General features: G+C 62.4%; 203 protein-coding genes, 4 tRNA genes and 2 pseudogenes (2 of these 209 only partly in view). 102 read left to right on the forward strand and 107 right to left on the reverse strand.

Annotated features, from left to right (window positions below):
* The 3 genes from B5526_RS11705 to mobB all read right to left on the reverse strand — a co-directional run.
* Window positions 1–93, reverse strand: partial view of a sulfurtransferase TusA family protein gene (locus tag B5526_RS11705; protein WP_079538330.1) — the beginning only. It extends 183 nt beyond the left edge of the window; only the first 93 of its 276 coding nucleotides appear in the window; its start codon is at window positions 91–93; the stop codon falls past the left edge of the window.
* A gap of 901 nt (window positions 94–994) precedes the next feature.
* On the reverse strand, window positions 995–2,251 hold the full coding sequence (locus B5526_RS11715) for a molybdopterin molybdotransferase MoeA (RefSeq protein ID WP_079538332.1): 1,257 nt from the start codon (window positions 2,249–2,251) through the stop codon (window positions 995–997).
* A gap of 40 nt (window positions 2,252–2,291) precedes the next feature.
* Complete coding sequence (gene mobB, locus B5526_RS11720; RefSeq protein ID WP_079538333.1) at window positions 2,292–2,819, reverse strand: molybdopterin-guanine dinucleotide biosynthesis protein B; 528 nt, start codon at window positions 2,817–2,819, stop codon at window positions 2,292–2,294.
* Between the two features lie 253 nt (window positions 2,820–3,072).
* Here mobB and B5526_RS11725 point away from each other — a divergent pair, with 253 nt between their 5' ends.
* Window positions 3,073–3,963 carry a formate dehydrogenase accessory sulfurtransferase FdhD gene (locus B5526_RS11725; protein ID WP_079544927.1) on the forward strand — a complete coding sequence of 297 codons (891 nt, stop codon included), beginning with the start codon at window positions 3,073–3,075 and terminating at the stop codon, window positions 3,961–3,963.
* The gene (gene mobA, locus B5526_RS11730) at window positions 3,953–4,573 is read left to right on the forward strand and encodes a molybdenum cofactor guanylyltransferase MobA (protein WP_079538334.1); all 621 of its coding nucleotides are present in this window, start codon (window positions 3,953–3,955) and stop codon (window positions 4,571–4,573) included. Before B5526_RS11725 ends, mobA begins: the two co-directional genes overlap by 11 nt.
* Window positions 4,574–4,687: 114 nt before the next feature.
* Here the strand turns inward: mobA and B5526_RS11735 are convergent, their stop codons facing one another.
* The 3 genes from B5526_RS11735 to B5526_RS11745 all read right to left on the reverse strand — a co-directional run bounded on the left by B5526_RS11735 (window position 4,688) and on the right by B5526_RS11745 (window position 9,447).
* Entirely contained in the window at window positions 4,688–6,637 is a 1,950-nt protein-coding gene (locus B5526_RS11735; RefSeq protein ID WP_079544928.1) for a molybdopterin biosynthesis protein, read from the reverse strand.
* Between the two features lie 8 nt (window positions 6,638–6,645).
* Window positions 6,646–7,773: a molybdopterin-binding protein gene (locus tag B5526_RS11740; protein ID WP_079538335.1), complete on the reverse strand. Its 1,128-nt coding sequence runs from the start codon at window positions 7,771–7,773 to the stop codon at window positions 6,646–6,648.
* A 186-nt stretch (window positions 7,774–7,959) separates the two neighbouring features.
* Window positions 7,960–9,447 (reverse strand): aldehyde dehydrogenase family protein, encoded by a 1,488-nt coding sequence (locus tag B5526_RS11745; protein WP_079544929.1) that lies wholly within the window; start codon window positions 9,445–9,447, stop codon window positions 7,960–7,962.
* Between the two features lie 118 nt (window positions 9,448–9,565).
* Between B5526_RS11745 and B5526_RS11750 the strand changes: the two genes are divergently transcribed.
* The 3 genes from B5526_RS11750 to B5526_RS11760 all read left to right on the forward strand — a co-directional run bounded on the left by B5526_RS11750 (window position 9,566) and on the right by B5526_RS11760 (window position 13,001).
* A complete protein-coding gene (locus B5526_RS11750) occupies window positions 9,566–10,651 on the forward strand; it encodes a substrate-binding domain-containing protein (protein ID WP_079544930.1) in 1,086 nt (361 codons plus the stop codon).
* 117 nt (window positions 10,652–10,768) lie between these two features.
* Window positions 10,769–11,662, forward strand: coding sequence for a helix-turn-helix transcriptional regulator (locus B5526_RS11755; RefSeq protein WP_079544931.1), 894 nt, complete (start codon window positions 10,769–10,771; stop codon window positions 11,660–11,662).
* Between the two features lie 148 nt (window positions 11,663–11,810).
* Window positions 11,811–13,001 (forward strand): ABC transporter substrate-binding protein, encoded by a 1,191-nt coding sequence (locus tag B5526_RS11760; RefSeq protein ID WP_079538336.1) that lies wholly within the window; start codon window positions 11,811–11,813, stop codon window positions 12,999–13,001.
* A 134-nt stretch (window positions 13,002–13,135) separates the two neighbouring features.
* On the opposite strand, the gene B5526_RS11765 is transcribed toward B5526_RS11760, so the two are convergent.
* Window positions 13,136–14,101, reverse strand: coding sequence for a TAXI family TRAP transporter solute-binding subunit (locus B5526_RS11765; protein ID WP_079544932.1), 966 nt, complete (start codon window positions 14,099–14,101; stop codon window positions 13,136–13,138).
* A gap of 163 nt (window positions 14,102–14,264) precedes the next feature.
* On the opposite strand from B5526_RS11765, the gene B5526_RS11770 reads away from it, so the two are divergent.
* Window positions 14,265–15,233 carry a Bug family tripartite tricarboxylate transporter substrate binding protein gene (locus B5526_RS11770; RefSeq protein WP_079538337.1) on the forward strand — a complete coding sequence of 323 codons (969 nt, stop codon included), beginning with the start codon at window positions 14,265–14,267 and terminating at the stop codon, window positions 15,231–15,233.
* 54 nt (window positions 15,234–15,287) lie between these two features.
* Complete coding sequence (locus tag B5526_RS11775; RefSeq protein WP_079538338.1) at window positions 15,288–16,262, forward strand: Bug family tripartite tricarboxylate transporter substrate binding protein; 975 nt, start codon at window positions 15,288–15,290, stop codon at window positions 16,260–16,262.
* A 64-nt stretch (window positions 16,263–16,326) separates the two neighbouring features.
* On the opposite strand, the gene B5526_RS11780 is transcribed toward B5526_RS11775, so the two are convergent.
* Window positions 16,327–18,405, reverse strand: a complete 2,079-nt coding sequence (locus tag B5526_RS11780) for a methyl-accepting chemotaxis protein (RefSeq protein ID WP_079538339.1) — start codon at window positions 18,403–18,405, stop codon at window positions 16,327–16,329.
* A 244-nt stretch (window positions 18,406–18,649) separates the two neighbouring features.
* On the opposite strand from B5526_RS11780, the gene B5526_RS11785 reads away from it, so the two are divergent.
* Together B5526_RS11785 and B5526_RS11790 are read left to right on the forward strand one after the other, a co-directional pair.
* Window positions 18,650–18,725: transfer RNA gene (locus B5526_RS11785), tRNA-Ile, on the forward strand.
* A gap of 443 nt (window positions 18,726–19,168) precedes the next feature.
* The gene (locus tag B5526_RS11790; RefSeq protein ID WP_154071269.1) at window positions 19,169–20,011 is read left to right on the forward strand and encodes a dienelactone hydrolase family protein; all 843 of its coding nucleotides are present in this window, start codon (window positions 19,169–19,171) and stop codon (window positions 20,009–20,011) included.
* A 130-nt stretch (window positions 20,012–20,141) separates the two neighbouring features.
* On the opposite strand, the gene B5526_RS11795 is transcribed toward B5526_RS11790, so the two are convergent.
* The 3 genes from B5526_RS11795 to B5526_RS11805 form a co-directional block, all read right to left on the reverse strand.
* Entirely contained in the window at window positions 20,142–20,834 is a 693-nt protein-coding gene (locus B5526_RS11795; protein WP_079538341.1) for a hypothetical protein, read from the reverse strand.
* Window positions 20,835–20,965: 131 nt separating this feature from the next.
* Complete coding sequence (locus B5526_RS11800; RefSeq protein ID WP_172842033.1) at window positions 20,966–22,222, reverse strand: tetratricopeptide repeat protein; 1,257 nt, start codon at window positions 22,220–22,222, stop codon at window positions 20,966–20,968.
* A 616-nt stretch (window positions 22,223–22,838) separates the two neighbouring features.
* Window positions 22,839–23,933, reverse strand: coding sequence for an ABC transporter substrate-binding protein (locus B5526_RS11805; RefSeq protein WP_244562273.1), 1,095 nt, complete (start codon window positions 23,931–23,933; stop codon window positions 22,839–22,841).
* Between the two features lie 655 nt (window positions 23,934–24,588).
* Between B5526_RS11805 and solA the strand changes: the two genes are divergently transcribed.
* From solA to B5526_RS11825, 3 genes are all read left to right on the forward strand, one after another.
* Window positions 24,589–25,743 carry an N-methyl-L-tryptophan oxidase gene (gene solA, locus B5526_RS11810; RefSeq protein WP_244562274.1) on the forward strand — a complete coding sequence of 385 codons (1,155 nt, stop codon included), beginning with the start codon at window positions 24,589–24,591 and terminating at the stop codon, window positions 25,741–25,743.
* A gap of 145 nt (window positions 25,744–25,888) precedes the next feature.
* On the forward strand, window positions 25,889–27,433 hold the full coding sequence (locus B5526_RS11815; protein ID WP_172842034.1) for a lysozyme inhibitor LprI family protein: 1,545 nt from the start codon (window positions 25,889–25,891) through the stop codon (window positions 27,431–27,433).
* A gap of 478 nt (window positions 27,434–27,911) precedes the next feature.
* Entirely contained in the window at window positions 27,912–28,319 is a 408-nt protein-coding gene (locus B5526_RS11825; protein WP_079538347.1) for a DUF4864 domain-containing protein, read from the forward strand.
* A 66-nt stretch (window positions 28,320–28,385) separates the two neighbouring features.
* Here B5526_RS11825 and B5526_RS11830 read toward each other — a convergent pair whose 3' ends face one another.
* Both B5526_RS11830 and B5526_RS11835 read right to left on the reverse strand, forming a co-directional pair.
* Window positions 28,386–29,315 (reverse strand): outer membrane protein, encoded by a 930-nt coding sequence (locus B5526_RS11830; RefSeq protein ID WP_154071270.1) that lies wholly within the window; start codon window positions 29,313–29,315, stop codon window positions 28,386–28,388.
* Window positions 29,316–29,490: 175 nt separating this feature from the next.
* Complete coding sequence (locus B5526_RS11835; RefSeq protein ID WP_079544933.1) at window positions 29,491–30,768, reverse strand: MFS transporter; 1,278 nt, start codon at window positions 30,766–30,768, stop codon at window positions 29,491–29,493.
* Between the two features lie 271 nt (window positions 30,769–31,039).
* Here B5526_RS11835 and flhA point away from each other — a divergent pair, with 271 nt between their 5' ends.
* Both flhA and B5526_RS11845 read left to right on the forward strand, forming a co-directional pair.
* On the forward strand, window positions 31,040–33,271 hold the full coding sequence (gene flhA / locus B5526_RS11840; protein WP_154071271.1) for a flagellar biosynthesis protein FlhA: 2,232 nt from the start codon (window positions 31,040–31,042) through the stop codon (window positions 33,269–33,271).
* A gap of 321 nt (window positions 33,272–33,592) precedes the next feature.
* Window positions 33,593–33,790, forward strand: coding sequence for a hypothetical protein (locus B5526_RS11845; protein ID WP_079538350.1), 198 nt, complete (start codon window positions 33,593–33,595; stop codon window positions 33,788–33,790).
* A 145-nt stretch (window positions 33,791–33,935) separates the two neighbouring features.
* Here the strand turns inward: B5526_RS11845 and B5526_RS11850 are convergent, their stop codons facing one another.
* The 4 genes from B5526_RS11850 to fliI form a co-directional block, all read right to left on the reverse strand.
* A complete protein-coding gene (locus tag B5526_RS11850; RefSeq protein ID WP_079538351.1) occupies window positions 33,936–34,814 on the reverse strand; it encodes an anti-sigma factor in 879 nt (292 codons plus the stop codon).
* A gap of 53 nt (window positions 34,815–34,867) precedes the next feature.
* Window positions 34,868–35,413, reverse strand: a complete 546-nt coding sequence (locus tag B5526_RS11855) for a sigma-70 family RNA polymerase sigma factor (RefSeq protein ID WP_079538352.1) — start codon at window positions 35,411–35,413, stop codon at window positions 34,868–34,870.
* 203 nt (window positions 35,414–35,616) lie between these two features.
* Entirely contained in the window at window positions 35,617–36,036 is a 420-nt protein-coding gene (gene fliJ / locus B5526_RS11860) for a flagellar export protein FliJ (protein WP_079538353.1), read from the reverse strand.
* A gap of 109 nt (window positions 36,037–36,145) precedes the next feature.
* Entirely contained in the window at window positions 36,146–37,471 is a 1,326-nt protein-coding gene (fliI, locus tag B5526_RS11865) for a flagellar protein export ATPase FliI (RefSeq protein ID WP_079538354.1), read from the reverse strand.
* 366 nt (window positions 37,472–37,837) lie between these two features.
* Here fliI and ctrA point away from each other — a divergent pair, with 366 nt between their 5' ends.
* Window positions 37,838–38,539 (forward strand): response regulator transcription factor CtrA, encoded by a 702-nt coding sequence (ctrA, locus tag B5526_RS11870; RefSeq protein ID WP_007600544.1) that lies wholly within the window; start codon window positions 37,838–37,840, stop codon window positions 38,537–38,539.
* Between the two features lie 96 nt (window positions 38,540–38,635).
* Here the strand turns inward: ctrA and B5526_RS11875 are convergent, their stop codons facing one another.
* The gene (locus B5526_RS11875) at window positions 38,636–40,804 is read right to left on the reverse strand and encodes a phospholipase D-like domain-containing protein (protein ID WP_079538355.1); all 2,169 of its coding nucleotides are present in this window, start codon (window positions 40,802–40,804) and stop codon (window positions 38,636–38,638) included.
* Window positions 40,805–40,925: 121 nt separating this feature from the next.
* Here B5526_RS11875 and B5526_RS11880 point away from each other — a divergent pair, with 121 nt between their 5' ends.
* From B5526_RS11880 to B5526_RS11895, 4 genes are all read left to right on the forward strand, one after another.
* Entirely contained in the window at window positions 40,926–41,330 is a 405-nt protein-coding gene (locus B5526_RS11880; protein ID WP_079538356.1) for a DUF350 domain-containing protein, read from the forward strand.
* A 2-nt stretch (window positions 41,331–41,332) separates the two neighbouring features.
* Window positions 41,333–41,728 carry a hypothetical protein gene (locus tag B5526_RS11885; protein ID WP_079538357.1) on the forward strand — a complete coding sequence of 132 codons (396 nt, stop codon included), beginning with the start codon at window positions 41,333–41,335 and terminating at the stop codon, window positions 41,726–41,728.
* Between the two features lie 116 nt (window positions 41,729–41,844).
* On the forward strand, window positions 41,845–42,069 hold the full coding sequence (locus tag B5526_RS11890) for a hypothetical protein (protein WP_079544934.1): 225 nt from the start codon (window positions 41,845–41,847) through the stop codon (window positions 42,067–42,069).
* Window positions 42,070–42,078: 9 nt separating this feature from the next.
* Entirely contained in the window at window positions 42,079–43,236 is a 1,158-nt protein-coding gene (locus tag B5526_RS11895) for a glutathionylspermidine synthase family protein (protein WP_079544935.1), read from the forward strand.
* Window positions 43,237–43,242: 6 nt separating this feature from the next.
* Here B5526_RS11895 and B5526_RS11900 read toward each other — a convergent pair whose 3' ends face one another.
* The 6 genes from B5526_RS11900 to chpT form a co-directional block, all read right to left on the reverse strand.
* Complete coding sequence (locus B5526_RS11900) at window positions 43,243–44,115, reverse strand: CheR family methyltransferase (protein ID WP_079538358.1); 873 nt, start codon at window positions 44,113–44,115, stop codon at window positions 43,243–43,245.
* Complete coding sequence (locus tag B5526_RS11905; protein ID WP_079538359.1) at window positions 44,112–45,287, reverse strand: protein-glutamate methylesterase/protein-glutamine glutaminase; 1,176 nt, start codon at window positions 45,285–45,287, stop codon at window positions 44,112–44,114. The genes B5526_RS11900 and B5526_RS11905 overlap by 4 nt, the downstream gene beginning before the upstream one ends.
* Before the next feature lie 83 nt (window positions 45,288–45,370).
* On the reverse strand, window positions 45,371–45,736 hold the full coding sequence (locus B5526_RS11910) for a response regulator (protein WP_079538360.1): 366 nt from the start codon (window positions 45,734–45,736) through the stop codon (window positions 45,371–45,373).
* 71 nt (window positions 45,737–45,807) lie between these two features.
* On the reverse strand, window positions 45,808–46,278 hold the full coding sequence (locus tag B5526_RS11915) for a chemotaxis protein CheW (protein WP_079538361.1): 471 nt from the start codon (window positions 46,276–46,278) through the stop codon (window positions 45,808–45,810).
* 11 nt (window positions 46,279–46,289) lie between these two features.
* Window positions 46,290–49,034, reverse strand: a complete 2,745-nt coding sequence (locus B5526_RS11920; RefSeq protein WP_079544936.1) for a hybrid sensor histidine kinase/response regulator — start codon at window positions 49,032–49,034, stop codon at window positions 46,290–46,292.
* Window positions 49,035–49,263: 229 nt separating this feature from the next.
* Window positions 49,264–49,908 carry a histidine phosphotransferase ChpT gene (chpT, locus tag B5526_RS11925; protein WP_079538362.1) on the reverse strand — a complete coding sequence of 215 codons (645 nt, stop codon included), beginning with the start codon at window positions 49,906–49,908 and terminating at the stop codon, window positions 49,264–49,266.
* A 142-nt stretch (window positions 49,909–50,050) separates the two neighbouring features.
* Between chpT and B5526_RS11930 the strand changes: the two genes are divergently transcribed.
* Entirely contained in the window at window positions 50,051–50,881 is an 831-nt protein-coding gene (locus tag B5526_RS11930) for a 3'(2'),5'-bisphosphate nucleotidase CysQ family protein (RefSeq protein WP_079538363.1), read from the forward strand.
* Window positions 50,882–50,888: 7 nt separating this feature from the next.
* Here B5526_RS11930 and B5526_RS11935 read toward each other — a convergent pair whose 3' ends face one another.
* The gene (locus B5526_RS11935; RefSeq protein WP_079538364.1) at window positions 50,889–51,416 is read right to left on the reverse strand and encodes a YHS domain-containing (seleno)protein; all 528 of its coding nucleotides are present in this window, start codon (window positions 51,414–51,416) and stop codon (window positions 50,889–50,891) included.
* A gap of 110 nt (window positions 51,417–51,526) precedes the next feature.
* Between B5526_RS11935 and B5526_RS11940 the strand changes: the two genes are divergently transcribed.
* The 7 genes from B5526_RS11940 (at window position 51,527) to B5526_RS11975 (ending at window position 61,780) form a co-directional block, all read left to right on the forward strand.
* Window positions 51,527–52,126 (forward strand): DUF1134 domain-containing protein, encoded by a 600-nt coding sequence (locus B5526_RS11940; RefSeq protein ID WP_079538365.1) that lies wholly within the window; start codon window positions 51,527–51,529, stop codon window positions 52,124–52,126.
* A gap of 127 nt (window positions 52,127–52,253) precedes the next feature.
* Complete coding sequence (locus tag B5526_RS11945) at window positions 52,254–53,543, forward strand: hypothetical protein (RefSeq protein WP_079538366.1); 1,290 nt, start codon at window positions 52,254–52,256, stop codon at window positions 53,541–53,543.
* A gap of 872 nt (window positions 53,544–54,415) precedes the next feature.
* Window positions 54,416–54,490 (forward strand) — tRNA-Val (locus tag B5526_RS11950).
* Between the two features lie 930 nt (window positions 54,491–55,420).
* On the forward strand, window positions 55,421–56,542 hold the full coding sequence (locus B5526_RS11960) for a hypothetical protein (protein WP_079538368.1): 1,122 nt from the start codon (window positions 55,421–55,423) through the stop codon (window positions 56,540–56,542).
* A gap of 699 nt (window positions 56,543–57,241) precedes the next feature.
* Entirely contained in the window at window positions 57,242–57,685 is a 444-nt protein-coding gene (locus tag B5526_RS11965) for a hypothetical protein (protein ID WP_079538369.1), read from the forward strand.
* Window positions 57,686–57,784: 99 nt separating this feature from the next.
* Window positions 57,785–60,733 carry an autotransporter outer membrane beta-barrel domain-containing protein gene (locus tag B5526_RS38975; protein WP_244562275.1) on the forward strand — a complete coding sequence of 983 codons (2,949 nt, stop codon included), beginning with the start codon at window positions 57,785–57,787 and terminating at the stop codon, window positions 60,731–60,733.
* Between the two features lie 210 nt (window positions 60,734–60,943).
* Window positions 60,944–61,780, forward strand: coding sequence for a universal stress protein (locus B5526_RS11975; RefSeq protein ID WP_079538370.1), 837 nt, complete (start codon window positions 60,944–60,946; stop codon window positions 61,778–61,780).
* Between the two features lie 39 nt (window positions 61,781–61,819).
* Here the strand turns inward: B5526_RS11975 and B5526_RS11980 are convergent.
* Window positions 61,820–62,005: pseudogene (locus B5526_RS11980) on the reverse strand (hypothetical protein); the annotation flags it as partial.
* Window positions 62,006–62,653: 648 nt separating this feature from the next.
* On the opposite strand from B5526_RS11980, the gene B5526_RS37635 reads away from it, so the two are divergent.
* Window positions 62,654–62,824, forward strand: a complete 171-nt coding sequence (locus B5526_RS37635) for a hypothetical protein (RefSeq protein WP_154071272.1) — start codon at window positions 62,654–62,656, stop codon at window positions 62,822–62,824.
* Between the two features lie 321 nt (window positions 62,825–63,145).
* Here the strand turns inward: B5526_RS37635 and B5526_RS37640 are convergent, their stop codons facing one another.
* Together B5526_RS37640 and B5526_RS39435 are read right to left on the reverse strand one after the other, a co-directional pair.
* The gene (locus B5526_RS37640) at window positions 63,146–63,436 is read right to left on the reverse strand and encodes a hypothetical protein (RefSeq protein ID WP_154071273.1); all 291 of its coding nucleotides are present in this window, start codon (window positions 63,434–63,436) and stop codon (window positions 63,146–63,148) included.
* A 188-nt stretch (window positions 63,437–63,624) separates the two neighbouring features.
* A complete protein-coding gene (locus tag B5526_RS39435; protein ID WP_283807618.1) occupies window positions 63,625–63,753 on the reverse strand; it encodes a hypothetical protein in 129 nt (42 codons plus the stop codon).
* Window positions 63,754–64,003: 250 nt separating this feature from the next.
* Here B5526_RS39435 and B5526_RS37645 point away from each other — a divergent pair, with 250 nt between their 5' ends.
* Window positions 64,004–64,174 (forward strand): hypothetical protein, encoded by a 171-nt coding sequence (locus B5526_RS37645; protein WP_154071274.1) that lies wholly within the window; start codon window positions 64,004–64,006, stop codon window positions 64,172–64,174.
* A gap of 219 nt (window positions 64,175–64,393) precedes the next feature.
* Here the strand turns inward: B5526_RS37645 and B5526_RS11990 are convergent, their stop codons facing one another.
* The gene (locus B5526_RS11990; RefSeq protein ID WP_079538372.1) at window positions 64,394–64,579 is read right to left on the reverse strand and encodes a hypothetical protein; all 186 of its coding nucleotides are present in this window, start codon (window positions 64,577–64,579) and stop codon (window positions 64,394–64,396) included.
* 712 nt (window positions 64,580–65,291) lie between these two features.
* Complete coding sequence (locus B5526_RS11995; RefSeq protein ID WP_079538373.1) at window positions 65,292–66,605, reverse strand: M20/M25/M40 family metallo-hydrolase; 1,314 nt, start codon at window positions 66,603–66,605, stop codon at window positions 65,292–65,294.
* Window positions 66,606–67,013: 408 nt separating this feature from the next.
* Here B5526_RS11995 and B5526_RS12000 point away from each other — a divergent pair, with 408 nt between their 5' ends.
* A complete protein-coding gene (locus tag B5526_RS12000) occupies window positions 67,014–69,038 on the forward strand; it encodes an alkaline phosphatase family protein (RefSeq protein ID WP_079538374.1) in 2,025 nt (674 codons plus the stop codon).
* Window positions 69,039–69,141: 103 nt separating this feature from the next.
* The gene (locus B5526_RS12005; protein ID WP_154071275.1) at window positions 69,142–70,707 is read left to right on the forward strand and encodes a tetratricopeptide repeat-containing sulfotransferase family protein; all 1,566 of its coding nucleotides are present in this window, start codon (window positions 69,142–69,144) and stop codon (window positions 70,705–70,707) included.
* Between the two features lie 125 nt (window positions 70,708–70,832).
* Here the strand turns inward: B5526_RS12005 and B5526_RS12010 are convergent, their stop codons facing one another.
* The 3 genes from B5526_RS12010 to B5526_RS12025 form a co-directional block, all read right to left on the reverse strand.
* Window positions 70,833–72,068, reverse strand: coding sequence for an IS4 family transposase (locus B5526_RS12010; protein ID WP_079538166.1), 1,236 nt, complete (start codon window positions 72,066–72,068; stop codon window positions 70,833–70,835).
* A 183-nt stretch (window positions 72,069–72,251) separates the two neighbouring features.
* On the reverse strand, window positions 72,252–72,758 hold the full coding sequence (locus B5526_RS12020) for a hypothetical protein (RefSeq protein ID WP_079538377.1): 507 nt from the start codon (window positions 72,756–72,758) through the stop codon (window positions 72,252–72,254).
* Between the two features lie 124 nt (window positions 72,759–72,882).
* A complete protein-coding gene (locus B5526_RS12025; RefSeq protein WP_079538378.1) occupies window positions 72,883–74,427 on the reverse strand; it encodes an acetolactate synthase large subunit in 1,545 nt (514 codons plus the stop codon).
* A gap of 225 nt (window positions 74,428–74,652) precedes the next feature.
* Between B5526_RS12025 and B5526_RS12030 the strand changes: the two genes are divergently transcribed.
* The 3 genes from B5526_RS12030 to B5526_RS12040 all read left to right on the forward strand — a co-directional run bounded on the left by B5526_RS12030 (window position 74,653) and on the right by B5526_RS12040 (window position 77,544).
* Window positions 74,653–75,228 (forward strand): L,D-transpeptidase, encoded by a 576-nt coding sequence (locus B5526_RS12030; RefSeq protein ID WP_079544938.1) that lies wholly within the window; start codon window positions 74,653–74,655, stop codon window positions 75,226–75,228.
* Window positions 75,229–75,421: 193 nt separating this feature from the next.
* Complete coding sequence (locus B5526_RS12035; protein WP_244562355.1) at window positions 75,422–76,201, forward strand: DUF2927 domain-containing protein; 780 nt, start codon at window positions 75,422–75,424, stop codon at window positions 76,199–76,201.
* 188 nt (window positions 76,202–76,389) lie between these two features.
* A complete protein-coding gene (locus tag B5526_RS12040) occupies window positions 76,390–77,544 on the forward strand; it encodes an IS4 family transposase (RefSeq protein WP_079544939.1) in 1,155 nt (384 codons plus the stop codon).
* Between the two features lie 53 nt (window positions 77,545–77,597).
* On the opposite strand, the gene B5526_RS12045 is transcribed toward B5526_RS12040, so the two are convergent.
* The 3 genes from B5526_RS12045 to B5526_RS12055 all read right to left on the reverse strand — a co-directional run bounded on the left by B5526_RS12045 (window position 77,598) and on the right by B5526_RS12055 (window position 81,107).
* On the reverse strand, window positions 77,598–78,692 hold the full coding sequence (locus B5526_RS12045) for a M48 family metallopeptidase (protein WP_079538380.1): 1,095 nt from the start codon (window positions 78,690–78,692) through the stop codon (window positions 77,598–77,600).
* Between the two features lie 13 nt (window positions 78,693–78,705).
* A complete protein-coding gene (locus tag B5526_RS12050) occupies window positions 78,706–79,833 on the reverse strand; it encodes a DUF898 family protein (RefSeq protein WP_079538381.1) in 1,128 nt (375 codons plus the stop codon).
* A 101-nt stretch (window positions 79,834–79,934) separates the two neighbouring features.
* Window positions 79,935–81,107 (reverse strand): isovaleryl-CoA dehydrogenase, encoded by a 1,173-nt coding sequence (locus B5526_RS12055; RefSeq protein ID WP_079538382.1) that lies wholly within the window; start codon window positions 81,105–81,107, stop codon window positions 79,935–79,937.
* A gap of 241 nt (window positions 81,108–81,348) precedes the next feature.
* On the opposite strand from B5526_RS12055, the gene B5526_RS12060 reads away from it, so the two are divergent.
* The 9 genes from B5526_RS12060 to mdlC all read left to right on the forward strand — a co-directional run bounded on the left by B5526_RS12060 (window position 81,349) and on the right by mdlC (window position 90,772).
* Window positions 81,349–82,620 carry a cytochrome P450 gene (locus tag B5526_RS12060; protein ID WP_079538383.1) on the forward strand — a complete coding sequence of 424 codons (1,272 nt, stop codon included), beginning with the start codon at window positions 81,349–81,351 and terminating at the stop codon, window positions 82,618–82,620.
* A 39-nt stretch (window positions 82,621–82,659) separates the two neighbouring features.
* Window positions 82,660–83,934 (forward strand): cytochrome P450, encoded by a 1,275-nt coding sequence (locus B5526_RS12065; protein WP_079538384.1) that lies wholly within the window; start codon window positions 82,660–82,662, stop codon window positions 83,932–83,934.
* A 248-nt stretch (window positions 83,935–84,182) separates the two neighbouring features.
* On the forward strand, window positions 84,183–84,632 hold the full coding sequence (locus tag B5526_RS12070; RefSeq protein ID WP_079538385.1) for a PaaI family thioesterase: 450 nt from the start codon (window positions 84,183–84,185) through the stop codon (window positions 84,630–84,632).
* 400 nt (window positions 84,633–85,032) lie between these two features.
* On the forward strand, window positions 85,033–85,284 hold the full coding sequence (locus tag B5526_RS12075; RefSeq protein WP_079538386.1) for a type II toxin-antitoxin system VapB family antitoxin: 252 nt from the start codon (window positions 85,033–85,035) through the stop codon (window positions 85,282–85,284).
* Window positions 85,281–85,682 carry a type II toxin-antitoxin system VapC family toxin gene (locus B5526_RS12080; RefSeq protein WP_079538387.1) on the forward strand — a complete coding sequence of 134 codons (402 nt, stop codon included), beginning with the start codon at window positions 85,281–85,283 and terminating at the stop codon, window positions 85,680–85,682. The genes B5526_RS12075 and B5526_RS12080 overlap by 4 nt, the downstream gene beginning before the upstream one ends.
* Window positions 85,683–85,831: 149 nt before the next feature.
* Complete coding sequence (locus tag B5526_RS12085) at window positions 85,832–86,998, forward strand: acyl-CoA dehydrogenase family protein (RefSeq protein WP_079538388.1); 1,167 nt, start codon at window positions 85,832–85,834, stop codon at window positions 86,996–86,998.
* Window positions 86,999–87,008: 10 nt separating this feature from the next.
* Window positions 87,009–88,139, forward strand: coding sequence for a CaiB/BaiF CoA transferase family protein (locus B5526_RS12090; protein WP_079538389.1), 1,131 nt, complete (start codon window positions 87,009–87,011; stop codon window positions 88,137–88,139).
* Entirely contained in the window at window positions 88,136–88,990 is an 855-nt protein-coding gene (locus B5526_RS12095; protein WP_079538390.1) for an FAS1-like dehydratase domain-containing protein, read from the forward strand. Before B5526_RS12090 ends, B5526_RS12095 begins: the two co-directional genes overlap by 4 nt.
* Window positions 88,991–89,143: 153 nt before the next feature.
* Window positions 89,144–90,772, forward strand: coding sequence for a benzoylformate decarboxylase (gene mdlC / locus B5526_RS12100; protein WP_079538391.1), 1,629 nt, complete (start codon window positions 89,144–89,146; stop codon window positions 90,770–90,772).
* A gap of 134 nt (window positions 90,773–90,906) precedes the next feature.
* On the opposite strand, the gene B5526_RS12105 is transcribed toward mdlC, so the two are convergent.
* Window positions 90,907–91,701: an SDR family oxidoreductase gene (locus B5526_RS12105; RefSeq protein ID WP_079538392.1), complete on the reverse strand. Its 795-nt coding sequence runs from the start codon at window positions 91,699–91,701 to the stop codon at window positions 90,907–90,909.
* A 30-nt stretch (window positions 91,702–91,731) separates the two neighbouring features.
* On the reverse strand, window positions 91,732–92,427 hold the full coding sequence (gene trhA / locus B5526_RS12110; protein WP_079538393.1) for a PAQR family membrane homeostasis protein TrhA: 696 nt from the start codon (window positions 92,425–92,427) through the stop codon (window positions 91,732–91,734).
* Window positions 92,428–92,610: 183 nt separating this feature from the next.
* Between trhA and B5526_RS12115 the strand changes: the two genes are divergently transcribed.
* Both B5526_RS12115 and B5526_RS12120 read left to right on the forward strand, forming a co-directional pair.
* Window positions 92,611–94,080, forward strand: coding sequence for a YcjX family protein (locus B5526_RS12115; RefSeq protein WP_079538394.1), 1,470 nt, complete (start codon window positions 92,611–92,613; stop codon window positions 94,078–94,080).
* Window positions 94,077–95,108, forward strand: coding sequence for a YcjF family protein (locus B5526_RS12120; RefSeq protein WP_079538395.1), 1,032 nt, complete (start codon window positions 94,077–94,079; stop codon window positions 95,106–95,108). The genes B5526_RS12115 and B5526_RS12120 overlap by 4 nt, the downstream gene beginning before the upstream one ends.
* A gap of 92 nt (window positions 95,109–95,200) precedes the next feature.
* Here the strand turns inward: B5526_RS12120 and B5526_RS12125 are convergent, their stop codons facing one another.
* The 3 genes from B5526_RS12125 to B5526_RS12135 form a co-directional block, all read right to left on the reverse strand.
* The gene (locus tag B5526_RS12125) at window positions 95,201–95,488 is read right to left on the reverse strand and encodes a hypothetical protein (RefSeq protein WP_079538396.1); all 288 of its coding nucleotides are present in this window, start codon (window positions 95,486–95,488) and stop codon (window positions 95,201–95,203) included.
* A 293-nt stretch (window positions 95,489–95,781) separates the two neighbouring features.
* A complete protein-coding gene (locus B5526_RS12130; protein ID WP_079544940.1) occupies window positions 95,782–99,003 on the reverse strand; it encodes a caspase family protein in 3,222 nt (1,073 codons plus the stop codon).
* 35 nt (window positions 99,004–99,038) lie between these two features.
* Window positions 99,039–100,655, reverse strand: coding sequence for a glycosyltransferase family 39 protein (locus tag B5526_RS12135; RefSeq protein WP_079544941.1), 1,617 nt, complete (start codon window positions 100,653–100,655; stop codon window positions 99,039–99,041).
* Window positions 100,656–101,041: 386 nt separating this feature from the next.
* Between B5526_RS12135 and B5526_RS12140 the strand changes: the two genes are divergently transcribed.
* The 5 genes and pseudogenes from B5526_RS12140 (at window position 101,042) to B5526_RS12160 (ending at window position 105,412) form a co-directional block, all read left to right on the forward strand.
* Window positions 101,042–102,775, forward strand: a complete 1,734-nt coding sequence (locus tag B5526_RS12140; protein ID WP_079538397.1) for an adenylate/guanylate cyclase domain-containing protein — start codon at window positions 101,042–101,044, stop codon at window positions 102,773–102,775.
* A 270-nt stretch (window positions 102,776–103,045) separates the two neighbouring features.
* The gene (locus B5526_RS12145) at window positions 103,046–103,327 is read left to right on the forward strand and encodes a hypothetical protein (RefSeq protein WP_079538398.1); all 282 of its coding nucleotides are present in this window, start codon (window positions 103,046–103,048) and stop codon (window positions 103,325–103,327) included.
* 124 nt (window positions 103,328–103,451) lie between these two features.
* A pseudogene (locus tag B5526_RS38985) lies at window positions 103,452–103,562 on the forward strand (cytochrome c); the annotation flags it as partial.
* 181 nt (window positions 103,563–103,743) lie between these two features.
* On the forward strand, window positions 103,744–104,997 hold the full coding sequence (locus B5526_RS12155) for an OpgC domain-containing protein (RefSeq protein ID WP_079538399.1): 1,254 nt from the start codon (window positions 103,744–103,746) through the stop codon (window positions 104,995–104,997).
* Window positions 104,998–105,211: 214 nt separating this feature from the next.
* Window positions 105,212–105,412 carry a cold-shock protein gene (locus B5526_RS12160; RefSeq protein WP_079538400.1) on the forward strand — a complete coding sequence of 67 codons (201 nt, stop codon included), beginning with the start codon at window positions 105,212–105,214 and terminating at the stop codon, window positions 105,410–105,412.
* Between the two features lie 128 nt (window positions 105,413–105,540).
* Here the strand turns inward: B5526_RS12160 and B5526_RS12165 are convergent, their stop codons facing one another.
* On the reverse strand, window positions 105,541–106,209 hold the full coding sequence (locus B5526_RS12165; RefSeq protein WP_244562276.1) for a hypothetical protein: 669 nt from the start codon (window positions 106,207–106,209) through the stop codon (window positions 105,541–105,543).
* Window positions 106,210–106,316: 107 nt separating this feature from the next.
* Here B5526_RS12165 and putA point away from each other — a divergent pair, with 107 nt between their 5' ends.
* The 4 genes from putA (at window position 106,317) to B5526_RS12185 (ending at window position 112,707) form a co-directional block, all read left to right on the forward strand.
* Complete coding sequence (gene putA, locus B5526_RS12170; protein ID WP_079538401.1) at window positions 106,317–109,409, forward strand: bifunctional proline dehydrogenase/L-glutamate gamma-semialdehyde dehydrogenase PutA; 3,093 nt, start codon at window positions 106,317–106,319, stop codon at window positions 109,407–109,409.
* Between the two features lie 107 nt (window positions 109,410–109,516).
* Window positions 109,517–110,641: a hypothetical protein gene (locus B5526_RS12175; protein WP_079538402.1), complete on the forward strand. Its 1,125-nt coding sequence runs from the start codon at window positions 109,517–109,519 to the stop codon at window positions 110,639–110,641.
* A 202-nt stretch (window positions 110,642–110,843) separates the two neighbouring features.
* On the forward strand, window positions 110,844–112,049 hold the full coding sequence (locus tag B5526_RS12180; RefSeq protein WP_079538403.1) for a CaiB/BaiF CoA transferase family protein: 1,206 nt from the start codon (window positions 110,844–110,846) through the stop codon (window positions 112,047–112,049).
* A 13-nt stretch (window positions 112,050–112,062) separates the two neighbouring features.
* Window positions 112,063–112,707: a glutathione S-transferase family protein gene (locus B5526_RS12185; protein ID WP_079538404.1), complete on the forward strand. Its 645-nt coding sequence runs from the start codon at window positions 112,063–112,065 to the stop codon at window positions 112,705–112,707.
* 158 nt (window positions 112,708–112,865) lie between these two features.
* Here B5526_RS12185 and B5526_RS38440 read toward each other — a convergent pair whose 3' ends face one another.
* The 6 genes from B5526_RS38440 to B5526_RS12210 form a co-directional block, all read right to left on the reverse strand.
* A complete protein-coding gene (locus B5526_RS38440; protein WP_172842035.1) occupies window positions 112,866–113,024 on the reverse strand; it encodes a hypothetical protein in 159 nt (52 codons plus the stop codon).
* A gap of 62 nt (window positions 113,025–113,086) precedes the next feature.
* Window positions 113,087–114,490, reverse strand: coding sequence for an MFS transporter (locus tag B5526_RS12190; protein ID WP_079538405.1), 1,404 nt, complete (start codon window positions 114,488–114,490; stop codon window positions 113,087–113,089).
* Between the two features lie 169 nt (window positions 114,491–114,659).
* Window positions 114,660–115,895, reverse strand: a complete 1,236-nt coding sequence (locus B5526_RS12195; RefSeq protein WP_079538406.1) for a flavin-dependent oxidoreductase — start codon at window positions 115,893–115,895, stop codon at window positions 114,660–114,662.
* Between the two features lie 87 nt (window positions 115,896–115,982).
* Window positions 115,983–117,563 (reverse strand): hypothetical protein, encoded by a 1,581-nt coding sequence (locus B5526_RS12200; RefSeq protein ID WP_079538407.1) that lies wholly within the window; start codon window positions 117,561–117,563, stop codon window positions 115,983–115,985.
* 50 nt (window positions 117,564–117,613) lie between these two features.
* On the reverse strand, window positions 117,614–118,075 hold the full coding sequence (locus B5526_RS12205; protein ID WP_079538408.1) for a hypothetical protein: 462 nt from the start codon (window positions 118,073–118,075) through the stop codon (window positions 117,614–117,616).
* Window positions 118,076–118,118: 43 nt separating this feature from the next.
* Window positions 118,119–119,096 (reverse strand): hypothetical protein, encoded by a 978-nt coding sequence (locus B5526_RS12210; protein WP_154071276.1) that lies wholly within the window; start codon window positions 119,094–119,096, stop codon window positions 118,119–118,121.
* Window positions 119,097–119,364: 268 nt separating this feature from the next.
* Here B5526_RS12210 and B5526_RS12215 point away from each other — a divergent pair, with 268 nt between their 5' ends.
* From B5526_RS12215 to B5526_RS12225, 3 genes are all read left to right on the forward strand, one after another.
* On the forward strand, window positions 119,365–119,736 hold the full coding sequence (locus tag B5526_RS12215) for a Crp/Fnr family transcriptional regulator (protein ID WP_079538409.1): 372 nt from the start codon (window positions 119,365–119,367) through the stop codon (window positions 119,734–119,736).
* Complete coding sequence (locus tag B5526_RS12220; RefSeq protein ID WP_079538410.1) at window positions 119,733–120,548, forward strand: MBL fold metallo-hydrolase; 816 nt, start codon at window positions 119,733–119,735, stop codon at window positions 120,546–120,548. Before B5526_RS12215 ends, B5526_RS12220 begins: the two co-directional genes overlap by 4 nt.
* 85 nt (window positions 120,549–120,633) lie before the next feature.
* Window positions 120,634–121,245 (forward strand): glutathione S-transferase family protein, encoded by a 612-nt coding sequence (locus tag B5526_RS12225; protein ID WP_079538411.1) that lies wholly within the window; start codon window positions 120,634–120,636, stop codon window positions 121,243–121,245.
* Between the two features lie 109 nt (window positions 121,246–121,354).
* Here B5526_RS12225 and B5526_RS12230 read toward each other — a convergent pair whose 3' ends face one another.
* From B5526_RS12230 to B5526_RS12255, 6 genes are all read right to left on the reverse strand, one after another.
* Window positions 121,355–124,015, reverse strand: coding sequence for an EAL domain-containing protein (locus B5526_RS12230; RefSeq protein WP_079538412.1), 2,661 nt, complete (start codon window positions 124,013–124,015; stop codon window positions 121,355–121,357).
* Window positions 124,016–124,165: 150 nt separating this feature from the next.
* Entirely contained in the window at window positions 124,166–124,663 is a 498-nt protein-coding gene (locus B5526_RS12235) for a TPM domain-containing protein (RefSeq protein WP_079538413.1), read from the reverse strand.
* Window positions 124,664–124,676: 13 nt separating this feature from the next.
* Window positions 124,677–125,573 carry a TPM domain-containing protein gene (locus B5526_RS12240; protein WP_079544944.1) on the reverse strand — a complete coding sequence of 299 codons (897 nt, stop codon included), beginning with the start codon at window positions 125,571–125,573 and terminating at the stop codon, window positions 124,677–124,679.
* A gap of 21 nt (window positions 125,574–125,594) precedes the next feature.
* Window positions 125,595–126,197 carry a LemA family protein gene (locus B5526_RS12245; RefSeq protein WP_079538414.1) on the reverse strand — a complete coding sequence of 201 codons (603 nt, stop codon included), beginning with the start codon at window positions 126,195–126,197 and terminating at the stop codon, window positions 125,595–125,597.
* 220 nt (window positions 126,198–126,417) lie between these two features.
* The gene (locus tag B5526_RS12250; RefSeq protein WP_079538415.1) at window positions 126,418–128,745 is read right to left on the reverse strand and encodes a xanthine dehydrogenase family protein molybdopterin-binding subunit; all 2,328 of its coding nucleotides are present in this window, start codon (window positions 128,743–128,745) and stop codon (window positions 126,418–126,420) included.
* A gap of 152 nt (window positions 128,746–128,897) precedes the next feature.
* Window positions 128,898–129,569, reverse strand: coding sequence for a TetR/AcrR family transcriptional regulator (locus B5526_RS12255; protein WP_079538416.1), 672 nt, complete (start codon window positions 129,567–129,569; stop codon window positions 128,898–128,900).
* A gap of 116 nt (window positions 129,570–129,685) precedes the next feature.
* Here B5526_RS12255 and B5526_RS12260 point away from each other — a divergent pair, with 116 nt between their 5' ends.
* The gene (locus B5526_RS12260; protein ID WP_079538417.1) at window positions 129,686–130,609 is read left to right on the forward strand and encodes an SDR family NAD(P)-dependent oxidoreductase; all 924 of its coding nucleotides are present in this window, start codon (window positions 129,686–129,688) and stop codon (window positions 130,607–130,609) included.
* Between the two features lie 9 nt (window positions 130,610–130,618).
* Here B5526_RS12260 and B5526_RS12265 read toward each other — a convergent pair whose 3' ends face one another.
* Complete coding sequence (locus B5526_RS12265) at window positions 130,619–131,494, reverse strand: dihydrodipicolinate synthase family protein (protein WP_079538418.1); 876 nt, start codon at window positions 131,492–131,494, stop codon at window positions 130,619–130,621.
* Between the two features lie 210 nt (window positions 131,495–131,704).
* On the opposite strand from B5526_RS12265, the gene B5526_RS12270 reads away from it, so the two are divergent.
* Window positions 131,705–131,983: a hypothetical protein gene (locus B5526_RS12270; protein WP_079538419.1), complete on the forward strand. Its 279-nt coding sequence runs from the start codon at window positions 131,705–131,707 to the stop codon at window positions 131,981–131,983.
* Window positions 131,984–132,047: 64 nt separating this feature from the next.
* Here the strand turns inward: B5526_RS12270 and B5526_RS12275 are convergent, their stop codons facing one another.
* From B5526_RS12275 to B5526_RS12310, 8 genes are all read right to left on the reverse strand, one after another.
* Window positions 132,048–132,608: a VOC family protein gene (locus B5526_RS12275; protein ID WP_172842200.1), complete on the reverse strand. Its 561-nt coding sequence runs from the start codon at window positions 132,606–132,608 to the stop codon at window positions 132,048–132,050.
* 100 nt (window positions 132,609–132,708) lie between these two features.
* Window positions 132,709–133,428, reverse strand: coding sequence for an SDR family oxidoreductase (locus B5526_RS12280; RefSeq protein WP_079538421.1), 720 nt, complete (start codon window positions 133,426–133,428; stop codon window positions 132,709–132,711).
* Entirely contained in the window at window positions 133,425–134,282 is an 858-nt protein-coding gene (locus tag B5526_RS12285; protein WP_079538422.1) for an ATP-binding cassette domain-containing protein, read from the reverse strand. The genes B5526_RS12280 and B5526_RS12285 overlap by 4 nt, the downstream gene beginning before the upstream one ends.
* Complete coding sequence (locus B5526_RS12290) at window positions 134,279–135,166, reverse strand: ABC transporter ATP-binding protein (RefSeq protein WP_079538423.1); 888 nt, start codon at window positions 135,164–135,166, stop codon at window positions 134,279–134,281. The genes B5526_RS12285 and B5526_RS12290 overlap by 4 nt, the downstream gene beginning before the upstream one ends.
* On the reverse strand, window positions 135,163–136,050 hold the full coding sequence (locus B5526_RS12295) for an ABC transporter permease (protein ID WP_079538424.1): 888 nt from the start codon (window positions 136,048–136,050) through the stop codon (window positions 135,163–135,165). Before B5526_RS12295 ends, B5526_RS12290 begins: the two co-directional genes overlap by 4 nt.
* The gene (locus B5526_RS12300; RefSeq protein WP_079538425.1) at window positions 136,043–137,050 is read right to left on the reverse strand and encodes an ABC transporter permease; all 1,008 of its coding nucleotides are present in this window, start codon (window positions 137,048–137,050) and stop codon (window positions 136,043–136,045) included. Before B5526_RS12300 ends, B5526_RS12295 begins: the two co-directional genes overlap by 8 nt.
* Window positions 137,051–137,074: 24 nt before the next feature.
* Window positions 137,075–138,619 carry an ABC transporter substrate-binding protein gene (locus tag B5526_RS12305; RefSeq protein ID WP_079538426.1) on the reverse strand — a complete coding sequence of 515 codons (1,545 nt, stop codon included), beginning with the start codon at window positions 138,617–138,619 and terminating at the stop codon, window positions 137,075–137,077.
* 60 nt (window positions 138,620–138,679) lie between these two features.
* Window positions 138,680–139,921: a dienelactone hydrolase family protein gene (locus B5526_RS12310; RefSeq protein ID WP_079538427.1), complete on the reverse strand. Its 1,242-nt coding sequence runs from the start codon at window positions 139,919–139,921 to the stop codon at window positions 138,680–138,682.
* A gap of 189 nt (window positions 139,922–140,110) precedes the next feature.
* On the opposite strand from B5526_RS12310, the gene B5526_RS12315 reads away from it, so the two are divergent.
* Together B5526_RS12315 and B5526_RS12320 are read left to right on the forward strand one after the other, a co-directional pair.
* Complete coding sequence (locus tag B5526_RS12315) at window positions 140,111–140,698, forward strand: helix-turn-helix domain-containing protein (RefSeq protein WP_079538428.1); 588 nt, start codon at window positions 140,111–140,113, stop codon at window positions 140,696–140,698.
* A gap of 242 nt (window positions 140,699–140,940) precedes the next feature.
* Entirely contained in the window at window positions 140,941–141,864 is a 924-nt protein-coding gene (locus B5526_RS12320) for a division plane positioning ATPase MipZ (protein WP_079538429.1), read from the forward strand.
* On the opposite strand, the gene B5526_RS12325 is transcribed toward B5526_RS12320, so the two are convergent.
* The 9 genes from B5526_RS12325 to B5526_RS12365 form a co-directional block, all read right to left on the reverse strand.
* Entirely contained in the window at window positions 141,861–142,391 is a 531-nt protein-coding gene (locus B5526_RS12325; protein ID WP_154071278.1) for a hypothetical protein, read from the reverse strand. The two genes, B5526_RS12320 and B5526_RS12325, sit on opposite strands and share 4 nt — an antisense overlap.
* A 230-nt stretch (window positions 142,392–142,621) precedes the next feature.
* Window positions 142,622–144,322, reverse strand: a complete 1,701-nt coding sequence (locus tag B5526_RS12330) for an outer membrane beta-barrel protein (RefSeq protein WP_079538431.1) — start codon at window positions 144,320–144,322, stop codon at window positions 142,622–142,624.
* A gap of 150 nt (window positions 144,323–144,472) precedes the next feature.
* Complete coding sequence (locus B5526_RS12335; RefSeq protein WP_079544945.1) at window positions 144,473–145,444, reverse strand: ABC transporter ATP-binding protein; 972 nt, start codon at window positions 145,442–145,444, stop codon at window positions 144,473–144,475.
* The gene (locus B5526_RS12340; protein ID WP_349642782.1) at window positions 145,437–146,438 is read right to left on the reverse strand and encodes an ABC transporter ATP-binding protein; all 1,002 of its coding nucleotides are present in this window, start codon (window positions 146,436–146,438) and stop codon (window positions 145,437–145,439) included. Before B5526_RS12340 ends, B5526_RS12335 begins: the two co-directional genes overlap by 8 nt.
* Complete coding sequence (locus tag B5526_RS12345; RefSeq protein ID WP_079538433.1) at window positions 146,434–147,324, reverse strand: ABC transporter permease; 891 nt, start codon at window positions 147,322–147,324, stop codon at window positions 146,434–146,436. Before B5526_RS12345 ends, B5526_RS12340 begins: the two co-directional genes overlap by 5 nt.
* Entirely contained in the window at window positions 147,317–148,261 is a 945-nt protein-coding gene (locus B5526_RS12350) for an ABC transporter permease (RefSeq protein WP_244562357.1), read from the reverse strand. The genes B5526_RS12345 and B5526_RS12350 overlap by 8 nt, the downstream gene beginning before the upstream one ends.
* 93 nt (window positions 148,262–148,354) lie before the next feature.
* Window positions 148,355–149,914 (reverse strand): ABC transporter substrate-binding protein, encoded by a 1,560-nt coding sequence (locus B5526_RS12355; RefSeq protein WP_079538434.1) that lies wholly within the window; start codon window positions 149,912–149,914, stop codon window positions 148,355–148,357.
* A 59-nt stretch (window positions 149,915–149,973) separates the two neighbouring features.
* Window positions 149,974–151,134 (reverse strand): aminotransferase class III-fold pyridoxal phosphate-dependent enzyme, encoded by a 1,161-nt coding sequence (locus tag B5526_RS12360; RefSeq protein WP_079538435.1) that lies wholly within the window; start codon window positions 151,132–151,134, stop codon window positions 149,974–149,976.
* Between the two features lie 195 nt (window positions 151,135–151,329).
* Window positions 151,330–153,690 carry a penicillin acylase family protein gene (locus B5526_RS12365; RefSeq protein WP_244562277.1) on the reverse strand — a complete coding sequence of 787 codons (2,361 nt, stop codon included), beginning with the start codon at window positions 153,688–153,690 and terminating at the stop codon, window positions 151,330–151,332.
* A gap of 165 nt (window positions 153,691–153,855) precedes the next feature.
* Between B5526_RS12365 and B5526_RS12370 the strand changes: the two genes are divergently transcribed.
* The 4 genes from B5526_RS12370 (at window position 153,856) to B5526_RS12385 (ending at window position 158,820) form a co-directional block, all read left to right on the forward strand.
* Window positions 153,856–154,827: a glycoside hydrolase family 16 protein gene (locus tag B5526_RS12370; RefSeq protein WP_244562278.1), complete on the forward strand. Its 972-nt coding sequence runs from the start codon at window positions 153,856–153,858 to the stop codon at window positions 154,825–154,827.
* A 61-nt stretch (window positions 154,828–154,888) separates the two neighbouring features.
* Window positions 154,889–156,364 carry a GH1 family beta-glucosidase gene (locus tag B5526_RS12375; RefSeq protein ID WP_079544947.1) on the forward strand — a complete coding sequence of 492 codons (1,476 nt, stop codon included), beginning with the start codon at window positions 154,889–154,891 and terminating at the stop codon, window positions 156,362–156,364.
* A gap of 127 nt (window positions 156,365–156,491) precedes the next feature.
* Window positions 156,492–157,196: a hypothetical protein gene (locus B5526_RS12380; RefSeq protein WP_154071279.1), complete on the forward strand. Its 705-nt coding sequence runs from the start codon at window positions 156,492–156,494 to the stop codon at window positions 157,194–157,196.
* A 184-nt stretch (window positions 157,197–157,380) separates the two neighbouring features.
* A complete protein-coding gene (locus tag B5526_RS12385) occupies window positions 157,381–158,820 on the forward strand; it encodes a S8 family peptidase (protein WP_172842036.1) in 1,440 nt (479 codons plus the stop codon).
* Between the two features lie 82 nt (window positions 158,821–158,902).
* Here the strand turns inward: B5526_RS12385 and B5526_RS12390 are convergent, their stop codons facing one another.
* Entirely contained in the window at window positions 158,903–159,532 is a 630-nt protein-coding gene (locus tag B5526_RS12390; RefSeq protein WP_154071280.1) for a hypothetical protein, read from the reverse strand.
* Window positions 159,533–159,676: 144 nt separating this feature from the next.
* Window positions 159,677–160,786, reverse strand: coding sequence for a sigma-70 family RNA polymerase sigma factor (locus B5526_RS12395; protein WP_079538441.1), 1,110 nt, complete (start codon window positions 160,784–160,786; stop codon window positions 159,677–159,679).
* Window positions 160,787–161,234: 448 nt separating this feature from the next.
* On the opposite strand from B5526_RS12395, the gene B5526_RS12400 reads away from it, so the two are divergent.
* Window positions 161,235–162,128 carry a hypothetical protein gene (locus tag B5526_RS12400; RefSeq protein ID WP_079538442.1) on the forward strand — a complete coding sequence of 298 codons (894 nt, stop codon included), beginning with the start codon at window positions 161,235–161,237 and terminating at the stop codon, window positions 162,126–162,128.
* A gap of 250 nt (window positions 162,129–162,378) precedes the next feature.
* On the opposite strand, the gene B5526_RS12405 is transcribed toward B5526_RS12400, so the two are convergent.
* The gene (locus tag B5526_RS12405) at window positions 162,379–163,344 is read right to left on the reverse strand and encodes a VOC family protein (RefSeq protein ID WP_079538443.1); all 966 of its coding nucleotides are present in this window, start codon (window positions 163,342–163,344) and stop codon (window positions 162,379–162,381) included.
* A 225-nt stretch (window positions 163,345–163,569) separates the two neighbouring features.
* Here B5526_RS12405 and B5526_RS12410 point away from each other — a divergent pair, with 225 nt between their 5' ends.
* The 3 genes from B5526_RS12410 (at window position 163,570) to B5526_RS12420 (ending at window position 165,854) form a co-directional block, all read left to right on the forward strand.
* Window positions 163,570–164,040 (forward strand): aminoacyl-tRNA deacylase, encoded by a 471-nt coding sequence (locus B5526_RS12410; protein ID WP_079538444.1) that lies wholly within the window; start codon window positions 163,570–163,572, stop codon window positions 164,038–164,040.
* Between the two features lie 250 nt (window positions 164,041–164,290).
* A complete protein-coding gene (locus B5526_RS12415; RefSeq protein ID WP_079538445.1) occupies window positions 164,291–164,710 on the forward strand; it encodes a CBS domain-containing protein in 420 nt (139 codons plus the stop codon).
* 301 nt (window positions 164,711–165,011) lie between these two features.
* Window positions 165,012–165,854 carry a Crp/Fnr family transcriptional regulator gene (locus B5526_RS12420; RefSeq protein WP_079538446.1) on the forward strand — a complete coding sequence of 281 codons (843 nt, stop codon included), beginning with the start codon at window positions 165,012–165,014 and terminating at the stop codon, window positions 165,852–165,854.
* Between the two features lie 399 nt (window positions 165,855–166,253).
* On the opposite strand, the gene B5526_RS12430 is transcribed toward B5526_RS12420, so the two are convergent.
* Entirely contained in the window at window positions 166,254–166,838 is a 585-nt protein-coding gene (locus tag B5526_RS12430) for a phasin (protein WP_244562279.1), read from the reverse strand.
* A gap of 809 nt (window positions 166,839–167,647) precedes the next feature.
* Here B5526_RS12430 and B5526_RS12435 point away from each other — a divergent pair.
* Both B5526_RS12435 and B5526_RS12440 read left to right on the forward strand, forming a co-directional pair.
* Window positions 167,648–168,646: an AraC family transcriptional regulator gene (locus B5526_RS12435; protein ID WP_079538449.1), complete on the forward strand. Its 999-nt coding sequence runs from the start codon at window positions 167,648–167,650 to the stop codon at window positions 168,644–168,646.
* A gap of 65 nt (window positions 168,647–168,711) precedes the next feature.
* A complete protein-coding gene (locus B5526_RS12440; protein WP_079544948.1) occupies window positions 168,712–169,956 on the forward strand; it encodes a vanadium-dependent haloperoxidase in 1,245 nt (414 codons plus the stop codon).
* Between the two features lie 148 nt (window positions 169,957–170,104).
* Here B5526_RS12440 and B5526_RS12445 read toward each other — a convergent pair.
* Together B5526_RS12445 and B5526_RS12450 are read right to left on the reverse strand one after the other, a co-directional pair.
* A tRNA-Glu gene (locus B5526_RS12445) sits at window positions 170,105–170,179 on the reverse strand.
* 66 nt (window positions 170,180–170,245) lie between these two features.
* Window positions 170,246–170,578: a hypothetical protein gene (locus B5526_RS12450; RefSeq protein WP_079538450.1), complete on the reverse strand. Its 333-nt coding sequence runs from the start codon at window positions 170,576–170,578 to the stop codon at window positions 170,246–170,248.
* Window positions 170,579–170,625: 47 nt separating this feature from the next.
* On the opposite strand from B5526_RS12450, the gene B5526_RS12455 reads away from it, so the two are divergent.
* Both B5526_RS12455 and rpoH read left to right on the forward strand, forming a co-directional pair.
* The gene (locus B5526_RS12455; RefSeq protein WP_079538451.1) at window positions 170,626–171,606 is read left to right on the forward strand and encodes an RluA family pseudouridine synthase; all 981 of its coding nucleotides are present in this window, start codon (window positions 170,626–170,628) and stop codon (window positions 171,604–171,606) included.
* Between the two features lie 215 nt (window positions 171,607–171,821).
* Window positions 171,822–172,721 (forward strand): RNA polymerase sigma factor RpoH, encoded by a 900-nt coding sequence (rpoH, locus tag B5526_RS12460; protein ID WP_079538452.1) that lies wholly within the window; start codon window positions 171,822–171,824, stop codon window positions 172,719–172,721.
* An 84-nt stretch (window positions 172,722–172,805) separates the two neighbouring features.
* Here rpoH and B5526_RS12465 read toward each other — a convergent pair whose 3' ends face one another.
* Both B5526_RS12465 and B5526_RS12470 read right to left on the reverse strand, forming a co-directional pair.
* The gene (locus B5526_RS12465) at window positions 172,806–174,110 is read right to left on the reverse strand and encodes a sensor histidine kinase (protein ID WP_079538453.1); all 1,305 of its coding nucleotides are present in this window, start codon (window positions 174,108–174,110) and stop codon (window positions 172,806–172,808) included.
* Window positions 174,107–174,769, reverse strand: coding sequence for a response regulator transcription factor (locus B5526_RS12470; protein WP_079538454.1), 663 nt, complete (start codon window positions 174,767–174,769; stop codon window positions 174,107–174,109). The genes B5526_RS12465 and B5526_RS12470 overlap by 4 nt, the downstream gene beginning before the upstream one ends.
* Window positions 174,770–175,016: 247 nt before the next feature.
* Here B5526_RS12470 and B5526_RS12475 point away from each other — a divergent pair, with 247 nt between their 5' ends.
* A complete protein-coding gene (locus B5526_RS12475; protein ID WP_197688433.1) occupies window positions 175,017–175,817 on the forward strand; it encodes a COG4705 family protein in 801 nt (266 codons plus the stop codon).
* Window positions 175,818–175,886: 69 nt separating this feature from the next.
* A complete protein-coding gene (locus B5526_RS12480; RefSeq protein WP_079544950.1) occupies window positions 175,887–176,282 on the forward strand; it encodes a histidine kinase in 396 nt (131 codons plus the stop codon).
* A 10-nt stretch (window positions 176,283–176,292) separates the two neighbouring features.
* Here the strand turns inward: B5526_RS12480 and B5526_RS12485 are convergent, their stop codons facing one another.
* Window positions 176,293–176,790 (reverse strand): hypothetical protein, encoded by a 498-nt coding sequence (locus B5526_RS12485; RefSeq protein ID WP_244562280.1) that lies wholly within the window; start codon window positions 176,788–176,790, stop codon window positions 176,293–176,295.
* 121 nt (window positions 176,791–176,911) lie between these two features.
* On the opposite strand from B5526_RS12485, the gene B5526_RS12490 reads away from it, so the two are divergent.
* On the forward strand, window positions 176,912–177,268 hold the full coding sequence (locus B5526_RS12490) for a hypothetical protein (RefSeq protein ID WP_079538456.1): 357 nt from the start codon (window positions 176,912–176,914) through the stop codon (window positions 177,266–177,268).
* Between the two features lie 109 nt (window positions 177,269–177,377).
* Here B5526_RS12490 and B5526_RS12495 read toward each other — a convergent pair whose 3' ends face one another.
* The 3 genes from B5526_RS12495 to B5526_RS12505 form a co-directional block, all read right to left on the reverse strand.
* Window positions 177,378–178,001, reverse strand: coding sequence for a peptidoglycan recognition protein family protein (locus tag B5526_RS12495; RefSeq protein ID WP_079538457.1), 624 nt, complete (start codon window positions 177,999–178,001; stop codon window positions 177,378–177,380).
* Window positions 178,002–178,021: 20 nt separating this feature from the next.
* Window positions 178,022–179,242: a GGDEF domain-containing protein gene (locus tag B5526_RS12500; protein ID WP_079538458.1), complete on the reverse strand. Its 1,221-nt coding sequence runs from the start codon at window positions 179,240–179,242 to the stop codon at window positions 178,022–178,024.
* A gap of 738 nt (window positions 179,243–179,980) precedes the next feature.
* Window positions 179,981–180,592, reverse strand: coding sequence for a LysE family translocator (locus tag B5526_RS12505; RefSeq protein WP_079538459.1), 612 nt, complete (start codon window positions 180,590–180,592; stop codon window positions 179,981–179,983).
* 131 nt (window positions 180,593–180,723) lie between these two features.
* Here B5526_RS12505 and B5526_RS12510 point away from each other — a divergent pair, with 131 nt between their 5' ends.
* Complete coding sequence (locus B5526_RS12510) at window positions 180,724–181,566, forward strand: SDR family NAD(P)-dependent oxidoreductase (protein WP_079538460.1); 843 nt, start codon at window positions 180,724–180,726, stop codon at window positions 181,564–181,566.
* A gap of 112 nt (window positions 181,567–181,678) precedes the next feature.
* Here B5526_RS12510 and B5526_RS12515 read toward each other — a convergent pair whose 3' ends face one another.
* On the reverse strand, window positions 181,679–182,443 hold the full coding sequence (locus B5526_RS12515; RefSeq protein WP_154071281.1) for a hypothetical protein: 765 nt from the start codon (window positions 182,441–182,443) through the stop codon (window positions 181,679–181,681).
* Window positions 182,444–183,527: 1,084 nt separating this feature from the next.
* Window positions 183,528–184,352, reverse strand: a complete 825-nt coding sequence (locus B5526_RS12525; protein ID WP_079538463.1) for a lytic murein transglycosylase — start codon at window positions 184,350–184,352, stop codon at window positions 183,528–183,530.
* 670 nt (window positions 184,353–185,022) lie between these two features.
* Here B5526_RS12525 and B5526_RS12530 point away from each other — a divergent pair.
* Together B5526_RS12530 and B5526_RS37655 are read left to right on the forward strand one after the other, a co-directional pair.
* Window positions 185,023–185,277 carry a hypothetical protein gene (locus B5526_RS12530; protein WP_079538464.1) on the forward strand — a complete coding sequence of 85 codons (255 nt, stop codon included), beginning with the start codon at window positions 185,023–185,025 and terminating at the stop codon, window positions 185,275–185,277.
* On the forward strand, window positions 185,274–186,101 hold the full coding sequence (locus B5526_RS37655) for a DUF5677 domain-containing protein (RefSeq protein ID WP_154071282.1): 828 nt from the start codon (window positions 185,274–185,276) through the stop codon (window positions 186,099–186,101). The genes B5526_RS12530 and B5526_RS37655 overlap by 4 nt, the downstream gene beginning before the upstream one ends.
* Here B5526_RS37655 and B5526_RS12535 read toward each other — a convergent pair.
* The 7 genes from B5526_RS12535 to B5526_RS12565 form a co-directional block, all read right to left on the reverse strand.
* Window positions 186,098–186,415, reverse strand: coding sequence for a DUF2442 domain-containing protein (locus B5526_RS12535; protein ID WP_079538465.1), 318 nt, complete (start codon window positions 186,413–186,415; stop codon window positions 186,098–186,100). The genes B5526_RS37655 and B5526_RS12535 overlap by 4 nt on opposite strands.
* 410 nt (window positions 186,416–186,825) lie before the next feature.
* Entirely contained in the window at window positions 186,826–188,988 is a 2,163-nt protein-coding gene (rpoD, locus tag B5526_RS12540; protein ID WP_079538466.1) for an RNA polymerase sigma factor RpoD, read from the reverse strand.
* A gap of 352 nt (window positions 188,989–189,340) precedes the next feature.
* Window positions 189,341–191,353 carry a DNA primase gene (gene dnaG / locus B5526_RS12545; RefSeq protein WP_079538467.1) on the reverse strand — a complete coding sequence of 671 codons (2,013 nt, stop codon included), beginning with the start codon at window positions 191,351–191,353 and terminating at the stop codon, window positions 189,341–189,343.
* A gap of 246 nt (window positions 191,354–191,599) precedes the next feature.
* Window positions 191,600–192,777 (reverse strand): IS3 family transposase gene (locus tag B5526_RS12550; protein ID WP_244562063.1). Its coding sequence is split into 2 segments (ribosomal slippage): window positions 191,600–192,480 and window positions 192,480–192,777, totalling 1,179 coding nucleotides; the frame shifts between segments, so codons are not numbered across the junction.
* A gap of 583 nt (window positions 192,778–193,360) precedes the next feature.
* Window positions 193,361–193,759 (reverse strand): gamma-glutamylcyclotransferase family protein, encoded by a 399-nt coding sequence (locus tag B5526_RS12555; RefSeq protein WP_079538468.1) that lies wholly within the window; start codon window positions 193,757–193,759, stop codon window positions 193,361–193,363.
* Window positions 193,760–193,947: 188 nt separating this feature from the next.
* Window positions 193,948–194,760, reverse strand: coding sequence for a transglutaminase-like domain-containing protein (locus tag B5526_RS12560; RefSeq protein WP_079538469.1), 813 nt, complete (start codon window positions 194,758–194,760; stop codon window positions 193,948–193,950).
* A gap of 2 nt (window positions 194,761–194,762) precedes the next feature.
* Window positions 194,763–195,659 carry a transglutaminase family protein gene (locus tag B5526_RS12565; protein ID WP_079538470.1) on the reverse strand — a complete coding sequence of 299 codons (897 nt, stop codon included), beginning with the start codon at window positions 195,657–195,659 and terminating at the stop codon, window positions 194,763–194,765.
* Between the two features lie 99 nt (window positions 195,660–195,758).
* On the opposite strand from B5526_RS12565, the gene B5526_RS12570 reads away from it, so the two are divergent.
* Entirely contained in the window at window positions 195,759–196,565 is an 807-nt protein-coding gene (locus tag B5526_RS12570; protein WP_079538471.1) for an N-formylglutamate amidohydrolase, read from the forward strand.
* On the opposite strand, the gene B5526_RS12575 is transcribed toward B5526_RS12570, so the two are convergent.
* Both B5526_RS12575 and B5526_RS12580 read right to left on the reverse strand, forming a co-directional pair.
* Window positions 196,562–197,536 carry a DUF3592 domain-containing protein gene (locus B5526_RS12575; protein ID WP_154071283.1) on the reverse strand — a complete coding sequence of 325 codons (975 nt, stop codon included), beginning with the start codon at window positions 197,534–197,536 and terminating at the stop codon, window positions 196,562–196,564. The two genes, B5526_RS12570 and B5526_RS12575, sit on opposite strands and share 4 nt — an antisense overlap.
* Before the next feature lie 176 nt (window positions 197,537–197,712).
* Window positions 197,713–198,330, reverse strand: a complete 618-nt coding sequence (locus B5526_RS12580) for a LysE family translocator (RefSeq protein ID WP_079538472.1) — start codon at window positions 198,328–198,330, stop codon at window positions 197,713–197,715.
* 439 nt (window positions 198,331–198,769) lie between these two features.
* On the opposite strand from B5526_RS12580, the gene B5526_RS12585 reads away from it, so the two are divergent.
* The gene (locus tag B5526_RS12585; protein WP_079538473.1) at window positions 198,770–199,438 is read left to right on the forward strand and encodes a TetR/AcrR family transcriptional regulator; all 669 of its coding nucleotides are present in this window, start codon (window positions 198,770–198,772) and stop codon (window positions 199,436–199,438) included.
* Between the two features lie 235 nt (window positions 199,439–199,673).
* Here the strand turns inward: B5526_RS12585 and B5526_RS12590 are convergent, their stop codons facing one another.
* Window positions 199,674–199,883, reverse strand: coding sequence for a PRC-barrel domain-containing protein (locus tag B5526_RS12590; protein ID WP_079544952.1), 210 nt, complete (start codon window positions 199,881–199,883; stop codon window positions 199,674–199,676).
* Window positions 199,884–199,897: 14 nt separating this feature from the next.
* A complete protein-coding gene (locus B5526_RS12595) occupies window positions 199,898–201,091 on the reverse strand; it encodes a patatin-like phospholipase family protein (RefSeq protein WP_079538474.1) in 1,194 nt (397 codons plus the stop codon).
* A gap of 389 nt (window positions 201,092–201,480) precedes the next feature.
* Between B5526_RS12595 and B5526_RS12600 the strand changes: the two genes are divergently transcribed.
* The 3 genes from B5526_RS12600 to B5526_RS12610 are packed head-to-tail and all read left to right on the forward strand — an operon-like array spanning window position 201,481 to window position 204,602.
* Window positions 201,481–202,782, forward strand: coding sequence for an HlyD family secretion protein (locus tag B5526_RS12600; protein ID WP_244562281.1), 1,302 nt, complete (start codon window positions 201,481–201,483; stop codon window positions 202,780–202,782).
* Complete coding sequence (locus tag B5526_RS12605; RefSeq protein WP_079538475.1) at window positions 202,775–204,316, forward strand: DHA2 family efflux MFS transporter permease subunit; 1,542 nt, start codon at window positions 202,775–202,777, stop codon at window positions 204,314–204,316. The genes B5526_RS12600 and B5526_RS12605 overlap by 8 nt, the downstream gene beginning before the upstream one ends.
* 58 nt (window positions 204,317–204,374) lie before the next feature.
* Complete coding sequence (locus B5526_RS12610; protein WP_079538476.1) at window positions 204,375–204,602, forward strand: hypothetical protein; 228 nt, start codon at window positions 204,375–204,377, stop codon at window positions 204,600–204,602.
* Between the two features lie 204 nt (window positions 204,603–204,806).
* Here B5526_RS12610 and B5526_RS12615 read toward each other — a convergent pair whose 3' ends face one another.
* Window positions 204,807–205,346: a hypothetical protein gene (locus B5526_RS12615; protein WP_079538477.1), complete on the reverse strand. Its 540-nt coding sequence runs from the start codon at window positions 205,344–205,346 to the stop codon at window positions 204,807–204,809.
* A 16-nt stretch (window positions 205,347–205,362) separates the two neighbouring features.
* On the reverse strand, window positions 205,363–206,808 hold the full coding sequence (locus tag B5526_RS12620; RefSeq protein WP_079538478.1) for an LVIVD repeat-containing protein: 1,446 nt from the start codon (window positions 206,806–206,808) through the stop codon (window positions 205,363–205,365).
* A 175-nt stretch (window positions 206,809–206,983) separates the two neighbouring features.
* Between B5526_RS12620 and B5526_RS12625 the strand changes: the two genes are divergently transcribed.
* From B5526_RS12625 to B5526_RS12650, 6 genes are all read left to right on the forward strand, one after another.
* A complete protein-coding gene (locus tag B5526_RS12625) occupies window positions 206,984–208,213 on the forward strand; it encodes an alpha-hydroxy acid oxidase (RefSeq protein WP_079544953.1) in 1,230 nt (409 codons plus the stop codon).
* A 101-nt stretch (window positions 208,214–208,314) separates the two neighbouring features.
* The gene (locus B5526_RS12630) at window positions 208,315–208,629 is read left to right on the forward strand and encodes an ArsR/SmtB family transcription factor (RefSeq protein ID WP_079538479.1); all 315 of its coding nucleotides are present in this window, start codon (window positions 208,315–208,317) and stop codon (window positions 208,627–208,629) included.
* Window positions 208,622–209,080 (forward strand): SRPBCC family protein, encoded by a 459-nt coding sequence (locus tag B5526_RS12635; protein ID WP_079538480.1) that lies wholly within the window; start codon window positions 208,622–208,624, stop codon window positions 209,078–209,080. The genes B5526_RS12630 and B5526_RS12635 overlap by 8 nt, the downstream gene beginning before the upstream one ends.
* 45 nt (window positions 209,081–209,125) lie before the next feature.
* Window positions 209,126–209,599, forward strand: coding sequence for an SRPBCC family protein (locus B5526_RS12640; protein ID WP_079538481.1), 474 nt, complete (start codon window positions 209,126–209,128; stop codon window positions 209,597–209,599).
* A gap of 29 nt (window positions 209,600–209,628) precedes the next feature.
* Entirely contained in the window at window positions 209,629–210,096 is a 468-nt protein-coding gene (locus tag B5526_RS12645) for an SRPBCC family protein (RefSeq protein WP_079544954.1), read from the forward strand.
* The gene (locus B5526_RS12650; protein WP_079538482.1) at window positions 210,093–210,605 is read left to right on the forward strand and encodes an SRPBCC family protein; all 513 of its coding nucleotides are present in this window, start codon (window positions 210,093–210,095) and stop codon (window positions 210,603–210,605) included. Before B5526_RS12645 ends, B5526_RS12650 begins: the two co-directional genes overlap by 4 nt.
* Before the next feature lie 197 nt (window positions 210,606–210,802).
* On the opposite strand, the gene B5526_RS12655 is transcribed toward B5526_RS12650, so the two are convergent.
* Complete coding sequence (locus B5526_RS12655) at window positions 210,803–212,413, reverse strand: acyl-CoA synthetase (RefSeq protein WP_079538483.1); 1,611 nt, start codon at window positions 212,411–212,413, stop codon at window positions 210,803–210,805.
* Window positions 212,414–212,518: 105 nt separating this feature from the next.
* On the opposite strand from B5526_RS12655, the gene B5526_RS12660 reads away from it, so the two are divergent.
* The 3 genes from B5526_RS12660 to B5526_RS12670 all read left to right on the forward strand — a co-directional run bounded on the left by B5526_RS12660 (window position 212,519) and on the right by B5526_RS12670 (window position 215,896).
* Complete coding sequence (locus tag B5526_RS12660) at window positions 212,519–213,025, forward strand: lipocalin-like domain-containing protein (protein ID WP_172842037.1); 507 nt, start codon at window positions 212,519–212,521, stop codon at window positions 213,023–213,025.
* A gap of 547 nt (window positions 213,026–213,572) precedes the next feature.
* On the forward strand, window positions 213,573–215,189 hold the full coding sequence (locus B5526_RS12665) for a carboxylesterase/lipase family protein (protein ID WP_172842038.1): 1,617 nt from the start codon (window positions 213,573–213,575) through the stop codon (window positions 215,187–215,189).
* A 266-nt stretch (window positions 215,190–215,455) separates the two neighbouring features.
* A complete protein-coding gene (locus B5526_RS12670; protein ID WP_079538485.1) occupies window positions 215,456–215,896 on the forward strand; it encodes a hypothetical protein in 441 nt (146 codons plus the stop codon).
* A 24-nt stretch (window positions 215,897–215,920) separates the two neighbouring features.
* On the opposite strand, the gene B5526_RS12675 is transcribed toward B5526_RS12670, so the two are convergent.
* The 3 genes from B5526_RS12675 to B5526_RS12685 form a co-directional block, all read right to left on the reverse strand.
* A complete protein-coding gene (locus B5526_RS12675; RefSeq protein ID WP_079538486.1) occupies window positions 215,921–217,138 on the reverse strand; it encodes an NADH:flavin oxidoreductase/NADH oxidase in 1,218 nt (405 codons plus the stop codon).
* A gap of 182 nt (window positions 217,139–217,320) precedes the next feature.
* Window positions 217,321–217,776: a GatB/YqeY domain-containing protein gene (locus B5526_RS12680; RefSeq protein ID WP_079538487.1), complete on the reverse strand. Its 456-nt coding sequence runs from the start codon at window positions 217,774–217,776 to the stop codon at window positions 217,321–217,323.
* Between the two features lie 95 nt (window positions 217,777–217,871).
* Entirely contained in the window at window positions 217,872–218,573 is a 702-nt protein-coding gene (locus B5526_RS12685; protein WP_079538488.1) for an alpha/beta fold hydrolase, read from the reverse strand.
* A 159-nt stretch (window positions 218,574–218,732) separates the two neighbouring features.
* Between B5526_RS12685 and carA the strand changes: the two genes are divergently transcribed.
* Window positions 218,733–219,923, forward strand: coding sequence for a glutamine-hydrolyzing carbamoyl-phosphate synthase small subunit (gene carA / locus B5526_RS12690; RefSeq protein WP_079538489.1), 1,191 nt, complete (start codon window positions 218,733–218,735; stop codon window positions 219,921–219,923).
* A gap of 36 nt (window positions 219,924–219,959) precedes the next feature.
* Here carA and B5526_RS12695 read toward each other — a convergent pair whose 3' ends face one another.
* A complete protein-coding gene (locus B5526_RS12695; protein ID WP_079538490.1) occupies window positions 219,960–220,274 on the reverse strand; it encodes a hypothetical protein in 315 nt (104 codons plus the stop codon).
* Between the two features lie 58 nt (window positions 220,275–220,332).
* Window positions 220,333–220,800, reverse strand: coding sequence for a hypothetical protein (locus B5526_RS12700; RefSeq protein WP_154071285.1), 468 nt, complete (start codon window positions 220,798–220,800; stop codon window positions 220,333–220,335).
* Window positions 220,801–220,939: 139 nt separating this feature from the next.
* Between B5526_RS12700 and B5526_RS12705 the strand changes: the two genes are divergently transcribed.
* Window positions 220,940–221,473, forward strand: a complete 534-nt coding sequence (locus B5526_RS12705; RefSeq protein WP_079538492.1) for a hypothetical protein — start codon at window positions 220,940–220,942, stop codon at window positions 221,471–221,473.
* Window positions 221,474–221,704: 231 nt separating this feature from the next.
* On the opposite strand, the gene B5526_RS12710 is transcribed toward B5526_RS12705, so the two are convergent.
* Window positions 221,705–222,232 (reverse strand): Dps family protein, encoded by a 528-nt coding sequence (locus tag B5526_RS12710; RefSeq protein WP_079538493.1) that lies wholly within the window; start codon window positions 222,230–222,232, stop codon window positions 221,705–221,707.
* 171 nt (window positions 222,233–222,403) lie between these two features.
* Here B5526_RS12710 and B5526_RS12715 point away from each other — a divergent pair, with 171 nt between their 5' ends.
* The 6 genes from B5526_RS12715 (at window position 222,404) to B5526_RS12735 (ending at window position 228,516) form a co-directional block, all read left to right on the forward strand.
* Complete coding sequence (locus tag B5526_RS12715) at window positions 222,404–223,105, forward strand: class I SAM-dependent methyltransferase (protein WP_079538494.1); 702 nt, start codon at window positions 222,404–222,406, stop codon at window positions 223,103–223,105.
* Window positions 223,106–223,219: 114 nt separating this feature from the next.
* Window positions 223,220–223,296: transfer RNA gene (locus tag B5526_RS37660), tRNA-Ala, on the forward strand.
* A 231-nt stretch (window positions 223,297–223,527) separates the two neighbouring features.
* Complete coding sequence (gene carB / locus B5526_RS12720) at window positions 223,528–226,857, forward strand: carbamoyl-phosphate synthase large subunit (RefSeq protein ID WP_079538495.1); 3,330 nt, start codon at window positions 223,528–223,530, stop codon at window positions 226,855–226,857.
* A gap of 146 nt (window positions 226,858–227,003) precedes the next feature.
* Entirely contained in the window at window positions 227,004–227,480 is a 477-nt protein-coding gene (gene greA / locus B5526_RS12725) for a transcription elongation factor GreA (protein WP_079538496.1), read from the forward strand.
* 223 nt (window positions 227,481–227,703) lie between these two features.
* The gene (locus B5526_RS12730; RefSeq protein WP_079538497.1) at window positions 227,704–228,099 is read left to right on the forward strand and encodes a DoxX family protein; all 396 of its coding nucleotides are present in this window, start codon (window positions 227,704–227,706) and stop codon (window positions 228,097–228,099) included.
* A gap of 9 nt (window positions 228,100–228,108) precedes the next feature.
* A complete protein-coding gene (locus B5526_RS12735) occupies window positions 228,109–228,516 on the forward strand; it encodes a DoxX family protein (protein WP_079538498.1) in 408 nt (135 codons plus the stop codon).
* Window positions 228,517–228,701: 185 nt separating this feature from the next.
* Here the strand turns inward: B5526_RS12735 and B5526_RS12740 are convergent, their stop codons facing one another.
* Window positions 228,702–229,181 (reverse strand): Lrp/AsnC family transcriptional regulator, encoded by a 480-nt coding sequence (locus tag B5526_RS12740; RefSeq protein ID WP_079538499.1) that lies wholly within the window; start codon window positions 229,179–229,181, stop codon window positions 228,702–228,704.
* A gap of 271 nt (window positions 229,182–229,452) precedes the next feature.
* Between B5526_RS12740 and trxB the strand changes: the two genes are divergently transcribed.
* Window positions 229,453–229,888, forward strand: the 5' end (the start) of a protein-coding gene (gene trxB, locus B5526_RS12745; protein ID WP_079538500.1) for a thioredoxin-disulfide reductase. Its footprint extends 530 nt past the window's final position; only the first 436 of its 966 coding nucleotides appear in the window; it begins with the start codon at window positions 229,453–229,455; the stop codon falls past the right edge of the window.

Below are 229,888 nucleotides of genomic sequence, written 5' to 3' on the forward strand. Positions count from 1 at the left end.
GTCGCCCGGCTTTAGCCCCTTGAGCGCCTTGCGCGTCTTCAATGCCGGCAGCGGACATTTGAGGCCGGTGAGATCGAGTTTCGTCGTGGTCATGGTTGCGAAGATGGAGAAGCAGGTTCGGATCGTCAACGGGGGGTTTCGTCATTGCGAGCCACTGGGTCGGCGCGAAGCGCCGCCCGATGACAGGCTCCGCGACTTGTCCGCCGTAGCTCGAAGAGCGAAGGCGGAAGCAATCCATCCTTCGCGCCGCGAGACAGAAAGCTGGATTGCTTCGTCGCTGGCGCTCCTCGCAATGACGGCTGGATATAGCTCCGACGGTGGATACAGCTTCGCGATCCCGCGGCGCGATGCGCCCGAGTTTTGCTTTGATCTCCGCCCCTTGAGGGCGTGGGGAATGCCGGGCGCCGATGCACCCGCAGCCGCGCGTGTAGTGTAGTAAACACGCGCGTTAGTCACCACAGGTCCACCGGAACAACCCGGCATTCCCGCACGCAATGGTTTTACGGCTTATTTCGTGCTCTCCCCGGTGACCGGGCTTTCTTGCCACCGTCATCGGCGGATTTGCGTCCACCAACTTGACACCAGCGTCGGGGTGTCAGGACCACACGACTTCACCGTCCGCCTTCGTGCCGTTCGTCAATGGCACTATCAGCGTCCACCGCATCCCGTCCCGCGTTCGTGACGACCGCGAAGCGCCCCTCTGTGGAACGAGACGGTGATAATTAATGAAGTGATTTGCGTGAGAACGAAACAGGAATATTTTTGCAAAAGGGGCTGGACAGGTTTTTGCTGATTTGCCCGTCGGGCAAAAACCAACACCGTAATTCGGGCTACAGGACTCTATTCCCGTCATTGCGAGGAGCACTTGCGACGAAGCAATCCAGCTTTCTGTGTCGCGGCGCCAAAGCTGGATTGCTTCGTCGCGGAGCCTGTCATCGGGCGCGCGTTCGCGCGACCCGTTGGCTCCTCGCAATGACGGTGGTGAGAGTTGCGGCTACATCAAACTCGCATACGACAAAAATCCAACCATCTCGCCGGGCTGCACCAGCGTGATTGTCTCGCCGAGTTCGACCAATCCATCGGTATCAACCAGCGACGACAACAGCCCTGCGCCCTCGCGCGGAAATTTTATCGCTTCGAGCACGCCGTCTCCCGCCCGACGCAGATTGACGCGGACATATTCGCGGCGGGCGATTTTTTTCTTGTAGGTGAAAGCGGCGCGGACCGGCATCGGCACCAGCCTCTCGTGTACCGCGCCCGCAAGCGCCAGCACGGTCGGCCGGACCACATGGACGAAGGTGACAAAGCTCGCGACCGGATTGCCCGGCAGTCCGATGAACGGCGTGCCGCCGATAATCCCCATCGCCACCGGACGCCCGGGTTTTATGGCCATGCGCCACAGCACCAGGGTGCCGACGCTTTCGACACCGGCCTTGACGTGATCCTCCTCGCCGGTCGAAACGCCGCCGGTGGTCAGGATCAGATCGTGATGAGCCGCCACGCTCTTCAGGCTGCCGGCCAGCGAGGCGCGATCATCGCGCAGAATACCGAGATCGCTGACCTCGCAACCGAGGCGCTTGAGCATCGCCGATAGCATGAAGCGGTTGGAATCGAACAATTGCGCCGCCGCGCGCTTGTCCCCGGGCGATACCAGTTCGTTGCCGGTCGAAAACACCGCGACGCGGATGCGCCTCACCACATCGACATGGGTCAGGCCGAACGCCGCCGCGAGCGCGACGTCCTGCGGCCGCAGCCGCCGGCCGGCATCAAGCGCGGCGTGACCGGCGGGAATATCCTCGCCGGCGGGGCGCACATTGGCGCCGGGTTTCAGCCCCGGAGGGAGAACAACCCTGCCGGCTTCATCGATGCGCACATCCTCCTGCATGAACACCGTGTCGGCGCCATCCGGCATCGGCGCGCCGGTGAAAATGCGCGTGGCGTGACCTGGCGTGGCCGGCTCCTGCGCCGACGCGCCGGCCTGAATGCGCGAGGTCACGGGAAACGCCGCTTCGTTCCCAGGCGGCAGATCGCGGCTGCGCACCGCATAGCCATCGACGGCGGAATTGGTGAAGGGCGGCAGCGGCAGCGATGCGGAAATGTCGCGAGCGAGAATGCGCCCATCGGCCTCGGCAAGCGCAACGGTCTCGATATCGCGCACCGCCGTCACCCGCGCGGCGATGATGCCGACGGCTTCATCGACCGACATCATCGGCCCGCCGAACGCAAAGCAATCGTCGGACAATTGCGCCATGTTTTGTCTCAGGCTTCTTGGTTCTCAGACTTCTTATGTCTCAGACTTGGCTAACGCTTCGCGCCAGCACGTCTTGGACCGATATCGCGAACCGCTGCATCATAGAAGCAATCGCCGGGATGTCATCGAGATGGGCGACCGGAAGCTCGGTTTCAACCGCGGCATCGGTGGCGATGCCGGCGATGGCGGGATCGTCGGGGAACAGCAGCGCCTTGCCGTTGGCGGCGCGGTGCACCTCGATCTTGCGATGCGGCTCGGACTTGAAACCTTCGACCACGACCAGATCGACCCGCGACATCTTCTTGAGCAATTCCGGCAGCCGCGGCTCGGAGCGGCCGCGCAATTCATGCATCAGGGCCCAGCGCTTGCCGGAGGACACCAGCACCTCTTCGGCGCCCGACTGCCGGTGCACCCAGGAATCCTTGCCCGGCACGTCGACATCGAAACTATGATGGGCGTGCTTGATAACGGAGACGCGAAGGCCTCTCTCACGCAAATGCGGGATGACGCGCGCCAGCAGGGTCGTTTTGCCGGCGCCGCTCCATCCCGCAAGGCCTATCACTTTCATCACGTTCTCCGGAACCTGCGTCCTCCGACGTCATTGCGAGGAGCCAACGGGTCGCGCGAAATGCGCGCCCGATGACAGGCTCCGCGACGAAGCAATCCACCTTCGCCGTGGATGCATGGATTGCTTCCGCCTTCGCTCTTCGAGCTACGGCGGACAAGTCGCTTCGCTCGCAATGACGCCATTGGCCGTATTTCGCTCATGCTCTAGGATACTTATATCAGGCTTCAGGCAATGGTATGCTAGCCTGCAAATGATGATGAAGATCGACAAAGCGCCCGTCCCGCTGATCTTGCCCAATCCGCAGGACCCCCGGCTGACCGAACGCGTCGCCGGGTCCGACCAGACCGGGGCGGCGGTCGAGATCAATGTCCCGGTGGAGCGGCCGCTGACGCTGTACCTCAACGCGCAAGAGATCGTCACCATGATGACGATCGGCGACTATCCGGAATATCTGGCGCTCGGATACCTGCTCAACCAGAACATGCTGAAATATGACGACGTCGTCACCGAAGTGGAATATGACGACGACCTCCAGGTGGTGGTGGTGCGCACCGAGCATCATACCAATTTTGAACAAAAATTGAAAAAGCGCACACAGACCTCGGGCTGCGCGCAGGGCACGGCGTTCGGCGATCTCCTGGAAGCGGTCGAAAGCGTAGCCCTGCCCAAGGCGGAGTTGCGCACGTCCTGGCTCTACCAGATGACGCACACGATCAACACCATGCCCTCGCTTTATCTGGAGGCCGGCGCGATCCATGGCTGCGTGCTGTGCAAGGAGGGTACGCCTGTCTGCTACACCGAGGACGTCGGCCGCCATAACGCCGTCGACAAGATCGCGGGCTGGATCTATCGCCACGGCGTCGATCCCGCCGACAAGATTCTTTACACCACGGGACGGCTGACATCCGAGATGGTGATCAAGACGGTGCGGATGGGAATTCCCATCCTGGTCTCGCGCTCGGGTTTTACGGCGTGGGGCGTCGACCTCGCCCGGCAGGTCGGACTGACGCTGGTTGGGCGCACGCGGGGAAAACGTTTTATTGCGCTCTCAGGCCAGGAGCGGATCATCTACGATCAGAATCTCGCTTTTGTCGAAGAGGAATCCGCGCGTCACAAGCGCAAGGGCGCCGACCGTGACGACTAACATCCCCGGCGTATTACTGGCCGGCGGCCTGGCGCGCAGGATGGGCGGCGGCGATAAGCCGATGCGCCGGATCGGCGGCCGCACCATCCTTGAACGCGTCATCGCGCGATTAAAACCGCAATGCGACGGACTGATCCTCAATGCCAATGGTGATCCGGTGCGATTTGCGAGTTTTGGTTTGCCGGTGATTGCCGATACCGTGGAGAATTTCCCTGGACCGCTCGCCGGCATTTTGGCGGGGCTCGACTGGGCGGCGGCGAAGAAACCCGAAGTTGAATTCATTCTCAGCGCCGCCGCCGACTGTCCGTTCCTGCCGCGCGATCTCGTCGCACGCCTGCATCGCGCCCGCACCGAGCAGAACGCGCAGCTCGCGGTTGCCGCCTCCGACGGACAATCGCATCCGGTGATCGGACTATGGAGCGTGGCCCTGCGCGATGAACTCCGCCACGCACTGGTCGTGGAAGACATCCGCAAGATCGACCGCTGGACCGCGCGCTATCGGCTTGCGACGGTGACGTGGCCGACGGAGCCGCTCGATCCGTTCTTCAACGCCAACACGGTGGAGGATATCGCGGAGGCGGAGCGGCTGGCGGCGTTGGATGGGGGGTGACCACTTGCTCCGCCCTCATCCTGAGGAGCGGCCCCCTTGGCCGCGTCTCGAAGGATGGGCCGCGGGTGGCCTCATGGTTCGAGACGCGCGAAGACGCGCTCCTCACCATGAGGATCACGCAGGCCGAAACCCCGCCCCTTCCAGCGCCGCGCGGCTTTCTTCCGACGCCAGCGCCTGCAAAAACGCCTGCACCGCCGGGCGCTGCTTGCGCGCGGTCACCAGCGCAAAATCATAATGCTCTTCCGCGAGCGGAATAAAACCTAGGCCCGCGGCGTGCGCGACCGGCGCGATCGTCATGCCCCAGTCGGCACGATGCTGCGCCACGGCGGCGGCGACGGCGTTGTGCGAGCGCGGCTGGTTCCAGTAGCCATCGGGGCGCGCCTCGCCGAGCAGGCGATCGATCAGGATGCGGGTGCCGGCGCCCTGGTTGCGGTTGACCATGATGCAAGCGGCGTCGGCGAGCGCGGCGCGGACGGCGGCTTGCGCGTCCAGGCCTTCGAAGCGCGCATCACCAGCGCGGAACACGATGCCCTGCATCCGCCGCCAGCCCGGCACCAGTTCGAGACCGGCCATGAGGAACGGCGCGTTGTAGCTTTCGGTCGCCTCGTCGAACAAATGGATCGGCGCGAAATCGCACTCGCCGCGCCGCGCCGCCGCCAATCCGCCGAGACTGCCCACCGCGATCGAGCGCACCATGAGGCCCGCGCGGGCCAGCGGTGCGGCGACCAGATCGAGCCCGATGCAATGGCTGCCGACGATGACGAGATCGGGCACCCGCACATGCGGCGTGAACAGTGTCACCTCGGCCTCGGAGCCTGCCGGCAACTGATCTGCCAGCGCATCGATCTTCAAAAAGCCGTCGGCCTGCGCGAACGAGGTGATGGCGCCGGAACCCTTGCCGGAGGGGTAGGCGATCAGGCCGTCGGCGCCTTCGACCAGCGATATCATCACGAATTCGGTGCGGCCGAGTTCGGAGGCGATCCGCACCGGCACTTTTGCCGTGACCTTGGCATCGGAACGCGGCGGCAGGCCCGCCATCCGCCGCAGCACCGGCACGATCATGTCGTGGAAGGTGAACATCGCCGAGGTCGGAAATCCCGGCAGGATTATCACTGGCTTGCCGTCGCAGACCGCAAGGCACAGCGGTTTGCCGGGTTTCAGCGCGACGCCATGGGCGATGATGCCGGGTTTTCCGAGGCGGGCGATGATGCGATGGGAGACATCGCCCGCGCCCTTCGAGGTGCCGCCGGACAGCACCAGCATGTCGCATGTTGCAAGCGCCTTGCGCATCGCGGCTTCCAGCGCTTCCTCGTCATCGGCGACAGCTCCGAGAAACATCGCCTCGCCGCCGTTCTCGTTCACCGCTGCCGTGACGATCGCACCGTTGGTGTCGTAAATCTCCGCAGGGCGCAGCGGCGTGCCCGGCTGAACCAACTCGTCGCCGGTCGAGAGCACCGCAACCTGCGGCCGTCGCGTCACCAAAACTTCCGAGATGCCGCAGGCCGCGCACATGCCGATCTCGCGCGAGCCGATCATGGTGCCGGCGCGCAGCAGCGTTTCGCCGCGCGCGATGTCGGAGCCGGCATAGGACACGAATTGTCCGGGCGACGCGGCGCGGCGGATCTCGATCGCGCCGGCGCCGGCGGGGTTTGTGTGCTCGACCATGACCACGGCGTCGGCGCCGCGCGGCAATGGGCCGCCGGTCGCAATCGAGGTCGCCGTGCCTGACAACACCGGCCGCAGCGGCGCGGTGCCGCAGGCGATCACTTCGTCGTTCAGCATGACGCGCACGGGCGCGGCTTCGCCGGCTTTGGAGAGATCGGCAGCGCGCACCGCAAAACCGTCGACATTGGAGCGGTCGAACGGCGGCACGTCGATCGGCGCCACGATATCCTGCGCCAGCACGCAACCCTGCGCGTCGGCAAGCCGCCGCTGCTCGCTCGGGAGCGCGCGCGGAAACAGCGCGGCGTCGAAACGCGCCATCGCTTCTTCGCGCGACAGGATCGTCAGGAACTGATCCTGATCGACGCTGTCCGGGCTCTTTGGCCGTGGAGAATTGGTCATGTCGGAACTCATATCAAGTCCCGCAACAGATAGGCATTCACCGGCGTTCCCGCAGCAAACCCCTCAGAAGCGCCGGGGACCACCAGCCATGCATCGGCCCGGGCAACGAGGTCAAGCGACAGCTCGCCGACCGCGAGCGGCGTCCATGCGCCGGCACTTTCTTTCAGCAGGACGATCTCGGCAAGGCCCACGCTTGATGCGATCTTCCGAGAGAGCGGCAGGGTGAAGGACTGCCGCTGCAAGAGACCGGACAATCGGTCCAGCACCGGGAGCACCAGCGTCCACCACGCCGCGAGCGCCTGATCCGGCGCGCCCGGCAGCGCGACGACGGGGATCTTCCCAATCCTGCCGACGGCAGCCGTTCGGCCGGGCTGCAAGGCAATGCCGTGCGCGATGTCGGCGCCGCACTGGACCAACGCTGCGATCGCCGCATCGGTATAGCCGACGCCGCTGCCGCCTATCGTGACCAGTAAATCGCAGTCGCCAGGTTCGATCACCTTGGCAATGGATGCCGCATCGCGTCCACTGGCTTCGGCCCAGGCCGGGCTGGCGCCGGCCGCACCTGCAAGTTCACAGATCAGCAGCGCCGTATGGCTAAGACTTGAGTTCGCGGGAATGTCGACGAGACGCAAGCGTGGGTGACGTACGCGAATGCTTTTCAGTCCCGCAACGCGTGCGCTCAACAGATCGACTCGGCCAATGCGCTGTCCCGAAGGGACGACAGAACGGCCTTCGGCGATGTCGCCGCCGATCCGGCGAACCCCCTGCCCCGGTATCGCTTCCACCAAGGCCTCGGCGATTGGACCTGTCTGATCGATACAGGAGGCATCGACGACGCAGTCGCACCCCTCCGGCATCGCATCGCCGGCTTCGACCCAGGTCGGAGAAAGGGCCAACGGCAACGGCGAATAGGACGACGCACCGACGAGGTCGCGGGCGCGCAAGGCCCAGCCATCCGCCGCGGCGACGTCGCAAGGCGGAACCGCCTGGAGCGGCGGCATCTCGGACGCCACGCAGCCCAACGCTTCCGCGGTCCAAAGCTCGCGGGGCGCGACGGGCTCAAGATTATTGAGCAAGGTCGCGAGCGCGACATCGAGCGGAGTGAGCGAGGCCGGCAGGCGCTGGGTCGGGATCATCAGGGCATGGTGGACCACGCGCTGGCGCCTTGGCAACTATCCCCAGCTTAGTCGTCCCTGCGAAAGCAGGGACCCATAACCACCGCCGTTAATTGTTGGCAAAGGCAACACCACAGCGCCTCAATGAGAGGCCGCGGCGTATGGGTCCCTGCTTTCGCAGGGACGACATGGCAGAGGAGTTAACCATCAAACGTTCAGGTTCATCCAGACGGCCTTTGGCTCCGTAAAGTTCTCGATTGCCGCGGTGCCGTGTTCGCGGCCGAGACCGGAGTCGCGCTCGCCGCCCCAGGGCAATCGGACATCGGTATAGCCGTAGGTGTTGATCCAGACCGTGCCGGCGCGCGCCTTCTTCGCGAAGCGCTGCACCCGTCCGATGTCGCGGCTCCAGACGCCGGCTGCCAGGCTATAGGCGGTGCCATTGGCGATGCGCAGCGCCTCGGCTTCGTCGCGAAAGCGGATGACGCTGACGACCGGGCCAAAAATTTCCTCCTGCGAGATCCGCATCTCGTGTTTCACCCCGGCGAACACCGCGGGGCTGATGAAATATCCGCGGTCGCCGACGCGCTCGCCGCCGGTCGTGAGCAAGGCGCCCTCCTGCTGGCCGATCGCGACATAATCGAGAATGATCTTCATCTGCTTTTCGGAGATCACGGGGCCGAGCACGGTGGCGCGATCGCCGGGATCGCCGATGCGCAAGCCCCTGGCGCGCGCCGTCAGCCGCTCGACCACGTCATCGTAAACCTTGTCATGGACGAGCACGCGCGAGCCCGCCGAGCAGACCTGGCCCGCGTTGAAGAAAATACCGGCCGCCGCGGCCTTGGTGGCGGCATCGAGATCGGCGTCGTCGAAGATGACGTTGGCGGACTTGCCGCCGAGTTCGAGCGACACGCGTTTGAAATTGCCCGCGGCGCCCTTCATGATGCCCCGGCCGACGCCGGGCGATCCCGTGAAGGTGACCTTGTCGACGTCGGGGTGATTGACGAGGGCTTCGCCCACGACCCGCCCCGGGCCGGGGACGATGTTCAGCACGCCCGGCGGCAAGCCTGCTTCGAGCGCCAGTTCGCCGATCCGCAGCGCCGACAGCGACGTCAGCTCGGCCGGCTTCATGACGATTGTGCAGCCACACGCCAGTGCAGGGGCGAGCTTCCACATCCCGATCATCAGGGGGAAATTCCAGGGCACGATGGCCGCCACCACGCCGATGGGTTCGCGCACCGTGTAGGTCAAAGCGTCGTCGCGCGTGGACACGACCTCGCCGCTGATCTTGTCGGCCCAGCCGGCGTAGTAAGTCAGCGTGTCCACCGCCGCCGGGAAATCCTGGCGCAGCACGGCTGCGATCGGCTTGCCGGCATCGAGGCTTTCCAATGCAGCGATCTCATCCGAATGCTTTTTCAGAAGCTCCGCCCACTTCAGCAGGATATGGCCGCGTTCGGCGGCGCGCATCGTGCGCCACGGACCTTCGAAGGCGCGGCGCGCCGCGGCCACCGCGCGGTCGACGTCTGTTTCGTCGCCTTCCGCGATCTCGGCGATGATTTGTTCGGTCGCGGGATTGAGGGATTTGAAGGTGCGCCCGGAGGCGGACGGAACGTGCCTGCCGTCGATCAGCAGCAATTTGTCTTTGGCGGCCGCCATGGCGGGCGGCGCGTCACGCGAATGATCATATGCAATCGACATCATATTTCCTCCGGCACTTATTGCTCAACCTAGGAGCATATTGCCAATCGTAAATATGATATGCTCTGCCTATGGCCCGCCATGATATGAAGTAGATTTCATAACTATGGACGCGAAAATGCTGCGCATCGAAATCGATACCGTTTGGCGCTTTCACCGGGAAGGCAGCCCGCAGACGGCGATCGTCATGCTGGGGATCCTCAACGAGATCCGCAAAACCGGCAAACTGACAAGCGCCGCGGGTCACGCCCGCCTTTCCTACCGGCATGTCTGGAATCTGGTCGAGCAATGGTCGGATTTCTTCGGCGTGCCGCTGGTCGAAACCCAGCGCGGCAAGGGAACGAGACTGACGGCCTTCGGCGAAAAGCTGGTCTGGGCCGGCGAGCGCATGCAGGCGCGTCTCGGCCCGCAACTGGAAAACCTGGCGCAGGAACTCGTCACCGAGATAAAACCGTTCCTGCATCAGCGCCCGTCGGTGATCCGGGTTCACGCTAGCCATGGTTTTGCCGTCTCAAAACTGCGGGAGTTACTCGACCGCGAGCCCGGCATCGGGGTCGACCTGCGCTATGTCAGCAATCAGAACTCGCTGGTGTCGCTGGCGCAGGGCGCCTGCGACCTCTCCGGCGTGCATCTGCCGCACGGCGAATTGCGCGCGCAGGGCATTCAGGCTTGCAAGGAGTGGCTCGATCCGCGCGAAGATCGCGTGATCAGTTTCGTCACGCGCGAGATGGGCCTGATGGTCAAGCCCGGCAATCCGCTCAAGATCGCATCCCTGAAAGACCTCGTCGAGCGCAAGGCGCGCTTCGTCAATCGCGATCACGATTCGGGGACGCGATTGCTGTTCGACCAGTTGCTGGCCTTGCACAGGATCGACCAGACCAAAATCAACGGCGCGCAGCAAATGGAATTCACCCATGCAGCGGTTGCCGCCTATGTCGCCAGCGGCATGGCGGACGCAAGCTTCGGCGTCGAGGCCGCGGCCCGGCAGTTCGGGCTCGATTTCATCCGGATGCTGACAGAGGACTATTTCTTTGTCTGCAAGCGTGCGTTCCTGGAAACGGAGCCGATGCAGCGCGTGCTCGACATCATGAAGGGCCGCGAATTCCATAAGGCGGTTGCGGCGCTGCCGGGATATGTCGCCGCCAATACCGGCTCGGTCAGCTCGGTGAAGGAATTTCTGGAGAGGATGGACGCAAGCCGATAGCGCCGACCGGTCCCGGCGGCGGCGCGGACATTGCCGCCTCTCTCCACCTTGTTCGGCACGAATTCCGCTATTTGGCAAATGATTGAACAGGGCCAAAAATATGCATACAAATGCAAGATGGACTTTTTGACCACCAGCGAGGCCGCCGAATATGTCCGGCTTGGAGAGCGCAAGCTCTACGAACTGGTGACGTCGGGCGCGATTCCCTGCAGCAAGATCGCCGGCAAGTGGCTGTTTCCGCGTCACGAGCTCGACCTTTGGGTGCTTTCGGGATTGGCGCGGCCCGCCGGCATGGCGGCGGCCGACCCGCCGCCGATCGTCGGCGGCAGCCAGGACGATCTGTTGGAATGGAGCTTGCGCGAATCCGGCTCCGGGCTTGCCTCGCTCAGTGAAGGCACCGCACGCGGCGTCGAGCGGCTGCAGCGCGGCGAGGTGATGGTCGCGGCGATCCATTTCCACGGCAACACCATTCCGGACGGCTCCGCCGACGACGCCAATCTCGCGGCGGTGCGCGCGTTGCCGGGCCTGCATGATGCCGTGCTGGTCGGTTTCGCGCGGCGCGAACAGGGTCTCTTGCTGCCGCCGGGCAATCCGAAGCAAATCCACACCCTCGCCGATGTGCTTTCTGCGGGTGCGAAAATGGCGGTCAGGCAGCCCGGCGCGGGCGCCCAGATGCTGCTCGAGGTGCTCTTGAGCCGCGCGGGCGCCGGACCGAAGGATCTGCGCCGGTTCGAGCCGCCCTGCCTGACCGGTCCCGATCTTGCGGCTGCGATCCGCGCCGGCAAGGCCGATTGCGGCCTCGCCACGCGCGCCGCGGCGACAGCGGCGGGGCTCGATTTCGTGCCGCTGGTGTCCGAGAATTTCGATCTGTTGATGCGGCAGCGCAGCTATTTCCGGCCGCAGATTCAGGCCCTGATCGGCTTCCTCCGCGACAAGCCCCTGAAGCAGCGCGCCATCGAGCTCACCGGCTACGACCCTGCACCGTCAGGCCAAATCCGCTTTGCCGCGTGAGGAGATCATGATCCCCTTGGATTGACGCGGACGGCCAATTGGTTGCAAAAGCAACGGACCGGCTGAGTGACGCTTCCGGTCAATAATAAAGGCCAATGTGCCCGACACCCATGGGAGGACATCCGTGATTTCAGTGAGAAAAATCTCCATGCTTGCGGCGTTCGCGATGGCAACACTGTCATCGCCAGCGGCGCTGGCGCAAATTTCCGACGATGTGGTCAAGATCGGCGTCCTCACCGACATGAACGGGCCGGCCTCGACGCCGACGGGCCAGGGCTCGGTGACCGCGGCGCAGATGGCGGTGGATGATTTCGGCGGCAAGGTGCTGGGAAAGCCGATCTCAGTGATCGTCGGCGATCATCAGCTCAAGCCGGATATTGGCGGCGGCATCGCGCGACGCTGGTATGACGTCGAACAGGTCGATCTGATCGTGGACGTGCCGGTGTCGGCGGTGGGGCTTGCGATCCAAAGCATCGCCAATGAAAAGAAAAAACTGTTCATCACCCACTCCACTGGTGCTGCGGATTTTCATGGAAAATTCTGCTCGCCCTACGCGATCCAGTGGGTGTTCGATACCCATGCCCTCGCAGTCGGCACCGCCAAGGAAGTGGTGAAGCGCGGCGGCGACAGCTGGTTCTTCATCACCGACGATTACGCGTTCGGCCACGCGCTCGAACGCGACGCCTCCGCGGTGGTCAACGCCAATGGCGGCAAGGTGCTCGGCTCGGTGCGCCCGCCATTGGCAACGCCGGACCTTTCATCCTTCGTGCTGCAGGCGCAGGCCTCAAAGGCAAAAATCATCGGCATCGCCGCAGGTCCCCCCAACAACATGAACGAGATCAAGACCGGCGCCGAGTTCGGCATCTTCAAAGGCGGCCAGCAGATGGCCGCCCTGCTCGCGCTGATCACCGACATTCATTCGCTGGGACTACCGGCAGCGCAAGGGTTGTTGCTGACGACGTCGTTCTACTGGGACATGGATGACAAGACCCGCGAATGGTCAAAACGCTATTTTGCCAAGATGAACCGGATGCCGACGATGTGGCAGGCCGGCGTGTATTCGTCCGTGATGCATTATCTCGACGCGATCAAAGAGACCGGCACCGACGAGCCGCTCAAGGTCGCCGCGAAAATGCGCGAGAAGCCGATCGAGGATTTTTTCGCGCGCAACGGCAAACTGCGCGAGGACAATCTGATGGTGCACGATTTGATGCTGGTCGAGGTCAAGAAGCCGGAGGAGTCAAAATATCCGTGGGACTATTACAAGATCCTCGCAAAGATTTCCGGCGAGGATGCGTTCGGCCCACCGGATCCGGCGTGCCCTTTGGTGAAGAAATAACTTCTTCCTGTCGTCCCTGCGAAAGCAGGACCCATAACCGCAGGTGTTCGCGATTGAGCCAGGCTGGAGCTCCAGCTTTCGCAAAACTTAGATCGGTGGTTATGGGTCCCTGCTCTCGCAGGGACGACGGAGATTTACTTCACCACTCCGATCTCGCGGAGATATTTCAGCACGCCCGGATGGATCAATTCCACGTTCGGCGCGGCGGCGACCGTGTTCGCCGCCGTCGTCTCGCAAGCCTGCGCCAGTTTCTTGCAGAACACACCCTCCGCGCCATGCAGCGTTTTCGCCAGATGATAGGCGACATCGTCGGGCAAACTCTCGCGCGCGAGGATAAAACTCCAGGAGCCGAGCGCATTGATCGCGTCGTTCTGGTTGGGATAGCTGCCCGCCGGCACCGTCAGCGGCTTGAGAAAAGAGTGTTTTGACCTGATGCGCGCGATCTCGTCGGCATCCGGCGCGATGAAGCGGGCGCCGGTGGGGCTCGCCGCGACAGCGGCAAATCCGGGCCAGCCGATGCCGGCGCCCCACAGCGCCGCGGCGCGCCCGTCGAGCACCATCGCCGGCCCATCGCCGGCGCGATCGAGATAGAGGGACTTGAAATCCTCGTCCTGCTTCAGTCCGAGGCCATCGAGGATATAGCGCGACAGGATTGGAAGGCCGGAGCCCTTGGCACCGAACGCGACCGGCTGGCCGACCAGATCGTGAATGGTCTTGAAGGGACTGTCGGCGCGCACCACGAACATGCCGGGGCTGGAATACATCGCGGTCAGGATTTTCAGCCGGGTCGGCGGCCGCCCGATGCCCATGAAGGCTTCATAGGAAGGCTCGCCGGCGACCAGCGCGATATCGAGGTTTGAAGCTTCCAATAGCGGAATGTTCTCATTGCTGCCCTTGGTGTTGCGCGGCCCGATCGCAAGGCTCGGATCGGCCTCGTTCATGATTTCGGCAAAGGCATTGCCGTAAAGCGGGAAGCCGCCGCCCGGCGTTGCGGTACCCAGACTGATCGTGGTCTTTTGAATGGCCTTGCCTCCTTCTTGCGCCGCAACGCTCCCTGCCAGCAGCATGACGCCAGCGCAAACCACACGAACGATGTTCATGGTCGACCCCATGGGCGCGCCGGCTGGCGCGCGGAAGATATTCGCCAAAGGCAATGTAGGCAAATTTGCAATTGTATGAAAGCATGGCGCAACGGATGCCAAAAGCTTGATGTGTCGATGTCGGGTTCGACAGCAAGTGATAAAAGAAATGACGGGGGGAACCATGATCGCATGTTTGCGCGCGGCGATGTTCAGCCTGATTTTTCTGGCGGCAGGTAGCGCGCCGTCATCCGCCGCCGATTATCCGAACCGTCCGGTGCGCTGGCTGATCGGCTTTCCCGCAGGCGGCCCGGTCGACGTCGTCGCGCGCATCATGAGCCAGGCGCTGTCGGAGCATTTCGGCCAGCAATTCGTGGTGGAAAACAGAGCCGGTTCCGGCGGCAACATCGCGACCGCTGCCGCGATCAGTTCGCCGCCGGACGGCTATACGCTGTTATTCAGCGGCGCTAACAACGCGATCAGCGCCTCGCTCTACAAGAAACTGCCGTTCGATTTCATCCGTGACACCGTGCCGGTCGCGGTCTTCACGCAAGTGCCCAACCTGCTGGTGGTGTCGAACGCCATGCCGGTCAAAACCGTTCAGGAGCTGATCGACTACTGCAAGGCCAATCCGGGCAAGGTCTCCTATGCCTCATCCGGCAACGGCACCACGGTGCACATGTCGGCGGAACTGTTCAAGGCGATGACCAAATGCGACATGCTGCATGTGCCCTATCGCGGATCGGCGGCCGCCTTTCCCGACGTCATCTCCAACAAGGTGCAATTGATCTTCGACAACCTGCCCACGGCGATGGAACAGGCGCGCGGCGGCAGCGTGCGCGCGCTCGGCGTCAGTTCGCCGCAGCGCTGGCCCAGCGTGCCCGAAATTCCCGCGATCGCCGAAACCGTGCCGGGATATGAGGCGACCGTCTTCTACGGCATGTCCGCGCCCAAGGGCACGCCGCCGGAAATCATCGACATTCTCAACAAGGCGGTGAATGAAGTGCTGAAGGATCCGAAGCTTGTCGCGCGGTTCGCCGCAATCGGCGGCGTCCCGAAGCCGATGACGCCGGCCGGATACGGCAAACTGATTGCGGACGCGACTGAAAAATGGCGCAAGGTGGTCGAGTTCGCCGGCGTTTCGGTGGATTAGACCATGCTGTGTAATTACAAAATGCGGCAACGAACAGAAAACAACGGAAACCCCATGGTATCTTTGCGCGCCGCCGTTTTCGGCCTGGTCTGCCTTGCAAGCCTTGGGGCAGGTCCCGCCCCCTCCGCCGCCGCCGATTATCCGAACCGCCCGGTGCGCTGGCTGATCGGTTTCGCCGCCGGCGGGCCGACCGATATCGTGGCACGCGTCATGAGCCAATGGCTGTCGGAGCATTTTGGCCAGCAGTTTGTGGTGGAGAATCGCGCCGGTTCCGGCGGCAACCTCGCGGCCGCCGCGGCGGTCAGTTCGCCACCGGATGGCTATACGCTGTTGTTTGTCGGGCCCAACAACGCGATCAGCGCCTCGCTCTATAAGAAACTGCCTTACGATTTCATTCGCGACACGGTGCCGGTCGCGAGCATCATGCAACTGACCAATATGCTGTTGGTGTCGAACGCCATGCCGGTTAAAACCGTTCAGGAGTTGATCGACTATTGCAAGGCCAATCCGGGCAAAGTCTCCTATGCCTCATCGGGCTACGGAACGTCGGTGCATATGGCGGCGGAATTGTTCAAGGCGCTGACCAAGACCGACATGGTCCACGTGCCCTATCGCGGAGCGGCGCTCGCATTTCCCGATATTATTTCCAACAAGGTGCAATTGATCTTCGACAATTTGCCCACGGCGATGGAACAGGCGCGCGGCGGCAGCCTGCGCGCGCTCGGCGTCGCCTCGCCGCAGCGCTGGCCCGGCGTGCCTGATATCCCGGCCATTGCCGAAACCGTGCCGGGATTCGAGGCGGTCGGATTTTATGGCATCTCCGCGCCAAAGGGCACGCCGCCGGAGATCGTGGAGATCCTCAACAAGGCGGTGGGCGAGGCGCTGAAGGATCCTAAACTGGTGGCGCGGCTGACCGAGCTTGGCGGCATCCCGAAGCCGATGACGCCGGCCGAGTTCGGCAGGCTGATTGGCGACGAGACGGAGAAATGGCGCAAGGTGGTGGAGTTTGCCGGGGTGTCGGTGGAGTAACCCCCGACTAAAGGCATCGCCAAAAGCGAAGTTCCGCCTTCGCGAGAATCGACGCGCTGCTTCTTCAGGCCGCCCGTACCGAGCTTAAGAACTTGCCCACCTCGAGCTTGAGGCGGGTGCTTTCGCCGGACAATGACTTTGCCGCCGCCAGCACTTGCGACGATGCCGATCCGGTCTCGCTGGCGCCGCGCTGCACGTCGGCGATGTTGGAAGAGACCTGCTGGGTGCCGTGCGCGGCCTGCTGCACGTTGCGGGAAATTTCCTGGGTCGCCGCGCCCTGCTCCTCGATGGCGGAGGCAATGGCGGAGGCAATCTCGGACATCCGTCCGATGGTGCCGCCGATCTCCTTGATGGCGCCGACCGAGTCCTGCGTCGCGGCCTGAATGCCGTCGATCTGCTGGCTGATCTCGCCGGTTGCTTTGGCGGTCTGTTCGGCCAGCGCCTTCACTTCCGACGCCACCACCGCAAAACCGCGGCCCGCTTCGCCTGCCCGCGCCGCCTCGATGGTGGCATTCAATGCCAGGAGATTGGTCTGGCCGGCGATGGTGTTGATCAATTCCACCACATCGCCGATCCGGGCCGCCGCCCGCGCCAATTCGCCGACGCGATCATTGGTCTGCTGCGCCTGCGCCACCGCCTCGCTCGCGATCCGCGCCGAATCCTGGACCTGACGGCTGATCTCGTTGACCGACGAGGCCATCTCTTCGGTCGCGGATGCGACCGATTGCACATTGGTGGAGGCTTCTTCAGAGGCCGCCGCGACCATGGTGGTCAGTTCTTCCGAACGCTCCGCGGTTGCCGTCAGCGTGCCGGCGAAGGCTTCCAGTTCGCCCGAGGCCGACGACACGATATCCACGATCTCGCCAATCATCGCTTCGAAATCACGGGTAACCTTGTCGACGCGCTGGCCGCGCTGGATTTTTGCATCGGCCTCCACCGCCGCCGCCTCGTCGGCCGCCTTCTTGGCGATCAGGGCCTCCTTGAAGACCTGCAGCGAGCCGGCCATGGTCCCGATTTCGTCGGCGCGGTCGCTGGCCGGGATGGTGACGTCATGGCGGCCGGCCGCGAGGTCGCCGACCACGTCCGTCAGGGTCGCGAGCGGCGTAATGACGCGGCGACGCAACATCAGCGTTACGCCGGCGAGCACGCCAAGCAGCGCCACGACGGCAAGGCCCGCCAGCGCCAGCATGATCAGGGCGCTGTCGCGTGCGGCGCCTGCGCGTTCGGCGGCTTCCGCCAATGCCGCATCGCGCACGGCGAAGAAACTCTGCACCGCCGGCACGACCCTGGCGGCCAGCTCATCCTCGGACTTGACGCCGTAATTGCCGTCGCCGCGCGCCGCCAGTATCTCTTTTTCGATCCAGGGCGCGGCCCCTCCAAAATACGCGTCGACCGCATCTTTCAGTGGTTTCACAAGCCGCGCCGGGCTACCGATCTGATCGACGCCGGCTTCGATGCGTTCGTGATCCAAATCGACGCGGCCCTGGGCACGGTCGATTGCGGATATTTCAGCCGCGCTCAGCGGGCGGCGCAAACTGATCGCAGCCGACATTGAAGCGGCGCGGCCGCCGGCGGAGATCCGCAGGTCCTGGGCGGTACGAGCGACATTCAACAGCGCCGTCAGTGACGCATCCGCGGCGGTCACCTGATTTTCGAGGCGATTCAAGAGCGGTTCGATGATCGCGGCGGCCTGGGCCACGCCGGGAAGGAAGCCTTTGACCACCGCGGCATCACGCGCACTCATCGGCACAGCCAGCGCGCGATCGGTCGCAGCGCGGACATCGGCAAGCTTGGCCGCGGACTGGTTAAGGCCTTCGACGATCGCAGCGCTATCGCTCAGCGCGCTAACCGCCGTCCGGGCGCTTGCGAAAGCGGCATCCGCCTGATGCACGGCCTTCGCAATCGCCTCGAGCTGAGGCGGTGTCGCGACACCCTCCTTGAACAGTGGACTGAGATAGGGCGCGCGATGGCCGGCGATCTGCTGACCCACCGCGAGAACCGCGCCAAACGCCTCGACGGCCTTGATCGCTTCGGTCTTGCTCGCATAGGTACGATATTGCGGAACAAGGACCTCCGCGCCAAGGATGACCGCTAAAGCCGTCACCGAGAGCATTGATACCGCAAAGAGCCGGCCAATCCGCATGGTCTGTTTCCATCGTGCTGTGCCCGTTCAAAATATGCAAAAGGGGCTAAAGCCGCCTTAATGGGCGCTGGTATAACTACTGTGCCGGGCTCTGCGGCTCCGTGGATTGGGGCGATGAAGCGCCCAAAATGGCGGGTTATTGCATGACCGCCCGCGAATACCAGCCCGGCATTGCCGGATCGCCAACCGCATTGTAAGGGGTCTCCAGCACCGTTGCCTGTCCGCGAAAGCGGCAGGACCGGCGGGGCCTGTAGCTCAATGGTTAGAGCCGGCCGCTCATAACGGTCTGGTTCCTGGTTCGAGTCCAGGCAGGCCCACCAATAAAATCAGTGACTTGTCGATTTTGATATTTTCTACGCCGCCAGAAATTCCGACAGGATCGGAAACGATCTCGGCGCGAATAACCAAGTCATCTCAATGGCACCTACGACAAGCCGGCCGAGCGCGACGGCCTGCTTGCAGGTCTTGCCGACAACGGAAAGTCAGCACGCACGATGTCTGCTTCCGTTCGATGATCGGACATTCGTTGGCGACGTCCGCAGTTCCGAAATGTGCCACGAGCTGACGTCGTGTTCAGGCTGGAAAAGCATTAGAAGCACCACAATGGAGCGGCTCGACCGAAGGGCTGTCCAGGCTGAGGCACGAGCATGTTGTGTTGGAATGGAAACTTGAGCAACATCATGGCTGAAGCGCCGCGGACGTGGAGACTCGAAGGCTTCGCACCCGCACGACGACTTCGGGCGAAGATTCGAGGGAGACGCCATTGCCTAGAACAGTCACTTTCCAAGTCGCGGTAGTGCTGATGCTTTGGTGCGCCGTACGTGCGCTGACGGCTGATGCATGGGCCACACCTCTGGAGCGCGTAGAGTTTGAAAGCGCCTCTCAACGGCTCGGTTCGGGTGCGCTCAGTCCGGGCGACCGCATACAGGGCGATCTGGCCAAGCCCGATGGCGCAGGCCCTTATCCCGCTGTCATCGTGCTGCACGGCTGTGCCGGGATGCATGACACGACAAAGCAAAAGTTGGTCGATGAACTTGTCGCCTGGGGCTATGTCATCCTGCTCGTGGACAGCTATGCTACGCGCCGTATCGATCACGCCTGCATATCAAGCGCGTTTGCCATGTTCTTCAGGCGTAGGCCGGATGCCTACGGGGCTCTGGTCTTCCTGGCTCGCCAAACCTTCGTCGAGCCACACCGTGTGGCTGCGGTCGGCTTCTCGGCAGGCGGTCGGGTTACCCTCTCTGTGGCGGAGCCCAATTCGTTCGAACTGTTCGCCCCTCCAAGCAACTTGCGGTTCCGGGCGGCGGTTGCGTTCAATCCTCCATGTGAGCAGGCAGTGGAGCGTCCGGGGATACCCACGCTCATCTTCATTGGGGCCCTCGACGATTGGACGCCGGCGGCAGACTGCTCCAATAAAATCGCCAGCTGGGGCAACGACGGGCCGGCAGTCGAGCTCGTTGTCTATCCCGGCGCGCACCACGGATTCTACTACCCGCACCTCCAGCCCGGCATGACCTTGTTTGGTCACTGGGTGGAATACAACGCCGCGGCAGCGGACAATGCAAGTCACCGCCTGCACCAGTTTCTCGATCGCCACCTCAACTGAAGGCCGATAGCGGCAACAGAAATTGACTTCTTTTGCGGGTCAACAGCGGGCCTGACTGGCCGAGCAGAGCCGCGGCGTCCTTAGCGTGTATCCGCTCCCAATCGGATGTTGCGACGATCAAAAGCCCCACTCACTCGGGCACGACGGCCTTCGCATTGTCAGCTGAAAAAAGTGCCGGCACGTCGAACTTGCCGGTCTGCAGGTCGTATCTGCAGCGCCAGCCGTTCACCACGCCGGTCTGCATAGGTTTGCGACCCTTGACGTCGGCATCCCCCGACAGGGCGATCAGAAGATAGCGGTTCGCCGGCCAATCGACGCCGAGCCCGCGATAGTTCTCCTCAAGCCCCTCCAGCAGATACGCCGAGTCGTGATACTCCGGCGCCTTCACGAGCTTTCGCCAGTCGGGCCGAGTCTTCAGATAGTCCCACGCCAGGTCGCCGAGCGGCTTCTTGCTCGCGCGCAAATAGCCCTGCGGCGTGAGGCGGTACAGATGGAGCGTGGAGGTGCCCGAGCCGATCTTTTGCACGCGAACGATCCATTTCAGATCGTTGGTGAAGATAAAATCCGCGGGATAGCCGGCCGGTTCCGGATCAAGCAGCGTGAATGCGCCCTGCCGGCGCGCCCAGAACTGCCATTTCCAGTCGTCCGTATCCTTGTTCAGGTATTGCTCGATCGTTGTCGCGCCGTCCGGCGATTTCCGGGTGTATTTCTCTTCGATCTTGTAACCCGCGGGCGGAGCCGCCGGCTGCGCGGCGGCCGCCCCACTGCAGACGCCGATGCTGCAGGCAACGAACAGGCCGATCCAAGATGTCCTGCCCTTCATTTTCTGGCTCCATTGATCCGGTCACGCGATTAGTCGCGCATGTCCTGATCAAGTTCATTGTGGGCGCACTGGCGGCTTCCGAATTCGGGGTTCACTAGCGATGTCCTATCGCCAAGGAACACGGCACGCGGTCAGAAACCGAGCACGCGGAGCTGTTGCTTGCTGACCCGGTCGGCCGGGTCGATCGATTGCGCCTTGCGGAAATCGGCGATCGCCTCGGCGTGGCGGCCCAGCACTTCATTGGAGAGGCCGCGGTTGTTGTAGGCTTCGACATAGGACGGACCGAACTGGATCGCTTGCGTGAAATCTGCAATCGCTTGGTTGCTGTCACCCTTTGCGACGTAGGCTTTGCCGCGGGAGTTGAAAGAGTTGAAGTCCTTGGGGTTTATCGCAATCGCCTGGTCATAGTCCCGGATCGCGTCATCGATCTTGCGCAGCGCCTTATAGGCATTGCCGCGATTCCAATACGCCACGCTGTTCTTTGGATTGATGCTGATCGACTGATCATAACCAGCGATTGCCCGGCTATAGTCCTTCAAGCCTTCGTAAGCGACGCCAAGGCAATTGTACCCGCCGGAATTTTTGGGCTCGCGCTTGATGACCTCACTGCAATCCGGAACGGCGAGGTCGTATCGGCGATTGTTGCTGTAGGCAACGCCACGCGAGCTGTACAGCCAAAGCAGATTTGGATCGAGCTTGATTGCCTCGCTGTAGTCTGCGATGGCGGACTCCCATCCGCCTTTTTTCGTGATCAACCTCTTCTTGAAGAGCGCCTGACCCCTTTGGCCGAAACCAAAGGCGTATTTTGGATCGATTGTGACCGCCTCGGTGATATCGGCGACCGCCTGGTCGAATTCACCCTTTTCCGTCCATGCCATGCCGTGGCGGGTATAGGCCCACACGTCCCTGGAATCGACCCTGATCGCCTCGGCGTGGTCGGCCAGCGCTGCATCGTATTCGTGCAGACCGTAATACGCGACGCCACGGTTGTTGTAGGCCCAGCCATATTTCGGATCGATCTTGATCGCCTCGGTGCAATCCGCAATGGCCGCGTCGTGGTCCTCTTTGCTCTCGTAAGCCTCGCACCGGTGCGCAAAGGCCCAGGCGTCCTTCGGGCTGAGCTTGATGGCCTCGCCGTAGTCGGCAATCGCGCGGTCGTAATCCTTCCCGTTGAAGGAGCCGCGGCCCCGGTTCTTGAAGGCCTTGACGCGTTCTGCCACCTGCTCGCTTGCATCGTCGATGATGCGGCTGCAGGCCGCGCCCCCGACGTCGGGCTTGTCGGCGCTGGCGGCGCACTCGCCCCGGTCGGCCGGCGTGGCGGCCAGCGCCGGCATCGCAAGCAGCAGACCCAGGCAAAGGAGCAGTCCACCTGATCCGCGCGCTGCCATGCTGTTCCCCCTCCGCCTTGCGCTCCGACGCGACACGTACGGGCGTGATGACTCTAGCCCCAACGGCAGACATTCTGCCATCGTCAACCCAGGTCTGAGATGGGTCAATCGCTACCGAAATGGCTTATCCCTGCCGAGTCCGCTTTTAGCCCGATAGCGGCATGACGGACGAAACGCAGACCCGTCCGGTCGAGGCCTGTTGGTTGCGGCGGTCTTCTATGCCACCAGTTATCCGGCAGAAACCCCGTGAACAAACGCGCACAAACGTGAATGATCTTGATCGAGAAACGCTGATTTTGCTCGAATTTCCCGATAGAGTCCGGCGCTCATAACGGTCTGGTTGCAGGTTCGAGTCCTGCCGGGCCCACCAGCCTTCGCTGGCTTCGCCAGCTTCGGCTCGGCGAGCCGTTTCGCAGCGAAGGCTGCCTCGCCGGAGCCCATCGGGCGAAGGCGGGCCGCGCGGCACCCGAGCTACGGCTCGGCAGGCCATATGAAATCAGTAGCTTATTCGGTCTCGTTCGGGATCACCGTACCCCCGCTTCGTCTACGCCTGCCATGAAGGGCCATCAACGGGTGGACGCTCTCGAAGGATTCGCTTTGCGCACCAAAAGCGGAGCTAAGCGCCGTAACCAGGAGCCAGCCTGAACGCGCCGTTCTTGAGCGAATTGGCCTCGACCATGATGACTTCCTCATCCGGGTAGCCATCGTGGCGCTCGGAGGTGAAGGAAATGTCGCCGTAGACGCCGGGGTACGCCTTGAGCTTGTTGAGATAGCCGACGACCTGTTCCGGCTCGGTGCCGACATTCTTCATCGCTTCCGCGATCAGGTACGGTGAGTCATAGCCGACCGCAACCCACCACAGCAGTGTGTCGCTCAGGTCGATCTTGGCGCTCTTCAGACGGTCAAGGAAGGCAGCGGTGCGATCGGCAAGCTTGCCATCGGGGCTGTAGCAAACCGGACGGAAATTGTTGGGATAGACCTTGGCCCAGTATTCAGGCTTTTCCAGCAATGCGCGGGTTTGGCCGGAGCCGAGCGTGGTCTGGCCGACGATCGGCACGTCCCACTGCATCTGCCCGCGCGTATTGATGATGCGCGAGAGGAATCCGGGATTCACACTCCAGGGCATGATGGCGTCGGCGCCAGCGGAACGCATGCGCATGATTTCGGCCGTGAGATCCGGATTGGCAGCGTCGATGTTGCCCTGGTAGACCACTTCTGCGCCTTTGACCTTGAGCATCGGCACATATGCGTTGACCGATGCGGTGCCATAGCCGGTGGTATCGCTGATCACCGCCACCTTCGTGCGCTTAAGCACGTCCACCACATAGCGGTTCGCGGCGGCGCCGATCTGCTGGTTGGTGGGTGCGTTGCGGAAGCACATCGGATATTTCTTCGGATCGGTCAGGCTATCGACCCAGCACGGATGGAGCTGCGGCGTGTTTGTGCGTGCGAGCAACGGCACGACCGCAAGCGACTCGCCGGAATTGACCGGGCCAAAGACGACGCTCACTTTCTCTGAGTGTGTGAGCTCCGCCGCTCCGTTCACGGCCTTCGTCGGATCGCTTTGGGTGTCGCGGACGACCAACTCAATCTGCCGGCCGTCGATGCCGCCGGCCGCGTTGATCTCCTGCACCGCCAGCTGGATTCCGCGATTGATCCCGATTCCGGTCGATGAAGAGGGACCAGTGAGAGCTGGAAGATAACCGATCATAATCGGTTCTTTTGCGGCGATCGCGGGTTTGGCGACGGTGCTTGCAATCGCGGCGGCGGCGGACGCCAGCGCTTGACGACGAGTCAACGACATTTTGATTTCCTCCCTAAGCGTTCTTGATTCACTCCCAAACTTGCCGAGATTTCTTTGACCTCGGATTTTTTTGATTTTCGCGACGGACTATAGACTTGGCTTGATGGTTCGCATAGCGATACCCTTAAAGCTCAACCCGGAGTTTGCGATCGCGTGATCCCGTCATGCGGGCCGGCCTATGATGCAGCGCATCATGCGAGGTTGATCCAATTCCACTCTCACATCATGAGGCGTGAACTCATGAATCCAAAGGTGTCTGCGGACGTCCGCTTTGATTGAGGCACGTCGCTCTGCAAAAGCGAAGACGGACAGCAGCCGCGCAGCGAGCGAAGCTTTCTACGAAAAAGGCACATTCGCCGAGTCGTGTTGCCCAAGTCGTGTCAGATTTGTGCCAACAGGTGTCGTTTAATGACAACAGCGACGGCTATCCGCCTGAAATAGTCGCGGTAGCCAGACCCGCGATAAGAATTAATCGCATTGTCGAAAGACGCAAAAGATCGGATGGTAGCTGATTGGCTCCAATCGGCGACCTCACCCTGTTTTCCTGATCGATGGGATGCGAATGATATATGATGTCATTGTCGTCGGCGTGGGCGGTATGGGTAGCGCGACGGCTTTCCAATTGGCTCGTCGGGGCCAGCGCGTTCTCGGCCTTGAACGGTTTGACATACCCCATTCGATGGGGTCGTCCCACGGCATCAGCCGCATCATTCGGCTGCCCTATTTTGAGCACCCTGATTACGTTCCGCTGCTGCTGCGCGCCTTTGCCCTTTGGCGTGACATCGAGCAGCTGAGCGGCCAGGAGCTGCTGGTCACAACCGGATCGATCGATGCGGGCCGTGAGGACGGCGAGCTGTTCGGCGGAGCGCTCGCAACGACGCGACTGCACGAGCTGCCTCACGAGGTCCTGACGGGCTCGGAGGTCAATGCCCGGTATCCCGGCTACCATCTGCCACCGGCGACGCGTGCGGTCTTTCAGCCGCAAGGCGGTTTGTTGGCCAGTGAGCGAGCGATCGTGGCGCATGTCAACGCTGCGATGTCTCACGGCGCCGAAATCCACGCGCGCGAACGCGTCCTGAGCTGGGAGGCTCATCCAGATGGAGAGGGCGTTGTCGTATCGACTGACCGCGCGCGCTATGAGGCTGGGCGATTGGTCATCACCGCCGGCGCATGGATCGGCGAACTGGCTCCACTCGCAAGGCGGCTGGCGATTCCTGAACGGCAGGTGCTGGCGTGGCTGCAGCCGACGCGTCCCGAATGGTTTACGACGCAACGGTTCCCCGTCTTCAACCTGGACGTGGAGGAAGGCCGCTATTATGGCTTCCCCGTCTATGAGGTTCCCGGTTTCAAGTTTGGCCGCTACCATCATCGCGGTGAGAGCTGCGCAGCGGACCTGTTGCGGCGTGAGCCCGACGATACCGACGAAGCACTGCTGCGCCAATTTGCCGGTCGCTATTTTCCGCACGGCAACGGACCGACCATGGCGCTTCGCACCTGCATGTTCACGAACACGCCGGATGAGCATTTCATCATCGATCATCATCCGGCGCATAAACAGGTCGTTCTGGCGTCGCCATGCTCCGGCCACGGCTACAAATTCTGCAGCGTCATCGGAGAAATCCTGACCGATCTTGCAACCGGCGACGGTTCGACAAAACACAGCATCGATTTTCTTCGGCTCGCGCGCCCTGCGCTTTCGGAAATGCCACAGGCGTGAAATTCTGACCAGCTCTTGCGGCTCACGCTCGGCCGCGGAATGATGATGCCCGCATGCGTTAACACATCGTCCTGAACCTGAACCACGGATGGGGCGACTTAGGTCGGGAATAACGTTCATTCCTCGAACGAGAGCCGGAACACCCATGTTCGCTTCACATCGCCTCGCGACGCTGGCTTTGGCCGCCGCAGTTCTTGCACCCGCAGTTCTTGCGCCCGCCAGCGCCAACGCGATGGACGATTTAGTCGCCGCCATCAGCAGCGGGCCCACCCAGCTCGGGCTGTGCGGCGACGGCGATGCCCCCCTCAAGCCCGCCGCCTGCAAGGAAGACGGGCTCGACACGCTCGCCGCACAAATCGACAAGGTGTTTGCGGCAACGGTTGCCAAAGCGCCCGTCAATGCCAAGCCACTGTTGAAGCGCGATCAGGTCTGGTTCGGTGAAATCGTCGTCAACGCCGCGGAATCGATGCCGCAATCCGACAATGCCGATGACCGGCAGGCCTTTGTCGCGAGCCTGCGCCAACGGGTCGGCACGCTGGAAGCGATCGCCGCCGGACTAGGCCGCTCTGGAATTGCGGGACGGTGGGTGAATGCATTCGGCAGCGTCGTTGTGACGCCGGTGCAAGACGGGGCGTACCGGATCGCGATCGAGACGCGCGCCGTTTATGGAACGGACGATGAGCGCCACCGGGAATGCCAGGCGAGTACGCTGGTACGTGCGGAGCCCCGCGGCTGGCTGAGCGGAACCATCCTCAAGGAGCACGCGCCGACCACCGGCGAGGCAACGGCAACCGCCGATGATACCAACCCGCTAACACTCAAAATCCGCCGTCAGGGCCAGACGCTTCGAGTCGTTGTCGACGGCAAGGATTCGACTTATGCCACCCTGCCCGGTTGCAGATTTGTTGGCCAGCTCACCGCAAGCTACTTCGCCGCCGGGGCCGCGGACTCTGCCGTCGCGACGGCTGACAAGGCTGACGCCGGTTTCGTTGCACCGACCTTCGACTGTGCGCGTCCGGCGACCGCGAGCGACGAGGAAATTTGCGCCGATCCCGATTTGGCCGACAACGACCAGAGACTGAACCGCGCGTGGAAAGCGCTATTGCCCCGGCTCGATCCGACGACGCGGCGCGCGCTGATCGAGGACCAGCGCGGCTACGTTGGTGCGCAGTCCAATCAATATCCGATATCCCTGCATCCGGCTCAGAACAAGCAGAGCTACTTCATGCATTTCACCGCCGCTGCACGGTACGAACTCAACGGCCTGCAGCGCGAACGAATTGCCCTGCTCGAGGGCTTTGACGAAAACCGCCACGGCTTTGCCGGCGTGTGGCTGGCGCACGATGCGATCCTGAAAGTGACGGCTGAGGCGGACGGAAGCCTGACCGCAGAGGGCTGGAAGTGGAATCAGGGCGACTGGAAGGGCGGCTGCGACTATGCGATCGAAGGCAAGGTCGTGGGCGTCGTCTTTCGCTCCAACGACAAAGGAGAAAACCCCGATACGCTGGAGCGCGATCACGCCACCCTGGTCGTCAACCGCCAGGATGATGTCTTTGCCAAGAAGCGCTTCCGCTCTGACGGTACGCTTGATCCGAATGCCGTTGAGCCCAAATGCAAGCGGATATCCTCCTCGACCGCGCGGCTGTTTCCGGCGCGCCCCTCGCCCGACCTCGACAACGCGATTCGCTAAAGCGAGCCGGGAGGCGATATGCACGGGCGCAGGCATAGCGCCGGGCTACCCTGTTAACCCCGGGTTTCTACGGTCGCTTAAATTAACGGGCCCGTTAACCGTTCGCGTCAAGATTGGGTACCTGATCATCGACACCAGGAAGGATCAGCCATGAATGTTGAGCCGAACTGCATCGCGTGCAATGTCACGCGGACACTCATTAGCGTCCTGCCGGTCAAGAACCGGCACGAGATGCGGTCATTCGAATGCCCCGAATGCGGGAGCCTTTTCAGGCTTGTGGTCCGGCGCGAACCGCGCTCGGTCGCGGACGAGGTGACGGGCCCTTGCTTCGCGGCGGCCGCCATCCAGTGAGTTGGGGCTTATCTTCATAGTTGCAGGTTTAGTCCTGATTATTGTCGGGATAACCTAACCGCTCCGCACGAGGAACCTACTTCGCAAATGGAGCAAAAGAGAAGAGCAGCGGTAAGGAGAGCATCTCATGCGCGCTCTTGTGTTGTTGGTGACTTGTTTGATCGGCCTCGCCTCACCGGCTCGCGCCGGCGACGATGTCGCTGCCGCCCAGGGCGTCATCCGCTCCCAGGCCGAAGCCTTCAGTCATGACGATGCGGCGGCGGCCTATTCCTACGCGGCGCCCGCGATCCGCGACATCTTTCCGCAAGCCGACATCTTCATGTCGATGGTTCGCAACAGCTACGCCCCGGTCTATCGCCACAAGAGCTTTGAATTCGGCGAGGCGCGCACAGCCGACGGCCGGATCGCCCAAGAGGTCCACATCGTCGACGCCGACGGCGTCGCGTGGGAGGCGCTGTATACGCTCGAGCTTCAGCCCGATGGCAGCCTGAAGATCATCGGCTGCGTTCTGCTCAAGGCCGGCCAGACGGCGTGAGGCGCGCCTCACAAAAAAAGCCCCGGACCATGCCGGGGCTTTAATTTGCGAGCGCCCTAGAAAAGTTCAGTACTTTGCGACCACCGGTCCACCCCAGCGGTAGTTGATGCCGACGCGAAGAATATTGTCGGTGATGTGCGAATTGTAGCTGGCGGTCAGGAAGCCGCCGCTCGGCGCGATGACCGGGGTGATAAACGTTCCCGAGATATTGCCGAGATCCATATAGAGGTACTCGATCTTGGCGGTCCAATTGCCGCTGATCACGCCTTCGACGCCGGCGCCGACGGTCCATCCGACCCGGGTCGAGGTGTTGCCAAAGGAGGCGGCGAACGGGGTCAGAACGGTCCCTCCATTGGTACCCTGTCCGAAGGGGTTGGTCACGTTGGTGCCGGCGATGGTTTCGGTCGCCTTCACTTCGCCGTAAGCCAAACCACCGGTCACGTAAGCGAGGATGGTCGGCGTGATCGTCGGGCCGATGCGGCCGCGAACCGTGCCAAACCATTCGATCTTTTCACTCAGCGCAGTGGTTACCGGGAACGCCGCAACGTTGAAGGGGGCGGTGTCACCAAGGTGTCCCACGGTGCAGGGGCCGCTGAGGCCTACCAGCGTCGTCGCGGTGGGCGAGCCGCCCGGACAGACCGCGGTGGTGCTGCCCTTCTCACCGGAGCCCTGGATGTCGCCTTCCAGGCCGAACACCCATTTGTCTCGCTGCCAGTTGTAGCCGATCTGGCCGCCGCCGATGACGCCGTCGAGATGGTACTTGGCCGAGGTCGCGGCCACTAGCGATGGCGTGGCCAATGGGTCGATGAACGCCTCGTTGGTCGATGACCGACCCCAGCTGTAGCCGACATTGCCGCCGACATAGAACCCGGTCCAATCGTAAACCGCCACGATTGGCGGCGGCGCCTTGGTATAAACCTTTGCCGGAAGGTCGGCTGCGAGCGCGCTGGTCGAACCGAGCGCCAGCATCGAAACCGTGAGGGCTAGTTTTTTCATGGATTTACCCAATATTTGCCTGAAAAAAGGAACTGGAATGCCTAAAAGAGTATCGGGATTCCCGCTGCGCCGCTGTCACCCGGCAGCAACAACCAGCCAAAATCCGGTTCCGATTTCCCCTGAAGTGCCAATGGGCCGGCCGATTCCAACGTCCGAAAGAAGCCCCGAGATACGCTTACGCCGGCACAAACCGCGCCCGCGAGCGAATCAACAGCCCGACCACAATGATGACGTTTAGGGCATTCCATACCAGCCCGTTCAGGAATGCCGCGGCATAGGAGCCGGTAGAATCGAAGATCACGCCGGACACAAAGCCGCCGAACGACATGCCGAAGACGGAGGCCAGGATCACGATGCCGACGCGGGTTGCGGCCTCGGATGCCGGCATCGATTCACGCACGATGATGGCGTAGCTCGGCACGATGCCGCCCTGGAACAGGCCGAACATCGCCGAGATGACGTAGAGCGAGGTGAGGCCGTCGAAGAACAGATAAAACAACAGCGCGACGCCCTGCGCCACGGAGCCGATCAGAAGCGTGCGGATGCCGCCGATCTTGTCGGCCAAAAATCCCGATCCGATCCGGCTGACGATGCCGAACGCCATCATCAAGGACAGCATCTCCGCGCCGCGCGCGACGCCGTAGCCGAGATCGCCGCAATAGGCGACGATGTGGACCTGCGGCATCGCCATCGCGACACAGCAGGAGATGCCGGCGATGCACAATACCGCCGTCAGCGCGTTGGTCGAGAGGCGGAGATCGACCCGCGGCGGCGGGGCGTTATCGTGATCGCGAACATGCTCGCCGCCCATCCGTGCGCGCAGCACCACGAGCACGATCGTCATTGCGACCGCACAGAACACGCCGATGGCGATATGGGTGGTGCGCCAGCCGAGCGACTGTACGCCCCAATTGACCAGCGGCGGCCAGATGGTGCCGCCGACATAATTGCCGCCCGCGACGATGGTGACCGCGAGCCCGCGATAGCGCTCGAACCAGTGCGATGCCTCCGCCATCAGCGGCGCGAAGGTCGCCGAGGTCCCCAAGCCGATCAGGAAATGCACCGCAATGAATTGCCAAAGCGTGGTCGAAAATCCGGCGAGCACGTAAGCGGCGCCGAGAACGCCGATGCTGAGCGCCATCGCCGCCACGATGCCGAAGCGATCGGTGATCCGCCCGGTCGCGACGCCGCCGAGGCCGAAGCCGAGCACGGTCAGCGTAAAGGCCAGCGACACCGCGCCGCGGGTCGCGCCGAATTCGCCCTGCACCACCGGCAGCACGACCACGACCGACCACATGCCGACGCTGCCGATCGAGCCGATGATCAGCGCAAGCGCAAGCCTCACCCAGGCCTGACGGGAATCAGGGGTGAAGGCGGCCGGGCGTTTGGAGGAATCGGCGGGGGCGTGCACGTCGGCAACTTCGTCGCCCGCTGCCGCGGGGTCAAGCAGCATGGCGCGATATTGGGCATGCGGAAGCAGCGCAACAGGAGGTTTCGCACGCGGCCCCCGGCCCATCCGTCATTCCGGGGCGATGCGCAGCATCGAACCCGGAATCTCGAGGTTCCGGGTTCGCGGAGCCTGTCATCGGGCCGCGCTTTGCGCGGACCCGTTGGCGCCCCGGAACGACGGCAGGCCCCCCGTTAACGCTTTCCTAACCATAAACCGGGCAAAAATTGCCGAGTGAAGTCGAGTGTCGTCGAACGCGTAGAACGGGGGAGTACCCGTGGACGCCAGTGCGGTCCCTCACTTTCGAAACGGTGGTCCTTCGGCCGCCGCGCAGACGTTTGGCGCCCGTGACCGGCATTCGCGGGGGGAAGCAGTAACGATGGTCGATGTTACCGCAGGTCAGGGCGCGGAGACGCCGGGAAGCGGAATTCCGAGTCTTGGCGAAATCATCAACATCCTGAAGCGCGGCGATCTCGGGCTCGCCTTCGGCATCCTCACCATCCTGGTGGTGCTGATTCTGCCGCTGCCCTCGGTCGTGCTCGACCTGTTTCTGGCGATCTCGATCACGCTGTCGATCCTGATCCTGATGACGTCGCTGTTCATCCAGGCGCCGCTGGAATTCTCCTCGTTCCCGACCATCCTGTTGATCTCGACCATGCTGCGGCTGTCGCTCAACCTGGCTTCAACGCGGCTGATCCTGTCGCGCGGCCATGAGGGCACCGCGGCTGCCGGCCACGTCATCGAGGCGTTCGGCAATTTCGTGATGGGCGGTAATTTCGTGATCGGAATTATCGTCTTCGCGATCCTCGTGATCGTGAACTTCGTCGTCATCACCAAGGGTTCGGGGCGCATCGCCGAAGTCGCAGCCCGCTTCCACCTCGACGCAATGCCGGGCAAGCAGATGGCGATCGACGCCGATCTCTCCGCCGGCCTGATCGACGAGAAGGTGGCCAAAGAGCGCCGCAAGGCGCTGGAGGACGAAAGCGGTTTCTTCGGCGCGATGGACGGTGCCTCGAAATTCGTGCGCGGCGACGCCGTCGCGGGCCTCTTGGTGGTCTTCATCAACATTATCGGCGGCATCATCATCGGCGTCGCCCAGCAGGGCCTTTCTTTCGCCGAAGCCGCGCACAGCTATACGCTCCTGACCGTCGGCGACGGCCTGGTCACCCAGGTGCCGGCGCTGATCGTCTCTACCGCCGCAGGCTTGCTAGTGTCGAAGGCGGGCGTCAGCGGCGCCGCCGACAAGGCGCTGATGAAACAGCTCTCCGGCTATCCGCAGGCGCTCGGCATGTCGGCCGGCGTCATGCTGGTGCTGGCGACCTTGCCGGGCATTCCGATGCTGCCCTTCCTCGCGCTCGGCGGCGGCGCTGCCGCGTTGGCGTGGTCGGCGCGCAAGAACAAGCACGCGGCCTCGGCCGCCGAAGCTGCCGCCGCGGCCGCTCCGGCTGCTGCGGCGGCAGCGGCTTCTGCGGAGGAGCCGATCGCAGCCGCACTCAAGATCGACGATCTCAAGATCGAACTGGGCTACGCGCTATTGCCGCTGGTCAACGGCCCCGACGGTACCGACCGGCTGACCGAGCAGATCAAGGCGCTGCGCCGCTCGCTTGCGATCGAGATGGGTTTTGTGATGCCGGCCGTGCGGATCCTCGACAATGTCCAACTCGAAGCCAACACCTACGTCATCAAGATCAAGGAAGTGGATGCAGGCACCGGCAAGATCTGGCCGAACCAGTTCATGGTCATGGATCCCGCCGGAAACCAGGTCAGTGTGCCCGGCATTCACACCATCGAGCCGACCTTCGGTTTGCCCGCGACCTGGGTCGACGCCGGGCTGAAGGAAGAGGCCTCGCTGAAGGGCTATACGGTGGTCGACGCCGCGACCGTGCTGTCTACTCATTTGACCGAACTGCTCAAGAACAACATGTCCGACCTGTTGTCTTATGGCGAGGTGCAGAAACTCCTGAAGGATCTTCCGAAGGAGCAGGGCGAATTGGTCAAGGACATCGTGCCGAGCCTGGTCACGATTTCAGGCATCCAGCGCGTGCTGCAATTGCTGCTGGCCGAGCGCATCTCGATCCGCGATCTGTCGACCATCCTCGAAGGCATCGCCGACGCGCTGGCGTTCTCGCGCAACCCGGCGACCGTGGTCGAACATGTCCGCGCCCGGCTGGCGCGGCAGATTTGCGCGCAAAACACCTCGGCCAACGGCTATTTGCCGCTGATCGCGCTGTCGGCAAAATGGGAGCAGGCTTTTGCCGAGTCACTGGTCGGCCAGGGTGAGGAACGGAGCCTGGCGATGCAGCCGTCAAAGTTGTCCGAGTTCATGACCGTGGTGCGCGACCGCTTCGAACAGGCCGCGCGCGAAGGCGAGGCGCCGGTGCTCGTGACCTCGGCGGCGATCCGCCCATTCGTGCGATCGCTGGTGGAGCGTTTTCGCGCACAGACGACAGTATTGTCGCAGGCGGAAATCCACCCCAGGGCGCGACTCAAAACGGTCGGAAGCGTCTGATCGCCCGGCGAAATTCGGGCTCGGGACAGTGGGGCTTCTCGGCAACAGGCAAACGATTTATTCGCCCGGGGCGGATCGGCGGCCATTTTGCAATGCGGTACGCGCTGAACCAATAATATATTGTAATTACAGCATAATTTTCGATTTCAAGAGTTCCCGCATCGCCGTGTGATCGCGGGCGTTCAACTCTCTTCACTGCCTTGTGATCGCCCCTAAGGAACCGAAAGTCGAATCCTTACGTTTCCTGCATCGAGACGTTGAACCTGTCGGCAAACGAGCCAGACAAATTCGTATCCGACAGGAAGGCGGCAGGAGGCTTTGATGAACCACTCGATCTACAGCGCAGATCGCTCGACCCATCTCAAGATCGTGGTCGTGGCGCTCGTTGCTGGCATCGCGGTGGCAGGCTTCGGCATCTCGGCTCGCACCAGTTCGGAGGACTACACCCAGACCGCGCGCGTCATCAAGGCAGGCAAGCCGGTGGCAGTGACGAGTTCTGGCACCTCGATGGTCCGCTAACAGAAGGATTTTACGGAATTCACGCGGCTCTTTACCAGCCCCCCAAAGTCGCCTCGTGGATATTTAGAAGACCCCAACTACCCCCAAGTTGACTACCGAAAACGCCCGCTCCCCACGGGCGTTTTCTTTTTTGCGCGAACAGGATTTAGCGCGCCGGCACCGGTGAAGCCGGCGGCACGGTCTCGATCAGCTTGCCGGTGAAGACCGGCGCGGAGTGCGGGTTACCGTCCGGCGATCCGCCGGCCTGCTCAACCGTCACCGCATAGGTGGCGGAGTTGATGACGTCGGCATCATAGGCTGACAGCACCGGGCGCGCGGTGAAGTCGGAGCCGCCGATCACGCCGAGCGAGCGCGGCTTCGGCAATCGGTCCGAGATCAGCCAGAGCTCAAAACTCTTGCCCGGCTCGCCCGAGGCGCCGACCTTGCGGACGGTAAAATTCTTGGTCGCGCCGTCGACCGTGAGAATGAATGCCGGCGCCCCGCCCTGGCTTTGCAGCACGGCGACATATTGGGCCGACGGCGGCGCGGGCGTCGAAGGCGTCTTGACCTCAACCACCTGGGTCCGTGGTTTCGGGCGCAGGCCATCCGGCAACAGATCCGGCTGATAGGCGCCGACCGCGATCATCGCGACCAGCACGGCCGCGATCGCGGTGACAGCCGTCGCGACATTGCGCCAGCGCCGCGCCTGCTTGGCGAGGCGGATGACATTGGCGTTTTCCTCGACACTGGAAGGCTCGATGAATTGCGGTGCGACGGGTGGCGACGCGTCCGGCAGCACCAGTGGCGCCTGCGGCTCGGCCAGTCCCACCGCGGCTTTGATCCTGTCCCAGACCTCCGGCCGCGGCTCGACCGATCCGACCATCTGGTTCAGCACGCCAAGCCGGTACTGCCAGGCTTCGACCATCGCCGTGAAGTCCTTGTCGGCGGACATCATGGTCTCGACCTGCGCCCGCTCATCGGCATCGAGGGTGCCGAGCGCATATTCCGCGGCGAGCGCGATATGGTCTTCGCTGTATTCCGTCATCTCAACGTCCAAGGTATCTCAAAGTCCAGTATCTCCCTCAAAGTCCAGTATCTTCACAGTCCAAGACACTCCCTGATGTCCATCATGCTGCGCCGTAGCCAGGTCTTCACCGTGTTCACCGGCGTCTCGAATTTTGCCGCCAGCTGCTCGCGGCTCCAGCCGTTGTAATAGGCGAGCAGCACGAGCTTCTGGCGATCCGGCTCCAGGCGGCCGATGCATTCGAGCAGCCGCTTCAATTCCTCGGTCATCTCACGCCGTGCCAACGGATCCTGGCTCTCGGCGGCCACTTCCATGGCGGTCGGCTCTTCCTCGATCGAGAGCTCGCTCTTCTTGCGCACGACGTCGATGGCCCGGTTGCGGGCGATCGATGCCATCCACGTGATCGGCGAGGCGAGCGCCGGATTGAACTGCCCGGCGCTGTTCCAGATCTTGACGTAGGCCTCCTGAATCACCTCCTCGGCGAGATCCTGTCGGCGCAAGATACGGATCACGACGCCAAAGAGTTTCGCCCGCGTCGCGGCATATAGCCGCTCAAAAGCGGCCTGATCCCCCTTCGCAACGGCGGCAATCAGCCAGACCAACTCAGCTGGCGTCAGCATTCACACGTCCCCAAAATCGCGATGCCCCATCGCTTTTGTACATACCTAAAGGCGGCCGTCCGGGCTGTCGTATCATATCCTGCGGCAAACCGGGCCACCAAGTCGCCAGCGGCGCCCCTGTGGACATTGCGGCATCTAACAAAAACCCGGGCCTCGCGGCCCGGGTTTCGATGATGTGGCGGTTATCAGTTAAGGAAAGCGCGTCAGGCGATGGCGCCGAGCCGCGCCCGCATCAGGCCGATGCTGTCGAGATCGGCCTGTTCGCGAGCGCTTTCCTCGGCGCGCTCGCGCGCCTGATCGCGCTCGTCCAGGAGCTCGACTTTCTTGAGCTCCTCGAAGGCCTCGCCCAACAGGGCCTTGGCGTCTTCGAGCTGGATACGCAGTTCGTCGGCGGAGCGGGTCAGGTTCTCGCGGCGCTGGATCGCAGCCTTGGCGTAGGTCGGATAGGCGAAGTGCGAGGGGTCGTTGATCCCGGCGCGCTCCTGCTCGCTTTGGATTTCGCGTTCGAGGTCGACCGACATGCGTTGAAAGTCGGCGATCATGCCTTCGATCTGGGCCACCCTTCGGCGCTTTTCATCGACCTGAAACTTTTTCAGGCGGATCAGGGTTTCACGTGACTTCATCGACTCATACTCCCCAGAAGTCCCGATCTGAAAGCGGGACAGCGCCGGTATCCCCCAGGGGCCCCACCGGCAGCGCTAGATGTGTGGCGCGGATGATGGCCTGACAAAGTTAGCGTTCCGTTTCCAAATCCTTGAGGATTTGCTCAAGTTGCCGGTAACCCTCGCCCAAACCGCTCACCTCGTCCTTGGCCTGGCGCAGAAAGCCCTCGAGCGGCTCATGCAGCGCGATGGCCTCGTCGACCTCGGTGCTGGAGCCCGCCCGATAGGCCCCGAGCCGGATCAGTTCCTCCATATCGGCATAGGTCGCCATCACCTGGCGCGCCCTTGTGATGACCGGCAGATAGGCCGGATCGGCCGATCTCGGCATGGTGCGGGACACCGATTTGAGCACGTTGATGGCCGGATAGCGCCCGCGCTCGGCGATCGAACGCTGCATCACAATATGACCGTCGAGGATGCCGCGGACCGCATCCGCGATCGGCTCGTTGTGGTCGTCGCCGTCCACCAGCACCGTGAAAATCCCGGTAATGGTGCCCTCGCCGGTGCCCGGACCGGCGCGCTCCAACAGTTTTGGCAATTCGGTGAACACGGTCGGCGTATAGCCCTTGGCGGTCGGCGGCTCGCCGGCCGACAGCCCGATTTCACGCTGCGCCATCGCAAAGCGCGTCACCGAATCCATCAGGCACAGCACATCCTTGTCTTCGTCGCGAAAATATTCCGCGATCGCCAAAGTCAAGTAAGCCGCCTGCCGCCGCATCAAAGCGGGCTCGTCCGAGGTCGCCACCACCACCACCGAGCGCGCCAGGCCCTCTTCGCCGAGGTCGTCCTGCAAAAATTCCTGCACCTCGCGGCCGCGTTCGCCGACGAGGCCAATCACGGTGATATCGGCATCGACATTGCGCGCCAGCATCGACAACAACACCGACTTGCCGACGCCGGAGCCGGCGAAAATGCCGAGCCGCTGGCCGCGGCAGCAGGTCAGAAACGTGTTGAGCGCCCGCACGCCGAGATCGAGCGGTCTGCCGACGCGCCTGCGCGAATGCGCCGGCGGCGGCGCGTTGCGGTAGGGCATTGGCGACGGCCCTTGCTGCAGCGGCCCCTTGCCGTCGATCGGTTCCCCCATCGCGTTGAGGACGCGGCCGAGCCAGAGCAGCGAAGGGCGCACTTGGCTGGCGGCATTGGCGATCACGGCGCGGCAGCCGCGCCGCACGCCTTCGAGGCCGGCGAACGGCATCACCACCGCGTTGTTGCCGGTGAAGCCGATGACTTCGGAGGGGATGAAGCGGTTGCCGCCGGTCTCGATCACGATGCGGGCGCCGACCGACATCGCGTGGATCGGCCCTGCGATCTCGACCATCAGCCCGCGCACGCCGACCACGCGGCCATAGATATTGACGCCGTCGATGTCGCCGATCTGCTCGGCGAGCGCCTTCATGGCGCAAACCTTAAGTTTCCGCGCATTTTGGAACCGGCCTTAACTTCGTGTTTACCCGCATCGTTAATCATTACGTCACTGTCTTGGGTGACTGAGAGCGCTCGGCCGTCAGAAGGAAGGTCGAGTCGTGGGAGTCGGTTAGGCCCGCCTCTTAATGTGGAACTTGAACGAGAACGGATACAAAAAACTGCTTCGGAGCAGCACTTTAGGGCGATTCGACAAAAATTGCACTGATAGAGCTTGCGAACAGGAATCAGATTTTGTTAACCATATGTCGTCAGGATCCGAATCAGTTGTTCAAAGGCGTTTTGAGTGCCGCAATTGCGGCCGACCTGACGCCCGGAGCGGCGACTATAGGGGACTGGCATGCGCGTATTGCTGATAGAAGATGACAGCGCCGTCGCGCAGTCGATCGAGTTGATGCTGAAGTCCGAGAGTTTCAACGTCTATACGACGGATCTCGGGGAAGAAGGCGTCGATCTCGGAAAACTTTACGACTACGACATTATCCTGCTCGACCTCAATTTGCCTGACATGTCCGGTTACGACGTGCTCAAGCAGCTTCGGGTATCGAAGATCAAGACCCCCATTCTGATCCTCTCCGGCCTTGCCGGCATTGAGGACAAGGTCAAGGGTCTCGGCGTCGGCGCCGACGACTACATGACCAAACCCTTCCACAAGGACGAACTGGTCGCCCGCATCCATGCGATCGTGCGCCGCTCCAAGGGCCACGCCCAGTCGGTGATCCAGACCGGCGATCTCGTGGTCAACCTCGACACCAAGACGGTCGAGGTCGGCGGCCAGCGCGTGCATTTGACCGGCAAGGAATACCAGATGCTGGAGCTGCTCTCGCTCCGCAAGGGCACCACGCTGACCAAGGAAATGTTCCTGAACCATCTCTATGGCGGCATGGACGAACCCGAACTCAAGATCATCGACGTCTTCATCTGCAAATTGCGCAAGAAGCTCGCCAACGCTTCGGAAGGACGCAACTTCATCGAAACCGTGTGGGGCCGCGGCTATGTGCTGCGCGAGCCGCACGAGGTCGAAGAGCGCATTCCGGCCTGATCGACGTTTACGGAGAGCCGGTCAGGCTCTCGCCTCCCGACTGGACCCCGCCTCTCGAGGCGGGGTTTTTATTTGGAGGGGGTGCCGCGCCGAGCCCTATCGCTTCTTTGCCGCGCGCTTCTTAGCGACCCGCTTCTTGACGGTTTTCTTGACGGTTTTCTTGGCGGTCTTCTTGGCGATCTTCTTGGCGGTTTTCTTGCCGGCTTTCTTCTTGCCGGCTTTCTTTTTGGTCACCTTTTTCTTGGCGGTCTTCTTGGCCGCCTTTTTCTTGGCTGACCTTTTTGTGGCGGACTGTTTGCTCGCTGCCGCCTTTTTCTTCGGCTTGTTTGCCGGCGGCTTGTTGGGCGCAGGCGCAGGTGCTGGCGCCGGCGCTGAGCCCGACGGCTTCTTCGGCGGCAGTTTGCCCGAGGACGACGTGTCGCCACCGCCTGCCGCCGACAGCCAGAACCGAAGCTCCGGCGCCTTCTCGTCCGGGCCGGTGATGTAACGCTCCTGCCACTTGTCGTCGCCCTCCAGCGGCTGGCCGAAAATCTCCGGATGCTGCTTAAGCAGGAACCGCCAGGCGTAATGATCGTAGATATCGAGCACATGGCAGGCATAGGCTTCCGCCAGCCCGCGGTGGCCGCGGATGATCACCATGTTCTCGTCGTTGTTGTGGGAGGCGCGGAAGCCGAGATTGTGCGATCCGGTAACGACCGCACAGTTGGCGCTGAAGGGATCGATCACCACGATCTTGTTGTGAATGATGGCAAAGCCGTACTTTGCCATCTCAGCCTCCCATTTGCCGAAGGCGTCGTTGGCCGTGATGGCGCCGGCCGGCACCGCGCGGGAGTCCGGCTGGGCCTGGTCCAGCTTGGCGCCTTTCTTCTTCGGCTTGCCGGGCTCGCCGACCACCTTGACCGCCGGCTGCGCCGCACCGGCAGCCCCACCCCCGGCATCCGCGGCATCGGCGCCACCGCCCTGATGCAGCGCTTGGGAAAAGTTGAGGGCGCGTTGCGGGCTGGTCAGGGCGCCGCGCACGAACAGGTCGGGATTCTTCGCCAGCGCCCGGCCGGCCGCATCGAGGATCGAATTGTTGCCGGGATCGAAGGCGAGGAACAGCACCGCCTGCTTGGCGCCGTTGATCAGGTCGAACACCCGCTTCATGTCGTCCGGCGTTTCCTTCGGCGGGGTCGCCAGCTTCTGTTTGGTGTTCGGCGAGAACATCACCTCGATGGTGGCGCCGTTGCCGAGGCTGATCGGCTTGGCGACCGAGCTGTCGTTATTGGTATGGTCAAAGCCGCGCAGCGTCGGCGACTGCAAATTCTTCTGGTTGCCCTTGGCGGCGTCGATATCCGCCTTCAACGCATTCCAGTAGTCCATGTAGCGCTGGGCGACGTCGGCGGATTCGATCACCAGCGCGTTGTTGGTTTGCGTGCACAGCCCGGTTGAGGTCCAGTTGGTCGAACCCGACAGCACCGCCGTCGGCACGCCCTTCTCGCTCAGGACCAGGAATTTGTTGTGCGGGATATCGCCCTTGCCGAGCAGGCGGTCGATCACGGTCACCCCTGCCGACTTCAGCTTGGCGCGGTTCGCCGAGTCTGCGTCCTCGATCGTTGCCTTCGTCTTTGGGTCGACCGATTGCTCATTGCCGAGGATCACATTGCGGCTTTTCGGGTTAGCCTGCAGACGCTTTTCAAGCCCGTCGGGGTCGTTGAGCTCGTAAAGCGCCGCGTGAATGGTGCCGCCACCCTTGTCGGCACGGTCGAGCAGCGAGGTCACGCCTTCCGACAGCTGGCCCATCAGGTTGATGCGAATGGGATCGGTGGGATCGGCGATGTGAGGAGCCAGCGCCGGGATGCTGGGGTGGTCGTTCAACGCGTGGGTCAATGCCTGCGTCGCGGTGATACCGCGATTGAAATAGACGCTGAACGGCGGCCGGCTCGGCGTCAGCGTGATCTTGTTGCTGAGCAGCGCCTCGACGCCCGCGAGCGGCGTCAGCGTCGCACCGGGGCTTCCGCCCATCGGCACGATGCGGTACTGATAACTGCCGCCGCGCTTCGCAAACAGGTCCTTCCACCAGAACTTCTGCACCGGAGCCTGCTCGGTGGTCAGGTGGTCCCCGGCCTGGTTTGCAAAGCGCGCCAACGCCGGCAGAACCATTTCCTTGCCATTGGCGCCGAGGTCGATTTGATGAATGGCGAAGCCAAGACAGCCGTCGAGGTGACGATCGAAGGTCCAGGCGACGACGGCGATGTCATTATTTGAGAAGGCGACTGCGGGCATCGAAACGATCCTTTTCTAATCTGAGAAGAAGCGATAACGGCACGTTGTCGAATGGTAATAATACACGCCAAATGAGAATCCGCGAAACGAAATATCGGCGGCATAGATCGGTTGAAGAGACATGATCCTGCAATCACTGGCCGGACTGCCGGCGTTCCTGGTCTACTTCTGCACGGCGATCGTGGCCGTCGTCGCCTACCTCTTTGTCTACACCCGCGTCACGCCGCACGACGAGTTCCAGTTGATCCGCGACAACGACCCGGCGGCCGCGATCGCGCTCGGCTTGAGCCTGCTCGGTTTCGTCTTGCCGGTGGTCAGCGCCATCGCGCATGCCGCCAATATCGTGGATTGCCTGATCTGGAGCGCGATCGCGCTGATCGTGCAGATCGCCGTCTATTTTATCGTCAAGATCCCGGTGCCGAACCTGTCGGCGAAGATCGCCTCCGGCGAACTCGCGGCCGCGATCTGGCTTGGGCTTGCCTCGCTCGCCGCCGGCGCGCTCAACGCCGCCTCGATGATCTATTGATCATGGCAGAGAAGCCACACAAGGAATTCGGCAAGCGCAGGGCTGTCGCAACCCCACCGGCCCCGCCCGTGAAGCGCTCCAACCATGTGGCGCTGCTATTGATGGGCACCTTTGCCATTGGCGGCGGCGCTTCCGCGCTGATGCCAAGGGAGAATTGCGGGCCAAGTCAGCCCGGAATGGCGTCGGACCTGCAGCCCAAGGCCGAATGCCGGAATGGATACTCCTCCGGCGGCGGCCACGGCTGGTCCGGAGGATCGTCGTCGCGCAGCAATTTCTTCGGCGGCGATTCCTCGTCAAGCGGTTCGCACTCCGGCGCTTCGACGGATTCCGCATCTGGCGGCGTGACGCGCGGCGGGTTCGGTTCATTTGCGCACGCGTTTGGTTTTGGCGGCGGTTGAGCAGCGGGCTTGGTGCCGCACGATGCTGTGAAACGATCCGCTTTCCCTTGCCTGATTGGCGTCAGGTGATGGAAACTGCCGTCCGGACCACCCCTTCGGGTAGCGGAGACCGCACGATGAAACGCTCGCGCCGTGTCGTTTTGACCATGATGGGTACCGCGGCGGCCGGCGCGGTTTCGATGGGATTTGTGCCGCAAGGCGGCTGCGGAGGCGGTCGCGTGCCGGTGCCTGGCGCGAACGGCAGACCCTATTGCAGCGCCACCTATGGCGGCTTCGGCGGCGTACCGCATCACTTTCACAGCCACAGCCACGGCCACGGCCATGCCCATGGCGGCGGCTAGCGAAAGATGATGCAGCGCATCATCTGCACCGAGCGCCAGGACTGGCGCTCGACCGCTGAAGAATACGGGTTTGATTTTCACACCATCAACGGCGAGCGCTATTGGGACGAACGCGCCTACTATGCGTTCACGCTGGAGGAGATCGAGCGTCAGATCGAGGAGCCGACCGGCGAGATCGATGCGATGTGCCTGGAGCTCGTCGCCCACGCGGTCGAGGACGAACGCACGCTGCGCCGGCTGAAAATACCCGAAGCGTTCTGGCCGCTGATCACGGAGAGCTGGTACCGCGATGAGGCCAGCCTTTACGGCCGGCTCGACCTTGCTTTTGACGGGCACGGTCCTGCGAAATTGCTCGAATATAACGCGGATACGCCGACGTCGATTTTCGAGACCGCGGTGTTTCAATGGACCTGGCTGGAGCAGGCGATCGAGCGGCACATTATTCCCGCCGATGCCGACCAGTTCAATTCGATCCATGAGCGCCTGATCGAGGCGTGGAAAAAGCTCGGCGACGGGCGTCACCTTCATCTGGCGGGGATGACCGAAAGCACCGAGGATGCCGGGACGCTCGCCTATCTCGAGGACACCGCGGGGCAGGCCGGCCTTGCCACCACATCGATCGATATCGAAGACATCGGATGGCGCGATGACGGCGGCTTCGTCGACCTCGATAACCGCTCAATCGAGCTCGCCTTCAAACTCTATCCCTGGGAATGGATGTTTCGCGATGCGTTCGGCGGGCAGCTGATCAAGGCGCCGACGCGCTGGATCGAGCCGCCATGGAAGGCGGTGCTTTCCAACAAGGGCATTCTTGCCTTGCTGTGGGAGATGTTTCCAAATCATCCGAATTTGCTGCCGGCCTATTTCGAGGATGACCCCAACGTAGGACGGCTCGGCGCCTCCTACGTGCGCAAGCCGCTCTATTCACGCGAAGGCGCCAACGTGGCGCTGATCCGCGAAGGCGTCACGCTTGTGGAGCAGGACGGACCCTATGGCGCCGAGGGATATGTTCGCCAGGCGTTGGCACCGCTGCCGAATTTTTCCGGCCAATACCCGGTGCTCGGAAGCTGGTTGATCGACCACATCCCGTGCGGGCTTTCGATCCGCGAGGACGAGAACCCGATCACCGGCAATACCTCGCGGTTCTTGCCGCACGCGATCCTTTAGAGCCAATCAGCGTATCGCCGTGGCGGCCGCCTTCATCGGCATCACCGGCGCAGCCCCCTTGCGCGCGGCGCGGTCGGGGTTGACGCGATAAAGCCCGCGCCGGTCGGGATAGGGCTTGAAGACGTCGGAGATCCCGACCACGGATTCGGCCGCGCCCAGCGCCAGCACGCCGTCGGATTCCAATAGCCTGGCAAGACGCTCGAAGATCGTGGCCTTGGTATCCTGGTCGAAATAGATCAGGACGTTGCGGCAGAAAATCACGTCGAACGTTCCAAGATGCGAAAAGTCCTGCAGCAGGTTCAGCTGCCGGTGCTGGACCATGGCGCGGATATCGGCGTTGAGCTGCCACAGCTCTCCGGTTTGCGTGAAATATTTGACCAGCATCTGAATCGGCAGGCCGCGCTGCACCTCGAACTGGCTGAAGACGCCGGCCTTGGATTTTTCAAGCACGGCCTGCGACAGATCGGTGGCAACGATCTCGACCCGCCAGCCGGCGAGTCCTGCGAATTCCTTCACGCACATCGCGATCGAATACGGCTCCTGTCCGGTGGAAGAAGCCGCGCACCAGATGCGCAAGGCGCGGCGGCTGGCGCGCGCCTGCACCAATTCCGGCAATACCGTCTGCTTGAGATGATCGAACGGAATCTTGTCGCGGAAAAAGAAGGTCTCGTTGGTGGTCATCGCCTCGACCACGTCCGATGTCAGCGCCTCGGCGCCGCTCTTCATTTTCAAAACCAGTTCGGGGATGCCGGGCAGACCGGCCCGTCGCGCCAGCGGGATCAACCGGCTTTCCACCAGATATTGCTTATCGGCCGACAGATCGAGGCCGGACCGGTCTTTCAGAAGCTTGCGCAAGAACTCATAGTCGAGAGGTGTCACGACCGATCTCCCGAAAACAACCGAACCAGTTTCGGCGCGATCTGATTAAGCGGCAGAATGGCGGCGCAGATCCCGGCATTGGCGGCGGCGCCCGGCATTCCCCACACCACACTCGAAGCCTCGTCCTGGGCGATCACGCTGCCGCCGGCGGCGACGATCTCCTTGCCGCCGCGCATGCCGTCCGAGCCCATGCCGGTCAGCACCACGGCCATAATACTGCCCTGCCAGACATCGATCGCGGAGGCGAACAACGGATCGACGGCCGGCTTGCAGAAATTCACCGGCGCGCCATCGTCGAGCGCGATCACCGCGTCGGCAGCGTGCTTGAAGACGCGCATGTGGCGGCCGCCCGGCGCGAGATAGATCTGCCCCGCCTTGATGATTTCGCCGTCGACGGCTTCGTGCGCCGGCCGATGGCTCGCGCGCGCCAGATGTTCGGCAAGGATGGTCGTGAAGGTCGGCGGCATGTGCTGGGTGATCAGCACGGGAAAACGGTCGATCACCGGGCCGATCTCGGCGACCAACGACATCAGCGCCTGCGGGCCGCCGGTCGAGGACCCGACCAACAGCACCCGTGGCGCCTGAATACTGAACGCCCGCCGCACCAACGGCGGCTGCGGATGCGCATGCGGCTGCGCAAGCGGAGGGAGAGCCGGCCGGGCCGAGGGCTCGCGCGACCGATCCAGCGGCGGTGACGGCATCGAGGGCACCGCGCGGCGAAGCTTGGCCCCGAGCGAGCGGATCTTCTGGATCAGGTCATGGTGAAAGATGTCGGCGGCGGATACTTCGCGGGTGCTTTCCGGCTTCGGAATGTAGTCCGAAGCGCCGAGCGAGAGCGCCTTGAAGCTGATCTCCGCATTGCGGCGGGTCAGGGTCGACGCCATGATGATGATGAGGTTGCGTTTCTTCGCCAGCAACAATGGCAGCGCGGAAATGCCGTCGAGTTCCGGCATTTCGATATCGAGCACGGCGACATCGGGATTGATGCGCTCGAGCTGGTTGACGGCGTCGAGGCCGGTGCGCAGCGATGCCGCCACCTCCATGTCCGCTTCGGCCTCGATCCAGCGCGAGATCAGCCCCCGGATAACGACGGAGTCATCGACCACCATCACCCGCAACGGCTGTTGCCGCGTTGACGCCGGGATCGAGGAACTTGTCAACGCAACACTCATTTTTCACCAGGCACGGCTGAAAGCGGCACACTTGAAGCGGGTAACGCCGACGGGCTTTCAGCCACCGGGTCGAAGCGAGGCGGTCAGATCAGGCCGACTTCCTGGAACTTCGCGGTGACGATGTCCTTGTCGAACGGCTTCATGATGTACTCGTTGGCGCCGGCATGAAGCGCACGCGCGATGTGCGCGACATCGTTCTCGGTGGTGCAGAACACCACCTTGGGCTGGTCGCCGCCGGGCATGCGGCGCAGAGCGCCGAGGAATTCATAGCCGTCCATGATCGGCATGTTCCAGTCGAGCAGGATGGCGTCGGGCAATCCGCGCTTGCAGACTTCCAAGGCCTTCTCGCCGTCCTCGGCTTCGATGATCTGGAAATCCAGGCCTTCCAGAATCCGCCTTGCGACTTTTCGGATGACACTTGAGTCATCGACAACAAGACATGTTCTCATTTTAGCCTCTACTTCTTCCCGAATGGGACATTTCCATTGCAACTCAAGTCTACGCCGGATTGTCGCCGGTCTTATGCCGCCAGCATATCGGAGCTGATCTCGAGGACGCGATCGACGTCGAGGACGACCATGAGCTGGCCGTCGAGGCGGTGCACGCCGCCGGCGAGCTTGGCCATGCGGGGATCGAGGTTGACGGGGTTTTCCTCGCGGCCCTCGTCGGGGAGTTTTAGCACCTCGCCGATCTGGTCGATCAGAAGGCCATAGGACTCACCGCGAAGGTCGACGCCGACGGCCATCGGCGCCTTGCCGTCGTCATTCTTCGGCAAGCCGAGGCGGGCGCGCATGTTGACCACGGTGACGATGCGGCCGCGCAGGTTCAAGACGCCGGCGATCTCGCTGGAGGACAGCGGAACCCGCGTCAGCCGCTCTGGCATGAACACGTCCTGGACGCGGGAGATCGGCAAGCCGAACAACTGCCCGCCGATCACGGCGGTGACGTATTCGGCCACGGTGCCTTCGCTGGTTTCGGTCTTGCTGGTCATGCTTTAATTCCTCATGCCGCCCGGTTGAGGTCGGCGGTCTGTTCCTTCAGCGCCGCGATCAGGCCGGGACGGTCGAACTTGGCGACGTAATCGTGGAAGCCGGCGAGCTTGCCGCGCTCGATCGCCGCCGGCGACACCAGCGAGGACAAAGCGATGATCGGCATCGCGCTCAAGTGCTGATCGGCCCGGATGGTTTCGGCGAACTCAAAACCGTTCATGTCGGGCATTTCGATATCGGTCAGCACCACGTCGAAGATTTGCCCCGAGCGCAGCACGGAGAGCCCCTCCTGCGCGTTGGGGGCGACCCGCACCCGGTAACCAGCGGCTTTGAGCACCGGCGCCAGCATGTTGCGGAAGAAGGCACTATCGTCGACCAAGAGCACCGATTGCGCCATGGCCGAGGGCTTCATCTCCTTGCGGGTGAACCAGTCGGAGAACGCCATGGGGAGGAAGTGGCCGACGTCGATCACTTCCGTAGCCTGGCCCTTGATGACCGCGGAACCCAGAATACCCTCATGGGAGCCGGCGACCTCGATGTTGAGCCGTTCCTCGACGATGTCGATGATCTCGTCGACCACGAGCCCCATCGAGCGGCCGTCATCGGCGAACACCAGGATCGGTTGGGCGCCTGTGGTCTGGACGCTGACGCCTTCCATCTGCACCAGCGGCATCAGCTGGTCGCGGTATTGGACCATATAGCGGCCATTCGAGAGCTCGATCTTGTCGGCGGCGATCTCCTCCAGGCGCGTGACGAGGCCGAGCGGCACCGCCTTGGGCTGGGTGGAGCCTGCGCGGAACACCAATAGCGAGGTCAACTGCTCGGCGGCGTTGGCGCGCATCGCGGCATTCTCATCGGATATCTCATGGCTTGCCGCACCGGAAGCGCCGAGCGCCTTTGCGATGCCGTTGGGATCGATGATCATGATCACGGCGCCATCGCCCAAAATGGTATTGCCGGAGAACATGTCGATGTGGCGCAGTTTCGTGGACATCGGCTTGACCACGATTTCCTCGGTGTGGAACACGCCGTCGACCACGATGCCGAACGTCTGGTTGCCGACTTGCGTGACGACGATAAAGCCGTTTTCCGGATCGGAAGAGGAGCCGTCGTCGATCTTGAGCAGTTTTTTCAGATGCATCAGCGGTAATAGCTTGTTGCGCAAGCGCAAGACTGCGGTGTCCTTGATGCGCTCGATGCGGTGCTCGGAATTGGCGCGTGCCCGCACCAGTTCGACCACCGCGAGCTGGGGAATGGCAAAGCGATCACCGCCGGCTTCCACGATCAGCGCCGAGACGATGGCCAAGGTCAGCGGAATCTTGATGGTGACGGAAGAGCCCTCGTCGGCCACCGACTTGATGTCGATGGTGCCGCCGATCTGGTCGATATTGGTGCGTACCACATCCATGCCGACGCCGCGGCCGGAGACGGAGGTGATCGCAGCGGCAGTGGAAAAGCCCGGCGCGAAGATGAATTTGTGGATCTGGGCCTCGGTCATCTTCTCGAGCTCAGCCTCGCTGACGAGCCCGTTGGAGACCGCTTTGGCCTTGATCTTCTCGGTGTTGAGGCCTCTGCCGTTATCGGCGATGCAGATGATGATGTGGCCGCCTTCGTGATAGGCCGACAATCTGATCGTGCCCTGCTCGGGCTTGCCGGCGGCCAAGCGCTCGGCAGGCGTCTCCAGCCCATGATCGGCCGAGTTGCGCACCATGTGCGTCAAGGGGTCCTTGATCAGATCGAGCACCTGCCGGTCGAGCTCGGTGTCGGCGCCGTGCATCTCCAGTTCGATCTGCTTGTTCAATTCGCCGCTTAGATCACGCACGATGCGCGGCAGCTTCTGCCAGGCGTTGCCGATCGGCTGCATGCGCGTCTTCATGACGCCTTCCTGCAATTCGGCGGTGACGTTGGAGAGCCGCTGCAGCGGCACCTTGAACTCGGTGTCCTCGTTACGCCTCGAAATCTCGAGCAGCTGATTGCGCGTCAGCACCAGTTCCGACACCATCGTCATCAGATGTTCCAGCGTGTCGACATTGACGCGGATCGACTGGTTGGCGATGCGATCGCCTTCGGACGCGGACGCTTCCGGATCGACGACGGCTTTTTTCGCGGCCAGCTTTTCCTTCGCTGAATTGCCGCGCTTCTCGGCGGCCGCGGCAGGCGCAGCGACGGCACCAGCGGGCTCCTTCGGCGCCGGTTCCGGCGCTGGCTGCTTCGGCGCGGGCGCGACCTCGATCTCCGTCTCGCGGAAGGCGCGCTCCAGTTCGTCCAGCGACACTTCACCGGGACGCAATGCGCGCTCCAGCACCTGCGGCACCAGGGTGCCCTGTGCAACGGCGGGCTTCGCGGGAACGGCTGGCTCAACCGGCTCTGACATCGCTTCCATCCCTCGTTCCACCATTTCCTGGAGTTTGACGATCAGATCCTGATCGGAGCCATCCGGCTCAGCCTCGGTCGCCTCAAGGCCCGACAGAATTTCCTTGATGCGGTCGATGCTGCTCAGGATCAGGGTGACCGCGTCGGCCGTAACCGGCATTCCGTCGCGGAATTTGCCCATCAGCGTCTCGCCGGCATGCGCCAGCGCTTCGAGCCGCGGCAGGCCCAGGAAGCCGCAGGTGCCCTTGATGGTGTGGACTAGGCGAAAGATGTTATCGAGAATCTTCGCGTTGTTCGGCTCCTGCTCGAACTTCACCAACTGATTATCGACGGTATCCAGGCTCTCGCTGGTCTCCGTCAGAAATTCCCGCAGCAGATCATCCATGAAACAGGCCTTCGAACGCACGGGCGCGCGACTTCGACACGCCATTCGTAATTTGGCCAGCTTCACCGCAAACCGTTTAATATTGGTTGAGTAATTGGAAAAGAACGGGATCAACAAAGAGATAAGACGGCCTCATCGAATCCGGAGGCCTCCTGTAAAGGTCTGGTTAACCATAACTTCCGGATTTCGAGGATGTTGGCTCGTATTCCGATCCCAAAGCAGTGTGGCTTCAGGAAGCCGTCACCACCACCGAATCGCCCTCGGGCGCCAGCATCACCTTCAGTCCGCAGGCCTGCGCCAGAAGGCGGGTATAATAAGGCTGCACCGCATGGGCATCCGCGGCTGCCGCACTTGAGCTCAGGAGGTCGGCGACATTTTGCGGCATGCGGGCGTTCAGTCCGCTGGCTGCGACCCGAAAGCCGATTCCCTCCCCCTCGCCCACGGAATCGACTGTCAGCACGCCGCCGCGCGGAATGGTCTGCTGCGCGATCACCATCATGTTCAAGAGCAGCTTGACCCGGTTTTTCGGCAGCAGCAGGCGCGGCAAATTCCAGGCGATCTTGGTCTTGGCGTCCTCGAGATGGCCGCGCGCCATGGTCTGCGCGTCGCCGAGGTCGATCTGGGCCCCCGACGATCCCGCGGCCCCGAACGCCAGCCGGCAGAACTGCAGCCGCGCCGAGGCGGTCTTGGCGCTCTTGCGGATCAGATCGAGCGCGAATTCGCGATCTTCGGGCTTCGGATTGTCGTCCAGCACCTCAAGCCCATTGACGATGGCGCCGACAGGACTGATGAGATCGTGACAAACCCGCGAGCACAACAGCGCCGCCAGTTCGAGGGCGTCGGGGGCGGGACCGGGAGACGGGGTGGCTGACATAAGGTGTTCCTGCAAATCCGCGACATTGCGGACAAAAGCGAATCACGCATGCTCGCGGGCTTGATACACTGCGGACGCGCGTGCTGCCAACACGGGTGAGCGACGGCCAAAGGCAAGACCAACAGCATATGAGACCCGCGTCATGAATAAGGCAGCCTCCAAAGCACCCGCGATCGACCGTGACGCCGCCGCCGCTCTGATCGGGCCCCTGACCGATCTCGTGATCCGCGCAGGGGCCGCCATTCTCGCCGTCAACCGCGGGGCAATGCGGATCGACGGCAAAGCCGACGGGTCGCCGGTAACGGAAGCGGACCTCGCCGCCGACCGCATCATCGCAGAGGGACTGGCGCGGCTCGCCCCGGAGCTGCCGACGCTGTCGGAGGAGCGCGTCGATCTGGCAACGCCGCCGTATCTCGGCAGCTTCTTTCTGATCGATCCGCTCGACGGCACCAAGGAATTCGTCGCCGGCCGCGACGAGTTCACGGTCAATTTGGCGCTCGTAACCGACGGGACGCCGCTGCTCGGCATCATCGGCGCGCCGGCGCTTGGAATTGTGTGGCGGGGACTGGTCGGCCGCGGCGCGGAGCGGCTGGCGACCAATAATGCATCCCTCGCCGCGCCGATCCATACCCGCCGCCACCCGAAACCGGGCGAGCCCTGGATTGCGGCCGTCAGCCGCTCGCACGGCGATGTCAGAACTGAAGCCTTTATCGACGCAAGGCCCGGCGCCAGCCGCAAGATGCTCGGCTCGGCCTTAAAATTCGGCTGGGTCGCGGAAGGCGGCGCCGATATCTATCCGCGCCTGGCGCCGACCTCCGAATGGGACGTCGCGGCGGGACACGCGGTCGTCACCGCCGCCGGCGGCAAGATTACCGATGGGCAAGGCGCCGCCCTGCAATTCGGCCGGGGACGCCAAGGTTTTATCGTCCCGGAATTCATTGCCTGGGGCGATCCCGAGGCGGCGTCGCGGTGAGCGCCCCCTACTGCGCCAGATCCTGCTCCGCGGCCGGCCAGTGCGATTTCGCCTCGCGCTGGCCGCGCTCGGGATCGGCGGCGAAGGCATCGCGGTTGTCGTCGCGGCTGAACAGATAGAGCCGCTGTCCGGAGATCAGCCAAAACCGGGGGTTACCGGCCACCGTGACGCCGCGCGCCAGATCGATCGGGTCGTAGCCGCCGAACTGGGGGCCGTAAATCTCGGGATGGGCGACAAAGGAGGCGCGGTTGCCCTCGTTGCGGAAGCGCCAGACCGCGCCGGCTTGCGACGCCTCATAGTCCGGCAGGCCACGCTCCGGGCTTTGGTCGACAAAATAGGCAACGGGGTCGAAACCCTCGATCGCAAGACCGGTAAAACGGTTCATCACCACCCGCTCGGTGGTTGCGGCCTCCGCCGCATGCGGCGCAGCAAGACTTAGCCAGACCAGGGCCGACAATACGGAGATCAAGGCTATTCCGGGGCGAAGGCCCGCATCCGAATGCCTGTCGTTTCTTTCCTGCCGCTGTGCCGTCATAGTTGATGCCGATAACATCCGAGTCGGGGGACACTGGGCGCAACCTAAAGCGGTGCTCGTTGGCATCAGGTTAAGGCGGCGGCCAGGTTTTCGATACGCAGGGGTTCTTTATGACTTTCGCATCACGCCTTGCCGCGGCGAGCCTCGCCGCGTTGATGTGCTGGGCCATGCCCGCTTTCGCCCAGCAAGCGCCGCCATTGCCGCCGCCGCAGCGCCAGCCCGGTCCCAACAATTACGGGCCGGACGAACTGACCAGCGCCGGGCACCGGTTTTTCGGCAACGTCTCGCGCGGGCTCGCGTCCGTGATCGAGCGCGCGGTCAGCCAATGGGGCCTGCCGAACGGCTATATCCTGGGCGAGGAAGGCTCCGGCGCCTTTGTCGCAGGCCTCCGCTACGGCGAAGGCACGCTCTACACCAAGAATGCCGGCGATTTGCGGGTCTACTGGCAGGGTCCCTCGGTCGGCTTCGACTGGGGCGGCGACGGCGCCCGCACCATGACGCTGGTCTACAATCTGCCGGCAACCATCGCGATCTACCAGCGCTTCGTCGGCATCGACGGCTCCGCCTATATTATCGGCGGTTTCGGGATGACGGCGCTGACCGCCAACAATATCGTTCTGGTGCCGATCCGCTCGGGTCTCGGATTGCGGCTCGGCGCCAATGTCGGCTACCTCAAATATACCCCGCACGCGACCTGGAACCCGTTCTAGGCGGCGTTTTCCGACGCCCACGAATTTTCCGGTTACGAATTGACGTTAATGCGGCAATGGGCTGGTGTTTCCCCCGTCCGCCATGGCATTGTGACATTAATCATTTTCTGGCGGGGAGTTAGCCTTCATGGTCGAACCGATCATGTATTTGGCGATCGGTTTTCTGATCTCGATGCTGTTCGGGCTGATGATCGTGCCGCTGGTGCATAACCGCGCGGTGCGGCTGACGACCAAACGGCTCGAGGCGGCGACGCCGTTGTCGATGGCTGAAATCCAGGCCGACAAGGACCAGCTGCGCGCGGAATTCGCGATGTCGGCGCGGCGGCTCGAGATGAGCGTCGACCAGCTCAAGAACAAGACCACCAGCCAGCTCGCCGAACTCGGCAAAAAGACCGATGCGATCAACCGCATGAAGCTCGAGCTCGGCGAAAAGAACGCCACCATCTTCTCGCTGGAAGCGCGCGAGAAGGCGATGAAGGAACAATTGCGCGCCACCGAAGAGGAATTCGCCGCCAAGACCGAAGCGCTGCGCGACGCCGAAAAGGCGCTGAAGGACAAGCAGAGCGAACTCACGAAAATCAATCACGAATTATCCGATCGCTCGATGATGGCGGACACCCGCCAGGTCGAGCTGGTCGCGGTTCGCGCCCAGATCGACGAACTGAAGAACCGCGTCGGCGACGCCGAGAAGGAATTCTCCACGACGCAGGCGCGGCTTGAACAGGAGCGCGGCGAATCCGAGAAAGCGACGCGCGAGCTCACGGAGGCGCGCAGCCGGGTCGAGAATTTGAGCCAGCGCGTCACGGATCTCGATCGCCAATTGATCGTCCAGGTCAAGGAAGCGGAGATGCTCAGTAACCGCGTCAACGATCTGGAAGCGCGCCTTGCCACCCAGGGCAAATTGCTCGCCGAGCGCGACTATGAGAACAATCAGCTGCGCCAGCAGAACGCGACCGCGGAGAGCGCGTTGAAGGAATTGCGCGGCGAGATCGCCGCCAACAACAGCGGCAAATGGCCGGCGCTGGAAAAACTCAAGACCGAGAAGGCGGCGGCCGAAGAGCAGCTTCGCATCGCGCGTGACGAACGCGCCAAACTGCAGCGCGACATCAACGCGATCCAGCAGCAGGCCGAAAGCTCCTGGGCGACCGAGCGCATGGAGAATGCGCTCTTGCGCGAGCGCATCAACGACATCGCCGCCGAGGTCGCAAAACTCGCGATGCAATTGGAAGGGCCGAACTCGCCGATCGAGGCCATGCTGGCCGCGGAGCCCGTGGTGCCGGCGAAGTCCGCTAACGGCGCCGCCGCCAATGGCGCGGCCGCAGCGAGCGCCGCTCCCGAGGGCGGCGGCACGCTCGCCGAACGCATCCGCGCGCTGCAGTCCCACGCCTCCCGGGCGCGACAGCAGGGGGCGGGCTGAGATTCCGCGGCGCGCCACCGTTAGGCACACATAGCTACCCCATATAAAGTCGTCATACCCCGCGCATGCGGGGTATCCAGTACGCCGCGGCTTCTCGGTTCTATCGCTGGCGTCTCTGGAATACTGGATCGTCCGCCGGAGCCTGTCATCGGGCGGCGCCTTGCGCCGACCCGGTGGCGAACGATGACAGCTGGGGTGTGAGGCGGATTTGAATTTCAACAGCCACAACTTCGCGATCTCGCGGCGCCTTGCGCCCGAGTTTTGCTCTTGGTTCCCGCCCTCTGAAACCCAGAGGGCGCAGGGAATGCCGGGCGCCCGATGCGCCCGATAGCCGCGTGTGCAACGATAGTGTGAGAGCGCACACGCGTTAGTCAGGTCACACCGGAAACACCCGGCATTCCCCGCGCAATGGTTTTACGGCTTATATCGTGCTCTCCCCGGTGAGCCGGGCTTTCTTGCCACCGTCATCGGCGAAATTGCTTCCGCCAACTTGACACCAGCGTCGGGGTGTCAGGACCACACGACTTCGCCGTCCGCTAGAAAGCGCCCTCGTCTTTGGCACCACCCGCGTCCACCGCATCCCGCCCCGCGTCCGTGACGATCGCGAGCCGCCCCTCTGTGTGGGACGGGATGACGGGAGTCTTATGGGTGATTTGGGCAAATCACGAAGCGGTATATTTTTGCAAACCGGACTGGACGACCCAAATCAGCTTGATCGGCCTCAAGAATTTAGCGTTTTGGCGCAAATCGCCCGATGACACCGGCCGCGCGGCTTGACACCTGTAGCCCGCACTTCGTAAATCGCGGGCACTGACAAACCGTCTTGTCCGATCCGACGCCGCTTCCGGCCTTTGATTGTACACGAGAATCCCGGGCGCATAGCTCAGCGGGAGAGCGTTCCCTTCACACGGGAGAGGTCCAAGGTTCGATCCCTTGTGCGCCCACCAGACCCAGCCCTATCCGGCCTCGGGTTTTATCCCGCTGAAATGCTGCGGCTGCGCAGATTCGTGCTCCGGGAGTACGCGTTGGACTAAGCCCAAGTCGAAGGTCATCGCCCATCGCTCTGCACCAGCGCCGTAGGTCATCCATCGGCGGAAGTCCCAAGCGCTAGCGAGCTGCTTAAGCTGGGGCTTCAAGTCGCGCAGTCGAGTGGACCGTGACGCCTCTCGATCGTCCCCGACAATCCGTGCCGCCGAAGAAAGCATAAGCTGTCAAAATTCAAGAATGGGTCAGTGTCGCTGTCCACTGAGTAATTCAGCAGCAACAACCCTTGGAAAATGCAACACCGCCTTGTGGCTTGCCACACTTGCGGCAATTTCCCCGACCTGTATTCGCTTGGCGACAGACTTAGATTGAGCATGCGAATTTAGAGCGCACCGCCGTCTGGCGCGGCGCCGATTGGGCCATTTGCGCGTCTGAAAAGATCGAAACAACCCGATCCGTCACCGTCTCGTTGGCGACTCGGAGCGGAGTCGTTGTCATGATCATTCTTGGCGCCTACACTCGTTATCGCACTGGGCGTCCCTTGTTTGGTTCTGTGACGATCGAAATGATGAAACAGAACAAGATTCCGGTACTCATGGCTCACTAGAACTGACTGGCCCCAGATGCTGAGGGCAGCTGCCGACGAAAGAAGCGCAACGGAAGGAGCATCCCGAGAATCTATCCTCCAACACCGCCGCCAATTGCGCCTGCTACGGCTGCAGAAGGAATGCTTTTCGCATTGCCCCGGGGCGAGGATTCTCGGCAAGGCGATCTACGCATTGTGGCAGCCTCCAGCGCAGAACAGTCTGACCAGGAGCACAGAGCATGGAGCCAGCCCATAGGCTACAATTCCGTCCGCGAACAGCCGATCCAGATAGGGGAGTATCGCTGCCATGCTTTATGTCGACATCCCGAGTTTATCTGATCTGAAGTCGCTGACGGCCCACCGCGACGACATCTGTGTCTCCATTTATCTACCCACCACGCCGGTCAGTCAGGAAACGGTGGGTGATCGGATCGAATTGAAGAATCTCGCGAAGGAGGCCTTGCGGCAACTCGAGACCGCAAACGCCGACAAGCGGCGCGTCGCCGCGCTTATGGAGCATCTCGATGACCTGATCGATGACGACGAGTTCTGGCGGTTCCAGGCCCGCAGTCTTGCAGTGTTGGCGACCCCGGACAACGCGCGGACGTTCCGCGTGCCCAACACGCTGGTATCAATTGTTGAAGTATCGGACCGATTTCACCTCAAGCCGCTGTTACGCGCCATCGCATTTCCCAATACCTGCTTCGTGTTGGCGCTGGCGGAAAACGCGGTCCGTGTCATTCAGATCTCGGCCGACCTGCCGCCCGCGGTCGTAAGGGTCGATGGCATGCCGAAGGATGCCGCCAGCGCGGTCGGGCGCGCCTCCGTCAACGACCGCTCGCCGAGCGGCCGTCTTCAAGGATCGGAAGGTCAGAAGGTTTTGTTGCGCCAATTCGCTCGCCAGGTCGATCAGGCGCTACGCGGGCTGTTGACCGGCAGTGACGTCCCGCTGGTGCTGGCCGCAACCGAGCCGCTCGCCTCCATTTATCGGTCGGTCAATACCTACGCTCTTCTGGCTAAGGCTGGGATCGACGGCAGTCCCGTATACTTGACCGATGCCCAGCTCGCGGATCGGGCTCGCGTTCTGCTCGACGGTCTGTATCGGGACGAGATTACTCAATGGAAAACGGCGTTCTCGGCACGCGAGAACGAAGGCCGAGCTACGACTGATATCGCACATGCCGCGCGAGCAGCAACCTATGGTGCGGTGGAGACGATGCTGGTCGATATCGACGGGGTCATTCCCGGTACCGTCGATGAGACCAACGGCACTGTCAACTTCTCGGTATCGGCGAACGCCAGGGAATACGGTGTAGTCGACGAAATTGCGAGCCGCGTCATCCGTTCGGGCGGTAACATTCTCGGCGTTAGAAAGGCTGATATTCCTGGCGGTAAGTCGCTCGCGGCTATTTTGCGCTATGCAATGTAGTCGCAAGGCAGTAGCGCGCGGCCGTGATCGCAGCGATGCGCTGCTGTCGCGGCGGGCGTGAAGGCGAAACGCACGAGATGCGCTGTTGTCGTGCGCCTCAGCCGTCCCGCAAGCGTTGCGTATGCGCGCGTTCGCCGACCGGAAGCTTGGGTGCGGCTGCCATGTCACAGGCGATTGAAATCATCGGCGACGTGGCAAGTTCCCACTGCGGGCGCGGCCCTCTCGCTTTATAGTTGACAACTTCGGGGAAGCGGGCGCGAACTGGGGCGGGAGCGCGACATGCGGTTCCGAAAGCTATGGACGTGTCGGGCTGGGCCGCCGACATTCGGAATGCCGTCTGCTCCACAGCTGAGAGCCGGCACACCGAAATCGACCCGATCGAATGTTGTGAGGCCGCCACACCTGCGGACGGTTTTTTGTGAACCGTGCGCCAGCGCGCAAAGCAGGATTTACCAAGAGCAGTACTATCGGCAGCAACACTATTGGCGCCGAACGCGCCCGCGGCCGTTCCGTTTGGCGCTGCCGAGACGGTGGCGGCTGTGTTGTTATGCGTTGCTGGCGAGCGCATCGCTCGGCGCGCTACTGATGCGCGGAGGAGACAACATACGGCGCCGAACAATTAGTTCCGGGCGACAACTTCGGTGCTGGCTGGCGCGGTACGGCTCGGCATCGCCGAGCGCATGGCGTCTGCGTTTTTTCTTGACGGTACTGGCCTCGGTCTTGCTGGCGTCAGAAGTCGCCCAAGCGCAGACGACGGTCGGCCCAGGGGACATCGGTTCAACCATCAATGCCACGGGCGGCGGTGGCAGCACGCTCACAGTCCTCGGCTCAACAAACTTGCTGCCACCCCTAGGCGTCCTCGCAGCCAATGTCGGTCCGGGAAACCTGATCCTCGATCCGGCCGCGGGCTCCGCCTTTGGGCCGATTACGGTCAACACCGAGGATGCAATCGGCATCCGTATTTCAGCCACAGGTAACCTCACGATCAATCCGACCGGAAGTGCGTTTCCCACCACGATTACCACCATGGGTCCGAACGCCTCCGCCTTGCTGCCTGTGCACATCGAGGCCAATTGGTCAGTATCGCTGTCCAGCGTAACGCGGCCGCAACAGCCATCGAGAAAGATTGAGCGGTCCGGCTGACGGCCACACTTGTGGCAAGTTCTTCAAGATATTTTTCGCTTGCATACAAGTTCAGATTGAGATTCCGCAAGCTCAGATGACCCCGAGAGCGGAGCGACCGTGGCAATCGCTGACAAATGGCAGCAGAGGATAAGGCGGCCCAAGCCATACGCGGTTTTGACGGCCGCTCCTCGTTCTTTCGCCCTCATAGCCGCATCGCTGCCGATGTCCACCGTGGTCATGGCGGCGCTGGCAACGATGCCAGCCCATGCCCAGAACAACGCCACATGGTTAGGAGCGAATCCAGGAGATACCTCTTTCAATACCCCCGGCAACTGGACGCCAGCCTCGGTGCCGACTGGCACCGCGTCTTTCGGGCCAGCGACGGTTACAAACCCAAACATATTTAGTCCTGCAACCAACACTCTCAACCAGTTCCAATTCCTGGCTGGAGCGCCTCGATACAGTATCGGTGTGTTTGGCACTCTTAACCTGAACAACGGCGGCGTTGGAAATGCTTCCGGCAATCCCCAAGGTACTGTCGTCCTATCGGGAGGGACACTGAATTTCAACAACAGTACAGCAGGCGACAACACGATTTTCTATGGTAATAGAGGCGGAGCAATTGTGTTTAATAGTGGCAGTACCGCAGGTAGTGCCGACTTTGAAAATCAAACCGGCGGCGGTACGATCGGTACGATCACTTTCAACAACGGCAGCAGTGCTGGTAGTTCCCTTATTCGAAATGATTCTGGTGCAGGTATCGTCACTTTCGCGGGTGCGAGCACCGCTGGCAGCGCCACTATCTTAAATGATAATCCCACCACTGGCGACGGCAGTATCATCTTTACTGATACGAGCAACGCGGGGAGCGCCACCATCCAGAACTTGACTGCCGGTAACACCATCACATTTCAGGGTAGCAGCAACGCGGGCAATGCCAGCATCCTGAACTCGACTGGCAGCAACTTGAATTTCACCGCCAATTCTACAGCCGGCACATCAACGATCACCAACAACGGCACGACGACTTTTTCCGGTTCTGCCACTGCCGATCAGGCGAATATCACGAATAATGCAACGTTGAATTTCACGGGCACCAGCACTGGCGGCACAGCGATTATCACGACTAATAGCGGAGGGACCACGACTTTCTCAGGCTCCAGCAACGGTGAAGTGGCTCAATTCATCACCAATGCTGGCGGCACCTTCAACATGTCCTCCCTGACGTCTGGCGGAATGACCGCCGGCTCGATCGAGGGCGCGGGAAGCTATATTCTTGGTGCTAATGAACTCACCACCGGCCTGAACAATCTCTCGACAACGGTCAGCGGAGTAATCAGCGGCGTCGGCGGTTCGCTGATCAAGGTGGGCACCGGGACGCTCACCCTGTCGGGCGCCAACACCTATACCGGCACCACCATAATAGCAGGGGGCACGCTTGCCGCGGGCGGCGTCAATGTCTTCAGTGCGAACTCCCATACCGCTGTGGAGAGTGGCGGGACGCTCGCCCTGCAAGGCTTTAACCAGACGCTCAACAATGGCCTTGAGAACGCGGGAACGGTGCAGCTCGGAGTTCCAGGTGTAACGACTCCGGGCACGACGCTGACTGTCGCCGGCAATTATGTCGGCACGAACGGCATTCTCGCGCTCAATACTCTTCTCGGTGCCGATGGCTCCCCGTCCGATCGGTTGGTCGTCAATGGCGGCACCGCCACGGGCAGCACGGGTATTCGAATCACTAACGTCGGAGGGCCGGGCGCGGAGACCACAGCGAACGGCATCGAGGTGGTGAATGCGATCAATGGTGCTACGACCGCCGGTGCCTTTACGCTTGCCAACCCGGAGCTGCGCGCGGGCGCCTTCGACTATCGCCTGTTCCAGGGTGGCAGCGACCCCACCGTCGCCAATGACTGGTTCTTGCGCTCGAGCTTCACCAATGGGCCGGGGCCGGAGGAGCCGATTGGTCCCACTCCGCCGCCAGAACCGCTGCCGCCCGGCGTCTGGCCGATCATCGGGCCGGAGCTTGCGACCTATGGCGTGGTGCAGCCGATCGCCCGGCAGATGGGACTCACCACGCTCGGCACCCTGCATGAGCGCGTCGGCGATGCGGCGGCCGACGCTGCGTGCTTGAGTGCCGTCTCGACCGGCAGCTCGGCCACGCCCGACGGAGCCATCACCAAGGCCCCACCCGTCCCGTACGGCAACTGCCCGCCGGGCGTCTGGGGCCGCTTGTTTGGCCAGCAGATCAACAATCACTACCAGGCCTTTGCCGACCCGCGCGCCACCGGCCAGGTGGCCGGCATCCAGACCGGCGTCGACGTCTGGCGCGGCAGCCTGATCCCGGGCCACAGCGACACCGCCGGCGTCTACTTCGCCTATGGCAACGGCAACGTGAGCGTGGACGGCCTCGTCACCAACGCGGCGGCGACCGCCTATGTGCTGCAACACACCGGTTCGGTGAATCTCAACGCCTATACGCTGGGGGGCTACTGGACCCATTATGGTCCCACCGGCTGGTACATCGACGCGGTGCTGCAGGGCTCGTTCTACAACGGCAACGCGGCGACACAGTTTGCCAACCTGCCGACCAATGGCACGGGCTTCATCTCCTCACTGGAGGCGGGCTATCCGATCCCGCTGCCGTGGTTCGGGCCGCGCTTCGTGCTGGAGCCCGAGGGCCAAATTATCTGGCAGCAGGTTTCCTTCCAGGACGCCAATGACGGCTTGGGCCCGGTCGGGCTCGGCACCACGTCCGGCGCCAGCGGGCGGCTCGGTCTGCGCGGCAAGTGGACCATCAGCGATCCCGCCGGGCGTGTGTGGCAGCCTTATGTGCTTGCCAATGTCTGGCGCGACTGGGGCGCTAATGCGATCACCACCTTCGGCCCCGACCCGGTGCCCTTGATGGAGCAGGCGACGCGGCTGGAGTTCGCCGGCGGCCTCAGCGCGAAGCTTCTCCCCGGTCTCAGCCTCTATGCGCAGGCCGGCTATCAGTTCGCAGTGAGCGGCACCGACGGCGGCAGGCGCGATGGCGTCAGGGGAGATCTCGGCCTGCGCTACACCTGGTAACGCCCGGTAGATATCCTAAAAAGGGGGCGAAGCCGGTCGGGAAGCCACCCAGGCTTGCGTGAAGACCAGGCAAGTCAACACGCCGTCCTTCGATGTCAGGGCTGCGTGTTACAATACGTTGAGTCCGCCGCCGTTTGATCTGCATCATCGTCCGCCGGCGAGTCTCGTCTTCATCACGGTGAAGCAATCGGCACGACCTGAGGCCATATCATGAAAGATCTCCTTACGGTTCCTACTCTGCATTCCGAGAACGAGTTGGGACATGCGGCCCAATTTACGCTTGCCCTGGCCCGCTCTTTCGGCGCGCAGCTAACAGCATTGATAACAGAGATCGAGCCCGGCCTTCCTTCGCCTCCGGTTGAGCCTGATAATATGCAGGGCGGCGTCGAAGCGCATAAGCCGTTATCGGCAAGCGAACGCTTGACCAGAATAGCAAGCCTTGTTCGAGGAGCAGCTGCTCTTGCTGGAGTGCCATGCGCGATGTTGCAGGAGGAGCGCGGCTCCAGTTCCTTGCGTAAGGTATTGATCGACAACGCCTGTGTGCGCGACTTGGTGACGCTCGATGTGTTTGGTCCTTTGCGTTATCCTCGACAGGGCCTTGTCGAGGCTGTTCTGTTTGGTACCGGGCGGCCGATCATCCTTGTACCAGCCGCTGCAGGCTCATTGATCGACGGCAGAATTCTGATCGCGTGGGACGCGACGCGCTCGGCGGCCCGGGCATTGCATGATGCACTTCCACTCTTGAAACTGGCACGACAGGTCGTCGTCATATCCGTGATTGACGACAAGGATTTCCCGGAGTCTTTTACGGGAAAGGATCTATGTCGGTATCTCTACCGATGGGATATCGATGCCCGCTTTGAGATTGCCAGGCGCGGAAGCCTCACCGTGGGTGCTGCCCTTTTGGACTGCGCTCGCAGAATCGAAGCGGATCTTCTGGTCATGGGCGGATTTGGACACGCTTTCGAGCGCGAACTCATGTTTGGAAGCGCAACGCGAGATATTTTCCAGTCGGCTATCGAGCTCCCAATTCTACTTTCGCACTAATCGCATGATTTCGGCAGCGGCTTCGTCGGGGATAGTCCGTTATCGCAAAAATGCTCGAAATCGCCGGAGAGAGAAGAAGAACAGGATCGCTCCTATCGTCAGCAGGGCGGCGATCACAGCTATTCCGGCGCCGCGGAACAGCTCGGCTTGTGCGAGGATGACGAAGTGGGTGTTGGGCGCGGCGAGCATGATGATCTGGATGATCTCGGGCATGCTCTCCCGCGGCCAAGCGATCGCGGGCGCGGATTACGGTCATGGCAGACCAAGGCCTGCCCGGTTGGCGTGGCGACGTTGCGATCGTTCAGGATGCGCGCAAAGAGATTGAACGCCGGATCGCCACCGCCACGCCACCAAATCGCCTAACGACTCAACGACCTGTTGCGCGGGCCGGGGCGATGCGCATGGGGTGCAGTAATGATGCGCGGGTCCAATCTATATCTAACTGCGGCCCTGAGTGGGCTGTTGGTCATGATGTTTTTGCTTGGCGCGATCCTCGTTCGAGGTGTCGGACCGGCTGAGAAAGGTGACCGACTTGGCCGAGCCACCTTGGATATTGGTGTCGCCGACCTGAGAGGGACGCTGCCGTAAGGATCGCTACGCGGCCCTAACCTATCTCCAAAAGTCCTTGAACCGATCCGGCGACAACTCGGTGTAGCGCACCGTGTGCTGGATATTCCGATGACCGAGATAGGCCTACAGTGCCCGCGTATCGTGCCGTTCGAACTCCTAACGTTGTCGCAGTCGTGCGGTTTGGTCCGACATTCATGTATCCTCGCCATGCCATGCATACCCGCGATCAGAGGTCGCTGCTGCTTGATCGGAGGCAGCGGCCCCGCCCCGTTCCCGATAGTCAATCCCTGGAGCTGAGGGAAAATGACTGGCCAAACCCCTTATTTGACGCGCTATCTTGTAAGGAAAGGATCCACCGGCTGGATGGTTTGGGACAGGCATTTAGAAGGCGGCCGACCGGCGGTATGGCTCACCGAAGAGCAGGCACAAGAAATCAAAGACGAACTGACCAAAAAATCACATTCTGAGCGCTGAACGCCGCGTAGTCGCACCCCTCATGACTTCCGGAAGGCCGCGTTCGGGCGATCTTTTTGTTTGACACGGCGCGTCCGATTGGGACGTCTTCTGTGGCTGCCTAGCAACAAAACTTTTGTTCCTTCACCGGAACCACGCATTTCGATTTACGTCTGGCCGAACGCGGCCTTAGCTTTGACTGCCGGGGCTGGGTACATTTCATAACATTAGATTTTCGAACCCGGCGAGCCGCAGCGCGCCAATGCCTGCGGCTTTTTGCGCTAGTCGTCCCCGAACTTTCAACCTGGGCCATGATGATCCTCGGTTTCATGGGCGTCGGCTTTATGGCTTATCATAGCGGCCTTTTCGGCATGGGATCGGCGGCGTCAGATCAGCGTAGCCATGCCCGCGAGCGCGGAAGAAATTGGCGTTGGTGTCGGGCCGAATGGCGTAACCGTCGGCGCCGGGCATGATCGGGACCGCGACAGGGATCGTGACCGCAGGGATATCCGTGATCGCGACGAGCACCGGGACGGAGACCGCGAAACCGTCATCATCAAGAAAGATCACGACCGCGATGGCGACAGGGACCACGACCGAACGGTCATCGATCGCCGCTAGCGATCTGACCAAACGGCCTCCCTCCGGGGAGGCCGCTTTGCTTCGATGGGGATGACGCGCAGCCTAACCTCGGGCACGGAAGCTTGCGGAATTCACGCGGAAGTCGTTTCGGCCCTTGGCTCCCGGTAAGGCCGCAGTCTCCAGATCGGCGCCAGGGGGACCGGCGCCCCAAAATCATGCCGTAAAGCGCCTTCCCGGCGCTAGATTCCCAAAACCCAGACCGCCACGATCGTGCCGAGCACGGCCAGGCCGGAAATCGTCCAGCCCGTCACATAAACCGCACCGTCGTTTTCGGGCCTGTCTACCATCGTGTCGTGCCAATGGGCCATTTTGGCCTCCTGCAGAACGCCTCTGGTTGTTATGTCTCCGCAGCCAACCGAAGGTTCAAATCTGATAATTCCGTTGATGGCCGCCGGGTTCCATGACCGCAGGCGGCAGGCCGCTTATTTTGGCGAAACCCGCCCGGCTTTCGGCCTGCGGCGTCGATGTGACACGCATCACGCCATCGTTCGCCGCGGCGGTCTATGACGGAGCCGTTTTTTTCCGAGCAGCTTCGGAAAAACTATTTCGGGTGTCCGCATGGATCGATCGACCAAGTTTACGCTGTGGATCGCCTTCCTGGTGCTGTTCTCGTACTTCGCCTGGTTCTATCTGGACTGCGCCATGGACGAGAGCTGCCATATCGTCTGTACCTATGGCGGTCGCGGCGGCTGCCACACCGAGCGGAAGCCTGATCTCAAATTGCATTAGCGGACGGGCCGCGCCGGGGCACAACCGCTGCCCCGTCATCCTCGCTTTTTCGTCATGGCCGGGCTTGTCCCGGCCATCCACGTCTTTCTTGCGGTAACCTCGTTAAGACGTGGATGCCCGGGACAGGCCCGGGCATGACGAGTTTCGCGATACCCGTCCATTCCACTGGCTGCATTTCGAGTCAGACTCCGAGACGGGGACGTACCCTGCTCTAGCGCGTCACTTGGCGGGAAACGGCGTGCCGGCGGTCCGCACCAGCCTGTCGGCTTTGACGAGCACATAATCATTGTCCGGCTGCTGCCGGGCAAAGAAGCTGAAGGCCACGAAGGCCGCGCAAAACAAAAAGCCCACCAACATGACCCTCCGGTGCGTGCGCTTGTCGGCGTTGTGAAACGAAATGGACATGGTCCATCACAACCATCGGCAGCGGAGCTAAGCAATCGAAGTCGGGTCTTAACCTTGCTTTTGAAGGTTACGAACAGAGGCGCATTTGAGGAAAAGTGGCGGGATTGAAGATATGGCCATGGCGCAATACGAAAAACGGTACCTCTCACCCAAACGGGGGATGAGACTCACAGGTGTCCCATGGCATTTCTAGGATGCCGGGATTTAAGTACCCGACCACGGAAGCCAACGTCCGCCGAGCGATTATATTCCGCTCAGGCGGCGTTTTCGCGTTTCAACGAGCATATGGAAGTATTCGTCGAGCTCGCAGGAGGAAGTGCTCTTCAATGACGATCTTCTGCATGTCTGATCCTGGCGTTATTGGATGCTATCCATTCCTGAACAGTCCATGGCGGAAAACTCTAGCTGTTCGAGTGACGCCAGACGCTCCCCCTATCCCGCCCTCGCGACAAGCGCTGTGAGCAAAAGACTTAGAGTTAGCCCGATAGACGACATCATGAGCACGGGCATAAAAGTTTCGAAATCGAATTCCCGATGGGCGTCAGCTGTTCGGCGGCGAAATCCGTGTACGTCTGTCTGCATTGTCACCGTCATTCTCCCGGAAGGCTTGCTCCACGACGCGGAGAATGATCGAGCAATTAGCTGAGGACAGAATTAGTAAAATGTGTCCTCGAGGTGGTCTCTTTATGTATTGCAAAATGTGCCGAAAACCTCATCTCACCTTCAGCGCCGGCTTTGTCACCCCATCGAGCCCCGTCAGCATCAGAATCGTCAGCAGCGCGTTTTGCGGGCCGAGGTAGCCGTCGACCTGCCGGTACCATTCGTTGCGCGAGTGCCAGTTGCCGCCCTCGCCGCCGCCGCCGATGGTGACGGCGGGGATGCCGAGCGACATCGCCAGGTTGGAATCGGTCGAGGAGCCGGCAAAGGTGACGTGCGGCGCGCGGGTCAAAATCGTCATCGAGCGTTGCGCCGCCTGCACGATCGGGGAATCCAGCGCGACGATGCCGGCGGGCCGGTCGCCGATCAGTTTTATCTCGACCGTCATCTTGTCGGATTTCCAGCGCGCGTTTTCTTCCACCACCGCCTGTTTGACGAGATCGAGCAGGCGGGCTTCGAGCTTTAGAAGCTCCTCCGTCGAATTCGAGCGCATGTCGACCGCCATCCGTGCCTCGCTGGCGATGGCGTTGACGGAGGTGCCGCCGCGGACGGTGCCGACGGTGAAGGTGGTCTTGGGATCGGACGGCGTCTCGAGATCGGCGATTTTTGCAATGGCCCGACCCATGGCGTGGATCGCGCTCGGCAGGCCAAACTCCTGGAAGGAATGGCCGCCGGGACCCTTGAAAATCATCTCGTAGCGATGGCTTCCCGTCCCCTGGTTGACGACATGCGAGATGCCGAGCCCGTCGATCGAAATGAATCCGTCGATATCGGTGTGGTCGCGGAACAGCGCCTTGACGCCGCGGAGATTGCCGAGCTCTTCCTCGCCGACGGTGCCGACGAACAGGACATCGCCGACGGTCGCGATATCGTTGCTATTGATCGCCTTGACCAGTGACAGCAGCACCGCGAGACCGCGGGAATCGTCGCCGATGCCCGGCGCCAGGATGACGCCGTCCTTTTCCTTGACGGTGACGTCGGTGCCTTCGGGAAACACCGTGTCGAGATGCGCCGACACCACGAGTTTCGGTCGCCCGCCGCCGGTCCCCTTGCGCAACGCGATCACATTGCCTTCGGTATCGATCGCGGCATCCTTGAAGCCGAGTTCATGCATCCGCTTCAGGAAATAGTCGGCCCGGACTGTTTCCTTGTAGGGCGGCGCCGGTATCTCGGTGATGCGCTTCTGCTCGGCGAAGGCGTTGTCGTCATCGGCCCTGATGTCGTCGAGCGCCTTTGTCACCTTGGGATTGGTGAGGATAGCCTCAACCGCCGGTCCCGGCGCGGGGGTTTCCGCAACGGCCTGTTGCGCCAAAGACACAGCCGACAAGATAGCGATCGCGAAGATCGATCGTGCGCACGCGATTTTCATTGGCAGCCCCCCATTTCCTCGGTCCTCACTCAAATCCCAATTCGTCAGAGGTGCCATTGTTTTTGGCAAACGTCAAAAGCATCAGTCAACGCCGCATCTTAGCGGTTCTTCTTAGCGTCGCTGCCCGGGCAGCACGTCATCCCCGCGGAAAGCGGGGATCCAGTAAACGCCGGTGGTTACTGGACCCCCGCTTTCGCGGGGGTGACCGCATTACGCGGGGTCACAGCAGTAGCTGTTTCATCGTCCCTGTCAGCCACGCCATCCGACTCGGCCGGCGCCGTCGTCATCCTGTAACGGAACTGACATTTGCGCGAAGCACGACTGACATGTCGGACACTTAGCTTCGATTTGTTCGCGCTTCGCCGAACAACATCCGCACATTTTCAAATTTTCGAACAGGAGACGTCAATGCTCAAGCAAACGACGAAACGTCTACGCGATCGTACGGTCGTGACCGCCGCGATCTTGTCACTGATGGCACCTCACGCTTACGCGGCCCAGCCGATCGGCGGAGCTCATGCCAACGACAAGAAGACCGACAGCCCGATCAAGCACGTCATCGTCATCATTGGCGAAAACCGCACCTTCGACCATGTTTTCGCGACTTACGAGCCGCGCGCGGGCGAGCATGTCGACAATCTCCTGTCCAAGGGCATCATCAAGGAAGACGGCTCGCCGGGCCCGAACTACGCCAAGGCGAAGCAGTTCTCGACCACGGTCAGCAATTTTTACTCGATCAATCCCACGCTGAAGACCGCCTACGACAATTCGACCAACAAGCTGCAGGCGCCGGGAACCTCCTACGCGCCAAAGACCTGCTACACCACGGTCGAACTGGCTTCGCTCAACGGTCCGGGCTGCCTCTCCACGCTGTCGGAGGCCAAGCGGGGCGATTACGGCCTGAGCAAGGGGGATCTGCCGCTATTGACGACAGGCGCGACCGGCATTGCGGGCGGATCGCCCGATACCCGCATCCTCGACTACGCCAACTTGCCGAACGGCCCCTATCCGCTGGTGACGCTGCCGGCTGGCGAAGACGAAACCTCGAGCCTCTACAAGACCTACGGCGGCAGCCCGGTGCACCGCTTCTATCAGATGTGGCAGCAGCTCGACTGCGACGCCGCCAAGGTGACCGCCAGCAATCCGAGCGGATGCCAGGCCGACCTGTTCCCGTTCGTCGAGATGACGGTCTCCTCCGGCAGCAACGGCAATCCGGTGCCGAAGCCCCTAGCGGAAGGCGATATCGCGATGGGCTTCTACAACGTCGCCAGGGGCGACGCGCCCTATTTGACCAAGCTCGCCCGCGAGTTCACGCTCAACGACAATTACCATCAGGCGGTGATGGGCGGAACCTACGCCAACCACATGATGATCGGCTATGCCGGCTCGCTCTATTACGCCGACCAGAACGGCGATCCCGCGACCCCGCCCCCCAATCAGATCGAGAACCCCAATCCGGCGCCGAACACCAACAATTGGTACGCCAATGACGGTTACGGCGGCGGCAGCTACACCAACTGCTCCGACCCCTCACAGCCGGGCGTCGCGGCGATCGTCAATTATCTGACTGCCGTCCATGTGCCGGCGGACTGCGCGCCGGGCGCCTATTACCTGCTCAACAACTACGTCCCGGCTTACATCGGCAGCGGCGTCACCGATCCGGTCAACAACGGCCAGTTCACGCTGCCGCCGGTGATCAAGCAGAAGCACATCGGCGACGAGCTGACCGCGGCCAGCGTGTCGTGGGCGTATTTCGGCGAGCGCTGGAACGACTTCAAGACCGCCCCCGGCGAGGGCGTGCAGTTCGGAGCGCTCGACCCGATCGCGTATCTCTATTGCAACATCTGCAACCCGTTCCTCTACTCCGCTTCGGTCATGACCAACCAGGCGCAGCGCGATGCGCATATGAAGGACACGCTCGATCTCTATGACGCCATCGAAAACGGCAGCCTGCCGGCGGTGTCGTTCGTGAAGCCGAGCACCTTCAACGACGGCCATCCGTCCTCGTCCAGGGTCGATCTGTTCGAATCCTTCACCAAGAACATCATCGACAAGGTGCAGGCCAACCAGGATCTCTGGGAATCGACCGCGATCCTGGTCACCGTCGACGAAGGCGGCGGCTATTACGACTCAGGCTACGTCCAGCCGCTCGACTATTTCGGCGACGGAACACGCATCCCGCTGATTGTGGTGTCGAAATATTCGCAAGGCGGACACGTCTCGCATGAATATTCCGACCATGCCTCGATCCCGAAATTCATCGAACGGAACTGGGATCTGCCGAAACTCTCCAAGTACAGCCGGGACAATCTGCCGAACCCGAAGACGTCGGATGATAACCCGTACGTTCCGACCAACCGGCCGGCGCTCGGCGATCTCTTCGGCAATTTCCAGTTCGGGGATCGCGACGACCATCATCACGGCGACAATTGATGGACGAAGGCTGTTCCCTCTTGAGGGGACAGCCTTTCATCTCACACAACTCTGGAAGGCCGGATTTCGCTTCCGGCCTTTGCCTTTGCCATGGAGTGACACTTTGAGAATAACCGCGCCGCTGCGAGCCAATCTAACGCCGATCCATGAAGCGCGAGACGCCTTTGCCCGCGGCGACCTGGCGACGACCGAGCGGATTTGCGCCGAGGTCCTCGCGCGCACGCCGGACGATGGAACCGCCTGGGCGCTGTTGACCGAGACTGCGTTGCGGCGCGGGCGCCCCGAGGCGGCCCTCATCTGTGCCGACCGCGCGGTCGCGCTGCGGCCAAAGGATCCGATCGCGCTCATCCTGCGCGCCAAATGCCGCTTCGTTTCCGGCGAGGCGCGCGGCGCGCTCGAGGCCGCTGAGGCGGCTTCCGCGATCACCGACAACGCCCCCGAAACGCAGGACGCGTGTGGGGCCATGTTCGGCCTGCTCGGGCTGCATCAGAGGGCAAAGCAATTCTTCCTGCGCGCGGTCGCGGCCCGTCCCGATGTGCCGCAATATCTGTTCAATCTGGCCGCGACCGAGCGCATGACCGGGGCGCTGGAGGAGGCCGAAGCGCATTGCGACGCGGCAATTGCGCTCGACCGGCATTACGGTCTTGCGCATTATCTGCGCTCGGACCTGCGCATCCAGAGCGCCGAGCGCAACCATATCGCGGAAATGGAGCGGCTGGTCGGCGAAGGCCGGCTGGCGGGCCCGAGCGAAGTGATGCTGCGGTTTGCGCTCGGCAAGGAATATGAGGACCTCGAGCGCCACGACCGCGCCTTCGATCATGTCGATGCCGCCTGCCATCTGCAGCACCGCCTGGTCGCGCACGATCATGCGGCCGAAATCGCCGAGATCGACCGCATCATCCAGACCCACACGCGAGGCTGGATCGCCGCCGCCCCGCAAGGGCATGCCGCTGCTGCTCCCGTGCTCGTCGCAGGATTGCCGCGCACCGGCACAACGCTGGTCGAGCGTATCATCGCCAGCCACCCGGCGATGCGCTCGGCGGGGGAAACCAGCGCGTTCGCGACCGAGCTGCGCCGCGCCATCAAGGACAATTCAGGCGGCGGCGATCCGGCCGCGCTCGGCCGGCGCTATGTCGACAGCGTGACGGCGTTCCGCGTACCGCGGGAATCGCGTTTCCTCGACAAGACACTGCAGAACTACCTCTATTGCGGCCTCATTCATACCGCGCTGCCGGCGGCGAAAATCATTTTGGTGCAGCGGCACCCGATGGATTCGTGCTGGGCGATCTACAAGGCGCATTTTCAGGGCAAGTTCGCGTTCTCCTATCATCAGATCGAACTCGCGGAATATTATTTGGCCTATCGCCGGCTTTCGCGGCACTGGCGGGCGACATTGCCGCCCGAGGCGCTTTTGGAAATCAATTACGAGGACATCATTAGGGATCAGGCGGCGGCGAGCCGGCGGCTGATCGACTTTGTCGGACTTTCCTGGGACGAGGAGGTGTTGCGGTTTCACGAAAGCCCGGCGCCGTCGTCGACCGCGAGCGCCGTCCAGGTGCGGCGGCCGATCTATTCGTCGTCGGTCGGCAAATGGCGGCACCATGCGGACCGGCTGGCGCCGCTGCGCGCGCGGCTGGCGCGGGAGATTCCGGAAGCGGAATTGGCGTGAGATGGTGGCAGCGATCGATCACTTCTCCCTCGCCCCGCTCTTCGCGGGGAGAGGGTTGGGGTCATTTGCGCTAGGTTAAGCGTGCGTTGAGATAGTCGCATTGTTTTCGGCGTCGGCGCGGTGGCTCACAGAGGTGACGGCGGATTTTGGTGAAGAGGTTGCAGACAGTTTGCCACAGGAGTGGGCCGCGAATGGCGGCGCAAATGGTGGCGAGGGCTATCTTCATGAGACGCCAGCGCGATCGGCTTGCGCGTGGTGCCGGGTCCAGAGGGGGAAGAGTCCGGGACTTGCCCGGCAATCTGTTCGGCGATGATGGCGACGATCAGCCTTGCGTAGATCCATGCTCGCGCGAGTTCAGGCTTCTTGGCCGGCAGCAGATCGAGGCCGGCCAGGCTTTTGAACCTTTTGAACGCCAGCTCGATTTGCCAGCGAAAGCGATAAAGGGCGAGGATCTCGGACGGCGGGAAGGCGGCGACCGGCAGCGAGGTCAGGAGAAGAATGTACTTCGCCGCCTCGAGACTGCGCGGGTCGGGTTGCCGGCCGCGCTTCTTGGCGTCTTTGAGCAGACGCTTCTGCTCGGCTTGCGCCTGTTCCGGGTCCTTGCGTCGAATAATGAGGCGCAGCATCAGCGGCTCCGGTGGTGGAGACCCCGTGATGCCTTCGTGGATGCGAACCTGCACCTCGCTTAGCTGTTCGGCCTGAGCGGCAAGTGCGGCAAAGAGATCGAAAGGCTCGCCGTTCGCCTGCAACAGGCGTAACGAGTTCCAGCCGGTCCGCACGATGAAGTCTGCACCGGCCTCCACCACGGGCCGCAGATCGCGCGGTCGCGCATAGTAGCGATCACCCAGCACGATATCGCCCGGCCGGTAGGTGAGGCGCTGAAGGTTCTCGGCACCATACCCGTCGGTCAACTCGAGCTGATCGACTTGACCCGTTGCCAGGTCGTAGCCGACATGCAGGCGCCATGTCGTGCGGTCAGCTCCCGGTTGGCAGATCGACGTTCCATCCAATGCACGCAAGCGATACCCGGCCCAGCGTCCAGCGGGTACTTTTGCCTGTTCGGCAATCAGCGCAGCCACAATGTCGCCGAGCCAAGGCGCTGCTTTGCACAGCCGATCGAGCAGGGATGGGTCGGACAAGCTGACGATCCCGCCGGCCTCAGCCCACGCACAGGTCTCGCGCAGCGACATTCCGAGGCCTCCATAGGCCAGCGCCAGCCGCAACAGCGTTTCAGCGTTCTTGATTTCCCGCGCCCGCGTGAAGGCGCCTCGCGCCCGCGCCGTTGCTTCCACGTCAAAATCCGCCGGAAGGCGCGCGCTCACCTCCGGCCAGTGATCCAAAATCTCAGGGCGAATCTTCATCCCAAGCTTGAATCATATCGCGATTCCTTGTGTCCAGAGCTAAACCTAGCGCAAATGAGGGTTGGGGTGAGGGGCTGCCTCCGCAAATTCCGAACAGAGACGCGCGCGGTGAGTCCCCCTCACCCGGATTGCATCTCCGATGCAATCCGACCTCTCCCCGCAAGCGGGGCGAGGTGAGCGACACTACCCCAGCCCGATCTCCTTCAGCCGCTCGGAAAACCAGCCGGACATCGGCTTGTCGATGACGCCGCCGGCATAGACGTCGGAGACGACGCTGTTCTTGCCCAGCACGAGAAAAACCCCGATCCAGTAGGCGAACCACAGATGCGGGTCGGTCAGCGCGCGCAGCTTGTGCTGGTCGTGTTCCGGCGGCTGATGGTTAGAGGCCTTGCGCACCTCGATCGCGAGCAGATTGTTGGGGATCGCGCGCTGGTGGACGACGATGTCGGGATAGACCGATTTGCCCAGATGATCGTCGGTCGAGACGATGGTTCCATGCGGCAGCCGCAGCGTCCGCTCGCCCAGTTTGTCGTAATCGCAATCGACGTCCCAGCCGGAAAACTGCTTTTCCAGATGCACCGCGAGCCGATGCGTCAGCGCGCGCTCGCCGAGATCCTTTTCCAGCAGGAAAGTCTCGTGCGCGTAGAATTCGGCAAGCCCGGCTAAGACCTTGTTCATCTCGGTCTGCATGCTGCCTCCCCTCCGTCATTGCGAGCGGAGCGAAGCAATCCACAGCCACTATGCCGTGCCATGGATTGCTTCGCTACGCTCGCAATGACGGCCTTATTTTATCGTAAGCTCTTTCCGCCCATCCTCACATCCGCACTTCGATCAGCCGCGGTCCCTTTTCCGGAACCGCCTCCGCCAGCGCCTTGACGAATTCATCCACGGTCGTGACCGCGCGGGCGGCTACGCCCATGCCCTTGGCGAGCGCGACCCAGTCGAGCGTCGGGCGGTCGATCTTCAGCATGTCGAGCGCGCGCTGGCCGGGCTCGCCGGCGCCGACGCCGTCGAACTCGCCACGAAGAATCTGGTAGATGCGATTGGCGAACACGATGGTGGTGACATTGAGACCTTCGCGCGCCTGGGTCCACAGCGCCTGCAGCGTGTACATCGCGCTGCCGTCGCCGACCATGCAGATCACCTTGCGGTCGGGACAGGCGACCGCAGCGCCGGTTGCGACCGGCGGCGAAAATCCGATCGAGCCGCCCATGTTCTGCAGCCAGTCGTGCGGATGGGCGGCTGCCGTCGGCGGAAAGAAACCGCGGCCGGTGGTGATGGATTCGTCGATCACGATGGCGTTTTCCGGGATCGCCATCGCGATCGCCATCGCGATCGAGGCGTGGGTCAGCGGGCCCGTCGGCTTTGAAAGCTCGACCATGGCTTGCGGTTTTGCATCCTGTGGCTTGGCGCCGAGCGCGGAGGCCAGCGCCTCAAGTGCGGCGACCGAATTCTCGCCGCCCGAGGTCATGCGATGCACCTCGCAGCCCGCGGGCTTGAGCATGCTCGGCTTGTTCGGATAGGCAAAGAACGCCACGGGATCATTGGCCTCGACCAGCACGATGTGCCTGAAATCTTTCAGGATCGGCAGTGCCTGCTCGATCACGTAAGGAATCCGGTCGATCGAGAACCTCCCGCGGCCGCGCGCCATCCGCGGATTGTAGGTCTGGCCCATCACCTTGCAGCCGGTCTTGCCCGCGATCTGCGCCGCGAGCTTTAGGCCATGCTCGGTCAGCGCGCTGCCGGTGAGCAACAGAAGTGTCGGCTCGCCGCCGCGCAGCGCCTTTGCGGCGGCGTCGACCGCCTGCGGGGAATAGCTGGCGCGCTGCTGGTCCTCCGGCACCTGCGCGATGCCGTCGGCCTCGTTCCAGGCGGTGTCGGCCGGCAGGATCAACGTTGCGATCTGGGGCGGTGAGCTTTTGGCGGCGGCGATGGCGGCGGCGCCGTCCCTGGCGACGGATTGCGCATCCGGCGAGGTCCGCACCCAGGCCGACATCGGCCGCGCCAGGCCCTCGATATCGGAGGTCAGCGGCGCGTTATATCCGATGTGATAGACGGCGTGCTGGCCGACGATGTTGACGATGCCGGAATTGGCCTTCTTGGCGTTGTGCAGATTGGCGAGGCCATTGGCGAGGCCGGGGCCAAGATGCAACAGCGTCGAGGCCGGCGTGCCCTTCATGCGGAAATAGCCGTCGGCAGCGCCCGTCACCACGCCCTCGAACAGGCCGAGCACGCAGCGCATGCCCTCGACCCGGTCAAGGGCGGCGACAAAATGCATCTCGGAGGTGCCGGGATTGGCGAAGCAGACATCGACGCCGCCTGCGACCAGGGTCCGCACCAGACTTTCCGCACCGTTCATTATTCGCTCCCGTTCGCGACCGCGTTTAAAACCCACCCGAGATCAATCATTCCCAGCGCGTTTCGTCAAAGGGTTCGCCGGGCAAGGCTGCCATACCAGCGCAAGTGATGGGGTTTTTTAACCGCACCCTTTGAAAATCGATAGCGCTCACGGGCTCTTTGCTTGCGAAATCGCGCCGATTATGGCCTCTCTCGCGGCCGAAGCGATTTTTTTGCGGGGGCGAAGATGATCCGTACGTTTGCTGTGCTGATTGCGGCGGTGAGTTTGCTGGCCGGTGCCGGTGAGGCGCGAGCCCAGGGTTTTTTTGACTCGCGGGATATCATGGGCGGCGGGCCCAATTTCAGCCTGGGCGGCTCTAGCCCGATCCCGCGGCAGACCGTGAACTTTACCGGCAATTACGCGCCCGGCACGATTCTGATCGACACCGCCGAGCGGCGACTGTACCTCGTGCTCCCCAACGGCCAGGCGCTGCGCTACGGCATCGGCGTCGGCCGCGACGGTTTTCGCTGGGGCGGCACCCATCGCATCTCCGCCAAGAAGGAATGGCCGAGCTGGACCCCGCCCTCGCAGATGCTGGCGCGCCGCCCCGATCTGCCGCGCCACATGTCCGGCGGCATCGACAACCCGCTCGGGGCGCGTGCGATGTATCTGGGATCGACGCTCTATCGCATTCACGGTTCCAACGAGCCGGAAACCATCGGCCAGGCGGTCTCGTCCGGCTGCTTCCGCATGACCAATGAGGACGTCGTCGATCTCTATAGCCGCGTCTCGGTCGGCACCACGGTGGTCGTGAAGAACTAGGGTTTGCCGCGACGCCGACCCATATTCATTTGTCGTCCCTGCGGAAAGCAGGGACCCATAACCCAGGCTTTAGTTGTTGCGCGAAAGCCGTCAAGCCGCGTCTCTCAAAACAACCGCCGCGGCGTATGGGTCCCTGCTTTCGCAGGGACGATGGTGTTAGTGTTGTGCAATGACCCGATCCTCACATTTCCCGATGACCGCGATCGCGTTGGCAACGATCGCGTTCGGCAGCGTCGTCGCGTCGCTGCCAGCATCGGCTGAAATCCCCGCCATCGCCTCGCGCCAGCGCGCGGAGAAGAAGGCATTCACCGATACCGAGATCATCGACGGATTTCTAAAAACCGCGTTCGGCGCCGAATATCATCTTGCCGGCCGGGTCGACCGCATCCGGAAATACAAAGCGCCCGTGCGCGTGTTCGCGGATGGCAAGTCGCAGAACCGCAAGGCGCAGCTTGCAAAAGTCGTGGCCGACATCGGCGCGAAGGTCGCGCATCTCGACATCGCGATGGCAGAAACCGCCGAGGCCGCCAATGTGCTGGTCCAAATGGTGCGCGACCGCGATCTCTATCGCACGATTTCAAAATCTTACGGCAGTGAACGGGCGCGCGAGATAAAAACCTCGCTCGATCCGCAATGCCTCTCGGGTTTCCGCAAGAACGAACGATATGAGATCGAGCATTCCGACGTCATCCTCACCACAGACAACGGCGATTTTGTCTTCTTCGACTGCGCCTATGAAGAGCTATTACAGTCGCTGGGACCGATCAACGACACCTCCTCGGTGCCCTGGACCATGTTCAACGATGAGGTGTCGATGGGATTTTTCGACGTCTACGACCAGTACATCCTGAACATTCTTTATGATCCGCGCATCACAGCCGGCATGAATGTCGAGGAGGTCAAGGCGGTGCTGCCCGAGGTGCTCGCCGACGTGCGGGCCTGGGTGAGGAAGGTGAATAATTTGCCGGAGTGAGATAACGCCGTCATGGCTGGGCTTGTCCCGGCCATCCACGCCTTTCTTGCCGCCCCCGCTAAGACGTGGATGCCCGGGACAAGCCCACCACTGTCCGGTTCGATTTTTGTAGACAGGGTGCATGACGAGGATTCTTCTGTGTTTTGAGCGCTTCGCACACGTTCGAGACACCGAAGGAGGTCCACGCCATGCGGCATCAGAATAGCGTATTTCACAGTCTAACAAAGCACGTTCCTTGGTCTAAGTTCGAACAGATCGTGGAGAAGTACGGGGCCGACCGGCTGGTGCGGAAATTGACGACGAAGCGTCAGTTCATCGCATTGCTGTACGGGCAATTGAGCGGCTCGACGAGCCTGCGGGAGGTCGTGACCGGGATGGCGAGCCACGAGACGCGGCTTTATCACGTGGGGGCGGCACCGGTGAAGCGTTCGACGATGTCGGACGCCAATTCGACGCGGCCTTGGCAAGTGTTCAGCGAGCTGTTCGCGCAGATGCTGCCGCAAGCGCATCGTGGGCTGCGGCGCGCGACGGCAGACGCGGTCCGGCTCATTGATTCCACCAGTGTTCGGCTCTCCAGCCTGAGCGAAGGCTGGGCGACATTTTCGGCCGATGTGTTCGGCGCCAAGGCGCATATCGTCTACGATCCGAATGCCGATCGGCCGGTTTACTTTGCGGTGACGCCCGCTAACGTCAACGACATCACAGCCGCCAAGGCGATGCCGATCGAGCCGGGCGCAACCTACGTCTACGACCTCGGTTATTACGATTATGGCTGGTGGGCGCGGCTCGATGACGCCGGCTGCCGCTTCGTGACGCGACTGAAGAAGAATACCCCGTTCAGCGTGGTAAAGGAGAACCGCGTCCCCAAAAACAGCAATATTCTGCGCGACCGCATCGGTCATTTGCCGGCCCGGCTCGCCAACAGCCGCAAAAATCCGCTGCAAGTTCCGGTCCGAGAGATCACCGTGATCATCGACACCGGTAAGCTGTTGCGCATCGTGACCAATGATCTCGACGCGCCGGCAGAAGAGATCGCAGAGCTTTACAAACAGCGCTGGCAGATCGAATTGTTCTTTCGCTGGGTCAAGCAGACGCTTCGAATCAGGCACTTCATCGGTGTCTCCGAGAATGCCGTCCGCATTCAGATCGCCATCGCCCTGATCGCCTTTCTCATCTTGCGCATGGCCCAGCTGGCTCAAAAAGCGGTGCACAGCCCTCTCGAATTTGCCCGCCTCGTCCGCACCAACCTCATGCACAGACGCCCGATCAACCATTTGCTCGAACCCCTACAGCCGATCCCGATAAACCCCGATCAGTTGAAACTTGGACTATACTTCCAATGAACCGGACAGTGGTGGGACAAGCCCGGGCATGACGAGTTGTGTTGGAATAGCGGTCAATTCTTCCCGCCGCAGATCGCCTTGAGCGAGGCCCATTCCTCGGGCGTCAGCAGCGGCGGGCCGCTTGGCGGCTGATCTTCTTGTCTCATGCGCGCCAGGCGATCCTCGGTCAGGGGATGGCTCGCCAGGATGCTTGGGATGTGGTCGCCCTGCTTTCCCGTGACGCGAAACAATAACTCGCCCATCGGCTTCGGCGACCGGCCGAGCCGGTGCATCACCTCGATCGCAAAATTGTCGGCATTTTGCTCGGCCTCGCGCGAATAGGACGCCGTCACCAGCTGGCGCGACGCAAAGATCACCGCGCCGGAGCCGGTGACGTCGCCGAACAACAGCCCGATCAGGAACGAGGTGCCGCCATTGTAAATCAGGACACGCATATTATCGCGATGCTTCAAATGACCGAGCTCGTGCGCCAGCACACCTGCTATTTCATCCGCGTTCTCTGCCTTCGCCAGCAACGCGCTGAACAGATAGACCTTGCCGCCGGGAAGCGCGAACGCATTGGGGATAACGCTCGACAGCACCGCGGTCTGCACCGAAGTATCGAGGCCTGCGGCTTCGCGCAGCGCATTGACGAGTTTTGCAAACGCCTTCTGTCCGGCGCCATTGCTGCAGACCTGGTTGCCGAATATCGCCTTGACCTGGCCGTCCGAAACTTCGCCAAGGCGCCGTTCGAGGGACTGCGGCACCAGCGGCGTGAGACGGTCGGCGGCGAGTGGGACGCCGTACAAAACCATGGCGACGATCGAGACCGCCGCCGCGAGCGACCAGCCGATGATTTTCGCGATGCCACGGCCGGGGGTATTCTCATCCAGCCGCGCACAGCGGGAGGTGATTTCGGCCATCACGGCCGCATCGCGGATCTCGAGCCGGGCCAGCGCCGGCGCCGTCAGGCTGGTCAGGCGGAGCGTACCGGAAGGGCTGTCGGCGCGGCGAATATCGGCATAGGGCCACGCGGAAATCTTGTGGCCATCCTCGTTGATTTCGAGCTCGCCGGCGAAGTTAAGCGTGACCGTGCGCCGCCGGTTCGACGTCCCGTCGAAAAAAACAGCCGGCCTGAGCGGCGTATCCTGTCCAGGGCCGTTATCCATTCATGCTCACGAATTAAAAGCCGGCGACATCGAGTCCATCGGCGATACCCTCGCCCAGCGCACTCGCCAGATCGCCCCTTGCGGAAACATTGGCCGCCGCCTCGATGCCGTGCACATTGGTCGAGGCGAGCACCCGCACCCACAGATCCCGCATCAGATAGACCCGCATCAGCACATTGATCGCCAGCGCAAACCCAAGATAGCCGATACCCACGAGCACCAGAAACGGAATATTCCTGGCCGACATATGCGGCCCGAAGAACTGATCGGCCGGCACTCCGCTCAGGCTTATCGTCAGAGCCGTGCAGGCCCCGACATAAACTGAAAATGCCAGCCCCAGCAGCAGAAGCCAGCCGATGAACTTCCAGTAAAGGCCGATCAGCGCGCCGCGCGGCATGGTCGATTCCAGGCGCACGTCGCCAAAGCGAATGCCTGAAAGCCACCACTGCCATTCCACCGCCTTGAACGCGCCATAGACGAAGGGCCCGAGCGGCGTCACATAGAGCGGCGCCAGGAGCCACAGCCACCAGCCGCGCTTGAAGAACTCGGAGCCCCGGCCCTCAAAGCTGCCTTGCAGATCGCCGTAATAGGAATGCCGCATCTTGTAGCGCTCGAGGGCTGCTTCACGCCACGGCAGCAGCAGGCCAAGGGTCAGTCCGACCAACATGGCCCAGAGCGCGGCGCGCGCGGCATAGGCCCAGCCGGAGCCGCTCATCCAGAACCTCACCCCGCGCCACACCGTGCGGGTCAGCCGGTAGCGCCGCGCGCGGTAGATCGCGAATTGACCAAACAGATAGAAGAACGCCAGCAACGGAAAGCTGGCGAACGCCTTGACGCGCTCGGCCTCAAGGCTGGCGAGCAAATAAGCCAGATAAACCGGCACGATAATCGCGAGCGCGAACAGAAACCCGATCAGGAGTTCCTTGGCGCGGCCGGTATATTCCGCGGCATCGCCATCGATCAGGGTGTTCGACCACAGATGCCGGCGGATGTCGGTAGCCAGCCAGAACCGGTAAAAGCCGACCGTGATCAGCTCGAGCCCCGCACCGCGCAGCACGAGGCGGAAAAATTGCTTGCGGTCGCCGGAAAACGCTACCGGCAAATGCGGCGGAGCCTGCGGCACCAGACTGATCTGATCCATAAATCAACTCTTGATTGCAATTGCGCGATAATGAAACATATAGAACATGGATTTGTGAACATAGCTTTGTCGGCCGAGACGAAATCCGGTTCGAATGGCTTTTACGCCGATTTCTCGAACAGTTCCCGGCCGATCAGCATGCGCCGGATTTCACTGGTGCCGGCGCCGATCTCGTACAGCTTGGCGTCGCGGAGCAGCCGCCCGGTCGGATAGTCGTTGATATAACCGTTGCCGCCGAGCAGCTGGATCGCATCGAGCGCGCATTGCGTCGCCTTTTCCGAGGCGTAGAGGATGGCGCCGGCGGCGTCCTCGCGCGTAGTCTCGCCGCGGTCGCAGGCCTTTGCGACCGCATAGACATAGGCGCGCGAGGCATTCATCGTGGTGTACATGTCGGCGATCTTGCCCTGCACCAGTTGAAAGGTGCCGATCGGCTGGCCGAACTGTTTTCGTTCATGCACATAGGGCATCACCACGTCCATGCACGCCTGCATGATGCCGAGCGGACCCGCGGCCAACACCGCGCGCTCGTAGTCGAGGCCCGACATCAACACGTTGACGCCGCGGCCGACCTCGTTCAGCACGTTCTCTTCCGGCACTTCGCAATTATCGAACACCAGCTCGCAGGTGTCGGAGCCGCGCATGCCGAGCTTGTCGAGTTTTTGCGCGGTGGAAAATCCCTTCATGCCCTTTTCGATGATGAAGGCGGTGATGCCGCGCGGCCCGGCCGCGGCATCGGTCTTGGCATAGACCACCAGCGTATCGGCGACCGGGCCGTTGGTGATCCACATCTTGCTGCCATTGATGACGAAGCGGTCGCCCTTCCTCTCGGCGCGGGTCATCATCGAGACCACGTCGGAGCCGGCGTTAGGTTCCGACATCGCCAATGAGCCGACATGTTCGCCGGAGATCAGTTTTGGGAGATATTTCCGCTTCTGCGCCTCGTTGCCGTTACGGCGGATCTGGTTGACGCAAAGGTTGGAATGCGCGCCGTAGGAAAGCCCGACCGCAGCGGAAGCGCGGGAAATCTCCTCGACCGCGATGCAATGCTCGAGATAGCCGAGCCCCGAGCCGCCATATTCCTCCTCGACGGTGATGCCGTGCAGACCGAGCGCGCCGATCTTGGGCCAGAGATCCCTCGGAAACTGATTGCTCTTGTCGATCGCGTCAGCCCGCGGCGCGATCTCGTTGCTCGCGAAATCGTGCACGGTCTCGCGGATCGCATCCGCAGTTTCGCCGAGATCGAAGTTGAATATCCGTTGCGCGTTGGGAATCATGGCGGCCTGCCTCCGGGCAAATCATGCGGCTTTTCGCAAGGCTAGAGCCTTATTCTTTGCAAATAAGCTTGTCACGGGCTTCGCGCCCTGAGAAGGGGCTTCCGCGGTATACCAGCGGGCCGGCCCGGTAGGCGGCCGAATGCGGCAAACTCGCCCTTGCTCTGGCGCGCGCAACCGGATGTAATTCGCCCAAACGACGCGCTTTGCGGAACCAGCAAGCGGCCAATCAGGGAGCTGCCCGATGCACGGGACGATCGAAACCGTTCAAGTTGCCGACCAGAACGCCGCGCGGGAGCAGGCCTATTCGCTGCCGCTGGCACAATTCGATCCCGGCGATCCCGAATTGTTTCGCTCCGACAGCTTCTGGCCCTATTTCGACCGGCTGCGCAAGGAAGAGCCGGTGCATTACTGCAAGGACAGTATCTTCGGGCCGTATTGGTCGGTGACCAAATACAACGACATCATGGACATCGAGACCAATCACGCGGTGTTCTCCTCGGCAGCTTCGCTCGGCGGCATCACCATCCGTGACGTCCCCCCGGACCTGCGCCGCGAAAGTTTTATTGCCATGGATCAGCCGCGGCATAGCGCGCAGCGCAAGACCGTGGCGCCGATGTTTACGCCCACCCATCTCGACCAGCTCGCGATCAACATCCGCAAGCGCTCGGCCGAATGCCTGGACAATCTGCCCAGGGGTGACGTGTTCGACTGGGTCGATCGGGTTTCGATCGAACTGACCACCCAGATGCTGGCCGTGCTGTTCGACTTTCCCTGGCAGGACCGCCGCAAACTGACGCGCTGGTCCGACATGGCAACGACACTGCCCGGTCCGGGCGGGCTGGTCGCAACCGAAGACGAGCGGCAGGCCGAACTAATGGAATGCGCGACGTATTTCGCAAAGCTCTGGAACGAGCGCATCAACCAGCCGCCGAAGAGCGATTTGTTGTCGATGATGGCGCATGCCGAAGCCACCCGCGACATGGACCCGAAGAATTTCCTCGGCAATCTTATCTTGCTGATCGTCGGCGGCAACGACACCACGCGCAACACCCTGTCGGGCAGCATCTATGCCTTGAACAAGAATCCGGATCAGTACCGGAAGCTGCGCGAAAACCCGGCATTGATCGACAGCTTCGTGCCGGAGGTGATCCGCTGGCAGACGCCGCTGGCGCATATGCGCCGCACCGCGCTGGAAGACATCGAATTTCGCGGCAAGCAGTTCAAGAAGGGTGACAAGGTCGTGATGTGGTACGTCTCGGGCAACCGTGACGAAGAGGTGATCGAGCGTCCCTACGAATTCATCATTGACCGCGCCCGGCCGCGCACCCACCTCTCCTTTGGCTTCGGCATCCACCGTTGCGTCGGGATCAGGCTTGCCGAGCTGCAGCTGAAGATCATCTGGGAAGAAATCCTGAAGCGTTTTGACACGATCGAGGTGGTCGAAGAGCCCAAGCGGGTGTATTCCAGTTTTGTCAAAGGCTATGAGACCCTGCCGGTGAGGATCGCCGGCTGAAGCGCAAGCCAGCGCGAAAGCATTTGGGACGGATCAGCGATGAACATTCAGACCTCAGTCCGCGCCGACAAGGCCGAGCTTGCGCGCTTGGCGCGCGAAGAGGCCTATGCCACGCCGCTGAAGGATTTCCATCCGGGCGCGCCGCGGCTGTTCCAGAACGACATGCTGTGGCCGTTTTTCGAGCGGCTGCGCAAGGAAGAGCCGGTGCATTACTGCACCAACGCGCCGATCGAACCCTATTGGTCGGTGACCAAATATAACGACATCATGCATGTCGATACCAATCACGGCATCTTCTCCTCCGACGTCTCGCTCGGCGGCATCTCGATCCGCGACGTGCCGCCGGGTTACGACTGGCCGAGTTTTATCGCGATGGACCAGCCGCTTCACTCGGCCCAGCGCAAGACCGTGTCGCCGATGTTCACGCCGACGCATCTCGACGAACTCGCGATTTTGATCCGCGCCCGCACCGCCAAGGTGCTCGACAGCCTGCCCCGCAACGAGACCTTCAACTTCGTCGACCTGGTGTCGATCGAACTGACCACCCAGATGCTGGCGACGCTGTTCGACTTCCCGTTCGACGAACGCCGCAAATTGACGCGCTGGTCCGACGTCTCGACCGCGCTGCCGAAAGGCGGGATCGTCGAATCGGCCGAACAGCGCCGCGCCGAGATGGACGAGTGCGCGGCCTATTTCGCCAAGCTCTGGAACGAGCGTGTCAATGCCGAGCCGCGCAACGACCTGGTCTCGATGATGGCGCACAGCGAAGCAACCCGCCACATGGACCCCGACAATCTGATGGGCAACATCATCCTGTTGATCGTCGGCGGCAACGACACCACCCGCAACACCATGAGCGGCTCGGTGCTGGCGCTGAACGAAAACCCCGAGCAGTATCAAAAGCTGCGCGACAATCCTGATCTGATCGACAGCATGGTGCCGGAAGTCATTCGCTGGCAGACCCCGCTCGCCCATATGCGGCGCACCGCGCTTGAAGACACCGAGATCGGCGGCAAAACGATCCGCAAAGGCGACCGCGTCGTGATGTGGTACGTCTCGGGCAACCGCGACGAAGAGGCGATCGACAATCCGAACGAGTTCATCATCGACCGTCCGCGTCCCCGCACCCATCTGTCGTTCGGTTTTGGGATTCACCGCTGCGTCGGGATGCGGCTTGCTGAATTGCAATTGAAGATCGTCTGGCAAGAAATCCTGAAGCGGTTCGACCGGATCGAGGTGGTCGGCGAACCGAAGCGGGTGTATTCGAGTTTTGTCCGCGGCATCGAAAGCTTGCCGGTGCGCATAGCGTCGTGAAGGCCGCCGTTCGACAATTCCCGTGGGGAGAGAGCCCCCACCCCGACCCTCTCCCGCAAGTGCGGGAGAGGGGGAAGAAACGTTGCCGCGTCGCGCGCTCGGCCCCCTCTCCCGCCCTTTGCGGGGGAGGGCTGGGGTGGGGGCTCTCTCCACGAATGCGGCTCGCGGAAATTGAGTCGTAGGACGGGCAACGGCGCACACTTGGCGCCGTGCCCGCCATTTGGATCAACAATGAATAGACAAGCCCCGTGAACATCGCCCTCAACCCGCCGAGCCTTGCGGAGACCATCAACGCCAAGGGTTTTTCCGGCGCCGCGGGTTTTCGCATTGTCGCGGTCGAGCCGGGCCGCGCCGAGGTGGCGCTGCCGCGCCGGGACGATCTGGTGCAGTTCTTCGGTCATTTCCACGGCGGCGTCATCACCGCGTTGGCCGACCAGGCGGCCGGGATCGCGGTCACATCCAGCCTGCCGAAGGGCCGGATCGGGGTCACCGTCGAGATCAAGGTCAATTTCCTCAGCCCCGCGGACGGCACCGAATTGGTCGCCCGCGCCAAGCTGTTAAAGATGTCGGGGTCGATCGGGGTTGCCACGGTCGAAATCTTCAGCAAAAACGTTAGCAAGAACGGCGCCACCGAAACGCTGTGCGCCTTCTGCACCGCGACCATGCGCGCCCTCGATCTGCCAACCGAGTTCCGATGACCGTGGACGTTCCACGCGCGTCGAAGTGACTGACGGCTTCGGGCAACGTCACCTTCCACGCCCGTCAGCTAGAGCATGATGATTTTGAGTTGAATCGTCGCCTGCGGAAGTTCGATGACCTCGCCCCGCTTGCGGGGAGAGGTCGGATCGCCTCGGCGATGCGAAGCATCGTCCGGTGCGATCCGGGTGAGGGGGATTCTCCGCATACGTTGTGCTTCAGCATTCGCGGAAACAGCCCCTCACCCCAACCCTCTCCCCGCAAGAGCGGGGCGAGGGAGAAGTCACCGCTGCGCCTCAACCTAAAGTCATCACGCTCTAGCTCCGGCATGTTGCAGACGCCCCTTCGACCCGCCTTGCGTCGATGGTAGAAAATATATACATTTCTACCATGAGAAAAGCCATGCATCTCAACATCAAAAACGACGAGGCCCATAAGCTTGCGACCGAGCTCGCCGACCTTACCGGCGAAAGCTTGACCTCGGCCGTGACCCTGGCCTTGCGCGAGCGCCTGGCGCGAGAGCGTCGGCGCCGGCGCCCAGACCGCATTGCGGCGCAATTGATGAAGATCGGAAGCCGGTATGCCGCTCTGGCCGACACGGGGCGCAGCCCCGACGAAATCCTCGGGTACGACGAGCACGGACTGCCGAAATGATCGTGGTCGATAGCTCGGCGATCATCGCCATCTTTCGCCAGGAGCATGATGCCGAAGATTATGCCCGCCACATTGCAACCGACGATGATCCGGTAATGTCAGCCGCCAATCTGGTGGAGATCTCAATTGTCCTGCGCGGATTGAAGGAGATCGCGCCAGAGAGAGCCGAGCGGTGGCTTGACGATTTCATCGAGGCGGCGGGAATTCGGATTGAACCGGTGACACCGGATCAGGCAAACGGGGCACGCTCGGCGCATCTGCAATTCGGCAAGGGGACCGGGCATAGCGCTGCGCTAAATTACGGTGATTGCTTTGCCTACGCGCTGGCCAAGGCAATGGAGGCGCCGCTCCTATGCAAAGGCAACGATTTTCGATTGACTGACATCGGCATCGCTTAAGCGGCCTTCGCCAAAGCCCGGAAATCCATGCTTGCCAATCTTGGAATGCCGGTTAATACGCTTATAACAATTAAGTATAGGGAGCTTGCGGTGGTTTCACAACTGCATGCAAATCAGCAATCGACGCACCGCCACCGCCAGTAATTCCAATGACCGAACCAGAACAAGACGAATACGCCGACATCCGCGAAGCGGTCACAAAGCTCTGCGCGCAGTTCCCCGGCGAATATTGGCGCAAGCTCGATCGCGAGATGGCCTACCCAAAAGCCTTTGTCGATGCGCTGACGGAGGCCGGCTATCTCTCGGTGCTGATCCCGGAGGAATATGGCGGCGCTGGCCTAAAGCTGTCCGCGGCGGCCGCGATCCTGGAAGAGATCCAGCGCACCGGGTGCAATGGCGGCGGCTGTCATGCCCAGATGTACACCATGGGTACGCTGCTCCGGCACGGCAGCGACGAGCAAAAGGCAAAATGGCTGCCGAAGATCGCGAGCGGCGAATTGCGATTGCAGGCGTTCGGCGTCACTGAACCTTCCAGCGGCACCGACACCTCCTCGCTGAAGACATTTGCAAAACGTCAGGGCGACGGCAGCTATATCGTCAATGGCCAGAAGATCTGGACCAGCCGCGCCGAATATTCCGATCTGATGATTCTTTTGGCGCGGACCACGCCGAAGGAGCAGTCGCAGAAGCGCACCGACGGTCTCTCGGTCTTCATCGTCGACATGAAGGCCGCCAAGAATAACGGGCTTTCGATCTCACCGATCCGCACCATGATGAACCACTCGACCACCGAAGTATTCTTCACCGATCTCAAGGTGCCGGCGGAAAATTTGATCGGCGAGGAAGGCAAAGGCTTCCGCTATATTTTGTCCGGCATGAATGCCGAGCGCATTCTGATCGCGGCCGAATGCGTCGGCGACGCCAAATGGTTCATCGCCAAGGCCTCGGCTTACGCAAAAGAGCGCGTCGTATTCGGCCGCCCGATCGGCCAGAATCAAGGCGTCCAGTTTCCGATCGCAAAAGCCTACGCTGCGATGCGCGCGGCCGAATTGATGGTGAAGGAAGCTACCCGCAAATACGAAGCCGGCCTCGATTGCGGCGCCGAGGCCAACATGGCCAAGATGCTGGCGGCGGATGCTTCCTGGGAAGCCGCGAACGCCTGCGTCCAGACCCATGGCGGTTTTGGTTTCGCCGAAGAATACGACGTCGAGCGCAAATTCCGCGAGACCCGGCTCTATCAGGTGGCGCCGATCTCGACCAATCTCATTCTGTCATTCCTCGCCGAGCACGTGCTGGGCATGCCCCGCTCCTACTGAGAAAACAAAGATGCTGCCGCTCGAGGGACTAACCGTCATCGCCGTCGAACAGGCGGTCGCCGCGCCCTTCTGCAGCTCGCGGCTGGCCGATGCCGGCGCCCATGTCATCAAGGTCGAGCGGCCCGAGGGCGACTTTGCACGCGGTTATGATGCCGCCGCTAAGGGACAGAGCAGCTATTTTGTCTGGCTCAACCGCGGCAAGGATTCGGTGGTCATCGACCTCGCCACCAAGGAAGGGCGGCAAGCCCTTGAAACATTGATCGCCGGCGCGGACGTGCTGCTGCAGAATCTAAAACCCGGCTCGATGGATAGGCTCGGCTTTTCGCTAGCGCGGTTGAAGAAAGATTATCCAAAGCTGATCTGCTGCACCATTTCTGGCTATGGCGATGACGGCCCCTACGCCGATCGCAAGGCCTATGACCTCCTGATCCAGGCCGAGAGCGGGCTCGCTTCCATCACCGGCGGGCCGGACGGTCCTTCCCGCGTCGGCCTTTCGATCGTCGATATCGCGACCGGCGCTACCGCCCATGCGGCGATCCTGGAAGCGCTGATCGCGCGCGGGCGCCACGGCATGGGCGCCGATATCCGGATTTCGATGTTCGACGTGATGGCCGACTGGCTGACGGTGCCGCTGCTCAATGCCGAAGCCGGCCATCCGCCAAAACGCATGGGCCTCGCCCATCCCTCGATCGCGCCTTACGGCGTGTTTCGTTCCAGGGACGGCCGGGACATCCTGATTTCGATCCAGAGCGAACGCGAGTGGAAGAAACTTTGCGCTGACGTGCTGGGTAAGCCTGAGCTGCCCAACGATGCAAGATTCGCCAACAATGTCGAGCGCGTGCGCAACCGCGCGCTGACCGACAAGGCCGTCGGCGATATCTTTGCGACCATGACCCGCGATCAACTGGTAAAACGTTTGGCCGACGCTGACATCGCCTTTGCCGAGGTCAACACCATGGCCGACCTCGCGCGACATCCGCATCTGCGCCGCATCGAGGTGGATACGCCAGCGGGCTCGGTCAGCTATCCCGCGCCGGCCGCGATCGTCGTCGATGCGCCGCGTCAGTACGGCGCCGTGCCCGGCATCGGCGAGCGGAGCGATGTTGCAAAACCCTCTCATGTCCGGACCAAATCGTCATGACAGACACGATAGACCTCGATCATTTGCGGCAATGGATCGGCCGCAGCAGCCAGGCTTCCGACATCGTCACCGCGCAGCCTGTAAAAGGCTTGCGCGCGACGCTGTTCCAGGAGATCGGCGAACCGAAGATGGGCGATGCCGCGCCGTGGACGGTGCATTGGTGCCTGGCGCAGCCGGTGTTCCCGATGTCGGCGCTGAGCCAGGACGGTCATCCGACGCGCGGCGGCTTTTTGCCGCCGGTGCCGCTGCCGCGCCGGATGTGGGCCGGCGGAGAGCTCGAATTTTTCGATTGCCTGCGGGTCGGCGATGAGATGACGCGGACTTCGCGCATCGCCGATGTGACGATGAAGACCGGCAGCACCGGTCCTCTGTGTTTTGTCTCGGTCGACCATCTCGTGACGACGCCGCGCGGCACCGCGCTGCGCGAGCGGCAGGACATTGTTTATCGGGACATGTCGACGTCGCAGGCAGCCGCGCCGGCCAAAACTCCGGCATCGCCGCCGTCGGCGCAGCATCGCGAGAGCCACATGGCCGATCCCGTGCTGCTGTTCCGCTATTCGGCGCTGACGTTTAACGGCCATCGCATCCATTACGACCGCGACTATGTCACCAAGGTCGAAGGCTACCCCGGCCTGATTTTTCACGGGCCGCTGCAGGCAGCGTTTATCGTGGAACTCGCCGCAAAACTGCATGGCGGCGCGGCGCCGAAGAAATTTTCCTATCGCGGGCTGCAGCCGCTGTTCGAGGGCAGCGAGTTTTCCGTCAATGCCAACACGACCGATGACGGCATGGAATTGTGGACCGCGAATTCGGCCGGCCAGCCGACCATGAAGGGCACCGCGACGTGGTGACACCGTCATTGCGAGCGAAGCGAAGCAATCCACAGCCCCGGATACGGCAAGATGGATTGCTTCGCGGAGTTTATCATCGGGCGGCGCTTTGCGCCGACCCGTTGGCTCGCAATGACGAGTATCCTATTCGAGTCTCGCGCTTGAGGTTGTACATTGTCGTCCCGTAAACCCGCTAAAACTGCTGGTGCTGCCGTCACCGTCAAACAGGCGACGCTCGATTTGTTGCGCGCGTTCGGCGTGAAAAAAATGTTCGGCAATCCCGGCTCGACGGAATTGCCATTCCTCGCCGACTGGCCCGACGATATCGACTATGTGCTGGGCTTGCAGGAAGCCTCCGTGATCGGCATGGCCGACGGCTATGCCCAGGCCACCCGCAACGCGGGCTTTGTGAATTTGCATTCGGCCGCCGGCGTCGGCAACGCGCTTGGCAATATCTACACCGCGCACCGCAACCAGACGCCGCTGGTGATCACCGCCGGCCAGCAGGCGCGCTCTATCCTGCCGCTGCAGGCGTTTCTGTATGCCGAGCGGGCGTCGGAATTTCCGCGGCCCTATGTCAAATATTCAGTCGAGCCCGCGCGCGCCGAAGACGTGCCGGCGGCGATCGCGCGTGCCTATTACGTGGCGATGCAGCCGCCGTGCGGCCCGACATTTGTGTCGGTGCCGATCGACGACTGGACCCATCAGACGCAGCCGGTCGAGGCCCGCCACGTCAGCCGCGAGCTCGGCCCTGACGCAAGTGCGATAAAGGCGCTCGCCGCGGCGCTTGCCGCGAGCAAAAATCCGGCGCTCGTGGTCGGCCCCGGCATCGACCGCGCGCAAGCCGTTGATCTGATGGTGCGCGTGGCGGAAAAGGCAAAGGCGTCGGTGTGGGTCAGCCCGTTTTCGGCGCGCTGCAGCTTTCCGGAGCGGCATCCGCAATTTGCGGGTTTTCTCCACGCCTCGCCGGGGCAGCTCTCGGAGGCGTTGCGCGCGCACGATCTCGTGGTCGTGATCGGCGCGCCGGTATTCACGTTTCACGTCGAGGGCCATGCCTCGATCTTCGACGGTGCGACCACGATTTTTCAGATCACCGACGATCCGACCGCCGCCGCGGCGACGCCGGTCGGCACCAGCATCGTCGCAACGATGAAGCCGGCGCTGGCGATGCTGCTCGACCTGCTGCCCGCGACAAAACGCGCGATGCCGGAAGGCCGCGTCCTTCCGCCCGCGCCGCCGGCGGCCGATCCGATCCCGGTCAATTTCCTGTTGCACATGCTATCGGAAGCGATGCCCGCGGATGCGGCGGTGGTGGAGGAAGCGCCGTCGCATCGTCCAGTGATGCATGAATTCATGCCGATGCGCGGCCAGGACAGTTTTTACACCATGGCAAGCGGCGGGCTTGGATATAGCCTTCCCGCCGCGGTCGGCATGGCGCTTGGCCGCCCCGACCGGCGGACGGTTTGCCTGATCGGCGATGGGTCGGCGATGTATTCGATCCAGGCGCTGTGGACCGCGGCGCAGCGCAAGCTGCCGCTCACGGTTGTCGTGATCAACAATGCAGGCTACGGCGCGATGCGCTCCTTCAGTCAGGTGATGCAGGTGCGCAACGTGCCGGGCCTCGAACTGCCCGGCATCGATTTTGTCAAGATCGCCCAAGGGATGGGCTGCGACGCGGTGCGTGTGGCGAAATCATCGGAGCTTGCGGCCGCGCTGAAGCGCGGCCTTGCGCATGACGGTGCGAGCCTGATCGAAGTGATGGTGGATTCGGCCGTGCCGGTGCTTTATGCGCCGAGGAGTTAAGGCAGGACCTCACCCCGTCATTGCGAGGAGCCCTTGCGACGAAGCAATCCATACTTGTCTCGTGGCGCTATGGATTGCTTCGCTGCGCTCGCAATGACGGGGTGGGCGTGTTGCGCTCCTCACTTTGAGGCCCGCTACTTCCCATAAGCTTCCCGCATCTTGGCCTGGATCTTCGCCATGCCCGCGATCCAGCGGTCGTAATTTTCCGTCTTCCTGCGCATATAGCCCAGCACCTGCGGATGCGGCAAAATGACAAATGTCTCCTGCTCGATCCCCGCGAGCGCGTCCCTCGCCACCTGTTCGGGGGTCAGATCGCCGTCGCCGGATTGCGGCCCCTTCGGGATCGAGCGCAGCATGTTGGTGTCGACGCCCTGCGGGCACAGGATCGAAACCTTGATGCCGTGGGCTTTGTGCGAGATCGCGAGATTTTCCGCAAATCCGACCGCGGCGTGTTTTGTCGTTGAATAAGCGGGGCTGCCGACCTGCGACAAAAGTCCGGCGGCGGAAATCGTGTTGAGAAAGTAGCCCCTGCCGCGCGCCTTCATGCGCGGGACCAGATGCCGCGCGGCATAGACATGGGCCATGACATGAACGGCCCAGCTTCGCGACCACGGTTCGTCGGAGTCGCCGCCGGCATTCTCCGACAGCGGATCGAAACCGCCGCCGACGCCGGCGTTGGAGCAGAACAGCTCAATCGGGCCGAACTGACGTTCGGTTTCCTCGATGACGTGGCTGATGTCTTTCTCCTTGCCGACGTCGCATTTGAACGCCGCGCCGTCGACCGCGGCTGCGACAGCTCTCGCAGCCGTGCTATCGATATCGGCGACGATCACCCTGGCGGCGCCGGCGCGATGGAAGGCCTCGCACAGCGCCCGCCCGATGCCGTTGGCGCCGCCGGTGACAACCACGATCTTGCCGGTCACCTGCATCGCTGCATCCGTCGTTTGAAATCAAAACGCTTACGTCAATACCAGATCGAGCACCGCGGTGTAATGGCAGACCGCGCCCAGTAGCACAAAACAATGCCAGATCACATTCTGGAACCGCAGCCGCTGCCAGGCGTGAAAGATCACCCCGGTCGAGTACAGCACGCCGCCCGCGATCATGAAGCCGAGCGCCATGGTCGGCAACGCCGCCACCACGGCATCATACAGCATCATGCCGCTCCAGCCCATCGCGAGATAAAGCCCGACCGACACCCGGTCGAACCGGCCGGGCCAGCCGAGCTTGAGCACGATGCCGACGATCGCCACGCACCACACCCCGACCAACAGCGCAATCGCAAAAATGCTGTCCTTCAATTCCGTGATGAACGGCGTGTAGGTGGCCGCGATCAGCACATAGATCGCCGAATGGTCGAAGCGGCGCAGCACCCATTTGGCCCGCGACACCGGCCACAGATTGTAGGTCGCCGACAGCACCAGCATGCTCAATAGCCCGGCGACATAAACCGAGACAACCGCTACTTCAAACGGCGTGGCGTAGATAGCCGTCAACACGATCAGCACGGTGGCTGCGATCAATCCCCAGAGCACCCCGATCCCGTGCACGATGCCGTCGGCGATCAGTTCGGCCCGGTCGTAATTCCAGCGCACGGCGCCGGCCACCGCATGGGCGGATGTCGAGGCCAGCTGTTTCAGTCTGAAAATGGTCATGCGGCTCGGCAAGCTCCAAGGGTGCAGCGATAAAGGATACCGCCTGCATGGTCAACGAACCCTGAAATCTCCTCGCCTCAAATCGCGTCCTAAATATGAAACTTGATTTTGCCTGTTTAATCGCCACTTTCCGGGTAGTTTGCCTATGTATTGCAACCACCATATCGAGCTCTCCCCACCCGCATGGCCCTTAGGTTCTCCGAAATGATCGAGGAAGCGCGCCTGTCGGCGCGGGCGTTGCGGGACTATGGCGAGCATTTTTTCAACCCGACCGTCCGGCTTGGCGTCACCGGATTGTCACGCGCCGGCAAGACCGTCTTCATTACGGCGCTCGTTCACGGCCTCACGCGCGGCGGCCGCTTTCCGGTGTTCGAGCCGTTCGCGACGGGGCGGATCGCCCGCGCCCGGCTCGAGCCGCAGCCCGACGACGCGGTGCCGCGCTTCGACTACGAAAACCATGTCCGTACCCTGATCGAGGCGCGGCGCTGGCCGAACTCCACCGTCGACATCAGCGAATTGCGGCTCGTGATCGACTATCAGCGGCAAAATGGCGCGGACCGCACCCTGACGCTCGATATCGTCGACTATCCCGGCGAATGGCTGCTCGACCTGCCGCTGCTCAACAAGAGTTTTGAGCAATGGTCACGAGAGAGCCTCGCTTTGTCCCGCGAGCGGCCGCGCGCGCCGCTGGCGGCCGAGTGGCATCAACATCTCGCGACCTTGAAGGCACAAGCGCCCGCAGACGAGCAGGCGGCGCTGACGGCTGCAAAACTGTTCACCGATTATCTGCGCGCCTGCCGCGACGAGCGTTTTGCGATGAGCCTGTTGCCGCCCGGCCGCTTCCTGATGCCGGGCAATCTCGCGGGCTCGCCGGCGCTGACATTTGCGCCGCTCGATCTGCCGGCTGAGGGCACCGTGCCCGAAGGTTCGCTGTGGGCGATGATGGTGAGGCGTTACGAGGCCTATAAGGACGTCGTGGTCCGGCCGTTCTTTCGCGATCATTTTTCCCGGCTCGATCGCCAAATGGTGCTGGTCGACGCGCTTTCCGCATTCAATTCGGGACCGGAAGCGCTGGTTGATCTGGAAGCGGCGCTGGCGGGAATTCTGGATTGTTTCAGGATCGGCCGCAGTACGATTTTTTCCAGTCTGTTCCGGCCGCGCATCGACCGCATTCTGTTCGCGGCAACCAAGGCCGATCATCTGCACCATTTAAGCCACGATCGCCTCGAGGCAGTGTTGCGGCGAACGGTGGCAAAAGCCGTCGCGCGTGCCGAGGATACCGGCGCGGAAATCGACGTCGTGGCGCTGGCCGCCGTCCGCGCCACCCGCGAGGCGATGGTCGCGCGCGGCCGGGAAAAGCTGCCCTCGATCCTCGGCACCCCCGCCCCCGGCGAGCGGGCCAATGGCGAGGCGTTTGACGGTAACACCGAGGTCGCGACCTTTCCCGGTGACCTGCCCACCGACGCCGAAGAGCTGTTCGCCGGCGAAACCGCGTTCCGCGGCCTTTCCAGCGCATCAGCCGAAAAATCCGACTACCGCTTCCTGCGCTTCCGGCCGCCGCAACTCGACGGCAACGGGCCGGATGGGCCTGACCTGCCTCACATCCGCCTTGACCGCGCCCTCCAGTTCCTGATCGGAGACCGACTGCAATGAGCGAGCGCACGCCGCACCGAAAGCCTGCGACCTTCAAGCTCGACGATCCCGGCGTGGTCGTGATCGATCCGGATGATGCGAGCCGCCCCGCGCGCGGCACCATCCACGTCACGCCGGAAGCCGATCCCGCGCTGCTGCCGGTCCCGCTCGAGGCGCCGATGGTCCCGGCGCGGCGAGGCTTTCGCTGGGGCACGCTGTTCTGGGCCGCGACCGGCGGTCTCATTTTGCTCGGTCTCGGCCTCGGCGTCACCCGCCTGATCGAAGATCTGTTTGCGCGCAGCGAAGGCCTCGGATTTATCGGGTTGGGTTTTGCCGCTGCCGCCGCGCTGGCGTTTGTCGTTGTTGTCGCGCGCGAAGCGCTCGGGCTTGCACGGCTTGCCACCATCGAAAAACTGCATCTCCGCGCGAGCGCGGTGCTTGCAAATGACGATCGCGCGGAAAGCCGGGCCATCGTGGGGGATCTCATAAAACTCGCGCACCAAAACCCGCATCTGGCGCGGGCCCGCGCCACATTGCAAAACCACGCCGACGACATCATCGACGGCGCCGACATGATCCGGTTAGCGGAGCGCGAATTGATGACGCCGCTCGATCAGGAGGCGCGACGGCTGGTGTCTTCAGCAGCGCAACGCGTCTCGATCGTCACCGCCGTCAGTCCGCGCGCCCTGATCGACGTTCTCTTCGTGTTCGCCGCATCGTTACGCCTGATCCGCCAATTGGCGCGGCTCTACGGCGGACGGCCGGGCGCGCTCGGCATGATCGCCCTGATGCGTCACGTCATCGCCCATGTCGCAATCACCGGCGGCATGGCGGCGAGCGACAGCCTGGTGCAGCAGGTGCTCGGCCATGGGCTGGCGGCAAAACTGTCGCAGCGATTAGGCGAAGGCGTGCTCAACGGACTTTTGACCGCGCGGCTCGGGTTAGCCGCCATCGACGTCACGCGACCGCTGCCGTTCACTGCACTGCCGCGGCCGGTGCTTACCGATCTCGCGAAGGACCTCTTGCGCAAGCGCGGCGGCGAGGAATAGGTTTTCGGGCTAAACAAAAAGGCCGCCCTGCGGCGGCCGAATTTTGATTCTTTTGGAATTTGGAAGCCGAGGGCGCAGAAGAAGGGCTGTGATCAATCGCAAACCCGGATCCGGTGATACGCCCAGCCATATCCGTCCCAGTAGCGCTCGCCGACGACACGGCAGGCAGGCTCTTCGACGTAGACGGGCGCCGGCTCATAATAGACCGGCGGCGGCGGTGGCGGCCGCGACGCCAGAGCGCCGCCGATCAGCGCCCCGCCGATCAGTCCGCCGACGACGCCGGCGGCGATCTGGCCATTTTCCGCTGCTGCCGGCGCCGGCAACAGAAGCGGACCGGTAGCCAGCGTAACAGCCACGATCACTGAAGCGATTTTGCCCATCAGATTTTCCCCAAGTCCCAACCCACGACCGCCATTGGCCTATCATACATTGCGCGATTAATGCTTTCTTTAAGTCTGCCTGCGCGCGGGCAGATTATTTTTGGAACCGCAGCAAAATTAATGCGATCCGACCGCTGTTTGCGGCCCTGTTTCGAACGGGCCAAGCGCGCGCGACGAACGCGCACGATCTGGCGCGCGCTCGCTGACTTCTTGAGCGCTGATGCCGTGCTCCGCGGCAGCCGATCCCAAGCGCGCGCCTGACCTGTTGCTTCTGCGATCCGGCGCCACCTGCCTCATTTCGGCGGAGGGCAAGGTTGACCGTTTGGAAGGGTGCACGGCTTTGCTGCCGCCGGAGGCGGCGGAGCTGGGCGCGCAGCAGCGGGAGGCGGCGGTGGTGGGGGCGGCGGCGGAGCCGGACGCGCAGCCGGAGGCGGCGGTGGTGGCGGTGGCGGTGGTGCCGGACGCGCAGCCGGAGGCGGTGGTGGCGGTGGCGGTGGTGCCGGACGCGCAGCCGGAGGCGGCGGTGGTGGCGGTGGCGGTGCCGGACGCGCAGCCGGAGGCGGTGGTGGCGGCGGTGGCGGTGGTGCCGGACGCGCAGCCGGAGGCGGTGGTGGCGGTGGCGGTGGTGCCGGACGCGCAGCCGGAGGCGGCGGTGGTGGCGGTGGCGGTGGTGCCGGACGCGCAGCCGGAGGCGGCGGTGGTGGCGGTGGCGGCGCCGGATGTACAGCAGGAGGTGACGGCGGCGCCGTCGGAGGTGCGACCGCGGGAGCCTTCGGCTGAGTCACCGGAGGTAGCGGCTGTCCGCCTTTGGTTTCGGGGACGATCTGCTTCTGCGCAGGCGCAGGCGATGCTGTCGGCGTAGGTGTCGGCAGCGGCTGACCGGCTTTGGTTTCGGGCACGATCTGCTTCTGCGCAGGCGCAGGCGATGCTGTCGGCGTAGGCGTCGGCAGCGGCTGACCGGCTTTGGTTTCGGGCACGATCTGCTTCTGCGCAGGCGCAGGCGATGCTGTCGGCGTAGGCGTCGGCAGCGGCTGACCGGCTTTGGTTTCGGGCACGATCTGCTTCTGCGCAGGCCCAGGCGATGCTGTCGGCGTAGGTGTCGGCAGCGGCTGACCGGCTTTGGTTTCGGGCACGATCTGCTTCTGCGCAGGCGCAGGCGATGCTGTCGGCGTAGGTGTCGGCAGCGGCTGACCGGCTTTGGTTTCGGGGACGATCTGCTTCTGCGCGGGCGCAGGCGATGCTGTCGGCGTAGGTGTCGGCAGCGGCTGACCGGCTTTGGTTTCGGGCACGACCTGCTTCTGCCCGGGCGCTGGCGATGCTGTCGGCGTAGGCATCGGCAGCGGCTGACCGGCTTTGGTTTCGGGCACGACCTGCTTCTGCCCGGGCGCTGGCGATGCTGTCGGCGTAGGCGTCGGCAGCGGCTGACCGGCTTTGGTTTCGGGCACGATCTGCTTCTGCCCGGGCGCTGGCGATGCTGTCGGCGTAGGTGTCGGCAGCGGCTGACCGGCTTTGGTTTCGGGCACGACCTGCTTCTGCGCGGGCGCAGGCGATGCCGTTGGCGTAGGCGTCGGCAGAGGCTGACCCGCTTTGGTTTCGGGCACGATCTGCTTCTGCGCAGGCGCAGGCGATCCTGTCGGCGTAGGCATCGGCAGCGGCTGACCGGCTTTGGTTTCGGGCACGATCTGCTTCTGCGCAGGCGCAGGCGATGCTGTCGGCGTAGGCGTCGGCAGCGGCTGACCGGCTTTGGTATCGGGCACGACCTGCTTCTGCCCGGGCGCGGGCGATGCTGTCGGCGTAGGCGTGGGCGATGCTGTCGGCGTGGGAGAAGGCTGCGGCTGACCGGGAGTTGGAGTGCCTGTCGGACTCGTGTTCTGAACCGGAACCACTTTTTGAGCGAGCGACGGCGGAACCGAGGGCGCCAGCAAAGCAGCAGCCCCGACCCCGGCAATGCCGGCTCCGACAATACCGGCGTTGGAAGGCGATGACTTGGTTGCGGGGGCAGGCTGCGTCTGAGTTGCAGGGGACTGAGGTGAAGGGGAGAAAGTTTGGCTCTGCCCACTCGGATTGGTGATTACAACGGTATTGGTCGTGTTGTTGACGACAACCGTGTTGTGGATGTTGTTGTAGATGACATTGTTGGGCGGCGGCGCAACGTAGTCTGGCGTGTTTATATAGACCGGCACCGGCGCATAAGCCGGAACCGGAAGCACGTAGGCATAAATCGCCGGCGGTGGCGGAGCCAGATCGATGAAGTAGACCGGCCGCGGCGGCAGGAAAAATACCGGTGGCGGCGGCGGAGGTTCGAATCCAAAATCCGGGTCGTCGAAAATCAACACCGGCCGCTCGACATAAATGACCTCTTCCGGCGGCGGCGGCGGAACATCGTAGGTGATGATTTCGAATCTCGGCGGCGGCTCGAAAGCAGCCGTCAAATATGCCAGCCGACGCCGCGCGTCGTCGGCATGGAAGCCGCGGGGATAACGACGCAAATACGACCAGTAGGCGGGTGGCGTGTCGACGTTGCGGCTGCGCCGCCACGTGATGGCCTCGCGGCGGGCCGCAATAATGGCTCGCACGCGTCTCGCCATCGGATCACGGGGATAGGCGACGAGGAAGTTTTCATAGTCCTGCAGATTGTCGCGATCGAGCGCTGCGAGATAGGCTTCGCGGGCGTCAAAATCACGGATCGGCTTCGATCGGATCGATGACGTCTGTTCGGCCGAAACCTGGGGCGGCGGCGCATCCGGTGCCCGCTCAAAAAAGTAGAACGGCGCTTGCAGGTTTGAAGCGTTCCATGGCACTTGCGCGCCTTTGGTGATCTCGTTCACCCGAAGACGAACCCGGTTGAACAGGTCCGTCACCGGAAGGCCGCCCTCGCGCATCATCTCGGCAAGCGCCTGCGCATAAGATGAATACGGACCGGCCTCGTTCTGCGCCACCGTTCCTGGCGCAGCGTTGAAGGCGATCAAGGTCCCCTGCTCCGGCTCGACGATCGCCAAGCCGCCTGCAAGCGGGGGGCCGGACTTGGCAAACGGGCTGGCGCGAGCCCCGTCAAGAACGACAATGCTGGCTTTGATGCCGAGCGCTGCAAGCGGTCTGGTATAGTCCGAAAGGCGCAAGGCCTCGGACGAGACATTCACATCGCGTGCGATGTTGGCGTCCGTCGGCACGAAATAGTTTTCGCCTTCCAGTTGCAATCCGTAACCGCTGAGGTAGATGAATGCCACCGTGTCGGGGCCGGCCGCAGATACCTTGGCGATGAAATCCCGGAACGTCTTCCGCAGCGAATCCTGATCAAGGTCGCGAACTCCGGTCACATCGAAACCGGCGGCCTGAAGCGTTTGCGCGATCAAACCGGCATCATTGGCAGGTGTCGGAAGGGCGCCGGACGGATAATTCGCGTTGCCGATGACCAGTGCGACACGCGTCTCCGCAGCCTGGGCGCTGGCAAAGGCCAAACTTGCGAAAACAAGCACCGAGAATAAGGCCAATACGAAATCGCGTTGATGCTTCATGAAAAACCCGAAAATGAGGAAGCTGATGTACACCATCAATGCTTGGCACTGAACGAGCTCTGAATGGAACGGGTCAAAAATAAGACGGAACGCTCATGTGCCATTTCGTCACAGCCGAAGTACGGCTGGGCAACCGCCTCCCTGGCACCGACGCGCAATGGCAGTCGAACCTCGCCCGCCAGCACGCGCGCGCGATAGAGCGGCGAGTTCTCTGGCGGCGCGAGCTCCGGCGTCCAGCCGGTCAGCTTTTCCAGCGCGTAGGTATCCATCACGATGCCGCGCCAGCTGCGGTCGACGCGTTCCAGCGGCTCCCGGACCGCGTTGATCGACGCCCATAAGGGGCTGGTATCATCGGGTTCGCGCCCGACATAGAGCCCGGTGTGGCCTGCGATCGACGTCATGCCGGGGTCGCGAAATCCGGAAAACCGCTCGCGCTCGTTGATCTGGATCACCGGCACGCGGCCACCAAAATACCAGCGCAGCATCGAATAGGTCCGGTAGTCCGTGGTCGCGATCCAGCTCGCGCCGGTCTTCTGCAGTTGGGCCTGCGCGCGCTCCGCGACTTGGCCAAAACCCGCCTCGCCGCCGGCCGGATCGGCCCTGCCAATGAAATTAAAGGGGCTGACGACGTAATAGAGAAAGACCAGAACGACGAAGGCAATACCGGAAACCACGGCCGTGTTGGCCCAGAAGATCGTCGATCTGATCATCCATTTCGGAAAACCTTCGCGCGGCAGCATCGCGATGTTGATGGCGGCGGCGGCAAATCCGATCGGCCACATGAACATCGGCCAGGTATCGCCGACCCGCAGCGTCAGCGATTTCCAGAAGAAATAGGCAAAGGGAACAATCACGGCGGTCGATAGCAGGATGGCAACCGCATTGCCGCGGCGATAACCGCGCCACGCCGTCAATGCGAGGCCCGACAGCACGACCGGCAGCAGGACGAATCCGACCAGGCCGAATTGCAGGCCGATGAAATCGCCGAGTGTGCGCAGCGATAGCTCATGGTTCGCGGTTGCGCGCACCAACTGGAATCGGAACGAGGCCCAGTCGTGCCCGGCATTCCAGATCAGGACCGGCAGGAACAGCGCCAGAGCGATCAGCACCGCCGCCCATGGATAGGGACTGGCGAGCCAGCGCCGGCGCCAGTGCGGCACCAGCAGGAAGGCCGCGACCGCCGGAAGCAACATCGTCGCGGTGAGCTTTGACAACAGCGAAAGCCCGGCGAATACGCCGGCGGCGAGCCACCAGCGGCCGTCGCCGCTTTCGGCGAGCCGGACCAGCGCCCATACCATCGCCACCGCGAACGGGATCAGCGCCACGTCGGGCGAGACTTTTGCCATCAAGAGCCCGTAGTAAAGTGCTGCCTCCGGCATCAAGAGCGCGAGCACGATGGCGCGAAAATCATGCGTCACGCGCCGGACGATATCGGCAAGCAATAGTTGCGTGACCAGCATCGCAACGATGCCGGCAAATCGCACGCCGAAATTGGTGTCGCCGAAGATCGCGGTGCCGAAACGGATGAACCAGGCGATCATCGGCGGATGATCGAGGAAGGAGAGCACGTTCTCCTTCGACCAGGTCCAGTAATACGCCTCGTCGGTGCGCAGATCGATCGCGCAGGCGTAGATCACCCGCATTACCGTCATTGCGGCGATCAGCACGGCTACGGCAAGCCATTGCCGGCGGGCAAGGCTGTCGGGTTTGGCGATGGTTCTATCGGGGGCGGCAATCGTCACGCGGCTTTCTCCCCGACTCCTCGGGGGGTGTCAATGTCGAGAAATTGCGCGGGGCTTCTTCGGTGCACCCCCTCTCCCGCTTCTGCGGGGGAGGGTTGGGGTGGGGGCTCTCTCCGCAACGGGACTCGCGGAGAGAGCCCCCACCCGCCTCGCTTTGCTCGGCACCCTCCCCTGCAAGAGCGGGAGAGGGAAGGCCGTCTCGGCGTTCGCCAGGGACGACGCCGAGAAGGTGGCCACTGATGGAATTAAACTCTACTATCGTCGATCTATTGCAGATGGGCTTTTGATTGAGTCACATGACCGCGTTCAAGGAAAACATCAAAAAACTCACCCTCGGCATCGGTGTCCGGCAGGTCCGTTTGGCTTGCGGGCTCGTGCTGTTTGCCTATCTGGTCAGCCATTTCGTCAACCACGCGCTCGGCAATATCTCGATGGAGGCGCTGGCCACCGGCGTCTATTACCACGTCCTGTTCTGGCGGTTTCCTCCGGTGGCGATCATGTTCTACGGCGCGGCGCTGGTGCACACCGGCCTCGGGATCTGGGCGCTCTACCAGCGCCGGGAATTTCGCTGGAAGGCGATGGAGCCGCTGCAGCTCGTGCTCGGCTTGAGCATCCCCATGCTGATCATCTCCCACATCGTCGGCGTGCGGCTCGGCCAGTCTCTGTTCGATCATGAAAAACTCTATCCGCAGGAGCTTTACGCGTTCTGGGTCGCGCGTACCTACCGGATCTGGCTGATGACCACGGTCCTCATCATCGCCTGGATACATGGCTGCATCGGTCTTTATTTCTGGCTTCGCATGAAGGCGTTCTTCAAGCGCGCGGCGCCGTTTCTGCTGGCCGCCGCGGTGCTGATTCCGACACTTGCCTTATTGGGCTTTTATCAGGGCGGACGCAGCGTCGTTGCCGACAGCGACGATCCGGACTGGCGGATCATCAATCTTTCGCGGCAAAAGGTCGGGACCACAGCCCAGCAGGCCGTGCTCGATAAGATCACCGACAATCTGCTGATCGGGTACCTCGCTCTGGTGGGCTTTGTCCTGTTGGCAAGAGGCGTGCGTTCGCTGAACGAGCGCCGCGCCGGCATGATCAGCCTGTCATATGGCAATGGCCGGACGGTTCGGGTGCCCAAGGGGCTCAGCGTGCTCGAGGCAAGCCTGCGCTATCATGTGCCGCATGCCAGCGTCTGCGGCGGCCGCGCCCGCTGCTCGACCTGCCGCATTCGCGTGATCGGCGATTCCAGCTCGCTGCCGCAGCCGTCGCCGCGCGAGGCGTTCGTGCTCAACCGCGTCGGCGCTACCGACCCGTCGGTGCGCCTCGCCTGCCAGCTCAGGCCGGAGGCCGATCTCTCCTTCTTCCAGCTCTTCATGCCGCAGGTAATATCGGCGAATTCGCCCGGCTCGCATCCACAGCGGATCGGCCAGGAGCGCTATCTGGTCAGCATGTTCGTGGACATGCGCGGCTCGACCCGGCTCGCCGAAAACCAATTGCCGTTCGATACCGTCTTCATCGTCAACCGCTTTCTCGGCGCAGTGTCGAAGGCTGTGATCGAATGCGGCGGCCAGCCGAACCAATTCGTTGGTGACGGGCTATTGGCGCTGTTCGGGCTTGTGGCCGACCCGCGCACCGCCTGTCGCCAGGCGCTGAAGGCGGCGGCGATGATTGCCGTCAATATCGACGAGCTCAATCAATTCCTGAGCCACGACCTGCGCGAGCCGATCCGCTTCGGCATCGGCATTCACGGCGGCGAAGTGATCATCGGCGACATCGGCTACCGCGACCACATGGTGTTCACCGCGCTCGGCGACGCCGTCAATGTCGCAGCAAGGCTGCAGGACATGACCAAGAGTCTTTCCTGCGAAGCGATCGTCTCGGAAGAGATTTTTATCACTGCAGGTTTGTCGGCCGATTTGTTGCCGCAGCAGCAAGTCGAGATTCGCGGACGCAGCGAGCCGATGATCGTGCGCTCGATCGCCGACACCAGGACATTGTCGGCGTTGGTTAACGATGTGGAAAGCGCCGCGGCCTAGAGCATGATCCGGAAAAGTGGGAACCGATTTTGCGAACAGATCATGCTCAAAAAAAGATGAGATCATGATCCGATTCAATTTAAGCGGATCATGATCTCGCGCAGCGTTGCTGCATCCGACACATTCCACACCTGAACAAGTATTCAGAAAATTGTCCTCGAACCGAATGCAATTTTCTCGAACCCCGTTCTGCGAGGGTGCGACTGATGGGCGATGGGTAACACTGAAACTGGCAACCCGCGCCAAGGCGCACATGAAAGGAAATCGACTATGTTACGCAAGCTCACTCTTGGAATTGTTGCCGCAGCTACGCTTGGCGCGATGGCGCTGGCTCCCACTGCCGCTTCCGCAGGCGGCGGCGGAGGTGGCTTCAAAGGATGTTGCGGCGGATGGAACGGCGGCGGCTGGGGCTATCATCATCACCACTGGGGCCACGGCATCGGCATCGGCTTCGTCGGCGGCGGCTACGGCGACGACGATTGCTATGTGACGCGCCCGGTGCTGACGCAGTTCGGCTATCGCCTGCGCACCGTGAACGTCTGCGGTTATTGATCGAACGTCGAGTTCTTTCAATTCGAGACGCCCCGGCCGTCAACGAGCGGCCGGGGTTTGCTGTGTTCATCTGGAATGCCGGTGACACCGAGCCGATGGAATCTGGCCGGACACCTGCGAAATACAAGAAGGATTTTGGCAGGCCGAATTGACCAAGATGATAAAACTCTATGGCGCGCCGATCGACGAGATGGATATTCCAAAGATCGTCGAATATCTCGCCGCGACGTATTAAGGCCGCGCGGCCATCGCGCAGACGATCACTGTTTCGTGCGCGTAACCAAGTGTTAGGTATCGCCGCGCATCCAAGTGTTCCATTCACGTAAAGTCGATTGGGATCGGGTGCGCGTCTGCGCTACGATTCCCGACCATACGAATCATCGATTTCGAAAAAGCTACGGCACCGGGCCGCATCCATGGATATCAAAGCTATTCTCGCCGCGCGCGGTCGCGATCCGCGGCTCTATCTTTTTCTGGGGCTGGCGAACTGGTTCATCTTCGTCGATCACATTCCCCACAATGTCGTGAACCTGTTCACGATCCGGAATTTTGGATTCAGCGGCGCCGCGGAGATCTTCATCTTCATCGCCGGCTATGCGATGTCGATCGTCTACGCACGGATCATGATGGAACGCGGCTTCATTGTCGGTGGGACCCGGCTGTTCAAACGCGTCGGGCACCTCTATGCCGCCTACATCGTGCTGTTCGTGATTTACGTCGTGACCATCACCCACGTCGCCGCACAATATGCCGCGCCCGACATCATCACCGAATTCAATGTCACCGGCCTGGTCGATCATCCGGTCCGGACCTTGATCCACGGGTTGTTCCTGGAATCCAAGCCGCTCAACCTCGACGTCCTGCAGCTATATATCATCTTGATGGCGTGCCTCCCCCCGGTGCTTGGGATGATGCTGCTTTGGCCCGACCTGACGCTGGCCGCGTCGATAGCGCTCTATCTCGCCGCAAGGACGTTCGATTGGAATCTGCCGTCGTTTCCCGATGGCAACTGGTCCTTCAACCCGTTCTGCTGGCAATTGCTGTTCGTGCTGGGCAGCTGGCTCGCGCTCGGCGGGCTGGAAAAATGCCGCGCTATTCTCAAGTGGCCGACCCTGCTTTATCTCGGGATTGCTTACCTCACCTTTGCCTTCGTGATGACAATGGCGGGGCGATTTCCGGAATTCGGCAGCATGTTGCCGGCGTGGCTCGTCGACGCGTTCAATCCCAGTGACAAGACCAATCTCGCCCCCTATCGGCTTTTGCATTTTATCGTGCTCGCGTTCATCGTGACGCGATTGGTGGCGAAGGACTGGGTTGGGCTGCAATGGAAAATCCTCGCGCCCATCATCAAATGCGGCGAAGAGTCGCTCGCGGTATTTTGCGCCGGCGTGTTCCTGTCGTTTGTCGGCCATTTGGCGCTGACGATAAGTTCGGACTCCGTGCCGGCGCAGATTTTGGTCAGCGCGGCGGGCATCGCGATCATGACGCTGATCGCCTATTACATCTCATGGTCGAAGCGGCAGGACGAGCCGTCCGAAGTCCGGCGCCGCGTGGCATCAAACGATGCCGATGACGAAACCGCGACGACAAATTCGATCGCAGGTCCGCCTCTCGCGGGCCCGCAATCGGAGCCCGGGACGGCCCGTGCTCGCGACCTGGTAAAATTGTAATTGGCCGGCTTGCCTTTGTTTCGCCGCAACAAAGGCGCGCGAAGGCGGCAAAAATGGCAAATGCCCCGCGAAAAGATGGTTTTCCCCTGAAATCGATGTGTCGTTTGCGCTATCATGCCCCGCACATACCGCGTATCGTGCGCGCGTCGGGCATGGCCGGTTTGCGGGGACCAGCAGTTCGCTATTGTTTTTTTGCGCCCGCGGAGACGACGTGATGGCTAAAGGTACTGTGAAGTGGTTCAACGCGACCAAGGGTTTTGGATTCATCCAGCCCTCCACTGGCGGCAAGGACGTTTTTGTTCATATTTCTGCGGTTGAGAAGGCGGGTCTTTCCACGCTCAACGAAGGACAGACGGTCGAATACGAAGAAGTTGCCAATCGCGGCAAGACCTCGGCCGAAAACCTCAAGGTTTGACGCCAGGCGCGCGGGCTGTGACAGCGCCCTCTCGGAGATAATCCGGGAGTGCGGCTTTCAGGAAATCTCAGACATTGCGAACGTTCGGCGGGGCGGGCACCGCTTCCGCGCGCGTTGCGTAAAGCCGATCAGTCTTCCGTGACCCATCGTTCGACGGTCATGACATCGGGCGGCTCCGAATAGCCGCGCGGCCACATGTCGACGACCCACTCGACCTTGGTGGCGCGGTCGACCAGCACCGCGGTGTTGTGTGGCGTCTGGAACACCAGCGCGTTGCCGCGATAATGCGGGTCGCCCACCACATGATATTTGAAGAGACCCCATTCCTGCAGCACCAACAGCAGGCTGGTGGTGTTGCGGGTGGTGTCCCAGCAATCGTAATTGTGCTTGTCGTCGAAGGCGCGGATGTCCGCCTTGGCGACGCGCTTCTCGGTTCCGATCACCGGCCCCATGCGGCGATCGAACCAGATCACGGCTTTTTGCACCGCCGCGCGCTCCGCCGCCGCCGATGCTTTGCCGGCGGCGAGGATTTTTGTCAGGGCCGCGCGGTCGCCGGGCTTGAAATCGAGGATCTCGCGGCGCCGGCAGACGAAGCCGTAGCAGACCGTCATGCGCTGCGCCGAGGGCGGGAAAATCGACACCGTCGAGTACAGCGCCGCCTGCGGCGCGCTCAATTCGGCCGCGAGAGCCGGCACGGCCCCTCCGATCGAGGCTAGTCCGATCAAGCTCACGGCAGACGCGCAAACCGTCAGGGCACTCGCTCTGCCAGATCGTTCCCGCCTGCCCTTAAGCCGCATCCGTCGTCGCACTTCCCAGCCAAAAAAACCCGGCAAAAGCTATCGCAGCGGTTTCGCGATGCCAAGACCGGTTGCATGATAGGCTCGCGGAAAACCTGAAGTGTGTCATGAATGCCGATTCCTCAACCTATCCGCCATTTGCGGCGCCTTACGCGCCGGACGACGGCGTCATCGCGGCCCGGCTGCTTGCCGCAGCGCGGCTAACGGCGGAACAGGACGGGCGGATCGACCGCACCGCGACCCGCCTGATCGAGGCGATCCGCGCCAATGACGACCGCCTCGGCGGCGTCGAGGACATGCTGCGCGAATTCGCGCTCTCGACCAAAGAGGGCCTGGCGCTGATGGTGCTCGCCGAAGCCCTGTTGCGGGTGCCGGATGCGCGCACCGCCGACCAGTTCATCGAGGACAGGCTCGGCCAAGGCGATTTCGTGCACCACGAAACCAAGTCCAGCGCCTTCCTGGTCAATGCGTCTGCCTGGGCGCTCGGCATGTCGGCGCGGGTCATTCAACCCGGCGAGACGCCGGAAGGAACCATCGGGCGGCTGGCAAAACGGCTCGGCGTTCCCGCCGTGCGCGCCGCGACGCGGCAGGCGATGCGGCTGATGGGCAGCCATTTTGTGCTGGGCGAGACGATCGAGGCGGCGCTGGCGCGCGCCGAACCGGATTCGGAGGGTCACGCGCGCTATTCCTTCGACATGCTCGGCGAAGGCGCGCGCACTGCGGCGGACGCGGAACGCTATTTCGATTCCTACGCCCGTGCGATCGAAGCCATCGGCCGCACCGCCGACGACCGGCCGTTGCCCGATCGTCCCGGCATCTCGGTAAAACTCTCGGCGCTCCATCCGCGCTTCGAACCATCAAGCCGCGGGCGGGTGATGCGTGAGCTGGTGCCGCGGCTGATCGAGCTGGCGCAGCGCGCCAAAGTTTTCGATTTAAATTTCACGGTTGATGCCGAGGAAGCCGACCGGCTCGAACTATCGCTTGCGGTGATCACGGCGGCGTTCAGCGACGCATCTCTTGCGGGCTGGGACGGCTTTGGGCTTGCGATCCAGGCCTACCAGAAACGCGCGAATGACGTGATCGGCACCATCGACGAACTGGCGCGGGCGCACAACCGGCGGATGATGGTACGGCTCGTCAAGGGCGCCTATTGGGACACCGAGATCAAGCGCGCGCAGGAGCGCGGGCTCGACGACTATCCCGTCTTCACCCGCAAGGCGATGACGGATTTGAACTATGTCGCCAGCGCACAGCGTATGCTGGCGCTGCGGCCGCGGATTTTCCCGCAATTCGCAACCCACAACGCGCTGACAGTCGCGACCGTGCTCGAACTTGTCGATGACAAAGGCGGTTTCGAGTTTCAGCGCCTGCACGGCATGGGCGAAGCGCTGTACGCGCAACTGAGCGATGATTTTCCGGCGCTGGCGTACCGGACCTATGCGCCGGTCGGCAGCCACCGTGATCTGTTGGCCTATCTGGTGCGGCGTCTGCTGGAAAACGGCGCCAACTCGTCATTCGTGGCGATCGCCGCCGACGATACGGTTCCCGTCGCGACGCTGCTGCGGCGCCCGACCGATATCGTCTGTACGCCCGACAACGCGCGGCATCCCAACATCCGACTTCCCCGCGATCTCTATCAGCCGCAGCGCCAGAACTCGCGCGGCATCGAATTCGGCGAGCGCGCCGCGCTGGATGGATTGATCTCGGCGGTCGCGGCGCAAACCGGGTCCGTTATGGCTGCGCCTCTCATCGACGGCAAAACTGGAACCGGCGCGCCGCGGCCGGTCGCGAGCCCGATCGATCCGGCAATTTCGGTCGGGACCGTCGTCGATGCGACACCGGAGCAAGCGAATGACGCCGTCGCCGCCGCGCGCAAGGGATTTGCATCCTGGAGCCGAACGCCCGCCGAGACGCGCGCAAGAATCCTGGAGCGAACCGCGGAACTATTGGAGGAGAACGCAGCGCATTTCATCGCGCTGTTGCAACGCGAGGGCGGAAAGACACTCGACGACGCGCTGTCCGAAGTCCGCGAGGCGGCCGATTTCTGCCGTTACTACGCCGCTGAGGGCAAAAGATTGTTCGGCGCGGGCGACGCCATGCCGGGGCCGACCGGCGAGAGCAATGTCTTATTGCTGCGCGGCCGTGGCGCCTTCGTCGCTATCTCGCCGTGGAATTTTCCACTGGCGATTTTTACCGGGCAAATCACCGCAGCACTGATGGCCGGCAATACGGTGGTCGCAAAACCCGCCGAACAGACGCCGCTGATCGCGGCCGAGGCGATACGGTTGCTGCACGAAGCCGGCGTGCCCACTTCAGTGCTGCATCTTGTGCCCGGCGACGGCACGATCGGCGCGGCGCTGACGGCGCATCCCGATATCGCCGGTGTCGTCTTCACCGGTTCGACCGAGGTGGCGCGGTCGATCAATCGCACGCTCGCCGCCAAGGACGGCCCGATCGTGCCGCTGATCGCGGAAACCGGCGGCATCAATGCCATGATCGTGGATGCGACCGCGCTGCCCGAGCAGGTCGCCGACGACGTCGTGACGTCGGCGTTTCGCTCCGCCGGCCAGCGCTGCTCGGCCTTGCGGTTATTGTTCGTCCAGGACGACGTCGCCGACCGCATGATCGAAATGATCGCGGGCGCAGCTAGCGAACTTGCGCTCGGCGATCCGCGCGAACTCGCCACGCATATCGGGCCGGTGATCGACACCGAGGCAAAACAGCGACTGGAAAGCCATATCGCGCGCATGAAACGCGAGGCCCGCGTGCATTTCGAAGGGATCGCGCCGCCGGGCCATTACGTCGCGCCGCACATCTTCGAATTGGCCGACGCGGGGCAACTGACCGAGGAAGTGTTTGGGCCGATCCTGCATGTGGTGCGCTACCGCGCCGAAAATCTCGACCGCGTGCTGCAATCCATCGAGCGCACCGGCTACGGGCTGACGCTCGGCATTCACTCCCGCATCGACGACACCATCGAGGGCGTGATCGATCACCTCTCGGTCGGCAACGTCTATGTCAACCGCAACATGATTGGGGCGGTGGTCGGGGTACAGCCGTTCGGCGGCCACGGGCTGTCGGGCACCGGCCCGAAGGCCGGCGGCCCGCATTATCTGACGCGTTTTGCGACCGAACAGACCGTGACCATCAACACGGCCGCCGCCGGCGGCAACGCCGCGCTGATGACCGACAGGGAATAGCTGGCTGCCCTGCTGCCGGGAACCGTGATCGACATCACGAACCAAATCGCCGGATCTTGCGACCATCCTTCGAAAACCGCTCGCGCGGTAGCGCGAGGGAGGAAGCAATGGCCGACAATCGCGAAGCGATCATGTTCAAGAAGGTGCCGGACGGCTATGTTTTCCGGGCGCCGAACCCATGGGTGCTCGGCCGCGCCAGATTCTATCTGGTCGACGAGGCGCAAAAGACAAAACTGCTCGCGATCATCACGGCGCGAAGCCAGGCCGTGTTTTGGGTGATATTTGCGGGTTTGATCGGCATCAGTACGGCAGCGCTCGCTCACTTCTCCGGCCATCACAATCCGACGCCAAGGGATTTTGTCGTCATGCTGGCGCTGGTCCCGATCTGGCTTTATGCCGCCGCGTTGGTTTCCGTCCGCCCGACCGCGCGCCGGTTGCAACCATTGCTGGCCGGCCTGCCGCGCACGGATCAGCGGATCACGGCGGCTGAGATGCGCCAGGCCGTGCGCAAGACCGTCTCCTTCCGCCACTATCTGTTGCTTGGCGTCAGCCAGGCGATCCTGTCCGTGGCCCTCATCATGCTGGCGCTGCAAAAAACCGATGGCGGCCGCGTCTCGGTGTTTGCAGACGGCGGCGCGTTCATCTTGGTGTTCTGCGCCGTTGTCGTCGTGGTTTCCTCGCTCTCCTTTCTGGCCGCGGCGCTGGACAAGGCCCGGCGCAAGCAATATCAGGCCGCGCCTGCGGACAGGTCTTTCAAAACTCTGCTGCTGCCGATTTTCTGCCTCGTCGTTTCGATCGGGCTGCTCGGTGTCGTGGTGACGACTGCATTGCGGACCAATGAGCGGCAGCATCAGGTGGCGCTGATCCAGGGCCGGCTGGACAATTTGAAGGCCCGCATGAACGGGTCACAAATCCGCAGCCGGCAGGAGAGCCTGAAATTCCGGACGGTGGCCAACCGCGCCCGCATCGGCGAACTGCTCGCCAAGCAGAACAACCCAACCGTCCGTTGCGAACCGACAACGCCTACCGACGATCCGGCCCGGCTTGAAGGCATCCAGGCCTGCCACGAGTTCGCCCGCAGGGAGCAGGAAGACATTCAAGGCGAGCTTGCTGCGGCGAGAGCGGAAAGCGAGGCCATCCAGCAGGACAATTCGGTGCTTCAAAAGGAAGTCGACGCGATCCGCACCCAGGTCGACGCCCTGCAGACGGAAATCAAGGCGATCGGAAAATAGGGTTTCTCCGTCATTGCGAGCGTAAGCGAAGCAATCCAGCTTTTGGAGCGAGAAGCTGGATTGCTTCCTCGCAATGACGGGGAAAAACTGCCGTTGCATCGCGCGACCAACATGGTCAAATGGCGCCCGACATTGATTGTTACCGCGCAAAATTCCAGCACACGGAACAACACGAGCAAAACGTCACGGGAGCGAGCTGACCATGGAAGACGGCATTTTCGAAGGCCTCAAGGTTCTGGACTGCGCGAGTTTTATCGCAGCGCCCGCGGCCGCGACGGTGTTGTCGGATTTTGGTGCCCAGGTGATCAAGATCGAGCCACCCGGTACGGGCGATCCCTATCGCAACCTGCCGAACCTGCCGGGATATCCGCACTCTCCGCACAATTTCGCCTGGATGCTGGAATCCCGCAACAAGCGAAGCCTTGCGCTCGACCTTTCCAAGCCGGAGGGACAGGCGGTCCTGCACCGCCTCGCCGGCGAGGCGGATGTCTTCATCACCAATTTTCCGCCCGCGGTGCGCGAGCGGCTCGGGCTGACCTACGCAAAACTGGCGCCGCTCAATGAGCGCCTGATCTATGCCTCGTTCACCGGCTATGGCGAGAAGGGCGAGGAGGCCAACAAACCCGGCTTCGACAGCAACGCCTATTGGGCGCGCTCCGGCCTGATGGATCTGGTGCGCGCGGATACCACCACGACGCCTGCGCGCTCGGTCGCCGGCATGGGCGACCACCCCTGCGCGATGGCGCTGTACGGCGCGATCGTGACTGCGCTCTACAAGCGCGAGCGCACCGGCAAGGGGTCGCATGTCAGTTCGAACCTGATGGCCAACGGCATCTGGGCCAACGGCATTCTGGCGCAAGCCAAACTGGTGGGCGCGAAATTCGGCGAGCGCCGCCCGCGCGAGCACGCGCTGAACGCGGTGACCAATCACTACCGATGCAAGGACGGCCGCTGGCTGATCCTGTCGCTGCTCAACGAGGACCGGCAATGGCCGACGCTGGCGCGCTGCCTGGAGCGCGAGGATCTCGTCAGCGATCCCAGATTCGCCACCAAGCCGGACCGCCATAAGCGGTCGCTGGAACTCATAAAGCTGTTCGACGAGATTTTTGCCACAAAAGACCTCGCCGAATGGCGCAAGATACTCGACGGCAACGGGCTGGTGTTCGGCGTGGTCGGTATCCTCGACGATATTCCCCATGATCAGCAGATGATCGACAACGAGGTGCTGGTGCCACGCGAGGGCGACGGCATGCTCACCATCAACAGCCCGATCTTTATCGACGGCAGCAAGAAGGTGCAGCCGCGGCGGGCGCCCGACATCGGCGAGCACAGCGATGAGGTGCTGCGCGAGGCCGGATACGACGAGGCGGCGATCCAGCAGTTGCGGGCCTCGGGCGCGGTGGCTTGAGAGGGGCGTAAACATGCCGACCTACCGGCTGCATTATTTCCCCGAATCGGGAAACAGCTACAAGCTGGCGCTGATGCTCACGCTCTGCGGCCATAGCTTTGAGCCGGTGTGGACCGATTTCGCCGGCGGCGCGACGCGGACGAAAGAGTGGCGGCAGACGGTCAACGAGATGGGGGAAATTCCGGTGCTGGAAGAGGATGGCGTGCGCCTGACCCAGACCGCGCCGATCCTCCTAAAACTCGCCGAACAATATGGCCGGTTTGGCGGCGAGACTCCTGCCGAGAATTTCGAGGTGCTGCGCTGGCTGTTCTGGGATAACCACAAGCTGACCGGCTACATGGCGACCTATCGCTACCACCGGACGTTCACGCCGTCTCCCGATCAGCAAGTGCTGGCGTACTTCCGAAAGCGCCTCGACGACTTCCTCGGCATCCTCGAGCAACATCTGCGGCGAAGCGCGTTCGCCATCGGCGACCGGCCGACGGTGGCGGACATTTCCATGATCGCTTACCTGCACTATCCGAGCGACGAGACCGGATACGATCTTGCGGCCACGCATCCGGCGGTGAGCGCCTGGCTGCGGCGCGTCGCCGGCCTGCCGGGTTGGCGGTCGGCTTACGATCTGCTACCGGGCAAGCGGCTCACGCATCATGCGTAGGGATCTATTCGGGTTCGCGCCAGCCGTACATCGAGGCCACATGGTTCGAGACGCGCGGCGTTGCCGCGCTCCTCACCATGAGGGTTTAGGACCTCATCCTGAGGAGCCGCGCGTTTGCGCGGCGTCTCGAAGGATGAAGCCACGGAATGAGAACTGCCTTAGCTATTGCGGATCAGGATCACCCAGCCGATCGCGGCAAGGGCGATGATCACGGCGACCGCGATCGCCCATACGCTCACTCTGATGTCGCTGACGGTCTGGCGTTCGGCTTCGTTCTGGGCGATTTCACGATTGCGCTCTTTGCTGTCGTCGTTCATCGCCCGCTCTCCGCCTCGCACCCGTCAGCCTGGTCCGGTCAGCTCCCGCATCGCAGACTAACCTACGCCCCCACCGTCGTCGATGGACGCAAGGGTGCCTCGAACGCGGCCGGCGCGTCCGCGGTCTCCCGGCTGCTTCCTCCCATGCCGGCAAGCCGGCTCAGGAAAAACGCCGCCAGCGCCGCGCAAAGGGCCGCGCTAGCTGCCGCCATGAACACCGCCGCCGGGCTCCATTTCATGGTCAGAAGCCAGCCGCCGACCAGCGGCCCGACGATCGAGCCGGCCCGGCCGATCCCGAGCGCCCAGCCGACGCCGGTCGCCCTGACCGCGGTCGGATAAAACCCGGCCGCCAGCGCGTTGGCGGCGATCTGACCGCCGACTGTGCAAAACCCGGTGACGAAGATTGCCATGGTAACAAAGACAACCGAATGACCGAGCTGCCCGATCGCGCCGATCGAAAAAACGGCAATGAAATATACCAGCGCCAGCGCGCGAAACGAGAAACGATCGATGACGCTGCCGAGCGCGAGGGCGCCGACCACGCCACCGACCTGCAACATCGACCCGATCACCGCCGCCCCGGATTCCGAGGCGCCGAGATCGTTGAGCACGGTCGGCAGCCAGTTGGTCAGGAAATAAAGATCGAGCAGGCTCATGAAGAACACCACCCACAGCAACAGCGTCACCAGAGTTCGTCCGTCCTTGAACAGATGCAGCACCGGCATGCCGGCGAGCCCGGGTTCGTGCACGACGAACGTGGTCGCCGGGGCGAACGCAACTTTCGGGCTGACCAACCTAAGCAATTCCGCGACCCGCTCGTTGGCGCGCCCGGTGAGCGCGAGGAACCGCACGGATTCCGGCAGCCAAAACGCCAGGATCGGCACCAGCAGAAGCGGCGCGAGCCCGCCGACGACAAACACCGCGCGCCAGCCGAACGGCTCGATCAGCGCCGCCGCGAGCAGCCCGCCCAGCGCGGCGCCCAGCGAGAAGCCGCAGAACATGATCATCACCATGGTGGCGCGGCGGCGGCGCGGGCTGAATTCGGAGGTCATCGCGATCGTATTCGGCATCGCGCCGCCGAGACCGAGCCCGGTCAGGAAACGGATCGCGAGCAGCGTGTTGACGTCGCGGGCGAAGGCGGTGGCGAGCGCGCCGAGGCCGAAGGCAAGCGTGCTCAGGATGATGATCCGCTTGCGTCCGATGCGGTCGGCGAGTGGTCCGAACACCAGCGCGCCGATCATCAGCCCGAACAGGCCGGCCGAAAATACCGGGCCGAGCGCGCCCTTGGTCAGGCTCCATTCCCTGGCGAGCCGCGGCGCCACAAAGCCGATCGCCGTGGTATCAAAACCGTCGAGGATCAAGACCGCCGCGCAGGTCGCGAGCAGGCCGATCTGAAATCCGCCGACCGGCTGGTTGTCGATGAAGTCAGCGACGTCGATCGGGCCACCATCTTGAGAAATCGCCATTGTTCCCTCCCCTGGAAAAACTCTATCGTCATTGCGAGGAGCCAACGGGTCGCGCGAAATGCGCGCCCGATGACAGGCTCCGCGACGAAGCAATCCACCCTTCTCTTTCTGCTGCGAAATGGATTGCTTCGCTTCGCTCGCAATGACGGCGGCGCGACTTGTTGGTTCTTCACCCGCGCAATGCCTCTTTCGAATAACCCGCAATCCGCTTGTAGCCTTCGGACAGCGCGACCAGCTCGTCGCGGCTGATGACCTCGTCGATATCGGCAAAAGGCCGGTCGCTTGTGCGCTGAAATACTTCGCGCAGGATGGCGTCGGGCGGATTGGTGCGGTTGGTCAGAACGATCCGCGTGGTGGCTTCCAGCCGCTGCTTCTCGTAAGCCGAAAGCGCTGCGACCGGATCGTTGTTCACAGATAGCGCCGTGGTCAGCGCGCGGGCATCGAGGATCGCTTGTCCAGCGCCGTTGGAGCCGCGCGGCACCATCGGATGGGCCGCGTCGCCAAGCAACGTCACCCGTCCAAAACTCCAGCGAGGCAGCGGGTCCTGATCGACCATCGGAAATTCCAGCACGCTATCGGCCGCGCGAATGAACGCCGGCACATCGAGCCAGTCAAAATGCCAGTCGGCAAAGGCGCCGATGAAATCATCGAGCGCGCCTTGCCGGTTCCAGTCGCGCTTTCGATAGGTTGGCGTTTCGATTTCAGCGACCCAGTTGACGAGCTGCAAGCCGTCGGCGCCGATGGGGCGGATCGGATAGATCACCATCTTGCCGTGCGACAGCCATCCCGCCCGCACCATGCTGGCGCCCGACAGGATCGGCTTCCAGCGCGTCACGCCGCGCCACATGTTGACGCCGGAATAGCGCGGCTCGCCTTCCTCCGGGAAAAACTGCTTTCTGATCGCCGAGTTGATGCCGTCGCAGGCGATCGCGACGCGGCCGCGTACGGTCGTGCGGCTGGCGCCCCCCGGTCCGTCGGAAAAATGCATGCTGACACCGGTCGCGTCCTGCTCGACGGCTGTGCAATGATGGCTGGTGTTCAGCCGATCTGCGCCCGCGCGAGCGTGAAACGCGTCGAGCAGCACCATCTGCAGATCGCCGCGATGGATCGAGAATTGCGGATGCTCATAGCCCGCCGCGCACCCCAGCGGCTCCTGATAGATCAGTTGCCCGAAGCGATTGAAGAAGGTCGCATCACCAGTTGCGATCGCGACTTTTGCCAGATCGGCTTCCAGGCCGAGGGCCGCGAGCTCCCTGGTCGCATGCGGCAATAGATTGATGCCGACGCCAACCGGCCTGATCTCGGCGGCCGATTCGAAAATCCGGCAGGGAATTTTGGCCGCGTGCAGCGCAAGGCCGAGCGTGAGCCCACCGATGCCGGCTCCGACGATGATGACGTCGTCCATGTTTCCTCCCGGCAGGCTTATTGTTACCGGGATCAAACACGATTAGTGAGACCACTGTCAATCTAGCTCATCGCAGCGTTGGACGCGCTATTTGACGAAACACATCCCCATTCGCGATGTCTGGCCGGCAACCTGACACGCCAGCCCCGCGGCGCAGGTCCACGACCTGAAGCTTTTGTCGTTGTCGGCGGCGTTGGGGCGCGGGAGATAGCAATGCGCGCCCCAGCCGTCTTGATATTCGGTGCCGGCGAGTTCGGTATTGCCGCGCGTTTGCGGCCGGCTGGAGAAGCCGCGTGAAAAATCCGGCTGCTTGCCGTCGCGGAATGCGGTCAAGATATCGCGGCGGCGGATCTGGTCGCCGAAGAAATGCGGCGAGGCCGGCACCACAATTGAATTGTCGGGTTTTACGGCCATCCAGTCGACGCCGGGGAAATGGAAGCCGCCGATGCCGCGGGTCTGGTGGCAGCCGGCGCAGGTGACGTCGTTGAGCCGACGCTCAAAGCCCGCGACCGAGCGGATATTTTGCGGCGTGATGCCGCGCTCGGCGGCCTTTTTCAGCGCCGCTACGACATCGCTTTCGGCAAATACAGGATTGGCCGCCCCTTCGTCGCCCTGCACGAGGCCGAAGGCCGGCTGCAGGTTCGAATTCATAAATCCGACCGGGGTTGGGGCGATCGCGCCGGTGGCGAGAAATTTCTCGGGGATCAAAATCGTGCCGCGGTCGAGCTCGACGAAGTGCGCGGGGTCGAGCAGCCACGCCTTGAACTCGCGCTTGAGATTTTCATCCGCCAAGATCCGTTCGCGGTCGATCTGGTTCTCGAGCGGAGATTGCTCGAACTCCTTCGAGTGCGCATTGTAATCAAACACTTTCAATAGATAGTCGGTGCGGAAATCGCGGACGTCGGATTTCGGCGCATGGGCGATCTGGAGATTAGTTTCGATGCGGTCGATATTTTCGGGCCGAACCAGTTCCAGCGGCCCGTCTTTCGCCGTCAGTTTTTCCGCGAGCGCAGCACCTGTCAGCGTCAAGTCGCCGGCGGCAAGCCAGCGGCGGGCGATGTCGGCACAGGTGATCGCCGTACCCTTGCCGTCGATGGCAAGATCGCCTTTGGCTTTCAGCACGACGTTGAGCGTCATCGGCAGCCGTGGCGAAGCCGCGCCCTCGCCCGGCGCCTCCGGCATGTCATTGCGCGTCAGTCGGTAGATCAGCCGGATTTCACCGCAGGTATCGGGCGCGACAAACGCGCGGTCCATCCGGTTGACGATGCCGGCCAACACGAAGCGGGAGCGATCGGAATAAAGCTGCGCGCGATCGAACAATTGAAAGGCGAATGAATCTCCAACGCTGATGCTCTCGTTGGGAAGATCAGCCTTGTGCCTTGAAGTGTATCGATCGAATTCCTCGTCGAGCGCCTTGCGGACGGGCGCCATCGGCGGCAGCGCGAACAACTGGCTACCCGTGAGCGGAGTGTCAGCCGACCGCATCGGCAGCATGACGCGGTTAAGGCCAAACAACCCGCGATCGAGCTCGCGCAAAGCCGCGGGGTCGGTGATCGCGGCGCCGCGTTCCAGCGCCGGCGCGCTTTGCGCATTGCGCGGAGGCAGAACGCCGCAGAGTAGAATGCAGAGTAGAATGAAGGCAACGAGAAATCTCAAGGTCCGGCCCATGTCCTGACAAACACCGCGCGACGAGGCTTATTCAAGGCGCTCGCGGCCAATCATCGTTTCAGATCGGGGTTCTTCGCGTGCGGGACGGGTTTCGGATTTGCCAAGCACCAGCGTACCGCCATTTCGCTGAGCAGATAGAGGGCGCTGCCGTGGCCTGACAGGTCAGGCCCGTCAATGCTCTCTCGTATCGATCGAACAGCTTCCCGAACCTTCGCTTTCTGCGTTTCGTCGAACGTATTTGCCTGGTTCAAGGTCCGCTCGACGAAATCGAGCATCTGTTCGTGACCTGCATCCCAGTTCACATTTCCGTTCCGGTATGCCTCGTCCGAGAACCTGCCAGTACAGCGAATGAGTTCGCCCTGCACGGTGTCCGCTTGGCCGGACTTTGGAACCAACTGGTTCCAAAGTCGCTGGTGCTCCTTCCACCATTCCAATTCGCTCACCTGTTGGCCCTCACGCGATTGAGGATTGGTCGCGCCACGCTTGACAAAGTTCAGCTTACCGGTGGCCACACCCGGATCACCTCCGAAGGCATGTCTTTCGGGATCGCCATGGCTAGCGTGCGACCACGAGGCCCTTGGTGGTCACGACCACCCAGCGGCCGTCCTGACGGCGGATGGCGTCGACCCGGCCGAGGCCCGGGACGGGGTCGCCCGCATAGACTTCGTAGATGCCCTGCCTTCCCTCGATCAGCGCACCGCCATGGGAGACGTCGCGCAGCACCCACCCCTCCACCGTCGGCAATCTTCCGACTTCGGTCTTGGCCGCAGAGGCCGCGCCCGGCAATGCGTTTGCAGGCGGCGCGATCGAGCCGGTGACTTCCTTTGCCGGGGCCGGCGCGGCGGCGGCGACGGTCGCAGCCTGTGACGCGGCGCGCAGTTTGTCGACGGCTTCGCTGAGCCTGGCGAGCTTCGCGGCCGGCTCGACCTGCGCTTTCTCGACCCGGTCGAGGCGGTCGCTGGTCTTGTTGTACTGGCTCATGCCGAGTTTTGCGGTATTTTCGACGCTGGCCTTCAGCGCCAGAATATCGGCATCGATCCGCGCCACGGTCGCTTCCAGTGCGCCGTTGTTATTGGATGCCTGCTCGACGCCGCCGACGAAACGCGCATAGCCTGCAGTCGCCAGCGCGCCGCCCAACGCCCCCATAATTGTCGCAAGCGCCGCCACAGCCGCAAGCGCGGCGAACCGGCGCTTGCCGAACATGCCGGAGGCCGGCTCGGTTTCCGCCTTCGTGCCCGATTTGTCACCGTCCCAGGAACGATCGCCGGGTGACATGATCATGAGCTTGCCAGGCATATGCGGCGCGGCCGGTTCGGATGCCTCGACCTTTGGTGCCTCGGCTTTTGGCGCGTCTGTCTTAGGAGCCTCGTGATCCGGCGCGATCTGGGGGGAATCGACGCTCTCCGGGCTCTCCGGTTCCTGCACCGAGGCCGCCACCGGCGCGCCCTGGGCGCCTTGCGAATGGGGAACGTCCGGCCCGGCATGGAGGGAACCGGGTTCACCGCTGCTCTGCTCGGCCAGTTGTTCGCTCACGTCAAAATCTCCATGAAAGATTGACTATTTGGTAACTTTCATTGCTTGCGAAATCGTTACCGGCATCGCTTGGTCACCCCGGCTTACCGAAATTTTAGGAGATATTCCGGGGCGGATTTGGGCCTGGACCATGGAGCGGGCATGGCGGCGCGTGTCCGGTTGTTGCCATATTGCCCTGCGGCAAAGGCCTGACGGGCCCGCCTGCCTCGTTTGCGCCGCCGGATTTCCCGACTAACATGGGCCACCAGCCAGAACGGCGGGGGACAGGATGGCCATTGAAAGATGCATCAACGAATTTGATGTAGGCGACGTCATTTTCGAGGAAGGCTCGACCGGGCGCGAATTGTTCGTGGTGCTCGACGGCCAGGTCGAGATCGCCAAGATCAATGGCGGCAGCAAGACCGTGATCGTAACGCTGGGCAAGGGCGAATTTTTTGGCGAGATGGCGGTGATCGACGGCTCGTCGCGTTCGGCGACCGCGATCGCGGCATCGCCGCACACACGCGTGATGCGGATCAATCACGCCCGCTTCGTCTATCTCGTCAGCCAGCAGCCGGCGTTTGCGCTGATGATCATGGATGCGCTCTCCAAGCGGTTGAGGGCGTCCAACGCCGTCACCTTCCGGGCCGCCAATCCATGAGCGACCGCAAGCCAAGTCCGTTTCCGACGCTCTTGAACAACGACGTCTGCTCGCTGATCCAAGCGGCTGATGACGTCTACCAGATCCGCTTCAAGAACCGCGCGGCGAATGCTTATCTGGTGCGCGGCAAATCCCGAACCATCATGATCGACGTCGGGCTGTCGTCAAATTTTCCGGCCCTGCTCGAATGCCTGCATCACCTCGACTGTCCGCCGGAAAAAATCGACATGGTGATCCTCAGCCATGAACATCTCGACCATATCGGCGCCGCCTATCATTTCGCCGGTCACCGCACCATCATTGCCGCGCACCGGCTTGCCGCCAACAAGATCATGCTGCGCGACGATTTTTCGATGCTGCGCAAGATGTTCAACGAGCCGAATGTGCCGATCAATGTCGATATCTGGCTTGAAGAGGGCAATCTGATCGACCTCGGTAATTTCCGTCTCAATGTGATGTATACGCCGGGCCATACCTCGGCCTGCATCAGCCTGTTCGATCCGGAAAAGGGATTGCTGTTCGCCGCCGACACGCTGATGCCGGGCGGCGTGATGGGCGGGGTGTTCGGCTCGGGCTCTATCGCCGATTACATCCAGTCGCTGGAGCGGCTGAAGGGATTGAATTCCAAGATATTGTTATCGGGCCACGGCCGGCTGTCCGATACGCCGCAGGACGATGTCCGGATCGCGATCCAGCGCTCGCACACGCTGTTGTCGGACACCGCGCAATTGTTCGACGCGCTCGATGCGCGCTCGAATTTCGAGCCGATCATGCAGTCGGTGCGCGACCTCAACAAGCTCGACGACACGTGAGGCGCGTCTCATCGATTTGACGACGGGGCGTGCGGTCTGCACAAAGCAGCCAACGGCAGGGCTGAAGAACAACAAGGGGGAAACAATGAAACTTTATGACTCGATCGGACCCAACCCGCGGATTGTCCGCATGTTCATGGCGGAGAAGGGCATCGAGATGCCCAAGCAGACCGTCGACCTGCGCGGCGGCGAAAACCGTCAAGCCGAGCATCTCAAGCGCAACCCGCACGGCCAGATGCCGACGCTCGAACTCGACGACGGCAGCTATCTGTCGGAGATTATCGCGATCTGCGAATATCTCGAGGAGAAGGACCCCTCACCCGCGATGATCGGCGCGACGCCGGAACAGCGCGCGGAATGCCGGATGTGGACCCGGCGCGTCGACCTCAACATCGCCGAGCCCCTGGCCAACGGTTACCGCTTTGGCGAGGCGCTGAAATTCTTCGAAAAGCGGATCCCCTGCGCACCCGACGCCTCCCCCGGTCTCAAGATGATTGCGGCCAACCGGCTGCAATGGCTCAACGGCCAGATCGCGGGCAAGGAATATCTGTGCGGCAACCGCTTCACGCTCGCCGACATCCTGCTCTATTGCTGGATCGATTTCGGCAACCAGGTCGGCCAGCCGCTCGATCCCGCCAACACCAACATCGCGGCCTGGTTCGCGCGCGTCGGACAACGGCCCTCGGTGAAGGCGTAACTTGTCGTCCCGGCGAACGCCGGGACCCATAGCCACAAATGTTTGTTGTCGTGCAAAGCTGGGGCTCCAGCCTGCACAATACCGCGCATCGGTGGTTATGGGTCCCGGATCAGCGCTCGCGGAGCCTGTCATCGGGCGCGCGTTCGCGCGACCCGTTGGCTCGCTTGTCCGGGACGACGGATAGAGTTGTGTCACCGGCCGGCGGCTCGGCCAGGGATCGGCCGACGCGGGCGAGCATCACCCGCGCCCGCTCGGCGCTATGGTCCAATAGCCAACGCCCGAACGCCTGCGGTGACAGCGCCGGGGCATAGAGAAATCCCTGAACGACGTCGCATCCCAGTATCGCCAGCAGATTTCGCTGTCCGTCGGTTTCGACGCCCTCGGCGACGACGGTGAGCTGCAGGCTCTGGCCGACGCGAACCACTGATGTCACGATCGCCCGCGCGCTGGGATCCTTCTCGACGTCGCGCATAAAACTGCGGTCGATCTTCAATTCGCGTATAGGCAAATGCGCCAGCCGGCTGAGGCTCGAATAGCCGGTTCCGAAATCGTCGAGCGACAACCCCACGCCCAATTCGCGAAGGGCATTCATGGTCTCGATCGCGACCGAGCGCTCGTTCATGATCACGCCTTCGGTAATCTCGAGCATCAGCACGTCCGGCGGCAGGCCATGATCCGCCAGCATTTCGGCGACCGCGGAAGCGAGATTGACGTTCTGGAAATTGATCGGAGACAGATTGACCGACACGCAGGGGATATCCAGCCCGCCCTTGCGCCACTCCGCCATTTGCCGGCAGGCCTCGCGTATCGACCACAGACCGATCTGCTCGATCAGTCCGCACTCCTCTGCCAGCGGGATGAACTTTGCCGGCGAAACCTCGCCGAGCAGGGGATCATGCCAGCGCGCCAGCGCTTCGACGCCGTGGATGGCGCCGTCGATGGTGCGGATCTGCGGCTGATAGTGCAATTTGAGCCCATCATTTGCGATCGCGCTGCGCAGCGCCGCGCTGTGCAGGAGCCGCTGCTCGGCGAGCCGGTTCATGTCGGCACTGAAGAAGCGATAGGTGGAACGGCCGGCCTGCTTCGCCTGGTACATCGCCGCATCGGCCTGTTGTATCAAGGCATCGATGTCGATCGCGTTATCCGGATAGATGCTGATGCCGATGCTGGCGGACATCGGCACCTGTCTGCTTCCGATCGACAGCGGTGCGACCAAAGCCTCGGTGATCCGCGAGGCGACCACCGAGGCTGCCGCGGCGTCACGGTTCGGCATTACGATGACGAATTCGTCGCCGCCGAGCCGCCCCAGCAAGTCACCCGGCTGAATCTGCGCACGCAGGCATTGCGCAAACTGGACCAGCAATTCGTCGCCGGCGGAGTGGCCGAGCGTATCGTTGACGTCCTTGAAATTGTCGACATCGAGAAACGCCAGCGCGACCTGTTTTCCCGCGGGACAGGCCTTGATCGCTTCGGCAATCAGGTTCCGCAAATGGGTGCGGTTCGGCAAGCCGGTCAGCATGTCGTAGTAAGCGAGCCGCGCGATCTGCGCGCGGGCTTCCTTGCGCTCGATCGCGAGCGCGCCGAGATGGACGCAGGCGTCGACGATCCGCTGATGCCAGCGGCTCGGCGCACGGCATTCCCGGAAATAGAAGGCGAAAGTTCCGATCACACGGCCGTCCTTGGACTTGATCGGCGTCGACCAGCAGGCGCGTAGACCTACCTCAAGCGGGCGGGTCTTGTAGGGTTGCCAGCGCGGGTCGGTGTCGAGATCCATCGCCAGCACCGCCTTGCCGTAAAATGCCGCGGATCCGCAGGAGCCGACATCGGGACCAATCGCGATGCCGTCGAGCGCGCGGGAATAGTCGTCGGGAAGACTGGGACCGCCCAGCGGATGAACCAATCCACCGGCGTCGATGTGGAGCAGCGAAGAAACCACGTCGGGCGCGATTTCCTCGACACGCCGGCACAGCCGGTCGGCGATATCGGCGATCGGGATTTCATCGGCCAGCGCGGTCATGATCAACTGCTGCAGCGAACGCAACTGCTTGGTCTCGGTGATATCGGTCAGAAGCGCGAAGATGTATTTGAGCCGCCCGCGCCGGTTGCGGAAGGTCTGGACGTTGGCCGATAGCCAGATTTCGTCGCCGCTCCTGTCGTAAGAGAGGATTTCTTCCTCGCCGCCATTTTCGTCGCCGATCCGGCGGCGCAGCCTCGCCAGCGTCCTGCGGTCGGTATCGCGGCCGATAAGCAGCTCGCTCGCCTGGCGTCCCTTCGCTTCCTCGGGCGAATATCCGAACATCCCTGTGAACGCGGCGTTGGTGTAGACGATGTTCAGATCGTGATCGGTGACAACGACGGCGCGGTTGGTGGTGTCGGCGACCAGTGTGAGCAGCGCCAACCTTTGTCGTTGGTCGACCTCTGAAGCAATGTCGCGAACGAGTGCGATCATGCGACGTTGACCGCCGAGCTCGACATGCGAAAGCGACAGCGCAGCAAGGATCCGGCTGCCGTCTTTGCGGTGGATCGCGATCTCGGAGCCGCGTCCCTGATCCGAGGCCGGCGTCGCGACAGCCAGGTCCTTCAGTCCGAGATAGCTTACATGCCGACCGAGCACTTCGGCGCGGTCCAGTTGCCAGATCAGCTCCGCTGCCGCGTTAAAATGGGTGACGCGAAGGTCGTGATCGACGATCACCACGGCCTCATTCGCCCGCTCGAGCGCTGCCAGCAGGAAATCCGGGGTTTCAGCCACAGGGCCGTCGTATGCGCGCATCGTCCCATCCTGGTGCCGGTTTGGAGATCATCGAGGATCCCGGTGGAGAGGCACCATGCTGGCGGAAACCCTATCGGCCCGAGGGTGATAAAAAGGTTGTTCGCAACCATCGCGGCCGGCTGAAAAGCATTATCGTTAAGAGTTCGCTAACTAGATCACCACCGGCGCGTCGGGCAGTTCGTTCGGCCCCACGCCCTGTTTCGGAAAATGCGCGGCGAGCTCGCGCGATACCGCCTCGATGCCCTTGATGACGCCTGATTCAAAATGCCCAAACCTGAAATCGGTCTCCATCGCCTTGCAGATTTTCTCCCAGCCCGCAGCGCCCACTTTCGAATCGATGCCGCGATCGGCGATGATCTCGACCCTGCGGTCGGCCAGCAAGAGATAGATCAGCACGCCATTGTTATGGGCGGTGTCCCAGATCCGCAAATGCGAGAAAATATCCAGCGCGCGCTCCCGCGCGGGTTGATCCTTAAACAGCGGCTTGCCATCCAGCGCGCCTTCGACGACAAAACGGACCTGGCCGGAGTGGGTGGCCTCGCCCGTCTTGATCGCCTGTTCGATCGCGGTCAGTACCTTCCGCGGAAAGACCCGCCGGGCCCGCCAGTGGTGCTCGAGTAGATGCTTGCCGATGCGCTTGATGCCCATGTCAGTTGGCTCTCTACCAGCTCCCCGACGCGCCGCCGCCGCCAAAACTGCCGCCACCGCCGCTGAAGGAACCGCTGTCGCTACTGCTTGAACCGCCACCGGACCACGAGCCGCCACCGCCACCGACCCAACCGCCACCCCCGCCGCGGCCAGCCGGCGCCGGCGTGGTGATGCTGTCGCTGAACATCGTGAAGACCGACGCGACGATGCCGGCGAGCGCCGAGACGATGAGCGATCCGAAAACGAACCACGCCAGAAGCCCGATCATGCCGCCGGTTGTCAGCGAGCCGAGCAAGCGCCCGAAAATGCCGCGCATGACCCCGCCGAGCACCAGGATGGCGATGATGGTAAAGGGATTGAGCGGATTGAGCAGCCAGGTCAGGTCGGAACTTTGCTGCTGCTGTTGCCGCTGCGGCGGCGCGGGCAAGGGCTCGCCGTCGATCACGCCGATGATCCGTTCCACGCCCGCGGAAACGCCGCCGGCAAAGTCGCCGCTCCGGAATTTCGGCGTGATGATCTCGTCGATGATGCGTTTGGTGGTGACGTCGGGCAGCGCGCCTTCAAGGCCGTAGCCGACTTCGATGCGAAGCCTGCGGTCGTCCTTGGCGACCACGAGCAGCGCGCCGTCGTCGATCTTCTTGCGCCCGATCTTCCAGGCATCCGCAACCCGGATCGAGAATTGCTCAATGGTTTCCGGCTGAGTCGTCGGCACAATCAGCACCGCGACCTGGCTGCCTTTCCTTAGTTCCAGATTCTTCGATAGCTGTGTCAGCGAGGCAATATCGCCGCTGGACAGCGTTCCGGTCTGATCGACCACGCGGCCGGTGAGCGGCGGCACCGCGACATCGGCGAAGGCCGCGACAGCCCAGCACAGCAGCAGCGCAAGAAGGGGAAATCTTGCAGCGGTCATCGCGGTCAATCTGTTGGCCGGCTACTTGGCCGGTGCCGGATTGAAATCCACCTTCGGGGCGGTCGAAATTTCCTTTTCGTTCTCGACCGAGAAGTTCGGCTTCTCTTTGTATCCGAACGCCATCGCCGTCAGGTTGGTCGGGAAGGTGCGGATGCCGACATTATAATCCTGCACCGCCTTGATATAACGGTTGCGCGCCACCGTGATGCGGTTTTCGGTGCCTTCCAGTTGCGCCATCAGGTCGTGAAACAACGCATCCGATTTAAGCTGCGGATAGTTTTCGGTCACCACCAGAAGTCTTGAGAGCGCGCCGGTCAGTTCGCCCTGGGCCGCCTGGAATTTCTGGAACGCGGCGGGATCGTTCAAGACCTCAGGCGTCGCCTGGATGCTGCCGACCTTGGCCCGCGCATTGGTCACGCCGAGCAGCACATCCTTTTCCTGCTGCGCAAAACCTTTCACTGAATTGACGAGATTCGGCACCAGATCGGCGCGGCGCTGATACTGGTTGACGACCTCGGACCAGGCCGACTTGACCTGCTCGTCATTGCTCTGGATCGCGTTGTAGCCGCAATTGGTCAGGCTCAAACTCGCCAGCGCCGCCAGCACGGTCCATAATCTGCGCATTGAATGCTCCCCGGTTGGAATCGCTGCGCAACGTATCAGAACGATTGCGTCGGGTAAGCAGGCGAAAAGACGCTTGCACGGCTTATTTGCCGCGAACGCAGTAATTCATTTTTCCGTCATGGCCGGGCTTGTCCCGGCCATCCACGTCTTTCTTGCTGCTAGGCCGTCAAGACGTGGATGCCCGGGACAAGCCCGGGCATGACGAGGGAGTCTCTTTGTCTCACGCCCCCACAGCCTTCGCGTCCCGGATCGCCTGCCAGACTTTCATCGGTGTCAGCGGCGTCGAGAGCGTCTTGATGCCGAGTTCGCTCAACGCATCCATCACGCCGTTGGCGATGCAGGGCGGCCCGCCGATCGCGCCCGATTCGCCACAGCCCTTGGCGCCCAGCGGATTGGTGCGGCACGGCGCGGAACCATCGAGCGTCACCTCGATCGGCGGAATGTCGTCGGCACGCGGCAGGCAGTAATCCTGATAACTCGCGGTCAGCAATTGGCCTTCGGCGTCGTAGGACACGCCCTCGTACAGCGCCTGACCGATACCTTGCGCGACGCCGCCGTGAACCTGCCCCGTCACCAGCATCGGATTGACGGCGACGCCGACGTCATCGACCGTGGTGTAGCGCACGACCCGCGTGATGCCGGTTTCCGGGTCGACCTCGACCTCGCAAATATGCGTGCCGTTCGGCCAGCTCGGCCCGTCGACCTCGCCCTCGCTGTCGACGCTCAGCCGGGAGCCTGCTTCCTTCTTCGCAATTTCGAACAGGCCGATGCGCTTGTCGGTACCGACCACCGTAAGCATGCCGTCGCGGTACTCGATATCCTCGACGGACGCTTCCAGCATCTGTGAAGCCTTCTCGCGCGCCTTCGCGATCAGGTCGATGGCGGATACCACCGCCGCCGTGCCGCCGACGAACAACGAGCGCGAGCCGACGCTGCCGAATCCTGTCGCCAAATCCGTATCGCCCTGCACGACGTCGATCTTGTCCAGGGGAACGCCGAGCGCGTCCGACACCATCTGGGTGTAGGTGGTCTGCAACCCCTGCCCCATCGCCATGGTGCCGGAATGCAGGATGACGCGGCCCTCCGCGGTCGCATGCAGGCTGACCTTTTCGGTATGCGCGCGCCCGCCGGTCCATTCGATGTAGCTGGTGAGCCCCCTGCCATAGAGCAGGCCTTTTTTCTTGGCGGCTCGCTTGCGTGCGGCAAAGCCGTCCCAGTCCGCGAGCTTTGACGCGCGGTCCAGCATGTGCGCAAACGCGCCTGAGTCATAGACCTGGCCGACCGCGTTGGTGTAGGGCAGTTGCGCCGGCTTGATATAGTTCACTTTCCGGATGGCGCGCGGGTCCATGCCGATCTGGCGCGCGGCTGCGTCCATCAAGCGCTCAACGATGAACACACCTTCGGGTCGTCCCGCGCCGCGATAGGCGCCGACCGGCGCAGTGTTGGTCATGACCGCCTTGATCTCGTAATGCACCAGCGGCAGGTCGTAGACGCCGCTTTGCACGAATGGCCCGAGCACCAGCGGGATGATCGCGCCGGTGCCGGAAAGATAGGCGCCGGTGCCGCCGACCGAGCGCACCCGGTAAGCCAGCACGCGGCCTTTCTCGTCGAGCGCGAATTCGCCGGTCGATGTCAGGTCGCGCCCGTGGGTGCCGCCGACGAAGTCGTCGGTGCGCTCCCCGCGCCAGCGTATCTTGCGCGCGAGTTTGGTCGCGGCGTAGGCCACGATGCCGTCTTCGGGATAGAGACTGGTCTTCTGGCCAAAGCCGCCGCCGATATCGCCGACCAGCACGCGGATGCTTTCCTTCGGCCGCTTCAGCACCGCCTCCGCCAGCAGATCACGGGTCGAGCCCGGCGTCTGCGACTGCACATGCAGGATCAGCCGGCCGGATTTTTTCTCGATTTCCGCGATGGTCGAGCGCGGCTCCATGGCGGAGGGAACGAGCCGTTGGCTGACTAGATCGAGCGAGATTTTGTGCGCAGCTTTGGCGAAGGCGGCTTCGACGGCGGCCGCGTCGCCATAGCTCATGGCTGCGACGATGTTGTCGGGCGCTTCCGCCCACACCGCGGGCGCGCCGGGTTTTGTCGCCAGAACCGGATCGACCACCGAGGGCAGCACTTCATAGTCAACCGCGACCGCTTCCGCCGCGGTTTGAGCTGCGACGCGCGATGTCGCGACCACGGCGGCGACCGGCTCGCCGGCAAAGCGCACGATCTCATGAGCGAGCAGCCGGCGCGGCGGCACCGTCATCGGCGAGCCGTCGGGCCGCTTGAACACCAATAGCGTCGGGAGGGTGCCGATATCATCGGCGATCAGGTCGGCGCCCGTATAAACGGCTTCGACACCGGGCATGTCGGCGGCGGCCCTGGTGTCAATCGAGGCGATTTTCGCATGCGCATGCGGCGAGCGCAGCACATAGAGCCACAGCGCGCCTTCTTCCGGCCGGTCGTCGATGAACTGTCCCTTCCCGGTGAGTAACCTTCGATCCTCGAGCCGCTTGACGGGCTGACCCGCCCCGAAACGCATATTGCCGGGAAAAATATTCATCAGTTTATCCTTCGAGTCTTTTGGATTGGTTTGGTTTTAGTCGATCTGCTTCTTATTGATGTGCAAGGGATGGGCCAACTCACGATTTTAGCGTCGCGCCCTCTTGCCGCCGTCATTCCGGGATGCGCCGCAAGGCGCGGGCCCGATGACGGTCAGAGGCGAGCTTTCATCTTTGCCATGCCATTGATCATGACGTCTTCGAGGGCCGCGATCAGTTTTTCCTTGTCGGCCCATGGAAAGTGCGAGCGGGTGGTGAGCAGCGAGACCGCGCCGTGGCCGACCAACCAAAGCATCTGGGTCGCGAACATCGGATCGAGGTCTCCCATCAAACCCGCCGGCGCGAGCTTCGTGAGGTGATCGCGAAACCGCATAAAACTGCGGGCGCCCGCCTCCTGCAGTTCAAGCGGCCGCGAGAAATCCTTGGCCATCGGCGTCAGCGCGTCAGGTCCGACAGTGAAGGTCAAATGATATTCAGCAGGATGCGACAGCCCGTAATCGATATAGGCATGAATCAACCGTCGAAAAATTTCGCGCGGGGTGCCGGGTTTGGCCGCAGCGCGATCGAAGGCGGCACTGATCGCATCATGCGTCTCATCGCCGATCGCTTTGAGGATGTCTTCCTTCGCCGGAAAATAGAGATAGACCCCAGTTTGCGAGAGCCCCGCCTTCTCCGCGATCGCGCGCGTTGTCACCTTGGCAAAGCCCTCGGTCATGAACAGCTCTTTGGCCGCCGCGATGATCTCCTCACGGCGCTCCTGACCGGACCCTTTCGGCTTTCGCTGAGACCTGACCGCGAGCGGTCGGCGCATTTTTTTCTGCTCCATGGGCTCTCGTAACCTCTGCAGGTCTTGAAAGCCACTTTTCCCGCTGAACAGGACTTGTCGTCCTGTTCAAATTCGTATATGTTCAAAGAACACTTATGTAGCCGCAGGAGAGCCCCATGGCCAGTGAATCCGCCGCCAGCCGCCGCAGTCTGCTCACCGGTGCCGTCGCGGGCGTCGCCGGATTCGCGGCCGGCGCCGTAAGCGCCGGCGCGATCGTCGGCTCGAAAAAGGGCCCGCAAGTCTTTGTTGAAGGCCGCGCTCGTTTCAAGAACAAGGTCATCCTGATCACCGGCGCCACCTCCGGCATCGGCGCGGTAGCGGCAAAGATGTTCGCGGCCGAAGGCGGCAAGGTCGCATTCTGCGGCCGCCGCACCGATCGCGGCGCTGAGGTCGAAAGCGAGATCAAGTCCGAGGGCGGCGAAGCAAAATACATCCGCGCCGACGTGCGCATCGAGGACGATGTGCGGCGCTTCGTCGACACCGCCGCCGAACTCTATGGCGGCCTTGACGTCTGCTTCAACAACGCCGGCATCACCATCGAAAAGCCGCTGCACGAATATACAGCAGTGGAATGGGACGACGTCGTCAACACCGATCTGCGCGGAAATTTTCTCGCGCTCAAATACGAGATCCCACATCTGATCAAGCGCGGCGGAGGAGTCGTCGTGGTGACGGCGTCCTCCAACGCCATCGCGACTAATCCAAAGCGGAGCGCCTATAGCGCGGCGAAGCGCGGTCTGGTCGGGATGGTGCAGGCGGCGGCGCAGGACTATGCCGACAACAACATCCGCATCAACACGCTGATTCCCGGCACCACCGACACCGAATTCGTCCGCCGGGCGGCCGGCATGATGAGCGCACCCGATCCGGTGTGGGAAGCGGCGGTCTCGGTGTGGGCGAAGTCGAACGTTGCGGTCGCGCACCGGCTCGCGCGTCCTGAGGAGATCGCGGCCGCGGCCTTGATGATGGCGTCCGACGAATTCACGTTCATGAATGGCGCGCAGATCGTGGTCGACGGCGGCAAGACCGCGCATGCGTGAGACGCCGGCTCAGCCAACCTCCCGCAGCACCGCCTCGACCGCCTTGCGCTCGTCGGCCGTGAGCGCGGCTTGCGGCGGGATGGGATCGCCGACCTCGTAGCCCTGGATCGCGAGGCCTGCCTTGATGCAGGCGGCGAGATTGTAGCGCGCGAAGGTTTCGTTGATGCGCCACAGTTTCCGTTGCAGCGTCAGCGCCTCGTCCCAGCGCTTTCTCTTGCAGAGATTGTAGAGCTCGACGCTCTGGCGCGGAATGATGCAGGCTGGTCCCGCCATCCATCCGACCCCGCCGATCAGCATCACCGCGGCAGGAATATGCGCCGATGCCGAGAACACTTTAATGCTGTCGCCGCAGCGGTTCATGATCGACAACAGCCGCCCGGTATTGGTGGAAGCGTCCTTGATGTATCCGATCCGCGGATGCGCCGCGAGCCGCGCGATGACGTCGAGCGTCAAATCCGAGCGCTGGAATTGCGGGTTGGTGTAGATCACGACGGGAATGTCGACCGCGTCGGCAATGGCGCGGAAATAGGATTCGATCTGCGCATCCTGCAACGGAAAATACGCCTCCAGGATCGCAAGGATGCCGTCGGCGCCGAGCTTTTGATACGACTTCGCCTGCGCGACCGCGTCCGCCGTCGAGGTCGAGACCACGCCGGCGACCACGGGCACGCGGCCTTTTGCCACCTCGATCGTCGTCTGCACCACCGAAGCACGCTGGGTGTTATTCAGATAGGCGAACTCGCCGGTCGAGCCGAGCGGCGTCAATCCGTGCACCCCGGATTTGATGAGATCGTCGCACAGACGGCCGAGCACGCCGTCGCGGACCTTTCCGTCCGCATCGACCGGGGAGACCAGATAGGGGAAGACGCCGTGGAAATCAGACATGTTAGGCACCGATATAGCGTCGATCTGTTCGCAGGCCCACCCCAACGTGGCACATGCGATCAGATCTTTTGGACAAAATAAATCTCCTTCTTGGTTGTGATTGCAGCATACAAACACGAAACCTTGAGGTGTGAAGCGCTTCACATCGCTCCGCTCGGGTCCGACCTACCGTGGTCTGCGGGTGGATGTTTTCAAATCGAGGGCTCAGCCATGGAAATCTGTATCAACTACGGTGGCATGCGACATTGCTTCTTGGTGCCGATCGTCGAACTCCCGGTCAGCTGGGGTCGTCCCGGACCTGGCCCGATCAACTACCCGGCTTTTATGCAGGATGTCATTATCCTCGCATCGGTATCGAACACCGCAAAGCACATCGGCGACGAAAACGTGCGCAACCTGGTGCATGAGGGCGTATCGGCCGCCCTCAGGGCTGTGCAAGAACACGCCGGAGCCGATGTTACCATTCGTGCCAAGGCGGAACACCGCTGATCGCAACGAAACATCGGCGCGGTGCGGACGGCGTTTTGTCTTCGCCCGCACCGCGCTGGTCGCCTTATTTCATGGGCTCCGTCGTCGACCAGAGCACTGACTTCGCGTCCTTCTCATACGCCATTCCCTTCGGGTAGCTGATCAGCTCCATCTGCAGGCCCCAGGGCGCAAAGAAATACAGGATCGACTGCCCGGCCGCGGGCCCCTCCTTGATCGGGATCGGCCCTTGCATCGTCTTGACGTTCTTTTCCTTCAGGTACGCTGCGGCCTTGTCGATGTCATCGACGTAGAGCGCGATGTGATGGCCGCCGATGTCGCTGTTCTTCGGCAGCGTCTTGGCCTGGTCGGGCGATTGATACTGGAACAGCTCGATGTTGGAACCATAGCCACAGCGGACCATGCTGATCTCGTCGATCACCGCGCGCGGATTGACGTTGACGACGTCCTGCATGAACGTTCCCTTGTCGTCAGAGAACGGCCCGAACGACATCGCGTGCGAACACCCGATCACGTCGGTGAAGAAGGCGGTCGCCGCCTTCACATCCGGCACGGTGATGCCGGTGTGATCATGGCCGCGCATACCGGGAATGGAGTCGGCCGCTGCCGGCAGCGACGAGATGGCCATCGCCAGCGCGGCGGCGAAGCTCAGGATTGCGGATTTTGTCATGACGCTCATGGTTACTCCCTTCGGTTCGATATCGCGGTTTGCAAAACTTTTCGGAGGCTCAGCCCGGCGACGCCAATTGACGCTCGACGGCCTTCGGGTCATGGGCGAGACCCTGGGCCAGGCCGCGCGCCATTTCGCCGACATAGATTTCTTCCTCGCCGGCCTCGAACCCGTCGAGGATTTCCGCCGCCGCATCAGCCGTCGTCATCTTCGGTATCGGCAGCATCGCGGTCATCCTTGTGTCGACCGCGCCGGGCATTGCGGCTGCGATCCGGACGCCCTGCGGTGCCAGTTCGCCGCGCAGCCCTTGCGTCAGGCTCAGCCCCGCCGCCTTGGACGCACAATAGGAACCCATGAACGGCAAATTGACCCGCGCCAGGATGGTCAGAATATTGAGCACGGCGCCGCGATTTTTGGTCAGCGCCGGCGCGAACGCCCGCGTCACCCGCAGCGGCGCCAGATAATTGGCCTCGATCTCCTCCTTGGCCATCGCGAGGCTGGGTGCGGTCATGAAGCTGGTGTTGTGGTTGACGCCGGCATTGTTGATCAACAGCGTGACGTCGGTCGCAGCCGCGGCGGCCTTGGCGACGTCGTCGTCGCTGGTGACGTCCATCTTGATCGGCACCAGATGGGGCGATGCGGCGAGCCCTGAAATATCCCGTGCGGCGGCGTAGATCTTGGCGGCGCCGCGGGCGGTGAGCGCTGCGATCAGCGCCTGCGCGATCGCGCCGCTGGCCCCGGTGATGAGAACGACAGAACCCTTGATGGTCTCGGTCATGCGGCTGATCCTTGCTGTTGGGGAGGAACAAAAGGGCTGGAATCGTCCAACCAGCCCGGCTCGACGTCGGGTAATGGGATCGCGGAGAGCAGCTGCCGCGTGTAGTCGTCGCGCGGGGCTGAGAAGATCCGGGCGACCGGCCCGTATTCGACGACCTCGCCATGGTGCAGGATCGCGACGTCGTCGCAGAGCACGCGGACCACCGACAGATCGTGGCTGATGAACACCAGCGTCAGGCCCAGCCGCGCGCGCAGCTCTCTCAGGAGCAGCAGGATATGCGCCTGCGTCGAGACGTCGAGGCCGGATACGATCTCGTCGGCGACGATGAAATCGGGCTCGAGCGCCAGCGCCCGGGCGATCCCGGCGCGCTGGCGCTGGCCGCCCGACAATTCATGCGGATAGCGGTCGATGAAGGCGGTCGGCAGTCCGACCAGATCGAGCAGCGCCGCCGCGCGATCGCGCTGATCCCGCCGCCCTTTTATCCGCCCGTACACTTTTAAGGGACGCGTCAGCGTGACACCGAGCCGCAGCCGGGGATTCAGCGATGATTGCGGGTCCTGGAAAATCATCTGGATGCGCGCGCGGAGCGGCCGCATCTCGGCCTCGCTGATGCCGCCGATTTCGAGACCATCGAACTGGATGCCGCCGGAGGTCGGCTTCAACAGCCGCACCAAAAGCCGGCCGAGCGTGGTCTTGCCTGACCCGGATTCGCCGACCAACCCGAGCACCGAGCCGCGCGGCACCGCGAGGTCGACCTGCTTGACCACCTCGCGCGAGGCCGCCCGACGGAATAATCCCGCGCGCTCCGGATAAGCGAAGGACAAGCTGCCGGTGCGGAGCAGGACATCGCTCATGACATTGCCACCGCCGACTGCCGGTCGAGCCGATGCGCCTCGGCCCACAGGCTTTCGATCAAAGCCGGCGGCACCGGCCGCAGCGCCTCGGCCGGCCGGTCGGCACGCGGCGTCGCCGCCAACAGCGCGCGCGTATAGGGATGACGCGGCTTCGCCAATACATCCGCGGTTTCGCCCTCCTCGAGCACGCGCCCGGCATGCAGCACGGTCATGGTGCGGCAGATTTTTGCCACCACGCCAAGGTCGTGCGTCACGAACAGGATGGCCGCGCCATGGCGCAGACGCAATCGCTCGACCAGTTGCAGCACCTGGCGCTGCACGGTGACATCGAGCGCCGTGGTCGGCTCGTCCGCGATCACCAGGCTCGGATCGCAGGCGAACGCCATCGCGATCAAGACGCGCTGCCGCATCCCGCCGGAGATTTCGTGCGGATAAAGCTCCAGCACCCGCCGCGGCTCGCGGATCGCGACTTCGGCGAGCAATTCCTCCGCACGCGCCAACGCATCGCGCCTCGACAGCGCAAGGTGATGCCGCAATAGCGTCGCGATCTGCCCGCCGACGCGTTTTACAGGATTGAGCGAGGTCATCGGATCCTGCGGGATCAATGCGATGCGGCGGCCAAGCAGGCTGCGCCGCTCCGGCTCCGGCATCGCGACGAGATCGCGTCCCTCGAACAAAATGGTGCCAGCGGTGATGACGGCGTTCGCCGGTAATAGACCGAGCACGGCGCGCCCGAGCATCGACTTGCCGGCGCCGGATTCGCCAACCAGTCCCCTCACCTCGCCGGCGCCGACGTCCAGGCTGGCGCCACGCAAAACATTCGCAGCATTTTCGCGATGGCCGATCGCGACGTGGAGGTCGTGGACAGAGAGGACGGCGGTCATCGTCGCTGCACCGGGTCGAGCAGCGCGCGCAGACCGTCGCCAAGCAGGTTGAAGCCGATTACGCTTGCGATAATGCAGCCGATCGGCAGCGCCATGATCCACGGCGCCTGATAGACGATCTGGCGTCCCTCGGCGATCATGCCGCCCCAGGTCGGCGTGTCGCCGGCCACCGAAATGCCGACGAACGACAAAATCACTTCCACCAGGATCGCAATCCCCATTTCGACCGCCAGCAATGTGACCACCAGCGGAACGAGGTTGGGCAGGATTTCGAGTCGCAGGATACCGCCGCGGCCAAGCCCGATGACGCGCGCGGCGGCGGCATAATCGCGCTTGAGCTGCACCATGGTTTCGGCGCGAACCACGCGGGCAAAGCGGGTCCAGTCGACGACAACGATGGCCGCGATCACCGAGGTCAATCCCGCGCCGATCACCGCCGCCAGCACGATCGACAATAGCACCGGTGGAAACGCCATCCAGACATCGATCAGTCGCGAGGTCAGTTGATCGACCCAGCCGCCAAAGCTGCCGGCGATCAGCCCAAGCGCGATGCCGATCAGCGCCGCCAGCGTTGCCGCGATCAGCGCGACGGCGACCGCGGTCTGTGCCGAGTAGATCAACCGCGACAACACGCAGCGGCCGAGGCTGTCGGTGCCGAGGAAATAAGCGGGGTCACCGCCATTGGCCCAGGCCGGCGGCAATTGCGCCGACAGCAAATCCTGCTCGAGCGGATCGTGCGGCGCGAGCAGCGGCGCCAGCAAGGCGACCAGCACGAGAATAGAGACGAGCGCCGCGCCGATCCAGAGCCGCGGCCCGCCCCGCCGAAATCCGGCGATCCATCGCGACGGCGGCGCGGCCGCATGATCGAGGGCAAGGTCAGCCATGGCGCAGCCTCGGATCCAGCAGCGTCACCAACAGGTCCACGGCGAAATTCAGCGCGATGAACAGCACCGCGAAGGTCAGAATGAGACCCTGGATCAGCGGAAAGTCGCGGTTGATCACCGCGTCGATCGCCATGTTGCCGATCCCCTCATAGGAGAAGATGCGCTCGACCAGCACGGTGCCGCCGAGCAGCAGCGTGACCTGAACGCCGCCGAGCGCGACCGTCGGGATCAACGCATTGGGAAATACCTCGCGCAGCAGGATTTTTGGGCGCGAAAAGCCGCGGGCACGCGCAATCTGCGCATAATCCTGATCTTCCGCCTCCGCCAGCGAGGCTTTTAGAATCCGCGCCACCAATGCAGCGAAGGGCAGCGCCAGCGCTACCGCCGGCAGGATCATGTGCGGCAGCAGCGCACCCGCAATGTCGAACCGCCCTGTCAGCAGGCTTTCGACGAGATAAAAGTTGCTGCGGAGGTTGACGTCGATCTCTGGGTCGATGCGGCCCGAAATCGGCAGCAGAGGGATCAACACGCCGAACACCAACAACAGGATCAACGCCCAGAGAAAATCCGGAATGGCAAGGAAGACGCCGACGCCGCCGTCGACCACCCATTCCGCCCGCTTGCCGCGAAGCTGGATGCCGATCAGCGCGGCGATCGTCCCTAACATCACCGCGATCAGGCTCGCCAGCAGTGCCAGTTCCAGCGTCGCCGGCAATCGCGCCCGCACCAACTCGAACACGCTCTGGTGCACGCTGATCGAGCGGCCGAAATCGCCGCTCAATGCCTGACCGAACCAGGTGAAAAATTGCTGCAGGATCGGCTGATCGAGCCCATAAAACGCCCGCAGCCGCTCGATGTCGGCTGGCGTCGCGCCCGGCGGAATCATCATGGCGATGGGATCGCCGGGCACCACGCGCAGCAGCACGAAGACGATCACCGCGACGCCAACAAGCGTCGGCGGGATAAGGACGAGTCGCCTGATGATCTCGCCCCAGCGCATCGTCGTGCCGCCTTGTCTGTCGCCCTAGGCCTGCGTGATCAGTTGCGGAAGTATCATGCCGTTGGCCTGCGCCACGACTTTCAGGCCCTTTTTGTGGATGATCGGCTGCACATATTGGAACAGCGGGATCACCTCGCCTTCCTCGGCGATATATTTGTCGACCGCCTTGTAGCCGGCGATCCGCTTGGCTTCATCCTTTTCGCCCCACAGCGGACCGATGCGCTCGACCAGATCCTTGCCCTTCCAGGCGCAATGCGGCGAGGGGCCGAACATCGCAAAGCCTGTGGAGGTCGAGGGATCGCCGATCGCGTTGCCCCAATTGTAGAACGCGGCCGGCGCCAGCGCGTGGCGCGCGCGCAATTCGAAATGCTGTGCGATCTCGTAGACCTCGATATTGGCCTCGATCCCGACTTTGCGCCACATCCCGACGATCGCCTGGATCATCTCGTAATCCTTCGGCTTGAAGCCGCGGGTGGTCTGGATCGTGAATTTGACCGGCTTCTCCGGCGAGAAGCCGCTCTTGGCGAGCAGGCTCTTTGCGAGTTCCGGATCGTAGGCGACCTTGATCGAGGGATCGAACGCGGCATATCCCGGCGCTTCCAGGGTTGCGATCGGAACTCCGTAGCCCTTCAAGAGCCGGTCGACGATCGCCTTCTTGTCGATGGCGTGATTGGCGGCAAGACGGACATTGCGGTCGAGCATCGGGTCGATGTCGGTGATGAAGATCATCGCGATGTCGGACACCGGTTTTGTCTGCCCGGCCAGTCCCGGCTTGTTCTTCAGGCGGTCGAACTCCTCGTAGGGAATCTCGAACGTCACGTCCGATCCGCCGGATTCCATCTCGGCGACGCGGCTGGTTGGATCGGTGACGAATTTGAACACCACGGTCTCGAACGCTGGCTTCGGACCCCAATAGCCCGGATGCGCCTTGAGCCGGAGGAATGCGTTGCGCTCGAAGGCATCGACCTTGTACGGGCCGGAACCGATCGGCGCCTTCTCGAAACCGTCCGCGCCGACCTTCTCATAATAGGCCTTGGGCAGGACGTAAGCGGTCAGGAACGCCATCCATTTGAACAAGGTCGGCTCGAACTCCTTGACGTCGCCGGTGATGGTGTTGCCGTCGATCTTGTAGTTGCCGACCTTGGACCAGACGAACTGGATCGGATTTCCACTTTTCGTATCGGCGGCGCGCTGCAGCGACCACACCACGTCTTCCGGCGTCACCGGCGAGCCGTCATGCCAGGTCGCGCCCTTGCGCAGCTCCAGCGTGATCTTGGTGCGGTCGGCGTTCCAGCCCCATTTTGTCAGCAGGCCCGGCTTGAAGGATAGATCAGGCGCCTGACCGACATAGGGATCGAACACCGACTGATAGATCGACTGGATGGTCGGATTGACCGCGGACAATCCGACAGTCGGATCGAACGACGGCAGATTGACATTGTAGGCGATTGTCAGCGTTCCCGGTGCCGCGGCCTGCGCGCCGCCGCTGAGCAAACCCGAAGAGAGCGGAAGGGCGGCAGCGCCCGCCAGCTGAAGGACGTGACGGCGAGACAGCACTGACGACACCATGACAACTACTCCCCCTATGCGAGAACGGCGCCCGGAGCGGGCGCCGTCAACTGAATTCGACTATTCGGCGGCCTGCGGCGCACTCTCCGCCCAGCGCGCCATCAGCGTGTTCGACGGCAGCGTCTCGTCGACGAGCTTTTTTGCCGTCGCGACGCCTGCGACCGGGAGCAAAGCGGGATCGAGCAATCCGATCTGCACCAGCACCGAAGCCTGATCCCAGTAGATGTGCTCGTTGTAGAGCTTGTCGCCGCGGAAGCGGACGATCGCGACCAGCGGGATCTCCACATATTTGCCGGTCGGCGCCACGCCGGGCAGCATCCAGTCGATCTCGATGTCGTGGGTAAAGCAAAACAGCATCTCGTCGACGACGCGGTCGGCGCCGATGGTGCGCGAGATCGGGATCAGCTTTGTGTCCTTCGGCGTCTTCGGGATGAAATGATTGGCGTAGAAGCGCAGCAGATCGCGATAGCCGACGCCGCCGGTCATGGTCGGGATGTGGTTGACATAGGGCTCTGCCACCATCGTTCCCATGGTCGCCTCAGCCGAGCGGATGCCGAATTCCAGTTCGGTGTGGCGATCCCACAAGGTCGAGAGATCGTAATGCGGGCCCAGAACTTTCCGGAACAGCGCGATCGAGCGCGAATGCGCCATCAGGGTCGCAGGCTTGTTGAAGCTGGTCCGCTCCGGTGCTGCGAAGGCATGGTCGCAGCCGGGATAGAGATAACATTCGACGTCGGGACGTTTGGCGAAGGCGGCCTTCACCTGCTCGCGCGCTTCGGCGGGCGCGAACTTGTCGAGCTCGGCGAAATGAAACACCATCGGACCCTTGATCTTTGCGGCCTCGCCGATGTCGGCCTCGATGCCGACGCCGTAATAGCTGACGGCGCAATCGACGTCGGTGCGGGCGGCGGTGAGGTAAGCGAGCTTGCCGCCCAAGCAAAACCCGAGCGCGCCGACCTTGCCGGTGCATTCGGGACGCCCGCGCAGCACCTTCAGTGCGTCGGCGGAGTCCTTGATCGACTGATTGGCATCGAAGCGCTGATAGTAGCCAAACGCCTTGTTGAAGTCGGCCTCGGAATAGCCGAGCTCAATGCCAGGCTCCATGCGCCAGAACAGGTCCGGCGCGAGAACGACATACCCCTCCTCGGCATAATAATCGGCGACCTCGCGCATTGACGAATTGACGCCGAAAATCTCCTGCAGCAGCAGGATGCCGGGCCCCGATCCCGATGCCGGAATAGTCAGATATCCCTTGAAGGTGCCGCCATCGGCGGCCGCGATATCAATCCATTTGCCTGCCATCGATACTGCTCCCGTTCGAAAGGCGCACGTTATGGTGTGCGCTGCCACTTCATCGTGCTTTCTTAATTGAATTTTTAATGTAAGAATTACAATTGTAAATAGCATAGATTGAGCAGGGCTTGCCTACGCCTTGAGCGCGCGGCGCCTTGAACGAACGACATCTTGAGCGAAAGACACCGGGAGACCGTTTTGAAGAGGACCAAGATCGCGGTGAAGAAAATCGCCGAGACAGCGAAGCCGAAGAAGCAAGCTGCCGTCACCGAACGGCCGGGGGCCTGGCATCTCGCGCGCACCGAAACCGAGCGGCGGCTGACCGATTTCGAGTTCGGCCTGGAGCGATTGGCGCAAGCCTATTATCGCTGGAAGGCGGCGTGCCTTGCCGCGGTCTGCGACGTGCCGCTGACCGGCGACGATGTCGCCGTGCTCAATGTCGTGCGGATGGGCGATGAACCAAAACGGCTTTCCGAGATCGGGCAGTTGCTCAACCGTGTCGACGTGCCCAATCTGCAATACGCCACGCGCAAGCTCGTCCGCGCCGGCCTGATCGAAACCGAGGGCAGTTCATCGCGCAAGGAAACCCGCTATCGCGCCACCTCGACCGGGCATTCGGTGACCGAAGCCTACGCCGCCTTGCGCGCGGCAACCTTGCCGCCGATGCTGGAGGGGCTCGACGGCTGGGCCGCGAAATCCGAGATGACCAGCAGCCATCTGGATTTGATCTCGAGCCTCTACGCCCAGGCCGCGCAGGTCGCGATCACGAGGCGGCACCAGCCCTGACGGCGCCGCTGCACTCGCATTGCGCAACCAGCGGGCGCGGCGAGAGGTCGGACAACGGAAATTGACATCCAGCAACGGACATTGACGACGCGTAGCGACCTTTGTCGCATTCGATCTGCGGAACAAATGTCGTCCCAGCGACGTTCTTCCATGAACTGCCGATCGCGTCCTTCCTCGAACAGAATGTCGAGTGGTGGCGTTAGCGGTTGCCTTCATCAAACCGGTTGTTTCGAGCCGCAGCCATGCTGAACGTCGCGGTAAATTCGCGCGGGTCACCCCACGTCATCGTGGTCGGAAACGAGAAGGGGGGTTCCGGAAAGACCACGATTGCAATGCACATCGCCGTGGCGCTGATGAAGAGCGGCCAGCGGCTGGCCACCATCGATCTCGACAGCCGGCAGCGGACCCTCACTCATTATATCGAGAACCGGCGCGCCTGGGCCCGCAGATGCCATGTCGATCTCGAGTTGCCGACGCACCTCGCCATTGCGCGCGCCGAAGGTTCCGCCGTGAGCGAGAACGAGGCTGCCGAGTTCGCCGACTTCGACCAGGCTGTCTCGGCCATCGAGCGTCATCACGACTTCGTGGTGATCGATACGCCCCCGCACGACAGCTATTTGATGCGGCTTGCGCATTCGGTCACGGATACCCTGGTGACGCCGCTCAACGACAGCTTTCTCGATCTTGACGTGCTCGCGAAGATCGATCCCATGACATCCACCGTAACTGGGGTCAGCCACTATGCCGAGTTGGTGCGCGAGATGCGCCGCCACCGTCGATCGGTCGACGGCGATCCCACCGATTGGGTGGTGGTGCGCAACCGCGTTTCGCCATTCGGATCACCGATCGAGGCGGTTTTCTGCAATGGCTTGCAGGAACTGGCGCTCGCGTTGGGGTTTCGGGCCGCAACCGGCCTCTGTGAACGCCCGGTATACCGCGATCTTTTCCCGCGCGGGCTCACGGCGCTGGATGTCTGCGACCGCGCGCCGGCGGGCGACCTGGATCCGTCCCATTCGGTAGCGCGACGCGAGATCCAGGCGTTGCTGGACGTCTTGAAACTGCCGCTCGACGATCGCGGACGGCGCCGCGCGGCGGCCCGTGCCGAGTGGCTCGCAGCGCGAACCCATCCGTTGGATACAGGCGATGTCGTCCTGACCGACGCTTAGACTTGTGGACGCGCCAGCGCCAGAAATCCCCGTTGCAGCTCTGCAGCGCGGGTCAAGCCATCGGGCAGAAAATCGATGACGTCGCGCAAGGTTTCGTCAGATACGCTCCAGCCACAATAGCGCCTTGCCGCGTCGAGCAGTTCTTGCGGTGAGGTCGCCGCATAGGCGCGGCGCGTTTTCTCGTTTGCAGCCTCGATCTCACGGGGATGCAGGAGCAGGTTGCCCATCCGGCCGGGTAGCAGGCTGCCGCGCTCGTAGCCGATTGCATGCCAGAGGATACTGACCGGGGTGTGCCGCGCGCATATCGCCATTCGGAAGACATGCGCTTCGACCAGATAGTCAGCGAACTTGCCGCCTTGCACGAAAAACTGCTTGGCGAGTTCGTCGAACCCGGGAAGATTGAACGCCCAAATGAAGGCGTTCGCCTCGCCCTCTATCTCCGGGCCCACAGGCGCGGCACCCTGCTCGAAATCGGACGGGCGACTTCGCCAGGCCGTGACCGCCTGTTGCGATTGCGAGGAGAGCACGGCTTTCTCAGTCGCGGCGTCAAAATCCGGCTTGAAGCGTTGGTAGGCGGCCTCATCGACAAATAGGCCGATCCACCAGTGATCAAAGCTCACCTGACCTCCTCGCCGTCATGGCGCAGCCGACAAAGCGCGCGCGCCGGCGGGCGTCGCCTCGTCTTAGGATTTTCTATAGTCGACGGTTCGCTCGCGAGAAAGCCCCTGTTCTCGCGCTTGGGCGACGGCCCAAAAACCTACTTCAATCCCTCGAACTTGTAGGAAGCCTGCACGAAGGCGCCGAAGCGTTCGGTTCGAACCGGCAGGGTCTGGCAGGGACACTGTGAACCGAAAATATTCGTGGACGCATTATTCGACCACATTGCCCAGTAGCGGCCGCCGGCACCGATGCTGAAGGAATTACCCAGCGCATAGGCCAGGATGGCCTCGAGCTGCACGCCCCTGCCATTGCCGCTTTCCGGGGAGACGGTGTCGGTCACGTCGGTTCGCAGCAAATGATTGTCCTTGGCGGTAAACGACACCAGCGGCAGATAGGCGGCATCGGCGGTCAAGGTCAATCGATCCATCAGCTTCACCTCACCATTCACACCGAGCCGCATGGAATGCCAGGTGTCATTCTCGGTGATGCCGAGCGTGGAATTCGCAATCGAGGGGACGCAGTCGGAATTTGCGTTGGCGATCTGGACGCAGCCATAGGCCGACTTGTTCTCCCTGAAATAATTGTAGCCGATGAAGCCGCCGACCTTGGAGCTGTGCCCGTGAAACAGCGCGTAGCCGACATCGAAGGTGCCGTAAGCCAGATCGCCGTTCACCGGATCGGAAAGCGTGTTGGAGTAGGGAACAATTGCGGTTGGAGTTAAGATGCCCCAGTCTTCGTCATGCATCTTGCCCGACAGATGGCTGCCGCCGCCGATAAAACCCTTGAGGAAGAAATTTGTACTGGTGTCGATGCGGCCGAACAACTCGCCGGTCGCCGACGTCGTGTCGTAGGTCAGGCGCGAAACCAGGAGGTCCTGCTGCGGCGTATTCGGGGTTGCGCCCAGATCCTTCTGGAACCTGCCGGAGGAGTACCAGGTACGTCCGCCGATCTCGATTTCGGCATCCGGGACGTAGGCCGCCTCGGACGTCCCTCGCAGGCGATAGTCCGACGCCGGCGGCTCCCACTGGGCATGGAGATCTTCGCCGAGCTTCAGGTTGAGGCCCAGTTTGAAGATATGCATGTCCTGACTGACGCTGCTGGTAGTGCCTGTCGTCTGAAGAAACCTAGCCGGCAGGCCAATCTGTAACAGGCTCGCCGGTGTGGCGATGCCGAGACCGCCGAAATTCGCATAGTCGTATTCCAGCCTGAGCGACCACGCCGGTGTCAGCGCTTTCTCGACGCCGGCGCCGATCGTCCATCCCCATCGCACACCGTCGAAGCCGGTCGATGTCAAGGGAACCAGACCATTGGTCGTGAGGTCGACCTGCTCGCGGAGCGCGGCGAGCCCGCCCTTGGCATAGATCAGCGTGCGTCCCCCGGTGCCGGCTGCGTAACCGACGCGACCGGTCAGGCTGCCGGTTGCCGTCTGGCGCACATGACAATTGGCCGAGAAGAAAAAGCCGGACGAAGCAAGGCATGTCGCGGTACCGTCGGCACTCACCGCACTGGCCTCCGCCTCCGCGCCAAGCACCCAATTCGAGTTGGGAGTTTGCCAGTTATAGCCGATCTGCCCGCCGCCCAGCACGGCGGGACTTCGGACATTGCCGCCATAAATCCCGGGCCCTGCGGGATCGGAAACTTGCGACGTTCCAAAACCGCCGCCGACCTGCCCGCCCATGTAAAGACCGGTCCAGGACCACAGCACCCTTGGCGCAACCACCACATCCGGCAGGTCCGCCGCTCTTGCGAGACCGGACCCCAACAGCAGGCCGCAGACCGCAACTGAGATCTTTTTCATGACAACGACCCACACTTGCTACCGACACGCGACGCGCCGTTAACTACAGTGGGTGGGAATGCTTAAGAAAAACTGAGCGTTGACGAACGGGTAACCCTAATTTTCGATAATTTTGCGTTCGAACAAGTCGCGGAGATTATGAAGCGTTTCTTAACGAGCCGCTTCGAACAAATGGCAGGCGACCTGCCGGTCCTTTCCGGACGACAGCAGCTTCGGCGCCTCGGCGCGACAGCGATCCATGACCAGCGGGCAGCGCGGATGGAATCGGCAACCCGGCGGCGGATCAAGCAAGCTCGGGACTTCGCCGGAAATCGCCCGCGCGCGGACAAATGCCGGATCCGGACGCGGCACCGCGTCCAATAGCGCCTTGGTATAGGGGTGCTGCGGCCGTGCGTAGATATCGTGCTTCGGCGCGGTCTCGACGATCGAGCCGGCATACAACACCGCGACCCGGGTCGAGATGATCCGGACCACCGCGAGGTCATGGGCAATGAAGAGATAGGTCAGGCCCAACCGCTGCTGCAGGTCCATCAGCAGATTGACGATCTGCGCCTGCATCGAGACGTCGAGGGCCGATACCGGCTCGTCGCAAACGATGAAATCCGGATTGAGCGCGAGCGAGCGGGCGATGACGATGCGTTGCCGCTGGCCACCGGAAAACTCGTGCGGGTAGCGATCGGTGCTGCCCTTCGGCAGTCCGACGAGTTCGAACAATTCGGCGACACGATCGTTGCGGTCGCGGCGCGACAGTTTTCCGGCAATCTCCAGCGGCTCCGCGACCGAGCGGCCGACCCGCATCCGCGGATTGAGCGCCGCAAACGGATCCTGAAACACGAATTGCAGGCGGGAGCGCACCGCGCGAAGCGCCGCGGACCCGTCGCGGCCGGTGATGCAATGTCCAAACAACGAGACGCTGCCCGCCGTCGCCGGGATCAGCCCGACCAGAATGCGGCCCGCGGTGGATTTGCCCGAACCGGATTCGCCGACCAGCCCCAGCGTCTCACCGGCCATGACGTCGAAATCGACATCGTCCAACGCGTGCAGCGGTGAAACCCCGCCGGCGTGGCCGACCATGAATGTCTTGGTGAGGCCGCGCGCCTCCACGATCGGCGCGTCAGCCATCGGCATTGCCGAAAAGAACCACGCGCGGCGGACAGCGGACGCTGTGCAACGCGCCTGCCAGCTGCAGCGGCGGCGGCGCCTGCCGGCAGGCCTCCTGCACAAAGTCGCAACGCGGCGCGAAGCGGCAGCCCCGGATATTTTCCTGCGGCCCTGGGATCCGGCCGGGGATGGTCCGCAAGCGTGCGGCATCGCCGTCGAGTTTCGGCACCGCCGCCATCAGTCCGGCGGTATAAGGATGAACCGGCCGGCGGAACAGCGTTGCGACCGGCGCCTGCTCGACCACGCGCCCGGCATACATCACGACGACGCTCTGCGCGAACTCGGCGATGACGCCGAGATCGTGCGAGATCAGCATCACCGACATGCCTAGCTCGTGACGCAAATCCCGCAACAGTTCGAGGATCTGGGCCTGGATCGTGACATCGAGCGCGGTGGTCGGTTCATCCGCGATCAACAGGCGCGGCCGGCAGGCGATCGCCATCGCAATCATTACCCTCTGGCGCATGCCGCCGGAGAGACGATGCGGGTAATCGTCGGCGCGGCGGCGCGCATCGGGAATCCGAACCAGATCGAGCAACTCGACGGCACGTCGGCGCGCGGCGGCCTCCGGCATGTCCTGATGCTGTCGAAGCGTCTCGGAAATCTGCTCGGATATCGTCAGCACCGGATTGAGCGACGACATCGGATCCTGGAAAATCATCGCGATCTCGCGGCCACGAATGCGGCGCAGCGCACGATCCGAAGATTTCAACAAGTCCACTCCCTGAAAGCTGATCGAACCCTGGGGAATACGGGTCGCGGCGCGGTCATGCAGCCGCAGGATGGAAAGCGCGGTGACGCTTTTGCCGCTGCCGGATTCGCCGACCACGCCGACGCAATCGCCTTCGGCGATGTCGATCGATACGCCCTCGATCGCCGTCAGCCACCCGGCGTCGACGCGGAACTGCACCGTCAGGTCACGGATCGCGAGCAGTGGGAGTGCGGCCACGCTAATCGCCTCCCTTCAACCGTGGGTCCAGAATATCGCGCAGCGCGTCGCCGAGCAGGTTCATGCCGAGCGCCGCAAGGCTGATCGCGATCCCCGGGAACAGCATCACCCACCACGCCTCCGTGGCATAGTCGCGCCCCTCCGCGATGATGTTGCCCCAGCTTGCGAGCGGCGGCTGCACGCCGACACCGAGGAAGCTGAGCGCCGCCTCGGCCAGGATGGCGTAAGCGAAGATAAAGGTCAGGTGGACAAGCAGCGGGCTGAAGCAATTCGGCAGAATGTGCCGCACGATGATCCGCAACGCTGACGCACCCGATAGTCGCGCGGCCTGCACATAATCCATCTCACGCACGACGAGCGCCGCCGCGCGAACGATGCGCACGCCGGCGGGAACGTAGGCGACCGTCAACGCCGCGATTACGCTCGAGACCCGCGGGCCAAGGGCTGCGGCAATGCCGAGCGCAAGAAGAATGGCCGGAAACGACATCAGCGCGTCCATCAACCGCATGATCGGCGCATCGAGCTTTCGGAACTGCGCCGCAACGACCCCGATGACGGCGCCGCAGAAACCGGAAATGACGGAGACCGCGAGCCCGACGAACAGCGAGACGCGGGCGCCGTAAAGCACGCGGGTGAAAATGTCCCGCCCGAACATATCGGTACCGAAGATGAAACCTGGTGCCGGAGGACGAAAGCGAAGCCGGACTTTCATTGCCGACGGATCGAGCGAGGTCAATAGCGGCGCAAGGATCGCAGCCAGCGTAAGCGCTGCAATGATCGCAAAGCCGATCACGAATGACCTGTGCCTGAACAATTTCGCGACCGAGCGGCCACGCTGCGGCGAATTGAGGCCGCCGCCGGAGACGATGGCTTCGACGCCGATGTCAGTCATGGCGCACGCGGGGATCGGCGAACGTGTAAAGCACGTCGACGATCAGGTTGATGATCACGAAGGTGAACCCGAAGATCAGCATGGTCCCTTGAACAAGCGGGTAGTCGCGCGCCAGGATCGCCTGAACCACCATGCGGCCGATGCCCGGCAGCGCGAAAACCTGCTCGATGACAACAGAACCGCCAATGGCCGTGCTGACCAGGATGCCGGTCGCGGTAATGATGAGAATAAGCGCGTTGCGCAGCGCGTGCTTGCCGACCGTGCGCCACTCGCTCAGTCCCTTGGCGCGCGCCGTTCGAATGAAATCCTGGCCCAGCACGTCGAGCATCGCCGAGCGCGTCATGCGCGCGAGGAAGCCGATCTGAAACAGCGACAGGATCAGCGCCGGCAGGATCACGGAAGAAAACCATGCTCCGAAACCTTGCGAGATCGGCGCGAAGCCGCTGGAAGGGACCCAACCGAGGCGAACGCTGAACAGGATAATGCCGAGAATGGCGATCCAGAATGCCGGGATAGACACGCCGACCAGGGCGAACGTCATGACGCCGGCGTCGATCCATGACCGCCGATAGTAGGCAGCCAGGGAGCCCAGGAAAACACCGATCGGAATCGTGATGGAGATCGACAGCACCGTCAGCGAAAGCGTCACCGGCAGCCGCTCTCCGACCGCCGAAAGCACGCTCTGGTTCAAGACCAGCGATGAGCCAAAATTGCCCTGCGCCAGATTGAGCAGCCAGATTGCCAGTTGCTGCAGGAACGGACGGTCGAGGCCGAGCTGTTGACGTACGCGCTCGACCGCTTCCGGCGAGGCCTGCTCGCCCGCGATGATGATGGCGGGATCACCCGGCAATAGACTGAGCAGCAGAAAGGCCAGGATCGAGATGATCAATATCACCGGCACCGCTTGCAGGAACTTAAAGGCAATGATGCGTAGCAGAACCAACTCCCTTCGGAACGAACGCGCCTGAGCGATGCTACGAGCCGCGTCCTTTGCGGCCGATGCTTTCGCGCGGGACCGCCGACACACCGATCAGTCGAGCCAAAGATCCCATAGCTGCAGCACGCCGGCATATTCGCTCTGGCCTTTCAGCCTCTTCGAATATCCGCTCAGCCTTCCGGTATCGGCGATCTTGATGAGGTATGCGCCGCCGAGCACCTGTTGCTGGATCTTCAGCCAGGCGGCGCGCCGCTCGTCCAGCGTGGGCGCGGCAAAGAACTCGCTATAGGCCTTGTCGAGGGCATCGTTGCCGGTGATGTGCGGGAATGTGTAGAGCATCGGCCGCCACTGCTGCGGACCGAGAATATGATCGGGCCCAAACGCCGTGGTCGACAGATTCCAGTCACCGGTGCCCTGCTGCATATGAGATGCGTTGGTGGTCCAGTCGGTGACCTGAACGTCGACGTTGATTCCCGCTTCCTTCAACTGCTCGGCAACGACCAGCATGGTCGAGCGCATCCACTGGTAGTTGCTGTTGGTCTCGATGATGATCTTTTCGTTGTTGTAGCCGGCCTGCTTGAGAAGCTCCTTGGACTTGGCGACGTCCTTCAGGTCGTACCAGGGCGTCGGCGCGCTCTCGCCGAGATAATAGGGCGTGCCGGGAAATGACATCCATGGATTGCGCTTGTTGATGCCGCCGGCCCCCTCGATGATTTCGTCGACATTGATCGCCGCGGCGATGGCCTGGCGAATGGTTACATTGGCCGTCAGCCCCTTCTGCGAGTTGACGATGATGTAGCTGCCGAGCACCGGGAACACCTCGCGGATCGCCAGATCCTTGCGTTCGGTGATGCGGGCGCTGAGTTCGCTCGGGACGGTCGAGATCAATTGCGCCTCGCCATTTTGCAAGGCGGCGATGCGGGTGGTGGCTTCCGGCATGAAACGATAGCGCACGGCATCGAGATAAACCGTCTTGCGCCCGCCGTAACCGTCGCGCCCGGCAACGCTGGTATCGGCCACATAATCATCGAACCGCTTGATGATGAGGTGGCTGTCCTTGACCCATTCGCCCATCATGAACGGTCCGGTGCCGATGATGTCGATGCCGCGCGCGGGCTTGTCCTTTTGCTGCTCCGGGAGGATCATCAGCGGGTAGATCGGGGATTTGAGGACGTCGAGCAGGACGACGTTCGGCTGCTTCAATACGATGATGAAGCTGTAGGGGTCCGGCGTATCGTAATGATCGACGCCCTCCAGGTTTTTCGCATTCGGGCTGACCCGCTGGTAACGTTCGAACGATGCTTTGACGTCGGCGGAGGTCATCTCCTGCCCGTTGTGGAATTTCACGCCTTTGCGGAGTTCGAAACGATAGGTCTTGAAATCCTCCGACGCCGCAGCTTTCGAGGCCAGCATCGTGCGCGTCGCGTTATTGGCGTCGAGCGTGACCAGCCCTTCAAAAACGTTGTTGATGACCTCGAGTTCAACCGAGCTGGAGGCGACATAGGGATCGAGTGTCCCCGGCCCGGAGACGCTGGCGTACACCAGCGTGCCGCCTTTTTTCGGCTGCTCGGCTGCCGCGACCTCGCCCACGGCGAACGAGAAAGCAAGCGTCACCACAAACGCGACGAGATTTCGCCCAACAGATCGATTCATGCCTTCAAACCCCGAACTTGACCTCGAACTCGTCGCAAATCCCGGGGCGAAGCGATTTGCTATTGCAACTTCGCGATGACCCCGAACGCCTCGTCGGTAACCGACAACGCCAAATCGATATCCGCCGCGGTATGGGCGAGCGAAAGGAACATGTTGTGCTTCGGATGCAGATAGACGCCACGTTTGAGCGCCTCCAGCACAAAGCGCGAGCCCTTGGCATAATCGGCATCATCCTCGAACAGGATGCTCGGCATTTGTGCCGGGCCGCTCTGGCGGATAGCGACGCCATGACGGGCGGCCTGCGCGGCGACACCATCGCGCAACCGCTGGCCCATCAGCCGCATGTGCTCGGGACCGTTCGCCGTCTCCAGCACGTCGATCGTCGCCAGCGCCGCCGCCATGGAGGTCGCGCCGCACCAGAACGAGCCGGTCGCGTAGAGCTGCGATGCGGCCTGCCGAAAGCGCTCATTGCCCATGACGGCCGCAAGCGCGTAACCGTTGGCGATGGCCTTGCTCCACGCGCTCAGATCCGGCTGCACGCCGATCGGATCCCAGCTTCCATGCAGGGTCAGGCGAAAGCCGGCCCTGACGTCATCGAGAATGAGCGCGGCGTCGTTGGCATCGGCCAGCGAACGGGCGCGCCTGGCGAAGGCGGGATCGGGCAATTCCTGATGCTGGCCGTAATCGTGACGGAAGGCCGACACGAGGATTGCCGCCAGATCATTACCGGCCTGCGCCACGGCGGCTTCCAGGCTCGCGATATCGTTGTATTTGATGTAGATCGCGTGGACGCGGTCTTCAGACGTGACACCATACGGATAGGGCGAGCACCACGGCACCGCGCCGTGATAGGCGCCGGAGGCCAGCACGATCTTGCGCTTGCCGGTGGCGCCGCGCGCAAGCGTCACGCACGTCGTCGTCGCATCGGTGCCATTCTTGGAAAACATCGCCCAATCGGCGTGCGTCACCAAACCGACCAGCCGCTCGGCCAGTTCGACCATGCGCTCGCTCGGACCATTCAGGCAGTCGCCCTGCTCCATCTGGCGGCGCGCGGCCTCATCGACCTTGGGATGGCGATGCCCGAGCACGACGGGACCCCAACTGCACATGAAATCAAGATATTTGCGGCCGTCGACGTCCCAGAGATAACAGCCCTCGCCGCGCGCGAAAAATTGCGGATAGCCCTCGGGCAAGCCCGCGACCCGCATATGTCCGTACATGCCGCCGGGCACGACTTTGAGCGCGCGTTGACGCAGGCTTCGGTCCAGACCTGCAATCCTGCTCTCAGTCAAATGCGACGTCTCCGCGCGGTTTTGAAAAGGATAGCCGAACCGACAGGGGAGACAACCGCTGAATCCGCGCCTCTTCGACAAGCTCCGCGCATAGCACTGGCCTCGTCGGCTCGGCGCACGCTGTCAAGCCGTGCCCAAAGTTTCGTCAGGCAATAATTGCTGATGGGTCGTGGTCGCGGCTTCGATCTTGGCCCAATCGTAAAGCATCGGCACCATCTCGCCCGCCGCCCAGACGGCATTCTGGTTGTCGTACCACGGACTGTCGGTGTGACCCGACGCGCCGTGAAAGACGATCCATCTGCAATTGTCCCACGCTCCGACGTCGAACACATAGCGGCATAGCGATGCATAGGTCGCGCGCATGCCGAGCCGGGCGATGTAGCCGGTGGCGAACACCGTATCGTTGTCACCTCCGACAGGGGCGCAGTCCTTGTCGAGGGTTGCGGCCAGTTCAGGAAAGGCCTGCGACAACGGATGACGTAATGTGGGCCGATGCAGCTTGCCCCATGGCTCGGATGGCAAATCCTGCGCGGCGCGCTGCAGCGCTTCCGCCAGCACTCGATCCCAACTGGCCCCTCCGATCAGGCCGGTGTCGTCGGCACGAAGCAATTGAGGAACGGTCCACCAGATCTGGCTCTCGCCGAAAATCCCCGGCGTGACCTTCGCATAAGGGCTCTCGGAAACCGCGCTCAAGCCGCTTTTCTCGGCGACCAGTTTTGTCAGAGCCGTCCGCAACGCGACATAAGCGGCGGCGCTGTGCGAATCCGGCGTCATTTCGCCGTTCCAATTGACGATGCGATCGCGCAGCTCGGCGGCGCTCCCGGTCACCTCGACGTTGCGGACGCGATCGCGAAATTCCAGCGCCACCACGCTGACGAGATCGCGATGGACCGAGGCCATGTCGTCGACGCCGGCCTTTGAGAGCTTTGCCAGCCTCTGCCAGATTCGGCGGGCGCGATGCGGCGGCATGCTGTCGGTCGACAAATAGCGCTCGCCATTCTCGACCACGCGATTATTGGCGGTGACGATCCTGCCGCCCGCGGGATCGATGCAGCATGGCATGTCCTCGAATGGCACCATGCCATCCCATTCATGCTCGCCGGTCCAACCCGGCACCGGCAGCCAGCCGTTCGACCTGGGTCGCGCCGGCACCTTGGCGCGCACGCGATTGCCGATATGACCTGCGGTATCGCCCGCGACGAGGTTGTGGTCCATCAGGCCCCAGTCGCGGGTCGCTTCATAGAACTGCTCGACCGTCCCGGCGCGCAGCATCGGCAGCATGCAATCGAAGGAACGATCCGGAACCGCAAACTGCACCGAGCGAAGCGCCAGCGCCGTGCCGGCGGCCGGATCACCGGCGATCACCGGCCCATGACAGGTCTCGAGCACCTCGATCTCGACATCGGCTTCACCGGCAACCGAAATCGTCTCCTTGCGGCGCTTGACCGGTATCCAGCGATTCTCAAAGCGGGTGTTCTCGGCGGCGGCGTCGAACCGTTCGATGTAGAGATCGTGGATGTCGACGAACGCATGGGTGACGCACCATGCGACCTTGGCGGTGTGGCCGTAATGCGGAAATCCGGGAACGCCGGGCACCGTGAGGCCGACGATGTCGAACTCATCGCATGCCAGGTGGGCCTGGGCGTACATGTTGGGCATTTCCAGAACACGGTGCGGATCGCCCGCGAGCATGGCGCGGCCGGTCGCGGTGCGCTCGGGCGCGAGTGCCCAGTTGTTGCTGCCGCCGGCGACTTCCGCTTCCTGAAGATCATGGCCAGGGCCGATCAGGGCTTCCAGCCCCGGTCTGAGATCGGCGAGCGCGGCGAGATAGCGGCGGCCTTGCTCGCCCGGCGGAATGCAAAGCAGGTCGTCGCCGCCATCGTCAAACCGCAGCTTTGAGATTTCGGCGACGCCGACGATGGGAAGCGCTGCCGCGCGCCACAGCTTCCACCACACCGAGCCCATCAGAAACCCGATCTGACGCATCACCGCGATCGAATGCCAGGGCTCCCATCGCTGCGGCTGGGCTTTGAGAATGGCATATTCCCTTGGCCAACGGCGTAGCGCGATAAAGGCGTTGACGCCCCGCGCATACGCCTCGAGCATCGATCGGGTCTCGGCGCTCAATATCGCGTAGTCGCGCCGCGATGCTCCGCTGGTATCGACGCGTCGCGCCAGAACATCGCCTGGGAGCGCCGACTTTCCGAGCCATTCCGCGTAGCGCCCGGTGCCACGCCGCAACAGTGCTTCCATTTGCCAGAGCCGGTCCTGGGCATGAACGAAGCCAAGTCCGGCAAAGGCGTCGGCCTGCGAAGCGGCACGAATATGAGGGATGCCCCAACTGTCGCGTCGCACATCGAGGCGCTTCGACAAACCCGGCACCACCGCCGGGCTCTGCAAATCGGGAAGGTGGCCGGCGGGATCGGGATTTTTCGACATCTTCTTCGGGTGCCTTTGACGTTGCGTGCCGAGATCGTTCGACATTCATCGGCGCATGTCAATCGCGGCGGAAAAATGTCCGGACCCTTCGCAAACGTGTTCGCTGAAAATCGCGTATTCTCCAACACAAAACTGATATAGATGCGATGGAGAATTCGATTGCAGGAGGCGCCGTTGTTTAGCCCCTGTGTAAACCGAGGGCCGACGAATTTGACGCCGAGAGTTCTTGCCGCCATCGGCTTTTTCTCCGTCCTGGCGCCGGCCTTCGCGCAAGACGATCTAAAAGTTGCGCCCGCAGAGCTTTCGCTGGCGGTCCGGAACGAGCAGCCCGACGAACTATGTCGCCGGTTCGACGCCACCGATACAAGTCCACTCGCAACGCTCTCCCTGCACCGGACGTTTCACGACGATTTCGACGTCCATCCGCTGAAAGGAAAGTGGGTGCCGCACTACGCCGGCGGCGCCGCCTGGCCCGACGCGCGCTATTGGGGCGGCGAAGGCTCCGACTTCAAACGAAAAGACAGCTGGAACGGCGAACAGCAGATCTATGTCGACCCGCGCTACGCCGGACGAGGAACAACACCGCTCGGGCTCGACCCGTTCAAAGTACACGACGGAATCTTATCGATCATTGCCAGCCGGACGCCGCCCGAACTCAAGCCGGTGCTGTTCAACAATGAATACATCTCGGGCATCCTGACGACCCAGGGCTGGTTTTCGCAGAAACACGGGTATTTCGAGATCCGAGCCAAGATACCGATCGGGCACGGCGTGTGGCCGGCGTTCTGGCTGCTTGCGGACGACGGCGGCTGGCCTCCCGAACTCGACGTGATGGAAGGGCGCGGGCAAGAGATCGGCGACATGGCGATGACGACGCACTGGCGGATTCCGGCCACCCAGTTGGTGCAATCCTGCGGGTTCGACTTCATGGTGCCGGACGCGTCCAGCGATTTCCACGATTACGGCGTGCTGTGGGTGCCCGACCGCATCGTCTATTTCATCGACCGCAAGCCGGTGTCGGATATCAAGGTCCCGTCAGGCTTCGACGATCCCATGTATATGATCGTCAACCTTGCGATGGGCGCCAAATATTTCAAGGGCGTCGGATTCGTCGATGCTGAATCTCCTGTTACGGTCGCATTCGAGATCGACAGGATTTCCGCCTATCAAATCGATCCTTAAGACCGCATCCCGCCTCGGGGACGAAGGCGGATGCGGGTCAACGCGAAATCGGGAGATGTCGATGTTCGGTAAGTTCTCGCGCCGCCATTTTGCCAAGCTTGCGGGCTTTTCCGCGCTCGGTATGGCGGCGGCGCCCCCCGCGAAGGCTGCGGACGCCGAGCCGAAAGGAGCGCCCGACCGCTACGCGCCGGCGAGTTTTCCGGACGGCTTCGTATGGGGCACGGCGACGTCGGCCTATCAGATCGAAGGCGCGGTCGATGAAGACGGCCGAGGCCGCTCGATCTGGGACACGTTTTCCCACACACCGGGCCGGATCGAGGACCACAGCAACGGCGACCGCGCCAATGAACACTACCACCGCTACAAGGAAGACGTTCGCCTGATCAAGGATCTCGGCGTCAAGGCCTATCGGTTTTCGATCGCGTGGCCGCGGGTGTTTCCGGACGGGTCGGGTGCGCCGAACCCCAAGGGCCTCGATTTCTACAACCGTCTGGTGGATGAACTGCTGGCGAACGGCATCGAACCCTACGCGACGCTTTATCACTGGGATCTGCCGCAGGCGCTGCAGGACCGCCTCGGCGGATGGCAATCCAGCGACACCTCGAAGGCGTTCGGAGACTACGCCGGTTACGTGGCGGAGCGTTTGAGCGATCGCGTCAGGAATTTCTTCACGGTCAACGAAGCCGGAAGGTTCGTGAATTTTGGTTATGGCTGGAACATCGACGCCCCCGGCCTCAGTCTGCCGCCGCCGCAACTGAACCAGGTCCGGCACCACGTGGCGCTGGCGCATGGTCTTGCCGTGCAGGCGATCCGCGCCAAAGCGCGCGCCGGCACCAAGGTCGGCCCGGCCGAGAACATCGCGGCGTGCCTGCCCGCGATCAACACGCCGGAAAATATTCGCGCCGCCGAGATGGCGACGCGCGAATTGAATGCGGGCTTCCTCGGCGTCATTCTCGAAGGCAAATACACCGACGGCTTTCTCGAATATGCCGGCGCCGCCGCCCCCAAATTCACCGCCGACGAATTGAAGATCATTTCCTCGCCGAACGATTTCATCGGCCTCAACATCTACGCCCCGCAGTTCTACATCGTGGCTTCCGACAAGAAGCCGGGCTGGGCCGTGCTGCCCTTCCCGGCCTCGTTTCCGCACATGAATTCCGAATGGCTCAGGATCGGCCCGGAGACGATCTATTGGGTGCCGCGGCTCGCGGCAAAAATCTGGAATATCGACACCATCTACATCAGCGAGAACGGCACTTCCTCGGAGGACAAATTGACCGCCGACGCCAAGGTCTACGACCTCGATCGCATCATGTACCTGCGCAACTATTTGACGCAGTTGCAGCGCGCCACCGCCGAGGGTGTCCCGGTCCGCGGTTATTTCCTGTGGAGCCTGATGGACAATTTCGAATGGATTTTCGGGTACAACAAACGCTTCGGCCTGTACCGGGTGGATTTCGAGACCCAGGCCCGCGTGCCGAAGCTGAGCGTGGCGTTTTACCGCGACGTGGTGGCAAGGAACGCGATAGGGGTGTGAACCTCCCCGGGCAGGATTGACGATCTCTCAATCGGAATTTTACCGGGGAGCCGCGCAAAAAAGCGAGGCGTGTCCGTCCATGGACTTAGCGGGCCGAATGGTCGGTCCCAGTCAAATGGAGGAGATCATGTCCCACTTTTCGCGCCCCGCGGCCACACTTGCCGCAGTTTCCGTATTGGCGCTGTTCGGATCGGCGGCCAATGCCACCGTTGTGGTACCCAAGCCGGCCGTCAATGTCGTCGTTCCCAAGCCGGCTGTTAACGTCGTCGTTCCCAAGCCCACCGTACCGGCCGTAACATCGACGGTTATTGGGTCGTCATCCAGGCCGTCGACGTTCAACGGCAAGCCGGCGACTTTCCAGACCACGTTGTCGAAGTGGCAGGGTCCCGCAGGCGCGGGAACGCAGGATACCGTTCTGATCTACCAGAGCGGCAAGGTCGTGGGGGCCATGTCGTCGATTTCCAGATACCCGGCGACGACCGCTCCCAACCCGAATGCGACGCCGGCACCGACTCCGGTGACCACTCAGCCGGCAACGCCGACCGTCGCTGCCAACCATCCGCCCGCTCCGGCTCCTGCTCCTGCGCCTGCGCCGGCTCCTGCTCCCAAGAAGACCACATTCACGCCGGTGGACTATCCCGCGTTTACGGATCAGTACGGCCGCGTGATTGGCTATTACGTGAACGGCAAGTTGGTGACAGGCCTGACCGGTCCCACTGGCGGAAGCTGTTCTCCGGTGCTGGCCTACCAGACTGGCGGCGGCAGTGTGAGTTCGAACTATACGTCCGGTTCGGTCCAGGTCCACGCCGTGCAGTGTTACGTGAAGAGCTGACGCGGCAATTAACGACCTTGCCGATTGCAGCGACCTTTACCGGCGGCGAAAGGCGCGGCGCGGCTGTCTGGATTGAGACGCGGCGATACAGTAGCCTTTGTTAGGCTGGTGAGAAGATTTCGTCAGACCATTTGCCCCCGGGGGGCTTGCCATGTTCAAAACGCCATCCGTTAGGAATTCGATCGTGTTGCTGGCGGTGCTCGGTACCGGCATCGCCAGTTCAATCTCGTCTTCAGTGGCCCAGATGATTGAACGGGATATCACCAACAACGCCGTCCAGCAGGCCATCCAATCCGCCCGCGACCAAAACCAGCAGCATTCCGGCTCCCAGCCCAAGAATGCCAAAACCGTCCGCCCGGCTGACACCAAGCAGGCTCTGGCTCCGAAAAAGGAGCGCAAGGAGGATATCAAGCCGCCCACCAATGGTCAGCAGCAGGCCGCGCGCAATCCCAGTGGGGTGCCTCCCGCCGATGAGCGGCGTTTTGTACCCGATGAGGTGGTGGTTGAAGTCGCAAGTGCGCTCAGCAGCCAACAGACCGATGCGCTGACGCGGCGGTTTCGCCTCGCAAACCTGGAGGCTGTCGATTTCCAGCTCGGTGGGACCAAACTGTTACGCTTGCGAATTCCTGACCGCCGCTCCGTGCCGGTGGTTGTGCGCGCACTCGAGACCGATAACAGCGTACTCTTCGCGCAGCCGAACTACCTGTTTGCCCTTATGGAGGAGAACGCGCCGGATCCTCTCGCGACGGGGGGCGACGAGTCGCAGTACGAGCTCATGAAAATGCACCTTCCCGAGGCCCATCGGCTGGCGCACGGCAGCAAGGTTTTGGTCGCCGTGATCGATTCCGGCATCGATGTTTCGCATCCCGATCTTGCCGGCGACATCGCCGAAACGTTCGATGCGATTTTAGTTGGTGAACCCGTCCATAAACATGGCACCGCGATCGCAGGCAGTATCGCGGCACATGGCCGCCTGATGGGCGTTGCGCCGGCCGCGCAGATTCTGGCGATAAGGGCATTTAGCGGCAACGGTCGCCCCGAAGATGGCACCACCTTCGCCATAATGAAAGGACTGGATTGGGCCGCCGTGCACGGCGCGCGCGCCATTAACATGAGCTTTGCCGGTCCGCAGGATCCTGGCATCGCGCGTGGCATCGCGGCGGCCCATGGCAAAGGCGTAGTTCTGGTTGCAGCTGCCGGAAACAAGGGTGCGAATTCGCCACCGCTGTTTCCAGCCGCCGACCGAAATGTCATCGCGGTCACCTCGACCGACAAGAACGACCAGATCCCTGCCTTTGCCAATCGCGGTCGCTATGTGGCGGTCGCGGCCCCCGGCGTCGATCTGATCCTGCTCGCCCCGAACGACTCCTTGCAGCGGATGTCCGGAACCTCGTTTTCGGCGGCCTATGTGACAGGTACGGTCGCGTTGATGCTTGAGCGCAAGCCCGGATTGACCCCCGACGGAGTTCGCGATGCGCTCATGGCGAGTGCCCGGCACCTCGGCTCGACGCCGGTCGATGATCAGTCGGGCGGCGGCCTGGTAGACGCCTATCAGGCCATTCTGACGGTTGCGCCGGCAGAAGCTTCCGAGACAACCGTGACACCCGCCGCAAACCGCCAATAAGGCAGTTGCCTCTCGAACTTTTTTTGAGAGGTGCGGCACGCGGCAGCGCCAATCGATGTTGATCGAACAAGCGCCTGATCAACTATTTTTTCGCAGCGCTATTGGGGTCAGGCACGGGCGGATTGCAGGGATCCTTGGCGTCTGAGGCGGCATCCTTGCTCTGGGGAGAGGCGGCCGTCTTCGCCTTCGCGGCCTTCGATGCGTCTTTCGATTTGTCCTTGCAGGCTTCTAGCTGCTGCGTCGCTGGATCCGGCTCAGGGACGGCGCTTAACTCCGGCTCGGCGCCGCCACCCGGCCCACCAAGCCGGCCACCGACCATGAGCCCCGCCGGCACGGCGACGATCAGGGCCACGGCAGCCACCATCGCCAAGGCCAATCGCTGCCTTGGCAACAACGCCGCGAAAGAGAAGCTCCATCGCGAGCGCGCCTCGGCCGGGCGCGGCGGATCCGGTGCGAACTGCACGGCGGCGCGTGCCATGAGGTGCTTCGGAACCTGCTTCGGACTGTCGGTAATCGAGTAAACCAAGTCGGCCGCAGATTGCGCGTCAGCGCGAATGCTCGGCTGCCGCGCAAGAGCGCTCGCGAACGTGTCACGCTCCGCACCGCCTAGCTGACCATCGACAAACGCGGCGATCGACGCGGGATTTCCGGCCTCGGCGCTCGATGAAGCAGCCGGGGCGCTTTCAAGCCCTTCGTACAAGGTGGCGGCCAATCTCGAACGCAGCCTGTCCGACGCCTGGCCGGGTGCAGGCTGTTCGCCCGGTTCGTCGAGTAGCCGCTCGATCTCTCGCTTAAGGTGATCGGTCATGGTTTGTTCATTCCGCTCTGGGGTCCATTCGTATTCAGACGGACAGAGTCAGTTTTTTTGCGCCTTGAGCTCATCTTTTTTTCCGAGACGGGCCGCCAGCTCGGTCAACCAGCGCTGCGCCCGCTGTTTCAGCCGGTAAACATCCTCAACAGGTAGCTGCATCGTTCGCGCGATCTCGCGTGCCGGCATCGGATCGGTCGCCGAGAACACGATTTGCAGATATAGGCGCTCGTCTGCCGGAAGATCGTCTGCGGCCTGTTTGACCGCGTCGAGCAGCGCCGAACGGGTCTGTTCCTCTTCGGCGTCCAGCAGCTGTTGCTCGGGGGTAGCGCCCGAATCCGGAATAACAATGCCTTGGTCGTCATCTCCCGAAGTGTCGAGCGAAACCATCTCGCTCCGTCCGGACGTGGCAGCCGCGGTCAACGGCGCCACCTCCGCAACACGCTGGAGGGCCTGGCGAATCTCCTCCGCATCGGGGTCACGCTCAAAGCGGCCGCGCATTGTCATGGCTAACCGATCAGCATCGACCGGGTGCATGCCCCAGACGATCGCTGCATAGATATCCTGATCGAGTTGAGAAAGCCGCGCGACCGCCGCCGGGAGGCGCCTTCTTGGGGCATCCCTTCGCACCAAATCGAGCAGGATCCGTTCCGCCACGGTAAGGATGAAACCGGTAAAGCTGCCAAGCCCGTCATAAGCGCGAATGCGCCGGTAATCGTCTTCGATAAATTTGAGGCAGACCTCCTGATAGGCATCTTCACGTCGGCCGGTACCGGTCTCACGCGGAAACCGGTGCGCGACCCGCCGACGAATATCCTCGCCGAAAAAACGCTCGAAGCGGGTCCAGCTCTTGCGCGGGGACTCCACAAAACCGCGCGCGAGCCGGTCAGCAAGAATGTCGCGCGCAACGATCGCCAAATAGGTGGACAGACGGCTGCGGCCATCGAACGCCCGGAGTCGGCTATAGCCGTCTGCCTTCAGGCCTTCTATCACGCCAAGGAATGCGGACTCGCCCTCGGCGCCATCACCTTCGAGCTTGACCACCACCGACCACAGGGTGGCGGACGCCATCTCCAAAAATCGTTGGGCGGCCGCGGCATCGCCGGAAACGACAGCTCTAACCAGCTCTAGTTCGGGCCGCGGATTTGCTTGCAGCATGGGTCAATCCACAGGGACCGCAGGGGTCCAACATTGATCTTGGAGCAATTAAAGTGCGCAAGGCTAACCTGATTACGAGGCTATCGGATTCTGCAAATTCATCTCCCTCCCCGGCCGCCAAGCAGATGTGCTCGTTTTCGGCCACAGGACGGGCAGCTTTCAAAATTTAGTACAGGACCGTCGGCCGACACAAAGAAAAAGCGAGGCATCTCCACCCTTGGAGAAAATAGGCCGGAATGGCCGGAAGCGGCATACGCCCGTGTCAGCGTCGCCGTTGCTCGCCCGAAGCTTCCTAGAACTTTCGCTGGCGAGCGGTATTGAGGTACGGATGCGCCCTTGCCCGAAATCCGCGCGTCCCATCGAACGTTCGCAGCGAAAAAAATCGTCGTCGGTCCGTCCATGGAATTACCGGGTGGATGGCCACCCCCAAAACCCCAGGAGATCGACGATGTTTACCTTCAAAAACCGAAAGTTCGCTCTCGCCATCAGCGTCACGGCGCTGCTCGCAGGCTCCTCGTTCGTTGCAACACCGGCATCCGCTCAGGAGATCTTTGTCCATGCGCAGGATCGGTATGTCGGCGGCGGAATGTGGGAGAGGGCCCACACTGATACGGCCTCCCATGAGCGCCAGGTTGGTGGCTGCGACCTCGAGTGCCGCGACCGCCACCGCTATGTCGGCGGCGGCATGTACGAGTGGGCTGGCACCGGCCATCCGACCCCTGACCGCCCGGTCGGCGGCGGCATGTATGAACGCGCCGGCACCGGCACCACGGCAAACGGCGACCGCCCGGTCGGCGGCGGAATGTACGAACGCGCCGGCACCGGCACCACGGCAAACGGCGACCGCCCGGTCGGCGGCGGAATGTACGAACGCGCCGGCACCGGCACCACGGCGAACGGCGACCGCCCGGTCGGCGGCGGCATGTATGAGCGCGCCGGCACCGGCACCACGGCGAACGGCGACCGCCCGGTCGGCGGTGGAATGTACGAACGCGCCGGCACCGGTACCACGGCGAACGGCGATCGCCCGGTGGGCGGCGGCATGTACGAGCGCGCCGGCACCGGCACCACTCCGAAACTCGACCGTCCAGTCGGCGGCGGCATGTACGAACGCGCCGGCACGGCCACTGCTGCGACGATCCGGATCGGGAGCACCGTTTACGAGCGACCCGCCATCCGCACCGTCAACCTGGTCGGATCTGCTGCCAAGAGCGCGGTGGTGGCTCCGACGGTCCGAATAGCGACTGTCGCTGCGCCTGTGATCCGCGCGCCGTCGGTCCCGACCCCGGCATTCCGTGCGCCGCCAGTTCCGGCCGTCCACATCGCTCTGCCGCGGAGGTGATCGGCAATAAAAGCCTTCATCAACAGGCACCGATCAAGAACAAGCACCGATCAAGCCGCCGGATTCAGGTCCGGCGGCTTTTTCGCGCCGGACATCGCTGGATTCCATTGGGGGGCCATCGCTTCGTTTACGAGCGCGATCGGTAAAGGAGGCGGGCACGCGGCTATCGTGCTGATCGCCCACGCCGCGCGCATCCGAACTTCTTCGTCCATCCAGAAGCGGCTTCTCAGACGCAGCCTCCGGACACCGATCAGACTTTGACGAGCCGCACGCGTGTGCCCCAGGGATCGACCGCTTCGAGGCCGTTTTCCACGGTGGCGAGTTGCGCTCCCGCCTTCCGCAAGCGCTCCTGTTGGGCTGCGAGCAAATCCTGCTTCTCGACTTCCAGCGAAAACCAGGCAAGGCCGGTGGCCCTCTCGTCGCGGCGGCCGGCGCCGGCGCTTTGCCAGACGTTCATGCCGAGATGATGGTGATAATGCCCGGAGGACAGGAACGAGGCACCGTTGCGGCGGCGCGTCGGATCGAGGCCGACGGTGCCGTGATAGAAATTTTCCGCCTGGGCGATATCGCCGACGCGCAAATGGACGTGTCCGATACGCAATCCGTCGGGCGCCGTGGCGAAGTCGCTGGCGCGTGTGTCGGTCAGCGTGAGCAGATCGTCGATGTTGAGTTGGTCGGTAGCCATGGTCACCGTTCCGGCGCTCCATTGCCACAGCGACGGGTCCCGATCGGCGTAGACCTCAATGCCATTGCCTTCGGGATCGTCGAGATAAACGGATTCGCTGACGCGATGATCGGCAAAACCCGAGAACGGAACGCGATTGATCGCCGCATGGACAAGCCAGCGCGCCAGATCCTTGCGCGTCGGCATCAGGAAAGCGGTGTGAAAAAGACCAGCCGCGCTGCGGGATTCGGTGGCGGCGTCCGGATGCGCCTCGAGCGCAAGCAGCTTCACGCCGCCCGAACCCAACAGCGCAGCCGTGCCGGAGCGCTCCATCACGGTGAGGCCAAGCACATCGCGATAGAAGTCGGCGATGGGGTCGAGCTGGCGCACCCGCATCGTCACCATTCCGACCCGCATCGGGGTGCGGCTGGCAAAGGTGGGCCCGCCGCCCGCAGCATTTCCTTCGGCGCGCGCTGCTGCCGCGGCAGCCGCCGCGAATGAGGAGACGCCGGCGAGACGTAGCAGGGTACGGCGGGTCAGATCGATGTTCATCGCCATTCTCGTGGCAGGGTTGGTGCGGGTTCTCAGCCGTCTATTGCGCTTTGGATTTTAGACCCTTTCTATCTCGCGACAGAGTTGGTCATCAACGACGAATTGCAGCTGGCGGATGGAAGACCTATGCTGGGTTTATAACCACGCAGCCGCCCATCGTACGGCGAGAGTCTGCAGGGAAGACCTCACGGTGGACGGTTTGCATATCGCGCCGGAGGTCACGTCATGTCCATTGCTCCCACACTCAAGAGATATCTGACCGCCGAAAACATCCAATACGAGGAGATCCCGCACGAACTTACCATGTCGTCCACTCGCACGGCTGAGGCATGCCACGTCTCGGGCGATCGTCTCGCCAAAGGCATCGTGTTGCGGCGCGATGGCGACTATATGCTGGTCGTCATGCCCGCATCGCACCACCTTCGCCTATCAGAACTGAGGACAAAACTCGGTGACAATGTCGACATGGCCAATGAAGCCGAGATCAATCGGTTGTTCCGCGACTGCGCGCACGGTGCAGTTCCGGCCGTTGGCAAATGCTATGGACTGGATCTCATCGTCGACGATAGCATCGAGGCGCAGCCGGAGATCTATATGGAAGCAGGCGATCACGAGACGCTGCTTCATCTGAGCCAGGCGCAGTTTGCGCGCCTGACGGCCAACGCACTGCATGGGCGTTTTAGCGCGCACGACTGAGGATAGGTCGGTCGCATCTGCGGCTGGGCATATTATTATTGGGGGACAATCCGCCCGCATCCCGCAGTTGGAGTGGTACGCGATACCGACGCATCCTTATGCCACGAGAGGTGGGGATTCTGCGCGGCAGGTCGAGATATAGCGCTGAGGCGCTGGTGCCGTCGCACCCGATCGGTTGTATAGTTGAGAAAACGGGGGGCCGTGCTGCATTGCATCAAGTGCACCTGAAACCCAGTAACGGAGGTTCGCCATGAAAGTCAAAGACGTGATGCACAAGGGTGTCGACTGGGTCAGCCCCAACACCCCTGTCACCGAACTTGCGAAATTAATGCGGGGACATGACATCGGCTGCATTCCGGTTGGGGAGGACGACCGACTGGTCGGGATGGTAACCGACCGCGACATCGTCTGCAAAGGGCTCGCGAGCAACAACTTCGATGCTGGCCTCGCGACGGCGCGCGATGTGATGACCGAAGGCATCCATTGTTGCCGGGAGGACGATGACCTCGCAAAGGCGGTGCATCACATGGAGAAGTTGCAGCTCCGCAGGCTGCCGGTGATCAACAAGAGCAAGCGGATGGTCGGCATCATCAGTCTGGGTGACGTCAGCCATTCTGCGTCCGGTGATTTGCTGTCCGAGTGCGTCAAGAGCGTTTCGGCCCATCATTGAAACACGGCCGGCGCTCCTCTCGCGATAGCCGCCAAGCCGCACGATCTTGGCGGCGATGAGTTTCCGTGCGCCGCCCGAAACCGACGGCCCCAGCGGGGCCCAGCCGCCGAGGTTATCTGGCGGGCGGAAACGGGCGGCTGATATCTAACCTGCCAAAAAATCTATCCACTGGAACTTTATAGGGCGCGGTGGGTTTTGGTATTCAGGCGCGGTCTGTTTTTCGAGGTTTCCGCACGCAGCCTGGCGCCACAAATATTCTGCAGAGAGCCGCGCGTCCGTCGAGGGAAGGAGCTTTCCCGTGATGGAGCACCCTACCAGGGTTGGTAATCGACTGTTAGCTGCATTGCCGCCAGCAGATTTTGGTTTGCTCGCTCCTCACCTCCGGAAAATATCGCTTGAACGCGACGCAGTGCTGGTGCGATCGGGAGATCCAATTGAACAGATCTACTTCCCCGAGAGCGGGACGATCGCGTTCATAATGGACATGCCGAACGGACAAACGGTTGCAACCGCGGTCATCGGGAATGAGGGAGCCGCGGGCATCCTGTCAGCGCTGGGACCCTCCCGCTCTCCAATGACGGCGGTCGTACGGGTGACCGGGACCGCATTGCAAATTTCTCCAGCGCGATTTCATGCGGCGTTCAGCCAAAGTCGCGCCATCCGACATGTGGTCCAGATCTACACCAGGGCGCTGCTGGCGCAATTCCAGCACGTGGCCGCCTGCAATGCGTTGCACTCGGCCGAGGCCCGCATGGCCCGGTGGTTGCTTCACATCCGCGACCGCATTGACGGAGACTTCCTGCCACTGACGCAAGAGGCGCTTTCGGAGTTGCTTGGCGTACGACGAACGACGGTGACGCATGTTGTGCGCAAGCTCCGGGCATCGCGGGCTATCCGATCCAATCGGCGGGGCTTGATCGAGATTGACAGACCGCGGCTCGAAGCAGCGGCGTGCGAGTGCTACGAGGCCATGCGCAGCAGAATCGATCGCATTGTTTCGCCGGAAGGAATGAAGCCTCGCATTCATGCCCCGCCGGTGCACAAAATTCCCCGCGCTCAAGATCCCCTTCTGGCCCAAGTGGATGAAGCGGAGCCGGACACGCGAACCCAGGGGGCGACTAGTGAGCGGTCAAGGGGCGATTGACGGAATTGACTAAGGGCCGACGCGTTTTCGTCATTTCTCAACGGCTCCGCGCGGATCGCAGGGCCCAAGTGTAGCCCCTCAGCACATCATCTCCGCTATCTAGCTCGACTCGTAAACCCAGGCTTCCTTGGCGAACCATTCGTGATTGGCTTGGCAGATTGAGCAGTAGGTGCGCGCGAAGAACACCGCACTGCATCGAAACCTCTCCCGATCCGCTTTGATGCCCGTCGGGATCTCGCGTCCCGTTTGAGGGCATTTGATCATAACGATGCCCATCTTGATCCCCCCTGTTTCGCTTTTGTGTCGCAGCAACGTGTCCGTTCGCCATCGGCTGGACTGCACCTCTTCTCGCGGGAGGCGCTTGTTCCAGCCGATCCCGGCGGCCTGCAAAACTTCGATTCAGGAGGCCTTCTGCAGGACTCTGGTGAAGCTCTTCTTGATCGGCTCGGCCGCCTCGGTCGCGACTTTCTGAGCGAGCTCCCAAAGTTCCCTGTTCTGCGCGGACGCGGCTTCGAAGCTCTGGCGGCTCTGCGTGGCTGACAGCTTTATGATTTCCGATAGCGACTTGGTATCCATGAGATTGGTGAGAAAATCGAAAGCGGAGTTGGTGTTGACGCCCGAGATCTCGATGACCTTGACCCCGTAGTCCGCGGCGCCCTTTGCGTTGGTCGAATAGGTTTCTCGGAGAATGTCGGCTATCTCCCCCGAGGCAGCCTTTATCTTCTCGCAGTTGTCCCTCGCCCGCACGACGCTCTGCTCGGCGATCCCACGGAACATCCCCGGCATCGCGAAAAGCGGCATGTCAAGGCCTTGCTTTTCGCCAGCATCGACCGTCGCATTCTGCGGATTGGCATTCGCTTCGACTTTCACATTGGCATCATTCACAGGTTTTCTTCCTTTCAAACGAAACTCAACAGCAAACCGATTTGCGTCCCGAACCTTCCGAGGCGCAGGCTGCATCGCAGAAATGGAGCCGAGAACCATTTCCCAACTTCCACCGTGGTCAGGTACGCCGCGAATAACCGCCTCGCACCCGCCTGACCAAGATATGGCTGACTAACGTCGGAGCTTCCGTTCGCTTTCTGACTCTCACATCGGATTTTTCGATAATCGGGATGTCTTGCGCGGCGAGGAGTTCGTTACAGCCGGCGCTTGTGCCGCTCGAAGCTCTTGCGGTTCTTGTGCTGATCGCCCGCCGAGACAGCTTCCTGACATCTTTATTGTCACGCAGTTCGTGGCGGCGCCGTCGAGCCTCGATAGCGTAGCTGTGGCTCGCGACTGGCCCGTGCTAGGCGTCGGCTGACGTCTGACCGCGCGGCCTGGACGACGCAGCTCACCGTCCAGTCCCGATAGAACTCCTGGTGCCGCCGGGAAGCGTTGTGACTTCGGCCGCAACGCAAGGCGCACCCGCGAAGCCGGACGCGAAACATCGCACAACGCAGTGACATCAAGAGATTACGATATCGGAATAAAATCCTATGGCGCGCCACTGTCGATGAAGATGGGCACTATTGTTTCGCCGTGGCGCTATGATCTGGGAGCCTGTATCGCTCCACCGTAGCCGAAACTGCGACGACCAGCGATTTCGTGCTACGCTTGAATGCCACCTGCATACTGCGGATGCATGGCGCGCAGACGGTGACCTCGTTCGTCAACCACCGGCTCGGCTCACTTGTGCGCAACGCGAGCGCTCCTGCTATCCAAATACTGCATCAATGTTAGAGGGACGCCCCTCCCGCGCCCCGGCCGTGCTATAGTGGATCGAGGAAACAGCATGCGCGGAGGGCCGTACGATGTTGGGTCCCGCCAAGTCGATCCTGGGCCGCCTGAGCCGGTTTCACACGCGCGACGCGGACGAGGCACGCGCGTTCCTGAGCACCAAAGACTACGAGCTGGATCTGTCGCGCAGCGATGCGCGGCAAATCGACCTGCGTATCAACGGCGTCTATTTGCCCGGCGCGTACGTCGGATACTATCAATACGGCGCGCCAATTGCGGCTCGAACCCATGCGGCTCGCCACGACTACTGGATCAATCTCCCGCTGGAGGAGGCGATCGAGGCGACCATCGGGGCGGAAACGCTGATATGTGGCCCCCAACAAGGGTTCGTGTCGTCACCGACGTTGCAATATGTGGTCCGCACGCAGGGCGTCGGGGCCCGCGTGCATGTGCAGATCACAGAAGAGCGTATGAATCGCCAACTGACCGCGCTCCTGGGAACGCCTCTCTCCGAGCCAGTCGTTTTCACGGCGTCGATCGATTTGACCAAAGGACATGGTCGCAGCTTGGGAAACTGCGTCGGTCTGGCTATCAGTGATCTCGAAGGCGGCGATGCGCTCGCGAACAACCCAATCGCGACAGGCCTGTTCGAGGAATGCATCACCACCAAGCTTCTCCTTGAGCATCCCAACAATTACTCCGATGCTCTGCATCGGATGCAAAAATCCATCGCCCCCGCGTCCGTTAAGCGTGCCGTCGAGTATATGAATGCTGAGCTGGGCTTGCCGCTCGGAATTGGCGAAATTGCAGCCGCCGCAGGAGTCGCAGGTCGAACTCTGTTCAAGCACTTCAAGGACGCCCATGGCGCTTCTCCCATGCAGTACCTGCGGAACGCCCGATTCGAAAAGGTTCACCAAGCACTGTTATGCGCCGAACACACCGATAACGTTTCGGTCATTGCGCTGCGCTGGGGCTTTAGCCACCTTGGACGTTTTGCCGTCGAGTATCGCCAACGTTACGGCGAGCCTCCCTCACAGACACTAACGAGAAGCCCGCTGCGAACGGCCAAATAAACCCTGGGAGCCTAGCTGGCACATTTCCGACGCGTGCGGAGTGTCAGAGATTCATGGAGGGAAACATGCGTGCATCAATGAGCCGTCCGATTCCGGCCGCCTTGATCGCGGCCTCGCTTGCAGTTGCCATCCAGGCGCCGGCTCGCGCCAACGTCATCACCGATTGGGACGAAAAGGCCGTCGCCGTCGCTACGCCAATTGGGACTTATCCGGCTCAGCGTGTGATGGCGATGGTTCACGTCGCGATGTTCGACGCGACAAATTCGATCGCGCGGCGCTACCGACCGTATCTGGTGCAGCTGCCCGCGGCGCCGACCACGTCGAAGGAAGCCGCTGCCGCGGCGGCTGCAGGTACGATTTTGGCGACTATCGATGCGAAGACAGCGGCTGAGATGAAAGTCGCCATCGCGACCTACCTTGCATCGATTCCCGACGGCGAAGCGAAATGGGATGGCATCAAGCTCGGCGAGGCCGTCGCGGCAAAAGTGTTGGAGGCCCGGGCTGATGACGGCTCCGATGCGCCCGATGACTATCGGCCGAGGACGACGCCTGGCGCCTACATCCCAACGCCGATCACGGCAGGTTCGACCTGGCCGGGCGTGAAGCCGTTTGCCATGACCAAAGCATCTCAATTCCGACCGCCGCCGCCGATCGCGCTGAGCAGCGAAACGTGGGCGAAAGATTTCAACGAGCTCTGTGACTATGGCGCCAAGACGAGTGCCAAGCGTTCGGCGCAGCAGACCGAGACCGCGCGGTTCTGGCTCATGGTCGGCCCACAAGCCTACCACCCCTTTGCGCGTCATCTTGCGACGGCACAGCAGATGAACGTCGAGGACAGCGCGCGGTTCATGGCGCTCGTGGCGGTTGGGCTCAACGATGCGCTGATCGCGCTGTTCGAGGCCAAGTATCATTACAACTTCTGGCGTCCGATCACCGCTATCCGCAACGGCGATATTGACGATAATCCGGCCACCGAGCGTCATGCGACTTGGCAGCCGATCGACAACACGCCGATGCATCCGGAATATCCGTGCGCGCATTGCGTCTCGAGCGGCAGCGTCGCCGGCGTCGTCACGACGGTGCTCGGAACCGAGGACATTCCCGAAGTCGCGGTGACCAGCCCGACCGCTCCCGGCGTGACCCACCGCTGGACCAACATGAAGGTCTTTGCCGAAGAGGTCGCGAATGCGCGCATCTGGGCCGGCTTCCATTACCGGTTCTCGACCGAGGTTGGGACGAAGATGGGCCGCGAGATCGGCGAATATGTCGTGAAGAATGTGATGCAACCAGTCGTGACGAGTTCACGGTGAACGGTTGGTCCGCAGGCGGATGTGGACCGAGTCGGGCGGCTACCGCCGCGACCACCCGCGCGTTAGCCCGGCGGGTCGAAGAGGACGCGAAAGAAGTTCGCATCATAGGATCGAAAAGCGTGCTTCTGCGTACGAAGTGGCGGCAATTTGGCGCTCCCTAGGGGAATCGAACCCCTGTTTCAGCCTTGAGAGGGCCGCGTCCTAACCGCTAGACGAAGGGAGCGTTGCGTTTCAGGGAATACCCGCGAAATCCGCCGGCTGCAAGGCCGGCTCAATCAAGACGGCTGAATCAGGGTTCACTGGCAAATTTCAGCCGCCCGGTGGCTTTCAGCGTATGCGCGTCAAAGGTGCGGATTTCTGTTGCGCCACCTATATCCAGCGTCACCACCAGGCGGTCGCCGGCGAGGCCGGTCGAAACGATGCGGGCGCCTTTCGGCAGGACCGAAATGGTGTCGGTCGCAACAGTGCTTCCCTCTGACCGCAAAAGGCGATAGCCGATGGCGATCAGGACGGCGGCAACCGCCAGCGCCGTGGTCAGGCCGGCAATCAGCATCATCCGCCGCACCCGCGCGAACAGAGCGGCCTGTTCCGGGGTCGGTTCGGGCACAACGGTTTCGGTCATAAGGCTCATCTTTGCAACAAGGCTCGTCTTCAATTAGCGGTCAAAGGATGGAGGTCACGGTCTCAGGCGACGAGGGATCGGTCCGGCTCGACCGCGTGCTCGCGCATCACCTTGCCGAGCTGTCGCGGTCGCGGCTGAAAGCGCTGATCCTTGCAGGTTCGGTCAGCATCGGACCCACCCCCATCCGCGACCCCGCTTATCATGTCGTCGCGGGCGATACGATCACAATCGACGTGCCGGAAGCGGCCCCTGCCGAGCCCGCAGGCGAAAATATCGCCCTCGATATCGTCCATGAGGATGACGACATCATCGTCATCGACAAGCCCAAGGGCCTCGTCGTCCATCCCGCCGCCGGCCACGAGACCGGCACCTTGGTGAACGCGCTGATCGCCCATTGCGGGGCGAGCCTTTCCGGGATCGGCGGCGTCCGGCGGCCGGGCATCGTGCATCGCCTCGACAAGGACACCACCGGGCTGATGGTGGTGGCCAAGAACGACCGCGCGCACCAGTCGCTGAGCGAGCAATTCGCCGACCACGGCCGTACCGGCGAGATGCGGCGCGGCTATATGGCCTTCGTCTGGGGCGTGCCGAACCGCCAGCGCGGCACTATCGAGGCGCCGATCGACCGTCATCCGCATGCCAGGGAGAAAATGGCGGTGCGCGAGGGCGGCCGCGAGGCGGTCACCCATTGGGAGGTTCAGGAGACTTTTGCCGGACGTGACGGCAAGCCGGTAGCGACGCTGCTCGCCTGCCAACTCGAGACCGGCCGTACCCACCAGATCCGGGTGCATCTCGCCCATATCGGCCACCCCCTGATGGGCGATGGCGTCTATGGCCCGCACTTCAACACCAAGGCCAGCCATCTCGGCCCTCGGGCCCAGGCGGCACTCGCGGCCCTCGGCCGTCAAGCGCTGCACGCATACCTCTTGACCCTGGAACACCCCAAAAACGGGGCGATTCTGGAGTGGATCTCGGATTTGCCCGACGACCTGATGCTACTAAGGAATTGCCTCAGAGCGGCGCTATGACGCAGGCCCTTTGGAAAAGCGTTGTTATGACAATAGGTTATACCAGCCACACGGTGACGTGACCCCCGCGATCCTTCCAAAAGCACCCCGGAATAGTGTATGTTGCACGTGCGTTGAATATCCAACGCGGAACATCGCAGAACGACTGGCTTTAACACAGCGGCCGTCTGCCGGGCCCGCCGCTATCGGGGGCCTGAACCACTGGAGGGCGCTAAATGGCCCGTACAGCTACACTGCCGGTACTCAATGGAGAATCCGGCCTTTCCCGATACCTCGCCGAGATCCGCAAGTTCCCGATGCTGGAACCCCAGCAGGAATACATGTTCGCCAAACGCTGGCGCGAGCATGACGATCGCGACGCGGCACATCACCTTGTCACCAGCCATCTTCGGCTCGTGGCCAAGATCGCCATGGGCTATCGCGGCTACGGATTGCCGATCTCCGAGGTCGTCTCGGAGGGCAATGTCGGCCTGATGCAGGCGGTGAAGCGATTCGAGCCCGACAAGGGCTTCCGTCTCGCCACCTACGCCATGTGGTGGATCAAGGCGTCAATACAAGAGTACATCCTGCGTTCCTGGTCGCTCGTGAAAATGGGCACCACCGCGAACCAGAAGAAGCTGTTCTTCAACCTGCGCAAGGCGAAGAGCAAGATCTCCGCGCTGGACGAGGGCGATCTGCGCCCCGACCAGGTGAAGCTGATTGCCAAGCGCCTCGGCGTGACGGATCAGGACGTGATCGACATGAACCGCCGGCTCGGCGGCGATGCCTCGCTCAACGCACCGATCCGCGACGACGGCGAGGCAGGCGAATGGCAGGACTGGCTGGTCGATACCTCGCCCAACCAGGAAGCCATCATGGCCGAGAGCGAGGAGTTCGATCATCGCCGCGAGGCGCTGACCGGAGCCATCAACGTGCTCAACCCCAGGGAACGCCGCATCTTCGAGGCACGGCGCCTGGCGGAAGAGCCGATGACGCTCGAAGACCTCGCCGCCGAGTTCGGCGTGTCGCGCGAGCGCGTGCGGCAGATCGAGGTTCGCGCTTTTGAGAAAGTGCAGTCGGCCGTCAAGGGCACGATCGCCAAGCAGGAAGCCGCCGCCCTGGAAGCCGCGCACTAACTGTTGTGGCGTAAGGCGATGCGTGAAAAAAGCCGGCGGCAACGCCGGCTTTTTTGTTGGGCGCAAAACGGACTGTCGTCCCCGCTATGAACCCTGCTCCACCAGCGGAAAAGAAACCGTCGCCCGCAGGCCGGATTTCGGCACGTTCTCGAGCGTCACGCTTCCATTGAGCCGCTCGACAATGCGCTTGACGATGGAGAGGCCAAGACCGGTGCCCTCCTCGGTCGGCCGGCTGCCGCGAACGAAGGGTTCGAACACCCGCTCCAGATCGCATGGCGGAATGCCCGGGCCGGTATCGTCGATTTGCAGGATGACTTTCGCGCCTTCGCGATAGACGCCGATATCGACCCGGCCGCCTTGCCGCGTATGGCGGAGCGCGTTGTCCAGCAAATTCTGGATCACCGAGGTGAGCATCGCCGCTTCGCCCTTGACCGCTGCCGGCTCGATGATCTCGAACCCGAGGTCGACGCCGCGGTCTGACGCGGTGGCTATGAAATCCGCGACCACCTCTTTGGCGCAGCGATCAAGCGAGGTGACGGGAGCCTCCGGCATGCGGTCCATGTCGGACCGCGCCAGCGCGAGCAATTGCTCCAGCAGGTGCGCGGTTCTGCGGGCGCCGCTTTTGAGCGCGGTCAGCCTGTCACGGCTGTCCGGCGGCAGTTCGGTCTGACTGAGGTTTTCGGCCTGCAGGCTGATCGCGGTGATCGGGGTACGAAGTTCGTGCGCGGCGTCGGCAACGAAACGCCGCTGCTGCTCCATCATCGCATGGATTCGTTCGAGCAGCCGGTTGATCGAGGCAATGAACGGATGCAGTTCGAGGGGAGTGCCTTCAAGCGACAGCTTTCCGAGATCGTCCGAGCGCCGGGCGTCCAGCTGCCCCGCGAGTTTTATCATCGGGCGCAGCGATTGCCACACCACGATGGCGATCACCAGCATCAGGCAGGGCGCCAGCGCCAAGAAGGGCAGGATGGTATGAAAGGCACTGTCGCGGGCGATCTCGTCACGGATCGCGGTAGTCTGGCCGATGACAAACCGGCTGCCGTCCGGCCGCGTCCGCAGCAGGATCCGCCACGGCTGGTTGTCCCGGGAGACGATGTGCAGGCCGTCTTTAAGGGTCCAGAGCGAGCGCGCGTCGGTCGAACCGCTCGGCCGGTCGCCCAGTTCCTCGACAAAAACCCGCGCTTCCGCATCGACGCCGGCGTTGATCGGCGCATCGCTCGGCAACCTCGTATTGAGCGCGATGGCGCCGATCTGGTGAAGGATCGTGTCCTGCGTCTCGATCGCTTCATCGAAGGCCCAGCGAAAGCCGACAAGGCCGGCGCCGAGGCCGGTCGAGACGATCAGGAGCGCAAGTCCGATGAAGAGGCGCCCACGAAGGGAATATGTCATGAGGGACGGTCCACCATCCAGCCGACGCCGCGGACGTTGCGGATCGCAGGCGCCCCGAGCTTCTTCCGGATCGTATGGATCAGGAATTCGATCGCGTTGCTCTCGACCTCTTCGTTCCACCCGTAGATCTGACGTTCGAGGTCGGCGCGCGAGAGAATGGCACCGGGGCGAACCAGCAGCGCCTGCAGAACCGCGAATTCGCGCGCGGTCAAGAGCGAGGTCTCGCCGAGGAAGCTGGCTTCCCTGGTCGCGGGATCGAGGCTTATCTTTCCGTTGCTGAGCAGCGATGACGAACCGCTGCCCGGGCGCCGCAGCACCGCGCGCATCCGCGCCAATAGCTCGCGTATCTCGAAGGGTTTTGCCAGGTAATCGTCGGCCCCGAGATCGAGGCCGTCGATGCGGTCGTTGATGCCGTCGCGCGCGGTCACGATGATCACTGGAAGCTGACGGCCGCTCTGGCGGAGCCGGCGCAACACATCCTGGCCGTCGGTCCCGGGCAGGCCGAGATCGAGCAGCATCACGTCGTAGCTTTCGACTTCCGCGGCTTCGATCGCGGTTTGGCCGTCGGTGACCCAGTCGACGGCATAGGCCGCATCCTTCAGCGCCTGCGCCACCGCCGCCCCGACCATGCGGTCATCCTCGACGAGCAGAACGCGCATTGTTTGTCCTGTTGTGAGCCCCGGCCTTCACGCCGCAATCCCCCCAAAATTGTCCAAACCTGCATTCCTTCTGCCGAAACTTAGGGCCGACTTAGCGAGCGTCCCACCGGCGAGGAGCGGCGCTGCGGCAAACGCGGGACGGAGAAAATATCTCATTCTAAGTCGCACCTAAGTGAGCACCGGCAGGGTTTTCGCAAATGACAGCCTCCAGAGCTGCCCCGGTCTGTCCTCAAATGCGAGCCAAATCATGATGTATGCGAGCGATCCTGCGAACCGCCACGCCGCCGCCATGCTCAACAAGGTCCCGGAGGTCACGGTTGCGTTCTGGGTCATCAAGATCATGTCGACCACCGTGGGTGAGACCGGCGCGGATTATCTGGCCGTGCACGTCGGACTGGGGACCGCGGTCACCAGCGCCATCACCGTCTCGCTGCTATCAGCGGCGTTGCTGCTGCAATTGGGCAAGCAGCGCTACGTGCCCTGGATCTATTGGCTGACGGTGGTGCTGGTCAGCATCGTCGGCACCCAGATCACCGATGCGCTGACCGACAAACTCGGCATCAGTCTTTATACCAGCACCGCCGTATTCGCGGTGGCGTTGGCCACAACGTTTGCGGTCTGGTACCGCACCGAACGCACGCTCTCGATCCACACCATCGTCACCACCCGGCGCGAGCTGTTCTACTGGGCCGCCATTCTCTTCACGTTTGCGCTCGGCACCGCCGCGGGGGACCTCGCGACGGAAGAACTCAGCCTCGGTTTCAATGTCGGTGTCCTGGCGTTTGGCGCCCTGATCGGCGCGATCGCGGCCGCCTACTATCTTGGGGCAAACGCGGTCCTGACGTTCTGGCTGGCTTATATCCTGACCAGGCCGCTCGGGGCCTCGCTCGGCGATCTGTTGTCCCAGGCGCGCGCCTATGGCGGCCTCGGGCTCGGCACCGTCTACACCAGCGTCGCCTTCCTCGCCGTCATCGTCACGCTGGTCGCCGCGATCAGTTTTGCCGAGCGGCGTGCGCAGTCGCACCAGGGCGCCGGCGGAACGCGGTGATGCGAACCCGCCGATTTCACAGGGCGCTTGCGCGAGACGCGCGAGCTTAAACAGCAACGGAGAAACGTGATGAGAAAACCAGGACTCGTTCTTGCCCTGATGGCAGCGGCCGCGCTTGCGGGATCCGCCTCGGTCCAGCCATGGATCGCCGGCGCAATGATAACTCCCGCTGAGGCCGCAATGTCCTCGAAACTCGGCGACCTCTCGCCCTTCCGCACCATTGTCACCGACACCGCCGCGCTGGTCGACAAGGGCGATCTCGCCGGCGCCAAGGCGCGGATCAAGGACCTCGAAACCTCGTGGGACGAGGCTGAGGCCGGGCTGAAGCCGAGGGCGGCCGCCGAATGGCACAAGGTCGACAAGGCGATCGACCGGGCGCTAGAGGCCTTGCGCGCCAGCACCCCGAACGCCGCCACTTGCAAGCAGTCGCTCAGCGATCTGCTCGCGGTGATGGATGGCGCCTGAGCCCGCCCGCTCAGTAATACGCCCTGAGATATTCCGCGAGGCTGTCGGGCTCGTTGAGCGTGTTCAGCCACACCGGCTCGCCGTTCAACAGCGCGCCGGCCTGGGTCTTGTAATCGGGCGCGACATTGTCGGCCTGCGGCAGCGGCTGGCTCAGAATATCGCGGTAGTTGTCGTAGGCTTGTTTCGTGCCGATAAAGATGCAGACGCAATGCTGCGGCTCGGCGTAGAGGTAACGCAAATCGTCGCCGACCTTGTGCACCACGAAGCGATGCGCCGGCAGCGCGCGCAGCGCCTTCTGCCCGGCCGGGTCGTTGGCGAGTTGAACGCGAAAGCCGGCCGAGGACAGATAAAAGCTGTTCTTTTCCAAAAACGGCTTGCTCGGCGTCTCCAGGGCTATGAGGAGCGAGGTGCACAACAACAGCACGATGGCCGGAAACACGCCCAAGGCGCCGGCGCCGCGGACGCAAACTGGCCGCCATAGTGCCGGTCGGACCAATGATGCTGACATGATGAATACCTCCTGCCGCCGCGAAGGCTATAATGGCGCAGGCGGCGCGCCAAGATGGCTTGAACCGGCAGGCCGGGTCAGCCGACCAAGACAGGCAAGGCGTTCGCTTTGAGGGCCGGCCATGCCAATCACGCTGCAATCGACCGTCGGCGGGTTTTCCGCCGAATTCATGCGCAAGCTGCCGCGACTCGAGCAGGTCATGATCGCGCATGGACTTGAGCCATCCGAGTTCGTGATCTCGAAAGACCGCGCCACGCCGCCGTCAGTGCCGTTTATCGGGCCGTTTTTCTACGCCTATACGGTGTTCGTCGGCGACGAGAGTTTTACGGTGACCGAGCCGAACGACATCCGCTTCCTGGATTATTTCGTAAAGCGCTGCATCGCCGAGGACGAGGACGAAGGGGCGCCGCAAGAGCAGCCGCCCCGGCCGCCCGGCCTGATCAACCGCTTCTTCCGCTGGATGGAGCGGCCGATCTAAGCGGACATCGTCATTCCGGGGCATCGCGAAGGCGATGAACCCGGAATCCCGAGGAGATGACGCGAGATTCCGGGTTCGCGCTGACGCGCGCCCCGGAATGACGATTCCCCTATTCCCCCCATTCTCTAGCCAGCGTCGCCAGCGCGCAGCCTTCACAATAGCGGGCGTCCTTGTAGTCGATCCAGTTATGCGCATAGACGTGATCGAGCGGAATGCCGTAACGCGCTCGCAGCACCTTTACCAGCACCCGCCACGCCGCGACCTGCGCCTCGGTGGCGCCTCGCGTAACGTCGGGATAATTGCCGGCGAATTCCACCCCGATGGAATTGTTGCCGACCACCTGATGGAAAGTCGGTGCGTTGTCGATGTACTTGTTGTCGTTGCGGTTGCCGCCATCGCCATGGGTCGGAATGAGCGTCTCCGCCACCGCCCAATACACCGTGCCGTCGGTTTCGACCCAGACCATGACGCCGCGCCGGGTCGGATTCTTGGATTGCTCGGCGGCCCCGCCCCGCGCCGAGCCGGCCGGCCCTTCGGTCTGGTGCACGATGATGTTTTTCCACGGATGGGCTTTTGCGAAATCGCCCCAGGGCGCCAGCCAGACCATTTTCAGGCCCGGAATTTCGGGCGTGCCTGAGCTGCGCGCGATCGCGGCAAGGTCGGGCGTCTGCGCGGAGGCCGCGGCGGAGATCGCGACGGCGCAGAGCACGGTCATCAGGAGGCGGAGGTTCATGGCGTAAGCGTCTAGCACGCTCACGCCTGTTTGCGCAGCGCCAGCGCCGGCATCCCCCCATCCGCCGGCACCAAGGGCGGCGCTGGGTCATAGAGGGCATAGCGGTTCCTGCCCTCTTTCTTGGCGGCGTAAAGCGCATGGTCGGCGGCGGCGATCAGCCGGTCCGGAAACTGGCCAATCTCGCGCGTCCATTGCGCAACGCCGATCGAGACCGCGATCGGCACATCAGCTCCGACACATTGTTCGGCGTCGCGGCGGCACACTTCCAGCACACGGCGGGCGATGATCGCGCCCTCGCGCAGCGTCGAGGACGGCAGCATGATACAGAACTCGTCGCCTCCGGTGCGCGCCAGCATGTCGCTGGGCCGCAGCCGCGTTTGCGCCATCAGAGTGAAATGCTGCAGGCAGGCATCGCCTGCGGCGTGGCCATGGGTGTCGTTGATTGTCTTGAAGCCGTCGAGATCGATCACCAAGAGCGAGAACGGCTCGCCGCTGCGCTCGGACCTGGCGCATTCCTCGGTCAGGCGCTGCAACAGATGGCGGCGGTTGCCGACGCCGGTGAGATCGTCGAGCAGCGCCAGATCGGCGACCTCGTTGCGCAGCCGGTCGATCGCCATCAAGAGGAAGCCGAAATTCAACGTCATCGACAGGAACATCAGCGCCAGCAACATCACCCATTGCGCCGGATTGGACTGGATGAAGGAGAACTCGACGCCGACATGGAGCAGGCTCCCCCCGGCGCGGAGGACATAAAGGGCGATGATGAAGATGGCGACAATGCCGGCGAGCCGGGCACCGGGGTTTCTGCGCCCGTCCTGCTGCGACAGCAATAGCTTCAGCGTCAGCGCGAGCGGCAGCGCCTCGGCCAGCGAATAGATGAGAATCCGCATCTGCATGCTGTCGTAAGCGAAGATGAAGAAGGTCAGGCCGGCGCAGCTCAATCCCGTGAGCAGCGCGGTGGCGCGCCACGATGTCGGTTGGTCGTAGAACCGCTTGATCCCCATCGCGGCCAGGCAGGCGGCGAAAATCAGTACGGTGCCGCCGGCCAGCAGCGGCAGCAGCGAATCCACGGCAAAGCGCAGCATCGCCAACGTCGCGCCGGTGGCCGCGGCGAACGCCGAGCCGGTCCAGAATCGTGCGGCCTTCAAGTTGGGGTAGCTGCGCGCGACATAGGCCCAGATCAGGCCTAGCGCCAGAAAATTGATGATAGACACCGTCCACAGCGTCGGAACGCTTAGCATTACCCATGCAGAGCGCGTCTGGCCCTGCCTCCCCTGTTCTTAAACGGTCCACCCATGACCATTCCCGTCCTGCTACGGGTAAAAATGCAGCCGCGCCGCTTAACGGACTCTCACCGCCGCGAAGCAATCCGCGCCTTGGTTTTGATTCAATGAAGATCGGCGCCAGCACGCGCATTTGTTCCGGATCGACGCAGAATGCGCCGCCGCATTGTCGCGATGTTAACCCTGCCGGAGCGGCGCGACGGTCGCCGTCGCGCGATTTTTTGCGGCGCGAGGCGCATCGAAGGCGGAAAAACACGCTAAAAACGCATAACAGCTGTGGATAACGCAATGACAGCGGCGTGACAGTGCGGGGCAGCAGCCTGCGAATCTGTTGGGATTGCATTTGAGGATGTTGCGAGGCTGGCCCTCCGCCGAGCATGCCTCGTGTCGCGTTTCCATCCATTAAACCTTGAGAGGATACTATGGCTAAGAAAGCGAAGAAGGCGAAGAAGGCGAAGAAGGCCAAGAAGTCGAAGAAGAAGTAACGTTCAAGCCCGGGTGGAGCCTCGCTCCGCCCGGGCACCCGGCGCGATCGGACACTTTTCAGCAAACAGCGGGCCCGGAGGCTCGCTTTTTCATTCCGCCCCCTCCCCGTCATTGCGAGGAGCAAAGCGACGAAGCAATCCACTCTTCCTTGCGGCGCCAAAGCTGGATTGCTTCGCTTCGCTCGCAATGACGGCTCTGAAGGGGACAGGGTCACCGCTCCGCGAACGCCAGCCTTGCGCCCAGCGCCGCGAAGGCGCCGGCGAAGCCGCGGCGCAGCCACTTCATCACCTTCGGCCGGGTCACGATGCGGTCGCGGACTTTGGCCGCGAACAAGCCGTAAACCACAAACACCGCCAGCGTCATCGCCATGAACGCCCCGCTCAATTCCAGCATCCGCAGCAGCGGATGGCCGTCGTCCACGGCGATGAATTGCGGCAGGAACGCCAGGAAGAAGATCGATAGCTTCGGGTTGAGGATATTGATCAAGAACCCGGTGACGATCACCCGCCGGTCCGACCGGGCGTCGACGCGCGCATCGACCGCGAGCGCGCCCTGCTCGCGCAAGGTCTGCCAGGCCATATACAATAGATAAACCACCCCGCAATATTTCAGCACTGAGAACGCCAAGGCGCTGGTGTGCATGACCGCGGCAAGCCCAAGCATGGCGGCTAGCATATGCGGGACGATCCCGAGCGTGCAGCCGAAGGCCGCCGCGATGCTGGCCCGCGATCCCTTGGTCAGCGCCGCTGCCAGCGTATAGAGCACGCCGGTGCCGGGGGAGATGATCACGATCAGCGAGGTCAGAAGGAAGGACAGCGACATGGCTCTTGCCCATATCACGGCGCCGGTGGCCGCGGAAGCGCGGGGTTCTGCGGCCGCATCCGGTTGCCAAAGGCTGTCGGCCGTATAAGGGTTGCGGCGCAAAACTTTTCCCCCGATGGAGCTGACATCAGATGACTGCGATCCGTGGATCCGCCGCCGCCGTGACCGGTGCGGCCAGTGGCATCGGCCGGGCGCTGGCGCTCGAACTCGCCGCGCGCGGCTGCGATCTGGCGCTGGCGGATCGGGACGAGGCGGGCCTGGAGGCGGTCGCGGCTGAGATCGCAAAAACCCCATCGCGAAAAGTCAGCGTGCACCGCGTCGATGTCGGCGTGCCCCAGGAGATCGAAGCGTTCGCGCAAGCCGCGACATCGGCCCATCCCGGCCTCAACATCCTCGTCAACAATGCCGGCGTCGCCCTGCTCGGCCAGTTCAACGAGATCGACCAGGCCCAGATGGACTGGCTGATGAACATCAATTTCTGGGGCGTGGTGCATGCGACCCGCGCCTTCCTGCCGCATCTTTCGCGCCAACGCGAAGCCCATATCGTCAATCTCTCCTCTATCTTCGGCATCGTCGCGCCGCCGGGGCAGACCGCGTATGCGGCGGCGAAATTCGCGGTGCGCGGCTTTTCGGAAAGCCTGCGCCACGAATTGCAGACGGCGGCGAGCCCGGTGCGGCTTTCCGTGGTGCATCCCGGTGGTGTCTCCACCAACATCGTCCGCAACTCCCGCGCAGGTACAGGCGTCACCGACAATGCGCGCCGGGCGGAAAGCATCGAGCGGTTCGATGCGGTGGCAAAAACCACGCCCACAGCCGCTGCGCTCCGCATCATCGCCGGCATCGAAAAAAACGCGCCGCGTATCCTGATCGGCAACGACGCCCGCTTCATGGACCTGTTGCAGCGTCTTCGGCCCGGCACCTATTGGTCGGTGCTGGGGCGCATCATCGAGAAGGCGACGAAGGCGGGGAAGTGACCTCTGGTCATTCCGGGGCGATGCAAAGCATCGAACTACGATGTGCAGTTGCACATCGGAGAATCTCGAGATTCCGGGTCTGGTCCTTCGGACCATCCCGGAATGACGGGAGTTATGTCGACGGACCTGTCGTCTCATGCAGCGCTTCACTCAACATAAGGGCCCCCGTCGCCGCCAGCAGCAGGCATGCGGCTGAAAAAATCACCGGCGCGCGCAGCGATGAAAGGCCGTTCAGGCCGCCCAGCATCGTTCCCCAGCTCGGTTTTGGCGGCATCGTCCCGAGGCCGATCGCATCCAGCGCGCTCAGCGACAGCATCGCCCATGCAAACAGTTTTGCGGCCAATGCGGCAAATGGCGTCGCTGGCCGCGTATGGGCGACCGCAACCGCGAAGGGCAGTCCGAGCGCGATGATGCAGGTGAGCGGACCGGGGCCGAAAACCGCGACCGCCGCGATCGCGGCGAGAAATCCGGGCAGCGACAATACCGCGCTCAGCGCCGCCATCGTGACATTGCCCCCACGCGAGGGGCCGAGCAAAAATCCCGGCACGATGAAGCAAATTCGCGCCAGCGCCACGATCGCGATGCCTAGCCTCGGAAATGCGCGCCGCGCCCGGTCAAGCAGCAGGCCGGCGCAGAGCGCGACGGCGACCACCGCAAGCGTCTCGCTGATCGTCGTTGTCGCCCCGGCAAGCAGCCGGCTCAGCGTATCGCGGCCGAGTTCGTCACGGCCGAGCCAATGCGCCATGTCGGGGCCGGCGAAGCGCGCGGCGAGGCTGATGCGCAGATAAGCCTCCGGCGCCAGCATCGCGCCGGCGACCGCCATCGCCGATGCCAGCACTGGGATCGCGCCGCCTGTTATCGATCTGGGTGAGATCACGATCCGCTGCTATTGGTGCTGACGGGCGCTGCGATGAAGCTCGAATTCATAACCATGATAGCGCGCTTCTATTCCGGGCACATGTGTGTACGATATGGAAATGATTGTCATACCCCGCCACCGGGTCGGCGCAACGCGCCGTCCGATGACAGGCTCCGGCGGGGTATCCAGTACGCTCTCTCCGTCATTGCGAGCCACCGGGTCGGAGCAACGCGCCGCCCGATGACAGGCTCCGCGAAGCAATCCATCGCGCCGCAAGGAAGTAAGCTGGATTGCTTCGTCGCGTTGCTCCTCGCAATGACGTGGAGGGGCCGTGACAGAGTCTCGCGATCTCGCCGCGCCTTGCGCCCGAGTTTTGCTTTGATTCCTGCCCCTGAATGATCAGAGGGCGCAGGGAATGCCGGGCGCCCGATGCGCCCGATAGCCGCGTGTGCAGAGGTAGTGGTAGAAAGCACACGCGTTAGTCAGGTCACACCGGTTACACCCAGCATTCCCCGCGCAATGGTTTACGGCTTATTTCGTGCTCTCCCCGGCGACCGGGCTTTCTTGCCACCGTCGCTAAGCGGATTGCTCCGCCAAACTTGACGCCAGCGTCGGGGCGTCAGGACCACACGTCTTCGCCGTCCGCAAGTCAGCGCTCTCGTCTTTAGCACCGCCCGCGTCCACCGCATCCCGCCCCGCGTCCGTGACGATCGCGAACCGCCCCTCTGTGGGACGGGACGGCAGAGGATATACAATTGATTTGGGTCTTCTGAAAATCAGAATATTTTTTCGAAAGGGGCTGGACAGGAAATTTACTGATTTGCCCGTCGGGCAATTTCTGACCGCGGCACACGATTTTGAGTTCGTCATTGCGAGGAGCGTAGCGACAAAGCAATCCAGCTTTCTGTTTCTCGGCGCCAAAGCTGGATTGCTTCGTCGCTGCGCTCCTCGCAATGACGTGGAGAGGTTCGCGCGACCCGTTGGTTTGCAATGACGGGAAACTTCAACGGTCGTCATTCCGGGGCAGCCTGCAGGGCTGAACCCGGAATCTCGAGATTCCGGGTTCAGCCCTGCGGGCTGCCCCGGAATGACGGAGGAAAAATCACCGCCCCACCAATTGATCCGCAAAATACGCGATCGTCTTGCGATAGATCGTGGCGTGATTCCATTCGCGCATTGCCTCGAAATTCGCAGTCCCCTCGCCATAGGGCGCGCCCATCTTGAAACCGTTGGTGTGCAGCAGATTGGCGGTGGAGGCGAGCACGTCGGCGGCGCTGTGGCGCAGATCGACGCGGCCGTCGCCGTCAAAATCGACGCCGTATTTGATGTAGGACGACGGCAGAAACTGCGTCTGGCCGATTTCGCCGGCGAAAGCGCCGATCATATCCCGCAACGGCAGATCGCCGCGCTGCACGATCTTCAAGGCGGCGAGCAATTCGCCCTGAAACAACTCGGTGCGGCGGCAATCATGCGCGAGCGTGGCAAGCGTGCGGATGACCGGCAATTTGCCCATGTCGCCCTTGCCGAAATCGGTTTCCAATCCCCAGATCGCGACAAGGATCTGCCGCGGCACGCCGAACTTCCCCTCGATGCTCGACAGCAGCGCCGCGTGGCGCTGCAGCATCGCCCGCCCGCCATTGATGCGCCCGGCGCCGACCCGGGTCGAGACATATTGCTCGAACGATTTGTTGAAGGTGTAACGCTGGCGGCGATCGAAATTCAAAACCGCCATATCCTCGCTCACGCCGGAAAGCGCCGAGCCGATCACGCCTTGCGAGATGCCCGCCGCCTGCGCATCCGCGGAAATGCTTGAGACGAACGAGCCGAAATCGCCGCCACAGCGGGCGGCGTGGGAGGGGGTGGAGAGGAGGAGGGCGCAGAGGAGGACGGTGAGGCGGAGGGGGAACGAGAGGCGCGGGAGGGTCATGGCGAAGCGGTCCCTTTGCGGAGAGCGTGAAATGTTGGCTAAGTCCTAACACCTTCCTCGTCATTCTTCGAGCGCAGCTACGAATGCTAAAAATATGCGGCGCACCTAGTCGATGAAATATACACTCGAGCCAGCTGCCAACGAGTCGCTTCCCCGTCTTTGCGCTCAATAGGAGAATAGGCCAAGGATGAAAAATCGTCGAAGGGTTCTCTCAGATCACAAACAACAGGGGAAAGTCCTCGTTCCACCGTTTACCCATATGCTAGGGCCATTGCATGAGGTCTCCTGGATCAGGACAATCCTTCCCGAACTTCTTTGGATCGCATTGATCCACAACTTACACGGTGACCGACGGGCTGTCGAAATAATTACCGCACTCTCAAGGTTGGCACGTAGTATCAAACCCAACTCAGCCAGCAAGTGGTTTGCGGTAGCAAGTCAATATGCTTCGCTATCGACGGGGGATTACGCACAGTTGAGGCTCGAACTTCAACGGCAGCAAATGCTCACTGACATATTAGACCCACTGGAGCCCTTAATAAGTTGGTATCCGGAATGCCCTCTTGCGCCCCTCTATCCAAAGCCGCCTCGGCGTTCTTTGCACAGGAGTGCCTTAGTTCCACTTAAGGAAGTCATTTCTTCTTTGTACCGGCGTTCAGAGCGCGGACCGATGATGGTTCAGGCAACGGCAGTTTGGTTGGCCTTCGACGCGGATATATTAAAAGTTACTGCGGATTTGAGTTTGGCCCGATTTCCTGAGATCCAAGACTACCCTGACACTGAAATATCTCAAAAAATTGGCGCCAGTATCAGAGGCGGACTCAACATGTTCTTCGGCTCTCAAATCCACTACGCAAATGCGCCATGGCCAGACTATTTCTGGAATCGCGGTTTGGCGATCGAACCTTGTGAACTCAATCGATGAAAGGAAAGGCACTCCAGACAAAGCTTCAAGATGTCGTCGACGCATTCGCTCGGCGGGCCCAAGACGAACTTGAATACCGGCTGAAAAAATGGCCTGCCGATCTCAGTCAAAACGAAGTCCACGAAGTGATTGGTGCGCTTCTAGCGAGGCAAGTTACACTCGCTGTTCAACTTGCGTCTTCCTTTTCTAGCTGGAATGGTCACGTAGGTCCGCTGTTCCTTCGCACGATGGCCGATGTTTACATTAATATTGCTTGGGTGCTTTGTGATCCGGATGATCGAGCAAAGAAATTCATCCTGTACGGCCTTGGCCAAGCAAAGCTTGAGCTCGAACATCGGCGAGCCGATCTTGCAACAAGGGAAGCAAAACGCGGTGAAATTGAACGTAACCAAATTCAGGAGGATTGGATCAATCGACAACGGGCGACATTTCTTACAGATGTAAATCTCGGAAGCTGGTCAGGGATATCGACCAGGACTATGGCGGATGAAGCGGGCTGCTTGGATTTCTATAATTACGTTTACACCCCATTCAGCTCATGCACTCACTCAACGTGGTACCATGTGGCGAGGTATAATCTTATCCCCTGCAATAACCCGCTTCATAGGTATCATTCGGTACCGGCGATCATCGACATACCGCTCGATCCGCATTATCTGCATCTAGCCGCCCGATATTTGCAAAAGACGTTGGCGAAGTTTGATGAGGTATTTGGTAAATTTACCAGACGGAAATCAGCACTTGACGTTCTTACGGATGGTTTGGCCAAGCTAGAACGAGAAGCAGCGAAACCATCGAGGCGTCGGCGGTCTAAGCGCGCTTAGCCGGGGCCATCCCTAAAAGTAATGCGACGGGCGACGACTTGGGCTGCCCTAGCCCCAGGATTTCGCTCAAGCATATTGGCCGCCTCGATTTCGCGACGCAGCCAATCGGGACACATATCGAAACCGTTCGGCCAGGTCGGCGCGCCATCCTCAAGGAAGATGCGTGCGAAATACGCGGGATCGCGCAAAGGCTCCCCCATCGGACCGCTCTGCGCGACCAACACGGAGAAATCGTGCTCGCCCGCCGTTCCGTCGCTGAACGTGGCGTGCAGGTGATAGCCGCCGAGACATTTGAGTTTGGTGACCTCGATCATCGTCGAGTCCTGCGGAGAGAGCCCCCACCCCAGCCCTCCCCCGCAAGAGCGGGAGAGGGAGCGCGCTTCCATTACCTCCAGCGATCATCCAGGGCGTATAATCAGGATGGATCTGATTCGCGGGAGGCTCAAATGTGGCTAGTTATGTACGGACGCGGCCGCTCGTTGCGCGCGGCCACAAGCAGGAGTGGCGGAGTTTCTTCGGTTAAATCGTTCGCTGATAAAGCAAGTGCCGACGCCTTTTATCAGAAGTGCAGAAATGAAGGCCTTCGTGTGAGCGAGCCCTGCAAGATCGACCGCCCATAAGTTGTAAATGTGCGTTTAAACAAAAACGGCAGGCTTTTCGCCCGCCGCTTTGTTTCGATGGATGCCCGAGTCGAGCCCGGGCATGACAGTCAATATTGACTGCATCAATTATCCAAAAAGCTCCGCAGCTTCCTTGACCTTGACGGATGCTTCAGCTTCCTCAGCGCCTTCGCCTCGATCTGGCGGATACGCTCTCTCGTCACCGAGAACTGCTGGCCGACTTCTTCGAGCGTGTGGTCGGTGTTCATGCCGATGCCAAAGCGCATGCGGAGCACGCGTTCTTCGCGGGGGGTGAGCGAGGCCAAGACGCGCGTGGTGGTTTCGCGGAGGTTGCTCTGGATCGCGGCATCGATGGGAAGGATCGCGTTCTTGTCCTCGATGAAATCGCCGAGATGGGAGTCTTCCTCGTCGCCCACCGGCGTCTCAAGCGACAGCGGTTCTTTGGCGATCTTCAGAACCTTGCGCACTTTTTCGAGCGGCATGCCGAGCTTTTCGGCGAGTTCTTCCGGCGTCGGTTCGCGGCCGATTTCGTTCAGCATCTGGCGCGAGGTGCGCACGATCTTGTTGATGGTTTCGATCATGTGCACGGGAATGCGGATGGTGCGGGCCTGGTCCGCAATGCTTCGCGTGATCGCCTGCCGGATCCACCAGGTCGCATAGGTCGAGAATTTGTAGCCACGGCGGTATTCGAATTTGTCGACCGCCTTCATGAGACCAATGTTGCCTTCCTGGATCAGGTCGAGGAACTGCAGGCCGCGGTTGGTGTATTTTTTCGCGATCGAGATCACGAGCCGCAGATTCGCCTCGACCATTTCCTTCTTGGCCTGGCGCGCCTCGCGCTCGCCCTTCTGCACGCCGTGCACGATCTTGCGGAATTCGCCGATCTCAAGCCCGGTCAGGGCCGCCAGCGACTGGATCTCGTGGCGCAGTTCCTTGATGCGGTCCTTTTCGTGATGGACGAAATTCTTCCAGCCTTTGGCGGACAATTTCGAGACGCGGTTGAGCCAGCGCGGGTCGAGCTCCGAACCCTGATAGTTGCGCAAGAAGTCTTCGCGGGCGACGCCGTGGCTGTCGCCCAAACGAAGCAAGCGTCCCTCGAACGAGACCAGCTTCTTGTTGATGTCGTAGAGCTGCTCGACCAGCGAATCGATGCGCGCTTGATTGAGCCGCAGCGATTTTACCTCGACGATGATCTCGTCCTTTAATTTCTTGTATTTGCGTTCCTGCGCCGGCGACAGCGTCTCGTTCTGCAATTGGTTGGAGATGTCCTGCTCTTGAAGACGCCGCAGCTTCTTGTAGTTGTCGGCGATCTTGTCGAAGGTTTCCACCACCTTCGGCTTCAGCTCGGCTTCGATCGCGGCCAGCGACATCTGGTTTTCGAACTCGTCGTCATCCATGTCGCCTTCGGCGGCGGCTTCGGCCGGGTCCTTCTCCTCGCCTTCACCCTCGGTGGCACCGGGAGCAGCGGCGCGGAACGGGGTCGGCGACGGAGGAGCAGCCGGGGGCGCTGCGGCAGCGGGCATCGCCGCCTCACCATTGCCGTTGCCGTTGCCATTGCCGTTGCCGTTGGCGGCCGCGAGCGGCTGGCCGTCGGGGCCGAGCGGGGCAGCGAGCAGCGGGTTCATGTTGTTCTTGGCGTCGGGGCCGGCATAGGTGGCCTCGAGATCGATGATGTCGCGAAGGAAGATCTTTCCTTCGTTGAGCTCGTCGCGCCAGATGATGATGGCCTGGAAGGTCAGCGGGCTTTCGCAGAGGCCCGCGATCATCGCCTCGCGGCCGGCCTCGATGCGTTTTGCGATCGCGATTTCGCCCTCGCGCGAGAGCAATTCCACCGTGCCCATCTCGCGCAGATACATGCGGACAGGATCGTCGGTGCGCTCGCCGGGCTCGGACTTCTTGACTTCGGTGACGGCCTTTTGGGTGACCTCGACCAGTTCGTTGTCGGTCTCGTCCTCGGCCTCTTCCTTGGTCTCTTCCTCGCTGTCGGCGTCCTCGGCCTCGGAGACGTTGATGCCCATGTCCGAGAGCATCGACATGATGTCTTCGATCTGTTCAGGGGACGTCGTGTCGGAGGGCAAGACTTCGTTGAGTTGATCGAAGGTCACGAAGCCGCGCTTCTTGGCCTGCTTGATCATCTTCTTGACGGCCGCATCGGACAGGTCGAGCAACGGCGAGGGGGCTTCGGCTGAATCCTTCTCAGGCGCGTCGGCTGCCTTGTCGTCTTTTTCCTTGTCCTTTACCTGCAGCGTCTTTGCCTTGCTGGCCATTCATTGCTCCTCAAACGCGCGTCATGCAGGAAACGTTGCCGCGCCCGCTTTCAAACTCTAGACTTACCTACGACGCGCAAAGGGCGGCGCAAACCGTCGCCACCCCCAAATTGCGCTTGTCGATTTCGAACCCTTAACCCGCCGCGTATTCCGAAAAAGTGTTACCGGTTTTTCGATCGGAATACGCGCCAGATTATTTCTGACGCATTTTCTGACGGCGAACCGGCGGCCACTTCGCCTGAAAATGCTATGGATACCCTTAAGCTTCGCTTAACCCTGTTTTTGCAGCCAAACCATGGATTTGGCGAGTCATTTCGGGGGCCCTAGCGCTCCCGTCCGCATGATTTTTTAATCAAACGCTCCGTTGGAACCGTCCCGAAGACTCCCCAAAACCCTCGATCAGGGCCTCGGTGCCGTCCACTTCCGCCAGCCTCGCCTTGACATCGCGCAGCCACGCCAAATTTGCCTCGCTGGCTTCCTCGCCCAGGGCCAGCTCGGCATCCTTCAATTCCCTAAGTAATGAGTGCCATTGGCGATGCAAGGAGACGAGCTGATGCCAGGTGGAAAGAACGTCATCGCGGGCGGCGCCGGGGCCTGCGCCCCACACCGCCGGGGTCGTGATTATCAGCTCAACCCTTTGAAGTAGTTGTGAAAAACCGCCCGCTGCGAGGTCGGCCCGCATCTTCTCGGCTTGTTCCGATGGTTCCGGAGAGTGGTGATGGTCTTTCGCGAAGGCGGCGATGATGCCGGCGCGCAGTTTGTTGGCCTCCGGGTGAGCCATTTCCAGTGCCGCCACCTCCTCGAGATGGTCGTGCAGCAACCAAGGATGATTGATCAGGGATTGCAGGATCAGGGCCTCGCGGCGGGAGATCGCGCTGCGCTGGCCGCGCATGATCGGGCTCAGCGCAAGCTGCGGGCTCGCCGCCTGATAGGGCCCGGGGCTGAGAGCGGGGCTGCCGCCGCCGCCCTGCCCGCGGCCAAACCGGCCTGCCGCGCCCGGCTTGAACGGGCCGCGCGGGGCAAAGCGCCGGCCTGATTCGCCACTGAGACTGCCGCCACGGTAACCACCTTTGCCGTAACCACCTTGCGAGGTTTCGGGTGCGAAGGTGCGCAGCAAGCGCTCGGCGAGATGCTGGCGATAATAGCGCCGCACCACTTCATCGCGGATGCCATTGGTAAGTTCGCCGATCCGCGCCTCCAGCGCCGCGCGCCGCTCGGGCGTCGCAAAAGTGCCGGCCTCGATCTCGCGCGACCAGATGATGTCGGCGAGCCCGCGCGCGGCGGAAATCACCTCCTCGATCGCACCGCGCCCACCGGAGCGGGCGAGATCGTCGGGGTCCTGCCCTTCGGGCAACAATGCAAAACGAAGACTCTTTCCGGGCTTGAGATGCGGCAGCGCCAGATCGGCCGCGCGCCAGGCGGCCTTCTGCCCGGCCTTGTCGCCGTCGAAGCACAGGATCGGCTCATCCGCCATCTTCCACAACAGTGACAGCTGGTTTTCGGTGAGCGCCGTGCCGAGCGGGGCGACGCTTGCGGCAAAACCGGCGCCGACCATGGCGATGACGTCGACATAGCCTTCGACCACCACCAGCGCGCTGCCGTTATGCGCGGCCTGCCGCGCGGGCGCCAAGTTGTAGAGATTGTCGCCCTTGTGAAACAGCGGGGTTTCCGGCGAGTTCAGATATTTGGCCGGCGCATCCTTTTCCAGCGCGCGGCCGCCGAAGGCGATCACGCGGCCGCGCAAGTCCGTGATCGGAAACATCACGCGATCCCGGAAGCGATCATAGGGCACCGGGATGTCGTCGCCTGAAACCAGGAGGCCGGCTTCGACCATGTCCTCGACCGGAATGCCCTGCGCGCCCAGATATTCCTTCAACGCAAAACGCTCGCCCGGGGCATAGCCGATGCGGAACTGCACCTGGACGGAAGGCGAGATCGCGCGGTCGCCGAGATAGCCGCGCGCCTTGGCGCCATTGCGCGAGGCCAGCGTATCGGCGAAGAACTTTGCCGCGAGCTCCATCACGTCATGCAGCGTTTTGCGGCGCTGTTCTTGCCGCGCGGCGTCAGGGGTCGCGGCGGGCAGCGCTACGCCGGCCATCGCAGCGAGCCGCTCGACGGCCTCAGTAAAACCGACGCCCTCGGTCTCCATCAGGAAGGAGATGATGTCGCCATGCTTGCCGGAGGAGAAGTCGTGATAAAATCCCTTCTGGTCGTTAACCGTGAACGACGGCGATTTTTCCTGCTGGAACGGCGACAGCCCCTTCCACTCTTTTCCCGCCTTCTTCAATTTCACGCGGCGGCCCACGACTTCGGAGACCGGAAGCCGGGCACGCAGCTCATCAAGGAATTGGGGCGTGAAGCGCATGTTTGGGATTCTGGGTGAGTCGGGGGACGATGCCAACCGATCATCGATATAGGGACGGCGGGGTAAAATACGAAGATTGTGGGCCTTCTCGCCGCTATTCACAGGGGGCCGCTTCACACGCCGCGCTCGCCCCATCGCCCCCTCTCCCGCTCTTCGCGGGGGAGGGTTGGGGTGGGGGACTCTCCGCGGTCACGGTGCTCGACGTAACCCAACGCCTGTGATCTTCCCCCGAAAAAATGGACAGGGTTAAGCTGCTTTTAGCTCCATCTCGATCGGGCTGATGTAGCCGATGGCCGAGTGACGCCGAGTTCGATTGTAGAAGCCTTCAATGTAGGCAAAGATATCGCGTTTGGCTTCTGCTCGTGTTGCATATTGCCGGTGATGAACGAGCTCGGTTTTGAGCGTGTGGAAGAAGCTCTCCATCGGGGCATTGTCGTAGCAGTCGCCCTTGCGGCTCATCGAGGCCCGGAAGCCGGCGGACTGCATCACCTTGCGGTAGTCCGCCGAGGCATATTGAACGCCCCGATCGGAATGGTGGATCAGGCCGGCGCCAGGCCGCTGCGCCGAGATGGCCATCTTCAATGCTACCAACGGCAGGTCGGCGCGCAAATGATTCTCCATCGCCCAGCCCACGATCCTGCGGCTGTAGAGGTCCAAGATGGTGGCCAGATAGAGCCAGCCCTGATCGGTCTCGACATAGGTGATGTCGGCGAGCCAGATCCGGTTCGGCGCGGCGGCGGTGAAGTTGCGGTCGAGCAGGTTCGGGGCGATCGGGAGGTCGTGGCGGCTGTCGGTGGTCCGCACCCGGCTTCGCCGCGCCATGATGGCCCTGATACCGTGATGGCGCATCAATCGCTCAATGCGACCGCGGCTCGCCCCGCGGCCCTGCGCCTTCAGCTCGACATGGATGCGCGGGCTGCCATAGCGTCCGCAGGTATCGCGATGGACCCGCCTGATGTCGTCAATGAGGTGACGATTGGCGGCGGATCGCCGGCTCTCCGGGCGGGAGCGCCAGGCATAATAGCCGGCCGGCGAGACCCCGAGCACGTCGCACAGGATCGTCACCGGGTAATCGGCGCGGCGATCTTCGATGAAGCGGAATCTCATGTCCGCGTTCCAGCAAAGATCGCGATCGACTTTTTTAAAATGTCGCGCTCCATGCGCAGCCGCTCGTTCTCTCGCTGCAAACGAGCGATCTCTGCCGCGTGGTCCGCCGACGGCAGCGTCGCCTGCGTTGTGGGGCGCCGCGCCGCCGCCGTCGGCTCCCGCCCAGCCCCACGTAGTTCCACCCAGCGCCGCAGCACCGAATCGCGCAGCCCAAGTTCCCTGGCCACCGATCCGATCGATCGGCCGCTCGAAGCCACCAGATCGACCGCTTGCCGCTTGTAGTCGTCCGTAAACGACCGACGTTGACGTCCTTCCATCCGACACCTCCTGGCTCCTTGAGCCTACTACAGGTGTCCATCAATTCGGAGGAGGTTCACTGCAGCCAAATAGCGCTTCTCGACAGTCCCAGCGCGGAGAGAGCCCCCACCCCGGCCCTCCCCCGCGAAGAGCGGGAGAGGGAGTTCGCCGGGCTATTCACAGGGGCCGCTAGCGCCGCGGCCGTCCTCTCTCCCGCTCTTCGCGGGGGAGGGTTGGGGTGGGGGACTCTCCGCGGTCACGGTGCTCGACGTAACCCAACGCCTGCAGCCAAATAGCGCTTCTCGACAGTCCCAGCGCGGAGAGAGCCCCCACCCCGGCCCTCCCCCGCGAAGAGCGGGAGAGGGAGTGAACCGCCGGGCTATTCACAGGGGGCGCTAGCGCCGCGGCCGTCCCCTCTCCCGCTCTTCGCGGGGGAGAGTTAGGGTGGGGGCTCTCTCCGCACTGGGATTGTCGAGAAGCGCGATCTCACTGTGGCCGTGCATTCACGTCGAGCACCGTCGACGCGGAGAGAGCCCCCACCCCGGCCCTCCCCCGCGAAGAGCGGGAGAGGGAGTGAACCGCCGTCGCGTCTAGTCTCTGCGCCTATTCTTCCATAAACCGGCCCGAAGCAATCCGCGGCAGGCCGGTGACGGGCCAGTTGTAGATATAGGTCCACGCTTCGCCCACGGCGCCGTCGTCTGATGTCACCGGCAGCATCTGCCGGATATATTCGGTCGGTTCCGCAAATCCCTCGCCGCAGGCCTCATACATGTCGAGCTCGCGCAGCAAGGCGTCGCGCTCGCGCAGACGAAACACTTCGCCGAACACGATGTCGGCAGGATCGTCCGACAGCACCAGCCCCGGATAATGTTTTATGAGATAAAGCCGGCCCTGGCAGCGCATTTCGCCCAAAAAGTCCGCGTTGGCCGAGAGCAGCTGCGCCATCGGATGATCGAAGCCGCGCATCAGCGTGCCGTAGACGAAGAGATGGTTGGAGGTCATCGACTATCTCACCCCGTCATTGCGAGCGAAGCGAAGCAATCCAGAGCCCCGCAAGCGGAAAGCTGGATTGCTTCGTCGCTTTGCTCCTCGCAATGACGGGGAGAAGCCGGTGCCATCCTCACGTCGTCACCACTTCGTCGCTTTGCTCCTCGCAATGACGGGGTGAGGCCGGTGCCATCCTCACGCAATCACGCCGTCACCACCTCGTCGCTGACGACGACGAATTTTGCAAGGTTCATCCGGCCAAAGCTCGTGGTCAGTGCGACGTCGGCGGCGTCGCGGCCCGTCCCCATCAGGATGCGGCCGATGCGCGGGTGATTGTGGCGGGCGTCGAAAGTGTACCATTGGCCGGACAGATAGACCTCGAACCAGCCGGAAAAATCCATCGGCTCGGGCTCGGGGGGAATGCCGATGTCGCCCATGTAACCCGTGCAATAGCGCGCCGGGATGCCCATGCAGCGGCAGAAGGTCAACGCCAGATGCGCGAAATCGCGGCACACGCCGGTGCGCTGCTCGTAGACGTCATGGGCGGATTTCATGTGGTGGGCGTGCGGGTAACCAAAGGTGACATGATCGTGCACGAAGTCGCAGATCGCCTGCACCCGCGCCCATCCCGGCTTGCTGGTGCCGAACAGCGACCAGGCGATATCGGTGAGCTTGTCGGTTTCGCAATAGCGGCTCGCCATCAGATAGAGCAGCAACTCATCCGGCAATTTGTCGATCGGAAGCTGCTGCGCGCTCGGCGCCACGACATCGGGTAGTCCGCTGTCGCGCACCAGCGCCTTGCAGCGCAAGGTCACGCCGCCGGCGGGCGCCACCAATCTCCCGCAGATATTGCCGAAGCTGTCGCGGTAGAAGCCGATCGGTACGTTCGGCTCGGCGACGATGGTCTCGCTGCCGATGATGTCCTTTTGCCGCGAGGGGTGAATCGAGAGCATGATCACCATCGGCGTCGCCGCCGGCGCCGCGTAAGAAATCTCGAAACCGACCTTGATTTCCATGACTATACCCTTGCTCTTGCCTCTTCGCCGGCAGACACGACGTTGATAGCGACCTCCATGCCGACATAGGCATCGGCCGAACCGAGATAGACGCCGTGCAGCGGGATGGCCTGGCGCGGATCGCGCGCCACCGCGACGCGGATGAGGTCGCGGGTGCCGACAATGCCGTTGGTCGGGTCGAACTCGATCCAGCCCGCGCTCGGCAGATAGACCTGCACCCAGGCATGGGTCGAGCCGCCGCCGACATAGCCGTGCGCGCGATCTCCGGGTATGAACAGATATCCCGACACGAAGCGCGCGGCGATGCCGAGCCGCCGCAGCGCCTCGATCATGAACAGCGCGTAGTCGCGGCAGGTGCCGGATCGCGTCTGCAGCGTATCGAGCGGATGCTGGGTGCCGTGCTCATGGCGCTTGCGGTACATGAACATCTCGCGGATGCCGTAGGTCATGTTGCACAGAATGTTGAAAGTCGGGGTCGGTCCCTGCGCGTCGAGAAAAATCCGCGCCCAGGCCGACAGCTCGCCGTCGGGATCGCTGTATTGCGGCGTGATGAACTGGACGAGATCGGGAAACTCGTCGTCGTCGTAGTGGAACGGATAGAAATACGCCGGATCGTCCGGGGTCAGCGCGAATTCCTCGGCGGGATTGTGCTCGACGGTTGCGGTCGAATTGAACGACAGGCTATCGGCGCGCTCGTCGAAGGTCGCGATCCCTACGCTGTTGCCGAACACGTCGTGGATCCAGCGCAGCGACATCGGCTTCGGCGCGATGACGAGACGGTGCGCATGCACGCGCAGATCATGGCCGTCGCGCGGGCGCAGCATGATACGGTGTTCGCCGAACGCTACCGGGTGGGCGTAGCGGTATTCGGTCTTGTGATGGATCGTGAGCAGCGGCATCGTTGTGCAACAATTATGACTTTATGCGATGTAATCTATACCGATCCCTGCTTATTCCTAAATCGGAATGCCGCTTCGATAGGCAATAGTTAAGGAACAATGGCTTTGGACAGCGAAGTCGACGCATCTTTACTTAGTCGGGAAGATGCCGCGCCGGTTCATGAAGAAAATGCGTTGGGACGCTCGCCGTTCCTCTTGACGTCGGATCATTTCGGCCGATTGATCCCGGCAGCGCTCGGCGACCTCGGGCTTCCCGTGAGCGAGCTGACGCGGCATATCGCCTGGGATATCGGCATTGCCGCCGTCGCCTCCGCGCTGTCAAAGCATCTCGACGCGCATCTGATCGCGCAGCGTTATTCGCGGCTCGTGATCGACTGCAACCGCCCGCCGGCCGCGCCAGGCTCGATCCCGCGCATCAGCGAGGCGACCGTGATACCCGGCAATGAAGGCCTTTCGCGCGACGCGGCCGAAGCGCGGCGCCGGCAGATCTTCGATCCCTACCATCATCGCATCCGTGAGGTGATCGACGCCCGGCTCGCCGAGAAGCTGCCGACGGTGCTGGTGTCGCTGCATAGTTTCACACCGGTTTATGCCGGGATCGCGCGACCCTGGCATATCGGCACGCTCTATCATCGCGATACGAGATTGCCGCCGCTTTTACTCAAGATGTTGCGCGCCGAGGCAGATCTCGTGGTCGGCGACAACGAGCCCTATGCGGTGAGCGACGAGACCGATTACACGATCCCCGTGCATGGCGAGGCGCGCGGCCTGATGAATTCAGGCATCGAGATCCGGCAGGATTTGATCACTGATCCCTCCGGGCAGACCGAATGGGCGGAGCGGCTGGCGCGGGTTCTTGCCGAGATCGAGACGACGTTGCGCCCGCAGGGGTTCTTTTCGGCTTAAGCCGCGTGCGCAACGAAATACGCGCCGGCCGCGAAGCCGAGCACGATCAGCCATAGGATCCACGCAAAACCCGCGCGCGGGTCGAGCACCGCCTCGGAAGGATTGGCGGGGTTGACGTAGACATTGACGATGGCGCCGTTTCGATAAGCGTTGGTGAATTTGCCCACGAGCCAGCCCGAGGTCGAGCGCACGCCGGTGGTGAGGCTTGAGTGGACATTGGTGTAGGCGACATTGTTGTAGCGGTAGGTGTAGGAGACCGTTCGCTGAAACATCGCCTCGCCCGGCACGAAGTCGCTTTCCGGCGCGGTGCGGTATTGTTCGAGCGCCGACATCCGGATGGTGCCCGGCACCACCGGCCAGTCCTTTGCCAGCGATGCCTGCCGCTGCAGTGCGAGCGCGAACAGCGCCGTCACAAAGCCGAATGCGCCGAACGCGACTACCAGCGGCGACGTCTTGGGGTTGGCGAGCCGCGTCGCGATGAACTCGCTTAGCTGATGCAGGCCGATGGCCGAGCCGAACACAACCGCGAGCACGATTCCCGTTGCGATACCGAGGCAGGCCCACAGGACCTTCGGCAGGTCGCGGTCCAGCACCGCCTCGTGCGGATACAGCGGGTTGTAGTAGACGGGCACAACGGTGCCGACCGGATAGCGCGCGATGGTCTCGGCGACCTCGAAATTGCCGCGGTCTTCACTGACGCTGACGCGGTTGCTGCGCAAGCTTCGGCCGCGGACGGAATATTCGTAGACGATATTGGCGAAGTTGCGCCGCTCGAAGCGATAGCCGTCGTCGCGGCTGTTGTCGATCACCCTGACCTCGCGCACTTCGGAAGTAGAGGTCACCACCTTGCCCGTCGCCTGCGGCCAATTCCTGGCGGCGCGCACCTCCAGCGTTTTATAGGTCGCGGCAAAAAGGATCAGCCCGAGCGGCGCGAGCAGCATCGCATAGACTTGCCAGGGTAGATCGGGCACGAACGCATCCTCGTAAAACCGGCAGTTGGCGGTTAGACGCAACGCCGGCTCGGCCGGTTCAATGCCCTCCCGATCGTGATCCGATTAGATTCAATCGGATCACGATCTCATCTCTTTGTTTGAGCATGATCTTTTCGGAAAACCGGTTTCCACTTTTCCGGATCATGCTGCCGCGCTCAGCGCGCCCGGGTCAGCGCCAGCCAGATGCCGCCGCCGATCATGAAGCCGCCGGAAAGGCGCGACAACAGCCGCGTCCGCCGCGCCGAGAAGAACAACCGCGCCCGGCCGGCGAGCAGCGCATAGATCGAATCGGTGATCGCCCCCGTGATCATGAAGGTGACCCCGAGCAGCGCGACTTGCGAAAAATGGTCGCGGCTCATGTCCATGAACTGCGGAATGAAGGCGCCGAAAAACACCAGCACTTTTGGATTGGACAGCAGCACCAGGAACCCTTGCAGGAAAAATCCGCCGCGCGGCGGGGGCGGCGGCGCGTCGTCCTTGACGCCCTCGACGGGGCTGCGGATCAATTTGATGCCGAGCCAGATCAGATAGGCTGCGCCCGCAAAGCGCACCCAGTCGAACCAGTAGCCCATGGTCGCCATCAGTGACGTCAGCCCGATCGCGACGATGCCGATCACGATTGCAAGGCCCGCCTGGACGCCGGCGATATTAGTGAGCGCCGCGCGGGTGCCGTGGCGCAGGCCGTTGGCGATGACCAGCGTCACGACCGGGCCAGGCAGCAATGCCAGCGCGATGCAGGCGGCGACGAAGGCGAGATAGACTTGCAGGGACATGTGGGGGGCTCGTGGGTTGATCGAATGACAACTCGATTATGCACGTTCGGCCCACAACCGAAAGATCGCCCTCGTGCGGCCCCCTCGCGGGAAAAGCGTAGCGAGAATGCGCACCCGGATCGGCGCTCCGAGCGCGGCTCGTCCTGACCCGCCCAAAGAGCCGCCGAGGGGGCTGTTCTCGGCGGCTCTCGCGCCGCGACCGTTCTTGGGGGACGGGGGTTGTTCGCCGGCGCTAACGGTGAATAGTTGAAAGCCGTTTCAGGTATGGTTCAGCGACAGGTTCGATCATTGCCCTCCCTTTGTGACCGGTTCCGCGACGTGGCCGGGTATTCGGCGCCTTGGAGACTCGTGTTACGAACAGCATTGATATTGCGTCACATCAAAACTATACTGTATCGTTTATATAATCCCACTTCGGCTGGCTGACAAGGGGCTTTGGATGGCGAAGGAAGCAACTATTGTGGCGACGCGCCCTGCCCGGCGGGGGAGCGGCGGCCGTCCCACCCGAGAGGAGGCCGTGCGGCGCGACGCGCGTTTGCTCGATGTCGCAACGAAGCTGTTCATGGAGCGCGGTTTTGACTGCACATCGATCGATGCGGTCGCGGAAACCGCCGGCGTGAGCAAGCCAACCGTCTATTCGCGTTATCGTGACAAGCGCGATCTGTTCACAGCCGTGCTGCGAGCCACGATCCAACGCTGGCTTGCTCCTCTATCGGCGGCGGCCGAGGCCGCCAAGGTCAACCCCAAGAGCGTAGAGACGACGCTGCACGATCTTAGCCGGCACGTGCTGGCCCACGCTTGGACACCCGAGGTGATCATGCTGCGCCGAACTCTTGCGGCTCAGGTCGTCCAGTTTCCGGAACTGGCAAAGCTCGCGCATGAAGAGGGTTGGCTGCGTGGAGTTCGGGCCGTGGCAAGCCTGCTTCAACAGTTTGCCGACCGCGGCCAGATCAAGATCGACGACCCGGCAATGGCGGCCGACCTGTTCCTCAGTCTTGTACTGGGAAATACCGACAAGCACCACGGCGTCGCAACCCGTCCAAAGTTTCAGGAACAACGGAGAGAGGCTGCCGTCAAACTTTTCCTGAATGGCGTGAGGCCTCGCTGAGAGCCTGCAGCTAGCGCGTGATGACTTTAGGTTGAGGCACCGCGGTGACTTCTCCCTCGCCCCGCTCTTGCGGGGAGAGGGTTGGGGTGAGGGGCTGTTTCCGCGAATGGTGAAGCACAACGTATGCGGAGAATCCCCCTCACCCGGATCGCTGCGCGATCCGACCTCTCCCCGCAAGCGGGGCGAGGTGATCGAACTTGCGCAGGCGACGATTCAAACTCAAAATCATCATGCTTTAGCTTTGCGCGAATTTGACGGTTGAGACAGGCCACTTTCCCGGGTGGCCTTCGATGGAAATTAGCAGGCCGTGAAGATCGTCAAGCCAGATGGCCTCCACCGTCCCCGCCGTACCGTCGGTCATGACCACCGCCTTGCCGACAAGCTGCGCGTCCGCCTCCTCGAATGCGTGGAGGATCGCTACCGCACGACGCTTTACAGCGGTCATGCGAGTCTCGCCCCTCATTGCATCGTTGCCGATCTTCGGTAACGAAAATCGCTCTGCAAGGAACCATCCGGTGGCGGCGCCTTCGCCCAGAAATCACCGGTTTTGGCCTTGTCATATCCGTATTGAAAAAGGGAGCGCATGTAGCTGGTTTCAAAACCGGATGCGCCAGGTGACGGAACATCCTTGGCGATGTAGGTCAGATTGAATCCGAAATTGTTGCGGCGAGCGAAATCATAGGTCTCATAGAGCACCGAGCGGATCTGCGTCTTGGTTACCGACGCGGAAGCTCGTACGGCGATGCCGATCGTGCTGTTCGGCACCAGCTGGAAGTCTCGCTCGACCTTATCGTTCACCAAGACATAGATGTTCATGCGAAGACCTCTGGCGAACGCTCCGTTTCGCAAGAGGAATGCTTCCGGCAACGTCAGGACCGGCGCCGTCACGCCTCCATCGACATGCATCTCCTGGAAGCGACGCCCGTTCGCTTCGGCATCGATCAGCATCGGCGGGAACACCACCGGGATGCTTGCGGACGCGGCCAGGACATCCCTGAATAAATCCAGCGCCTGGGGGGACCCGATCGCCGCGATGCGGCCCATATCCCAGATCACCGTGCGCTGCGTATCGAGATTGGTCGTGACGATGAGAAGCCTTCTGCCCTTGGCGTGTTCGGCGGCGATTGCCGCGAGCATGTTCTGGCCGACATAGCGGGCAACAAGCTCGCGCAGATGCGTATTTCCAAACAGGCCGGATCCGAAGAGAGCATGCACGACGCTTGGCGTATTGAGCAAGCTTTCGGCGATGCCGCTGGTGTAGACGTCTCGCAATGTCTCGTCGTAAGCAGGGCCGAGAAATGCAAATGGGGCAATCAGGGCACCCGTGCTCACCCCCGAAACTGCTGAAAATTCGGGACGCGTCCCTGCCGCCGTCCAACCGTTCAGCACACCGGCACCGTATGCGCCATCGGCGCCGCCCCCCGACAATGCAAGATAGCTGAGAACGCCGGCTCGAGGATTCACATTCGTCTTGAGAAAAGTCGATGCAGGCTCGTCCGCATAACTACGCAGTTCGCCGAGATCCAACACCCGGGAAGATGCCGCATCGGACGCCGTGTACGATGTGCGAGGAAGAGAACTGCAGCCGGCAAGAACCAACATTGCAGCTAACAGCGCAAATGGCCGGACATGCGATTGTCGACGTGAACACATGACTCTTTCCCGGCTTGCTTAACAACGATTTTGCTACGGGGGACTTGGCGCGGACGCGAGCGACTGCTTCGTCTCCAGCCGAGTGTTTGCTTCGCAACGTGTGTTGCTCGATTCCTTCACCCGTTCCACAACGTCACTTCCATCCATCGTCATCCAAAATCCTCCTTGTCAGTCACCTGAAACTGTATTATGTAAACGATACAGTGTGGTTTTGATACTGGCTAACGGTATGACCACGGTTTGTAAAGTAAGTCTTAAAGGCCCGGTTTCGCGCACCTGGCCCTGAACCGGCCGTTGCCGGATTCAGGCGTCTGCAACGCCGCACTCAAGTTCGACGCGAAACCTGGCTCGCGCATGTGATGGGCGGGTGGAAGGAAATAGAGCAAGTCATGGCTAATCCGAACGAAATCCATTCAGGCATCCGCGGTGCAGACGTCGAAGAAATCGATGGCCCCCGTCCCGAGCACAAGATCCGTCACCTGACGCGCCGTCTGTCGGAGGCCAAGGCTTCAGGCACAGGCGGGGTCGTCAAACCAGAATCAAAAGTCGGCCCAGACGATCGCAAGCCCGAGGCGAGGCCGTCGGCTGAACCGCCCCTCGCCGCTGCGGCGGCGAGTTCCGTGACGTCGAAGAAATCGTTGCGTCGGCCGTTGATGTTCGCGTTGCTGCCGGTGGCGCTCATCGCCGGCGGATATTTTTATGTGACAGGCGGCGCCGTGATGTCGACGGACAATGCCTATGTGCAGGCCGACATGGTCGGATTGTCGACCGACGTGTCCGGAATCGTTCGTGAGGTCTCGGTTCACGACAATCAGAAGGTCGCGAAAGGCGACGTCCTGTTCAAGCTCGACGATCTGCAGTTTCGGCTCGCACTGGATCGCGCCGAGGCCCAAATCGGAAACACGCGAAACGATCTCGTTGCGCTCCAGACCAACTACCGCAACATGCAGGCCCAGGTTGAACAGGCCCAGAAGGATGTTGACTTCAACATGGTCAACTTCCAGCGCCAGGAGCAACTGATTGCCAACAACTTTACGCCAAAAGCCACCTTCGACGCCGCCCGCAATACCCTGCAAGGGTCGCAGCAGAAGCTTGCCTCGCTGAATGCGCAGCTTGCAGGCATTGCCGCAAACCTCAACGGCAACCCCGACGCGCCGATCGAGGATCATCCGCGATACAAGGATGCATTGGCCGCGCGCGACGAGGCCGCGCGCCAGCTCGCGCACACCATCGTGCGAGCCCCCTTCGCCGGCATCGTGACCAACGTACCGTCGCTGCAGCCCGGCCAGTACCTTGCTGCCGCGGCAACGGCATTCAACATCGTCTCGACCGATCACGTCTGGGTTCAGGCGAGCCCGAAGGAAACCGAGCTGACCTACGTCAAGCCGGGACAGAAAGTGACGGTAGAGGTCGATACTTTTCCAGGCCAGCGGTGGGTCGGCACTGTCGAAAGCATAAGTCCAGCGTCAGCATCGAGCTTTTCCCTGCTGCCGGCGGAGAATACCAGCGGAAACTGGGTCAAGGTCGTCCAGCGCATTCCAATGCGTGTCAGTGTCAGTAATGCCCCCGGTAAGCCGCCGCTGCGCGTCGGCATGAGCGTCGAGGTGAATGTCGACACCGGGCATGAGCGCGGGCTGCCCAGTTTTATAACTGATCTTTTTGGATCGTCATCGGAAGCTAAAGATGGCTGACGCTATTGCCGGCGCTCCACAGCCGATCAACCGCGGCGCGATCACGGCATGTGTGATTCTGGCCGTTATCATGCAGGCGCTCGATACCACGATCGCCAATGTCGCGCTTCCCTATATGCAGGGCAGCGTGTCGGCAAGCGCGGATCAGATTAACTGGGTGCTGACTTCCTATATCGTGGCCGCGGCCATCATGACCCCGCCATCGGGGTTTCTTGCCAGCAAATTCGGCCGCAAGCGCGTCTTGATGGCGGCCGTCGTCGGCTTCGTCCTTGCATCCGTGCTGTGCGGCATCGCGCAGTCGCTGGTCCAGATCGTGGTTTTCCGATTGCTGCAAGGATTCTTCGGCGCAGCGCTGGTTCCGCTTGGCCAGTCCGTTCTGCTCGACATCTATACGGTGGAAGAACGCGGGTCTGCCATGGCCGTATTCGGCGTCTCGGTGATGGTCGGGCCGGTGCTGGGTCCGGTGATCGGCGGCTGGCTGACCGACCACTACAGCTGGCGATGGGTATTCTATATCAACGTGCCTCTGGGAGCGCTCGCATTCGCCGGCATATCGTTCTTTCTCAGCGAGACGAAGATCAGCACGGCAGCGAAGCTTGACTGGCTCGGATTTGGCAGCTTGAGCATCTCCATTGCCGCCATGCAGGTGTTTCTGGATCGGGGTGCGCAACTTGACTGGTTCTCTTCCTTCGAAATTCTGATCGAGGCGGTCGTCTGCGCATCGGCACTTTACATCTTCCTCGTCCACACCCTTACCGCGAAAAACTCCTTCGTGAATCCCAGACTGTTTCTCGATCGAAATTTCGCGGTCGGGGTGCTGTTCATCTTCATCGTTGGAATAACCTATCTCGCGTCACTGGCGTTGCTGACGCCCTATTTGCAGACCCTGATGGGTTATCCCGTGGTGACCGCAGGTATCGTCATGGGCCCGCGGGGCTTGGGCACCATGGTCTGCATGTTTCTGGTCGGCCGCCTCGTCGGGCGCATAGATACAAGGCTTCTTATCCTGACCGGCCTGCTGCTGACGGCCTGGGCCATGTACGACATGACGGGATGGAATCCGAACGTCTCGCAATGGACGATCGCAGTAACCGGATTCATCCAGGGAGCCGGGCTTGGATTTTTGTTCGTTCCGCTTAACACCGTCACCTTCGCCACACTTCCGCCCGAGCAGCGAGCGGACGGCACCGGTGTGTTCAACCTCTCCCGTAACGTCGGGTCCAGTGTTGGCATATCGATCGTGTCTTATCTGCTGATCAGAAACAATCAGGTCAATCACGCGACGATCGCGAGCCATGTCACAGCCTTCAATCACGCATTCGACAACAGCACCGTGCGGCAGGCCTTGAGTCCCTGGACCGCGAGCGGACGCGCGGCGCTCGATCAGGTCATCCAAACCCAGGCTTCAATCATCAGCTACATCGACGATTTCAAGCTGATGATGATCCTTCCACTTGCCGCCATTCCACTCATCCTGCTGCTGAAGCACACGCCAATTTCTGCCGACAACGACCATGCGATGGCGATGGAATGAACGGCACCTCGCGCTTCGATCGCGTTGCACTTGTCTGAAGTCTAATGGAGGCAACACCATGCAAAAAGCCTTACTGACGCTCGCCCTGCTATTTCTCCTGATTTCAACCGGCGTCCTCGCTCACAGCGGCACGGAGCAAGAAGAGAAGGCTTGCACCCGCGACGTGCAGCGCTTCTGCCGCAAGCTGATGGATCAGGGCGATTTTACCATTCTGGCTTGCCTCAAGGAAAATCGTCCAAAGCTGTCTCCCGCGTGCCGCTACGTGCTGGTCAGCCACGGGCAATAGCCGCCTTCTCCCTCGCCCCGCTCTTCGCGGGGAGAGGGCATAGGCGGCCTACGGCCGCCGTTCTAGATAGAAGAACGCCGATGCGAAGCATCGGCTATGGTGAGGGGCTGCCTCCACGAATACCGTATGCGCGGTGAGTCCCCCTCACCCGGATTGCTTCGCAATCCGACCTCTCCCCGCAAGCGGGGCGAGGTTAAGCACGCCTTACCCTCCGTCCATCACGAGTCTCATCCAGCGCATGATCTCGCGCGAGCCTAGAAACTCCAGCGCTACGCGCTGAACAACTGACGCCTTGCCCGTGCCTTGCGCGACCGCCACCAAGAGGTCGCAGCGGTGGGAGACGGCGATGCCGATTGCCGAATGCGGCGAACCCTCGGACATGCGGAGATCATAGGCCCGCAAGCGTCCGGGCATATCGGCAATCCGGATCACCCTCCCCGGTTCAAGCGGGGCAAACCGTTCGCTGATCAAATCGAGATCAGCGACGCGGTCGACTTCGTCGTCATCGGCGACGCCGCTATCGCAATTGCAAAAGCCGATTTTTGGCCGCACATAGATTTCGACCTGCTCGCCGCAAAACTCGTTTTCGCAGCGGAAGGCGCGGCCCGCCGGCCAGCCGTCGCGCGGAAACGGCCAGGCGATTTCGCGCCAGCCGTCCGCGTTCGACCGCGCCCGCTCGTAACCGGCGGAGCCGGACAGCGCGAAAATCGCGATCGCAAACGCGCTCAGCAGCAGTCTTCGCATCTGAAATCGCCGCGCATCAGGGCAACCCGGCGACCGCGCGCGCGGAGCCGGTCAGTTCGAGGATATGCAGGCCGGTATTGGCGCGGTCGACGATATAGATATAGCCGCGCTCGTCGGTCTCGACATTGTTGGTCTGGATCGCGACCTTGCAATGGTCCTTGCCTTCGCTGGTGACGCAACGCTTGTCGGTCGCCGCCGTGATCGAGGGAATGAAATAGCCGACCTCGGTCGGATGATAGGGATCGCGGATGTCGAGCGCGCGCACGCCGGCATTGAAGAAGGCGATGAACGCCATCTTCTTGTAGTAGACGGGCGCCATGCTCTCGTTGGAGGAATGCGAGCCGAACCGCCCGCCCCGTTCGCAGAACGAGCCGCTCTTTTCCGGCACCGTATAGCTCGAGATCATCATCGGATTTTTCTCGACAGTGACGTCGGCGAACCACACCATCTGCCGCGGCTCGGCGCATTCGTTGACGATCGCCTCGTCGACGATCATCACGATGTCGCGGCTGCTCCCGTCCTTGTCATGGGCGAATTCGGCAATCGGCATCTTCAACATCGGGAACGTGGTGTGAGCGCCGTTGAAAGCCGACATCGGCATTCGCGCAATTTCCGGAAAGCGGAGGTTTTCGGGCGTCGGCTCCTTCGGGCCGTTGATGAGCTTGTCGCGATCGACGATCTGCAGCACGCCGCCCTTGTCGGTGCCGTATCCGAAATAGATGCGGTTGCCTTGCGGCCCGGTCGAGATCGGCCCGTGAACCTCGGTCGGCACCGCACCGGTTGCGCCCGGCTCCTGACCGGGGAGACCAAAATCCCTGATTTTTGTCGGATGCGCGGGATCGCTGAGATCATAGACCTGCGTCATCCGGCGCGTGCGCCAGTCCGGCGCGCCCGACACCAGAAACGCAATGCCGGTGTCGCATTCCCACCAGCTTTTGTGCGTGTCCTTCAAGCCGCCGATGCGCGTGACCAGCACGGGATTGGCGGGGTCCGCGACGTTCCAGATTTCGTGCGCCTCGCTGCCAAAGGTGCGTAGCATATAGACCGCGTTGCGGTCGCCCTTGGGCAATGCCTTGCCGTCGCAGACGCGCACCATCTGCGCGCCGCCGGACTCATATTTTCCTTCCTGCCCCGGAATGTGCCGCAGATATCGGGGCTGCGCGGGATCGGTGATGTCGACGATCGAGGTGCCGTTCGGCTCGGCCTTTCCGGTCAGCGGATTGATCGGCGCCGGAATATCGTCGGTGCCGCCGTGATGACCGATATAGGCGATCCAGCGGTCACCCTGATGGTGGATGGTCGGCTGATAGGCGCTCCTCGCCTGCAGGTCGTTCCAACCAACCAGCTTCATATTGGAAGCTTCGGGCGGAGCGCCGATTATCTGGCTCTGCGCATAGACGCCGACGCTTGAGGCGATCAAGAAAATCAAGAGACAGGTTGCCGATTTGACGTAACGGTTCATGTTTTTTCCACCCGGGCTGTCGAAAACCAAACTTCGTTGGCTGGTTTGGCAAAGCTATCATAGCGAAGGCCGCCCCGATTGCACTACGCCTGGCATGCTGAATGCGCAGAGTGCAATGCAGCGTGCGGCGAAGCTTGGAATGCGCGAGTATCTCTTCTTTTTGGGGGAGCCAACGATGTCGCCGCATCACATTCAGCTCGCCAGCCGCCGCCGTTTGTTGCAATTCCTCGCTGCTAGTCCGCTGTTCGCGCGCGAGGCTTTGGCGGAAGCATTGCGTCCGTCCGACCCGGCCGAATGGGCGCCGCGCGATCTCGACAAATTGATTACCGATCCCAAGCAGGCGCTCGACGTGTTCGATTTCGAGCCGGTCATGAAGCAGAATGTTCCGCCCGCGCATTTCGGCTACATGGCAACGGGCGTCGATGACGAAGCAACGCTGCGTGCCAACCGCGAGGGTTTTCGGAAATTTGCGTTGCGGCCGCGACGGCTGGTCGATGTCAGCAACATCGACATGAGCATCGAGATTCTTGGCGCCAGATATGATAGCCCGATCGTGATTGCGCCGACCGGCAGCAACCGCGCCTTTCACCCCGATGCCGAGATCGCCGTCGCCAAGGCGGCGAAAGCGGGCAATCATCTGCAAATTCTATCCACCGTGGCAACGACCTCGATCGAGGACGCCATCGCCGCGCGCGGCGCGCCGGTGTGGTTTCAGCTCTACACCACGCAACGCTGGGAAGTTGCCGAAGGCCTGGTCAAACGGGCGGTGGCCGCGGGCGCGCCGGCGATCGTGGTGACGCTGGACGTGCGAACGCCGGCGAAATGGGAGACCTTTGTCAGACTGCGGCGAACCGACACGCGCGAATGCGGAAGCTGTCACGGCCTCAACGACTATCTATCGCGAAAACCGAATTTTGCCGGCATCGATCTCGGCGGCGTCAGCACGACCGTCGTTACCAACCTGACCTGGGACCTGATCAAGCGGTTGCGCGATGCGGTCAAGGTCAAGCTCGTGCTCAAGGGCATTCTTGGCTTCGAAGACGCAAAGCTCGCCACTGAGGCCGGGATCGATGCGATCGTCGTCTCCAATCACGGCGGGCGTGTGGAAGACGGCGTCAGTGCGACCATCGCGGTGCTGCCGGAAATTGTCGACGCGGTCGGCGGCCGCATGCCGGTCCTGGTCGACAGCGGCTTTCGCCGCGGCAGCGATATCGTCATGGCGCTCGCGATCGGCGCGCAAGCCGTCTGTATCGGCCGGCCTTATCTTTGGGGGCTCGGCGCGTTCGGTCAGCCGGGCGTCGAGCGCGTGCTCGCCATCCTGCGCGCCGAAACCCGCAACGCCATGGCGCAGCTTGGCGCGCCATCCGTGAGAGACCTCACGCCCGCGATGGTGCGGCGAGTCTGAGTTCCCTCAGGCAGCAAAAACCTCACGCCTTGGCCCCAAGAAACCGACGGCGAAAAACTGCGGCTTGACATGCAACCATTTGGTTGCCTATTGTGTCCGCCATGGATGAGGTCTTCAAAGCGCTGGCCGATGCTTCCAGGCGGTCGCTCTTGGACCGGCTTCACGCCAACAACGGACAGACCCTGAACGAACTCTGTGACGGCCTCGCCATGACGCGGCAGGCGGTCACAAAGCACCTTGTGATCCTCGAAGACGCCAACCTCGTCACGACCTTCAAGCATGGCCGCGAGAAGCTGCACTACCTCAACCCGGTGCCGATCCACCAGATCGGCGAACGCTGGATCAAAAAATTCGAGCGCGCCAAACTTGTCGCGCTTACCGAGTTAAAACGACAACTGGAGAACCGCGATGAGTAAGCCGGAATTCGTCTATGTCATCTACATTCATGCGCCGTCTGAAAAGATCTGGCAGGCGCTGATGGACCCCGAGATGACGAAAGAATTCTGGGGCCGGCATCGCAACCAGTCGGACTGGAAGATCGGCTCGGCGTGGCGGCACGAAAACTATGACGATGCGACCGACATTGCGGTCGCAGGCCACATCGTTGAAAGCGACCCGCCGCGGCGCCTGGTGCTGACATGGGCGCGGCCGGACGAAACCGACAAAGCGGCCTTTTCGCGCGTCACGTTCGAGATCGAGGAGTTCATGGGCTCGGCGCGCCTGACCGTCACCCACAGCGATCTCACGCCTGAGACGCTGCGCAACATCAGCGCCGGCTGGCCGGCTGTGCTGTCCAGCTTGAAGAGCCTGCTGGAAACCGGAGCCTCGCTGCCGATGACACGCCGGAATTGGAAGAAAGCCCGCTGAAATCTCTGTCGCACCGAATTGAAACCACAACTGGAGAGAAGCGCGATGAGTAAGCCGGAATTCGTCTATGTCATCTACATTGCCTCGACGCCCGAAAAAGTCTTCGCAGCGCTGACGGATGCAAAAATGTCGGAGCAATATTGGGCCGGCAATCGCGTGGTCTCGGACTGGAAGATCGGCGCCGCGTTCGCGCTCAAGCTCAAACGTGAAGAGACCGACGTCACCGGAACAGTGCTCGAATACGATCCGCCGCGTAGGCTTTCCTATTCGTTTCATCCGCAGCACAGCGGCATGGACACAGAACCGCCGTCGCGCGTCACCTTCGAGATCGAGCCGCAGAAGGATCAGGTCCGGCTCACCATCGTTCACGACGGTTTCGAGCCCGGCAGCAAGGCGTTCGAGAGCATCAGCCGCGGCTGGCCGTTCGTGTTGTCGAGCCTGAAGAGCTATCTGGAGGCCGGCCGCGTGCTGCGCGCGCACTGGTACGAAGACGAGAGCGCCCAGCAAGGCGCGGCATAGATCGCGAGTTCATGAGTTGGAGAGAAATGATGCGCAAGCCTGAATTCGTCTACGTTACCTATATCGAGACCACGCCTGAAAAGCTGTGGGAGGCGCTGACCAGCAGCGAATTCTCAAAACGTTACTGGTTCAACACCGAGTTGAAAACCGATTGGAAGATCGGCTCGCCTTTCGCGCTGGTCATGGACGGCACCACTACCGATGTCGGCGAGGTTCTCGAGTTCGATCCGCCGCGACGGTTGTCTTACACGTTCCACCACGTGCTGAGCGAAGCCGCCCGCAAGGAGCGCCCGACCAAGGTCGTTTTCGTTCTCGCGCCGCATGGCAAGGTCGTGAAGCTGACGCTCACCCATGAAGACTTCGAAGCCGGCAGCAAGCTTCTGGACGGCATTTCCAAGGGATGGCCGGCGATCCTGGCCGGCCTCAAGAGCCTGCTGGAAACCGGCAATGCGCTGACGATTCCTCCAGCCGCACTCGGCATCGAGGGGTTTCAATGAACATCGACAACTTCAAACCGTCGATCGTCTATACGATCTACATCGCATCCACCCCGGAGAAGGTGTGGCAAGCGCTGACATCAGCCGAATTCAGCCGAAAATATTTTTTCGGCAATTCGGTTGAGGTCGATCTCAGGATCGGCGGTGCGTACGTCGTGCGCACGCCGGATGGTTCATTGCATATCAGCGGTGAGGTGATCGAGTGCGATCCGCCGCGCAAACTCACGATCACCTTCAACGTCAATTGGCCGGCGCTGATCGAAAAGCTAGGGCCTACGCTCGTGACCTACGAGATCGAGCCTGCCGGCAACGCAGTCCGGCTGACCTTGACCGAGGCCCACGATCGCCCGATCGACGACGACATTCTTTCGGGCGGCCGCACCGGCTGGCCCGCGATCCTGTCGAGCCTGAAGAGCGTGCTGGAGACCGGAGAGCCGCTTGTCATCAAGATGGAGCCGCCGCAAAAGATGCTGGCGGCGCTGAAGAAGATGGGGATTGCGACGCCGTAGAAGATGTCGTCCGTGCGGAAGGGACGCACGCAAGAAGGGCTCCCTCGCCCCGCTCTTTGGCGGGGAGAGGGTTGGGGTGAGGGGCTGCCTCCGCAAACTCTGAAAGAGAAGTCCTCGTGGTGAGTCCCCCTCACCCGAAATTCTCGCGATGCGAGAATTTCGACCTCTCCCCGCAAGCGGGGCGAGGTAAGCCAGCCCTACCCCAGCGCGCGCAACTCCCGCCGCAGCACCTTTCCCGTCGCCGTCATCGGCAAGCTGTCCACGAATTGCACAAACCGCGGATATTCATGCGCGGCAAGCTGCACTTTGACAAACTCCTGGATCTCGCGGGCCAGCGCATCGTCGGGCGCAAAGCCCGGCCGCAGCACGATCCAGGCCTTGATCGCTTCGGTGCGCACGGGATCGGGAATCCCGACCACCGCCGCCATCGCCACCGCCGGATGCTTTAGTAATGTATGCTCGATCTCGGAGGGGCCGACGCGATAGCCCGCGGTCGTGATGACGTCGTCCTCCCGGCTGACGTACCAAAAGTAGCCGTCCTCATCCTGCACGCCGAGATCGCCGGTCAGCAAAAATTCGCCGGCGTATTTTTTTGCCGTCGCTTCCGGATTTTTCCAGTATTCGATCATGGTGCATGGACAAGGCTGGCGAACACCGATGATGCCGCGGCTTCCCCGCGGCAGTTCCTCGCCCTTGTCGTTGACAATGCGGACGTCGAAGCCGGGCGTGGCCTTGCCCATCGAACCGGGGCGGATCGGGAACAGTTTTGAGTTGCTGCCGATCACGAGATTGCACTCGGTCTGGCCGAACACTTCGTGGGCGTCGATGCCGAAGGTCGCGCGCACCCAGTCGAGCAATTCGCCGCCGAGCGATTCACCGCCGGTGAAAATGCTGCGCAATCTGACGCCGTCATGCCTGACGCCGGCGAGCCGCATCAGCTTTAGCGCCGTCGGCGGCAGGAAGACGTTGCGGATGCCGTAGTCGGCCATCATCTGCATCGCCGCCTCGGAATCGAATTTTCGCGCGCGGTGGCCGACGATCGGGACGCCATGATACCAGCCCGCCAAAAGCGCGTTGATGAGCCCGCCGATCCAGGCCCAGTCGGCCGGCGTCCACATCAAATCGCCCGGCTTGGGCAGGAAATCGTGGCACATCTCGACATTCGGCAGATGGCCGAGCACGACGCGATGGGCATGCAGCGCGCCTTTTGGGTTGCCTGTGGTGCCGGAGGTATAAATGATCAGGGCCGGATCGTCGGACGAGGTGTCGACGGTCGTAAACTCGCTAGATGCCGCCTCGAGCGAGGCCCAAAAGGATTTGGTGCCGGCAGGCGCACGATCGCCGATGACATAGACATGTCTGAGATCGGGTAGCCGGTCGCGGATCCTGGCGAGTTTCTGCCAGCCGGCCTCGTCGGTGACGATCGCCTTGGCGCCGGAATTCGAAAGCCGAAACTCCAGCGCGTCCTCGCCGAACAGCGCAAACAGCGGGATCGACACCATGCCGGATCGAAACGCCGCCAGATGCGCGATCGGCAGTTCCAGCGATTGCGACAGGAACACCGCGACCCGGTCGCCGCGGCCAAGACCGTCCGCCTTCAGCACATTGGCGAAGCGGCGCGACAACTCGGCCACCTCGTCGAACGAGGTCCGCGTCGCAACACCTTCCTCGTCGACATAGATCAGCGCCAGGCGTTTGGAGCCATCGGCATGGCGATCGCAGCAGACGGTCGCAAGGTTCAAGCGCTCAGGGATATCCCAGCGAAAATCGCGGTAGAGCTTTTCGTAGTCGGTGGTTTCGGTAAGCATTGTGTCAGGCTAGACGATCGCCGCCTCGACATAAACCCTCTTGTGTCGTCGGAGCTTGCCTCGACTTGTGATAAATCGAAAGCAGCCAGGCACAGGGAGACCTTCATGCAGCGGATTATCGCCTCATTCGGATTGATCGCGCTGATGCTAGGCGCCGCTGATCCGGCCTCGGCGCTCTCGCCGGAGGATCTCGTCGGGACCTGGAAAATGTTGTCGACGGTCCGTCAGGTGGAGGGCAGCGACAAGGTGATCGAGAATCTCGGTGAGCATCCCAAAGGCATCCTGATCATCACACAAGACCATCGCTTCATGATCATCGAGACCGGCGACGGCCGCAAGGCGGCAAGCACGACCGAGGAATTCGCCGCGTTGCAAAAGAGCGAGCTCGCTTATTCGGGCTTGGTGACGTTCTCGCCCGACCCCAATAATTCGCAAGGCCTGAAGATGACCAATAAGGTCGACATCGCGTGGAATGAAGAATGGACCGGTACTGACCAGACGCGCTTCCTGTCGCTCGACGGCAACAGGCTCACGATCCCCACCCCGCTGCTCAAAAATCCGATCAGCGGCGAAATGGCTACATCGACGCTGGTGTTCGAGAGATCGAAGTAATTTGCCCCAGGCCGCTTCGGCATGAACCCTCCTGTATCGTCGGGGGCTCGCGCGAATGGGCAAAGGGCCGCCGGCAGTATGGCCAGCGGCCCACCGGGCTCAAAATTCATTAGACTAAAAAACCGCTCAGCCCCGGTATCCTCAAGCTAGCACTACCTCCTTATCGAGGTGGAGTCCGAAGATCTGTTCCAAGCTGAGGAACAAGATCGGGTGTTGCGAGATGAGCACAGAAGTGCGCGCGAGGCCTTTCACACGCGCGACATAACTTGGGCAGTATCGTTCAACCTGCGATATCGAGCTGTCAACCTTGCTCCCCCGAGGCTCGGAAAAAGAAAATCCTTCTGGGCTTGCTGGGTCGCGTGGCGGTTCGAGCTGCGTCGCACAAAAAAGAACAGTGCAACAATCTTCAGGAGGAAACGTCATGTTCGGAGGGAAAATCGCTTGCATTCAACGACAACAACAAGCGGCCCAGCAACAATCGGCGCGGCCGCGATCGTGGCTGCGGGGCACGCTCTGCCCGGCGCTGCTGCTCGGCATAGCCTTCGCATTGGCAGCGCCGGCCGACCGGTCACTCGCCGCCTCTACATTGGTGGCGGCGCCGGACGGCACGTTCCAGGGCAAGCTCGACACCACAGGCACGGTGCGGCAATTCCTCGGCGTCCGGTACGCCCAGCCGGTGACCCTCAATCTGCGCTGGAAGCCGCCGCAGCCGGTGACGCCCTCGGCCGTCACGCAGGACGCGACACAGTTCGGCAACCATTGTCCGCAAGCGTTCACGCCGTTCGGCAACGCGTCGCTGACCGAGGATTGCCTGTTCCTCAACGTGTACACCCCCAACAAAGGCGGCGATCGCGAGTCTGATCGCGACGACGGCCGCCCGGTGATGGTGTGGATCCACGGCGGCGCGCTCGCGGTTGGCGAGAGCAACGAGTTCGACGCGACCAAGCTGGTGGCGCGCGGCGTGGTCGTCGTGACCATCAACTACCGGCTGGGCGCGCTCGGATTCCTCGCCCATCCGGCGCTGACCGGTGAGTCGCCCGATCACATATCCGGCAATTACGGGTTCGAGGACCAGCAGGCTGCCTTAAAGTGGGTGCGGCGGAACATCGGCGCGTTCGGCGGCAACCCGGAGAAGGTGACGGTGTTCGGCGAATCCGCGGGCGGACTGAGCACGTTCGTCAACCTGGTGTCGCCGACGGCCAAGGGATTATTCCATCGCGCGATCGTCGAGAGCGGCGGCTATATGCTGACGCAGCCGACGCTGGCACAGGCCGAGGCGGCCGGAACGAAATTTGCCAATGCCGTCGGGTGCCATCAGCCCAATCCGGCTGATGTGCTGACGTGCCTGCGCGCGCTCACGGTTTCGACTGTACTCGGCGTCTCAAGCTTCGGCCCGGCGCCCAACGTCGACGGCAAGGTCCTGACGCAATCGATCGCCGCCGCGCTCGGAAGCGGCGACTTCAATCGCGTCCCGCTGATCAACGGCTCCAATCACGACGAGTGGAACCTGTTCGTGGCGCTCGACCTCGACCTCACCGGCCACCCCGCGACCGCCGCCACCTATCCGGCCGTGATCGCCGCCACGCTCGCGATCCCTCCCGGGAGCCCGGCGGTCGCGGCAGTCCAGGCGCAATATCCGGGCGGCAGCTTCCCGTCTTATGACCAGGCGGTCGGCGCCCTGGGAACGGACGCGATCTTCGCCTGCACGGCGCGGTTCGCGGACGAGCTTGCGTCGGAGTTCGTCCCGACCTTCGCCTACGAGTTCAACGACGAAAATGCGCCGCAGAACTTCCTGCCCGCCGTGAGCTTCCGGTACGGCGCAGCGCACGCCGCGGAGATCCAGTACATCTTCCCGTTCGCGAGCCCATCGGGACTTGGTCTCAATCTCCCGCAGACCCCGCTCAACGGCAATCAACAGCAGCTGTCGGACAAGATGGTCGGCTATTGGACGGAGTTCGCCGAGAGCGGCAACCCCAACGGGAATGACTCGCCGCACTGGCCGCGCTTCCATCGCGAACGCCAGGTGATGCAGTCGCTCGTGCCGCCGACGCCGGCCACGGAGACGAACTTCGCGACCACGCACAGTTGCGCGTTCTGGGACCAGCTGACGGGCCGCACCCTGCCGCCCGGCAATGATCACGACCACACCGCCGACAACGATTGAGGGCGAGTGCTCGCGCTGAGCTCACCCCATCGCACGTGCGATGGGGTATCTCTTCACTGGCAACACCCTCGACGCCCCTGACAATATTCGACGCGGGCGTCTTCAAACCGCACCAAGATGGACGGCCCCAGCGCCAGTTCCACGGTAGGGTTCCCTTGTTAACATTACGCCTTAACTAAAAATTAATTATGCATTTGCGGGCTCAGAAGGCCCGGCCTAGCGTGCGTTGGGGAGCTGCTTAGTTAACCAACGGATTGGTATGTGCCATGACGTATAGAATGTATGGAGCGTTGATCGCGTCGCTCGGCGTGGTTGCGCTTGTGCTTGCCCCGAACGAGACGTTCGCCAGGTCGGGAGCAGCGTTTCGCGGAGGGGTAACCCCGACGCATTCGTTTTCCCATGCCTCTGCCGCCCAATTGTTCCGGCACCACCACCGGAGAAACAATGCAGCGTTCTTTTGGCCGGGCGTAGAGGATTACGGCTACGGGTCACCGGGTGGCGAACCGGTGGTCGGCGGCACGCAACCGACATCAGGCGATATCCATTACACGCAAACATATGATGTTCCCTGGGATTGGGCCCATCGATTTCCGCCGGCGGTCGCTCCTTCCGACCGGCCCTATGTGTCGAGCTGCCCGGCGGAAACCGTAACGATTCCCGGGCATGACGGCAGAGAGCAAACCGTCAACATCATGCGGTGCTACTGATAAGGGCACGTAAGACGAGTTGCGTTACTCCTTGGCGTTGACGCCCTGGACATCCCGCCTCACGACCCCGGTCGGCGTGGCAAACCCTTCGATGGTTCGGATTCGCTTTTCGAGCCACCAGCCATATTCCGCCGGCCAGTCCTCGAATCTGCGGTTGAGGCCGAGATCATGCGCCCAGTGCTGGGCGATGTTCGGATTGAACTGGGATTGCCGGCCGACCGCGATGAGGTCGGCTTGCTTGTTCTTGAGGATTGATTCCGCCTGCTGCGCTTCGAGGATGATGCCGACCGCCATCGATGCGATGCCGACTTCGTTGCGGACCCGCTCGGCATAGGGCACCTGGAAACCGAGGCCGCGCGGGACTTGCGCTGCCGTCGCCGAGCCTGAAATGCCCCCCGAAGAGCAGTCGATCACGTCGACGCCGCGGGCCTTCAATTCAAACGCGAAGGCAATTGTGTCATCCAGGTTCCAGCCGTTTTGAGCGCCGTCGACAGCGGAGACGCGGACAAATAGCGGCATCGTATCCGGCATTTCACGCCGCACCGCCTCGACAATTTCGAGCGGCAGGCGCATGCGCCCCTGGCGGTCGCCGCCATATTCATCATTGCGCGTGTTGGACACGGGCGAAAGAAACGAGGCGAGCAGATAGCCGTGGGCGGTGTGGATCTCGATCACGTCGAAGCCGGCCTTGACCGCATTTCTGGCAGCATGCGCCCAGGTGCGCACCATCGCCCTGCACTCGTCGGTCGTGAGCTGGTGCGGCGTCAGCCATCCCGGCGCGACGGGTTCGCTGGTGGGGCCGACGGGTTGCCACAGTTTCGCGCCGGCCTTGATTTCCTGCGCCGTGAGCGGGCCCATGCCGTCCATCGCCCGCTGCGAGGACGACTTGCGCCCGCCGTGGGCGAGCTGAATGCCGATCGCGGCCCCCTCACCCTTCACGAAGGCGATGAGCGGCTTGAAACTCTGCACTTGCGCATCATTCCAGATGCCAAGGTCATGTTCATTGATCAGGCCGACCTGTTCGACCGCGGTAGCCTCGACAAAGACCAGCCCAAAACCGCCGAGCGCATAGCGGCCGAGATGCACGTTGTGAAAGGCGCCGCAAGTGTTGCCGGGCGCGGCGCGGTAATGCACCATCGGCGGCACCACTAGGCGGTTCTTCAGCGTCAGCCCCCGGACCGTGAACGGCTGGAACAACATGGGTTCTGCACCGTCGAGGTTTTCGGCGACCGACACTGACATGGATTTTCCTGCTAGTTGAGAATCTTCTTACTTTACCTCTCCCCGTTCTTCACGGGGAGAGGTCGCGAGCGTAGCGAGCGGGTGAGGGGCTGTCACCACAAACGCCGTGATCGCGGAGAGCCCCCTCACCCGAAGCCTTTGCTTCGCTCCGGCTTCGACCTCTCCCCGCAGGCGGGGCGAGGTTAAGAAGAAAGCGCCGCCTTCACCATGCCGCTGGCCTTGCCAAAATCCATTTGGCCCGCGTATTTCGCCTTCAACACGCCGATCACCTTGCCCATGTCCTTGATCCCGGCGGCGCCGGTCTCGGCGATTGCGGCTGATATCGCGGCGTTGACGTCGGCGTCCGACATCTGCTTCGGCAAGTAAGCGGAGATGATCGCGATCTCCTCGCGCTCCCCTGCCGCGAGCTCGGCACGGCCGCCCTTCTCGTAGAGTTCGACCGATTCCTGGCGCTGCTTGATCATTTTCTGGAACACGCCGAGCAGGTCGGCGTCGGTCAAAGGCGGCTTTCCTTCGCCGCGCGCGGCGATGTCGGCGTTCTTGATGGTCGAATTGACCATGCGCAGCGTGGACAGCTTGCGCTCGTCCTTGGCCCGCATCGCGTCCTTGACCGCGTTATTGATGTCGTCGCGCAGCATCGTCTTTATCCTCTCGCGAGCCGGTAAGGCCGCATTATCTTAAAGCCCCTGATCTAGGCCGTTCGCGGCCGTCAAACAACTCTGGCATATAACAACTAGATCCGCAGCCATTCGACCAGGGCGTCGGCGGTCGCCTGCGGCTGCTCCAGTTGCGGCAGGTGGCCGCAATTCTGGAGGATCACGAGTTTCGCGCCGTGGATGCCGTCCGCCATCTCGGCGGAGAGCGCATTCGGAATGGTGTTGTCCTCGTCGCCGGTCAAGACCAGCGTCGGACATTTGATCCAGGCCAGTGACGGCCGTGAATCGGCACGGCCGATCACCGCGGTCTGCTGGCGGACGAAGGCGTCTGCGCCGATGTCATCGCCCATGTCGTGCACCAATTGGCGCAGTTCGGCGTTGTCGCGCCGCGACGGATGCACGAAGCCGGGAAAGAGATCATCGAGCACGGCGTGATATTCTCCTGCCTGCGCCCGCGCGATCTGGCCGCGGCGGCGGGTGGTCGCCTCCGGCGTATCGGGCCGCGCCTGGGTGTTGATCAGCGCCAGTTTTGCCACCCGCGCCGGCGCCTGCCGCATGATCTCAAAGGCGATATAGCCGCCCATGGAATGCCCGGCCAGCGCAAAGCGCGGCGGCGCCTCGGCCAATATCCTCCGCGCGATGGCGCCCATATTGTCGTCGCGGATGTGGTTTCCGACCGTGACCGGGCCAAATCGCCACAGCGCCGGCGCCACCGGGGCATAGATCCGCGGCGAGCCGCCGAGGCCCGGAACGAGCAAGATCGGCATCGAATTGTCCATGCCCGGCTCCGGGATCGGAGGAATTTGATGAAAATCGGCTGATAGCTACGAGCCCCAGCTTAAAAGCTGGCGGCCGCCTGTCAAATAGGCGCATGGCGCATGTGGATCCGCCGTTTCCGGCTTTGACCTCGCTAGGCGTGACGACTATGTAATGCGCTCATGACAATAACGGAAAACGCCTCAGCCTGGCCGGACCTCACGCCGACCGCGCTCCTCGTGCTTGCCGATGGCACCGTGCTGGAAGGTTTCGGCCTCGGCGCGGAAGGCCATGCGGTCGGCGAAGTCTGCTTCAATACCGCGATGACCGGCTATGAGGAAATCCTCACCGATCCCTCCTATGCCGGGCAGCTCATCACCTTCACCTTCCCGCATATCGGCAATGTCGGCACCAATGACGAGGACATCGAGACGGTGAACATGGCGGCGACGCCCGGCGCGCGCGGCGTGATCTTGCGCTCGGCCATCACCGATCCCTCGAACTACCGTGCCACGCGCCATCTCGACCAGTGGCTGAAGGCGCGCGGCATCATCGGGCTTTCCGGCATCGACACCCGCGCGCTGACCGCGCTGATCCGCTCCAAGGGCATGCCGAACGCCGTGATCGCGCACGCCAAGAACGGCCAGTTCGACCTGCACGGGATGAAAGAAGAGGCGCGCGAATGGCCGGGCCTCGAGGGCATGGACCTGGTGCCGCTGGTCACATCCGGCCAGCGTTTTACCTGGGACGAAACGCCGTGGGCGTGGGAAAAAGGTTTTGGACGGCAAACCGAGCCTGAATTCAACGTCGTCGCCATCGATTACGGCATCAAGCGCAACATTCTCCGCCTGCTCGCGGGCGAGGGCTGCAAGATCACCGTGGTGCCGGCGACGACCTCGGCCGAAGACATTTTGGCGATGAAGCCGGACGGCGTGTTCTTGTCCAACGGCCCCGGCGATCCCGCGGAAACCGGCAAGTACGCCGTACCCGTGATCCAGAAGGTGATTTCATCGGGCACGCCGACTTTTGGAATTTGCCTCGGGCATCAGATGCTGGGCTTGGCGGTCGGCGCCAAGACCAAAAAGATGCATCAGGGCCATCACGGCGCCAATCACCCGGTAAAGGACGAAACCACCGGCAAGGTCGAGATCACCTCGATGAACCACGGTTTTGCCGTCGACCAGGCGACCCTGCCGAAGGGCGCGACGCAGACCCATGTCTCGCTGTTCGACGGTTCCAATTGCGGCATCCAGCTCGACGGCAAGCCGGTGTTCTCGGTGCAGTATCATCCCGAGGCCTCACCCGGCCCGCGCGATTCGCATTATCTGTTCAAGCGGTTCGCCGAGCTGATGCGGGCGAAGAAGCGCGCTTAAATCTCACCCGTTTCATCCGGCTTGAAGCCGCGCCGCTCAATGGAACGGAAAGGTACCCAGATTGGCCGGATCGCACCACACTCTGAGTCTTTGGCCCTCACGCGGAGGAGGCGCCTGCCAGGTGATGTATTTCAGCACGGTCGTTTCAAAGGCAGGGCCGGCGGGTGGCGTCACCAGCAGGGTCGCTTTGACGAGGTGATGATAATCCGGTGCATAGGGCAGTTCTTCGGAATGAAGAACCTCGACCAGGCACGCGTTGCGGCCGGCGGGCGCGGCAAGTGAAGCGGCATCGGCTCGCGCGGCCGGCAGCATGCCGAGCATCAGCGCCGTCACAATGATGGCAGGTTTCACGTCATTCCCCTTTTCTCCCGGTCATGTGAAAATGACATTTAGTGCAAGCGATCGTCAATCATTGTAAGATCGCTGGAGAGCGGCAATCGTCGACTGCCGCACTTCCTTGAAAGGACGCGCTCATGAAAAGCGGAGCAGTGATATCGGTCAGTTTTCTGTGCATGTGCGCCTTTTTTAATCCGGCCTCTTTTAGTCCGGCCTTGGCGCAAACCGCTATCGGCGGCGGGGCAAAGAAACCGGTTGTTGTTGGCGGACCGGGTCCCGTCAAACAGAATGTGCTCGGCGGTCCCGCGCCAACAAATACCGCCGTCGTGCCAAAACCCAAGACCGGAACGATTTCGGCTTCCCCAACTCCGCCCGTGACGACCGCGGTCGCGCCACCGCCGCCTGCATCGACCGCAGGCTCTCCGCCTCCAGCGACCAACGGCTCGCCCGCTGCATCGACCAAAGGCGCTCCAACTTCGATCGTAAAATGCGCGGTTAAAGGTGCCTGTGTCGGGCCGACGAAACAGCCGACAGAACCCACTCCCCCTCCCGCGAAGGGAACGTGAGCCGCCGCCGGCGGTTGAACCTGCGCTATCGGCGTGATCATTCCGGTTGGGCTGGGCCAACGAATTAGTTGGTCCAGTGATCATGCGCCGATAAAAAAGTGCGGGAGAATTGCCATGTCGGTCGTCAGCGAGGATATCAAGCCTCTCACCATCACCTTTGCGGATGACGGCCTGGTTCCAAACAACCCGATGCCGTTTTTGGTCTACAAGGCCGCAATCGACGTCGACAGCGATCATCCCGAAAAAACCATCGAGGGACTGTTCGGCAAGAATGGCTGGGGCGACATGTGGCGCAACGGCGTCTACGACTATCTGCATTATCATGCGACGGTCCACGAAGCGCTCGGCATCGCCCGCGGCCATGCCAGGGTCCGCTTCGGCGGCGACCGCGGCAAGGAATTCGAGATCGCGGCGGGCGACGTCGCGATCTTGCCGGCCGGCACCGGGCATCAATGTCTTTCCGCAAGCCCAGATTTTTCCGTGGTCGGCGCCTATCCGCCCGGCCCCAGGATGCACGTGACGCGCCCGACGCCGGAAAATCATCGGAAGGCGCTGAAGACGATTCCGCAGGTCGAGCTGCCGAAGACCGACCCGCTGCTGGGCGCGGATGGGCCGCTGGTGAGATTGTGGAAGGCGCGGGAATCTTGAGGCGGGCCATCTTCCCTTGTCCCCTTGTGGGAGAAGGTGGCCATAGGCGGCCTTTGGCCGCCGTTCTTTCGGACGCCGACGCGTTGCATCGGCTATGCGCAGTCCGCGACGGATGAGGGGTCTCTCACCGCGGAGAGAACCCCTCACCCGCCTCGCGGAGTTTATCATCGGGCGGCGCTTCGCGCCGACCCGTTGGCTCGGCACCCTCTCCCACAGGGGGAGAGGGTTCAACTACGCCGCGTTGCTGCCTTCCTGACGGCTGGCTTCGAACAGGAACCAGGTACGGCGCTCGGTTTCGTCGATGAAGGTCTCCAGCAGCCCGGCGCTACCGGAATCGCCGTGCTGGTCGCAGAGCTCGTGCGCCTTTCGCATCGCGGCGGCCATGTGCTTGTTGTCTTCCATCAACTCGCGCAGCATGTCGCGCGGCGGCACGTAGCTCTCATTGTTGTCCTGGATGGTCTGCAGTTTGCTGATCTGCCCGACCGAGCGCAGCGTGGTGCCGCCGAGCTTGCGGACGCGTTCGGCGAGCTGGTCGGTGGTCGCGAAAATCGCATCCGACTGCTCGTCGAGCATCAGATGATAATCGTGGAAGTGCCGGCCAGAGACATGCCAGTGGAAATTCTTGGTCTTCACGTAGAGCGCGAAGGCGTCGGCCAACAGAACGTTGAGCGACGCCGAAATCTTCTCAACCGCTCCCTGCGGCAGATCGGTCGGGGTGTCGAGATCGGGGGATACCTTGTCGGACTTGGCTTTGCTCACAATGCACCTTCCTGTTAGGAAACCGGACTTGAACTGTTCCTGAACTTTACCTGGACTGTTAGGAAACCGGGCTTTGACCGCATTGGACAGCGGCCACCGGACCATCTAACGCATCAGATAGGCAGCGGTTCCTGCATCGGGAACCCCCCAATTTTGCCGGACCCCTGTGATATGGACGACTGGATCGATTATTACGATTCCACGCATACGATTTACGCGAGCAGACTGCACCGCGACCTGCATTTCCAGGTCATCGCGAAGGATATCATCGGCTACATCTCCTCGCCGGACGCGGTCGTGGTCGACTATGCCTGCGGCGAGGCGCTGTCGGCGGCGCGGGTCGCGGAGGCCTGCGGCAAGCTCTATCTGGCGGAGCCGGCGCCGGGCGTGCGCGGCCGGCTGATCGCGCGCTTTGCCCCGAACACAAAAATTCGGGTGCGGTCGCTGGATGATTTGCGGAAAATGCACGAAAAATCCGTCGATCTCGTGGTGATGAATTCGGTCGCCCAATACATGACGCCGAGCGAGCTCGATGCCGCGTTCGCGGTGGTGCGGCGGCTGTTGAAACCCGGCGGCCGGCTGGTGCTGGGCGATATCCTGCGGCCCGAGGTCGGCATGGGGCGCGATGTGCTGGCCTTGCTGCGCTTCGCGGCGACCCACGGCTTTCTCAGGGATGCCCTGATCGGGCTGGTCTCGACCGCGCTGTCGGACTACCGGCAATTGCGCGCGCGCGTTGGGCTGCATCGCTACAGCGAGGCCGAGATGATCGAAAAGCTTAAGGCAGCCGGATTTACCGCCTCGCGGGCGCTAACAAATATCGGACACAATCCGTGGCGGATGACGTTTGTGGCGCGGCACGCCTTCGCAGCTTGATCATTCGGGCGCGATCGGAGGCAAAACCGGACACCACTTTCGCTGATCGCGCCCGGTTAGGGTTAATAAACGGCAAGCCTGGCTCAAGCCTGCGCAATCGGCGATGATCGGAACGGCCCGGTGGCGGAAAGCGTCGACGCGAGAGCAGTGCATCGCTCTTTATCCTGGTTCAAATCCAGGCCGGGCCTCCAACCTACGCTGCTTTGCAGCTTCGGTTGGCAAGCCAGCCCCGATGAACGCTTGCCCCGCCGTAGATCGAAGGGCGAATTGCCGGTTGATGGGGCGCTAAAACCCTTTCACGGCTGCGGAATCTGGTCTAAAGACCACCCGCGCGCGAGGTCTGACCTGGCGCTCTTGCTCAAAGGGACGCGCGGCATGCGCGCCCTTTTTTTGTGCCCGATTTCCCGTTCCCGCGAGATTTGATGCCCAAACGAACCGACATCTCCACCATCCTGATCATTGGCGCCGGCCCGATCGTGATCGGGCAGGCCTGCGAATTCGATTATTCGGGGACGCAGGCGGTCAAGACATTGAAGGAAGAGGGTTATCGGATCGTCCTGGTCAATTCCAATCCGGCCACCATCATGACCGATCCGGAATTGGCCGATGCCACCTATATCGAGCCGATCACGCCGGAAATCGTCGCCAAGATCATCGAGAAAGAACGCCACATCATCCCTGGCGGTTTTGCCCTGTTGCCCACCATGGGCGGGCAGACGGCGCTGAACTGCGCGCTGTCGCTGCGCCGGCAGGGGACGCTTAAAAAGTTCGACGTCGAGATGATCGGCGCCACCGCTGATGCCATCGACAAGGCCGAAGATCGCGGCCGGTTCCGCGAGGCCATGACCCGGATCGGCCTGGAAACGCCGCGCTCGGTGCAGACCAAGACCCTGCCCGATGCGCTGCGCGCCCTCGACGACATCGGGCTACCCGCGATCATCCGCCCCTCCTTCACCATGGGCGGCACCGGCGGCGGCATCGCCTACACCAAGGCCGAGTTCATCGAGATCGTCGAGCGCGGCATCGACGCCTCGCCCACCGACGAGGTCCTGATCGAGGAAAGCGTGCTCGGGTGGAAAGAGTTCGAGATGGAGGTGGTGCGCGACAGACACGATAATTGCATCATCATCTGCTCGATCGAGAACCTCGATCCGATGGGCGTGCATACCGGCGATTCCATCACGGTGGCGCCGGCGCTGACCTTGACCGACAAAGAATACCAGATCATGCGCGACGCATCGCTCGCGGTGCTGCGCGAAATCGGCGTCGAGACCGGCGGCTCCAACGTGCAGTTCGGCGTCAACCCGGCCGACGGCCGCATGGTCGTGATCGAGATGAACCCGCGGGTGTCGCGCTCCTCGGCGCTGGCCTCGAAGGCGACCGGCTTTCCGATCGCAAAGGTCGCGGCGAAACTTGCGGTCGGCTACACGCTGGACGAGATCGCCAACGACATCACCGGCGGCGCGACGCCGGCTTCGTTCGAGCCGACCATCGACTATGTCGTCACCAAGATCCCGCGCTTTGCGTTCGAAAAATTTCCCGGCGCCTCCACCACGCTGACCACCTCGATGAAGTCGGTCGGCGAAGTGATGGCGATCGGCCGCACCTTCCAGGAAAGCCTGCAGAAGGCGCTGCGCGGCCTTGAAACCGGCCTGACCGGGCTCGACGAAATCGAGATCGAGGGGTTAGGACACGGCGACGACAAGAATGCCGTCCGCGCCGCGCTGGGCACGCCGACGCCGGACCGTCTGCTGCAGGTCGCCCAGGCGATGCGGCTCGGCTGGAGCAATGAGGAGATCTTCACCTCCTGCAAGATCGATCCGTGGTTTCTTGGCGAGCTGCGCGGCATCGTCGAGATGGAGAGCAAGATCAAGGCTAACGGATTGCCGGCGAATGCGTTCGGCATGCGGACCCTGAAGGCCATGGGCTTTTCCGATGCGCGGCTGGCGGTGCTGGCCGAGACAACGGAAGCCGAAGTAACGGCGCGGCGCCACGCGCTCGGGGTTCGCCCAGTGTTCAAGCGCATCGATACCTGCGCGGCCGAGTTCGCCTCCCCCACCGCCTATATGTATTCGACCTATGAGGCGCCGTTCGCCGGTCACCTCGCCGATGAGAGCGCGCCGTCCGACAAGAAGAAGGTCATCATCCTCGGCGGCGGACCGAACCGGATCGGCCAGGGCATCGAATTCGATTATTGCTGCTGTCATGCCTGCTTCGCGCTGGACGACGCCGGCTATGAGACCATCATGATTAACTGCAATCCGGAAACGGTATCGACCGATTACGATACCGCCGACCGCTTGTACTTCGAACCGCTGACCGCGGAAGACGTTCTCGAAATCATCGCGACCGAACGCAAGAACGGCACGCTGCACGGCGTGATCGTGCAGTTCGGCGGCCAGACGCCGTTAAAACTCGCGCACGCGCTGGAAGCCGCCGATGTGCCGATCCTCGGCACCTCGCCCGACGCCATCGATCTTGCCGAGGACCGCGACCGCTTCAAGCGCGTGCTCGACAAATTGCGATTGAAGCAGCCGAAGAACGGCATCGCCTATTCGGTCGAACAGGCCCGCCTGGTCGCCGCCGATCTCGGGCTGCCGCTGGTCGTGCGTCCTTCCTATGTGCTCGGCGGCCGCGCCATGCAGATCATCCGCGAGGACAACCAGCTCTCCGATTATTTGCTCGGCACGCTGCCGGAACTGGTGCCGGGCGACGTCAAGGCGCGCTATCCCAACGACAAGACCGGGCAGATCAACACCGTGCTCGGCACCAATCCGCTGCTGTTCGACCGCTATCTGTCTGACGCCACCGAGATCGACGTCGATTGCCTGTGCGACGGCAAGGACACCTTCATCGTCGGCATCATGGAGCATATCGAGGAAGCCGGCATTCACTCCGGCGACTCTGCCTGCTCGCTGCCGCCGCATTCGCTGGATGCTGTGATGATCGCCGAATTGGAGCGGCAGACCCGCGACCTGGCGCTTGGTCTCGACGTGGTCGGATTGATGAACGTGCAATACGCCATCAAGGACGGCGAGATCTATGTGCTCGAGGTCAATCCGCGGGCGTCGCGCACGGTGCCGTTCGTCGCCAAGGTGATCGGCACGCCGGTGGCGAAGATCGCCGCACGGATCATGGCCGGCGAGAAACTTTCCGACTTCAACTTGAAGAAGCGCAAGCTCGGCCACGTCGGCGTCAAGGAATCGGTTTTTCCGTTCGCCCGCTTCCCCGGCGTCGATACGGTGTTGGGTCCGGAGATGCGCTCGACCGGCGAGGTGATGGGCATCGACCGCTCGTTCGAGATTGCGTTTGCCAAGAGCCAGCTCGGCGGCGGCACCAGGGTGCCGCGCAAGGGCACCGTGTTCGTCTCGGTCCGCGACATCGACAAGACCCGGATCGCGGATGCGGTACGACTATTGTCTGAGGCCGGTTTCAGGGTGATGGCGACCTCCGGCACGCAGCGCTTCCTGACCGATTCGGGGGTGCCGACCGAAAAGGTAAACAAGGTGCTGGAGGGCCGGCCGCATATCGTCGACGCCATCATGAACGGCGACATCCAGCTGGTCTTCAATACCACCGAGGGGCCGCAGGCGCTGGCCGACAGCCGCTCATTGCGGCGAGCTGCCCTCTTGCATAAAGTGCCATATTACACCACTCTTTCCGGAGCGGTGGCGGCCGCCCAGGGCATCCGTGCCTATCTGGGCGGGGACCTTGAGGTCCGCACGCTGCAGAGTTATTTTTCCGAAACCTGATCGGTTGGCCGGGCTCCCCGGGGGGGCGGTAATTGATCGGCAATGAAACCCTTGTGGCTGGAACTCTTCAGTCGCAAGCGTATTCTGTTTCGGCGTTTATGCGTGGCCGGCGGATTGGTCCGCATGATGTTGAAGGACGTGAGAAGATGATGGAAAAGGTTCCGATGACCGCCGGCGGCTATGCCGCCCTCGAGGTCGAATTGAAGCAGCGCCAGTCGGTGGATCGTCCGCGCATCATCGAGCATATCGCGGAGGCGCGCTCGCATGGCGACCTTTCGGAGAACGCGGAATATCACGCCGCGAAGGAAGAGCAGTCCCACAACGAAGGCCGTATCGCCGAGTTGGAGGACAAGCTTGCCCGCGCCGACATCATCGACATCTCAAAACTCTCCGGTGACACCATCAAGTTCGGCGCCACCGTGACGCTGGTCGACGAGGACACCGACAAGAAGGCGGTGTGGCAGATCGTCGGCGAGCCGGAAGCTGACGCCAAGAAGGGCCGCATCTCCATCACCTCGCCGTTGGCGCGCGCGCTGATCGGCAAGAAGAAGGGCGCCTCGGTGGAAGTCGTTGCCCCCGGCGGCGCCAAGGCCTACGAGATCACCAAGGTCGAGTGGCGCTAGCAACGGCGTTTTGCGCAAACATGAAGAGGGTCGGGACAACTTCCCGGTCCTTTTTGCTTGCGCTGATTCGACCGCAGGCGTGACGGTTGCTGCAAACACTTAGGCCACGGCCTTATTCCTTTGCTGCTCTGCGAAACGTTACCGATTTTCTGTGGTTTATATCCTTCCCCTCAGCGCCACGACGCGATACTTGTCAGACGCCTTAAACGTTGGGGGAACAAGCATGATCGAAACATTGGTGGCATGGAAGCCGCGCGCATTGAGTGTGCTGCGCATCATTATGGGGTTGATGATCATCGAGCACGGCATGGGAAAGATCTTTCACTTTCCTGCGCTGCCGGCCTACGCCGACGTGCAGCCTTTGTCGCTGCTGGGCGCCGCCGGCTTCATCGAACTGATCGGCGGCGCGCTTTTGATCCTCGGCCTGTTTACGCAGCCGGCAGCCTTCATTCTCTCCGGTGAAATGGCGGTCGGCTATTTCATGGCGCATGCGCCAAAGAGCTTCTATCCCCTTATCAACGGCGGCACGCTGGCGATCATGTACTGCTTCACCTGCCTCTATTTGTCGACCGCGGGCGGCGGCCCGTGGAGCGTCGACGCCACGATGAAGCGGGCATAGGGGGCGGCCATGGACAGCTTCAACAAAATGCTTGCACGCTTTGAGCCGCAGGTTCTCAGCATTTTCCGCGTCGTCACCGGACTGCTGATGTTTCAGTTCGGGGTCGCGAAGATTTTGAAATTCCCGCCGGGGACGCCGTTTGAGAAAGTGCAGGCGTTTTCGCTGTTCGGCGTTGCCGGCATGTTCGAATTGATTCTGGGCGGACTCTTGATCCTCGGTCTGTTGACACGGCCGGTGGCTTTCATCCTCTCGGGTGAAATGGCGTGTGCCTATTTCATCGAGCATTTCCCGCGAAACTTCATTCCGCTGCTGAATGGCGGCAACCTCGCGATCATGTTCTGCTTTTCTTGCCTCTATTTCGTATGTGCCGGCGGCGGACCGTGGAGCCTCGATGCGCTGATCGGCAAGAAGGGTTGAGGGCTCACCGTCATCCTGAGACGCCGTGGATATATCTCCGACCTCATCCTGAGGAGCGCGCTCTTGCGCGCGTCTCGAAGGATGGCGGCGAGTCCGAATGTGCGGCCATCCTTCGAGACGCTTGCGGAGTTTGTCATCGGGCCGCGCTTCGCGCGGACCCGGTGGCAAGCTCCTCAGGATGAGGTCTACCCCGGCACTTTCACTTCAAGCGGTACCGCGGCCTCGTATTTCGAGTTGTGCAGCACCAGCGATGTCCTGACGTTGCGGACATGGGGCGCGGCCGTCAGATGGGTGACAAAATCCTGGAACGTCGCCATGTCGGGCGCCACGCATTTGAGGATGAAGTCGACCTCGCCCGAGAGCATCCAGCATTCCCGCACCAAGGGCTCGGCGCGCACGAATTCCTCGAACGCGCGCAGATCCGCTTCCGCCTGGCTCGACAGATGCACGGAGGCGAACACCGTGACGTCGAAACCGAGTCGGCGCGGATCCAAAAGTCCGCGATAGCCCTGAATGTAGCCGGCTTCCTCCAGCGTTCGCACCCGGCGCAGGCAGGGCGGCGGCGAAATACCGACGCGTTTGGCCAGCTCCACATTGGTGATTCGGCCGTCGGCCTGGATTTCGCTGAGGATTTTGAGGTCGATCTCGTCAAGATTCTTCGACACGCGGTTCCAGGTCCTTAAACTGTCGGGGCTTCTTCCGGGAATATCGGCAACACTCATAGCGCAGCTGGCGCAGCTAGCGCAATTTTATTGCGCGTGCACCGCGTCATTTATCGCGCGTGAGGGGAAAATTCGCTGATATGGATTGCAATTCTTGCATAGCTTGCCAGATATCCTATCTTGGATTCGACACTTTCCGCGCCGCCGCGATGCCTTTCCGGGCGCATTCCGCTTAAGCGCTGGCCTAAATTCCCTTAAGAGAGGGATCGACCCTATGCCTGCTCCCATCCACGCCAAGGTCGTCATCATCGGTTCCGGCCCGGCCGGCTACACTGCGGCGATCTATGCCGCGCGGGCGATGCTTGAGCCGGTGCTGATCCAGGGCATCCAGCCCGGCGGCCAGATGACCATCACCACCGACGTGGAAAACTATCCCGGCTTTGCGGATGTCATCCAGGGTCCGTGGCTGATGGAGCAGATGGAGAAGCAGGCCGCCCATGTCGGCACCAAGATCGTCACCGATCTCGTGACCAAGCTCGAGCTCGCGCGGCGGCCGTTCCGCCTGACCTGTGACAGCGGCGACGTCTATCTCGCGGAAGTGGTGATCCTCGCCACCGGCGCGCAGGCGCGCTGGCTCGGCACGCCGTCGGAAGAAAAATTCAAGGGTTTTGGCGTATCGGCCTGCGCGACCTGCGACGGGTTTTTCTATC

The sequence above is a fragment of the Bradyrhizobium lablabi genome (genome assembly GCF_900141755.1).
Taxonomy (GTDB): Bacteria; Pseudomonadota; Alphaproteobacteria; order Rhizobiales; family Xanthobacteraceae; genus Bradyrhizobium; species Bradyrhizobium lablabi_A.

Bases quoted from the DNA above. Each gene is read 5' to 3' on its own strand.
- B5526_RS11715 (WP_079538332.1), bottom strand. From the start codon at position 2,251: ATGGCGCAATTGTCCGACGATTGCTTTGCGTTCGGCGGGCCGATGATG.
- mobB (WP_079538333.1), bottom strand. From the start codon at position 2,819: ATGAAAGTGATAGGCCTTGCGGGATGGAGCGGCGCCGGCAAAACGACC.
- B5526_RS11725 (WP_079544927.1), top strand. From the start codon at position 3,073: ATGATGAAGATCGACAAAGCGCCCGTCCCGCTGATCTTGCCCAATCCG.
- B5526_RS11735 (WP_079544928.1), bottom strand. From the start codon at position 6,637: ATGACCAATTCTCCACGGCCAAAGAGCCCGGACAGCGTCGATCAGGAT.
- B5526_RS11740 (WP_079538335.1), bottom strand. From the start codon at position 7,773: ATGATCCCGACCCAGCGCCTGCCGGCCTCGCTCACTCCGCTCGATGTC.
- B5526_RS11745 (WP_079544929.1), bottom strand. From the start codon at position 9,447: ATGTCGATTGCATATGATCATTCGCGTGACGCGCCGCCCGCCATGGCG.
- B5526_RS11750 (WP_079544930.1), top strand. From the start codon at position 9,566: ATGCTGCGCATCGAAATCGATACCGTTTGGCGCTTTCACCGGGAAGGC.
- B5526_RS11755 (WP_079544931.1), top strand. From the start codon at position 10,769: ATGGACTTTTTGACCACCAGCGAGGCCGCCGAATATGTCCGGCTTGGA.
- B5526_RS11760 (WP_079538336.1), top strand. From the start codon at position 11,811: ATGCTTGCGGCGTTCGCGATGGCAACACTGTCATCGCCAGCGGCGCTG.
- B5526_RS11765 (WP_079544932.1), bottom strand. From the start codon at position 14,101: ATGAACATCGTTCGTGTGGTTTGCGCTGGCGTCATGCTGCTGGCAGGG.
- B5526_RS11770 (WP_079538337.1), top strand. From the start codon at position 14,265: ATGATCGCATGTTTGCGCGCGGCGATGTTCAGCCTGATTTTTCTGGCG.
- B5526_RS11775 (WP_079538338.1), top strand. From the start codon at position 15,288: ATGGTATCTTTGCGCGCCGCCGTTTTCGGCCTGGTCTGCCTTGCAAGC.
- B5526_RS11780 (WP_079538339.1), bottom strand. From the start codon at position 18,405: ATGCGGATTGGCCGGCTCTTTGCGGTATCAATGCTCTCGGTGACGGCT.
- B5526_RS11795 (WP_079538341.1), bottom strand. From the start codon at position 20,834: ATGAAGGGCAGGACATCTTGGATCGGCCTGTTCGTTGCCTGCAGCATC.
- B5526_RS11800 (WP_172842033.1), bottom strand. From the start codon at position 22,222: ATGGCAGCGCGCGGATCAGGTGGACTGCTCCTTTGCCTGGGTCTGCTG.
- B5526_RS11805 (WP_244562273.1), bottom strand. From the start codon at position 23,933: ATGATCGGTTATCTTCCAGCTCTCACTGGTCCCTCTTCATCGACCGGA.
- solA (WP_244562274.1), top strand. From the start codon at position 24,589: ATGATATATGATGTCATTGTCGTCGGCGTGGGCGGTATGGGTAGCGCG.
- B5526_RS11815 (WP_172842034.1), top strand. From the start codon at position 25,889: ATGTTCGCTTCACATCGCCTCGCGACGCTGGCTTTGGCCGCCGCAGTT.
- B5526_RS11825 (WP_079538347.1), top strand. From the start codon at position 27,912: ATGCGCGCTCTTGTGTTGTTGGTGACTTGTTTGATCGGCCTCGCCTCA.
- B5526_RS11830 (WP_154071270.1), bottom strand. From the start codon at position 29,315: ATGAAAAAACTAGCCCTCACGGTTTCGATGCTGGCGCTCGGTTCGACC.
- B5526_RS11835 (WP_079544933.1), bottom strand. From the start codon at position 30,768: ATGCTGCTTGACCCCGCGGCAGCGGGCGACGAAGTTGCCGACGTGCAC.
- B5526_RS11845 (WP_079538350.1), top strand. From the start codon at position 33,593: ATGAACCACTCGATCTACAGCGCAGATCGCTCGACCCATCTCAAGATC.
- B5526_RS11850 (WP_079538351.1), bottom strand. From the start codon at position 34,814: ATGACGGAATACAGCGAAGACCATATCGCGCTCGCCGCGGAATATGCG.
- B5526_RS11855 (WP_079538352.1), bottom strand. From the start codon at position 35,413: ATGCTGACGCCAGCTGAGTTGGTCTGGCTGATTGCCGCCGTTGCGAAG.
- fliJ (WP_079538353.1), bottom strand. From the start codon at position 36,036: ATGAAGTCACGTGAAACCCTGATCCGCCTGAAAAAGTTTCAGGTCGAT.
- fliI (WP_079538354.1), bottom strand. From the start codon at position 37,471: ATGAAGGCGCTCGCCGAGCAGATCGGCGACATCGACGGCGTCAATATC.
- ctrA (WP_007600544.1), top strand. From the start codon at position 37,838: ATGCGCGTATTGCTGATAGAAGATGACAGCGCCGTCGCGCAGTCGATC.
- B5526_RS11875 (WP_079538355.1), bottom strand. From the start codon at position 40,804: ATGCCCGCAGTCGCCTTCTCAAATAATGACATCGCCGTCGTCGCCTGG.
- B5526_RS11880 (WP_079538356.1), top strand. From the start codon at position 40,926: ATGATCCTGCAATCACTGGCCGGACTGCCGGCGTTCCTGGTCTACTTC.
- B5526_RS11885 (WP_079538357.1), top strand. From the start codon at position 41,333: ATGGCAGAGAAGCCACACAAGGAATTCGGCAAGCGCAGGGCTGTCGCA.
- B5526_RS11890 (WP_079544934.1), top strand. From the start codon at position 41,845: ATGAAACGCTCGCGCCGTGTCGTTTTGACCATGATGGGTACCGCGGCG.
- B5526_RS11895 (WP_079544935.1), top strand. From the start codon at position 42,079: ATGCAGCGCATCATCTGCACCGAGCGCCAGGACTGGCGCTCGACCGCT.
- B5526_RS11905 (WP_079538359.1), bottom strand. From the start codon at position 45,287: ATGAGTGTTGCGTTGACAAGTTCCTCGATCCCGGCGTCAACGCGGCAA.
- B5526_RS11910 (WP_079538360.1), bottom strand. From the start codon at position 45,736: ATGAGAACATGTCTTGTTGTCGATGACTCAAGTGTCATCCGAAAAGTC.
- B5526_RS11915 (WP_079538361.1), bottom strand. From the start codon at position 46,278: ATGACCAGCAAGACCGAAACCAGCGAAGGCACCGTGGCCGAATACGTC.
- B5526_RS11920 (WP_079544936.1), bottom strand. From the start codon at position 49,034: ATGGATGATCTGCTGCGGGAATTTCTGACGGAGACCAGCGAGAGCCTG.
- chpT (WP_079538362.1), bottom strand. From the start codon at position 49,908: ATGTCAGCCACCCCGTCTCCCGGTCCCGCCCCCGACGCCCTCGAACTG.
- B5526_RS11930 (WP_079538363.1), top strand. From the start codon at position 50,051: ATGAATAAGGCAGCCTCCAAAGCACCCGCGATCGACCGTGACGCCGCC.
- B5526_RS11935 (WP_079538364.1), bottom strand. From the start codon at position 51,416: ATGACGGCACAGCGGCAGGAAAGAAACGACAGGCATTCGGATGCGGGC.
- B5526_RS11940 (WP_079538365.1), top strand. From the start codon at position 51,527: ATGACTTTCGCATCACGCCTTGCCGCGGCGAGCCTCGCCGCGTTGATG.
- B5526_RS11945 (WP_079538366.1), top strand. From the start codon at position 52,254: ATGGTCGAACCGATCATGTATTTGGCGATCGGTTTTCTGATCTCGATG.
- B5526_RS11960 (WP_079538368.1), top strand. From the start codon at position 55,421: ATGCTTTATGTCGACATCCCGAGTTTATCTGATCTGAAGTCGCTGACG.
- B5526_RS11975 (WP_079538370.1), top strand. From the start codon at position 60,944: ATGAAAGATCTCCTTACGGTTCCTACTCTGCATTCCGAGAACGAGTTG.
- B5526_RS37635 (WP_154071272.1), top strand. From the start codon at position 62,654: ATGACTGGCCAAACCCCTTATTTGACGCGCTATCTTGTAAGGAAAGGA.
- B5526_RS39435 (WP_283807618.1), bottom strand. From the start codon at position 63,753: ATGGCCCATTGGCACGACACGATGGTAGACAGGCCCGAAAACGACGGT.
- B5526_RS37645 (WP_154071274.1), top strand. From the start codon at position 64,004: ATGGATCGATCGACCAAGTTTACGCTGTGGATCGCCTTCCTGGTGCTG.
- B5526_RS11990 (WP_079538372.1), bottom strand. From the start codon at position 64,579: ATGTCCATTTCGTTTCACAACGCCGACAAGCGCACGCACCGGAGGGTC.
- B5526_RS11995 (WP_079538373.1), bottom strand. From the start codon at position 66,605: ATGAAAATCGCGTGCGCACGATCGATCTTCGCGATCGCTATCTTGTCG.
- B5526_RS12000 (WP_079538374.1), top strand. From the start codon at position 67,014: ATGCTCAAGCAAACGACGAAACGTCTACGCGATCGTACGGTCGTGACC.
- B5526_RS12010 (WP_079538166.1), bottom strand. From the start codon at position 72,068: ATGAAGATTCGCCCTGAGATTTTGGATCACTGGCCGGAGGTGAGCGCG.
- B5526_RS12020 (WP_079538377.1), bottom strand. From the start codon at position 72,758: ATGCAGACCGAGATGAACAAGGTCTTAGCCGGGCTTGCCGAATTCTAC.
- B5526_RS12025 (WP_079538378.1), bottom strand. From the start codon at position 74,427: ATGAACGGTGCGGAAAGTCTGGTGCGGACCCTGGTCGCAGGCGGCGTC.
- B5526_RS12030 (WP_079544938.1), top strand. From the start codon at position 74,653: ATGATCCGTACGTTTGCTGTGCTGATTGCGGCGGTGAGTTTGCTGGCC.
- B5526_RS12035 (WP_244562355.1), top strand. From the start codon at position 75,422: ATGACCGCGATCGCGTTGGCAACGATCGCGTTCGGCAGCGTCGTCGCG.
- B5526_RS12040 (WP_079544939.1), top strand. From the start codon at position 76,390: ATGCGGCATCAGAATAGCGTATTTCACAGTCTAACAAAGCACGTTCCT.
- B5526_RS12045 (WP_079538380.1), bottom strand. From the start codon at position 78,692: ATGGATAACGGCCCTGGACAGGATACGCCGCTCAGGCCGGCTGTTTTT.
- B5526_RS12050 (WP_079538381.1), bottom strand. From the start codon at position 79,833: ATGGATCAGATCAGTCTGGTGCCGCAGGCTCCGCCGCATTTGCCGGTA.
- B5526_RS12055 (WP_079538382.1), bottom strand. From the start codon at position 81,107: ATGATTCCCAACGCGCAACGGATATTCAACTTCGATCTCGGCGAAACT.
- B5526_RS12060 (WP_079538383.1), top strand. From the start codon at position 81,349: ATGCACGGGACGATCGAAACCGTTCAAGTTGCCGACCAGAACGCCGCG.
- B5526_RS12065 (WP_079538384.1), top strand. From the start codon at position 82,660: ATGAACATTCAGACCTCAGTCCGCGCCGACAAGGCCGAGCTTGCGCGC.
- B5526_RS12075 (WP_079538386.1), top strand. From the start codon at position 85,033: ATGCATCTCAACATCAAAAACGACGAGGCCCATAAGCTTGCGACCGAG.
- B5526_RS12080 (WP_079538387.1), top strand. From the start codon at position 85,281: ATGATCGTGGTCGATAGCTCGGCGATCATCGCCATCTTTCGCCAGGAG.
- B5526_RS12085 (WP_079538388.1), top strand. From the start codon at position 85,832: ATGACCGAACCAGAACAAGACGAATACGCCGACATCCGCGAAGCGGTC.
- B5526_RS12090 (WP_079538389.1), top strand. From the start codon at position 87,009: ATGCTGCCGCTCGAGGGACTAACCGTCATCGCCGTCGAACAGGCGGTC.
- B5526_RS12095 (WP_079538390.1), top strand. From the start codon at position 88,136: ATGACAGACACGATAGACCTCGATCATTTGCGGCAATGGATCGGCCGC.
- B5526_RS12105 (WP_079538392.1), bottom strand. From the start codon at position 91,701: ATGCAGGTGACCGGCAAGATCGTGGTTGTCACCGGCGGCGCCAACGGC.
- trhA (WP_079538393.1), bottom strand. From the start codon at position 92,427: ATGACCATTTTCAGACTGAAACAGCTGGCCTCGACATCCGCCCATGCG.
- B5526_RS12115 (WP_079538394.1), top strand. From the start codon at position 92,611: ATGGCCCTTAGGTTCTCCGAAATGATCGAGGAAGCGCGCCTGTCGGCG.
- B5526_RS12120 (WP_079538395.1), top strand. From the start codon at position 94,077: ATGAGCGAGCGCACGCCGCACCGAAAGCCTGCGACCTTCAAGCTCGAC.
- B5526_RS12125 (WP_079538396.1), bottom strand. From the start codon at position 95,488: ATGGGCAAAATCGCTTCAGTGATCGTGGCTGTTACGCTGGCTACCGGT.
- B5526_RS12130 (WP_079544940.1), bottom strand. From the start codon at position 99,003: ATGAAGCATCAACGCGATTTCGTATTGGCCTTATTCTCGGTGCTTGTT.
- B5526_RS12135 (WP_079544941.1), bottom strand. From the start codon at position 100,655: ATGACGGTAATGCGGGTGATCTACGCCTGCGCGATCGATCTGCGCACC.
- B5526_RS12140 (WP_079538397.1), top strand. From the start codon at position 101,042: ATGACCGCGTTCAAGGAAAACATCAAAAAACTCACCCTCGGCATCGGT.
- B5526_RS12145 (WP_079538398.1), top strand. From the start codon at position 103,046: ATGTTACGCAAGCTCACTCTTGGAATTGTTGCCGCAGCTACGCTTGGC.
- B5526_RS12155 (WP_079538399.1), top strand. From the start codon at position 103,744: ATGGATATCAAAGCTATTCTCGCCGCGCGCGGTCGCGATCCGCGGCTC.
- B5526_RS12160 (WP_079538400.1), top strand. From the start codon at position 105,212: ATGGCTAAAGGTACTGTGAAGTGGTTCAACGCGACCAAGGGTTTTGGA.
- B5526_RS12165 (WP_244562276.1), bottom strand. From the start codon at position 106,209: ATGCGGCTTAAGGGCAGGCGGGAACGATCTGGCAGAGCGAGTGCCCTG.
- putA (WP_079538401.1), top strand. From the start codon at position 106,317: ATGAATGCCGATTCCTCAACCTATCCGCCATTTGCGGCGCCTTACGCG.
- B5526_RS12175 (WP_079538402.1), top strand. From the start codon at position 109,517: ATGGCCGACAATCGCGAAGCGATCATGTTCAAGAAGGTGCCGGACGGC.
- B5526_RS12180 (WP_079538403.1), top strand. From the start codon at position 110,844: ATGGAAGACGGCATTTTCGAAGGCCTCAAGGTTCTGGACTGCGCGAGT.
- B5526_RS12185 (WP_079538404.1), top strand. From the start codon at position 112,063: ATGCCGACCTACCGGCTGCATTATTTCCCCGAATCGGGAAACAGCTAC.
- B5526_RS38440 (WP_172842035.1), bottom strand. From the start codon at position 113,024: ATGAACGACGACAGCAAAGAGCGCAATCGTGAAATCGCCCAGAACGAA.
- B5526_RS12190 (WP_079538405.1), bottom strand. From the start codon at position 114,490: ATGGCGATTTCTCAAGATGGTGGCCCGATCGACGTCGCTGACTTCATC.
- B5526_RS12195 (WP_079538406.1), bottom strand. From the start codon at position 115,895: ATGGACGACGTCATCATCGTCGGAGCCGGCATCGGTGGGCTCACGCTC.
- B5526_RS12200 (WP_079538407.1), bottom strand. From the start codon at position 117,563: ATGGGCCGGACCTTGAGATTTCTCGTTGCCTTCATTCTACTCTGCATT.
- B5526_RS12215 (WP_079538409.1), top strand. From the start codon at position 119,365: ATGGCCATTGAAAGATGCATCAACGAATTTGATGTAGGCGACGTCATT.
- B5526_RS12220 (WP_079538410.1), top strand. From the start codon at position 119,733: ATGAGCGACCGCAAGCCAAGTCCGTTTCCGACGCTCTTGAACAACGAC.
- B5526_RS12225 (WP_079538411.1), top strand. From the start codon at position 120,634: ATGAAACTTTATGACTCGATCGGACCCAACCCGCGGATTGTCCGCATG.
- B5526_RS12230 (WP_079538412.1), bottom strand. From the start codon at position 124,015: ATGCGCGCATACGACGGCCCTGTGGCTGAAACCCCGGATTTCCTGCTG.
- B5526_RS12235 (WP_079538413.1), bottom strand. From the start codon at position 124,663: ATGGGCATCAAGCGCATCGGCAAGCATCTACTCGAGCACCACTGGCGG.
- B5526_RS12240 (WP_079544944.1), bottom strand. From the start codon at position 125,573: ATGACCGCTGCAAGATTTCCCCTTCTTGCGCTGCTGCTGTGCTGGGCT.
- B5526_RS12245 (WP_079538414.1), bottom strand. From the start codon at position 126,197: ATGCGCAGATTATGGACCGTGCTGGCGGCGCTGGCGAGTTTGAGCCTG.
- B5526_RS12250 (WP_079538415.1), bottom strand. From the start codon at position 128,745: ATGAATATTTTTCCCGGCAATATGCGTTTCGGGGCGGGTCAGCCCGTC.
- B5526_RS12255 (WP_079538416.1), bottom strand. From the start codon at position 129,569: ATGGAGCAGAAAAAAATGCGCCGACCGCTCGCGGTCAGGTCTCAGCGA.
- B5526_RS12260 (WP_079538417.1), top strand. From the start codon at position 129,686: ATGGCCAGTGAATCCGCCGCCAGCCGCCGCAGTCTGCTCACCGGTGCC.
- B5526_RS12265 (WP_079538418.1), bottom strand. From the start codon at position 131,494: ATGTCTGATTTCCACGGCGTCTTCCCCTATCTGGTCTCCCCGGTCGAT.
- B5526_RS12270 (WP_079538419.1), top strand. From the start codon at position 131,705: ATGGAAATCTGTATCAACTACGGTGGCATGCGACATTGCTTCTTGGTG.
- B5526_RS12275 (WP_172842200.1), bottom strand. From the start codon at position 132,608: ATGGCCATCTCGTCGCTGCCGGCAGCGGCCGACTCCATTCCCGGTATG.
- B5526_RS12280 (WP_079538421.1), bottom strand. From the start codon at position 133,428: ATGACCGAGACCATCAAGGGTTCTGTCGTTCTCATCACCGGGGCCAGC.
- B5526_RS12285 (WP_079538422.1), bottom strand. From the start codon at position 134,282: ATGAGCGATGTCCTGCTCCGCACCGGCAGCTTGTCCTTCGCTTATCCG.
- B5526_RS12290 (WP_079538423.1), bottom strand. From the start codon at position 135,166: ATGACCGCCGTCCTCTCTGTCCACGACCTCCACGTCGCGATCGGCCAT.
- B5526_RS12295 (WP_079538424.1), bottom strand. From the start codon at position 136,050: ATGGCTGACCTTGCCCTCGATCATGCGGCCGCGCCGCCGTCGCGATGG.
- B5526_RS12300 (WP_079538425.1), bottom strand. From the start codon at position 137,050: ATGCGCTGGGGCGAGATCATCAGGCGACTCGTCCTTATCCCGCCGACG.
- B5526_RS12305 (WP_079538426.1), bottom strand. From the start codon at position 138,619: ATGGTGTCGTCAGTGCTGTCTCGCCGTCACGTCCTTCAGCTGGCGGGC.
- B5526_RS12310 (WP_079538427.1), bottom strand. From the start codon at position 139,921: ATGGCAGGCAAATGGATTGATATCGCGGCCGCCGATGGCGGCACCTTC.
- B5526_RS12320 (WP_079538429.1), top strand. From the start codon at position 140,941: ATGCTGAACGTCGCGGTAAATTCGCGCGGGTCACCCCACGTCATCGTG.
- B5526_RS12330 (WP_079538431.1), bottom strand. From the start codon at position 144,322: ATGAAAAAGATCTCAGTTGCGGTCTGCGGCCTGCTGTTGGGGTCCGGT.
- B5526_RS12335 (WP_079544945.1), bottom strand. From the start codon at position 145,444: ATGGCTGACGCGCCGATCGTGGAGGCGCGCGGCCTCACCAAGACATTC.
- B5526_RS12345 (WP_079538433.1), bottom strand. From the start codon at position 147,324: ATGACTGACATCGGCGTCGAAGCCATCGTCTCCGGCGGCGGCCTCAAT.
- B5526_RS12355 (WP_079538434.1), bottom strand. From the start codon at position 149,914: ATGAATCGATCTGTTGGGCGAAATCTCGTCGCGTTTGTGGTGACGCTT.
- B5526_RS12360 (WP_079538435.1), bottom strand. From the start codon at position 151,134: ATGTACGGACATATGCGGGTCGCGGGCTTGCCCGAGGGCTATCCGCAA.
- B5526_RS12365 (WP_244562277.1), bottom strand. From the start codon at position 153,690: ATGTCGAACGATCTCGGCACGCAACGTCAAAGGCACCCGAAGAAGATG.
- B5526_RS12375 (WP_079544947.1), top strand. From the start codon at position 154,889: ATGTTCGGTAAGTTCTCGCGCCGCCATTTTGCCAAGCTTGCGGGCTTT.
- B5526_RS12380 (WP_154071279.1), top strand. From the start codon at position 156,492: ATGTCCCACTTTTCGCGCCCCGCGGCCACACTTGCCGCAGTTTCCGTA.
- B5526_RS12395 (WP_079538441.1), bottom strand. From the start codon at position 160,786: ATGCTGCAAGCAAATCCGCGGCCCGAACTAGAGCTGGTTAGAGCTGTC.
- B5526_RS12400 (WP_079538442.1), top strand. From the start codon at position 161,235: ATGTTTACCTTCAAAAACCGAAAGTTCGCTCTCGCCATCAGCGTCACG.
- B5526_RS12405 (WP_079538443.1), bottom strand. From the start codon at position 163,344: ATGAACATCGATCTGACCCGCCGTACCCTGCTACGTCTCGCCGGCGTC.
- B5526_RS12410 (WP_079538444.1), top strand. From the start codon at position 163,570: ATGTCCATTGCTCCCACACTCAAGAGATATCTGACCGCCGAAAACATC.
- B5526_RS12415 (WP_079538445.1), top strand. From the start codon at position 164,291: ATGAAAGTCAAAGACGTGATGCACAAGGGTGTCGACTGGGTCAGCCCC.
- B5526_RS12420 (WP_079538446.1), top strand. From the start codon at position 165,012: ATGGAGCACCCTACCAGGGTTGGTAATCGACTGTTAGCTGCATTGCCG.
- B5526_RS12430 (WP_244562279.1), bottom strand. From the start codon at position 166,838: ATGGTTCTCGGCTCCATTTCTGCGATGCAGCCTGCGCCTCGGAAGGTT.
- B5526_RS12435 (WP_079538449.1), top strand. From the start codon at position 167,648: ATGTTGGGTCCCGCCAAGTCGATCCTGGGCCGCCTGAGCCGGTTTCAC.
- B5526_RS12440 (WP_079544948.1), top strand. From the start codon at position 168,712: ATGCGTGCATCAATGAGCCGTCCGATTCCGGCCGCCTTGATCGCGGCC.
- B5526_RS12450 (WP_079538450.1), bottom strand. From the start codon at position 170,578: ATGACCGAAACCGTTGTGCCCGAACCGACCCCGGAACAGGCCGCTCTG.
- B5526_RS12455 (WP_079538451.1), top strand. From the start codon at position 170,626: ATGGAGGTCACGGTCTCAGGCGACGAGGGATCGGTCCGGCTCGACCGC.
- rpoH (WP_079538452.1), top strand. From the start codon at position 171,822: ATGGCCCGTACAGCTACACTGCCGGTACTCAATGGAGAATCCGGCCTT.
- B5526_RS12465 (WP_079538453.1), bottom strand. From the start codon at position 174,110: ATGACATATTCCCTTCGTGGGCGCCTCTTCATCGGACTTGCGCTCCTG.
- B5526_RS12470 (WP_079538454.1), bottom strand. From the start codon at position 174,769: ATGCGCGTTCTGCTCGTCGAGGATGACCGCATGGTCGGGGCGGCGGTG.
- B5526_RS12475 (WP_197688433.1), top strand. From the start codon at position 175,017: ATGATGTATGCGAGCGATCCTGCGAACCGCCACGCCGCCGCCATGCTC.
- B5526_RS12480 (WP_079544950.1), top strand. From the start codon at position 175,887: ATGAGAAAACCAGGACTCGTTCTTGCCCTGATGGCAGCGGCCGCGCTT.
- B5526_RS12485 (WP_244562280.1), bottom strand. From the start codon at position 176,790: ATGTCAGCATCATTGGTCCGACCGGCACTATGGCGGCCAGTTTGCGTC.
- B5526_RS12490 (WP_079538456.1), top strand. From the start codon at position 176,912: ATGCCAATCACGCTGCAATCGACCGTCGGCGGGTTTTCCGCCGAATTC.
- B5526_RS12495 (WP_079538457.1), bottom strand. From the start codon at position 178,001: ATGAACCTCCGCCTCCTGATGACCGTGCTCTGCGCCGTCGCGATCTCC.
- B5526_RS12500 (WP_079538458.1), bottom strand. From the start codon at position 179,242: ATGCTAAGCGTTCCGACGCTGTGGACGGTGTCTATCATCAATTTTCTG.
- B5526_RS12505 (WP_079538459.1), bottom strand. From the start codon at position 180,592: ATGTCGCTGTCCTTCCTTCTGACCTCGCTGATCGTGATCATCTCCCCC.
- B5526_RS12510 (WP_079538460.1), top strand. From the start codon at position 180,724: ATGACTGCGATCCGTGGATCCGCCGCCGCCGTGACCGGTGCGGCCAGT.
- B5526_RS12525 (WP_079538463.1), bottom strand. From the start codon at position 184,352: ATGACCCTCCCGCGCCTCTCGTTCCCCCTCCGCCTCACCGTCCTCCTC.
- B5526_RS12530 (WP_079538464.1), top strand. From the start codon at position 185,023: ATGATGGTTCAGGCAACGGCAGTTTGGTTGGCCTTCGACGCGGATATA.
- B5526_RS37655 (WP_154071282.1), top strand. From the start codon at position 185,274: ATGAAAGGAAAGGCACTCCAGACAAAGCTTCAAGATGTCGTCGACGCA.
- B5526_RS12535 (WP_079538465.1), bottom strand. From the start codon at position 186,415: ATGATCGAGGTCACCAAACTCAAATGTCTCGGCGGCTATCACCTGCAC.
- rpoD (WP_079538466.1), bottom strand. From the start codon at position 188,988: ATGGCCAGCAAGGCAAAGACGCTGCAGGTAAAGGACAAGGAAAAAGAC.
- dnaG (WP_079538467.1), bottom strand. From the start codon at position 191,353: ATGCGCTTCACGCCCCAATTCCTTGATGAGCTGCGTGCCCGGCTTCCG.
- B5526_RS12555 (WP_079538468.1), bottom strand. From the start codon at position 193,759: ATGACCTCCAACCATCTCTTCGTCTACGGCACGCTGATGCGCGGCTTC.
- B5526_RS12560 (WP_079538469.1), bottom strand. From the start codon at position 194,760: ATGGAAATCAAGGTCGGTTTCGAGATTTCTTACGCGGCGCCGGCGGCG.
- B5526_RS12565 (WP_079538470.1), bottom strand. From the start codon at position 195,659: ATGCCGCTGCTCACGATCCATCACAAGACCGAATACCGCTACGCCCAC.
- B5526_RS12570 (WP_079538471.1), top strand. From the start codon at position 195,759: ATGGCTTTGGACAGCGAAGTCGACGCATCTTTACTTAGTCGGGAAGAT.
- B5526_RS12580 (WP_079538472.1), bottom strand. From the start codon at position 198,330: ATGTCCCTGCAAGTCTATCTCGCCTTCGTCGCCGCCTGCATCGCGCTG.
- B5526_RS12585 (WP_079538473.1), top strand. From the start codon at position 198,770: ATGGCGAAGGAAGCAACTATTGTGGCGACGCGCCCTGCCCGGCGGGGG.
- B5526_RS12590 (WP_079544952.1), bottom strand. From the start codon at position 199,883: ATGACCGCTGTAAAGCGTCGTGCGGTAGCGATCCTCCACGCATTCGAG.
- B5526_RS12595 (WP_079538474.1), bottom strand. From the start codon at position 201,091: ATGTGTTCACGTCGACAATCGCATGTCCGGCCATTTGCGCTGTTAGCT.
- B5526_RS12600 (WP_244562281.1), top strand. From the start codon at position 201,481: ATGGCTAATCCGAACGAAATCCATTCAGGCATCCGCGGTGCAGACGTC.
- B5526_RS12605 (WP_079538475.1), top strand. From the start codon at position 202,775: ATGGCTGACGCTATTGCCGGCGCTCCACAGCCGATCAACCGCGGCGCG.
- B5526_RS12610 (WP_079538476.1), top strand. From the start codon at position 204,375: ATGCAAAAAGCCTTACTGACGCTCGCCCTGCTATTTCTCCTGATTTCA.
- B5526_RS12615 (WP_079538477.1), bottom strand. From the start codon at position 205,346: ATGCGAAGACTGCTGCTGAGCGCGTTTGCGATCGCGATTTTCGCGCTG.
- B5526_RS12620 (WP_079538478.1), bottom strand. From the start codon at position 206,808: ATGAACCGTTACGTCAAATCGGCAACCTGTCTCTTGATTTTCTTGATC.
- B5526_RS12625 (WP_079544953.1), top strand. From the start codon at position 206,984: ATGTCGCCGCATCACATTCAGCTCGCCAGCCGCCGCCGTTTGTTGCAA.
- B5526_RS12630 (WP_079538479.1), top strand. From the start codon at position 208,315: ATGGATGAGGTCTTCAAAGCGCTGGCCGATGCTTCCAGGCGGTCGCTC.
- B5526_RS12635 (WP_079538480.1), top strand. From the start codon at position 208,622: ATGAGTAAGCCGGAATTCGTCTATGTCATCTACATTCATGCGCCGTCT.
- B5526_RS12640 (WP_079538481.1), top strand. From the start codon at position 209,126: ATGAGTAAGCCGGAATTCGTCTATGTCATCTACATTGCCTCGACGCCC.
- B5526_RS12645 (WP_079544954.1), top strand. From the start codon at position 209,629: ATGCGCAAGCCTGAATTCGTCTACGTTACCTATATCGAGACCACGCCT.
- B5526_RS12650 (WP_079538482.1), top strand. From the start codon at position 210,093: ATGAACATCGACAACTTCAAACCGTCGATCGTCTATACGATCTACATC.
- B5526_RS12655 (WP_079538483.1), bottom strand. From the start codon at position 212,413: ATGCTTACCGAAACCACCGACTACGAAAAGCTCTACCGCGATTTTCGC.
- B5526_RS12660 (WP_172842037.1), top strand. From the start codon at position 212,519: ATGCAGCGGATTATCGCCTCATTCGGATTGATCGCGCTGATGCTAGGC.
- B5526_RS12670 (WP_079538485.1), top strand. From the start codon at position 215,456: ATGACGTATAGAATGTATGGAGCGTTGATCGCGTCGCTCGGCGTGGTT.
- B5526_RS12675 (WP_079538486.1), bottom strand. From the start codon at position 217,138: ATGTCAGTGTCGGTCGCCGAAAACCTCGACGGTGCAGAACCCATGTTG.
- B5526_RS12680 (WP_079538487.1), bottom strand. From the start codon at position 217,776: ATGCTGCGCGACGACATCAATAACGCGGTCAAGGACGCGATGCGGGCC.
- B5526_RS12685 (WP_079538488.1), bottom strand. From the start codon at position 218,573: ATGGACAATTCGATGCCGATCTTGCTCGTTCCGGGCCTCGGCGGCTCG.
- carA (WP_079538489.1), top strand. From the start codon at position 218,733: ATGACAATAACGGAAAACGCCTCAGCCTGGCCGGACCTCACGCCGACC.
- B5526_RS12705 (WP_079538492.1), top strand. From the start codon at position 220,940: ATGTCGGTCGTCAGCGAGGATATCAAGCCTCTCACCATCACCTTTGCG.
- B5526_RS12715 (WP_079538494.1), top strand. From the start codon at position 222,404: ATGGACGACTGGATCGATTATTACGATTCCACGCATACGATTTACGCG.
- carB (WP_079538495.1), top strand. From the start codon at position 223,528: ATGCCCAAACGAACCGACATCTCCACCATCCTGATCATTGGCGCCGGC.
- greA (WP_079538496.1), top strand. From the start codon at position 227,004: ATGATGGAAAAGGTTCCGATGACCGCCGGCGGCTATGCCGCCCTCGAG.
- B5526_RS12730 (WP_079538497.1), top strand. From the start codon at position 227,704: ATGATCGAAACATTGGTGGCATGGAAGCCGCGCGCATTGAGTGTGCTG.
- B5526_RS12735 (WP_079538498.1), top strand. From the start codon at position 228,109: ATGGACAGCTTCAACAAAATGCTTGCACGCTTTGAGCCGCAGGTTCTC.